The organism is Oryzomonas rubra (assembly GCF_008369015.1).
GTDB lineage: Bacteria > Desulfobacterota > Desulfuromonadia > Geobacterales > Pseudopelobacteraceae > Oryzomonas > Oryzomonas japonica.
The window spans coordinates 286,429-517,114 of record NZ_SRSD01000001.1; the positions used below are offsets into that span (position 1 = coordinate 286,429).

A 230,686-nucleotide genomic window follows, 5' to 3' on the forward strand; every position below is an offset into this window, starting at 1 on the left:
TTACATGTACATTCCGCCGTTGACGGAAAGCACATGCCCGGTGATGTAGCCAGAAGCCTCGCTGGCGAGAAAGACCACCGCATTGGCGATATCGTCGGCGCTGCCCAGGCGTTCCAGGGGGATCTGAGCGGTCAGTTCGGCCCGCACCTTGTCCGAGAGGGCGTCGGTCATGGCGGTGGCGATGAAACCAGGGGCAACGGCATTGACCGTGACGTTGCGTTTGGCCAGTTCCCGGGCATTGGACTTGGTAAGCCCGATCAGGCCGGCCTTGCTGGCGCAGTAGTTCGCCTGGCCCGCATTGCCCATCTGGCCAACCACCGAGGCGATGTTGATGATCCGGCCGTAACGCTGCTTGGACATGACCTTGAACGCGGCACGGGTACACAGGAACGCACCCTTCAGGTTGACCGTAAGCACGGCATCCCAATCCTCCTCCTTCATCCGCATGAGAAGACCGTCACGGGTAATGCCGGCGTTGTTCACCAGGATATCGACCCGACCAAAGGCCTCCGTGGCGGCATCGATCATCCGCTCCACATCCGCAGGTACGGTAACGTTCCCCACAACCCCCAGGGCCTTCCCACCGGCAGCTTTCAATTCGGCAACAATGGCATCGGTTGCGGCTTGGTCCATGTCAACGGCAACGATCGTAGCGCCTTGTGCGGCCAGCGCCAGGGCGATACTCCGGCCTATTCCACGGGATGCACCCGTGATGACGGCGATTCTGTCCTTCGGCATTAGTAGCTACTCCTTTCTTCTTTCAGCAGCGCAGGACGCTGAAGTGAGTACATAGTGTCTATTTATCGGCAAACGTCGCCTTCAAGTCCGCCTCGGCGACAAGCTTGTCCGCGACCAGCACCTTGCCGGTGAACTTCCATATGCCCCGTTTGCAGCCGACAGCCTCAAGTTCAAGGCGGAGCTGATCGCCGGGGACAACCGGCTTGCGGAAACGGGCATTGTCGATACCCACGAAATAGGTGACCTTGGAGCGGGCGCTTGCGTCGGACGAGACATAGGCCAGAACTGCGGCTACCTGGGCCATGGCCTCGATGAGCAGGACCCCCGGCATGACCGGATGACCAGGAAAGTGCCCCTGGAAGAACGGCTCGTTGATGGTGATATTCTTGATGCCGACGATACGCTTGCCCGTTTCCACTTCTTCAATGCGATCCACCAGCAGAAAAGGGTAACGATGGGGCAAGATCTTCATGATTTCGTTGCAATCGAGCATAGCTTCCCCTTGAGTGATTAGCTTACTCGGTCAACGTCTTCAGGCCGGCACTATCCTCAATATTTGCTATTTCCACCTCTTTTGAAATCCGCTTCACCAGCCCCGACAGGACCTTCCCGGGACCGATCTCCACAAACCGCGTAACCCCCAACTCGACCATACCCGTCACCGACTGCTGCCATAAAACCGGAGCGCAGACCTGGGTCACCAGGAGCGGCTTGACGCGGTTACTGTCGGCATTCGGGGCGGCATCGGCATTGGCGACCACCGGTAACATCATCGGGTTGGCCGGTACGGTCTCCAGCACCCCGGCGAGGCGTTCGGCAGCCGGTTGCATGAGGGCGCAATGGAACGGGGCGCTGACCGGCAGCAACAGGGTTTTTCGGAAACCGCGCCCCTTGGCAATCTCAATGGCGCGCCCCACGGCGCTGCTGTGGCCGGCGATCACGATCTGGCCGGGCGAATTAAAATTGGCCGGCGCAACGACCTCTCCCTGAGCCGCCTCACGGCAGATATCCTCGAGCACCTCTCGTTCGATGCCCAGCATGGCAGCCATGGAGCCGGTGCCGACCGGCACCGCTTCCTGCATGAAGGTACCCCGTGCCCGGACGGTCCTGACGGCATCGGCAAAGCCAAGCGCCCCGGAACAGACCAAGGCCGAATACTCGCCAAGGGAGTGACCGGCCAGATAGTCGGCCCGGAGGCCGGTTTCCTGCTCGACCACCCGCAGTATAGCGATGCTGGCGGTCAGTATGGCCGGTTGGGTCGTGGCAGTCAGCTTCAATTCTTCTTCGCTGCCGCTAAAACAGGTGGCGGACAGCTTAATGCCGAGGGCGTCGTCGGCTTCTTCAAAGACCCGGCGGGCAACGGGAAAGGCCTCGGCCAATTCTTTGCCCATCCCTGGATATTGCGATCCCTGTCCTGGGAATATGAAAGCGGTTTTACTCATGAGAAATACCTTTCAATGAATAAAAAATCCTTTTTCCCGCGTCTGATCCGTATTCGAGTGGGGAGCAGCCTACCAGCGAACCAGGGCGGAACCGTAGGTAAAGCCTCCGCCAAAGGCATCCATCAAGATGATGTCGCCAGCCTTGATGGCGCCGGAACGGTTTGCCTCGTCGAGGGCGATCGGAATTGATGCGGCCGACGTGTTGCCATAATGGTGGAGATTCACAAACACCCGTTCCTCGGGAAGCCCCAGGCGTTTGGCGGTTGCGTCGATGATGCGGCGATTGGCCTGGTGGGGAATGAACAGTGATATATCGGAAGGCGACATGGCGTTTGCCGTAAGGGCGGCGGTGGCGGCCTCTTCCATGGCCCGCACGGCGTGTTTGAAAACGTCGTTCCCCTCCATACGGATATAATAGAGACGCTCATCGATCGTGCGGGGATTGGAAGCGGGGTTCCTGCTCCCGGCGCCGGGCAGATAGAGTTGGTCCCAGTGGGAGCCGTTACTGAATATGTGGGTGGAGAGGATGCCGTTCTCACCCTCGCTGGCCTCCACGACCGCGGCCCCGGCACCGTCTCCGAAGAGGATGCAGGTGTTGCGGTCGCTCCAGTCAACCACGCGCGACAAGACCTCGGCTCCGATGACCAGGGCCTTCTTTGCCATACCGCTGCGGATATAGGTCGTGGCGATGGAGAGGGCGTACAGAAAGCCGGAGCAGGCGGCAGAGAGATCGAACGCCGTTGCCTTATGCGCCCCAAGCTCTTTTTGCAGGATACATGCGGTTGCCGGAAAAGGGAAATCCGGGGTCACGGTACCGAGGATGATCAGGTCGAGCTCATCAGCACCGATCCCGGCCATGGCAAGGGCACGTCTGCCGGCTTCGGCGGCAAAGGTAGAGGTATATTCGCCTTCGACGGCGATTCGGCGTTCTTTGATGCCGGTCCGGGTAGTGATCCATTCGTCACTGGTTTCAACCATCTGTTCCAGGTCGCGATTGGTAAGAATTTTATCCGGCAGAGAGGAACCGGTTCCGGTTATCCGGGCTCCCGACATGGTATGCTCCTTCATGCGACTGCCTGCGTTTTCAGGTTGTCGCGCTGCATGTTGACCATGCTGTTTTCCGACAGTTTTTCCGCCACCCGTTCGGTGACGCCGCTTTTGGCGTAGTCATGGGCAAAGCGTACGGCGTTTTTGATCGCCTTAACATTGGAACCGCCGTGACAGATCATGCCCACGCCATTGATGCCCAGCAGGGGAGCACCGCCGTATTCGGCATAGTCAACGATCTTTTTGAAACGACGGAATGCGCCGTGCACGAAGAGATACCCGAGTTTCGACACCCAGCTCTTAACGATCTCTTCCTTTAACATCCTGGCCGCTGCTTCCGCAAGCCCCTCGGACAGCTTGAGCACGACATTCCCCACAAAACCGTCGCAGACGACCACCTCCACCGTTCCCTTGAAGATGTCGCGCCCCTCCACATAGCCGGCGTAATTGAGCGACGTTTCCCTCAGGATGGCGTTGGTTTCACGAGTCAGTTCATTGCCCTTGGAATCCTCCTCGCCGTTGGACAGCAAACCGACGGCCGGGTTGGTGATCCCCATGGCATAGTGGGCATAGACCTCGCCCATGATGGCAAACTGGGCCAAGTGTTGCGGTTTGCAATCAACGTTACCGCCCACATCCAGCACGAGGGTCTGCCCCTTGAGGGTAGGAAAAATCTGGGCGATGGCAGGCCGCTCGATACCGTTGATACGCTTGAGCACGACCATGCCTGCCGCCATGGTGGCACCGGAGTTTCCGGCGCTGACTGCAGCGCAGGCCTTCCCCTCCTTGACCAGTTCGAACGCCAGACGTACGGAAGAATTTTTCTTCTTGCGGACGGCATCAGAGGCAGAGTCGTGCATCCCCACAACTTCACTGGCATGGAAGATGTCGATATCCAGACCGTTTGTCTGATGCTTGGTCAATTCGGCCTCAAGCCTGGCACGATCACCCACCAGGGTTATCGCTATTCCAAACTCACGGCAAGCGGCAACGGCTCCGGCGACTTCCACGGATGGGGCGTTATCCCCTCCCATTGCGTCAACGGCAACTCTCATCATTCCCGGTAGTAACACGGATGGCTGCTTACTGGGCCGAAGAGAGATCGATAACTTCTTTGCCCTTGTACGTGCCACACGTCGGACATACCCGGTGGGGAAGCTTGGGGGATTTGCACTGTGGGCAGGTCGAAACCGACTGGGTCGTCAGGAAATCGTGAGCCCTTCTCATATTTTTCCGGGATTTGGAGGTTTTCTTCTTGGGTACTGCCATGTCGATTCTCCTTTTTTCGGTGGAACGGCAACGCCGTCACCGTGGTAATTATCGGGAAACCTTGAAATCCTTCAGGGCGCTGAACTTGAAATTAACTTCATCGCTCCCGCAGGAACAGTCTCCCTGGTTCAGGTCTATCCCGCACGTCGGGCACAACCCCTTACATGTTTCACTGCAAAGCGGCTTGAACGGAACCTCCATGGCGACCTGTTCTTCGATTTCATGGGTAAGATCTATCTCGTCGCCGCTGTAGGTGGCCGAGACAAGGTCCTGATCATTCAACTCGGTTTCTTCTTCATCGTTTTCCTGGCTTGCTGGGCCTTTGCGGAAAAAAATCGTAAAGTTCGATCCGATCTCTGTTCCATAGGATGCGAGGCACCGGGAACAGGTAAATGTTGCCGGCACCGTGACGTTGCCCGCAACCCGCAGATGGTCATATTCGCGCACGGCACTGATCTGGCCCCTGACAGGGCCATTGAAAATGCACGTCCCGTCGGCCTGCATCCCCGAAAGCACCGGAAAGGTATCCACCGGCTCATCTACCTCTATAGTAAGCGCTTTCTCCTGAATATGGTCAACACTGATTTTCATGTATCAATCCGTATGCATCGCCAAACAACAGCGCTTAAAATAGAAAGCTAGTTAGTATATGCAACGCGACTGGTTTGTCAAGACAATTACAAAGAAGCCGAGTCAGAATGCGCATATTCCGGCCAGGATGTGTTTCATCAAACCCGGCGGCGGCAGATTCCCGGTCCAGATACGGAAAGCCAGTTCCCCCTGGGCCGCCAGCATCCCCAGCCCGTTGGCGTGGCGCAAGCCCAGTCGCCGGGCTTCTTGGAGCAACGGCGTGATCGGCGGCGCATAGACCATGTCGTAGACCACGCCGGTTGGGGGCAACGCCTCAAGGTCAAGACCGGCAATGACTTCGTTGTTCATGCCCAGCGACGTGGTATTCACCACCAGTCCGGCATCATGAAGCGAAGTCGTCATCTGCTCGCCGTATTCAGCGGCCATGAGGGCGACATCGGGGTAGCGCGCACCCATGGCTGCGACCAAGGCCGTGGCCCGCTCTCTGCTGCGATTGGCAACGATGATCCGCCGGGCGCCGGCCCGGCAGATGGCGGCCACGGCGCCGCGGGCCGCGCCACCGGCGCCGATAATGACGACAGTACTCTGCTCGGGAATAAAGGCACATTCCTCGGCCAGCGATCTGACCAGTCCGTCGCCATCGGTGTTATAGCCTATCAGGCGGCCATCCTCGTTGTTGACGGTGTTGACGGCACCCGCAGCAGCGGCGCTTTCGTCGAGTCCATCAAGATACGGTATGATGCCGATTTTGTGGGGGATGGTCACGTTAACCCCCTTGACGCCGAGGGCGCGCAGGCCGGCGACAGCCTCACCCAGGTCTTCCGGCTGAACATCGAACGGGACATAGACCCCGTCAAGGCCGCCCGCTTGCATGGCTGCATTCTGCATGGCCGGGGAGAGGGAATGGCGCACGGGGTGACCGATAATGCCGAAAACCTTGCTGGATCCGCTCAGAGAGACAACCACACCGTCACCTCGCCATGCCGTAGCGCATGAGCACCTGCCGGATATTGGGCTGCATCTCGGGCGAGATCTGTCCTGCCATGGTCAGCATCCGCATCCCCTCCGTGGGCCGGCCCACACTGAGCAGAAAATCGCCGGCCTCAAGATAGCTGTTGGCATAGATCAGGATTGCCTTGCCGGTATCCAGATCCAGGAAGGATATCTTCTCCAGAATCCCCCGGTTGTTGTAATTTTCCCAAACGGAGATGTCGGGGAGCCCCCCGGGTTCAGAACTACGACGCATACGGTAGACAAGCCCTTTTTGGACCGGTATGAATTCACTGGATGTGATCGAGTAGCGGGTCGAAAAATCTATATACACCGGCCGTTGGCCGATCTGCTCGGCAATGGCTATGCGCAGGCAGGCTTCGGGGTCCATGGCCTGAACATCCATTCTTTTCAGGGTGGAATTCCGAAATACCCGCGGCATGGAGTCAAGATACCAGCCGAACACCAGATGGGGCGTATGGGGCAGGTCCACATCCTCGCGCATCCGCTCAACCCCTTGCAGATACCAGAGCGGGAAGGCGCCGCTGTCGCCCCAGGTGAACATGATCGTATTCTGGGGCAGTGACCGCAGGGAGTTGGTGGCATAATCGTAGGCAATATAGTTGTCGTGCTGGTCGTTCTCGTAATAGTTCACGGCGCACAGGGATACCGGCAGCGCAAAATACATCACCGTCACCAGGAGATACACCCGCAGGTCGTAGCGTTCGGGAAGTTTTGCCCTGTGTAGCGCAAATCCGAGCAGGTGAAACAACCCGATACCGATCAGCACGGCGGTCAACAGGTAGAGCGGGGTAAAGAATTCCTCGGTCAGGAAGATGGTTTCATTCGGCGTATTGAAGTACCCGGCGATGACGGCAAGGAACGTAATAACGCCGGCTAGATAGGCGATGGCCACATCGCGCTGCCGTCGCCAGAGGCAAACCAGGGCCAGGATCGCCAATGCCCCCCCAAGCCAGGTGAATTCGTGGGGGATGTTGAATGCCTTGATTTGAGCCCACCACAAAGAGACGTCACGCGGATGGGGTTCAGCCGGGTACCCTTTGCGCAGGAAATGCCACATGAACTGCCCATAGGTTTTGGGGTCGCCCCAGTTCAGGAGAGGATTCTGAGTTGCCCGCAATGGCAGGTAGAGGTGTATGGAAAACCCCAGCAGGGCAAAGGCCGTGGCCAGGATCAATTCCTTGACCCTCAGAACCATGCGCCAGTCAGTCAGCACAATCAGCAAAAACCATGACGGCAGGAGCAGAACGACCGACTGGTGGGCCGCCATGCTCATCCCGGCCAGAAAGGTGCACGCATAGACATAGGCCGGCCGTTCACTGCCGTTTTTGTAGTGCTCGCGCCACTTCAACAGCAGGAGAAAAATAACCGCCGTGATAAAGGCGAGCAGGGGATAAGGCTTATCGTGATTGGATTGGAGCCAGAGCCGCGGGGTGACGCCGAAGGCGAGTGCTGCGGCCAGTCCAGCGGCTTTGACGGCAAAACCGGCAAAACGCTCCTGTTCCACAATCCGCTCATCCTTAAGAATGCGGAGCGTGAGAAGATAAACGCTCATGCAGGCCAGGGATGACGAAAAGGCCGTGGCCATATTGATGCGAAAGGCGATGTTGCCGAACGGCAGCCAGGTAAAAGGCTTGGCATACATGAGAAACAGGGGGTAGCCGGGCGAGTGGGCCGACCCCAGGGAGTAGGAGGCGGTCAGAAACTCACCGCTGTCGAAAAAGGTCACCGAGGGGGCCAGGGTCGCCATGTAGAGCCCGAACGGTATGGCGAAGGCCAGAATCAGATACGGGTCCACGCATTCCGGGAGCAGAGATCTCCAAAAAACGAATGAGAATTTTTTCTTCATGAAGCCTCACCAGCCTTTCGAACCGAATTAAGCGATATTCCGCCGCTCCAGAGGTGGTAAAATCCGGCGATGATAACCGGGAAAAAAGCCGTGCCGTGAATGATCAGGGCAATGCTGACCGAGGTGACGTCGGCAATGCCGAAGGCCGAAAGCCCCTTGAAACAGGCATAATGGTAGGTGCCGATAAAGCCGGGTGAGGCCGGCACCATGACGGCAAACACCAGCAACACCAGAATGAACATGGAGGCGGTAATGGGGAGATGAATACCGAACCCCCGAAGCGTCATGTCCACCGGCAGCACCGCAAACATCCAGATGAAAAACGATGACGCCAGAATGGCCAGGATATGCCCCCCCTTGCTGGACAACCGGATACCGGTGATGAACGAGCCCAACAGCGGGATGAGACGCTCGCTCACCCTTTTGGGAAACGGTTTCAGCAGCCACGCCACCAGATTAAGGGTCCGCATGGTCTGCCGCTTCAGCAGATACAGGAACACGAGCACGCCGCAGTAGAGCAGGAACATGGCCACACCGCCGGCCCGCAGCGCCGTTTCGGCGTCGGCCATGTTGCCGGGCAGGCGCAGGGTGAACAGGGTCGCCAGAAGAATCAGGAGCACCGTGAATCCGTCGAACAGACGGTCAATGACCAGGGACGCGAAGACCGCCGGCGTCTCCAACCCCTCACGCCGGGCCAAGACATAGGCACGCACAAACTCCCCCAGCCGGGCCGGGAGCAGGTTGTTGGCCATATAACCGATGATGGTTGCCGGATAGAGCGATGCCAGCGGAATCGGCTTTTCGGAGATCAGCAGATAACGCCAGCGCACCGCTCGCAGGAAATAACTGATAAAGGTAAACAGCACCGCCAGCGCGATATAGCGGTAATCCACCATCAGCAGGGCTGCGCCCAATTGCTGGAAATTGATTTTCCTGAAGAGCAGCGCCATAAAAAAGGCGCTGATGCCGATCCCCAGCCAGAACTTCACATCAAAGGTGCGTTTCACGTCATTCTCCGATCCGTTCCGGGGAAAACAAGGGCTTGATCAGGCTCTGATCGGCCGCGGCCAGGATTGATTTGGTGGTAGCCACATCCTGCTGAATGGCCGTGATGAGCGCAGCGACATCCGGGAATTTCATTACCTCCCGCAAACGCTGCACAAAGCAGATAGCGATTTCATGGCCATAGAGTTGGCCGGAAAAGTCGAGCAAAAAGGCTTCGATGGTCCGCGCTCCGCCTTCGAAGGTCGGGTTGTTGCCGATGTTGCAGGCGCCTTGCAGGATGCGGCCATCCACGGCAACCATGACCGCATACACACCATCGGGGGGAAGCAGCTCATTGCAGGTCGAGATATTGGCGGTGGGGAACCCGAGGGTCTGGCCGATCTCCCGACCATGCACGACCGTCCCCGAGATGACGTGATACCTCCCAAGAATGCCGGTGGCCGCCGGCATATCTCCGCGGCTGATGAGGCGGCGAGCCAGACTGCTGCTGAAAATGGTGCGCCCCTCCCCGACCGGGCTGATATCCTCCAGGGTAAATCCGTATTCTTTCCCCAGCCGTTCCAGGGTTTTCTGGTTGCCCTGGCGGTCCTTCCCAAAGGCGTAATCATGGCCTATGATGATATGGCGCATCCCCAGGCACCCCATGAGGATGTCGCGCACGAACGCCTCAGCCGGCATCCGGGAAAATTCTGGCGTGAAGTCGATCGCAGCCAGGCAATCGACACCCGTTTCGGCGATCAGGGCCTTCTTCTGGGCAAACGTGGTGATCAGCGGAGGAGCATTTTTAGGCGCCAGCACCGCCAGCGGGTGCGGCTCGAAGGTGACCACCACCGAGGGAAGGCCCCGCTGGACGCACGCTGCTTTCACCTGCCGAAACAACTCGGCATGGCCTCTATGAACTCCATCGAAATTACCAATAGTTACAACAGAACTATCAAAGTTTTTCTTTAAAACGTCCGAACCTGTCAGTACACGCATACCGCAAACATCCTATTCACCAGCGAGAAGTAAAAACTACCCGATCAACGCCAACTCCAGCCGCTGTCCCCAGCGGCGGAGCAACTCTTCCTTGAGGGGGCCATGGCCCACCGCCGACAGCTCGGGGTCCTGCTCCAACAGCCCGAACGCCGCCTGGCGGGCCTGTTCCAGGATGCCCCCGTCCCGCAGGATATTGGCCACCCGAAAATCGGGCATACCCGACTGGCGGATACCGAGAAAATCGCCGGGACCGCGAATCTCCAGATCGGCTTCGGCAATGCGAAAGCCATCGTTGGTCGATTCCATGACCCGCAGCCGCTTTTCGCCATCATCGGAGAACTTGCCGGCGGTCAAAAGGATGCAGCGGGACCGTGCACTGCCCCGCCCCACCCGCCCCCGCAACTGGTGCAGTTGGGAGAGGCCGAAGCGTTCGGCATGCTCGATGACCATGACCGTGGCGTTGGGGACATCGATTCCCACCTCGATAACCGTGGTGGACACCAGGACGTCCAATTCCCGGGCCTTGAAGGCCCCCATAACGGCTTCCTTCTCATCCGGCGCCATGCGGCCGTGCAGCAGGCCGATGCGCAGATCGGGAAACACCGCCTGGCTCAAATGCTCGGCCATCTGGCTGGCCGCTTTGAGGTCCGATTTCTCGGATTCCTCCACCAGGGGATAGATGACATAGGCCTGCCGTCCCTGGCGTACCTCCTCGCGAATCGCGGCATATACCTGCGGCCGCCGCGATTCGAAGGCTATTCGCGTCTCTACCGGTGTGCGGCCCGGCGGCAATTCGTCGATCACCGACAACGACAGGTCGCCGAACAGGGTCATGGCCAGGGTTCGGGGAATCGGGGTGGCAGTCATCACCAGGATATCGGGGTTGGCGCCCTTCTTCTTGAGAATGCCGCGCTGCAGGACACCGAAACGGTGTTGCTCGTCGATGACTCCCAACCCCAGGCGGGCAAACTCGACCTTATCCTGGATGACGGCATGGGTGCCGATGACGATCTGGGCACTGCCGGACGCCACGCGCCCCATGGCTTCCGACTTGGCCTTGCCCTTCATACCTGCGGTAATCAATGCGGTTTCAACGCCCAATTCTTTGCAAAAGCGATGGATGGTATGCCAGTGCTGTTCAGCAAGGATCTCGGTCGGGGCCATGATGGCCACCTGATAGCCGTTTTCCACTGCGATCAGCGCCGCCATCAGCGCCACCAGCGTCTTGCCGCTCCCCACGTCCCCCTGCACCAGCCGGTGCATGGGATGCGGCGCCATCATGTCCGCCTTGATCTCGGACAGGACCCGGCGCTGGGCACCGGTCAGCTCAAAGGGGAGCATCTTGGCCAACTGTTTGGTGTAGCGATGGGTTACCTGGAAGGCAATCCCCTCCTCCAGGGTCACGCCGCGCTTTTTCAAGGCCAAGCCCAGTTCCCAGAAGAAGAACTCGTCAAAGGCAATGGCCCGGTGAGCGGGGGTGCGCCCCTGATTGAGGTCATCCAGCCCGGCTTCAGGCGGCGGCAGGTGCAGCTCCCGCACGGATTGCCGCAGGCCGGGCAGCAGCAGCGGTTTCAGGATGGGCGTGGGGATCAGTTCCTGGAGCGAACCGAGGAAACCGTCCACCACCTCCTTCATCACTCGCCGCATGACCTTCTGGCTCAGCCCTTCGGTCAGGGGATATACCGGTACGATCCTGCCGAAGTTGACCGGATCGGCATCCAGGATATCCTGGATGTCCTTGCCCTCCGCAAGCCACTCGACGTCCGGGTGGTGTACTTCCCGCTGGAAGCCAAACTGAGTGACCTCGCCGACGAAGACGCCGGTTCGGCCCGCCTTCCAAACCCGCTTCATGAAGGTGGGGTTGGCGTTGAACCACTTCAAGGTAATGGAACCGCTGTCGTCCGCCACCAGGGCCTCGAAAAAACGTCTTCCCCCTTTGGTGGCCGCGATATCGGCCGACAGCACCTTTCCGGAAAAGACCGCACTGAAACCGGGCTTCAAACGGGCAACAGGGGTCAACTCGCGGCGGTCCTCGTAGCGATGCGGCAACAGGTACAAGGCATCCTCGACGGTCGCAACGCCGCGTTTTTCCAACAGTTCCGTGAGCTTGGGACCAACACCCTTGATGAACTGCATGCGGGTCTGGAGGTTCTTGCGGGCAATAGCCTCCTTCAGCGTAGCGCCATCATCTTTGGGGTGAGACCTCACCGGTGCAGGACTTTCCACCGCCTCTTTCGGGGGCGCGGCACAGCGGGAGGCGTCCCCTGCCCCACGAAGCACCAGTGCCCCTCCAGCCTCCAACTCAACGGAAACAACGCCGCCCGGTCCGATACCGAGATGGGCGAGCAAATCGGGGGGGATTACCAGGGCGTTATTGGACGAAAGCGTTACCTTCGGCACAGGACAACTCTCAACTCCGGTGCGGTTCGGGCCGCCTTTCCGGAAAGGGGTGCGGGGCTGGCAATGGTTATGGATGCTGAATAGCCTGGGCCGATATCCATGGTGAGATGGCAACTTTCCAGAATCGCGCTGAAGTTTATGGAGTCAGAGATAATTCGGCATTTATACACCATAACAGCGCCAAAATCCACATCAAACGGGGCACGCCCGCCTCCCCGACCGGAGAGGGCACACTCCCGGCAAAAACCGGTGGGAATCAAGGCACGGGGAGATCAATTTTCCTGCAGGGCCCCGCTGGACGCCGTGTTCGCCAAGAGGGTAAACCCTTTTACCGGCGTATGAATGGCCCCCTGGGGCGTCAGTCGGCTCTGAAAGAGCAAGAACTCCCGAACGTCAATCGGCGGGAACTTCAGTGTGCGGTGACGCGCAAGAAACGCCTCCACCTCGCGGGGAGCGGGCAGCTTGAGGCGAGCAAGGGTGACGTGGGAGAAAAAGGGGCGCTCCTCCTGGGCGATAGCGCAAGCCACCGCCGCTTCACGCACCAGAAAAGCCAGATCGTCCAGCTTTGGCTCCGGTTCCAGCCCGGCCCAGAGTACCCTGGGCCGACGCAGGTCGGGAAAGCAACCGGTGCCGCTGAACCGGAGGGTGAAACCGGGCACCCGAATCCTTGCCAATGCCCCGGTCAACTGCCTGAGCGTGCTGTCGTCAACCTCTCCGAGGAATGCCAGGGTCAGATGGATCTGGTCAGCCGGCACCCAGCGGCTACCCGGTATCCCGGCGCCCATTCCTTCCAGTTGCCTCTTGATCTCACCAGGCAGTTCGATGGCGATAAAGAGTCGCATGGCGACCTCCCTTACGCTCAGTCTTTACTGTTTTGATTGTACACACTTCATTCCGGAAACGCAAAAAGCCCCAAGGGAAATGTTCCCCGGGGCTTTTTGCAATAATCGGCCTGGCGGTGAATCAGGCGATGGCCGCGTTCAGGTCCTTTACCAGCGTCTCCACATCGATACCGTGGGCATTGGCCCCCTGTTCGAGGCTTTCATTCTGGGCGCCCATGCAGCCGATACATCCCAGGTTGTACTTCTGCAACACCGCGACGGCGTCGGGATACATGCGCATAACTTCAAAAAAGGTCATATCCTTCGTAATCGTACCAGCCATTGTCGTCTCTCCTCGCAAGAAGGGGGATGCCCCGCCCTTTACTCGTACTTGATGTCGATGATTTCGTATTCCTTGGTTCCCGATGGGACCATCACCTTGACGGTATCGTCAAGCTTGTGGCCGATCAGCGCCTTGCCAACGGGAGACGTGCACGATATCTTGCTCAGCTTGATATCCGCCTCATCCTCGCCGACGATCTTGTAGCACACCTCTTCCTCGGAGGCGGTGTCGTACAGGGTGACGGTGGAGCCGAACACCACCTTGTCCGGTTTCATGCCGGAAAGGTCAACCACATAGGCCCGGGCCAGCTTGCCATTCAGCTCCTGAATGCGTCCTTCGATAAAGGCCTGACGGTTTTTAGCGGCGTCATACTCGGCATTTTCCGAGAGATCGCCGTGACTGCGTGCCTCGGCAATGTCCTGAATGACCTTGGGGCGTTCCACGCGGATCAGGCGTTTCAACTCTTCCTGGAGCGCTTCAAAACTTTCTTTTGTCAACGGTATGGAATGGGACATCTACTATCGATCTCCTGAACACATAAATTAGTGCCACTATTGCACAAGCACACAAAACAAATCGGCGGGAGGACATGCCTCCGGCCGCTATTCTTCCAGATATTCCTGCAGGGTCTTGACGGCCACATCCTGGGCTTTCAGGGCAAGGATGCTGTCCACTGCCGCCTTGGCACCAGCCACCGTGGTGTAATAGGCAATGCCGTGCATCAGGGACTCGCGGCGAATGGAAAAGGAATCTGCCACGGCCTGAGCTCCATGGGTCGTGTTGACCACCAGGTTGATCTCGTCGTTCTTAATGGCGTCAACCACATGGGGACGCCCCTCGACAACCTTGTTGATCCGGCGGACCGGAATCCCCTTTTCTTCCAAAAACGCGGCGGTGCCGCCGGTCGCCCAGATTGCGAAACCATTTCTATACAACTTTTCAGCTGTGGTTACAACATGTTTCTTGTCGGCGTCCCGCACACTGATAAAGGCATTGCCGGTCAACGGCATCTTCACATTGGCCCCCAGTTGCGACTTGGCAAAGGCCTTGGCGAAGGTGTCGCCGATACCCATCACCTCACCGGTGGACTTCATCTCCGGCCCCAGAATCGTATCCACGCCGGGGAACTTGACAAAGGGGAACACCGCCTCCTTGACCGATATGTGCTTCGGCACAATATCGCCGTGCACACCCAACTCCTTGAGGCTTTTGCCGGCCATGATCCGGGCCGCTATCTTTGCCAGGGGGCGTCCGGTTGCCTTGGAAACGAAGGGCGCGGTGCGTGAAGCCCGGGGATTGACCTCCAGGATGTAGATATCGCCATTCCTGACGGCGTACTGCACGTTCATGAGCCCCTTGACGTTCAGTTCCAGGGCCATCAGGACGGTCTGGCGGCGAATCTCGGCCACGGTATCGGCGGAAATGGAGTACGGCGGCAAGGAACAGGCCGAATCGCCGGAATGGATGCCGGCCTCCTCGATATGCTCCATGATCCCGCCCATGACGACCTCGCTGCCGTCACAGAGGGCATCCACGTCGATCTCGATGGCCTCGTCCAGGAACTTGTCGATCAGGATGGGGTGCCCGGGCGAAGCCTGGACGGCGGTGGTCATGTAACGCAGCAGGTTTTCCGCGTTGTAGACGATCTCCATGGCGCGTCCGCCCAGCACGTAGGATGGGCGCACCACGACCGGGTACCCGATACGGTTGGCCACCTTCTCGGCCTCCTCAAAAGAGCGGGCCGTGCCGTTCTCGGGTTGGCGCAACCCCAGTTTATGGAGCATTTCCTGGAATCGCTCCCGGTCTTCTGCCCGGTCGATGGCATCCGGCGAGGTACCGATGATCGGCACGCCCGCTTTTTCAAGCGCCACCGCCAGTTTGAGCGGTGTCTGGCCGCCAAACTGCACGATCACGCCCACCGGGTTTTCCTTGGCGACTATCTCCAGCACGTCCTCCAGGGTCAAAGGTTCGAAGTAGAGCCGGTCCGAGGTGTCGTAATCCGTGGAAACCGTCTCCGGGTTGCAGTTGACCATGATGGTCTCGTAGCCGTCCTCGGCCAGGGCAAAGACGCCGTGCACGCAGCAGTAGTCGAATTCGATCCCCTGGCCGATGCGGTTGGGGCCGCCCCCCAGGATCATGATCTTCTTGCGGTCCGTCGGCTCGGCCTCGCACTCTTCCTCATAGGTCGAGTACAGGTACGGGGTATAGGCTACGAACTCGGCGGCGCAGGTATCGACCCGCTTATACACCGGGCGTACCCCCAGAGACCAGCGCAGGCCGCGCAGCGCATCTTCGTTCATCCGCCAGAGCTGCGCCAGGAATTTGTCCGAAAAGCCCATCTGCTTGGCTTCGCGGATGATCTGTTTAAGATCTTCTTTGCTAGAATTCTTCGGCTCAACCAGCTTCAGCCGTTCCTCCATCTCGATGATCTGGCGAATATTGTGCAAAAACCAGGGGTCGATGGCGGTGTGCTTGTGGATCTCGGCAACGGTCATGCCGCTGCGCAAGGCGTCGCCCACGTACCAGAGCCGCTCCCAATTAGGGGTGCGCAGCTTCTCTATCAGCAGTTGCTGCTCCTTGACGGTCAGAGCCCGGCGTGTTTCGGCATTCAGGTCGAACAGGCGCGACTCGAAACCGGAAGAACCGATCTCCAAGGAACGGAGCGCCTTTTGAAACGACTCCTTGAAGGTACGGCCGATGGCCATCACCTCCCCTACCGATTTCATCTGGGTGGTCAGGATGGCATCGGCGGCCGGGAACTTCTCAAAGGTGAAGCGGGGTATCTTGGTGACGACGTAATCGATGGTCGGCTCGAAGCAGGCCGGCGTCTCGCGGGTGATGTCGTTGGTGATCTCGTCCAGGGTATACCCCACCGCCAGTTTGGCGGCGATCTTGGCAATGGGGAAGCCGGTGGCTTTGGAGGCCAGGGCCGATGACCGGGAGACGCGCGGGTTCATCTCGATCACCACCAGGCGGCCGTTCTGGGGATTGATGCCGAACTGGATATTGGAGCCGCCCGTATCCACGCCGATCTCGCGGATGATCTTGAGGGCCGCGTCACGGAGAATCTGATATTCCTTGTCGGTCAGGGTCTGGGCCGGGGCGACCGTGATGGAGTCGCCGGTATGCACCCCCATGGGGTCGAAGTTTTCGATGGAGCAGACGATCACCACGTTGTCGGCCGTGTCGCGCATCACCTCCAGTTCATATTCCTTCCAGCCGATGACCGACTCCTCCACCAGAATTTCGTCGGTGGGCGATGCGTCGATGCCGGCCAGGGCCATCTTTTCGTACTCTTCCATGTTGTAGGCAATGCCGCCGCCGGTGCCGCCCAGGGTGAACGAGGGGCGGATAATGGCCGGGAATCCGATCGCCTTGACGACTTCCATGGCCTCCCGATAGTTGTGGGCCAGGCCCGAGGAAGGAACGGCCAAACCGATTTTTTCCATCGCCTGTTTAAATAGAGTGCGATCCTCGGCCTTCTTGATGGCCGGCAGCTTGGCGCCGATCAACTCCACGCCGAATTTGTCCAGGATACCCGCTTCGGCCACCGCCACGGCGGTGTTCAAAGCCGTCTGGCCGCCCAGGGTGGGCAGAATAGCATCAGGACGCTCCCGCTCGATGATCTTGGCCAAAATATCGGGGGTCACCGGTTCGATGTAGGTACGGTCGGCAAAATCCGGGTCGGTCATGATGGTGGCAGGGTTGCTGTTCAACAGTACCACCTCGAATCCCTCCTCCTTCAGGGCCTTGCAGGCCTGGGTGCCGGAGTAGTCGAATTCGCAGGCCTGACCGATGACGATCGGTCCGGCTCCGATGATGAGAATTTTCTTGATGTCGGTACGTTTCGGCATATATGCATGACTCCTTCTCGTGATTAGCGAAATATGAAAAAAACGGCTCCAGCCAGGCAAAAACCGGCCCAGAGATAATTCCAGGTCAGGGTGGTGCCCATGTACAGTACGGCAAAGGGTACAAAGACCGACAGGGTGATGACCTCCTGCATGATCTTCAACTGCGCCAGGGAGAAACGGCCGTAACCGATGCGGTTGGCCGGCACCTGGATCAGGTACTCGAAGAAAGCGATCCCCCAGGAAACCGCCACGGCGATCAGCCAGTGCCGGGTACGCAGGTTTCTGAGATGGGCGTACCAGGCAAAGGTCATGAAAATGTTGGATACTATCAGCAGCCCTATCGTTTTCATCCGTCCCTATCCGTCCGGGACTGGGTCACGTCGGTCAGGAATCTTTTTAGCAGCTGGACATGCTCCTGGTCGAAACGCATCATCGCCTTGAAGATCTTCTGGATGGAACCATCCGCAAACCTGACGACGCTCTCCATGTGCAGGTCGGCCAGTGATTCCTCCATCTCGATGGCCCGTGACAGGGCCGTTTCGAGATCGGGGGGCTGTTGCCGGACATGGGACAAAAGCATGCCCAACTTGTGGCATACCCTTTCCGCTCGCTCGGGATCAATCGCCACGACAAAGTCCACATTACGATAGAGCCGGTCGGCAAGCTCGAACTGCCGGAGGTGATTTTCCTCCTCAAGCGCTGTCTTGTGCCACAGTTGCGCTGCATCGTGGTTCTCGCGAAAAAGCTCACTGTAATAGTGATAGAGTTCCGCGGTTTGGGCCTCTATCCTGGCGCAGATTTTAAAGATAAGGCAATGATCCGCATGGTTGCTCGTGGTGTCCATCGCCGTTATGCCCCCTTCGCTCAATCCTGCACCCAGCCGTTGTCCAGATCGAACTCTTCCAGTGCTTCCAGCGCCTCATCGTACTCGTCGTCGGTGAGCTTGCGGCCGAGTACCGGCATGCCCACGGCCAGGTGGGCCGGGAAGTACTGGCGCATCAGGGAGATATGGGTTGCCGTCCCCAGGTTCCCGGCAATCCAGGACAAGGTTTTACGCGTTTCCGCCAACCCTCCCGGCAGTACCAAATGACGGATAATCAACCCTTTGACCGCCAAGCCTTCATCGTCGAGTTCAAGGTGCCCCACCTGCCGGAGCATCTCGGCGACAGCCGACCGGTTGATGTCCGCATACCCCGGGGCCGAGGAGATACGCTCGGCGGTTCCGTTATCGGCATACTTCATATCCGGCAGAAAGACATCCACCACACCGTCCAGGAGCGCCAGGGCATCAACCTTTTCGTAGCCGCTGGAATTCCAGACCAGAGGGAGCCGGAACCCCAGGGGAATTGCCAGATAGAGCGCAGCCAGGATCTGGGGCACGTAGTGGGTGGGGGTGACGAGATTGATGTTGTGCACCCCCCGCTGTTGGAGCTTGAGCATCCGATCGGCCAAGACCTTTGTCGTTATCACCTCGCCGTTGCCCATCTGGCTGATGGGGAAATTCTGGCAGAAGCGGCATTTCAGGCTGCACCCGGTGAGAAAGATCGTGCCGGACCCCCGGCTGCCGGAGATGGGCGGTTCCTCGCCGTTATGAACATTAGCCGAAGCGATTGCCGGATGCGCCCCGGCACCGCAGATTCCCAGCTCCCCCCGGAGACGGTTCACACCGCAGTCGTGGGGGCAGATATCGCAGGCGGCCAGACGACCATAGGCCGCGCGGACACGCTCCAGCAACTCGCCCGAGTGATAAAGGGTCAGATAGTTCAAAGTCATTTCTTCTTAGGTCTTCGTTTTTTCTGTCGGTTGCCGATTTTGCGTCAGATCAAGGCTGTCGAGGTATCGCGCGGAGGCATAGCAGCGCTATGCCGCACAAACGATGCCGAAGACTTACGCCGATCTGGCGTAAAAGCGGCAACCGTGCCTCTAGCGATACTTCTCCATCATCTCCACAAACCTTCCAAACAGATACTGGGAATCGTGCGGTCCCGGCGAGGCCTCGGGGTGATGCTGCACAGAGAAGATCGGCAGGTCGCAGTGGCGGATTCCCTCTACAGTCTGGTCGTTCAGGTTCTCATGCCCCAGGCAGGCCACAGTCCCGAGGGAATCGAGATCAACGGCAAAACCGTGATTCTGGGCCGTGATCTCGACCTTGCGGGTCGTCATGTCCATGACCGGCAGGTTGGAGCCGTGGTTGCCAAAGGGGAGTTTCATGGTCTTGCCACCCAGGGCCAATCCCAGCAACTGGTGGCCGAGACAGATGCCGAAGATCGGCTTTTTGCCGATAAGCTTGCGAAGGTTTTCGATCACGCCGGTCAGCGGCTCCGGGTCGCCCGGGCCATTGCTGAGGAAGATGCCGTCCGGATTCATGGCCAGGACCTCTTCGGCCGGGAACGCGGCCGGCACCACGGTCACGTCGCAGCCGGCATCCACGAGGCAGCGTAGGATATTGTACTTGATGCCGAAATCGAAAGCCACCACCTTGTAGTTGAGGGTGGCGGGATCGACCGCAGCATAGCCTGTCTCCAAGTTCCACAGCCCCTCGGTCCAATGGTACGGCTTGTCGCAACTGACGCCGCTGGCCAGGTCCAGACCGGCCATACTGGGGACGGCCCGCGCCTTTTTGACAAGGCTCTCCCGGTCGAAATCAACCGTGGAGATGATCCCGTTCTGGGCCCCCTTGTCCCGCAGATGCCGGGTCAGGGCACGGGTGTCGAGACCCTGGATGCCCACGACACTGTTTTCCTTGAGGTAGGCGTCCAGGCTCATGGTGGCGCGCCAGTTGGAGTAGCAGTCCATATACTCCTTGACGATAAAACCGGAGAGGAAAAGACCGCGGCTCTCTATATCCTCGGGGTTGATGCCGGTGTTGCCGATCTGGGGGTAGGTCATGGTGACCATCTGCCCCTTATAGGATGGATCGGTCAGGACCTCCTGATAACCGCACATGGAGGTATTGAAAACCACTTCACCCGTGGCCTCGCCGCCGGCTCCAAATGATCTCCCCTCGAAAATGCGCCCATCGGCGAGCGCAAGAACTGCTTTCATACGTATGACTCCTTTTGATAAGACTCGATGACTTGTTTCAGAACCACTGCATTGTTCCGGTCGCAATCGCGCGCGGCAAACAGCAGGGTTATGGTTGTATCGTCCGCTTCGTTGCGCAGTTGCTCCACCAGGGGGGCATGTTCCCGGAGCTCTTCCCGGTAACGGCTGCGGAACTCCTCCCATTTTTCGGGGGCATGGCCGAACCAGCGGCGCAACTGGTCGCTGGGTGCAATATCCTTGAGCCAGGCATCTATCCGGGCCGCGTCCCGGGAGATCCCCCGTGGCCAGAGGCGATCGACCAGGATGCGCTTACCGTCCCCCGCTTCCGCTGGTTCATACACCCGCTTGAGCTGCAGCATGGCATCCTCCGACGTTAATTACCGGGAAAAAACCACTGCGCCGCCCCGGATGGTACAGGCCGCGACCCCTTTCATCTTCCAGCCGACAAAGGGGGTGTTCCGGGACTTGCTGACCAGCTTTTCCGTCTCCACCGGCCACTCGGCGGCGGGATCGATTACGGTCAGGTCCGCCACACTGCCGACGCGAAGACTCCCGCGCGAGATGCCAAGTATTTTCGAAGGATTGCATGACATTTTTTCAATCAATTGATTAAGGGTCAGAATGCCGTCCCCTACCAGCTTCAGGGAGAGCGGCAGCGATGTCTCCAGGCCGATGATGCCGTTCAGGGCCGCATTGAACTCCACGTCCTTTTCATCCAGATGGTGCGGCGCGTGATCGGTGGCGATGCAGTCGATGGTGCCGTCCCGGAGTCCCTCCTTGACGGCGGCCACGTCATCGGCCTCGCGCAGCGGCGGGTTCATCTTGGCGTTGGTGTCGTAACCGCGGACCGCGTCATCGGTCAGGGTGAAGTAATGGGGCGCGGTTTCGCACGTCACCTTGACGCCGCGGGCTTTGGCCTCGCGGATGATGCGCACCGACCCTTTGGTGGAAACGTGGGCGATGTGGAGCGGCGAATTGGTGTATTCTGCCAGCAGCACGTCCCGGGCCGTGGCGATATCCTCGGCAACCCGGGGAATCCCCTTCAAGCCGAGTTCCGTGGAGGTGAACCCCTCGTTCATGACCCCCTCCCCCACCAATGCCAGGTCCTCGGCATGGGAGATGACCAGAATGCCGATGCCTCGGGCATATTCGAGGGCGCGGCGCATGAGCTCCGCATTGGCGACCGGCCTGCCGTCGTCCGAAACCGCAACGCAACCGGCTTCTTTCAACTCGCCCATCTCGGCCATGCGCTCGCCGCCCATGCCGTAGGTGATGCAGCCGACCGGAAAGACGTTACAGAACCCGTCGGTGTTGGCCTTGTTGATGATATAGCTGGCCACGGCCTTGTTGTCGATGGCCGGCTTGGTATTGGGCATACAGGCCAGGGAGGTGAAACCACCCGCTGCCGCGGCCTTGGTGCCGCTGACGATATCCTCTTTGTACTCCAACCCCGGATCGCGCAGGTGCACGTGCATGTCCACCAGTCCCGGCACCACGTATTTCCCGGCGGCATCGACGGTCTCCACGCCGGCCGGCGCCTTCAGGTTCTTGCCGATCTCCTTCACCAGCCCGGCTTCCACCAGCACATCCGCCATCTCGTCCAACCCCTGGGAAGGATCGATCACCCGGCCGTTCTTGATCAAAAGATTCATATGGTCACCTCAAAGAGAAGTAGAATTAATTCCAAGTTACAATCAAGATGGCACTACTATCAACCACCCCCAGCCCCTCCTTATCAAGGAGGGGAGCTTATAGTCCCCCTCCTGATTCAGGAGGGGTTAGGGGTGGTTAGGTATCAGCTTGAATCCGTCTTTCTCTGTGGCAGGTGTTCGCCTTTACTCCAACTCACCGCCGCACACGTGGTAGAGCATGGCCATCCTCACCGCCACGCCGTTCTCCACCTGTTTGAGGACATGGGACTGGTTGCCGTTCACCACGTAGGAGGACATCTCCACGCCGCGGTTGATGGGGCCGGGGTGCATGACCATGGCTCCCGGCTTGGCCAGCTTGAGGTTCTCGGGATTGAGCCCGAAGTAGCGGGAGTATTCCCGGGCATTGGGCATCAAGGTCTTGCCCTGGCGTTCCTGCTGGATGCGCAGCATTACGACCACGTCGGCATCCTGGATGGCTTCCCTCATGGTGGCGCACACCGTGACGCTACCCAGCCTTTCGACCGCCGGCGGCATCATGGTCGGCGGGCCGGCCAGGTAGATGTGGGACCCCATCTTGGTCAGCCCCTGGATATCGGAGCGGGCCACCCGGCTATGGGTGATGTCGCCCACAATGGCCACCTTGAGGCCATCCAGTCGGCCGAACCGGTCCCGTATGGTCAACAGGTCCAGAAGCCCTTGTGAAGGATGTTCATGGGCGCCGTCACCGGCGTTGACCACCGAGCAGGTCACCTTTTTGGCCAGGTGGTAATGGGCGCCGGAAACCGCATGGCGCATGACGATGATATCAGGCTTCATGGCCAGGAGGTTCAGGGCCGTATCCGCCAGGGTTTCCCCCTTGGTAGCCGAACTGGTGGAAGGGGAGATATTGACGGTATCGGCGGAAAGCCGTTTGGCGGCTATTTCAAAGGAAGTCCGCGTGCGGGTCGATGCCTCGTAAAACAGATTGATGATGGTCTTGCCGCGCAACGTGGGGACCTTCTTGATGTCGCGGCTGTTGATCTCCCGCATGTTTTCGGCCGTCGCCAGGAGCAGCTCGATATCTTCCTTGGTCAGGTCCCTGAGTGCAATGATATTTCTGTGTTTGAACTCTGCCATGCCCCCTCCTCCCTATTTTTCAAGAACAACTTCAAGCGGCTGATTCTGTGCGCTGAATATGACCTGAACATTTTCCTTCAAACTGGTCGGCACGTTGCGCCCGACGAAATCGGCCCGGATGGGCAGTTCCCGGTGTCCCCGGTCGATCAGCACCGCCAGCTGGATGCATTCCGGCCTGCCGTGGTCCATCAGGGCATCCATGGCGGCCCGAATGGTGCGGCCGGTAAAGAGCACATCATCCACCAGGACGACCTTTTTCCCTTGCAGTGAAAAACCGATCTCCGTTTTTCCCACCGGCAGACGGGAGGTATGACTCTTGATGTCGTCGCGGTAGAGGGTGATGTCGATCGCCCCCACCGGAACCGCTGCACCTTCAATCATCGCAATGGATTGCGCGAGTTCCTCGGCCAGGAAGGCCCCGCCCGAGCGGATGCCGATCAGGACCACATCCTGCACCCCTTTGTTCCGTTCCAGGATCTCGTGGGAGATGCGGGTCAACGCCCGTTTGATGCCGCTTTCATCCAGCAGTACCGTCAGATTGTCCGCCATGGTCGGCCACCTTTCCCTTTAGCACAAAAAAAGAGCCTCACCACGCATGCGGCAAGACCCTTCGATATATGATTCGCTTCGGTCATCTGTGTAACCCTTGCCAACCTCTCGGGCTGGATTAAAAGGTAGTGTGTATGTTGTGGTCGGAGAGTACCACTCTCCGTAGTCAAGGTCAAGGATAATTGATCGCGGGGCCGCCCCTCCCTACGAGCCGGACCTCTTGCTCTTTTCAACCGGTTCGTCCAGTACCACCAGATAACCGTCCGGGTCAAAGCACCACAACTCCTTGATGCCGTAGGGCTTGACTTCAAGGGGGTAGAGGAGTTCCAACCCCTCCTCCACGAGGGCCTCGCTGATGCCTTCGATATCGTCAACCCGAAAATGCAGCGTCATGCCGATACCACGGGGGAACATGCTGAAACGGGGTTCAAGCATTGGATGGGACCTTATGACGTCATCCTCTTCCACGAAGATCAAGGCCATGTTGTCCATATCCATTACGAGGTAGTCCGGGGCGCCCGGGGAGGTAAAGGAACGCTGCACCGGCAACTCCAGTATGCCGGCATAGAAGGCTTCGGTCACCGATAGTTGCGACACGGCAAGTTGCATGGAGTGTCGCGCCCGGTGAATCTTCACTCAATCCCCTTGAAGAGCATACCGGCATAACCGGAAAGGCGCGCAAGGCCGTTCGTATAGATCAGGATGCCGACCAGCACCAGGAAAAGGCCGGTACAGATCTCGAATACGCGAATAAATTTTTTGAACCGGTTGAAGACGGTCAGGAATTGATGCATGGCCAGGGCTGAGAGGAAGAACGGGATCCCCAAACCCAGGGAATACAGCAGCAGCAGAATGATTCCCTGCATGATGCTGCCTTCGGTGGCGGCCACCATAAGGATCGAAGCCAGGATCGGACCGATGCAGGGGGTCCATCCGGCGGCAAAGGCGATACCCACCAGAAAACTTCCCACATACCCCGTCGGCTTTTGGTGAAGCTGCACCCTCTTCTCGCCCATCAGGAAATGAAGCGGCACCAGCCCGGTTACATGGATGCCGAACAGGACGATCAATACCCCGCCGACCTTGCGCACCACCCCGATATGCTCCTGGAGGAACGAACCGACAAAGGTTGCCGAAGCCCCCAACAGTACGAATACCACGGTAAAGGCAGCAATGAAGGCAAGGGCGTGCAGCATAGCCTTGCGGCGGACGATGTAAGACGGATGCTCGGCCTGCAGATCGGCAAAGGAGAGACCGGTGATATAGGTGATATAGGAAGGGATCAACGGCAGGACACAGGGGGAGAGAAATGAAAGCAGCCCGGCGATGAAAGCGCCTACATATGTGACATGCTGGGAATGCACGGCAAGACTCCTATTTCGCTAACCCTTCCAGATAGGACAGGACATCGGGGGAATCCCACGCCATCGGACCGATAACCTTTTTCAGCAGGATACCATTTTTGTCGATGACAAAGGTTTCAGGTACGCCGGTTATGCCATATGCCTTGGCAGCACGGTTATCCGGATCGGTATAGGCAGGCAGGCTGAATCCGCTGGTCTTGAAGAACGACTCGATCGCCGGCTGGCCCCCCTCGTCGATGGATACCGCCACCATTTGAAACGGTTTGCCGGCCATGGCGCTGTTGAGCTTCATCATGGAAGGGATCTCCTCGCGGCAGGGGGGGCACCAGGTCGCCCAGAAGTTGAGGACCACCACCTTGCCCTTCAGGTCCGAAAGGTTCAGCGGCTTGCCGTTCAGGGAGTTTACCGTGATCGCCGGGGCCGGGCTGTTTTCCTGGAGCGGAGCCTGGGTTTTGGCTGTTTCCTTTTTGGTACATGCCGTAAGCGCCACCACTGCACCCAGAACGACGAGACACAAAAACCGTTTCATGTATTCCTCCAGAAATTTGCGGTACGTGGCAGTCGGGAAAGGCTTAGCGGCTGCGGGTAACCACATAATCGGCAAGCTCCGCCAGGGCGTCCCTGAGCGGCGACGGGGCAAACAGGTCGAGGCGTCCCTGGCTTGCGGCAATGTAGCGCCTAGCCGCCTCCACGGTATACTCGATGCCGCCGTACTGCTTGACCAGGCCTGAAACCTCGCGGAATTCATCCAGCGACATCTCGTCCTTTTCCACAACCACTTCGATAACGGAGCGTTCTTCGGCGGTACACTGGCGCAGGGTGTGGATCAGCGGCAGGGTGATCTTGCCCTCTTCCAGGTCATGGCCGATACTTTTGCCGAACTCCTCCTCGGAGGCGGTGTAATCAAGGAGGTCGTCCATGAGTTGGAAGGCGATTCCCAACTCCATGCCGAAATCGGCCATGGCTTTTTGCCGGTCAGCCGGAACAGCCCCCAGGATCGCCCCCGCCTCGCAGGCAGCCGACATGAGGATGGCGGTCTTGGCGCGCACAACGCCGATGTAACGTTCTTCCGTCAGATCGAGTTCGCCGGTTGAGAGCAGCTGCATGACCTCTCCCTCGGCAATAATCGTGGTGGCGCCGGAGAGCACCCGCAGGATATCAAAACTGCCCACGCCGACCATCAGGGAAAAGGATTTGGAGAAGAGAAAATCACCGACCAGCACCGAGGCCTCATTGCCCCACAGGGTGTTGGCCGAGGCGATGCCCCGGCGCAGGGTGGCACTGTCAACCACATCGTCATGCAGCAGTGTGGCGGTATGGATGAACTCGATCACGCTTGCCAGAGGAACCGCCTTGTCCCCCTGATAGCCGCAGAGCTTGGCGGCGAGCAGCAGCAAGGCCGGACGGACGCGTTTGCCGCCGCTGGATAGCACGTATTCCCCGACTTTGCGGATCAGGGGTACGTCGGATTCCAGGTCTTTGCGAAATTGCTGCTCGACGAGCTTGAGTTCGTCTCCAATGATGTTCAGGGCGGCCTGCATCTGGTGGTTTCCTTGAAGTGAAGTTTTGTCATAGTAATGGAATGAAAAACGGTTTGTCAAAGCATTTCTGGCCGCCGCACCGCGCAAATTCTTCATGTTTCCATTGCCAGACGCTACGTCACGGTATATGGTATGGAATTAGTAGCAATCAGATATTTTTGAGTAACATGAGGAAGTAGACTAATGCGATTCGACGAGCTTTCAATCCCTGAAGAGGTCCGGCAAGGCATCCGGGACGCTGGTTTCAGCGAATGCACCCCTATTCAGGAACAAACCCTGCCGCTCACCCTTGGCGGGAAGGATGTGGCCGGCCAGGCCCAGACCGGTACCGGCAAGACCGCCGCTTTTCTGATCACCCTGTTTACCCGTCTTTTGGAAAATAAAGATAATAGTACGCACCAGCCGCGGGCGCTGATCCTGGCACCAACGCGGGAACTGGTGGTCCAGATCGAGGAAGACGCACAACTGTTGGGCCGGCACTGCGGCCTGGTCACCCAGGCGATTTACGGCGGGGTCGACTACATGAAACAGCGGAGCGCCCTGCGCGAAGGGGCCGATGTCATAGTCGGCACCCCGGGCCGGCTGATCGATTATCTGAAACAGAAGGTCTATTCCCTCAAAGGGATTGAGATGCTGGTGATCGATGAGGCCGACCGCATGTTCGACATGGGCTTTATCGCCGACCTGCGCTTCATTCTGCGGAAGCTTCCCCCCTACGACAAGCGCCAAAACCTGATGTTTTCGGCCACCCTCAGCCTGCGGGTCATGGAGCTTGCCTACGAGTTCATGAACATGCCGCAAAAGCTCTCGGTCACGCCCGAAAAGATGACCGCCGAGCGGGTCGAACAGGTTTTATACCACGTCTCCCGCAAGGAAAAATTCCCTCTTTTGCTGGGATTGCTCCGGCGCACCGGGATGGAGCGCACCATGATCTTCATCAATACCAAGCGCGAGGCCGAGTACCTGTTCGATAGGCTGAACGCCAACGGTTTTCCCTGCCGCGTCATCTCGGGCGATGTGGAACAGCGCAAGCGCATGCGCATCCTCGACGATTTCAAGCAGGGCAAGCTCCCGATCCTGATCGCCACCGATGTTGCCTCACGCGGCCTGCACATCGAGGGGGTTACTCATGTCATCAATTACGACCTGCCCCAGGACTGCGAGGACTACGTCCACCGCATCGGACGCACCGCACGGGCCGGTTCCGAAGGCAAGGCCATCTCCCTGGCCGATGAGGACGGCGCCTTTTTCCTGGAAGCCATCGAGGAGTATATCAAGGACAAGATTCCTACGGAGTGGGCTGAAGATGAGTTGTTCGTCAACGACTACGTGCGTACTCCGCGGCCCAAACGCAAGCCGCTCGAGGCCAAAACCGGCGGCAGCCGGGGCCGGGGCGGCGAGCGGACGGCTCGTCCCGCGAGGAGCGGCAGTGTAAAACCGAAACCTGCGGCTGTGGCAGCCCCCCCCTCTCCCACCGCCGCTACGGAGGGCGCAACAGGAGAAGCGCCGGCGAAAAAACGCCGCCGCAGACGCCGCAAACCGGGTGAAAAAGCGGAACCGGGAAGTGCTGCCGCCCCTCAGGCAGAGTAACAGCCCGGCCACCCCACTGAAGAGCAAAAGCCCGTTGGAATCGTCTCCAACGGGCTTTTTTTTGTTTGACCAACCAACCTGCTAAAACCTAAGGGAACTCTCCATGTGCATGCTGCCCCCCGGATAGGTGAACAGCATCACGAATCTTCCCCCTGTCAGACCTCGGCGCGCCGCTACCCAAGCCTGTGTCTGCCGATTTTGCAACTCCCATCGGCGCAGGCAGCTTTTTGCTTGGGCAAGAACCGGCGAATCCGGGCAAAAAACCGATAGCCCAATCTGGCAATGGTGGTAAAACCGGGCAGCGACAGTACGGTTGCGAGAATACCATAGCCTGTCGAAGCCGGAAAGGCCCGCCAGATAGCCCCAAAGGCGTCTACCCCCCGATAGACCACGTTGTTCCGGTCGATGGCATGCAACTGATACATGAACTCGGCCAGGGGGATGCCATAGGCCACAGGATCGAATTCCGGAGCGCTGATATCGATGAATTTCAGCTTCCCGCCTCCGCCCTTGACACGATAGCGGGCCATTGCCGAACTGCACACCGAGCAGGAACCGTCATAGAAAATACGCAGGGGAAATCGGGGAGCAATCTTCACAAGGCCTCCTACGGCACGTCAGACACCGGACATTAGCTGTCGGAGAGATCGGCCTCGCCGCGGATCTCCCGCAGGAATGCCGCCCCGTAGCGGGCCAATTTGTGTTTCCCCACCCCGCTGATACGCGCCAGGCCATCGTCATCCGTGGGGCGATAGGCGGCCATCTCCACCAGGGTGGCATCCCCAAACACAACGAAGGGGGGCACCTGCTGTTCATCAGCCAAGCGCTTGCGCAGCATACGCAACCGCTCGAAAAGCTCCCGATCATACTCCAACTCGCCCCTGCCGCGTTTCGGCTCCTTCTTCGCCACCACCCTGACCCGCGGCCGGGCCAGCACCACCTGCTCTTCCCCCCGCAGGACCGGCTTTGAACGGGCAGTCAGGTGCAACACCGAGTAATTGCCCACATCCTGCTCCAAGTAGCCCAGGTGCAGCAGTTGGCGCATGAGCCCGCCCCAGGCGTCCTGGGACAACTCCTTGCCGATGCCGTAGGTGGAGAGCCGATCATGCCCCAGACTCTGGATGCGTTGACTGCGTGAGCCGCGCAGCACCTCGATGACATGCCCCATGCCGAAGCGCTGTCCGACCCGGTAGACGCAGGAGAGTGCCTTCTGGGCATCCTCGGTGGCGTCGTAGCGTTCCGGCGGGCTCTGGCAGACATCGCAGTTGCCGCAGTCCTCCTCCAGATGCTCGCCGAAATAGCCCAGGAGGACGCGGCGGCGACAGGTCAGCGCCTCGGCAAAACCGACCATGGCATTCAACTTGTGGAGCTCGATCCGTTTCTGGTCCGGGTTGCCGCCATTTTCGATCAAGGCCCGGGAGATGGCGATGTCGCCGTAACCGAACAGGAGCAACGCCTCGGCCGGCAGCCCATCCCGGCCGGCGCGGCCGGTTTCCTGGTAGTAACTCTCGATGTTCTTCGGCAGGTCATAGTGCACCACAAAGCGCACATTGGGCTTGTCGATCCCCATGCCGAAGGCCACGGTGGCCACTACCACCCGCAGGTCGTCCCGCTGAAAGGCGTCCTGGGTCTGCTGCCGCTCCCTGTCCGAAAGGCCGGCATGGTAGGGAGCAGCCTTGATACCGGCCTCGGCCAGACGTCCCGCCAACTCCTCCACCCGCTTGCGGGAAAGGGCATAGACGATCCCGGCCTCATCGGCACGTCCCTTGAGAAAGGTGCTCAACTGCTGGAACGGTTTCTGTTTTTCCAGCACCGTGTAGCGGATGTTCGGGCGGTCAAAACCGGCCACGTGACAAACGGCCTCCGTCAATCCCAAACGCCCGATGATATCGGTGCGTGTCTGGGGGTCGGCGGTGGCGGTCAGGGCAATCAGCGGAATTCCGGGAAACAGGTCCCGCAGTCGGCCGAGTTGCACGTATTCCGGCCGGAAGTCATGTCCCCACTGGGAGACGCAATGAGCCTCGTCAATGGCGAACAGAGCGATGTCCAGATCCTTCAAACGGTCCAGGAAACCATCGCTCATCAGCCGTTCCGGCGAGACGTACAGCAGGTCCAGTTGGCCGCCATGGAGACGGGCCAGCACCTGCCGGGCCTCAGCCTCCTTCAGCGAAGAGTTGTAGAGCGCGGCAGCGACGCCGTTGGCCGTCAGGGCGTCCACCTGGTCCTTCATCAGGGAGATGAGCGGCGAAACCACAATGCCCACCCCGGCCCGGTGCAGGGCCGGCACCTGGTAGCAGAGGGACTTGCCGCCGCCGGTCGGCATGAGGACAAAAGCATCCTCACCGGCAACAATAGCGGAGATGATTTCCTGCTGGTGCGGCCTGAACGACGTGTAACCGAAAATATTCTTCAGGGTTTCCTGCAAGGACGTGGTCATGGCGCCACCGGGTGTTGCGGAGGGCTACTCATCAGCTTATCACCATGCCACCGGAAACCACGAACTTCACGGCTTCCTCCACGGTCATGCCGCTGTCGAAGACCTCATCCTCCCGAAAGAACAGAGCAAAGCCGGAGGTGGGATTGGGCATGGTCGGCACGTAGACCACCACCAGCGGTACCCCGTCACGCACGACCTCGGCCGTCACAAATCCGATGGCGCGTACGCCGGGACGCGGCCACTCCACAAAGACCGCCCGGCGATAGGAGGTTTTTCCTTCCCGGAACACCTTGAGCAGTTGTTTGCTGGACGAGTAGATCGACTTGACGAGCGGGATGCGCTCCAACAGTTTATCCCCAAGCTTGAGGAACTGGTTTCCCAGAACATTGGTGGCGAAGATGCCGGCAAAGTAGATGACGACCGCGCCGGTAATCATGCCGAGACCGGGTATATGGAGATCGTGGTGGATAAAGAGACTGAACAGGGTGTCCAGGTAACTGCCCAGGATGCCGTCGGCAAAGTTGAACAGGAAGGTCAGGATAAAGATCGTGATCCCCACCGGGATCACCACGAACAGGCCGGCGATGAATTTTTCCTTCAAATGATCGACAATGACTTTCATGAAACCCCTCACGATGATGATGTGCCGAGCATACCTTTTGCTTTGATAAAGTCAATAGCGGAGGCACGGTCAGGACATTCAGCATGAAGCAGTCATAGAAACGGCCTGCCGGTAGGGACAGGCCATGGGGAGAGGGGAAGGTTTCTTCATAGACGCATGGACAAAACAAAAGCCCCACCAGGGTTTATTATTAAAAAATCAGCAAAAACGGTCAATTAAATACTATATCGTAAAGCGTTACACCAGTCTACCGACTAATTCAGCCGATCCTGACCCCTTTGATCGTTTCGCCTCCCTCTTCCCTGGCAGATGTGAGACAACGATCCGCATTATCAATCAGCACATCCGCGGTCATGCCGGTCTTCTGCTGGCTGGCGGTAAAGCCGGACACGCCGAAACTGGCGCTTATCCGCACCTCTTTGTCGTACATCTTGATGACCTGGGAAGCGATCCTGAGGCGCAAACGCTTGGCCACGATCATCGCTCCGGCCATATCGGTTTCCGCCAACACCACCACGAACGAGTCCTCGCCGTAGCGCGCCAGCCAGTCCACGTCCTTGCGAATCGACTCCGCCAGGCAATCGGCGCAACTTTTGAGCACCACGTCGCCGGAGTAGTGCCCGTAAGCTCCGATAACATCCCTGAACTGATTGATACTGACCAATATCAGGGAAAGCGCACGTTCATAACGATACGCCCGCTTGATCTCCTGGGGGATATGATCCTCCATGTAGCGGCGATTGAAGATCCCGGTCACCGGGTCGATGAGGGAGAGGTTTTTGATCTCTTCGATGTAGCGCTGCTGGGAACTTTCCAGTTCTAACACCCGCTTGGCCGTTTTCAGGCGGGAAACCAGTTCGGCCTGATGGGCCGGTTTGATCAGGTATTCATCGGCCCCGGCCTCAAGCCCGGCAATGATGTCGTTTTTGGAATCCTGGGAGGTGAGAAGGATAATATAGGTATAGCGGCCGGAATCGTCGGCGCGGATGGCCCGGCATAGTTCAAGGCCGTTCATTTCGGGCATCACCCAATCGGTCATGACGATCGGATAATACCCTTTCCTGAAGATATCGAGACCCTCCTTGCCGTTTTCAGCGACAACCACATCGTGCCCCGCCGCTTTCAGGCCGGCTTCGAGAACGGTTCTTTGCAGAAGGTTGTCATCCACGACAAGGATGGGAAACGGTTTGGGCGAATTCTGTTGGGGTTCTTCCATTGGCGAATCTCCCGGCGGATTTTACCGCCCTGCAGCCGGTGCAAGATACTGACTATTGACCACGTTGGCCGGAGCTCCTGCAAGATATGATGCGACATTGGCGGAAACGATACTCATGAGCCGCTGCCGCGCCGCCAGCGAAGCCCATGCTATATGGGGCGTAAAGATACAGTTGGGAGCGTCAAGAAGCGGGTTATCGGCGAGCATCGGCTCATGGGCAACCACATCCAGCCCGGCGCCGGCAATCCGGCCGGTTTGCAACGCCTGGGCCAGATCGGCTTCGTTCACCAGCCCTCCCCGCGCCACATTGATCAGGAACGCACTGGACTTCATCATCCCCAGAAGCCGCGAGTTGACGAAGCCGGCATTGTCGCCGGTCTGGGGACAGTTGAGACTTACGACATCCGCCGTAGAGAACAGTTCTTCCAGACCGACGAACCGGACCGGTATCGGCCCCGAATCCTGTGGGATGCGGGGGGCATGGGCGATGATCCGCATGCCGAAAGCAGCGCCGATACGGGCCACCGCCCGCCCGATCGTACCATACCCCACGATCCCCAGCGTCAGGCTGTCCAACTCGACGATCGGCGCCTTCCAGAAGGAGTGGTCGGGACAACGGGTCCATTCTCCGGCCTTGACGGCGGCATCGTGAGCCCCCACCTGCACGGCCAATTCCAGCAGCAGGGCAAAGGCGGTCTGGGCAACCGATTCGGTGGAATAGGCGGGGACATTTGAAACCGGAATACCAAGCCGGCCGGCGACGGCAATATCGATATTATTGTATCCCGTGGCCAGAAGCGAAATGTATTTGAGTCTCGGCAGGGCGTTCAGGATGGCTGCATCCAGCTTGACCTTGCTGGTCAGAATTATTTCCGCTTGAGCGGCGCGCTCCAGGGTGAGTTCAGGCGGGGTTCGGTCGTAAACGGCACATATCCCCTGGTTCTCAACCGGGGTCCAGGGATTGTCGCCGGGGTTGATGGTATAGCCGTCAAGGATAACGATCCTGGTGGTTTCAGACATGAATATTCACTCCTTTTCAGAATAACCGTCATTTTCGACAAGCCGGCACAGGAGAACATTACGTGGTAAACGGCAGGAGTCCCCGCCATCGCCGCGCTCTTTACTCGATACCCCACGTGCGAACCATTGCCGCAAAGCCATCGGCAGGCAGGGGCCGGCTGAAGTAGTATCCCTGGATCATCTCGCAGCCGTGCTCAGCAAGAAAATCCAACTGTTCCCCGGTTTCCACCCCTTCGGCCACGACCTTCATGTTGAGGTTGTGCGCCATAAGGATAATGGTCCGCACAATAGTCGCGTCATCCGGATTAATAAGAATGTCGTCCACAAAGGATTTGTCTATCTTCACGACGTCGATGGGAAACCGCTTCAGATAGCCCAGGGACGAATAGCCCGTTCCAAAGTCGTCCAGGGAGAGGCCGAGCCCCATCCCCTTGAGCCCGTGAAGTTTTGCAACCGCCTCATCGACATTGTTCATGAGATAGCTTTCGGTAAGCTCCAATTCCAGGAGGCCGGGGGCAAAACCGGTTTCGGCAAGGATTGCACCTATTCGCTCCACCAGGTCCTGCTGCTTGAATTGACGTGCCGAAATATTTACCGCCATCTTCATCGGCGGCAGCCCCGCTGCCTGCCACTTACTGCTCTGCTCGCACACCGTGCGCAACACCCACTCGCCGATCATGATAATCAGGCCGGTTTCTTCCGCCAGGGGAATGAACGTATCCGGCGGGATCAATCCACGCTCAGGATGATTCCAGCGCAACAGCGCTTCCATACCCTGTATCCGCCGGGTGGCCAACTCGACCTTTGGCTGATAATGGATGACGAATTCCCCGCGTTCAAGGGCACGTCTCAGCCCGACTTCAAGTTCCATACGGTCCACAACACGGGTATTCATCTCGGTTGTAAAAAACTGGAATCCGGCCCTTCCCTTGTCCTTGACGTGATACATTGCCGTGTCGGCCTTGGTGAGTAGGGCCGCTGCGCTGTCGTCGTCGTTGGGGTAAAGCGCAAGCCCAATACTGGGCGACACAAAGAACTCATTGTCATTGACCACAAAGGGATTGAAAAAGTGTTTCAAAAGGTGCTCCGTCACCAGGATAACGTCTTCAATCCTGCCGATACGGGCGAGGATAATCACGAACTCATCACCGCCGAGCCGGGCAATGGTATCGCCGCTCCGGACAACGGATTTCAGCCGGTTGGCAACGCTTTTCAGAAGTTGATCACCAACCGGATGGCCGTAGGTATCGTTGATGATCTTGAAATTGTCCAGGTCCAAAAGCAGGACCGCCACGATATGCCCTTCCCGCCGTGCCGCCGCCAGGGCCTGTTCCAGGCGGTCATGGAGAAGATAACGGTTGGGAATACCGGTCAGAAGGTCGTGATTTGCCTGAAAAAACAACGTTTCCTCAAACTGTTTTCGCTCTCTGATATCCTTGACCATGATGCACAGGGCTTCCCTGCCGTCATAGGGTATCAGGCCGGCGCTCAATTCAGCATCAAGGGCAGAGCCGTCTTTACGACGGAGGCGATACTCCCGTTTTTGCTGCAAAAGCCTTTCTATCAGGGTATCGGTTATGGCGGCATCGCCAAAGGCAAGCTGGCCGAGATACAGGCCGATCAACTCTTCGGCGGTGTATCCCAGATAGTTCTGGATCGCACCGTTGGATTCTATGATCGCCCCGGTTGTCCGCTCCGTGATAAGGATCCCCTCGTTGGCCCCCTCGATAACCAGACTGTAGCGCTGCTCAAGCTCCTTACCCTGTTGCTGCGACACGGCGAGTTTTTTCAGCAAAAAATGCACAATGGCCGCAAACCCCAGAACCAGGCCAAAAAAGCAGAGCAAGAAATATCCTACGGCCCGCATCCCCCTCCCATAGATGGTGCGCCGGTCGGTTACTTTGACGATAAAGGCCTTGTGGCCGTAAATATCCTTTACCAAGGCATATCCGTTAATATAGCGGAATCCGTCCGCCACGACCGTACGTGGGCTGGCCTCGCTCAGCATAACCCCGGCCTCGCCCAAGACGCTCGTTGCCCCTCCTGGCAACAGGCACAGAGAAAGACGGGCCATCGTCGCCAAACCGGCAACCTCCGTCGCATTCAGGTACCGCCCCATGATCAACGTGCCCCGGATTGGCCCCATGTACTCACTGGTCAATATCGGCCGAGAAGCGACTATCATCAAGCCTTCCGGCAGGTTTATGACTCCTTTGACTGTGCTGTCGGGCGTCGTGTGGCTCAGCAGCAGGTTCCCGGGGGCGATGTGGCGAAAAAATCCTGCAGGAACTGGCGTAAATCGGCCTTTTTCAAGATCAAAGGCCTTGCCGAAGATTACATCCCCGGCACTGTTGAGATACATGATCAGGTTGAGACGTTGTTTGGCAAAGGTGGGGGCGGTCAAATTCGATTTTTCAAAAGCATGGTTACCATCCCTCACATAGCGGTAGACATCATCCCAAGCGGAATAATCACCACAGACTATGTTGAGGTTATTGGCTTCATCGTTGATCAGGTTGACTGCTCGTTCCACGTTCTCTGCGGCTTCCCGCACTTCGATCCTGGCAAAGCTATCGAGCAGGAACACCTTGGTAACAAAATAGAGCAACAGAAACATCCCAGCCAGAGACACTGACAATATCGGCAAAGATTTGGAGCGCAACTTCATAGAGGAGCCCGGTAAGACAAAATGGATGGAATAAGAAAATGATCATAAAAACGCGGCACAGCGTTTCAATTGTACTGTGCCGCAGTTTCAATCACTATATATAATTAAAAATCAATGGGTTGCAAGTAAAAAAACATGTAATTACTGTGGGGTTGGGTTAAGGAAGGATATTGGAGGGGTCTCGTTTATGTTAGCGCCGCCCCCGCTCTGCAAAATTTGCAACAAATTCGCTGACAGCGGGCAGAAAACAACGGAAGTCCTCGCGCAACTCGGCATAGTTCCGTCTCAGTTCCCGTTCACCGCCGGCCAGAGGATTATCTCGCGTCACCCGGCGCGACATGCGCTCAAGGGCTAGGCCGATGCCGTCTATCTCGCAATAGGATGGGAGCAGCTCATCAAATACAACCGGCAGCAGCCCCTGCAGACGTTCCGGCAGCCATGCACGCCGTGCCTCAACCATCTTCTTGGCTCGGGTCAGATAACTCGTCAAGGATTCATCCGCCCACTCGTCCCAGCCCGCAGATAAAAAGTGATCATAAAACAGATCGACAAATACCCCACGCCATAACCGGTACTGCGGCGCAATCCGGTCATAGCTCCGGCGAAAGATGATATGCTGTTGCGCAAAACTGTCAATACGACGGTGCAGCATAATTCCAGCCGCCACACCGGGAGGGTAGTTTTCACCTACCCTTCCCTTGACAAAATCGCCCATAAAATTGCCGGTCAGCAGGTCCGGATCATTGCCGGAGAGATAGAGATGAAAGAGGAAGTTCATGAAAATAGTCGGCCCTAAAAAATCATAACTAGCCGTATTCAAGTACTTAATATCCAATTACAGCATGATAAAATCACCGGAAAACGAAGTAGTAACTCCAATATAGGTCACAGAAAGAAAAAATGTGCCAACATGGATGTGACTGAACTCGGAAAGCCGTCTCAATCGGAAGAAGAGAATCGCAAGTTTGAATCATTTCAGCAAGTCCGCCCCCCCAAAAAAATCAGTGCCATTTTCAAAAAAAGCTGAATCCAGAATGCTGGTAAATGACATTCAGCCTAAACATAGGATCAGCAATTCCACCATCTAAAACAGGAAATAGAAACTACTGCAGCAAGGATGCCTCCAGTCTCAAACAAATGTATATCTAGTCCTTTATGCGGGCGGGCATGACTATTGCTATTAAGTACTAAGCACTTGTTTGACCAATATGTTGTGCCACCACCATACCATAGATGACGGCACCAGAATAAATTGTAACTGACGGAGCGCTGACGGTGCTATGTTTCTCCTTACTGCCAATTATTGAACCTTGCCCAATACTTATTCCCGCCTCTGCAATGAGCGGCCCTTGTATTATGCATAATTTTTCGATATTGATCGTTAATCTGGTAACAACACTACCGTCTATCTTGCAATTTCCTCCCACTTTTATATCCTTATATGCCTTCATACTTCCCTTGACATGTGCCCCATAACCAACATTTATTTGGCCTGACACAACAATATTTCCAGTAAACAAGGAATTTGCTGGTATTGAAATATCTCCCTCAAAGCGATAGGTTCCATCCGCCATGACTTTTAGACCAACTTGGTTGAACACTACGCGCCGTAATTGCATCGGGCTTGTATCACTATGTATTTCTGTTTTTCCAACAAAAATAACTGGAGCGGATATCCATTCAAATGTGACGCCGATTGCAAGACAAAGTTCTTCATCAGAGCTAGCTCTACCATGAAGTATCGAGCCTTCTTGAACCGTAAGTTTTCCTATGCTATGTACCCATCTTAAAACTATTGATTGTTCAAGAAGAGTCAAGCTCTTGTCTGCAAGAATAGCACGGTATGCGCATCCAACCCCACCAGTCAACCCTCCAACTCCATACACTTCCCGCAAAAAGGTTACATCATCAGGCAAGGTCGTTTCCGGACCTGCAATGACAATATAATCGACTGGCGCTGAAGCATGTTTCTGATTCCACACATTGCCCCGAATGCGAATAAATGGCGATCCATCAGGTAATTTAGACAGTTCTGTGTCCTGTATTGTAGTAAAATCGAATTTTTCTGCTTGGGTAAGAAAATAATTCCGAAAATTATTAGCAAAAAAAGCGATGTCACCGGAATCACGAGAGACAACCTTGAGCGGATCAATGTCCGTTGGTCTCACAAATTCGAGAAGAGACGGAATAAGTGGAAACAGCAACCACAAGAACGTCAGTGTCAAAAAAACAAAGAAAAAGATCATACACCACTACGTCCAAAAATATGTTCCACAATAGTGCACCCGCCTGCAATCAAATACGCATATCCATGTCCTCTATTGGAATAATGTCCATTTTCATAATCACAATCTGACGAGCTATCATTGCCCCCCACATCCCCATTTCTGTGGCGGTCTGTTTTGTCCCATTTTCGGTGATTGTTGAAAGGTGAAGATAATATCTGAGATATGGTAGCCCATGACACGGTAACAAAGCTCACAAGAAAACCAAGAGAAAGAAAAGGAAGAAGAAGTATTCGTTTTCCACTACCGTCCAGTCTCGTGGCCGAAGCCACCTCAAAAAAAGTTGCAAAATTACCAAGTGTGTTATAGGTTGAAATCACAAGGATTAACATGAACAAGTTACCAATCTGATTACCCATATAAAAGAGTGTTAAAGAAAGTGTCCACCCTACAAGTAGCAATGGTGGCATAAGAAACACTCCCAAAAGCATCAGCCCATCAAGCACAGCAAGAGTTGGGAGCTTACCTAATTGGCGCAATAATGGGAAAAAGTAGCGTGCACAGGATTGGTTGTGGCCTTTAGCCCACCTTGTTATCTGGCGAATGCGCGCAAACCAGTTTTCCGGTACTTCTTCATAACATTCCGAACGATTCTGATAGGCAACTTTCCACCCTTCAAGTGTCATCCTCATGGTGACATCCGTGTCCTCAGCCAACGTATCACTTCTCCATCCCCCGATGCTCTTGAGAGCACTTGTCCTGACTCCCCCAACAGTACCGCCAAATTGAGGCACCATATGGAGATTCATGCGTGCCTGCTGGTCAACCTGGTAACCGCCTGAACGTTCAAGATCAAGAATTCTTGTTAACAATGAAGGCTTAATATTATAAGGCACCACACGGCCCATTACCGCCCCAACCTCGGGATCAAAGAATGGCGCAACAAGCTGTTTAATCAGTCCTTTTCCTGGCAAATAGTCTGCGTCAAAAACCAAATGTATTTCCGATTTGTACAAAGGTTCAACTTCTTTAAGAGCTGAGGACTTACCACATTTTCCACTAACACGGTGATAAGGCTTGATCAGCACAGGAAATTCTTTGGCGTATTTATCTAAAATATCCTTTGTTCTGTCTTTAGAACGATCATTAATAGGAACAATGATAAGACGGTCATGGGGATAATCAACCTTGAGCAGGTTTTCCATCATATCGCCAATCACCAGTTCTTCGTTGTGTGCAGGTACAAATATTGTCACAGTTGGCCAATCTGCTGTCCCAATATCAACATATGGTTGACGTGGCCGAGAAAACAGTCGATTTAACGTAAAAATATAGTGTCGAATGGTGTAGAGCGCAATAATTGATACAACACTGTACAGCAAATTTATTAGAACTGTCTGCATAATATTCACCCCCATTGATCACACATAACAGGCAATATTTGCGATAAAACCTTATAATTATTACTTGTTTACAATATCGACCCAACTCATAGCCCAGCCGTAAAATGATATAACAATAAAAATTTCAAGTAAATACCCAAATAAAAAAAACATTGTTGGAAGCATTAAATAACTACACGTTTTAATTACATACATATGAATCAACGCCTGAAGGGGAATAAAAATTATCAGGTGCCCCATAGTCATTATACTTACTAGCATTTTTTGTACTAAAGGCATGTTGTACAAATAAAGCGTGATTGCAAAGAGAATTGGTACAAGAAGTACAATAACGACTCCTCCCCTAAGAAGGTTTGCCATATATCCTGAGAGGTCATAGGGAAATGGTTCGATAGCAAATTGGAAATATGCAAATGCCGTCATTTGAACGAAACATAGAATTCTTAGAAAGTAAGCAAAGGGAGTCAAGTTTTCACTAAAAAGAAACGATATAACAAAAAGGGCAATGAAGACTATGCCAGCATTGTAAAAATCAACCATTTTAGGCCACTCTGCGTTTACGCTACAGGAAGGGATATCAAGGTAATAGTGTGGAATTATCTTTAAAGTGTATATATGCACATCAGTTCCCAGGCCCATATGCTCAAAAGCGTATGAGAAACAAACCTTCCATAGGAACATGATGTGCGGCAATCCCAGCAAGGTAACGGAAATAAGAACCAGTGGAATACCGATCATACTCAACAAACTATTCGGAAGGAACTGAAAAGCTGTCATAGAACGATGGGGTTTAATTACTGAGCCGTATACCCCAATATTCCGAAATTGTTTTAGTTTCTGGTCGCGCTGACCGGTAAGTGAAGAATTACCATTCATAAAATAATCCAAATGTTAAGCCATCCCTCGAATAAAAAGGATTTTTGTAGTATTCGGCCTTTGCAACTGTTCCATAATTACCGCCTATCCATTCGCGCCAATTTAGGGATGCCTCGTGACTGGAAAAACCAACTATAGTCGTCAAAGTTCCTATGGGCTGATATCCCTCTTTTCCACCTTCATAACGAAGTGTTATGTACCTGTTCCGATCCGCCCCATAAGTAATGACACAAAAACCCCGCTCCGACTGTACTGTACCTGGATTACTCCAAGTTATTCGAGTGCCGGCTTCCGCAATGAAATTATTCTCAAAATAGACTGTCATTGAAGCCAATATGTACATATCACGGTGTATATCTTTAGCTTCTGAAAAGCCACCGCCTAATGTCGTGACCAGACGGCGAGAGTTAAGCCATTTTTTGCTTAATGAAGCGTCAACCCTAACATCGGGAAAATAAAATTCTCCAGACCCAGCCCCAGCAGCTAGTTGTGAATACCAATCTTCATTCCATATATGAGTATTAGTAACAGAGCCATATACCCCATCATCACCAAATGTTTTTTGGGCTAGAAAATCAAATAATAAAACATCATTTTTACCGGCCCCGATGTTAGCCTTAGCTTCTCCACCTTTCCAGTCGCCATAACTATTGCTAAGAAAATGATACCTGCCGGTAAGTTCTACCCAGTTTCGTTGAGCCAACAACTCATCATTTGCAGCCGCAACTATTGGAAATAATTCATTTATCAAAAGACAAATGATGAGTAAGGATGAACTCAATAATTTTTGAATGATTGCCATGTAATCCCAATATGCCTATTTTTTTTATGTTTTACAAATTTGTTTAGTGAGTGCAATTCTGCCTTCTGAACCAAATGAAGTGTCCCATCATGAGAAAAGCGACCCCCAATACCATCAACAATAACGGCGAAGGCTCTGGAACAGGAATTTCAAAGTTGTAATTCTCCTCTGAATCCGAAAATGTCAGATGAATGTCGTCGACATAACCGGTATAATCCTTAGGCCAGTAACTACCAACACCGACACCAAACCCGTACACAAAAGCCTCGGAAGAATAAAATGAGTTGGAAAGCCATTGAGAAATATTGAGTGCCAGCAAAGGATCATCAGGATTAAGAGTTGAACTAACCCCGCCAACAAGCGTATATGTGCCACGCCCATCGCTACCGAATGTGTGCTGCCAAAGGTTTTGATTCATTAAATTCTGATTAATCCACGTATCGGTTATAGTCAAACTGGAGTTGGTATAATACTTTTCCCAAACCAACTCAGATAACACACCATGATCATTAATATAAATGCGCATTACAGGGGTTTGCGCTTGCCACGGAACGTCACTGGTGGCAATATTAGTCACTCCAGTGCGGTACCAATCAAAAGAAAAATCTTTTAGATTACTCAGAGTTCCCAAACTGAGATTAGTTCCAGCATAGTAATTCCAGAATGCCCAGTCATTAAGATTTCCACTCGTTGTAAGCTTAAGCGATGCATTTCCATCCCTGGGTTTATCAGTTTCAATTGAAGCTGTGCCGCTAGCCTGTAAATCTTTCTGCCAGTCAGGGCTATCTGGATACACAATGGTTGCATACCCTTTGCCACAAAACAATACCCAGACGGCCACACTGGTTAGAATGGCTATTTGCAGATAATTTTGTTTTCTCATATTTTCAAACTCCTCTATGAGTTGACTTTGAATTGCATACATATTTGTAATGCAATTTAAATGCCACAGGCGCCAGACACAACCAGAAGATATTCCTAATTGTATTTTAAGACCATAGAAGAATTTGTCTTATTAAATTAGCAATATAACAATCAGCATAAAGCTGCTTGATGGCTGATATTGGCAAAAGGATAAACCGCAATTCAACACAAGCCTGTCGATTTTATTTACACAACTCTTTGCATTTCGATAGGTCGTGTCGGATATATTTACAACAAATTTACTGTAACCTGTTAGGTGCTTCTTAATTCCTAACTTCATCCAGAATAAATGATGTTCGGCACTCAATAAACATACCTCTCCCGCAGCGCCACCTTATTAATCTTCCCCACACTCGTCTTATCAATAGTCTCCACCATCCGCGTCCTGAGGAGGACCACCTGTTTGGAAATCATCCCCTTGTCGGCATATTCCCGAACATGGTGCTGAATCTGCTTTTCCGCGACCACAGTGCCCGGTTTGGGCACCACCAAGGCCAGGGGCCGCTCGCCCCATTTTTCATCGGGCAGACCGATCACCGCCACCTCGGCCACAGCGGGATGATGGGCGATAATATCCTCCAATTCCAGAGAGGATATCCACTCTCCACCGACCTTAATGACGTCCTTGCTCCGGTCGGTTATCTTCACGTATCCTCGCTCATCCCGCACCGCCACGTCACCGGTGTGCAGGTAGCCTCCCTCCCAGAGTTTCTCGGAGGTTTTGTGATCCTTCAGGTATCCCTGGGTCAACCAGGGGGCACGAACGACAATCTCGCCCGTGCTGCGGCCGTCGCGAGGCATCTCGTCCCGCCCCTCCCCCACCACTTTCAGATCAACCAGGGGAAGCGCCAGACCAGTCTTGCAGCGGATCTCGGCCTGCTCTTCCGGGCTTAGCTTCAGCATATCGGGGGTCAATTGGGCAAGGGTCAGGATGGGGCAAGTCTCGGACATGCCGTAGCCGGTAAAAATATCTATGCCGTGTCCCAATGCCGCCATGCACAGCGCCTGGGACATGGCAGCGCCGCCGATGATCAGTTTCCAGTTGCTCAGGTCGATCTTGGCCGCATGGGGATGTTTGAGCAGCATGTGCAGGATGGTCGGCACACAATGGGAAAAGGTGACCTTTTCGCGTTCGATCAGTTCCAACAGCATATCCGGTGCGTAACGACCGGGGTAGACCTGTTTGAGCCCCAGTGAAGTGGCCACATAAGGCAACCCCCAGGCATGAACATGGAACATGGGGGTGATGGGCATGTAAACGTCGCCACGGTGCAGACATCCCTGGACAACCGAGGAGCAGAGCGCCGCCTGGACCCCCAGGGTATGCAGCACGAGTTGGCGGTGGCTGAAGTAGACCCCCTTGGGCATGCCGGTGGTGCCGGTGGTATAAAAGGTAGTGGCACGGGTATTTTCGTCGAAGTCGGGAAATTCGAATTCCGGTGGGGTCGAGGCCAGCAGTTCCTCGTACTCGGCGGTGAATGTCAAGGTTGTCTCGTGGGGATGCGGTTCGTCGCCCTTGAGGAGAATGAAGTCGCGCACCGTGTCGATCCGGCCGCGAATCTGTTCCAGGATTGGCAGAAACTCGGAGTTGACCAGGAGCACGTCATCCTCGGCATGGTCGATGGTGAAGAGTATCTGTTCCGCGGAAAAACGCACATTGATGGTGTGCAGCACCGCGCCGATCATCGGCACGGCAAAAAAGCACTCCAGATAGCGGTGACTGTCCCAATCCATAACCGCCACGGTATCTCCCGGTTTCACACCCATCCGTGTCAGGGCCGCCGCGAGGCGTTGGACCCGCTCGCGGAACTGGCGGTAACTATGGCGGACTTGGTCCCGGTAGACGATCTCCTGGTCCGGCGCATCCACTATAGGGTGTAGGAGCAGTCGTTTGATCAGTAATTGGTAGTCATGGGCGGATTCGGTGCGGGGAATGGGGATGCATTTCATGAAAACAGTGTCCTTTCAACATCATTGTTCGCTTTCGCTACGGGCCGGTCCGGCCGCAGACAAACGGTCCCATACTACCGACGTGTTCTCCAAAAGTCCACCCCGCTATGTTATATTTATGCACCCTTCTGTGCCTTTTTGCCCCCCTGCTTTATTCCGTTGCCCTTTTCAAACTCTTTCCTTAGCCGCTCCAACCCTTTGCGATAACTTTCGGCGTCGCCGTACTCAAAAAAACGAGGATAGCGATCATGGGCGGCCCGGATACGGCGAGCATGCTTGATCGGGCACCAGTACTGCTCGGTGCGGGCGGCGATCTCCCGGAAATAGGCTGCCAGTCCATTGCCATAGGAACAGTAAAAGCAGTTCAACTTTTCTATGATGTTGAGATAGGGGAGGTCCTCACGGTCAAAGGTCAGGTATTCCGAACGCTTGACCTTGGGAATGTCGTAGATCGGGAAGCAGACCGCCTGGTAGATCAACAGAAAAAGATCCAACGCCAGAAAGGGGATAAATCCGGCATAGATGATCGGGGCGGTCAGAACGTTCAGCGGCCGAGATTCCGCCAAATAGCGGAAGAGCCCGGTCTTGAGGCGACGCTGCTGGCGTGCCACCTCTTCGGCGAAACGGACGCGCTTCTCCTCGATGATGAACTGGAACTGCTCCCGTTTGGTGCGGAACTCGACCTCCAGCTCTTCTTCAAGCTCCCTGATCTTCTGGATCAGTTCATCGATTTTTGGTGCCATGATGGTCTCCCGGCGGGCAGCATTTCAAAAAAAAACGCGCAGCCTGACCATATTCAGACTGCGCGGTATGATAACGAGAGATACTACTAATGTTTTCATCCTGCATTATTGGGGGATCAAGCGACAGCGTTTAGCGCTCACCGTGGTTCCCTCCTCCCTTCATCTGGTGCCTCGCAACTCTGCCATCATCCGGTGGATCTCCAGAAGGGCCTGGTCCTGGGCTGCCAAATGATCCAGAATGGCACGGATCTCCTTTTCAGCCTTTTGATTGATCAGGTAATCGTTGTGGGCTTCCAACCGGTCCCTGGCCGCCTGCCGGTTCTGGCTCATCATGATGATGGGCGCGGCATAGGCCGCTTGCATGGACAACACCAGGTTCATCAGGATAAAGGGATAGGGATCCCAGTGCCGCGCCCAGGCGGTCACGTTTACCACGATCCAGACGCTCAAGATGATGGACTGGATGGTAATGAACCACCAGGAGCCGAGATTCAGGGCGACCCAATCCGACGCCTTCTGGCCGAACGTCAATTGAGCTTCGAGTATTTCGTTGACGTTTTGGACCGGTTCGTGCTCATGCTTGAACGGTTCAGGGAATCGCAGTGAGCTCATGTGTTCCTTTCAAAATCAAACTTAGGCTTCAACAGATCGTTTTCACCGGTCCTGTCCCTCCTGCATCACCGCAAGCTAGAAGTAGGTGACCTGCAACAGCGGTGCGAGAGTGCCCCGGTTCGTTCCGGTAGCATCGTTGATTTCAACAAGCCCCGGCGAAGCTATCCCCAAATCCCGCAGGATACGGACCTGGAAGTTGAGCAGTCCCAACCGCTGTGCTTCCACCATCAAACCTGTCACATCCACCGTTACATGCCCTCCGAAGTCTGATTGGGAGATGGGAGGGATGATCGTGGTGGTTGCCAGCGCCGGTTGGAGCGTTCGATCAAAATCCGTTCCCACCAGGGTTGGCGGCTGGAAGGAAACAAGGTCGATGCGGATCGGGATCGTACCGCTCAGGGGTTGGGGCTGGATACTGGTGATAACGATATCCAGGAACGCCGACGCAATGACGGCATTCCCCGGAACGCCGCCTGTCCCGGTCAGGGGGAAGTCGAGGAATGTGCGGTATTCGGCTCCGGTAGCCGGATCTATACCGGCAAACACGCTTTGGACACTTGGCGACATGCCCTGTGTTACCGTGAAAACGCTTGTGACGGAATCCCGGGCGATATCGCCGTCAGAAGTAGAATCGCTCAGAATCCGGGCGACAAATGTCGGTTGCGCGTGACCGCCGTCATTGCCGCACCCTGCCTGGATCAAGATCGTAAGCCCCATCAGTGCCGCCAGGATAAGCCGTTTCATAGCCACCTCCCGTTGTGCGATGCGAGAAACCAAATCATCCTTTCCCTTGTCCTAGGGACATACTATCACAACTGAGGTACAAACTAAACACAACGTCACAGTGATAACTTTACGCCACGCGCCGCACGACGACCTTTTCGAACTCCAGGACGGCAAACAGCACTATTCCCGGGACAAATACCCAGGCCAGCGCCTCGGCAGCCAGGGAAGTGGTTTTGAAGAAGGCCTGCATGGCCGGCAGATAGACGACCATCCCCTGCAGCAGGATCACCGCTCCGACCATGGCCAGGAGCAGGGGGTTGCCGAAGAGCCCCATGCGGAAAAAGGAATGCCGAAATGAGCGCAGGGCCATGGCTTGGCCGATCTGGGCAAAGGCCAGGGAGGTGAACAACACGGTCTGCCAGTTTTCAGGATGGAACCGCCAATGGTGATAGGTCAGCAGAATGGTCGAAGTGCCGATAATCCCACCGGTCAACAGGGTATGACGCACCATGCGGCGATCGAAGATCTGGGAGGTTGGAGAAACCGGGGGACGGGCCATGACGTCCGGCTCGGAGCGCTCCACTCCCATCCCCAGGCCGAGCAGGCCGTCGGTAAGCAGGTTGAGCCAGAGCAGTTGCAGAGGGGTGAGGGGGCTGGGCAATCCCAGAAATGGCAGGGTCAGCACGGCCAGGATCTTGCCCAGGTTGCCGGCCACGGAGAATTCGATGAACTTGCGGATATTGTCGTAGATGGTGCGCCCCTCACGCACCGCAGAGACAATGGTGGCAAAGTTATCGTCCAGGAGCACCATATCGGCTGCCTCGCGAGCCACATCGGTACCGGTCATCCCCATGGAGACGCCGATGTCGGCCTTTTTCAGGGCCGGGGCATCGTTGACGCCGTCCCCGGTCATGGCCACCACCTGCCCCTGGCGTTGCAGGGCATCGACGATCATCAGCTTGTGCTCCGGCGAGACCCGGGCATAGACCGACACCTCCCCGCTCGCCGCAACCAGACCGGCCGTGCCGATACGCTCAAGTTCGGCAGCGGTCATGACCCGCCCCCCATCCCCCATGCCCAGCCCGTCGGCAATGGACCTGGCGGTCAACGGGTGGTCGCCGGTGATCATGACCGGCCGGATGCCCGCCTGGCGGCAGAGTTCAACCGCATCCCGCGCCTCGGGGCGCAAGGGGTCCATCATGGCGACCAAACCGATCAGGGAAAGACCGCGAACAGCGTGTGTGTCCCGGACGCCGACGCCGCAGGCAACGGCCAGTACACGCCTTCCCAGGCCCGCCAGGCGGTCGACGGCCGTCATGGCCGCCTGACGTTCCGCTGTCGCAAGCGGATGGTCGCCGACCCGGTCGCACAGCTCCAGCACCGCCCCCAGCGCCCCCTTGCCGACCACAAGACATTCACCGGTTTCCAGATGGGCGGGAAGTCCAAGCGATGTTGCAACAGCAGCATCTCCAACCGTATGGAAGGTGACCATGCGTTTGACCGTAGAATCAAAGGGAATCTCGGCAACGCGCGGCAGACGGGCCTCCAGTTCATGGCGCAACAGTCCCTCATGTGCCGCGGCCGCAAGAAGCGCTATCTCGGTCGGGTCCCCTACCCCCGGCCCCTCTCCTTCCGCCAGCACAGCCTCGTTGCAGAGCGCAACACAGGCCAGTATTCCACGACGGGCAGCTTCAGCTTCCGATCCCGCCCCGTTGAGAGGCGGAGCGGCCTGTTGCAGGACTTCTGCGCTGGTGACGACCTCAGTGACCGTCATGCGGTTCTGGGTCAGGGTGCCGGTCTTGTCGGAACAGATCACGGTTACCGAGCCGAGGGTTTCAACAGCCGGCAGCTTGCGGATCAGGGCGTGACGTTTCAGCATGCGTTGAGAACCGATGGCCAGGGTAATGGTGACTACCGCCGGCAATCCCTCCGGGATGGCGGCCACCGCCAGGCTGACGGCGGTCATCAGCATCAGACGCAGGTCCTCGCCACGCAGCAGGCCGATGGCCAGAAACAACAGCGAAACCGCTACCGCGGCAAGGGCCAGAATTTTTCCCAAACGGTCGAGGCGCCTCTGCAAAGGTGTCCATTCCTGGGCCACATCCTGCAACATACCGGCGATACGCCCCAACTCCGTGTTCATACCGGTGGCCACCACAACGGCCACCCCACGGCCATAGGCAACCGTGGTGCCCATAAAGATCATATTCACGCGCTCGCCGGCCGAAATGGGATCATCCATCACTCCCAAGGCCTCGACACACTTTTCGACCTCTTCGGCCTCCCCGGTCAGGACCGCCTCCTGCACCCGCAGGTTGTAGACCTCAACCACCCTGCAATCGGCCGGCACCAGATTGCCTGCCTCCAAGAGGACGATATCGCCCGCCACCAGATCGACTGCCGGAATTTCAACCGGCATCCCGTTGCGCCGCACCCGCACCACAGGCACGGCCAGCCGTTTGAGCGCCCGCATGGCCCGCTCCGCACGATATTCCTGTACAAATCCCAGGACAGCAAAGAGGCAGACGATGGCGAGGATAGTCAGGCTGTCTTTGAATGAACCGACAAAAGCAGAGAGGAGCGCTGCCCCGGTCAGGATCAGCGCCATGGTCGAGGTGAATTGCTCCCACAGAATCAGCCAGGGCGATGTGCCGCCCCGCTCCCGCAGTTCGTTACTGCCGAAACGGGACAAGCGGCAGGCGGCTTCGTCGGATGAGAGGCCGCGGGCGGCATCGACCTTCTGCTCTGCCAGAACTGCTACTATGTCCCGCAGGTGCCAATCCATCAGTAGACCAGGGGATCCGGGGTGTCGAGCATCGGGTTGAGGCGGACAGCCAGGGAAAACAGGTAGGGGTAGTCAACCTTGAGGTGTTGCATGTACAAGACCCATTCACGGGACAAGTGCCCGAAGACACGCTTGATATCACCATTGATGTGTTCGGTGTCGCTCGGAGACATTGTGTCAAAGGATGACCGCGCCTCCAGCTCCTCCACCAGGTGGAATACGGCCCACAACAGGTCGGTAAACTGCTCGTGCTCCAACAGGTTCTGATTTTCCAGGAGCCCAGCCAGAAACGTGCGCTTTTCGATCAGGAATTCCTTCAGCCGGTTCTTGCCTCCTGCATCGCAACTGACCTTGATATCGGTCCGGCCCAGGTAGTCCAGCGCCTTTGCGAATTCGTCATTTTTCCAGTCCCCGCCCACCAGGAGGTGGCCTTTCAATTCTCCACAGGTCGCCACACAGGTCGATAGCTCCCTGAGCAGGCGGTTGCCGACCTCGCTGAAAAAAACACCGATCACCATATTGAGCTTGCGCATGACCGCCTGGCGTTCCCGCTCCCGTACAATTTGCTCAACAATCAGTGTAATGAATATGACATAAAGTGGCAAGAATGCCAGATTTCCCAAAAAGCTAGAAGCGATGTCGCGGCTGTTGCCGAGAACAGAGTAGTCAATCAGGTACAGGGCCAGCGATGCCCCGGCCAGAGCCGCCAATACGATGTGTTTTTTAAGGAACAATCCGTTCATCCACGCTTCTCCATTTCAACCTTCCCGCAGGGCATCGACGATATTCAGACGGCTGGCCCGCACGGCCGGGATTACGCCACCCACAAACCCCATGAGTAGTGAAAACAAGAGTGATTTGTAAATAATTTCGACAGTAAGGGTAAATGAAAAAGCAAGCTCGGAAAAGGTCTGCCAGTTCATGGTCGAGATGGTGATAAATTGCATGAATGACGCCATGAAAAGTCCGGCGACACCGCCGATCAGGCCGAGTAGCAGGGATTCCATCAAAAAGGCCAGCATGATGCTGCTGCGTTGGAAACCGAGGGCTCGCAGGGTGCCGATCTCTCCGACCCGGTTGGCAACGGCGGCATACATGGTGATCATGGCACCGATGATGGCGCCCAGGGAGAAGATCACCGTTAACGACATGCCGAGTATGCGTAAAAACTTGGCCATGGCCTCGGACTGATCTCGATAATAGCGGGTTTCGCGGCGCACATCCAACGTCAGGCGCGGGTCGGCATCCAGCTTGGCCTTGACCGCAGAAAAATCACCGCTGTCGTGCAGCCGGAAGGTGACCGAGGAGTACACCGGACGTCGGAAAGCCTGCATCAACTGGATGGCATCACCCCATATCTCGGAATTGAAACCGGTAGCGCCGGCATCAAAGATACCGACTACCGTCCAGTCGCGCATGCCGAAGCGAAGCGATTCGCCGATCCCGCCGCCTTTGAAGCGCTGCGCGATACTGCCGCCCGCCATGATTTCCGCTGAACCGGGACGTGGCATACGCCCCTCCACCAGTCGCACCTGGGGCCGGAGTTTGAGGGACGCCGGATCAATCCCCCTGATGACCACATTGGCCGGCTTGTCGCTGCCCCGTTTGGGAAGGCTTATCAGTACGACCAGTTCCTTGGCCGCCAGGAGGGTGCCGTCGCTTCCGGTAGCGATATCCGGCAGACTCTCCACAATGGCGGCCTGGGAGCGTTCCACACCGCTTTGCACCTCCGAGTTGGCCGCCTTGCGGGTGACGATAACATTATCGTCGGAACCGGTTTCATTCAGCGTTTTTTCCAATCCCGCCGACAACATCAGGATCGAAGCGAAAACGAACACCACCAGCGCCATTCCCGTTGCAGTCAAAAAGGTTGTCAGGCGGCGGGTGAAAAGATTGCGAAAGCTGTAGGAAACCGGAATGGGCATCTCAATCGGCCTGTTCGTTACACGGGGAGCATGATGGTAAAACAGCAGCCTCCCTCGGGAGGTGACTCGACGGTGATGGTCCCACCGTGGGCTTCGATAATACGGTAGGTAACGGCCAGCCCAAGGCCGGAACCCTCCGCTTTGGTGGTCCAGAAGGGTTCGAACAGGTGGACCGCCGTAGTGTTGTCAATGCCGCAACCGCTGTCGGTTACCGTAATAACCGCTGCCGGGGTTTTGTTAAAACCATCCGCTCCGCTGAGTTGAAAACGCGATTCGATCCCCACCACGCCCCCCTCCGGCATGGCCTCCGCGGAATTACGGAACAGATTCAGCAGGACCTGCCGCAGTTGATTGATATCGGCTTGAATCAGTATATGCGCGGCAACGAGATTACGAAAGGAAACCGTACTGAAGTGACTGTCTGAAGACAGGAGCATAATCAGATCTTCCACCAGCGGCCGCAACTCGAACCGCTCCTTGCAGGGAGAGGAAGGACGGGCGTAGGCCAGAAAATCGGTAATCAGACCGTTAAGCCTTCCCGCCTCGCGCAGCACGATCTTCAACAGCCGCTGATCGTCTTCTGATACGGAACCGTGCTCGGCCAGCATCTGGACCGAACCACTCATGGCCGCCAAAGGGTTCCGGATTTCGTGGGCCATGCGGGCGGATATCTCACCGAGCGCCGCCAGCCTGTCCGCCCTTTTCAGGGCCGTTTCCATCCGTTTCATGGAAGTGAGGTCCTTGAAGTTGACAATTGCCCCTGCCGATACTCCCTGACTGTCGCAGAACGACACGGCGTTGTAGCCGAGGGTCATCGTTTCGTCGCTTGGCAGTTCATATTCGAACTCCCCGTCCATCCGGGAGTCCATATTGCCGGCAATATCCGCAAGCGCCGGAAAGATGTCCACAAGTCGGGTATTATAGGCATCAGCCTGCGTCATGCCGGTAATCATTTCGGCATAACGATTGAAAACCCTGATCCTGCCGGCCGGGGTAATCGTAAGCAGGCCGCTTTCCAGATTCGATACGATGCTCGTGCTCAAACGCTCCAGCTCATCATAGTTGACGGTTTTCTCGCGGAGTGCTTCCTCGCTTTCCCTGGCGCGCGCCGAAAGAAAACTGGTGATAAGGGCCGTCAGATAAAAGCCCATGAGGTTGAAGAAAATCGTGTAAAAAATGTGCGATGCACCAAGTTGCTGGGCATCGGACCGGCTGAGGCCAATCGAGGCCAGCAGACCGAAGTATTGCAGATCAACTATGGAACCGTAGAGTATGCTACAGAGGGATGCTGCGTAGAGCGCTTGCCGACCCCCCAGCAACAGACCGGCGCTCATGATGGAAAGGAGATAGAGAAAGGAATAGGGGCTGAGTATGCCGTTGGTAAACAGCAGGAGAACCGTTACGAAGAGCAGATCCCAGATCGTCTGGAGGTAGGCGATAAAGGCGTGGTATCTCTGGAGCCGGAGAAAGAGCAGGCAGCAAAGGGAAAACAGAAACGAAAACGCCATCAAGCGGATCAGACCGCTCTGAAGGTGCCCTTCAGCCGAGGTAAGGTCCTGATAATTCAGTAGTACGGTAGACGCCAGGAACAGGAATGACACCACGATCCTGGCATAAATGAAAAGCCTGAGTTTTCGTTCAAGCCCCATATCTTACCCGCCGACGGTCCCCGCCAGCTTAAAGATCGGCAGGTACATGGCAACGACCAAACCACCGACAGCCGTCCCCAGGAACACCATCAACAGCGGCTCCATCATGGCGGTCATGGCCGAAACGGCATCGTCCACCTCATCATCGTAGAAATCGGCGATCTTGCCCAGCATGGCGTCCATGGCGCCGGTCGCCTCGCCAACGGCGATCATCTGAACGACCATGGGGGGGAAAACGCCGCAGGAGGCCAGCGGCTCGGCCATGGTCTTGCCCTCGGAGATGGCTTGGCGCACGCCGTAGATTGCCTCTTCGACGATCTTGTTGCCGGCGGTCCTGGCCACGATATCAAGCCCGTCCATAATCGGCACGCCGGAACTGACCATCGTTCCCAAGGTCCTGGTGAACTTGGCAACGGCAACCTTCCTGATCAGCGGCCCGGCTATCGGTGCCTTGAGCGCCATGCGGTCGATCTTTTTCTGCCCACCGGCCGTGGCGTAGTATTTCTTGATGGCGGTAATAATGCCGAAGAAGACGGCAATGATGACAATGATGTACTTCATCAGGAAATTGCTCAGGCCGATGACAAACTTGGTCGGGGCAGGCAAATCGCCGCCGAAATCGGCAAACATCTTGGCAAAGGTCGGGATGACGAAGATCAGGATGACCCCGACGACAATAACCGCGATGGACATGATGGTGATGGGGTAGACCATGGCGCCCTTGATCTGTTTCTTCAGTTTCATGGCCTTTTCGATGTAGGCCGCCAGCCGGTTCAGGATGGTGTCAAGGATACCGCCGACCTCGCCTGCGGCCACGAGATTGACATAAAGCTGGTCAAAGGCCTTGGGGTGTTTGCCGAGGGCATCGGCAAAGGTGGAACCGCTTTCCACACTTTCTTTCACCTTATAGAGTATATCCTTGAAGGTCTTGTTCTCCTGCTGGCCGGCAAGGATCTCAAGGCATTGGACCAGCGGCAGGCCCGAATCGATCATGGTGGCAAACTGGCGGGTAAAGACGACCAGGTCCTTGGTGTCGACCTTGCCGCCGCCAAACTTGGGAAGTTTGATGGAAAACGCCTTGACCTGTTCATTGATGCTGATATTGGTAAAACCATACTTTTTCAACTGGGCTTCAACGATGTTGGTACTTGCAGCCTCGATGACGCCCTTTTGCACGCCACCGGTTCTGGTACGTGCTTCCCATGAAAATTTTGGCATTGTCCGATACTCCTCGCTTTTAGTGAACAGGCGGCCGTCTCTGCATATTCAGGCCGGCAGAGGGGTTATTGATCATCTGCTTGAGTTCTTCCGGGTCCTGAGAGCGCCCAAGGGCCTCTTCCAGGGATATCAGCCGCTTCTGGTACAGGGACAGGAGCGACTGGTTCATGGTCTGCATGCCGTACTTCTCCTGCCCGACCTGCATCTGTGAATAGATTTGATGGACCTTGTCTTCACGAATCAGGTTGCGAATGGCGGCATTGGGAACCATGATCTCCAGGGATAACGCACGTCCCCGCGAGTTCATCCTCGGGATCAGCGCCTGGGATATGACCCCTTCCAGTACAAAGGAAAGCTGCGCCCGTATCTGGGTCTGCTGATACGGAGGAAACACATCCACAATACGGTTTATGGTCTGGACACAGGAGTTGGTATGCAGGGTAGCCAGACAGAGATGCCCGGTTTCCGAGAGGGTCAGCGCCGCCTCGATGGTTTCGAGATCGCGCATCTCACCCACCAGAACCACGTCGGGATCCTGGCGCAGTACGTACTTGAGGGCATTTTTGAACCCCTTGGTGTCGGCCCCTACCTCACGCTGGTTAACGAGGCAGCCTTTGTGGGGGTGCAGGTACTCGATCGGGTCCTCGATGGTGACGATGTGCTCGCGGCGGTTGATATTGATGTAATCGATTATGGAAGCCAGGGTCGTGGATTTGCCGCTGCCGGTCGGACCGGTCACGAGAATCAGTCCCCGGGACTTGGCTGCCAGTTCGGAAACGATGGGGGGCAGCCCAAGCTCTTCGAACGTCAGGACGCGGTAGGGGATAACCCTGAATACCCCGGCCACGGCCCCACGCTGGACGAATATATTGCCCCTGAAGCGGGAAAGCCCCTTGACCCCGAACGAAAGGTCCAATTCATTTTCTTCTTCGAATTTGTGCTTCTGGGCATCGGTCAGGACGCTATAACAGAGTTGCTTGGTCTCAACCTGATTCAGCGGCGGAAAATCGAGCGGTGTCAGCTTGCCGTCAACCCTGATCTGGGGTGAGGTGTTGGTGGTGATATGCAGGTCGGAACCATTGTTTTCGACAAGAACCTTCAGCAGTTGGTGCAGATTAACCATTGAGCCCGTCCTTTCTAGTCGTCAGCAACAGTTACCCGAAGGACCTCTTCAAAGGAAGTGACCCCTTCCTTGAGCTTGGTAAGCCCTGACTGACGCATGGTCTTGATACCCAGCCGCATTGACTCCCGCTTGATCTCGGCGGTGTTGGCACCATTGAGGATCAGTTCACGGATTTCATCAAGCATGGGCATAACCTGATAAAAACCGACCCGCCCCTTGTAGCCGGTATTGTTGCAGACGGAACACCCTCTGCCGCGCATGCAGACAAAGGAAGGCGCCTCATCGGGTGAGACGCCGGCGTCGATCAATGCCTGGACCGGGATATCTTCCGGTTCCTTGCATTCGGCGCAAACCCGGCGGGCAAGGCGCTGGGCCGTGATCAGGTTGACGGCCGACGACACCAGAAACGGTTCGATACCCATATTGAGCAGGCGGTTGATAGTGGCCGGGGCATCGTTGGTATGGAGGGTGGAAAGCACCATGTGGCCGGTCAAGGCCGCCTTGGTTGCTATTTCAGCGGTCTCGAAATCTCGAATCTCGCCGATCATGATGATATCGGGATCCTGGCGCAGAAAAGAGCGGAGGGCCGCGGCAAAATTGAGGCCGATATCCTCATGCATCTGCACCTGATTGATGCCGGCAAAGTTGAATTCAACCGGGTCCTCGGCGGTCGAGATATTCTCGGATACCTTGTTGAGCTCGGCCAGTGCCGAATAGAGAGAAACCGTCTTGCCACTCCCGGTGGGACCGGTGACCAGCACCATGCCGAACGGCTTGTGAATCTCGCGCAAAAAGTGCGCCAGGGCCTCAGGTTCGTACCCCAGCTTGGTCAGGTCCGTTTGCAGGTTGCTCTTGTCCAAGAGCCGCATGCAGATCTTCTCGCCGAACAGCGTCGGCAGCACCGAAACGCGAAAATCCATGTCCTTGCCGCCGCCCAGCTTGATTTTGATACGGCCATCCTGGGGCAGCCGCCGTTCGGCGATATCCAACTCCGACATGATCTTGATACGGGAAGTAATGGCGTTTTTCAGCTTGAGCGGCGGCTTCATCACCTCGTAGAGGACACCATCGATACGGTAGCGGACGCGGAACACCTTTTCGTAGGGTTCGATATGGATATCGCTGGCTTTTTTCCTGATGGCGTCCTGGAGGATGGCATTGACCATCTTGACTACCGGAGCGTCTTCGGTGGCTCGCTCCAGGGAGTTGACATCCACCTCATCGGTATCGCCGACGACCTCCACATCCTCAAAATCCATGTCGCCCATGACATCGGCCAGCGACGCGGACTGATCGTAATTCTTGTCGATGGCGTTTTTGATGTCCGATTCGGACGCAACCACCATCTCCACATTATAGCCGGTCATGAACTTGATGTCTTCGATGGCGAACAGATTGGACGGATCACTGACCGCGACGATCAGCGTTGCGCCGGCGCGGTTGACCGGTATAAGCTGGTATTTTTGGACAACTTCCTGGGGAATGACCTTGATGACGGCAGGGTCTATGTCATAATCAGAGAGATTGACGGCAGGAACGCCGTATTGCTTGGAGAGAAACGAGGTAAGATTTTGATCGCTGATGGCATTTTGCTTGATCAGAACCGTGCCGAGACGCATCTGGCCACCGGAAAGCCTTTGCTCCTCAAGCGCCTTGGCAAGCTGTTCCTTGGTGATCAGGTTGTTTTTTACCAGGATTTCTCCCAGTCGGCTCGACTGCATATACCCCCCGCTCATGTCAGCGTCGTGAGATATTATGCGGAGTACCCAGTATTGTCAAGCTGTTGTTGCTGCCAAACCGGTGCATCTCCAGAACCGAACAAAACGGATTTCGCAGTTTGAAATTGACATTTTACGGTCCGTGTTTTACAAAAGTTTCTTATCTAAGGAGGTGGAGAATTTGAGCGAACGAAGGATAACCTACAAGGATGCCGGGGTTGATATAGCGGCCGGCAACAGCTTTGTCAGCATGATCAAACCGCTGGTCAAGGCCACGTCCCGCCCTGAGGTCATGGCAGATATCGGCGGTTTCGGCGGCCTTTTTTCGTTAAATACGGCCAAATATAAAAACCCGGTGCTCGTGTCCGGGACCGACGGCGTCGGCACCAAACTCAGGATCGCCTTTATGGCCGACCGCCACGATACCGTTGGCATCGACCTGGTGGCCATGTGCGTCAACGATATTGTGGTACAGGGAGCGGAGCCGCTCTTTTTTCTCGACTACCTGGCAACCGGCATGCTCCTGCCCGAGAAAGCGGCGGACGTCGTCAAGGGGATTGCCGAAGGGTGCAAACAGGCAGGCTGCGCCCTTATCGGTGGCGAAACGGCTGAAATGCCCGGTTTCTACGCCGATGGCGAATACGATATTGCCGGTTTTGCCGTAGGGGTGGTGGAACGGGACAACATCATCGACGGCTCGGGCATATCCGTAGGCAACCGCCTGATCGGCATAGCCTCCAGCGGACTCCACAGCAACGGCTACTCGTTGGCGCGCAAGCTCATCTTCGAACGCATGGGGCTGTCCCTGGACTCCCAATTGGCCGACACCGGCCGGACCGTCTGTGAAGAGTTGCTTACGCCGACACGCATCTATATCCGTTCCATCATGAACCTGCTCAAGGATTTCAAGATTAACGGCATTGCCCATATCACCGGAGGCGGACTGCTGGAAAACATCCCCCGTATCCTGCCCAAGGGGTGTAAAGCCACCATTCACTTGGATCGCTGGGAACGACAACCCCTTTTTCATATCTTGCAGGAGGCCGGCAACGTTGAACGTGCGGAGATGTACCGCACCTTCAACATGGGGATCGGCATGGTGGTGGCTGTCTCGGAGGAAGAATCCGAGGATATCGTCTACCGCCTGAAGGGGCTTGGCGAGCAGGCTTGGGTTATCGGCGATATCACCACCTGCGCGGACGGCAGCGAGTGCGTCGAACTGGTGGAGGGGTAGTGACTGACGGAAACCCGGTCAGGCTGGCGGTTCTGGTTTCGGGAAACGGCACCAATCTCCAGGCCGTTATCGACCGTATTGCGTCAGGCGGGATCAATGCCACCATTGCGTGCGTGATCAGCAACAGACGTGATGCCTTTGCCCTGAAACGCGCCGAGAAACACAACATTCCGGCAATCATCCACGAGAGCAGCGCTTACGCCAACCGCCGGGAGTACGATGCCGTCCTGGTGGATATGTTGCGGGACCATGGCGTTGCACTGGTGGTCCTGGCCGGCTTCATGCGGATTCTGACCGATGTGATGGTCACGGCGTTTCCCCATGCCATCATGAACATTCACCCTGCCCTTTTGCCGGCTTTCCCGGGCCTTCACGCCCAGAAGCAAGCCCTTGACTACGGTGTCCGCTTTACCGGCTGCACGGTTCACTTCGTGGACGGAGGAACCGACACCGGTCCGATCCTCCTCCAGGCGGTCGTTCCCGTCCTGGAAGACGACACGGAAGAAAAACTTGCGGCCCGCATTCAGCACGAGGAACATCGTATCTATCCCGAGGCCATACACCTCTTCTGCGCGGGTAAGTTTAGTGTGGACGGCAGACGGGTACGGCTGTCGCCATAATTTATCTTGACAACGCAACCGCAGTAGTGTTAGTAAACTAGCTTCAATTTAGATATTACACGCGGAAAGAATCATACGGAGGTGCAGCTTGGCACATCACAAGTCGGCAATCAAACGGATCAAACAGAACGCCAAGAGGAATGCCCGCAACCGGCACGTTACCTCAACGCTGAAGACATATATCAAACGGGTGCGCGAGGCTGTCGAGGCCAAGGACAAGGAAGCCGCTACCGCAGCCCTGAAGGCCGCCATTCCGGTCATCGATGCTTCTGCTTCGAAAGGTGTGATCCACAACTCCAATGCCTCCAGAAACGTTTCGCGCCTGACCCGGCTCGTCAATACCCTGGGCTAACACCAATCACGCACGACATAAGGTCACACAAAGGGGACTCCCATGCAATGGGAGCCCCCTTTGTTTTTAGCGGGAGCAACAACGCTTTTCCCCAAAGGGTCCGTTCAATGAACGCAAACGACTATCAGGAAATCCGTCACCTGTTTGACGAATACCTTCGGATGTACGCATCCCGCGATGACCGTCTCACCACATGTTTCAGCAATGATTTCTCCGGCTTCACAGGAGGCGGAGATTTTCTCGTCAAAGACCGGGAAGAATGGGTGGCGATTACCCGTCAGGACTTCGCCCAGGTCAAAGATCCACTCCGTATCGAACTCAAGGACCTGGCAATCCAATCCCTGTCTGATACCATTGCTGTAACTACCGGATTCTTCACCATTCACCTGCCAATCAAAGACTACATCCTGTCACGCGAGACCGCCCGCCTTGTGCTGATATTCCGCAAGGAATCCACAGAGTGGAAAATTGCGCATAGTAGTATTTCCATTCCCTACTACCTGGTCCGTGAGGGCGAAGTATATCCGATGGAGGGGTTGGTGGAGCGCAATCAGCTTCTGGAAGAGCAGATTGCCGAGCGGACTCTGCAACTTTCCGAGGCAAATGACAAACTTCGACAGACAAATGAAAAGCTGGCGAGAGAGGTCGAAGAACACAAACACACGGAATTGGCCAATACGAGATTATTGCTGCAACAACGCGCCATATTGGACAACCTTCCCATGATAGCGTGGCTCAAAGACTCGGAAGGTCGCCTTGCAATGGTTAACGAGCCGTATGCCGAGGCCTGTGGTCATGCGGCAGATGATTGCATCGGCAAGACGGACCTTGAGTTATTCCCCCTGGAAATGGCCACGAGCTATATCGCCGACGACCGTGAGGTATGTACCACCGGCCGGAAGAGACAGTTGGAAGAGCAAGTCGCAACACCGGATGGCACAAAGTGGCACCTTACGTATAAGACGCCGCTCTTTGACGAACTGGGTAGAGTCGCTGGTATAATGGGAATTGCCTTGGACATCTCGGATCTCAAAGAACATGAAAAAGAAGAACTGAGGGTTCAGAAACTGGAATCGCTGGGAGTACTCGCCGGCGGTATTGCCCACGACTTCAACAATATTCTTACCGGGATCATGGGGAACATATCCCTTGCCAAGATATCCCTTGATGATACGCACACGTCATACAAAGCCCTGGTTGGGGCTGAAAAAGCATCGGTGCGGGCCACCGAACTGGCTCGTCAACTCCTGACCTTTGCCCGCGGTGGCGAACCTGTCAAGAAAGTTGTTTCACTCCAGCATCTTGCAAATGAATCACTGTCACTGGTTCTTCACGGTTCCAATGTCAGGGGTGTCGTTGACATCCCCGATTCAATTCACGCGATAGAAGCGGATGAAGGGCAGATCAGTCAGGTATTCCACAACATTATTATAAACGCTACGCAAGCGATGCCGGGCGGCGGGCTCTTGACCGTCTCTGCTCGCAACGAGACGCTTGCCGGCAGGAATACTATGGCACTTCCTCCCGGCCCATATATCTGCCTTACCTTTACCGATGAAGGCTGCGGAATATCGGATACTGATCTGGAAAAGATCTTTGATCCCTATTTCACAACCAAGGTCAGCGGGAATGGGCTGGGGCTTGCTTCAACCCATTCAATAATCAGCAGGCATGGCGGATATATCAGCGTGAGTTCTCTTGTAGATAAAGGTGCTACCTTCACAATCCATCTGCCGTCAATCGGAGAGACTCTTCCGAAATGTCAGACCGAATTCGTTACACAAACCTCCAAAGACCATCGTGGAGGTTCAATTCTTGTCATGGACGATGAAGAGATGATCCGGGAACTAGCGACGGGAATGCTTGAAGAAATCGGGTATCACGTCACAACCTGTGGCGCAGGGTCAGAAGCCATACGGTACTATGAAGCGGCAAAGGAATCAGGATCGCCGTTCTCGGCGGTAATTATGGATCTGACCATTCCGGGAGGCATGGGCGGCAGGGAAGCGGCTGAAAAAATCCTTGATATTGATCCGGCGGCACGCCTGATAGTTTCCAGTGGTTATTCAAATGATCCGATCATGTCCGACTATCGTACCTACGGTTTCACCGGCGCTATCGCAAAACCATACCGGATCAATGAACTGGCGGAAATACTCCGTTCAGCACTATCCGATCATTAGATAAAGATCATTTTTCAAACACGAAAGCGTGCAGAGAAAAGAGAAGGGATCAGCGCGTTGGAATGGATGTGAGTGCACGCCCGATTGGCGAGTATGCGCTCGCATTAGTTTGATTTGGTTTTGGTTACGGTACCATCGACGACGTACAGATCCCGACCACAAGGCCATGCATCAGGGTCGCGGGCTGCCCTCCCCCTGTTTTGGACGCAACATCGCAACGATAGAGCTCTTCAAACAGCCTTTCCAGATCGTTCCGCGAGAAGTTTTTCGCCTGCTGGACCACTTCCCCCAGAAAAAACGTGTGGATGTTGAGTTCCCGGCCGATATCGGCCTGGGACACCCTGCGATCCAGCAACTCCCTGATCCGCCACAACTGCCGGAAATGCCGGGTCAGGGCCCCGATCATCATCGGAGCGTCTTCGCCGTTGCGAAAGAGAGCCCCCAGGCTCTTGAGGGCGTTCTGCAAATCGCGCATCCCGAGGAAGCGGGCAAGTTCGAAGGCGGTAAACGCCTTGCTGCTGCTGGCGATGACGCGTACGTCCTCTACGGTTATCCGCGACCGCGTGCCGCAGTACACGGCCAGCTTTTCAATCTGGGACGCCAACTCCTGGAGATTGTTGCCGATCAGAAGAGAGAGCAACCCGGCGGCGGCCGGATCGATCGTCTTTCCCTGGACAACCGCTTCGCTCTGGATAAAGCCGCTCAGCTTGTTGTCGTAGAGCCGCTTGTATTCCACCAGGCACCCCTGTTTCTTGAGCTCCTGGAAGAATTTTTTGCGCTGGTCGATCTTGGCGCCGGTAAACACGAGGCAGGTGGTTGCAGCCGGGTTGCGGACATAGGGCAGCAGACTCTCCAGGACATCGGCCTTGAGCGCATCCGCGCGCTTTACCAGCACCGCCCGCCGCTCGGCGAACATGGGCAGGGTCTGGGCGGCATCGAGAATTTCAACCCCTTTGGTTTCATTGCCATAGAAGATATTGAGGTTGAAATCCTTGAGTGAAGGATCGATGGCCCGCTCCAGCAATTGATGGACAGCCCGTTCGATCAGGAACGTCTCTTCGCCGTACAGATAGCTGAGCGGCGGGATGGTCCCCTTGTTGACGGCGGTTTCAAATTCCTGAGCGGTCATGATCAGTACGCCTGTTCCACGGTCACGAGAAACCTGTCGGCCAGGGTCCGGGAGGCCGCCTTCAGGGCAGCCTCCTCGGCATTATGCTGCAGGGCCAGGTCCGTGGACGCGGGGAAGTCCTGGAACGCCTGGACGGTTCCCTTCCACACGGGGGCCGTCCCGCCCTTTTTATGCAATTCCAGATCGACGGAGATGGTCAGACGATATTCCTTAACCTGGTCGGCGGCAGAATAGGAGACCGCCTTGAGGGTATAGGAGGCCAGCTTGCCCCGCACCCTGAGGTCGGCCGCCGCCTCCTTGTCCGCCGGATACAGTCCCCGCATGGTGTGACTTTCCTCGTACAGCGCGCGACGGATCACGGTCTGCGCAGTTGGGCTGACCGTTTCGTTGACAATGAACGCCACCCAGATCGACTGGCCCGTTGCCAGCGTGTTGCCAGCCGTTCCGGCAAAGCGATAGCCACACCCCGCACATAACAACGTGCAGCAGAGCAGCAGGAGCAGGAAAGAGCGGAATAGACCTCCAAAAGACATGTCCTCTCCCCCTACGCCACCACGATATTGATCAGCTTGCCCGGCACGCAGATAACCTTGCGCACCTGTTTGCCCTCGAGAAACGGGAGCACCTTTTCGTTCGCCAGGGCGCACTTCTCGAGCTCCTCCATGCTGGTCTCGGCACTCACCGTGATCCGGGTACGGAGCTTCCCGTTGACCTGGACAACAACCAGCACCTCTTCGTCCACGACCGCATCCCGGTCGTATTCCGGCCAGGCAGTGCGGGAAAGGGGCGTGGTATTGCCGAGGCGCTGCCACAACTCCTCGCTCACGTGCGGGACAAAGGGAGCCAGCAGCAGCACCGTGGTTTCCAGGGCCTCTTTCATGACGGCGCCGTACTGCGGCGTTTGGAGATCCGCGGGCTGGAGCGTATTGAGCAGTTCCATGATCGATGCGATGGCGGTATTGAAATGGAAACGCTCTTCGATGTCCTCGGTCACCTTTTTGATGGTCTTGTGTACGGCACGGCGCAAGGTGCGCTCCTCAGCCGTAAGCGTTGCCAGGTCCGGCGCAGCGGCGTTTTTCACCAGGTCGAGGCGATCATGGACCAGCTTCCACACGCGGTTGATGAAACGGAACGAGCCGTCCACCCCTTGGTCGCTCCAGTCCAGATCCTTTTCCGGCGGCGCCGCAAACAGGGAAAAGAGGCGGGCCGTATCGGCACCGTAACGCTCGATGAGGGCATTGGGATCGACCACATTGCCCTTGGACTTGCTCATCTTGGCGCCATCCTTGATGACCATGCCCTGGGTCAACAGGTTGGTGAACGGTTCGTCGCAGGAGACGTACCCCAGGTCGCGCAAGACCTTGGTGAAGAAACGGGCATACAGCAGATGCAGGACGGCGTGCTCGATACCGCCGATATACTGGTCAACGGACATCCAGTAATCCACCCGCTTGCGGTCCAGGGGGCCGTCCTGGAAGTCGGGACAGCAATAGCGCATGAAATACCAGGACGACTCGACGAAGGTGTCCATGGTGTCGGTTTCGCGCCGCGCCGCCTTGCCGCATGTGGGACAGGTGCAGTTGACAAAGGAGTCCAGCTTGGCCAGCGGGCTCCCCCCTTCCCCGCTGAACTCCACGTCCATGGGGAGCCGTACCGGCAGGTCCTGTTCCGGCACCGGCACCACGCCGCAGTTTTCGCAGTAGATTACTGGGATGGGGTTGCCCCAGTAGCGTTGCCGGGAGATGCCCCAATCGCGCAAACGGAAATTCACCGTTTTCTTGCCGATCCCCTCCTGCTCCAGATAATCGGCGATGGCCTCTTTGGCGGCATCGCTCTTCAGACCGTCGAACCGGCCCGAGTTGACCAGTGTTCCGACCTCGGTGAAGGCGGCCTGCATGGAGGCGGTATCGAGGCTCTCCCCTTCCGGCTGGATCACGACCTGGAGCGGCAACGAATATTTACGGGCAAATTCGAAGTCGCGCTGGTCGTGGGTCGGCACCGCCATGACCGCGCCGGTGCCATAGTCGGTCAGGACAAAGTTGGCCAGATACACCGGCATGCGGGCCTTGGTGAGGGGATTGATGCAGTAGGAACCGGTGAAGACCCCCTCCTTTTCAAAGTCATCGGCGGTCCGCTTGATGCGGTCGGTTTTTTTGACCTTTTCGATAAAGGCATCGACCTCGGCCTTCCGGTCGGGAGTGGTCAGTTGCTGGGCCAGGGGGTGTTCGGGGGCCAGGGACATGAAGGTGGCGCCAAAGACCGTATCCTGGCGGGTCGTGAAGACCTTAACGGACTCGCTGCGCCCTTCCAGGGGAAAATCGATCTCACAGCCGATACTCTTGCCGATCCAGTTACGCTGCATGGTCAGCACCCGCTCCGGCCACCCGGGAAGCTTGAAGGTCCACTCCAGCAACTCCTCGGCATAATCGGTGATGCGGAAGAACCACTGGTCAAGCTCCTTCTGCTTGACCTCGCTGTCGCAACGCCAGCAGGCGCCGTCCTCCACCTGTTCGTTGGCCAGCACGGTCTCGCATTTTGGGCACCAGTTGACAAAGGAAGTCTTCTTGTACGCCAACCCCTTGGCGAGCATCTCCAGAAAGATTTTTTGCTCCCAACGGTAATATGCCACGTCGCAGGTGGCAAGTTCGCGGCCCCAGTCGTAGGAAAGCCCCATTTTCTTGAGCTGGCCGCGCATATAGTCGATGTTTTCATGGGTCCACTTGGCCGGGTGGCTCTTATTCTGGATGGCGGCATTTTCAGCCGGCATCCCGAAGGCATCCCATCCCATGGGGTGAAGCACGTTGAAGCCGCGCATCTTCTTGAACCTGCCGACCACGTCACCGATGGAATAATTGCGCACGTGGCCCATATGTATCCTGCCGGAGGGATAGGGAAACATCTCCAGCAGATAGTACTTCTTCTTATCCTGATCTTCGGTGACGGCAAAGGATGCCGCTTCTTCCCAACAGCGCTGCCATTTTTGTTCTATATCCTTGGGGATGTACTTCAGTTCCACAATTATGTTCCTTTCTGGACAATAAAATTGGATTACGTTTAAAGAGCGCATGTGCGTACAGGCGGCGATATGAGATTATGTAAATGAGCCTTTAGCCAGGATCTCCCGGTGCACGCAGTGCATGGGGGCAACCCTGTCCACAAGGCCGGTCGCTACGGCTTCGCGCGGCATCCCGTAGACAACGGCCGTTTCATCGGATTCGGCTATCACAAAGCCGCCCTGGTCTTTGACTTTGCGAACGCCCTTGGTGCCGTCATTTCCCATGCCGGTCAGGATGACGGCAATCATGCGCTTTTTGTAGATATCGGCACAGGATTCCAACAGGACGTCCACCGACGGCACATAACGGTCGGCACTCGTGGGAGGGACGACCCGCGCAACAGCCCGCCCGTCGTGCCGTTCCAACACGAGGTTCGAACCTCCGGGCGCTATCAGCGCCCTGCCCGGCAGCACCAAATCGCCATCTACAGCCTCCTTTACCTCGAACAGGGAGGCGCGGTTCAAGCGTTCGGCGAAGGCGTGGGTGAAACCTGACGGCATATGCTGGGCCACCACGACGGCAAAGGGGTACGCCCTCTCGAATGCGGAGAAGAAAAATTGCAGTGCCGGCGGCCCTCCGGTTGAGGCGCCGATGGCGACAAGATCGAAGGGCGATTGGCCAACAACGCCGGGCTTCGCCGCTCCCGCATCCCCCCGCCCCCTTTCATGGGACGGCAACTGTGGCTGCTTTAACCGCGGTAAGCCCTGATTGACAAACTGGAGCACCTTCTGCTGAAGGTCTTCCCTGATGAGCAACAGATCGTTGGAGGCCCCGCTGGAAGGCTTTGCCACGAAATCCAGGGCGCCCAGTTCCAAGGCCTTGAACACCTTGTCTGCACCGCTCAGGGCGCTCACGACAATCACTGGGGTCGAATAGCGGACCGTCAGGATGCGCAGAAGCGTAAATCCGTCCATTTTCGGCATTTCAAGGTCAAGGGTGACAAGGTCCGGCTTAAGGGTTGCCACCTTGTGGATCCCCTCCTCGCCATTGGTGGCGTAGCCGACCACCTCGACACACTCAAGTCCCTCGAGCATCTTGGTGATGGTGCGTCTGCTGAAGGCGGAATCGTCTACGACAAGCACCTTGAGCCTTCTCATAAACCATCTCCCAGTGCAGAACGCTCCGGCTTCTGATAGATCATATCATTCTTGAAGTGGCGCAGCGTAAAAAGCGTGGTGACGTTCATGAGCGACTCGGAATGCCCCAGAAGCAGGAAACCTCCATCATGGAGGGATCGGTGAAACTCTTCGACGACCTTCTTCTTGGCCGCCAGGTCAAAATAGATGATCACATTGCGGCAGAAGATGAGATCCATCTTGCCGAGCATCATCATGCGGATCTTGTCGAAGAGATTGAGGTGGCTGATGGTAACCATCTCCCGGATATCGTCCGTCACCTTGAGCCCACCGTCATATTCGTAAAAGAACCGTTTGATATAGCGTTCATCAGTCGCCCGGAACGACGATTTCGTGTAGACTCCACGTCGGGCGTGCTGAAGGACCCGCTGGCTGATGTCGGTACCGATAATCTCGATCTTCCACCCCCGCAGACTGGGCATGTCCCGCAGCAGCATGGCGATGGTATAGGGTTCTTCTCCCGTTGAACAGCCTGCGCTCCAGATGCGCAACGTGCGGTCACCCCGAGCCGACTTGACGCTGATGAGTTCCGGAATGACTTCATCCGTGAAAGCGGAAAGCTGGAACGATTCCCGGAAGAAATAGGTTTCATTGGTCGTAAGGACATCCATGATGTCCATCATTTCCTGGTCTTTATTCCGGTCGTATTTCAAAAAGTGATAATATTCGCGGAAATTATTCAGACTCAGGGCGGTCAGACGGCGGGCAAGACGCTTCTCCAGAAGGTATTTTGAGTCGTCGTCGAAAAAAATGCCGCAATGACTGTAAATACTGTCCCGTATGATCCGGAACTCATCATCGGACATGGGCTGTCCTGTATCCAGGGATAAAGTCATGCTCCCCCTTTCAACAGACGTTTCATCAGGTCCCTGACCAGATTGTTCCCTTCATTCTTGAGGGCGTTTTTCAGAACGGCCCGGGGTCGTTGGCCGGGAAGTCCCGCCAGAGTCGCCGCCGTGTCATACCTGATGCCGGCATGGTGATGGGCAAAAAGCCGCTCGGCATTCCGCAGGATGCGTTCTTTGTCGTGACGGGAGAGGATGTTGAACGCCAATATGACCAATTCTTCATCCTCGTTATCCAGGACCGCCTCCACCAGGTCCAGGGCGGCGTTACCCCCTAACGACTCAAGCACTTCAAGGCAGGTGATCATGAGCAGTCCGCCGGCAGTGGGAAGCAGGGGTTTAATCACGTCGAGAATAGCCAGCGGTTCCAGACGGGTCATGCTTTTCAGGGCCGCGCATTGCACCCGGGAGTCGTCATCGCGCAGGGCCAGCCTCAAAGGCTCAAGGGCATCGGCGTTCCCCGATTCCCCCAAGGCCTCGGCAGCCACCATGCGCACCTCCGGGGTCTCGTCCACCAGGGCAATTTGCAACACCCCCTGCAGGGAGGGAATATGAAGTTTCCCAATGGCAGCCACCGAGGTCTGCCGCACGGAAGGATCCTCATCCTTGGCGAGCCGCGACAGGTAGTCGCCATCACGCAGGGCGGCAAAGAGCAAGGCCGCATCACGGCGGCGCTGTGGCTGCTCGGAATCCGCCAATTGGCGCGCAACCGTTCTGACGGGGTGGCTGTCCTTTTGGGCCAGGAGTTGAAGGCAGGAGACGATGGCGCCGCTGAAGCCATCGTCCGCCTCTTCGAGCAGCCCGATGATCTCGGGGATGCAGTCCGATAGTCCCCGCTGGCCGGCGGCCTGTACCGCGGACCTGCGCACCAACGGCGAAGGGTTGCGCAGGGCATTGCGAATCAGGTCGTCTCCCCCGGGGTAGCCCAATTTACCAAACAGCGTACAGATGGCGCCGCACACCTTTTCGTCGGCGCGGGGATAGATTTCCCGCAACGTATCCATGCCGGCGGGGCCTAAAGCTGAAAGGGCGTTGAGCGCCAAACTCGAAAGCCGCTCGGTGAGATATGCCGCCAAAAGAGGCACAGCGGCGCGTGGGTCGCCGATAACCCCCAGCAGGTTCGTCACCGCTTCTGCCAGGGCAGTATCATGCCCTTCCACCTCCAGCAGTTCCATGAAAGCCAGCACGACCTCGCCGCCCGACAAGCGGCGCATTACCCCTTGGAGTTGCTGACGTTCCATGGCACCGGAACGCAGCAGGATACGGTTGAAGGCCTTGACGGCAGCGCAACGGGCGCTCTTCTGGCTGGAGAGAAAGCCCTCCAGTAGAATGGGTGCGGCCGTATGGTCACCGATGCTCCCGAGGCAGTCATAGAGCACCTTGCTGAAGATATCCTGCCCGACAAGCTTCTTGATCTCCTCCGGCACCGGCCCCGGGGTCCCAAGTTTTCCCAGGGCGGACAGGACGCTGAAACGAAAAAAGGCATTTTCATTCGCGGCAATCGCCGCGAGCAGTTCCGGCACCACCCCGGCGTCGCCGATGGTGCCCAGATGTTCGGCTGCAGCGGCGGAAACGTTCACATCTGAGTCATGAAGGGCGGCAAGCAACACCGGGATAAACTCGACGCCCCCGATTCCCCCCATGACATCGACCACGAACTTCCGCACGCCGGCATCGGGGTCGCCGGCAAGTTTTTTCAACTGGAGGGCCGCCCGCTCCCCTAGCATGACAATAGCCTCGGCAGCGGAATTTCTCAGCCCGGCATTGCCCTCATCGCGCAACAGTTCCAGCAGTTCGGCGATAAAATGACCGGAGGGCTCTGCCGCCACAAACACATTGACCGCTTCCTTGCGCACCCGCCAGCTGCCATCGCCCATGGCGGTAAAAACAAACTCGCCCACATCCCCAAGGTCCTTGCCGCGCAGGGAATCGATGACCGCGCGCCGCAGTTCTTCGTCGGCTGATTTGAGGGCGTTGCGTATATCTTCCCGATTATCCACGAAGAGACTCCAGGCGAATATCAGAGGGGGCAAGCAGGGAGTCGATGTCCAGGATCATGAACATCTGCTCATGTGAAAGGCACATCCCCAAAACGTATTCCATGCCGATTCCCTCGGTGATATCAGGAGCGGGTTTGATCTCGCCCGCCGGAACGGTGATGACCTCCTGGACGTTATCCACTGCCAGCGCCAGCATCTGCCCTTGAAGAGAGACGATCAGGAGCCGGCCCGGGACGCGCTCGCGTTCATCAGCTTTCGGCATGCCGAAACGATTCCGCATGTCCATGACCGGAATCAATTCACCGCGTAGGTTGATGACCCCTTCCAGCAGGTCCGACTCCCGGGGCAGACCGGAAAGTTTCTGTGGCAGGATGATCTCTTTGATGCGCATGATATCCACCGCAAAGAGCCTGTTCCCCAGGCTGAAACACGCCAGCTCTATGTTCTGCAGATCTGTTTTCATAATCTATTCGTGCGGCTCCGTTCAAACAGCCATAGTGGTGAGCAGCGACCGGCAGGACTGGGACCGGGGTGCTTCAGCAGAGGTTGATATCGGTAATGCTTGCCACATTGAGCAGAATGATCATCATAGTGTCGGTGCGGCCGATGCCGCAGACAAAATCGCGGTCAATCCCCTCAAGAACGGCTGGAGCGGGTTCGCGTCCCTCTTTCCCGATACGCACGACCTGGATAACCTCGTCCACCAACAGGCCGGTGAACCCTTCGTTGCGCTTTGCGATCACAATACGTTCCCGGCCGGTGCGGTCCCCCAGAGGGAGGCCAAGGCGTTCACGCATGTTAAAGACGGGAATGATGACGCCGCGCAGGGAAATCACCCCCATGATAAACACCGGGGCGCGGGGGACCTCGGTCGTCTCACGGGGTTTGATGATCTCCTTGAGCTCCATGATGTTGATGCCGTATATCTCGTCCGATATCCGGAAACAGAGTATTTCCTCGTACTCCGATACCTCGGCAACCACTTGGCCTTCGGACGCCAGCGGCAGGTCGTCGTCGCATCCGGCCGCTGCCCGCCCCGCGAGGATGATGTCGAGAGGATCGATATGCCTGGCCCGCCTCGGCAACGGGTTTTGTCGGCTTTCAGGCATCACGGCGACCGCCGTATCGGCAACGGATGGGCGATCATCAGCGGCAACGGGAGAAGGGGCGGCGGCGACCTGGAGTGAAGGTGCCTCCAACGGCGGCGCGTCCAGACTGACGCGCTCCGCTTCGACAGCCTGCTCCCGGGCCTCTCTGTTTTGGACTTTTTGCCGAATCTTTGCCAGGTTCATGCGGTTGGAATCCTTCTACATCATCAGTTCGTCTTTAATTTCATCGATGACCGTCGAATCGATCAGGGCGGCGTCGTTGCCGTAGGCGACCAACAGGGCATTGGTTGCAATGGAGTTGATCTTGCGCGGGACGCCGCCGGTAATCTCGAATATCTTCTGGACAGCATCGGGGGTGAATAAACCGGGCATGCCGCCGGCCTTTTCAAGCCTGAAATCGAGATATTCCATGGTTTCTTCCAGCGTTAGCGGCTCCAGGTGGTAATTGAGGGCGATCCGCTGCCGCAGGGGCTCGAACCGGGATGAAGCCAGCATGGGACGCAATTCCGGCTGCCCCATGACGATCACCGCCAGTAGATTGCGGTCATCCAGCTGAAAATTGGTCAGCAGGCGAATTTCGTCAAACACCTCCGCATCGGAGATCATCTGGGCTTCATCGACCACGATGACCGGGCAAATCCCCCTCTGGTAGCTGTCGTAGACGACCCTATTGATCTGCTCAAGCAATTCGTCCTTGAGCGCCGCCGGTGCCTCGATGTCGAGCAGGCGGGCCGTGGTCCGCAGGAATTCCAGTCCCGTCAGGCGCGGATTGACGATGTAACAGAAGCGGTAGCCATCACCCAGCCGGTCCATAAGCGCCCGGGAGAGCGTTGTCTTGCCGCAACCGATCTCGCCGGTAAGCACGGCTATTTCCCGTTCCTCCAGCACAAACTCCAGGCGAGCCAAGGCCTCCTCATGCCCCGCGCTGAGAAAAAGAAAACGGGGGTCGGGGGTCTTGCTGAACGGCTTCTCCCTGAAGCCAAAAAAGGCTTTATACATGGCCTCAGCTCCCGGATCTCAAGGTATCGTTAACCATGCCGCCCACATCCAGTACCAGGATCGTGCGCTGATCCCCGAGATCGGCCGCTCCGGCGATGCCGGGAAACCGCCTGAAGCCATCGCCCAAGGACTTGATCACGATGTCCTGCTGGCCAAGCAGTTCGTCCACCACGACGCCCAGCCGCTTTTCGGCTACGCCGACCACCACGACATAGAACTCCTCGGGACGGTCCGACCGGCGGTTCAGGCAGAGAAACTCCTCCAGCCGGAGAAGCGGCAGGGTCGTATCACGCAGTTGCGTGACTTCACGGCGCTCCACGGTCTTGATATCACCGCCGGTCAAAAGCAGCGATTCCAGCACCGAGGTCACCGGCAAGGCGTAGGTTCTGCCGGCACAGGAGATGATCAGGGACTTGATGATGGCCAGGGTAATCGGCAGGGTGATGATGAAGCTGGTACCCCGCCCTTTTGTGGTCTCAATATCGACCATGCCCGAAATAGCGGCGATATTGTTTCTGACCACGTCCATACCGACACCGCGGCCCGAGACCTCACTAACCTGGTCGGTGGTGGAGAAACCGGGAAGGAAAATGAAATCGAGCGCTTCCTTGTCGGAAACGCCGCTCAGATCCTGCACAAAGCCCTTCTGGAGCGCCCGGTCCTTGACCTTTTCGATATCGATCCCGCCACCATCGTCCTCTACCTCGATAACGACGTGGTTTCCCTTCTGGAAGGAGGAGATTTTTATGACGCCCTTTTCAGGTTTACCAGCCGCCAGCCGCTTTTCCGGGCTCTCGATGCCGTGGTCGATGGCGTTTCTGATGATGTGCATCATCGGGTCGGAGATGTCCTCCACGATCAGCTTGTCCAGTTCCGTATCCGCTCCGTAGAAGAGCAGTTCCACCTTTTTGCCCTGTTCGCGGGAAATGGTGCGGACAATGCGGGACATCTTCTCGTAGAGTTGTCCTACCGGGATCATGCGAATATCCATGACCCCTTTCTGCAGGTCGGTCAACTTGCGCTCCAACACCTTGGCGGACTTGCCAAGTTCGACGGCGATCCGGGAGAAACGCTCGTTCCGCAACCGCTCCGCCAGGGCGGCAATGGAGGAGTGGGCCAGGACAAGCTCGCCGACGATGTTCATCAACTCGTCAAGCTTGCCGATATCCACACGGACCGTGCGGCTGATGCTCTTGGCGGACAGGGGCGGCGTCCCGGCGGCAGGGCTTGCCGGGGCGGGGTTCGGCATGGCGTCCGGGAGCGCGGGCAGGTTTACCGGTTCTTCGTCCCCGTTTTTTGGGGGGGCGGTGACCGCAACAGCGGCTGGCGGTTCCGGACCGCCGCTCAAAAGCGCCACGGTCACACTGTCATGCTGTATGGTCAGCGCGAATTCTTCCAAGGCATGGGCGGAACCGGCCAGGATATCGAAATCGATGTTGGTTTCCATGTTGCTGCTCATGCTGGGCAGGGTACTGATAATTTCGCCGCAGGTCTTGATAGCGTCGGAAATCGTCGCCAGGTCCTGGTCAAAGGTCGCCAACTCGAGGGAGGCATGGACACGGTAGATGTTCTTGCCCTTGGAGAGATTTTCCAACAGGCGATGTTCCTCATATTCCGTGAGGGATTTCAACACCTGTTCGGAAAGCCCCAGGGCCTCCAGGGGCGAAGCCTGGGCCGCATCGCGGGTCGGTTCTTCCAGGCAGGCATTGATCCTGGCCGTGCATGCCGAGATCTTTTCGTCAGGCTCGCTCCCCCCCCCTTCGGGCAGGCTCCGCACGAGGGAAAGCAGAACATCGTGGGATTCGAGCAATACTCCGATCACTCCGGCATCGAGCTTGAGTTTGCCGAGCCGAAGCCAGTCCAGAAGATTCTCCATGTTGTGGGACAATTCGGAAATTTCCGCAAAGCCGAACATGCCGGCCAACCCCTTCAGGGAGTGAGCTCCCCGGAAGATGGCATTCAGCAGGTCGGGGTCCACATCTCCATTGTCGGCCACATCGGCGAGATCGGCCAGTTCGGAACCGAGGTGTTCGACAATTTCCTCGGCTTCGGCCAGAAAGTCCCGTACGGCCTTGTTTATAAGGGGGTTATTGTTGTCAGTCATGAAGGGTGTCCGTCATCTCAGGTGATCATCCCAGATACTTCACGATGATATTCTTCAGGTCAGAGCAATCCAACGGTTTGACGACATATTCATTGGCGCCGAGCAATCTGCCTTTTTCTATGTCGCCCTGGCTTCCTTCCGTGGAGATGATGATGACCGGTATGTGCTCGTAATTGGGGTTATTGCGCAGATAGCTGATCAGTTCCAGACCGTTGATATCGGGCATATTGATGTCCGTGAAGATCAGATCAACGTGTTCCCGCGGCAGAAGACGCAGGGCCTCGAAACCGTTGGCAGCCTCTACGATGCGGAAATCGCCCAGGGATTCGATGATGGACACCAGCATGGCCCGAAGCGCCGTGGAATCGTCCGTAATGAGTATTGTCTTTCTGTCCACCACTTCACCTGTTGTACCCACAAGCATCATACCTCAGCGCCACACGTGGTTGGTTCATTAAAGCTCTTCACCATAATCGATACGATATCCTCTCGCTCGCCACAAAACTGCGGCATCATATCCGTGCCGCTTCACCCGATTCCGAGCGTTGCAACGCTTCCAGAAGTGACGGCAGAAATGTCTGCAGGCTTTCAGGTGAAGAACATTCGGCACGATGGGGCTTCATCACACAATGGTAGCCCATGTCACTGACTTTCTTTTCCGCTTCCGCGTGATGGTAGTCGGTCATCATCAGTATGGGGATGTCCGTGAAATTGTTGTGAAGAAGTTCCAGCAGTTCAATCCCGCCGAGGACCCCCGAACCGTCCATCCGGGGCATGATCAGGTCCACGAGAACAACGGGATGCTGGCCGCCGCGATGAAGAGTATCGACCCTGATCAATGTATCCTCGCTGCTGGTCATGGCATGGACTTCGTAGCCGTTTTCCCGCAGCAACTCCGCCAGTGCCTTTAATGTTGTGCCGTCATCGTCAACAATCACCAGCGGGCGGGTGATTGCCTGCTCGGGCGTGATCTCCGGCGTGTGGACCACATCGGATAGTTCGAAGGGGTTTTCCACCTCATCGGTGTCGCTGCTATCGGGGCTCGCTTCGGCGGCGGCGCGGCTCTCGCTGGCGACCCGGGTCCCCTCCATGGCCAGAAACTGCGGGTTAAGCCCCTTGGAAAGCATGAACTGCAGCGGATCGACAATGCCGGCGTCAATGGCCTCGATATTTTCCTGGGGCTCAAAATCGAATGTGCCATCAAGCCAGGCAAAAAGTGACAGGACTACCTGTTCGATCTGTTCGCGGACGACCACTTCAATGGTTTCATGAACTACGGAGAAACGTTTGGTCAGGATGATTCCCAGGTGTTCGCTGAACCCCCGTTCCTTTTGAAGCTCCAGGGCCTTGCGGAGGGTATCAGGGTCTATGACGCCCCTCTGGATAAGCAATTCCCCCAGCCCCATCCTGGAGGTGGACGAGAGCGCCTTTACCACCAGCCCATGCTTGAAGATGATCGTCCCTTCGCGCCCACCGCTGTGAAGGGAAAGCACCCCGGTCTTCCGGCTGAGGCTGATCAGTTGCAGAATCTCGCCCAGCCCAAGTTCTTCAAGGTTTCCGACAAGACTCATACGGAAATGCCCCTACCTGTGTGGAAATGCAAAAAACGGACTAAATTGTAAACCATCGATATTGGCAAGTAAAGCCTTTATCAATGCCGCTCGCGCTTGGCCAAGGGGTGGCGGGCAGCGCCGTTTTTTTCGCGCCCTCTGAAGATGAGCCGGATCGGCACGCCGTCGAAACCAAAGGCTTCCCTGAATCGGTTGACCAGATAGCGTTCATAGGAAAAATGAATGCTGTCCGGCTGATTGGTAAAGATGACAAAGGATGGCGGACGGGTAGCGACTTGGGTGGCAAAGTAGAACTTTACGCGACGACCATGGGCCAAAGGCGCATGGTGAGCATCCGTGGCCTCGGAAAAGACCCGGTTTAAGTCCGAGGTCGTCACCCGGTGTATGTACTGCCCCATGACCTCGTCCACGGTGGTCATGATCTTGCTGATGCGCTGGCCGGTCTTGGCGGATACGAAGACGATCGGGGCATAGGCCAGGTACTTGAAGCCGGTCCTGACCTTGTCCACGTAGACCCCCAGGGTGCTGTTGTCCTTTTCCAGGGTATCCCACTTGTTGACTACAAAGACGCATCCCCTGCCCGCCTCGTGCACATAACCGGCGATGCGCTCATCCTGCTCCGTCACCCCTTCCTCGGCATCGAGGACGACCAGAACGACGTCGGCCCGCTCGATGCTGCGCAGGGAGTCCACCACGCTGTATTTTTCCAGTTTTTCAGTGGTCTTGCCCTTGCGGCGGATACCGGCGGTATCGATCAGCAGGTAATTCTTCTTGTTGCAGGTGAAGAGGGTATCCACCGAATCGCGGGTCGTACCGGCGGTCGGATTGGCCACCATTCGCTCGAAACCGAGCAGCCGGTTGACCAGGGACGATTTGCCCACATTGGGACGCCCCACAACGGCAATCCGGGTGATCTCGTCATCGGGTATGCCGGCATCCGCCTCGGGAAAGACATCAAGCAGATCCTCCATCAGGTCGATGACGCCCCGATTATGTTCGGCCGATATGGTATGGAGGCGTTCTATCCCTAGGGAGTAGAACTCGGCCGACTCATTCTCCAGCTTCTCGCCGTCCACCTTGTTGACCACGTAGAAGATCGGCTTCTTGACACGGCGCAGCATCGTGGCCACTTCAATGTCGGCCGGGGTCAGGCCGCTCCTGGCATCCATCATGAAGATGATGACATCGGCCTCTTCCATTGCCAGACTGGACTGTTCCCGCATCTGTTGCAACAAACGGTCCTCGGTCACCGGTTCGAATCCGCCGGTATCGATCAGGATGAACGGCTTGTCGAACCGGGTGATGGTGGCGTAGTTGCGGTCGCGGGTTACGCCGGGCAGATCGTCCACAATGGCGCGACGATGGCCCAGCAGGCGGTTGAACAGGGTGGACTTGCCCACATTGGGGCGGCCGACTATGGCAACAATTGGTTTCATTCGTATCCCAGCTCCCTCAGAACGGCCGTCCGTTCGGTCCAACGCTCCTGCACCTTGACGAACAGCTCCAGAAAGACCCGGGTCCCCAGCAAGCGCTCAATATCGCCCCGGGCCGCCTGGCCGATCTTTTTGAGCATGGCCCCTTTTTTGCCGATGAGAATCCCCTTTTGCCCCTCCCGCTCCACCAGGATGGTGGCGCTGATGGCGATCACGCCATTCTCCCGTTCCTGGAAGGAATCGACTATAACTGCCGTAGAATAGGGGACTTCTTCGCCGGTCAGACGAAAGATCTTCTCCCGCACCAGCTCGGCGCAGATCACCTTTTCCGGCTGGTCGGTGAGGATATCGTCGGGGAAATAGGCCGGCCCCTCGGGGAGACGTTCGCGGATCAGCTCCACCAAGCGCTCCACGTTGCCGCCGGTCTGGGCCGAGATCGGTACCACCTCGGCAAAGGGGTGCAGGCGCGAAACAGAGGCGATCAGCGCCAGAAGCCGCTCCTTGGGCTCAACCAGATCGACCTTGTTCAGGATCAGGAAGATCGGAGCGCCGGCCTTGGTCGCGACCTCCCGCACAAAAACGTCATCCCGCTGCGCCGTGGCGTCCACCACCAGCAGGAGCAGGTCAACGCCCGAAATAGCCCCATAGGCCGCATCCACCATGGCCCGGTTCATGCGGCTCCGGGCGGCATGGATGCCGGGCGTGTCCACGAACACGATCTGACTCGCCTCATCGGAGACGATACCGCGAATAACGGTGCGGGTCGTCTGCGGCTTGTCCGAAACCGCCACGATCTTCTCACCGAGGATGCGGTTCAACAGCGTGGACTTGCCCACGTTCGGACGGCCGACAATAGAGACGAACCCCGATTTAAATTCTTTGTTTTTCATATAATTGGATCACACTCTTTCATGTATCACTTTTTAGTCCAGGCATCCCTGAGGGTTACGATCCGGTTGAATACCGGTTTTCCCGGTTGCGAATCCACGGGGTCAGGACGGAAATATCCCTGGCGTTCGAACTGGAAACGGGTCTCCAGGTCGGCGTCGGCCAGGCTCTTCTCCAGCTTGGCGGTCCCTATGACCTCAACGGAGAGCGGATTGAGAAACTGCTTGTAGTCTGCCCCGCCCCGGTCGGGATTCGGGTCGCTGAAGAGGCGGTCGAACAGGCGCACCTCGGCATCCATGGCATGGGCCTGGGAAACCCAGTGGATGGTGCCCTTGATCTTCCTGCCATCGGCAGCAGAGCCGCCCCTCGATGCGGGATCGTATTCGCAATGCACTTCGATTATGGCGCCGTTCTCGTCCTTGACCACACCGGTGCAGCGAACGATATAGGCGTAACGGAGGCGCACCTCGGAACCGGGGGTCATGCGGAAGAACCCTTTAGGCGGCTCCTCCATGAAGTCGTCCTGTTCGATGAACAGCTCACGGGAAAAGGTAACCCGGTGGCTCCCCATCTCCGGCTTCTGGGGGTGGTTGGGTGCTTCGAATTCCTCGGCCTGCCCTTCGGGGTAATTGTCGACCACGACCTTGAGCGGCCTGAGCACAGCCATGGCGCGGGGGGCACGCTCGTTCAGATCGGCGCGGACGCATTCCTCCAAAATGGACATATCGATCCAGGAATCGCTGCGCCCCACCCCGATCATTTCGCAGAAGGCCCGAACAGCCTCGGGCGTATAGCCGCGCCGCCTGATGCCCATGAGGGTCGGCATGCGCGGGTCATCCCAGCCGCTGACGATCCCCAGATTGACCAGCTCGTGGAGCTTGCGCTTGCTCATCACCGCATAGGTCAGATTGAGCCGGGCAAACTCGTACTGCCGCGGGCGGCTCGGCACCGGCAGGTTGTCCAGGAACCACTCGTACAGCGGTTTATGGTCCTCGAACTCCAGGGTGCAGATGGAGTGGGTGATCCCCTCGATGGCATCCGATTGCCCATGGGTAAAGTCGTACATGGGATAGATGCACCAGGCGTCGCCCACGTGGGGATGGGTGGCGTGAATGATCCGGTACAGCACCGGGTCGCGCAAGTTGATGTTGGGAGAGGCCATATCGATTTTCGCACGGAGTACCTTGGCCCCGTCGGCGAATTCGCCGGCCCGCATGCGGCGGAACAGGTCAAGGTTCTCGTCCGTGGAGCGGCTGCGCCAGGGGCTTTCCTTGCCCGGTTCGGTCAGGGTGCCGCGATAGGCGCGCATCTCGTCGGCGGTGAGGTCCTCCACATAGGCCTTACCCTGCTGTATCAGGTACTCGGCCCATTGGTAGAGCTGCTCGAAATATTCCGAGGCGCAGTACATATGCGTGCCCCAGTCAAAGCCGAGCCAGCGGACACTCTCCTTGATGGACTCGATGTACTCCATCTCCTCCTTGGCAGGGTTGGTGTCGTCGAAACGCAGATGACAGCAGCCGCCGAAATCCCGCGCCAATCCGAAATTGATGCAGATGGACTTGGCATGGCCGATATGCAGGTAACCGTTGGGCTCCGGCGGGAAGCGGGTAACAATGGTCGTGTGTTTCCCATTTTTCAGGTCGTCTTCGATAATGGTCCGCAGAAAATTGTTGGCTACAGGTGTTGGTGTCGATTCGGTGGACATGCTTGCCTCTCAAATTCAAAATGACTTCTGCCACAGAGACACGGAGGCGCGGAGAAATTCCTAGACGTTTAGCGGGATAAACAGGATAACATCTTAAAACTGTTTTGGAAAATCAAAAAAACGTTATCCCGTTGATTCCTGATCTTGCTTTTTCCTCTGTGTCCCATGTCTCTGTGGCGGATTTATGGTTACGGGTTTCGCGCTAATTCTCCCAGCAACGAGTTCTGGTAGGCCGCCACGATGCGCACCGTGACGAAGCTCCCGATCAGGGCGGGATCACCCGGGAAATTGACGATCCTGCCGCTCTCCGCCTTGCCGGACACCTGGCCGGGCCGTTTCCCTTCCCCTTCTACCAGGAGCTCCTGGAGCGTGCCGAGATACGACCTATTGATCTCAAGGGTGATGCGTCGTTGCAGCGCCAGCAAGCGTTCCAGGCGCTCTACCTTTTGCTCCCGGGAGAGTTCTTCAGGCAGTTCCGCAGCCTTGGTACCGGGACGCGCTGAATAGACAAACAAAAAGAGGTCGGCGTAGCGAACCTCTTCCATCAGGGTCAGGGTCTGCTCGAAATCCGCCTCACTCTCGCCGGGAAAGCCGACGATCATATCGCCGGTGATGGCGATGCCCGGTCGGGCCGCCTTGAGGGCGCGAATCCGGTCCAGGTAGGCCGCGCGGGCATAGCCGCGGTTCATGCGGGACAACACCACGTCGCTGCCCGACTGGGCCGGCAGGTGAACTTGGCCGCACAGCTTGGGCACATCCGCAAAACAGGCGATCAGTTCATCGGACATATCCTTGGGATGGGAGGTGGTAAAACGGATACGGCGAATTCCCTCCACTCCGGCAACCTGCCTGATCAATTGGGCAAAAGTCGGCTCGTTGGCGCTCTTGAGGCCGTAGGAGTTGACATTCTGGCCGAGCAGCACCACCTCCTGAACGCCCTCGTCGGCGAGTTGCCTGACCTCGTCAAGGATATCGGCCGCGCGTCGGCTGATTTCACGGCCCCGTACATAGGGCACGATACAGTAGGAACAGAAATTGTCACACCCCTGCATGACGGTCACGAAACGGCTCAAGCGGCTCGCCCCCTTGACCGGGGGGAACAGGTCGAGGCGCTGGTCGTTATCGATAAAGGCCGTCTCGCAACGCCGCTCGCCCTTTTCCGCGCCTCGCACCATGTCGGGGAGCAGGTGCAGGTTATGGGTGCCGAAGACCAGATCCAGAAAGGGGAACTTTTGCAGGAGATGGTCCCCCTCCTGCTGGGCCACACAGCCGCCGACCCCCAGAATAAGACCGCTGTGCGCCTTTTTCAGGCTGCGGTAATGGCTGAGGCGCTTGTAGACCTTTTCCTCCGCCCCTCCCCTGACGCTACAGGTGTTGAGCAGGATCATGTCCGCATCCGCAGGAACCGTCGTCGGTCTATACCCCAAATCGGCCAGCATGGTGACGATCCGCTCGGAATCGTTCACATTCATCTGGCAGCCGAAGGTTTCAATAAAGAGATGTTTTTCGTTCATGGTGAAGTGATTGGTTATACGCAATTAATACCTGCAAAGTCAATTAAATTGGGAAATTGACGCTGTTCCGGGCCGGGGCTGCACAACACCACATCCATGCTGCCGTTCATGCAGGGTATCACCTTTGGCGGAATGCCGCCGCATCAGCCAGACGGTATACAGCCGCCCCCCCATGGAATTATGTTTAAGTTTTAGGACATCTTCGCTACTATTGAATCCGAATCCAGCATTTCACCAGGAGATAGAGCATGCCAAAGGTACTGATTCCGTTAGCCGAAGGTTTTGAAGAGCTTGAAGCCGTTACAATCATCGACGTACTCCGCAGGGCCGGGATCGAAGTCGTTACGGCCGGCCTGCATCCGGGACCGGTGACCAGCACCCGCAAGGTCGCCGTCATACCCGATACGACCATCGATACCGCCCGGGCCGACGAATTCGACATGATCATCCTTCCCGGAGGCCAGCCGGGCAGCGACAACCTCAATTCCGACATCCGGATAGACAAACTGCTCAAGGATTTCCACGCAGCCGGCAAACCCCTCGGCGCCATTTGCGCCGCACCGATCGTGCTCGCCAGCGCCGGCCTGCTCAACGGCCGGCAGGCGACCTCCTACCCCACGTACCGGGAACGACTCGGCGGGGCATACTACCTCGACAAGGCAGTGGTGAACGATGGAAAATTCATTACCAGCCAGGGGCCGGGCACGGCACTCCCCTTTGCCCTGGCCGTCGTTTCCCGGCTGGCCGGCAACCACGCTTCGGAAGATGTCGCCAGGGCCATGCTGGTCAGCGATGCCATGAATGATGAGGTATGGGATCAACGCCTGTTCAACAGTACCATCCAGGCGCTGGTGGGGGCACTGGAATTGAAGGACACCTATACCCAGGGGCATGCAAAACGGGTTACCGAATACTCCCTCAGCATCGGCTCCAAGCTGAAACTCTCCGAAGCCAAGCTGCGCGACCTGTACCTTGGCGCCATTCTCCACGATATCGGCAAGGTCGGCACCGAGGACGATCTGCTCAACAAGCCGGGACGCCTCAATCGGCGCGAGGAGACCCTCATCCGGGAACACCCCCTCAAGGGCACGCTCTTTATCGTGGGGATCGAAAGCCTGAGCCACATCGTACCGACCATCCTGCACCATCACGAGCGCTGGGACGGCAGCGGCTACCCTGGCCGCCTCAAGGGTGAGCAGATCCCGCTCCACGCCCGCATCGTCAGCATTGCCGACGCCTTCGATGCCATGCTCTCCGTCCGTTCCTACCGGCCGGCCCAGGAAAAAGAGGCCGCCATCCGGGAGCTGCAAGAGCAGAAGGGGGCCCAATTCGACCCGTTCCTGGTGGACGTCTTTATCGAGTGCCTGAACGAAGCACCGTTTGAAATCAAGGATTTCAGCTACTACTTTTAGGCTGCAAGCAGCGCCGGACAAGGAAGGCCAGGCCGAAAAAGGCCAGATTGAGCAGTACGATCATCGCACTGGTGGGCAGGTTGGTGGCGAACGACAGGAAGATGCCGGCCACGACCGAGCAGCCCCCCTGAAGGGCCGCCAGGGCAACGCAGGACTTGAAGCTACGGGCCAGTTGCAGGGCCGACACCGCCGGCAGGATCAAGAGCGACGAGATCAGCATGATCCCCACCAGTTTCATCGCCAGGACCACCGAGAGGGCCGTCAGCAACACCAGCACCGCGTTGATGGTGGCGGTCCGTATGCCGGAGACCCGGGCCAACTCCTCATCGAAGGCGATGGCGAGCAGGTCGTTGAAAAAGAGGGACAACAGCAGCATCACCACGCAGAACAGCACGGCGGCAATACCGACCTCCTGGGAGGTTATGGAGAGGATATTGCCGAACAGGTAGCTCAGCAGGTCAACGTTGTACCCTCCCCCCGCGCTCGCCAGAATGATACCCGCCGAAATCCCCAGCGCCGACACGATGCCGATGGCGCTGTCGCCGCTCAGGCGCGCCTTTTCCGTCAGCTTGAGGATGCCCAGCGACGAGAGCAGCACGACCGGCAGCGACACCAGCAGGGCCGAGGCGGAATAGAGTTTGAGCGACAGGGCGATGGCGGTGCCGCCGAAGGTGACATGGGCCAGGCCGTCCCCGATCAGGGAAAGCCGCCGCAGCACGAGGAACACGCCCAGCACCGAACAGAGCACGGCGATCAGCGTCCCCGCCAGAAGTGCCCGCTGGATGAAACCGTATGAGAGTATTTCAATGAAATCCATGGGTCGTTAATGCCTGTGGCACATCAGGTGTTGGGAATACTCGCCAAACAGGGCGGACATATCCGTGGAGCGGCAGAATTCCTCGAAATTGCCGTAAAAGAGCATGCGCTTATCCAGATACAGCATCTTCGAGGCGTATTTCCCGATGGCGCCGGTATCATGGGTCACCAGGAGTACCGTAACCTGCCGGGAACGGTTTATCTCCCCCATCAGGGAGTAGAAGCGCTCGCGCATCTCAGGGTCGAGCGCCGCGGTCGGCTCGTCCAGGATCAACAGATCCGGGTCGTTGACCAGGGCGCGGGCCAGAAGAACGCGCTGTTGCTGACCGCCGGAAAGTTCACCTATCAGTTTAGACCGTATATCGCAAATATCTAATTGTTCAAGGATGGCATCGACCTTCGTTCTGTCGAAAGCGGTCAACCGGCGGGGGAAGCGCTTCAACGACAAGAGGCCGAGTCCGACCGTTTCGGCCACGGTGGCCGGGAATATGGGGTTGAGCAGATGCAGGCTTTGGGGAAGATACCCGATCCGCCCCCAGGCGCTGAAACGGCTGCACGGAACGCCGAACAGGGAGGCGGCGCCGTCGCTGATGGCGCTTAATCCCATCAATGCGCGCACCAGCGTGCTCTTGCCCGAGCCGTTGGGGCCGACAATCCCGACGTAATCGCCCGCCTCCACCGAAATGGAAATATCCTCCAGCACCCGGCCTGTCCGATAACTGCAACAGAGCCGCTCCGTCCTGACTATTTCGTCCGGCATGCCGCCCCCCCACGCGGGGTGCTGCAGGTAGCGCACACCCCATTGATCTGAAGGATATGGGACGTTACCCGCCCGCCCGAGCGCTGGACCGCATCGAGTGTCCCCTCGCCGAGTGCGCACTGCCCCAGGTCCTCCACCCGCCGGCAGGACTCGCAAACAAAATGGTGATGGTGGTGGTCCTGATTGGCGCAGAGAAAATAGTACTGCTTGCGGTCAGCCAAGAAGATGCGGGTAATGACGCCGGCCTCGGCCAGTTCATCGAGGATGCGGTACACCGTGGGCAGCCCGATGCTGTCCACCCGGTCCTTGATGCGGTGCCAGACCTCATCGGCGGAGAGGTAGAGCGGTTCGCTCCCCAGGCAACACATAACCTCCAGCCGCTTGGGAGTGACCTTCATATTAAGCCGTTTGAGGATGTCACGCCCCTGTTCTCTGTTCATAAAGAGTTATCCACAATTAAATGAAAATTATTTTTATTTATACGCGATAGTAACCCGGACGTCAAGCGGAAGCGCGCTTCTGGTGAAATATCGTCTGATTTCGATTAGATATGGGGAGGGAACGCAGAGGAAGATGTATGGGGCGAGCTTCCGGTTCATTCCGGATACTCGCCCCATACAGATTGGTAGCAGTGATTCCGCACAGGAACAATGAGCCTACAGGGATGTTACCGGCTATTTCCCCTTTCCCACGATTTCCAGGAAGAAGCTTTCCAGATCCTTGCGCTTTGTTTCGACCAGGGTAACCTCCACCGAATGCTGTCCGGCCAGCGCCATGAATTCATTGAAGCCAGCCACCGGCACAAAGTATTCAATAAAGGTTTCATTCGTGCGCACGACGGAAAAACCGCCCAGGGCCTCATGGTTTCCCCGGCTCAGCCGGGTCTGCACGATGTACCCCTCGATCCCTTGCCGCACGATATTCTCGACGCTGTCCAGGGCCTCGAGCTGTCCCTTGACGATCACCCCTACCCTATCGCAGACCTTTTCCACATCATCGGTGATATGGGTGCTGAAGAAGACACTCTTGCCCCGCTTCTTCAGGTCAAGAATAATATCCTTCACCAACGCCCTGCCGATGGGGTCGAGCCCGCTCATGGGCTCATCCAGGATATACAGGTCGGGATCGTGGATCATGGTTTGCGCCAGCCCGACCCGCTGCACCATCCCCTTGCTGTAGCCGCGCATGGGACGTTTGCGGGCATCCCACAATTCAAGCTGCTTCAGCGTTTCGTCCGTCCGGCGGGTCAGGAGGGCTTCCGGCATCTTGAACGTCTTGCCCACAAACCGGAGATACTCCTCGGCGGTCAGGTAATCGTAAAAGGCCGGGTTCTCGGGCAGGAAACCGATCTTGGCCCGCGACGCAACGCTGCCGATCTGCTCGCCCATGATGGTTGCCGTGCCGACCGTCGGCCGAATCAGCCCCATCAGGCACTTGATGGTCGTACTCTTACCGGCGCCGTTGGGGCCGAGGAAGCCGAAGATTTCGCCTTGGGCGATGGAGAGTGTGAGATCCCTGAGCGCTTCAACACGCAACCGACGCTTGCCAATAAATGTTTTTGACAAGCCGCGGATATCCAGCATGTTCATCACTTAACTCCTTTTTTTGCTTGCGGGAACGCAAACTTACTTGTCGTTGCGACTGCGCCGTCGGGCTGTAAATAAAACTGCCCTCCATAGGGATCACTGGGCAATGCTTCCAAAAAACCCGATTTGAACAATTCCGCCACAGATAATGGCTCTCGTCCTTGCTTTCCCCGAAAACGGTCGCGGGCGACCTCTATTTTTCGCACGCCATCAAAGGCCTTAAGTCTCGTTTCGAATGACTTCCGCGCCGTTTCGTTGCGCGAGGTCGCGATCATTGCCCTAAGATACCCGATAGCAAGGCTTGTCTGTCCCGACTCTTGCAGGTATCTACCCGCGAGGCTGATGTGCAATTCCTGGCCAGACAATTCTCCCGCCTTGCTGTAGTATTCCGCGGCTTTTTTGAAGTCCTTCAAAAAATAGGCGTAATTAAAGCCAGCGTAAAACGGAAGATACCAATCCCAGGTGCGATATTTCATACCGTATTGAAGCATGTTGTTGGCTACGTTGAATTGTTGGGCGTCCCACGTTAAAAAACCCTGTGCGAAATAGTAGGCATCCATATTATATGGATCAAGCTGCACCGCGCCATGAAGTAGGCGGGACATTCCCTGAAGATCCGGTGATTCGGCAATTATCTTGCCGCCCTGCATTTTGTCGAGAACGCCGCCATAATACATCAACACCTTCATGGCCAGTGAGGCCCCGACCAACTCCTTCTGGTCAGCGCTCAACGGTCTTAGCAATTTGACGCTCGGCACGAAGCCAAGTTTTTCTTCAATCGGCTTGTTACGCATATAGTCAGTGAAAGGGCAAACGAGAAGGCCATAGACAAGTAAACCTGCTATCACCAGACTGACAGGTGTTATATCGCGGGTCACTTTAACTCCCTCCGACTGAACAGCAATGCCGCACAACCCAATAAAATGGCAGTATAGGCCAGAAAATATGCGAATGTCATACATAATCCGCTAGGATCAGGTGCAATGCTATAAATGGCATTTACTTTCAGATCAAAACCAGCCAGATTTGGTAGGAGATAATATACCGCTGTAGCTGCTATTTTGAAAAAGGGTGAAATAGCTGCCTGTGCTACAGGCGAGTTAATATATTCGTACACTTGCTGCGTTATGCCGCCAGCGATAAAAACACAAATGGTACCGAAGATCGGCAAAAAGAAGGAAGTGCTGACAGTTGATAACAAAATAGCCACAGAAATCAACAGAATATATTTGAGGGTGGCAAATATAACAGCTAATGCCAAATACCCCAATACGATTGGCCGATCAGGGGGATAGATGCCTGACGTAACTTTAACCACCAAGCACGTTACCGCCCCCAGTGCTGCCGAAGTAAGAATCAGAAACAGAGCCAGCCCGAAAAAGCGTCCAAACAAGTAGAAGCTGCGATTGATTGGAAGACTGAGAACGCTAAAGGTATAGCGTCGCTCCACATCCCTCCAAATGGAAGTTGCACCCAAAAAAACCGCCAGCAATAACAAAATGAAGGAAATGAGCGACAAGGACAGTGTGACGGATAGTTCCGTCACCTGACGCATTGAAAGAGATGCAGCGGATGGAATGAACAGAAACAGCACCAATAGAGCCGTAATCCCCAAAAAAACACGGTCACGGAAAACCCCTTTCAGGGTAACAAGAATGACATTCATCATATTGGTCTGGTCTCCTTGGTAAATTTCATGGACATGAAAACCCTCATACTAATTCATTAATGCGCAGGGAGAGAGCCCCCCAAAAGTATACTATACCTGCCATTTTCATTATTATAAGCGCTCTGCAAGCTTCTTGGCGGCATCATGATAATAACAGTCTGGCGCTGAATTTCGCCACGCGCTCTCAAAAGATTGTTTGGCAGCCAATCTGTTCCCCTGCCGTAACTGCACCTTCCCAATCCGGTAAAAATACACCGGATCTCCTGATAATGAATGAAGTTTTTCCAGTATTGCAAGCAGTTCCATGTGTATTTTCCGGGACTGGCTCTCATTTTTTGAAGTTTTAAACCGTTGTTCGTTGATCAGGTACATAAGATCCAAAGAATCCTTGCCCTCTTTCACACCGCTTGCCTTCCGCTCCCTCATCATTCTGTATGCTTCCTCAAACCTGCCGTTGTTCACGGCAACCTTGATTTTATTTATGGATGAGGGCTGGGTATCATCACCACTGTTGGCAAGCAATATTTTATTGGCCTCGTCGGTCTTGCCTCTGTCAACCAGGGCAATAGCCAACTCATTCTTTGCAGCAGAAAAACTGGGCGATTTTTTTACGGTATCTTCAAACAGTGACACGTTATCCTGCCAAACGATATTGCGCTCGATAGTAACAAAACCGACACAAGACAGCAAAATGGTCACAAATAATGTAATTGCCTGCGGCGGCAAACGTGATTGCAAACCGCGGATAAACAGAAACGAAAGAGCGACAAGCAAGGGGGCAGAAGCAATATACGCATACCGTTCGGCAACCGGAGTCCACGTAATCTTTAACAGCGGCAAAACAAAAGCGGGCGATACCAGGCAAAAAGCGGCAATAAAAAGGTAAGAGACCGTAGTACGCGCATACAGACAATAACAGACCCCTACACACACCAGAAGCCCCAACCAGATATAATGAGGCGATATCTCAATAATTCCGAAGTTGAGCGGAAAGGGCACGATCAGCTTTTTACAATAAAAACCAGATGTTTTGAGACCGACCCGAATCATATCCCACATGCCGAACGCAGCACCGGAGCTACTTGTTCCACTCGCCATGGTACTGACAATCTTGTCGCCACCGTTTAAGGCATGCCAACGCATCGACAGATAAGCAAAACCTGACGCAAGGTACGATACTAAGAGAAACGCCCGCAGGCGTACTGAAGCTCCGCAGGCACAATCTCGTGGCGGAACAAGACACCATAACAATAGAACCGGAAGAACAAACAGGGCGGTTTCTTTCGACAGACACCCGCACAGCAAAAGAAAAGCCCCTGCGGCACCTCGCCAAAAGGATGCTTGATGAATCGACCGTGTGAATAACAAAATTGCCGAGAGGACGAATACCCCGGCCAGCAGGTCTGTACGCCCGGATACCCAGTTGACCGGTTCGGTGGCTATGGGATGGAGGCCAAACAGCAGGGCAACAACAAAGGGGAGATATTGCGTATCCCAACGCCATGCCTTGACGAACTGCCGGGCAAGACAAAAAACCAGCAGAGTATTGACAAGATGAAATAAAACATTCTCCAGGTGCATGAAACTTTCCTGCACCCCCCAAGCGAATTTATCAAACAGAAACGTAAGGAATAACAAAGGGCGGTAGTATTGTCCGCCGCCACCGGAGAAAAACAGGTCTTTAAGGGAAATGGTATCCACGTTGATGAGTTGGTTGACCATCTTGACATCATCTACAGAATTAAAGGGGGCAAAGAGTGAAGGGTAATAACTGCTCAGCAGGATAATGATGATAATGAGAGATTGATTTCGGGTCCTAGCAGCAGGGTTTTGCACAAAGAAGCTCCAAAAAAAACGGGATGCCGAAGCATCCCGTTACGGTGTAGGAGGCAGATGTTACATAGATGTCCACGATGTCATCTGGCTGGTATCAGATGCATTAAGAGTGGTCATCGCTGTGGAAGTAGCTGCAAGCTCATGGTAATACATCTTGGTATCTTGCGAAGAGGTGCCATACTCACGAACCGATTGTGAATGCTTTGTCGTAATTGAGTATTGGTCTGAAGTACTATTGATAAAGCAATGCAACATAACGTTGTTTGAGAGTTTGGCAAGGTCTTTATAATTTGTGCCATCGGTAGAGTACTGTATGGCAACGCCAGCTAACGTTGTAAATTCAGTCCCTGCTGCCGTTGCAGCAAGAGTCATGGAAGCATTTGACATAATCATGGCTACAAGTCCAGCCATTGCGAAGATCTTTCTTTTCATTAGAACGCCCCTTTCATCGTATTATTTAATTTACTGGAGATTAGTTGGGTACTTCTGGGCATCTGCCATAACGGATTCAAGTGCTGTTTTCGTGTTTTTCAGGTCACTCGATGCAGCACTGTTGTAGGCTTTTTGACGGTATGCGTTAAACTGCGGGATGGCGATAGCAGCCAGGATACCGATGATCGCAACAACGATCAGCAGCTCGATCAGGGTGAAGCCTTTTCTGTTTCTCATTTTTTGTAGCATGTTTTTCCCCTTTCGTTGTGTTGTGTTCTTTACAGATCAAGTAATAATCAATTCGAAAGTATTATTGCAAATCGAAGGCCAGTTTCAAAACAAACATAACATACTGATATTAATCATATATCAAAATAGCACTTCAATACAACAACCTGAACCGGGCCAAACACGTCACCACCCCTGACAATTTTTGTCACTCTTCCCCGTTATCCATCCCCAACTTCGCCAACCGATAGCGGAACGACCGAAACGTCATCCCCAGCAGCGCCGCCGCCTTCTTCTTGGCGCCGCCGGTCTTTTCCAGCGCCTTCAGGAGGTAGCGCTTTTCCAGATCTTCCAAGAGCGGTTCCAGGAACATCCCCTCGTCGGGGATCACGATCTCCGCGCTCAGGCAGGGCGCCCTGCCGGCGGTGACCTGCTTCGGGAGACTCCCTTCGGCAATGAGCTCGCTGTCCAGGATCAGGCTGCGCTCGACGATATTCTCCAGTTCGCGGATGTTGCCGGGAAACGGGTAATTCATCAGCGCCTTGAGCGCGCCGGGGGAAACCGTTGTCGGACCGTCGGGATGGAGCTTGCGGCAGAAATGTTCCACCAAGAGCGGGATGTCCTCGATCCGCTCCCTGAGCGGCGGCATGACGATCTGCACCACATTGATGCGGTAGTAGAGGTCCTCGCGGAAGCCCCCACTCTTGATGTCTTCATCCAGATCGCGGTTGGAGGCGGTCAATACGCGCACATCAGTCTTGAGCACCTTGGCGTCCCCTACCCTCCGGAATTCCCGTTCCTGCAGGACCCGCAGCAGCTTGGTCTGCAAGAGGAGCGGCAGTTCGCCGATCTCGTCCAGAAAGAGCGTCCCGCCGTCGGCCTGCTCGAAAAGACCGGGCCGGTCGGCCACCGCGCCGGTAAAGGCGCCCTTCTTGTGGCCGAACAGTTCGCTCTCGATCAGGGATTCGGGGATCGCCCCGCAGTTGACCGCCACGAACGGCTTGCCTTTGCGCGGGCTGCACCCGTGGATGGCGCGGGCCGCCAACTCCTTGCCGGTGCCGCTCTCTCCCAGGATCAGCACCGAGCTCTGGCTGGGGGCGACCTTCTGGATCATGTCGAACAACTCCCGCATCTTGGCGCTCTTGCCGATGATCCCGCAAAAGCCGTCCCGCTGGGCGACCTCCTGCCGAAGGATGGTGTTTTCCCGCTTCAGCCCCTGTTTCTCCAGGGCCTTGCTGATCAGGATCTTGATCTCCTCGTTCTTGAACGGTTTGGAGATGTAATCATAGGCCCCCAGCTTCATGGCCTCCACCGCCTGTTCCGCGGCGGTGAATGCCGTCACCATCAGCACGGCGGTCTCCGGGGTCGTTTGTTTGATCCGGGCCAGCAGTTCGATGCCGCTCAGGCCGGGCATCTGCACATCCGAAATGACCAGATCGAACAGGGAACCGCCAATCTGCCGGAGCGCCTCCTCGGCATTGCTCGCCACCACCACCTCGTACCCCTCCCGCTCCAGCAGGATCGCAAGGAATTCGCGCATACTCAGTTCGTCGTCGACGATCAGTATTCTGGTTTTCATTGATGCTCCTCGTTACATACAACCATTGGTCAGAAGGTAAATCTTTATCCGATTCTCCGCAAGCCGTCGGCAATCCCGATCCTGACCGCCCGCCAGGTGGGAAAGACGGCCGCCACCAGCCCGACCACCAGGCAGAAGGCCACATCCAGGTACAGGGTTGAACGCTCGACCTGGAATACGGGAAAGAACGCGCCCATGACCTTGCCGAACCTGGCGGCCACCGGAAAGGTCAGGGCAATGCCGACCGCACAGCCGGTCATGGCGATAAACAGCGACTCGCCGAACACCATGCCGGCAATGTAATACCCGCGAAAGCCCATGGCCTTGAAGATGGCATACTCGCCGATCCGTTCCCGGGCGGTCATGGCCATGGTATTGGCCACCACCGCCATGATGATGACGATCACCACGTACGACACGATACGGATGGCCACCACGATAGCCTCGGTCATGGAGACGAAGCTGAGCTGGAAGGCCTTTTCCGTCTCGGTCAGGGTTTCGGCCAGGGAGTTTTTGAACCGTGCATCCACCGCCAGGGAGGTCTCCGCCGCCGTTTGTGGGTTTTTCAGCCCCAGGATGATGACACCGAGCTGATCGGCCCGGCGCGCGACCGTCTTCTTCAGGGTCTCGTTCAGATAGTCCCACTGAAAGAAAAACTGGTTCTCATCGGTCGATTTCTCCGCGCCGCGATAGATGCCGCGCAGGACGAATTCCCATGTGCCGGGAAAGATGGTGCCCTTGAGCGTGATGCTGTCGCCCACCTTCCACCCGAAACGCTCGGCCAGCCTCCGTCCGACCACGCACCCCTTGCGGTCGGCCAGAAATGACCGTTTGTCTTCGGGAGAGAGCACGAATTCGGGATACAGCTCGAAATAGCTTTTCGGTTCCACGGCAAAATTCGGGAAAAAGTTCTTTTCCGTGATGTAGATGCCCCCGAACCAGTTGGCATAGGAAACCGACTTGACCCCCTCCACCTGCCTGATCCGCTCCAGGTAGGACAGGGGCAGGGAAAAGGTCAGGGAGATAGCGTTGCGCGAGATCAGCCGCGCGGCCGACGAGGCGTTGACCCCGGCATACCAGGCGCTGACCACCGTCCGCAGCAGGCCGAAAGCCAGGATGGCGATGGTGATTCCCAGTATGGTGAGCCCGGTGCGCAGACGGTGGCGCAAGGCGTTCCTGGTAAGCAGCTTAAGAAGGAACATCGCTGAGCACGCCCTTTTCCAGGTGCCTGACGGTATGGGCCTTTTCGGCGGCGCGAGGGTCGTGGGTGACCATGATGATCGTCTTGCCGAACGCGCTGTTCAGTCGCGCCATCAGGTGCAGGATCTCCTCGGCGGAAACCCGATCCAGATCGCCGGTCGGCTCGTCGGCCACCAGGATGGAGGGGTCGCTCACCACGGCCCGGGCGATGGCGACCCGCTGTTGCTGGCCGCCCGAAAGCTGGGAGGGGTAATGTTCCATGCGGTCGGCCAGACCGACCACCTCCAGGGCGGCCACCACATGCTCCCGGCGTTCGCGGCGGTTAAGCGGCGTCAGGAGGAGCGGCAGTTCCACATTTTCAAACGCGGTCAGGACCGGGATGAGGTTGTAGAACTGGAAGATGAAGCCGACGTGGGCCGCGCGCCAGTCGGCAAGTTCCCGCTCCCCCAGGGTGGCGATATCCACGCCATCCACTACGATAGAGCCGCTGTCCACTGAATCGATGCCGGCAATCAGGTTGAGCAGGGTGCTCTTGCCCGACCCAGACGGCCCCATCAGCGCCAGGAACTCCCCCTGGAAGATTTCGAAGGAGAGATTCTCCAGAACCGGCACCACCTGGCTGCCCCGCAGGTAGGACTTGGCTGCGTTGCGGATACTGACGACGATCCGCCGTTCCCCGGAGTCGGCCATTTCTTATTTTTCCCCGGCCAAGCTGATTCTGGCGCCATTCTTCAGTTTATCCAAAGGCTTGAGCGCAACCTTATCGCCGGACTTCACCCCGCTGACCTCCACCAGATCGCCCAGCGGAGCGCCGCGGGTAATCGGCGTGAAGACCACGCGATCCCCCGTGACGAGATAGACCCCCTGGCGGCCGCCGGAGGCGACGATTGCCGACGGTTTGACGGCGATGCGCGGCCGCTGGTCCGCTTTGTGGGCTTCCCGCTCCAGGAAGGCCACCTTGGCGCTCATCTCCGGCAAGATGCGGGGATCGGTGTCCACGAAGCGCACCTTGACCATGACCGAGGCCTTGGTGCGGTCGGCCGTTGGGACGATGGTGTGCACGACGCCGCGGAACCGGGTGTTGGGCAGCGCATCCAGGGTAATCTCGCAGGGCTGCTCCGCCTTCACCACCGCCAGGTTTGATTCGGAGACATCGGCCTCCACCTCAAGCGAACCGAGGTCCGCTATGGACACCACGGCCGCCTTGGCATTTGCCGCCGCCCCCAGGGGGGTGATGATGTCTCCCACATCGGCATTCTTGGTCAAGACAACGGCATCGAACGGCGCCCTGATCAGACTGTAATCGTAGTTTACCGTCGCCCCCCTCAGCGCGGCGAGGGCGACGTGGATGCCGGCTTCTGCACCCGCGACGCCGGCAACGGCCTTCTTGTAGCGCGCGTAGGCCGCATCGTATTCGGACTTGGCGACGATCCCCTGGTTCAGCAACTCCTTCTCACGCAGGAACGCCTGTTTGGCGTCGACAAGTTCCGCCTTGACCTGGTCAAGTGCAGACCGGGCGTTCTGGACGGCCGCCTTGTTCTGCCGCACGGCCGCATCCAGGTCCTTGTTCTCCAGCCGGGCAATAACCTGGCCGGTCGTAACCCGGCTCCCCTCCTCGACCCCCAGCCATTCCAACCGGCCGGTGGTCTTGGCGGCCACCGCCGCCTTTCGTTGGGCCACCACATATCCGCTGGCGTTCAACAGGGTAAATGACTGGGTCGGAAATACCTGGGAGACATTGGTGGTTTCGATGGAGACGGAGCGCCTCTGCACTGCCAGCAGTACGACTCCGGCGACGATCGCGACGAAAACAACGACCCAAAGACGCGTGCGCTTGCCCGCGCCCCGCTTGTGAGAGGACTGGCGGGATTTATCGATGGTGAGACGATCCAGGGAATCTGACGGCATGAATGCCTTCTCCACTAATCAGGGGAATTCTATCCGCAAACAATGGCGAGGTTATTTCATACCATTATTACAACGTAATGTGAATATCTGTATGCCGAACCGATGGGGATATTTCTGAGCAGACACACATTTTTTCCCGGCATGTCTGTATTTATTGGAAGTAATGTGATATAGAAATAGCGTTTTGTGTTTACGGAGACAACGTATCTCCATACCAACTAATTCCATGCAAGGGGGCAGCAATGAGTGAAATCGTAGATGTCTACGCTCGGGAGATCCTGGATTCCCGCGGAAATCCGACACTGGAAGTGGAGGTGTTTCTCGAATCCGGGGCCTTTGGGCGGGCCGCCGTTCCCTCCGGTGCATCCACCGGCGAACGCGAGGCCCTGGAACTGCGCGACGGCGACAAGTCCCGGTACCTGGGCAAAGGCGTGCTCAAGGCGGTGGACAACGTCAACAATCAGATCGCCGATGAGATTGTCGGCATGGAGTCCGACGACCAGATCGGCATCGACATGAAGATGCTGGAACTGGACGGCACCGAATACAAGAGCAACCTGGGCGCCAACGCCATCCTGGGCGTGTCCCTGGCGGTGGCAAAGGCGGCCGCCGAGGAGGCGGGACAGCCGCTGTACAAATATATCGGCGGCGCCGGCGCCCGCGAACTGCCGTTGCCGATGATGAACATCCTCAACGGCGGTGCCCATGCCGACAACAACGTTGATATCCAGGAATTCATGATCATGCCGGCCGGGGCGAAAAACTTCGCCAGCGCCCTACGCATGGGCGCCGAGGTCTTTCATGCCCTCAAATCCGTGCTCAAAGGTAAAGGCTACAACACCGCCGTCGGCGACGAGGGCGGTTTCGCCCCCAATCTGAAATCCAACGAAGAGGCCCTGGAAGTCATCATGGAGGCCATCGCCAAGGCCGGCTACAAGCCGGGCGAAGACGTGCTTCTGGCCCTGGACGTGGCCTCGTCGGAACTGTTCAAAGACGGCGTCTATACCCTGGAGAACGAGGCCGAGCCGAAGAAAAGCTCCGACCAACTGATCGACTTCTACGAGAACCTGGTCAACAAGTACCCGATCATCTCCATCGAAGACGGCATGGCCGAAAACGATTGGGACGGCTGGAAAAAGATGACCGAGCGTCTGGGCAAGCGCATCCAGATCGTGGGGGACGACCTGTTCGTCACCAATCCCAAGATCCTCAAGGAAGGCATCCAGAAGGGTATCGCCAACTCGATCCTGATCAAGCTCAACCAGATCGGCACCCTGACCGAGACCCTGGAGGCCATAGAGATGGCCAAACGGGCCGGCTACACCACGGTCATCTCCCACCGCTCGGGCGAAACCGAGGACACCACCCTGGCCGACCTGGCCGTGGCGGTCAATGCCGGCCAGATCAAGACCGGCTCCCTCTGCCGCACCGATCGCGTTGCCAAGTACAACCAGTTGCTGCGTATCGAGGACGAGCTGGACAACGTGGCCCTGTTCAGGGGACACGACGTGTTCTACAGCATCAAGAAATAATATGTAACCCATCAATAAAAAACGAAAAAGGCGGGGTTACCCTCGCCTTTTTCGTTCCCATTCCCCTACCCGTTCAAACCTCTATCCTGAATTCCGCGCCATCGGCGATATTGCGTGCCGTAAGCCTGCCGTTCATATTCTTTTCGATGATGGCTTTCGACATGAACAGCCCCACCCCGGTCCCCTTGTCCGGCCCCTTGGTGGTGAAATACGGCTCGAAGATCTTGCCCATGGTGTCCCCGGCAATGCCGCCGGCGTTGTCGGTGATGGTCACAATGGAGCGCCCCTCTTCCGTGCCGATGGTCACCACCACCTTGGCATCGTCGGGGCGCTTGTCCAACAAGGCATCCCTGGCGTTCAGCAGGATGTTCAGCAGAGCCTGGGAGTACTCGTTCGGATAGCCGGAAACCGTGGGGTTGGCGTTCGCCTGGGTCTCAACCGCAACCTGCTGGTTTTTGAAACTCTCCTCTACCAGCGCCAGGGTCTTTACAACCACATCGCGGATCGCAAATTCGACCTTTTCCTTGTCGGGTTTGAAGAAATTCCTGAAATCTTCGATGGTCTGGGACATGTGATTGACCAGCCCCATCGCCTTGCCGACGGTTTCGTCCAGAAATTCCTGGTTGAACTGTTCCATGCCGTAAAACAGCCGTATCTGCTGAACCAGGAGCCCCAGCACGTTCAGCGGCTGGCGCCACTGGTGGGCGATATTGTTGATCATCTCCCCCATGGCCGCCAGACGGCTCTGCTGCAGGAGCATCTGCTCCTTTTTACGCAGGGCCTCCAGGGCGTGCAGCCGTTCGCTGGTCTCTTTCCGCAGGGATGACAGCGCCGTAGCCAACTCCTCGGTGCGTTCCGCGACCCGGTGTTCCAACTCGTCGTGGGCACGGAGCAGTTCCTCCTCCGCCCGTTTGCGTTTGGTGATTTCGTGGGCATACATACGCACAACATTGAAACGGGGGATCAATTGGATCGTCTCGCCAAAAACCCGCTCCTGGATGGTAATCTCCCGATACAGGGTCGTCTCGGTGGCCCTGTCCCACTCCTCCAGAATTTCGTTGACATCCGGGGGGAGGAAACCAACGGCATCCTCCCCTGCCAACCCAACGGTCTCCAGAAACCGTTGCGCGGCCGGATTGGCAAAGACAATGCCGCCTGATGCATCCGCCTCCAGGACCGGGTGCGGATCCAATTGTGGAAACGAGGCGAGATGCCGCCCATGTTCCTCTTCTTTCTTTCTCTCCGTGATATCGCGGACGATCTGTGATGCCCCGATGATGCGGCCCGAAGCGTCCTTGACAGGCGAGGCGGTCAGGGAGACATCTATTCGCCGCCCATCCCTGGCAAGGCGTACGGTTTCCAGGTGATCAATCCGCTCGCCCGCCTTCAACTGGCCAAGTATCTGCTCCTCTTCGGCCAACAGCTCAGGAGGGAAGAGCAGAGAGATCGGTTTTCCGATAACCTCTTTAGCAGGATAGCCGAACAGCCGTTCGGCGCTGCTGTTCCAGGTACTGATGCGGCCGTCCAGTCCCTTGGAGATAATGGCGTTATCCGATGATTCGACAATGGCCGCCAGCCGGGCCCGCGTCTCTTCGGCCCTCTTGTGCCCGCTGATATCCACGAGGGTGATGACGATGCCATTGATGGCCCCTTCGTGGTTCCGATAGGGGAGTACCCTCTTGAGGTAACAGCGTCCCTCTTTCAGGGTGGTGACCTCCCGCTCGGCAATGGGATGCCCACCCAGCACCTTGAGGGCATCACGGGAAAGCGCCGGCCAGTCGAGCTTTCCCGCCAGATGCTGGAAGGGGCGGCCCAGATCGGCCGGGATCAGGCTGAAGATGGCGGCCATGGCCGGGGAAAAACGTTTGATGGCAAGCTGACGGTCAAGAAAGATGGCCGCGATCTCGGAACTGGCGAAGAGATTTTCCATGTCGCTGTTGACCAGATTGAGCTCTTCCACCTTCTGCTGCAATTCGGTGTTGACGGCAAGCAGTTCCTCATTGAGCGCCTGCAACTCCTCCTTGGAGGTTTCCAGTTCCTCATTGGTCGCCTGCAACTCTTCGTTCATCGACTGGTATTCTTCGTTGATCGTGATGAGTTCCTCACTGGAGGACATGAACCCTTCGCTTGAGGTGGCGAGCTGTTCGACGGTGACCTGGAGTTGTTCGTGGGTGATGCACAACTGCTCCTCCAACTGGCGTATCAAGGCATCCTTGGAGGAGTCGTCGCCCGGAGCGATTTCGGTTCCGGGAGCCGGCGGGGCCGTAAGGGGCGCACGTATCGGTTCAAAGATCACCATGGCCTGGGTTACGCCAAGAGATGCCGTAACAAGGGGCTCAACCAGCACATTGACCGTAGATTCCCCATCGCCGTCAACAATCTTCACACCCCGGAAGACAACCTGCCTCTGTTCGCCGAAGGCCGTATGGATCGCTGCCCGCAACGGCGGTCGCAGGGACTTCCGTGCCATCTTCAGGATATCCCGGGACGGTTCGCCGACGGGCACTTCGAGGAAACGGCCGGCGTGGGGAGAGACATGGACCACTTCATATTTCTCGTTGACCATCACCCAGGGAGGGGCATAACGCTCCACAAGTATCTTTTCTGCCCGCTGTGCGGAGATATCCTCCCGGGCGTCGGCAGACTTCGAAGAGCGGACCGCTCCGGCAGGTTTGGGGACGGGAACGGAAAAAGGGAAGATCGTTTCGCCGGACCGACCGCTCTCCCGACGCTGAAAGATCTTCCACTTCTTATGAACCGGGATGAACATATCGGTGTGCTGGCCTATCGTTTCCGATGCTCCCAGAAACAGGAACCCCTCCGGCTCCAAGATTTGATGGAAGAGGGGAATGAGTCGCGTCTGCATGTCGGAGGTGAGATAGATGAGGCCATTGCGGCAGACGAGCAGGTCGAGGCGGGAAAAGGGAGGGTCCTTGATCAGGCTATGGTGGGCGAATACCACCATCTCACGCAGTTGCCTGATCACCTGGTAGCCGCCGTTCGTTCTGGTGAACCAGGTCGCGAGCCGTTCCGGCCCCACGGACGCTTCAATGGCCTCGGAGTATTGTCCGGCCCGGGCCTGGGCAAGCGCCTCCTCGTCCAGGTCGCTGGCAAAGATCAGCACCTCGGCGGTACGATTCTGGCTTTCCAGATACTCCCTGATCAGGATGGCCATGGAGTATGCCTCCTCACCCGTGGAACAGCATGGGTGCCAGATGCGCACCGGGTCGTCGGCATTCCGCCCCGCAAAGAGACGCGGGACCACCTCTCGGCCAAGAATTTCAAACGCCTCCGGATCGCGGAAGAAGCCGGTCACCCCGATCAGGAACTCCCGGCAGAGGGCATGGGCTTCCTGGGGGTTCGCGTTCAGGAGGGCAAGGTAGTCCGCAACTTCACGCGCATTGTTCATCGCCATGCGCCGCTCGATGCGCCTTTGGATGGTATTGATCTTGTATGAACTGAAATCGTGTCCGGTCCAGGACTGCACCAGATCCAGTATTGCGGTTAAGTGCCCACCTCGTTCGGCAGAGCACGCCGGAAGGGAGGTATCGGTCGCGGACTTTCTACTCATAGCAGACCCCTATCCTGAATTCGATCCCGTCAGAACGGATGCGACCTCATACTGATTGCCCTGGAGAGGGGGCAGGTGACGGGCCGCTGTCTCTCGTGCCTTGAACCTAATAAAAACCCCGTGATGTTACAAGATAAAAGTAAGCATTCCCTGCATATTTTTTGTCCGGTCGCAACAAATCAGAGGGCAAACGGTCTGGCAACTTGACAAACGGTGTGGACAGGGCAAAATGGCTCTGACGTTTACGACCACAACCGGAGGTTATCATGGGCGATCTTACACTTTGGAAGCGTTATACCACCCATCTCTGCCTGTGTCCAAAGCTGGGGTTGTCTCTGGATATCAGCCGCATGGGGTTCCCTGAAGCGTTTCCGGATCACATGGAACCGTCCATGCAACGGGCTTTCACCGCCATGAAGGAATTGGAGGCCGGCGCCGTGGCCAATCCGGACGAACAGCGCATGGTGGGGCACTACTGGCTGAGAAACGCCGCCCTCGCTCCGACCGGCGAGATCCGGGACCAGATCGCGTCGGCCCTCGACCAGATCAAAACCTTCAGCTATAACATCCACTCAGGCACCATAACATCTCAAAATAACGAAACATTCAAAAATATTCTCATCATCGGCATCGGCGGTTCGGCCTTGGGACCGCAGTTCGTGGCCGAGGCCCTCGGCATGGCCGGAGATCGGATGAAGCCCTCGTTCCTCGACAACACCGATCCCGACGGCATGGACCGGGTGTTCGCCGAACTGGGGGACGACCTGGGTCGCACCCTGGCGGTCGTCATCTCCAAGAGCGGCTCTACCAAGGAGACCCGTAACGGCATGCTGGAGGCCCAGGCCGCCTACCGGCGCGCAGGGTTGGAGTTCGCCCTCCATGCCGTGGCCGTGACCGGCGCCGGAAGCGAACTGGACAGGCTCGCCGCCGCAGAAGGGTGGATCGCCCGCTTCCCCATGTGGGACTGGGTCGGCGGCCGGACCTCCGTGACCTCTGCGGTCGGCCTGCTCCCGGCAGCCCTGCAGGGGCTCGACATCACGGCCCTGCTGGCCGGTGCCGCGGCCTGCGACGCCGTCACCCGCCAGACGGAGACCCGACAGAACCCCGCCGCGCTGATGGCCCTGATGTGGCACTACGCCACAAACGGGCGCGGGGAGAAGGATATGGTCATGCTCCCCTACAAGGACCGTCTGCTGCTCTTCTCCCGTTACCTGCAACAGTTGATCATGGAGTCCATCGGCAAGGAAGCGGACCTGGAGGGGAACATCGTCAACCAGGGCATGACGGTCTACGGCAACAAGGGGTCCACCGACCAGCACGCCTATGTGCAACAGTTGCGCGAAGGGGTGGCCAATTTCTTCGTGACCTTCGTTGAGGTATTGCACGACCGTGAGGGAGCATCGATGCCGGTGGAAGAAGGGATTACCAGCGGAGATTTCCTGTTCGGCTTTTTCCAGGGGACCCGTCAGGCGCTCTACGAGAAGGGACGCGAATCCATGACCATCACCGTGGAGCGGATCGACGCCTTTACGATTGGCGTCCTGATCGCCCTGTTCGAGCGCGCCGTCGGCCTGTACGCCAGCCTGATCAATGTCAACGCCTACCATCAGCCCGGGGTCGAAGCGGGGAAAAAGGCGGCCGGTGCGGTCATAGCCCTGCAAAAGGAGATCGTGGGACTGCTTGGGAAGGGACAAAATCCCATGACAGCGGGCGAGGTCGCCGCAAGCCTCGGCAAACCGGAGGCGGTGGAGCAGGTCTTCGCCATCCTGCGGCACCTGGCGGCCAATCCGGACCGGGGTGTCGCGGCGGTATGCGAGGGGGATGTCAGCGAGTGGAAATTTTGGAAACAATAAACAAACTAACTTCTGCCACAGAGACACGGAGACACCGAGGTTCACAGAGAAATTCAAAACACAGGCTTTGGGTCCACGAACGACAGTTTTTGAAAATTTGCGGTTTTGACTTTCTCTGTGTCTCCGTGTCTCTGTGGCAGATTTTTGTTTTCAAATCTAGCTACCCCGTGGTTTCGCCCGCCGCGTCGGCTGGGCGCTCCAGGGGTCGTCCGGCCAGGGGTGTTTGGGATACCGCCCCTTCAACTCCTTTTTCACCTCATGGTAGGCGCCGTTCCAAAACCCCTTCAGATCCCGCGTGACCTGTATCGGCCTCCCGGCCGGCGACAGGAGGTGCAGCAGCACCCCGACCCTTCCCCTGGCAATGGTCGGCGTATCCGACAGCCCGAACAGTTCTTGCAGCTTCACTGCCAGTACCGGCCACTCCCCGGCCGCGTAATCGAGCCTGATACGGGAGCCGCTCGGCACCTCCATATACGTTGGGGCCAGTTCGTCCAAAAGCCGCAGGCGGCGGTAGTCCAACAACCCGAGCAGCAGCGGAGCGACGTCCAGCGCCCGCAACTGCTGGGCGGTGCGTACTCCGGCCAGATGGGGCCCCAGCCACTCCTCCAGCGTCTCCAGCAGGTTTTCGTTCGTAAGATCCGGCCACCCATCCTCCGGCAGGGCCTTACGCAGAAGCGCCACCCGCCCCTGTACCCGCCGGACCGTATCATCCATGTCGAGCAATTCCAGACGGGATGCCCGCACCGCCTCCAGGATCACAGGGCATAGCTCCTCATTGCCGGGGGTGTAGGGGGATGACGTGAGCCTGAGTGCTCCTATACCCTCCTCCCTGGCCGCCACAACCCGTTTTTCCCGCTCGTTCCAGGCGATTGTGCTCCGCAGAACGATCAGCCCGGCGCATTCCTGGCGCAGAAGGTCCTCACCAACCTCTGAGGCCAGGTGGATGATCCCCTCATCCTGACCGCCCCCGTCAACGTCCACCGCCACGATGTATTCGGCCTTCCGCGCCACACTGCGGGGCGAAAGCCTGGCGCCACGGCCGCTTGCCAGCAGATAGCGCCCCTCCCCGTCCCCGCGGCGCCGGGCCAGCCGGTCGGGATAAGCGGCCAACAGCAGCCGGGCCGTCGCCTCATCCGCATCGCCCGGCCGTTCCTTGCCGGCGGCGGGCTTCAACAGGCGTTCCAACTGGCGGCTCACCCGCTCCACCGCTTTCAGGCTAGCCGCGTCGGCCCGTTCTCCGCCGGAACCGCCCTTGCGCCAAGCGTGCAGGCATTCCAGACGTTCCACGATGTCCGACGGCCCCACACGGGGTGCGCGCTCGCCTCCGGCCGTGCGGAAGATGTCTCGCTCGGAGACCAGCGCCGCCAGGTCGCAGCCGAGCTGCGCGCAGCCCAGCTCCTGGGCTCGTAGCAACAGGCGGCTCAGGCGTGGATGGAGCGGCAACCGCATCATGGACCGCCCCTGGGGGGTGATGCGCCCCTGGCTATCCACGGCTCCCAGGGCGGCCAGCAATTGCCGCCCTACGGCCAGGGACGCAGCCGGGGGCGGATCGAGCCACGCCAAGTCTTTGGGATCGTGAACGCCCCAGGCAGCCAGTTCCAATACCAGGGGCGACAGGTCGGTATCCAGAATCTCCGGTGGGGTGTGGGGCGTCATGGCGCTCAGGGTGTGGCGGCTGAACAGTCGGTAACAGGCCCCCGGCCCGAGCCTGCCCGCCCTCCCCTTGCGCTGTTCGGCGGAGGAGGCGGATTCACGCACCGTGACCAGCCGGTTCATACCGCTGGCCGGGTCAAAGCGGAGCCTCCGCGAGAGGCCGCTGTCGATCACCGTCCGCACCCCCTCAATGGTCAGGCTGGTCTCGGCGATACTGGTGGCCAGCACCACCTTGCGCTGCCTGCCGGGTTGGATGGCTCGTTGTTGTTCGTCAAAGGGGAGATCGCCGTAGAGTTGATGGACTGCAATCCCCCTCTCCCCCAAGCCGCATCCGGCAAGCAGGGAGGCACAGATACGGATCTCGCCGCTGCCGGGGAGAAACGCCAACAGGTCCCCATCGGTCTCGTGCAGCGCCCGCTGGATGGCGGCGACCATACGGTCGGGAAGCCGCGCAGGCAAACGCTCATCCAGGTAGACCTCCTCCACCGGAAAGGAGCGGCCGGCAGAACTCAGCACCGGGGCCTCCCCCATGAGACGCGCCAGGGGTTCCACGTCCAGGGTGGCCGACATGACCAGAATCTTCAGGTCCGGCCGTACCTGGCGCTGCACATCCAGGCAGAGCGCCAGCCCCAGGTCGGCCTGGATGCTCCGTTCGTGAAACTCGTCGAAGATCACCATCCCCACCCCTTCCAGCAGGGGGTCGTTCTGGATGCGGCGTGTCAGAATGCCCTCGGTGACTACCTCAACCCGGGTGGCTGACGACACCCGGCTCTCGAAGCGGATCGAATAGCCCACCGTCTGCCCTGCCTCTTCCCCCAAGGTGCGCGCCATCCAACGGGCAGCCGATGCCGCGGCGATACGGCGCGGTTCGAGCATGACGATGCGGCCCGCTTCGGGCGGGATGATGTCCAGGAGTGCCAGGGGAACACGGGTGGTCTTGCCGGCGCCGGGCGGGGCGTGCAAAACGATGCACGGGGACGTGCGGGCGGTCTGGAGGAGGTGGGGAAGGATGTGGTCAATGGGGAGCGGTGTCGTCGTCACAGCCTGATCAGGTCCTCATGTTCCTCATCATGGGGGTTGATGTGGATCATCACGTCGCCCACATTGGGAAATCCCTGGAAGATGAGCTTCTTCACCCGGGTGGCCACATCGTGGGACTCCTTGACCGTCATGGCGGGGTCCATATCCAATTTGAGGTCGATGATCATATACTGGCCGGAACGGCGGGCGCGGATGCCGTGGACATGCTCCACCCGGGCCACGCTCTCCGCCAGACGGGTGACCTCACTCACAAAATCCGGCGGGGCAGCGCCGTCCATCAGGTCGTTGGCCGATTCCCGGAAGGTCTGAAAACCGATGTGCAGGATGAAAAACGAGGTCAGGCCGGCCGCCAGGGGGTCCATGATCCCCCAGCCGAAATAGGCCCCTCCTACGCCCACCAGGGTCGAGATCGACGTGATGGCGTCTTTACGGTGATCCTTGGCAACCGCCAGAAGCGCGGGACTCTCCAGTCGTGCGCCGGTTTTTTGCGAGAAGCGGTAGAGCCATTCCTTGATGATGATGGTGATAAAAGCCGCAAAAACGGCTATCAGCCCGGGCGATTTGAAGTCGCGGTCGATGACGGCATGGGCCGATTCAACCAGGATCCAGGCGCCGGTTGCGACGATAACCATGGAGACAAATAGGGCCGCAAGGCTTTCGGCCCGGCCATGGCCGTAGGGATGTTTCTCATCGAAAGGTTTGCGGCCCAGCTTGAGCGCCACCATGGTGGAGAACAGGGCGACGAAATCGCAGGCGCTCTCGATACCGTCGGCAAACACGGCGTCCGAACGCCCCCAGTAGCCGGCGGCCAGCTTGAAGACCATCAGCACCGCATTGACCCAGAAGCCGATGCGGATGATACTCTCCGCCTGATCAAAACGCTCATTGCGCTGCATGCATCACTCCGTGGGGCGCAGGTCCTTCACCCGCAACTGCAGGGTGGAGTTGCCGTTCCATTCGTTCATCTCCGGGAAAAACGCTATATCAACCATACCAGGGAGTTCCCGGGACGCAAGGCGGAAGGCGATGGCGTTGAAGTGGCACCCTCCCCCGGCCAGCCGCAGCTTCAAATGCCCGTCCCCCACCACGCGATGTTCCATGACCCGCAGCCCGCGCATGAGCAGCACCGGTTCGGGGTTGCCGGCGCCGAACGGTTCCAGCCGTTTCAGCTCCCGTGCCAGTTCCGGCGTGATATCTCCGGGCTGAGCCTCGGCATCCACATCCAACTGCGCCACGAGATCATCCTCCGTCAAGAGCCGGGCCGCCTCGGCCTCGAAGGCGGCGGCAAAGGCGGTGACCGCGTCTGCCCGCAGACCGACCCCCGCGGCGTACCGATGACCGCCGAAACGTTCCAGGAAAGGAGAGCAGGCCGTGACGGCGTCCAGCAGGTGAAAGCCGGTGATGCTGCGGCCCGACCCCTTGGCGCTGCCCTCCTCGTCAAGACTGATCAGGATCGTCGGCCGGTGATACCGCTCCACCAGACGCGAGGCCACAATCCCCACCACCCCCTGATGCCAGTTTTGGGAGGCCAGGATAATACTGCGGCAATCGGGGTAAGCCCCGGACGTCTCAACCATTTCAATCGCTTCATCCAGGATGCGCCGTTCGGTGGCCTGGCGCTCGGCGTTGGCGGCGTCCAGGTCCTCGGCGATTCCTTGGGACTCTGTTTGATCAATGCTCAGCAGCAGATCAACCCCCGGAACGGCGCTTTCCATACGGCCTGCGGCATTCAGGCGTGGAGCGAGGCGGAAGCCGACCTGTCCGCAACTCACACCGCCCGTCACACCGGCGACCCGTTTGAGCGCCTGGATGCCAGGCTTTGTGGTGGCAGAGAGCTGTTTGAGACCGTGAAAGGCAAATATGCGGTTCTGCCCGGTGAGCGGGACCACATCGGCAATGGTGCCCAAGGCCACCAGATCGAGCCATTCCCGCAGGTCCGGTTCATTGCCCCCCGTGAAAGCTCCCTCGTCACGCAGGGCCATGCGCAGGGCCACCAGCAGATTGAAGGCCACTCCGACCCCGGCCAGGGACTTGAAGGGGTAGGGACAGTCAGGTTGCATCGGGTTTACTACGGCAACGGCATCCGGAAGCGTCTCCTTGGGCAGGTGGTGATCGACGACGATCAGGTCGATCCCCTGCTCACGGCAGAACAGCGCCTCTTCAACCGCCGTAATGCCGCAGTCCACCGATACGATCAGGTTAGCCCCCAGGGCAATGATCCCCTGGATGGCCTCCCGGTTCAGCCCGTAGCCGTCATCGAAACGGTTCGGAATGAAATAGCGGCAGGAAAAGCCGGTCTGTCGCAGAAAGGAGACCAGGAGGGCGGTGCCCGAGATGCCGTCCACGTCGTAATCGCCATAGATGCAGATGGTGTCCCGGTTGCGACGCGCTGCCAACAGCCGTCCGACCGCCGTCTCCATCCCCCGCAACAGAAGGGGGTCGAGCATGTCCGAGAGTGACGGCGCCAGGAACGGGCCCGCTTCCTTGGCGGTTTCGATCCCCCTGGCCGCAAGCACGGCGGCCGTGAGCCGGTGCAGGGCAAGGTCGGTGCCGAGACGCTCAACCGTTGCCGCAGCTATTTTTTTCGCATTCCATTTTTTGTGCAAATCAGGTCATCCTTGCCCGGCGCCTTGACCACTGCCGGGGTAAAAAAAATCCCCCGTCAGGCGGGGGATTTTTTTGTCTATTTCATGGCCGGCGGTGTTCCCTTACTGTACTGCTCGATCATGCCCTTGATCTGAATGGCGGTGGCGCTGGTCGGATCCACCTCGATATATTTTTTCCAGTACGGCAGCCCCTTTTCCGGCTGTTTCATGTCGACGGCGTAGACGATTCCCATATTATACAAGCTCTGGAGATGCTTCGGGTCAAGCGTCAGAGCCTTGCCAAAGTTGACAACAGCCTTGTCGTACCACCCCACCCGGCGGTACATGACCCCCTGGTCGGTAAGAACGTTGGGGTTGTTCGGGTCAAGTTCCAACGCCTTGGCGTAGGCGCCGATAGCTTTCTGAGCCTGGTCGGTATCAAAATAGTCGTTGCCCAGAGAAATCCAGACCGTTACATTTTTGGGGTCCTGGGCAACGACTTTCTCCGCTTCGGCAATACGGCGGGCGTAATCGGTCGGACTGCCGGAGCCGGCCGGGATCGCCGGCATGGCTTGCTCTTGTTTATGGGTGGAGCTGATACTGAACACGAGATAACCACCCAAAAGACCGGCTATCAACGCTACAACAGCTATGATTATATTTTCGTTTTTCAATGGCTGTTTCTCCTTCAGAATTTCAGTCCCTGAGTTGGTCAGGCCTTGCCACCCTGTTTTACCAGAGCGCGGTTTTCCAGCAGGACCACGATGGGGCTGGCAACGAAGACAGACGAATAGGTGCCGACCAGTACGCCGACCAGGAGGGCAAGCGAGAAGTCGTGGATCACTTCGCCGCCGAACAGAAACAGCGATGCTGCAGCGAGAAAAACGGTCGTGGAGGTGACGATGGTACGGGAAAGCACCTCGTTGATACTCGCGTTGAAGATGGTCTGCATCGCCCCCTTGAGATTTTTGTGCAGATTCTCGCGAATGCGGTCGAACACGACCACCGTGTCGGTCAGGGAATAACCGGCAATGGTCAGCACCGCGGTGATGAACAGCAGGTTTATTTCCTTGTTGAACAGGTAAAAGACCGCAAACATGGCCAGACAGTCGTGGATGGTCGCCACGGTGGCGCCGATGCCGAACTTGAAGTCAAAACGCCAGGCGATGTACAGGATGATACCCAGAAGCGAAATGGCCACCGCCACCAGGGTGTCTTTGCGCAGCTTGTCGCCGATGGAGGGGCCGATTTCGGTGGTGCTCTCCACGACATAGGGATTATCGGCAAACTCGCTGGTGAAGGAAGCCTTGACCGCATCGGCGGACTTGCCGACAGCAGCCCCGGCGTTCTTGTCGATCTTGATCAACAGCTTATTGCCTTCCTTGATCTCCTGCAAATCGACCCGGGCGATGCCGTGCTTGTGAAGCGCCGTACGCGCATCCGCCATTGCTATCGGCTTGGCGAACTTGAGCTGCATGGAGGTGCCGCCGGAGAAGTCGATCCCCATGTTGGCCGCACCGCGGGTAATCTGAACGAGGCCGATAATGCCCAGAATGGCGATGATCGACGATATTACGAAGGAAATGTTGCGTTTTCCGATAAAATCTATGTTGGTCTTGCCCAGAAGATGCAAATGCATGTGCTCCCCCTATATGCTCATATTCTTGACGGTCCCCTTGTGCAGGAACAGGTCGAAGGTCACCTTGGTGCCGATCAGCGAGGTAAACAGGTTGATGATGACACCCAGGCTGAGGGAAACGGCAAATCCCTTGACCGGACCGGTGCCGAACTGGAACAGCACCGCCGCCGTGATCAGGGTGGTGATGTGGGAGTCCATGATGGTCAGGAAGGCCTTGTCATAACCCGCATCCAGAGCTGCCTTGGGGCTTTTTCCCAACGCAAGCTCCTCGCGGATGCGCTCGAAGATCAGAACGTTGGAGTCAACCGACATACCGATCAGAAGGACGATAGCGGCGATGCCCGGCAGGGTCAGGGTTGCCCCCATGGCCGCCAGGGCCCCCATCAGGTAGATCACGTTCAGCACCATGCCTATGTTGGCCACCATGCCGGACAGCTTGTAGTAGATCGCCATAAAGACAACGACCAGAACCACCCCGATCAGGCCGGCCATCAATCCCTTGTTGATGGAATCCTGTCCCAGGGAGGGGCCGACGGTCACGTTCTGAATGATCTTGACCGGCGCGGGGAGCGCCCCGGCGCGGAGCACGATGGCCAGGTCGGAGGCGGTTTTTTCGGTGAAGTTGCCCGATATCTGGGCACTGCCGCCGGAGATGCGTTCCCGGATGACCGGAGCTGAATAGATGTTGTTATCCAACACGATGGCAAAGCGCTTGCCCACGTTGGCGGCGGTCACCTGATCGAACAGCTTGGCGCCCAGGGAGTTGAAGTCAATGGCCACATAGGGCTGGTTGAACTGGGAGTCGATGCGCACCTGGGCGTCGGTCAGCAGATCGCCGGTGATGAGCGATTTTTTCTGCAGCACGTAGGGCACTTCGCTGACGGCACCGGTGGCCGCATCCACGGACTTCTCTTTCATGATTTCAGCATCGTCGGGAATGGTGGCCGCGGAGGGAGGGATATCCTCACGAACCATCTTGAACTCAAGCCGCGCCGTGCGCCCGATCAGTTCGATGGCGCGCTGCGGGTCCTTGATGCCGGGGAGTTGCACGACGATATGGTTGATACCCTCGCGCTGGATGATCGGCTCGGAGACGCCAAACTGGTCTATCCTGTTCCTGATGGTCTCCAGGGCCTGCTGTACCGCCTTGTCCTTGCGGTCCTGGGCGTCCTTTTCGTTCACCCGCAGGCTCAGGGCGACAAAACCGCCTTCGTCGTGGAGAGGACTCTGCTCATAGGTGGGGTACTTGTCCTTGAGAAGCTTCTGCACCGCATCGGCAGTCCCCTTTTCATACAGAACCACTGTAACCGCGTCGGAGCCGGTCCGGCTGATTCGCTTGAAATGGAGGTTCTTTCCGGTCAGCGTGTCCTCCAGATCGGTGGCCACGATATCCAGGGTACCTTCGACCGCCTTCTGGGTATCCACTTCGAGCACCAGGTGCGTGCCGCCCTGAAGGTCAAGGCCCAGATGAATCTTGTCCTTGGGAAGCACACTCCACCAGGATGGCAGTTTGGATACCAGGGTCGGGGTCAGGTAGAGAAACGACAGCAGGACGAAAATGCCTATAAGGCCAATACGCCAGCCAATTCCTTTCGGCATGAGGCTCATTCTCCCTTCGATGTAATTGCATTAAATACCGTGTTGCACTTCGTGCCCTGTTACGGCTGTAACATCCTATCTAGTCTTTCTTTATGGTTGCGACATAGCTCTTGGTGATCTTGATGTTGACGCCGGGCGCAACCTCCATGGTCACAATGGTGTCGTCAACCGAGGTAACCTTGCCATGCACTCCGCCGGCAGTGATGATAAGATCGCCCTTTTTGAGGGCCTCCAGCAGGGTTCTGTGTTCCTTGGCCTTCTTCTGTTGCGGGCGAATCAGCAGGAAGTAAAAAATGCCGAACATCAAAACCAAGGGAATAGCCTGCTGAAAAGCGGCCATTCCACCCGCCTGCCCTGTTGCTCCCCCTGGGGGCCCTGCCATCGCAAACGCTAATCCTAACATCTAGCTCTCCTCCTTTTTTTGAACGTGATTATCCGTTTGGCTACCGTAAAAGTCCCGGCGGAACTCAGTGAAGCGGTTTTCCCGAATCGCCCCGCGCATCCGGCGCATCAGGTCGAGATAATAATACAGATTGTGGTAGGTATTCAACTGGGAAGCCAAAATTTCTCCGGCCCGGTAAAGATGCCGCAGGTAGGCGCGGGAATACGTGCGGCACACATGGCAGCCGCATGCCGGATCCAGGGGTCCCCCGTCCTCCTCGTACGCCTTGGCCTTGATGTTGATCCGCCCTTGGCTGGTAAAGAGCATGCCGTTTCTGGCATTGCGGGTCGGCATGACGCAATCGAACATATCGAAGCCGTGCCACACCGCCTCCACCAGGTCCTCCGGAGCGCCGATCCCCATGATGTACCGGGGCGCATCTTGCGGCATGAGCGGGGCACAGGACTCCATCACCCCGTACATCTGCTCCTTTTCCTCCCCCACCGAAAGCCCGCCCAGGGCGTAGCCGTCAAAGCCGATGGCGCAGATTTCGTTCAGGCTGCGGGCGCGCAGGTCGTGATGCATGCCCCCCTGGATAATGCCGAACAACTGCTGCCCCTCCCGGCTGTGGGCCTCCTTGCAGCGTTTCGCCCAGCGGGTCGTCATCTCCAGGGAGCGGCTGACGTAGTCGTAATCGGCAGTTGCCGCAGGGCACTCGTCGAAACACATGATGATGTCCGCCCCCAGCGCCTCCTGGATCTTGATGGAAAGCTCCGGCGTCAGCACGTGATAGGAGCCGTCCAGGTGCGACTGGAATTTGACCCCCTCCTCGCTGATCTTGCGCAGTTCCCCCAGACTGAAGACCTGGAAGCCGCCGCTGTCGGTGAGGATCGGCCCCGACCAGTTCATGAAGCGGTGCAGGCCGCCCAGCGTCTCCACCAGCCGGTGGCCGGGGCGCAGATACAGGTGGTAGGTATTGGACAGGATGATCTGGGCGTGAACCGCCCACAGATCCTCGGGGGTCATGGCCTTGACGGTGGCGTTGGTGCCCACCGGCATGAAGATCGGCGTTTCAATCTCACCATGGGGTGTTTTCAAAGAGCCGAGGCGCGCCCCACACGAGGCGTCGCGGTGAATAACGGAAAAAGTGCCGGACACACGCCCTCTCATATCAGTAACATTGCATCGCCGTAACTGTAAAATCTGAAACCGCGGGTAACGGCCTCCCGGTAGGCGTCAAGAACGAACTCCCGTCCGGCAAAGGCAGACACCAGCATGAGCAGCGTCGATTCCGGAAGGTGAAAATTGGTTATCAGGCCATCCACCACCCGGAAGCGATAACCGGGGTAGATAAAGATATCGGCCTCACCGGCACCGGCCCGAATGCGACCGTCGTCATCGACGGCAAATTCCAGCGCCCTGGCGCTGGTGGTGCCGACCGCGACCACCCTCCCCCCCCGCTCCTTCGTGGAACGGATGGCGTTGGCGGTTTCAGGGGAGATTTCATACCATTCCCGGTGGATGCGGTGTTCTTCCACCTGTTCCACCCGCACCGGCTTGAAGGTCCCAAGACCGGTATGCAGGGTCAACCGGGCGCTGCCCACCCCCTTGGCCGCCAGCGCAGCCAGCAGTTCACGGGTGAAATGGAGACCGGCCGTGGGTGCGGCCACGGCCCCAGGGGTGGAGGCGATGACCGTCTGGTACCGTTCCCGGTCCTGCACATCGTCATCGCGCTGAAGATAGGGGGGGAGCGGAATATGCCCCTCCCGATCGAGCCACGTATCGAAGGGTTCGGCGCCCGAAAATGCCACCCGCCACGACTCCGGCCCCTGACGGGTGATCACCCGTGCGGTCATTCCGGCGGCAAGCAGGATCGGTTGCCCTTCCTTGAAACGTTTCGAACCGCGCAGGAGGCATTCCCACTCTCCGCCATCGGCTGATAACCGTTTCACCAGGAAGAGTTCCACACTCCCGCCGGTTACCTTGGTTCCGAACAGCCGGGCAGGAATGACCCGCGTGTCGTTCATCACCAGCAGGTCGCCGGGACGCAGATACTGCCCCAGATGGGCGAAAACATCCTCACCGATCGTTTTTGAGCTGCGGTCCAGCAGCATCAGACGCGACGCATCACGCTTGGGAGCGGGGTAGCGGGCGATCAGTTCCTGGGGCAGATGGTAATTAAAATCTTTGACGAGCATAACAGTACGACCGTTCAGCGAATGCCAGAGAGCTTTTTCAGTTCTGTGCCGGGATAGTAGTAGGAAAGAATCTCGGCGTACGAAAATCCTTCCAAGGCTCGTTGTTTGGCGCCCCACTGGCAGAGCCCCACGCCGTGCCCATTGCCTAAGCCGGAAAAGACCGCATCACCGTTAACAACCCTGACGGTGAAATTGGTACTCTTGATGACCCCGTAACCGACAGCCTTGCGGAACTGGTCGCCGGTTATGGCGATATCGCCCCGTTGAGCCACGGCAATGACGTTTTTCAACCGCCCCCGATTGTTGCGGGCCCCGCCCCGGATATCCGTCAAGCCTGCTGCCTTGAAACCGGCGGCCCTGAGCCTGCCCTCCAGCTCTTTCAGGGGCAGCCTCTGGTCCCAGGAACTGGACGACGACAACAGGCAGTACTGGCAATCGACACCTTTGAGATAGGGGATGCTTGCCCCCCACACATTCTCCGCCGCCTCGGTTTTGCCGCCGCAGTTGGAATGATAAAATGCCTGAATGACGGCGCCTTCGTATGTCAGCACCTCGCCGGCTGTTTCGGAAACCCCTCGCCGGGCACGGCTGTCCTCGATCTCGCAGCCGTTATACACCTGGTCGATAACCGATGATTCGAGATGGTACAGCGCATTGCGCCGGGCCTCTCTCCGGTTGATGGCATAGGTTCTGGCGATCACCGCCTGGGCCTTGATCGCTTCGATCGGCCAGGCGGAGGATATCTCGCAATTGATCAACCCGACGAGGTAGTCTTCGAGGGGCAACTCGTTGACGACCACCAACCCCTTATCGTTAAAGCTTATCTCGGCTATCCCGCGGTACGGTTTCCCATTGATCTGGACCGCCGAAGCCGCCGAGAAGACCAGCCGGCGATAGGTGACACCATCCACCGCCACCTCACCACGACTCGCCTTGACAGTCACCGGGGCTTTCACGGCAACTGCGGCGCCGCTTTCCCTCACCGCCAGGAGGCCTTCGCCGTCCACGGTGACACCTTGGGCGTTCTTGGCGATTGCGACCCTGATCGTATCTGACGAAAGCGCGGCATCACTCTTGCGCCCCGCTGAAACAACAAAGGCCGTGACAATCAAAAATCCGACCAGGAATATGCGTATCTTTATCAGTTGCAAAACTCGATGATAAGACCACATAAACGGGCTTCCTGTCAATTTGTTTTAATGTCCGGCCACTGTGGGGCCGTTCCGAAAATTTACCGTTGTAAAGTGGCGGGAGACTGGTTACACTGACGCCGCAATGACTCATCACGACACCACCATATCACTGTTTCGTCCAACACGGCCCCAATCACCTTCCGGCAGGGGACGCTGGTGAGCACACTCCTCTCGATCAAAAACCTGAGCACCTGTTTCAGAACCCCACACGGAGTCCTGACGGCGGTCAACGACGTCAGCATGGAGGTCGACAGGGGAAGCACCGTTGCCCTGGTGGGCGAATCGGGATCGGGCAAGTCATTGACCGCCCTCTCCATCATGCGGCTCATCCCCTCGCCAGGTTTCATCCGCTCCGGCGCGATCACCTTCGACGGGACCGATCTCGTCCCGCTCCCCGAGGATGCCATGCGTTCCATCCGGGGCAGCAGGATATCCATGGTATTCCAGGAACCCATGACCTCACTCAACCCGGTCCTGCGCATCGGGGAGCAGGTTGGGGAACCGCTCCGGCTGCACCGGGGCATGTCTCGCCGCGAGGCGGCCGAATACGGCGAGGAGTTGCTGCGCAAGGTAGGGATACCGTCCTCCGGCGACCGTATGCGCGACTATCCCCACCAGTTGAGCGGCGGCATGCGCCAGCGGGTGATGATCGCCATGGCCCTGGCCTGCAACCCGGCGCTCCTGATAGCCGACGAGCCGACGACCGCCCTGGATGTCACTATCCAGGCCCAGATTCTTGAACTGATCGACTCCCTCCGGCAGTCGGCGGACATGGGCATCCTGCTGATCACCCACGATCTGGGCATTGTGGCCGAGCGTTCGGAAAGGACCTGCGTCATGTATGCCGGCCGTATCGTGGAATCGGCGCCGACACACGAACTTCTCGGCACCCCCCGGCATCCCTATACCGCTGCGCTTCTGGCGTCCCTTCCCCAGAACGCGCAACCGGGACAGCCGCTTACTACCCTTCCGGGGCAGCCTCCCGGTCTGACGAAAGAGCTGTCCGGTTGCGGCTTCTGCGAGCGCTGCCCCGTGGCCTCCCCCCCATGCCGGACCCAGGTCCCCGAGCTGGAGGAGGTTTCTCCCGGACACTACGTACGCTGCTGGAAACGCCTATGACACCGAATCAGTCACTTCTCAGCGGAATAAAGCTCCGCAAACAGTTCCGGGTCAGTGCCGGACCCGCCTCGCAAACAGGGCTGCTCACCTCGGTTGACGGGGTTGACGTGGAGATCGCCAGGGGTGAAACCGTCGGTATTGCCGGTGAGTCCGGGTGCGGAAAATCGACCCTGGGCAAGATACTGGCCGGCCTTATGCCCCCCGACGGGGGGGAGGTCCGATACTGCGGCAGGGCGATCCACACGCTCCCTCCGGCGGAACGGGAACGATTCCGGCGGCGGACCCAGATGATCTTCCAGGACCCCTTCTCCTCCCTGAACCCGCGCATGCGCATCGGCGACTCCATCGCAGAACCGTTGATCATTGACGGAGGCAGTTCACGGCAGGCGATACGCGCAACAATGCTGCAGCTCTTGGAAACCGTCGGTCTGAAGGCGGAGCACGCCAACCGCTTCCCCGACGAATTCTCCGGCGGTCAGCGCCAGCGCATCGGCATTGCGCGCGCCTTGGCCTCGTCGCCCGAGATCATCATCGCCGACGAACCGGTTTCCTCCCTGGACATCTCCATCCAGGCCCAGATCATCAATCTTCTCCAGACCATGAAGTCCGAACACCACCTGACCATGGCCATCATCTCCCACGATCTTTCGGTCCTGCGACACATCTGCGACCGGGTGCTGGTCATGTACCTGGGGGTGATCGTCGAGAGTGCGCCGGCAGCCCGACTCTTCCAGCAGTATCAGCATCCTTATAGCGAGGCGCTGATCGCAGCCATCCCGCGCATCAGCGGCCAGCCGGGACACACGGCGGTCGTTCTTGCCGGCGACCTCCCGTCTCCCCTGGCCATCCCCTCGGGATGCCGTTTTCATCCCCGCTGCCGTTATGCCGTCGAACTGTGCCGCACCACACCGCCGGCGCTGGAAGAAAAACGGGCCGGCCACTTTGCGGCCTGCCACCTGAGTAAGGACATCTTTCCCGGCTGACCGGCGTCATTCCTTTGGGTATTATTAATCCTCCCCCCCTTTTACCCTTGACAGCATAGAAATCAATATATATATTTTTTCAATATTTATTCATGCGAGGCACACTGATGGAATTTAATATCAATAAGCAATTTGCCGCTGAGGCGGAGGTTTTGAAGGTACTGGGCCATCCGATCAGGCTCAAGATCGTGGCCGGCCTCTGCACCCAGGAATGTAATGTGAAACATATCTGGGAGTGTCTCAACCTGCCCCAAGCTACGGTATCCCAACACCTGGCCCTGTTGAAGCATAAAGGGATCATCGAAGGTAAACGGGAAGGGGTCGAGGTGCACTACAGCGTCATTCACCCCCTGGCCAAGAAGATCATCGCCGCACTGTAGCAACTCGGTTTCAAGCCGGTTTCAGTATGAGGTACATCACCTCATAGGTAGCAGGGATTTGCCCGTCCACAAGGAAACGCCGCCGGTAGGCCTCGGACATATCGTTGAGAATCCCGCGCCACCCGAGCCCCCCGGTGCCGCCCCGCGACGCCGTTCCGGCGCCGATGCCCTTGATGGACGAGAGGAGCCCCGGCACGTCGGGGTGATACTCCATCTCGATCTCGCTGGTCACCAGCGCCTCCCCGGCGCCGAGCCGCTCCGCCGCCTGCCGCACCGCCTCAATCCCCATGAAACGATGCAGACGCCCCATACGCGGGTCGTCTCCCGACGTACGCCGGGAGAGCGCCTCGCGGTAGCACTCCTGCAATTCCCACAGCGTCGTGCCTCCAAAAAAGGCCAGGGCGATCACTCCATCCCGTTTGACCACCCTCCGGCATTCTTCGAGACAACCATCCAGGGAATCGAGCCATTGCAACGTCGATGCGGAGACCACAAGATCGAACGAGTCCTCCCGGAAAGGGAGATGCTCCGCGTCGCCATTGACAAGCAGGCACTCCTTACCCCCCTTGGCGCCGGCGTGGACGAGCATATTGAAGGCCAGGTCGAGCCCGCAGCACATGGCGTCTGGGTAGCGTCGCTTCAGAGCGCCCACCAGCGCCCCGGTGCCGCAACCAATATCCAGCGCGGTGCGGGGTTCCTCTTTGATATGCGCCTCCAACAACTCCATAAGGCGCCGCACCACCCGCTGTTGCACGGAAGCGAACCGGTCGTATGCATCAGCATGCCGGTGAAATGATCTGCCGACCTTGCGCCTGTCAAACACTGCCCTGCACCTCCCGGCAGAAATCAGTAAGACGGGCATTTACCGCGTCGCAATGGGTCAGGAATGGTGCATGACCGCAGCCGGCATATGTCACATGGCGGCAGGCGGGTATCCGTTCCGCCATGTAGGCCGAAGCCGGAGCGGGACAGATCGGATCGAGTCCGCCGCTGATCACCAGGGTCGGCAGGTCGATGGCTGCAAGCTCTGACCTCACGTCGGCCTCCGCGAGCGATGTCAGGGATTGAAGCGCCACCTCCGTTTCCGGAGCCGGTATCCCTGCCACCAGGGCACGAATCTCGTCCGCGCGGTCATTCCCGACCAGTTCGCCGGGGGCGAACATGCGTGCGGCAAACCCCTCAAGGGCCCGCTTCAGGTTGCGCCGGACCTTGAGGGCCATGCCCTCGGCCTCAACCGGCGCGAGCCCATGGGGAAAATCCTCCCGGGAGGTGAAGCAAGGCGTGCCGCAGATCAGTGCCAACCCGTCCAGCCGTTCCCTGAGCAGGGGGACTGCGCTTATGGCCACCTGGGTGCCCAGGGACCAGCCCGCCAGGATGGCGCCATGCAGGTCGAGATGGCGGAAAAGCGCCGCAAGGTCTGCAACGTAGGTCTCACGGCAGCATTCGGCGGAGCCGTGTGGGGAATCCCCGTGACCGCGCAGGTCCGGGGCGATCACGCGGAAACCGTCAGAGAGCCGGTCGAGCTGGAAGCGCCATATGGCAGAGGACATGCACCAGCCATGGATCAGTACCAGGGCAGGTCCCTGCCCCTGCTCCCGATACCAGAGGCGTTCACCGCCACAACCTTCATACCACGGCATCAGATAACCCCCAAACGCCGGCCGACCGCAATGATCCGCTCCGCAGCCCAGATCAGGTCGTCGCTGCCATGGGTCGCCATGAGGGTAAAACGGAGCCGGCAGGCACCGGCAGGTACGGTGGGGGGACGTATCCCCTGAACATACACCCCTTCATCCAACAGCATCTCGGAAAACCTCATGGTGGTGTCGGCCTGCCCAGTCACGAGCGGTACGATCTGGGTTGCGCCATCGGGGAGCGTAAAACCGGCCGAGCGCATGCTGTTTCTGAACAGGTCGCTCTTGCGGCGGAGCTGCTCCCGCCGGTTCGCCCCTTCCGGCGACTGCACCAGTTCGATGGCCGCCAGGGACGCAGCCAGAACCGACGGCGGCAGGGAGGTGGAAAAGATAAAGCTGCGGGCTCGATTGAGCAACAACTCCCGCAACTCCTGCGAAACAGCGGCATAGGCGCCGTAACTCCCCAGGGCCTTGCCGAAGGTCCCCATGAGGACATCCACACCCTCCGTGATGCCCAGCATCTCGGCGGTCCCCCTCCCCTGCTCGCCGAGAACCCCGCTGCCGTGGGCGTCATCCACCATCAAGAGCGCCCCATGGGCGGCTTTGAGCCCGACCAGTTCCCTGAGCGGGGCAATATCGCCATCCATGCTGAAGACGCCGTCCGTAACGATCAGGGCGCGCCCTGAACCCCGCTGTTTTTCCAGCAACCGGGCCAGGGCGTTGTGATCGTTATGGGGATAGCGCACCAACCGGGCGCCGGACAGAAGCGCGCCGTCAATAATACTGGCATGGTTGAGCCGGTCGGAAAAGATGATGTCGCCGCGCCCGGCCAAAGCCGAAATGATACCGGTATTTGCGGCATAGCCGCTGTTGAAGAGCAGCGCAGCCTCGGTGTGTTTGAAGCGGGCAACCGCGGCCTCCAGGCGTTCATGCAGTTCCATGGTGCCGGACACGAGCCGCGAGGCACCGCTCGAAACGCCAAACTGCGTTGTTGCGTTGACCGCGGCCTCGATCAAGGCCGGATGGTCGGCAAGCCCCAGATAGTTGTTGGAGCAGAGCAGCAGCAGCTTTTTACCGTCCATCTCCACCCACGCCGATTGGCGTCCCTGGATAAGATGCGTCTTGCGGTACAATCCCCGCTCCCGAATCTGTTCCAACTCTTGCTGAATAGAAATTTCCACAGCACCTCCAATAGTCAACCAGTGCAAGTGCATGGGTTGACAAATGTGACAAAAAAACAGATGGAAAACGGTGCGGTCAGCTCACCAAACCCATGAAGCGCACCGGGCTCTAACCAAGGGGCAGGGCAAACGTAAAGGTCGTCCCTTCATCCTGACAACTTTTGAAGGAAACCTTGCCCTTGAGATAGCGTTCTCCGAACAGCTTCATGCTGTACGTGCCGATACCGCGACCCGTCAACGATTTTGTGCTGAAGGAGCGCTTGAACAGTTGCAACTGCACCTCCGGCGGGATGACACCCCGGTTGTGCACATCAATGGTTACCCAGGCGCCATCCGTATCTGCCGAAAGGGTCACCACGCCTCCCACCGGTGTAGCCTCAAGGGCATTCAGCGTCATGTTGCCGATGATCCGCCGCAGGATGGCCGCGTCGGTGGCAACGGTGCAATCGGGCCCGTCCTTCAGCACTAGGTTCCTGCCGGGCGTTTTATCGTGGTAGTCGAACAGCCGGGTGGTTTCCTGTAGTACCGTCCGGATGCTTACCGGGGATACTTCCGGCACAAACTCCCCCTGTTCCGCTTCCAACAGGTTGCGTTGCCCCCGAATCTCGTCCAGCAGATTTTCCGATAGTGCCACAAGCCAGGCGACATACTCAGTCTGCACGCGCTCCGGCACATCCTCCTGTTCCGCCAGGAGGGAGGCCAACCCATGAATGCCGCCCGTCGTGTTGATGACGTCGTGAAAAAAAAGGCGTTCCAGGACCTGACGACGCTTTTCACTGCCGATATCCTGGAGCACCACTACGGTGAACTTCTGGTCATGGATCTGCAGTGGCGTTGTCGTTGCCTGCATATCGAGGGCAAGAGTCTGGTCTCCCCGCAAGGTGACCAAGCACTCCCGCACGATCGGCCCGCCGCTTTCCTGGCTGTTTAAAAGGGCAAGCACAACGCCGCATACGGAACAATAGTCCCCCGTACCGCACCCGCCGGGAAAATCGCCGGCATGGACGCAGTTAAGCGCTTCGCCGAGGCGCTTGCCTATCAGCACGGCATCGTCGGCAGTCCCGATAAGCTTGAGCACGTTACGGTTCAAGGCCACGATCTGCCGCTGTTCGTTCACCAGCATCGCGTAGCCCGGCATGGCCTGGATGAGGGTATCCACAATCTCTTCACGGAGAACGGCGCGCCGCTGTTCCGCCAGAACCTCGTTGGAAGCCCGTCCGGCAGGGGCAAACCGGGTCACGGGAAGAGCCGAATGTTCGTCTGTCATGAACCGCCCTCCTACAGACAGGAAGTAAGTCCGCGCTCCGCCAGTTGTTCGACAACCTTTTTCACGTCCTGGGCCCGCTCACGATCGCATACTAACAGGGCATCGGGGGTTGAAACCACCACCAGCCCCTTGACCCCGACCGTGGCCACGACCTTGCCATCGGCGTAGATCAGGCAATCGGTCGAATCGATCGCGACATGGCCCGCGGCATTGATGCACACCGTACCGGAGGCATCCGGGGCAACCACCTCGGGCAACGCGCTCCAGCTCCCCACGTCGCTCCATCCCATTTCGACCGGCACCACCTGCACCTTGGAGGACTTTTCCATAACGGCATAATCTATGGAAACACTTTCAATCGAGTCGTACATCGCCTTGATCTGCGCTGCCAGGTCGGAGAGTTCCCACACATCGCTGGTAAACGAGATTCCCGACAAGGCCCTCCCCAAGTCGGGCAGATAGAAGGCGATTTCACTCAGGATCGTATCGCAGCGCCAGATGAACATCCCGCTGTTCCAGAAAAAATTTCCCTCGTCCAGATAGCGGATCGCCTGTACAAGGGGCGGCTTTTCCACGAAGCGGCGCACCGGGAACGGTCCGTCGCCCCGCAGTTCCAGATCGGCCTCGATATAGCCGTAGCCGGTCTCGGGGCGGGATGGCATGATACCCAGGGTCACCAGGTAACCATTGCGCGCCGCATGACCGGCATGGACCAGGGTTGCCCGAAGGCTCTCCTCGTCCTTGATGAAATGGTCCGCAGGCAGGACCGCCATGATCCCGGTCGGGTCATGGGCGGCAATGATGGCGGCGGCGAGCCCGATGGCCGGGGCGGTATTCCGGGCAGACGGCTCGGCGATGACATCGATGGGCACATCCCGGTACCGGGAGAGTTGCAGTTCGGTCTCTTCGGCCTGAATCTGGTTGGTGATCACCAGGATGCGTTTGGGATGGAGCGGCAGCACCCGCTCCACCGTCCGCTGGAGCATGGTCCTGTCCCCGGTGATGGAGATGAGCTGTTTGGGACGCGCAGCCCGGGACAGGGGCCAGAAACGGGTGCCGGAACCTCCGGCAAGGATCACGATGTACACGAAGAGCCCCTTCCTTACTTGTATTGAATGCGGTCTATGAAGTCGGCCACTTCCCGGGCCAGGCTGCCCAGTGTCTCGCTGGTGTCGAAGACATCCCACAGGGTTTGACGGAAATAGGCGACCTCCTGGCCGGTTGCGCCATCGTACAGTGTTGCCGTGATGGATATGCGGAAGCGCCCGATCCTGGTAAAGCGTCCCTTCAGCACAAGCGTCGTCCCGGTTACCTGACCGTCGCGAGCCACATCCTGATAGGTATGCCGTGAGCGGACGTAACGTTCTATCTGCTCGGCAAATTCCGCCGGCATCTGGGCATAGCGCCGTTCGCGCTCGCCCATGCGCCCTTCCGGGACGCTGGTGTACAATTCGCGATTCAGTTCGAAGTTGCGGATGACCAGGGATTTATAGGTTGCCATCGGTTGCTTGTTGGTGACCACCTCCTCGTCCACAACCGTCGTGGATGTGGTGGCGCAGGCCGGCAGCACCAGCAGCAAAAAGATGATAGCAATATATTTTGAATAGTTAGGCATACATAACCGCAGCAGAACGTTAAGAGGCATCGGGCAAAGAACAACGGTTGTAATCATCATCAAAACGGACGATATCGTCTTCACCGAGATACTCGCCGCTCTGCACCTCGATGATTACCAGAGGGATCTTCCCCGGATTTTCCAGGCGGTGGTTCTTCCCGATCGGGATAAAGGTGGATTCGTTGACATTGACGAAAAACTCCTCATCGCCACAGGTGACCTTGGCAATGCCGGATACGACGATCCAGTGCTCGCTGCGGTGGTGGTGTTTCTGCAACGACAAACGTTGTCCCGGTTTGACCTCGATGCGCTTGATTTTGTAGCTGGCATTCTCATCCAGTACAACGTATTCACCCCAAGGGCGTTCTCCCCGTTCCATGAACATCTCCCTGTAAACAGTTATTTTCTCAAGTTCAAATACGACCGCAGCGCATCCCGCCACGGCTGCGGCCGATAGCCGCCGTCACGCGCCAGCTTGCCGCAGTCCAGCGTTGAATAGAGCGGGCGCCTCGCCGGGCGGTTCAGCTGTTCGGTGGTCATTGCTGTGACCGTGACCGCCATACCCGCCTCCTGAAAAATGGCGCGGGCAAAATCGTTCCACGAACAGTACCCTTCGTTGGCGGCATGGTACACGCCCCGGCACCCCTTTTCCAACAGAGCCACAACGGCGTGGGCCAGGTCCACGGTCCAGGTGGGCGAACCGACCTGGTCGTCCACCACCGAGAGTTCATCCCGCTCTGAGCCTAAGCGCAGCATGGTTTCGACGAAGTTCTTGCCGTGGAGGCCGTAGAGCCACTGGGTGCGCACGATCAGGTGATCGGGGTTGACGGCCGCGTTCATCTCGCCGGCCAGCTTGGACTCGCCATAGACGCTGAGGGGGTTGGGGGCGTCGTCTTCCAGGTAGGGTGTGCCCTTGCTGCCGTCGAAGACATAATCGCTACTGATCTGGACCAGACGCGCTCCGATCGTGCGGCTCGCCATGGCCAGATGGCCCACCCCTTCCCCATTGACCCGCATGGCGGTTTCCTGATTGCTCTCGCAACCGTCCACGTCGGTGTATGCGGCGCAATTTATCACCACCGACGGACGTACCGCCGTGAGAACGCGTTCCACGGACTCCAGGGAGGTGATGTCGATCCCATCGATATCCACCCCCCGTCCCCGGTCGCCGAGCAGGGGCATCAAATCCCGTCCCAGCATGCCGTTGGCTCCAACCACCAGAATCATTGTTTGCCCCCGTATTGTTGTGTGTAGTATTCGCGGTACGCGCCGGAGGTGACCTCGGCCACCCACTCCTGATTGGCCAGATACCAGTCGATGGTCTCGGCGATGCCCCGCTCAAAGGTGTAGGCAGGCCCCCAGCCCAGATCGCGCTTCAGCCTTGAAGCGTCAATGGCATAGCGACGATCATGGCCGGGACGGTCCTTGACAAAGGCGATCAGGCTGCGATTCTCGCCGGCGGAACGGCCCAGCCGCGCATCCAGCAGGTCGCAGACCAGATGGACGATATCGATGTTCTTCCACTCGTTGTTACCGCCGATGTTGTAGACTGAACCGGGGGCGGCATGTTTCAGAACCGTCTCCACCGCCGCGGCGTGATCGCGCACATGCAGCCAGTCGCGCACATTGAGACCATCGCCGTAGACCGGCAGCGGCTTTTTGGTGATGATATTGTGGATCATGAGCGGGATCAGTTTCTCGGGGAAGTGGTAGGGGCCGTAGTTATTGGAACAACGGGTATTGAGGGTCGGCATGCCGTAGGTTTCGTGATAGGCCCGCACCAGCAGGTCCGCGCCGGCCTTGCTGGCCGAATAGGGGGAGTTGGCGGCCAGAGGGGTCTGTTCGGTGAAATAACCGGTCTCCCCCAGGGAGCCGTAGACCTCGTCCGTCGATATCTGGAGATAACGAAAATCAGGCACCGCCCCGGACTGCCAGTGTCGGCGGCTCTCCTCCAGCAGGACCTGCGTCCCCAGCACATTGGTGCGCACGAAGATCTCGGGGCCGGTAATGGAACGGTCCACATGGGATTCTGCGGCAAAATGAACCACCGCATCGGCCGACCGTTCCTTCAGAATGGTCGCCACCAGGGAGGCATCGCAGATGTCCCCCTTGATGAAACGGTAGCGGGGGTTGTTCTCCACTGCGGTCAGGTTTTTCAGATTGCCCGCATAGGTCAGGCAATCCAGATTGGTCACATCACAGCCGGGGTTGGCGGCGATGAAGGAATGGATGAAGTTTGAACCGATGAAACCGGCGCCACCGGTCACGAGAAGGGATGTGGGCTTGAATGGCATCTCGGCAGTTCTCCTCATTGAAAAAAGGTATTAACCGAAAAAATGTACCATATTTGCCGGCGGTCTGCGAATAAAAAATACTCGCCGGACCAGCGACAGAGCCCGACTCTTGCCCGTATCATGATATTAGTATATAGAAACAGAGACCATATCTCAACAAAGGAGGGAAAACATGACGACAGCAACCTGCCGTTGCGGCGCAATCACTCACAGCCACATGTGCATGCTCAGAAGCAACGGAAAAACAGAGGAGATCGCGCGCATCACCACCGACCCAAAGTTCTACTGCTTCACCTGCGGCGCCGAGGCCAACTGCGCCGAGAATCTCTGCGAACCTGCGCCCATCGAGGCCTAGGAGACGTTAGGAACGCCGCTTCCCTCCTTCTTTGTCCTGGCAACAGGAAGAAGGAAGGCCCCCCGTGGCAGCCAACAGGACGGTCACGGCGTTGCAGACCTCATCGACGGTGATGTCCCGCATGCACCGGGCAGCGATGGGGCATGGGGGCGTGGTGCCGAAGGTTGTGCAGGGGGAACAGGTGAGCCCCTTGTCGATCACCAGATGGCGATCCCCCCGCGGCGCCCATTTTTTCGCCCTTCCCGGCCCGAACAACGACACGGTCGGAACCCCTAACCCCACGGCAATGTGCAACACGCCGGAATCACCACTCACTAGCAGGGCACTTTTCTGAATCACCGCTGCGGTTTCGGACAACGAGGTCCGGCCCGCCAGGTTCAGCCCCGCCCCACCGGCAACGATTACCTTCCCCTGCCCTTCGTCCTCCCTGCCTCCCACCACGACAACCGCCATTCCCAAGGCGGCCAGCATCTCAGCTATTTTTCCGAATCTCTCCGCTCCCCAGCGCCGTTCCGGGATGCTGGCGCCGGGAAAGATCGTTACGAATGCCTTCTCTTTGATCTCTCTAAGAAGCGCGTCCCCTCGCTCCACCGCCTCGCGGGGAATGGCAAGAAAAGGGAAAGAGACCTTGCGCTGCGCAACGTCCAACGGCGTGAGCAGCCTAAAAAAGCTGTCGATCTCGTACTCGTCCTGGGAATAGGTGATGGGATGGGTAAACAGGCGTGCGCGCTCGTTGGTGGCATAGCCGATCAACACGGGCGCACGGGCCATGCGGGCGACCACGGCCGACAGGCGGTGCCACTGTTCGGTGTCGATAACCACGTCGTAGCTGCCACACAGAGCGCGGAACAACTCGGCTGGCCTGTCGTAATGGAAGACACGACGAATCTGGGGGGAGAGTCTGAAGATGGCGCTGTTGCGTTTTTCGGCGAGGACATCAATGGTTGCATCCGGGTATGCGGTCTTGATGGCGCTGATTGTGGGTATCAAGTGTACGGCATCGCCGATGCCGCCGGGACGAATGAGGAGGAATGAAGCGGGAGGCCCAGCCGGCAATCGTTGTGGAATAAACGCAGCAATCCGGACGGCAATCCTGCCGACGCACGAATCAAGCCCTTTGAGAAGTCGTAACTGGCCCACCGGCTCAAGCCCTGTCAACCCTTTCCATTGATAACCTTTTCTTCTGTTCCTGCCAACAGCCGGTCAACCACTTCAACCCCCTGCATGAAGGAGTGATCCATATTGCCGACCTCGTATTTCCAGGCGCCGAAACGACCGCGAGAGTAGACATCCCGGGATTCGAGATATGGCTGGATCAGGCTGAGAGCCCTGTCCCGCCCCAGAGCCGGCACTGGATAGGAGTAAGGAATATCGATCAGATAGCGGCTGACAATATCCTCACGCTGCCGGTTCTCGATCATGCCACTATTGATAAGCCCCTGGATCGTTTCATCCACGATGGTCGCCGGAGACTCCGGCTTGTGTGGCGAGTAGGTAGTCTCGCACATGAGGGAAAACGAGCGTTTCGCGTCGCCGTTTGGCACGTTGTGGGGAGAATAGTTGTGGAAGTTTGTCACCCGGTAGAACGGGCTGTTGCTTTCCGGGAAGTACATCCAGCACTTTGTATCCGCCCGGCCCCCGTCAAACCCTAGCCCAACGATCAGGCCGCCGTTATGGACCAGATCATCCGTGGCGGTAATAACCGCTTCCGGCATGGAGTTGCATGACCTGACAAACACGTCCAGAGGAGCCGTGGTGATCAGCACATCGTACGACTCCACCCTGCCGTTGGTGAACCTGACCTGTTTTGCCTCCAGATCGATCGCTTGCATCTCATGGTTCAGATGAATCCTGTCCCTGAACGGCTTGGCCGCTCCTTCGTAGATCGCCCCGGTCCCTCCCTGCTTCGGGAACTTGAAGGTATTGTTCGGTCCCCAACTCAGATCGTCCCGTCCATCGGCTATGTTTTTTTCAATGCGGGCGAGGTCCACCATACTGACCCGCTCGGCGATCCAGTCTTTGCTCATGGTTTCCAGCGGCACCCCCCACACCTTGCGGTTGTAGGGCTCCATGAAGTGCTTGACGATACCGCTGCCAAAGACCGTATCCATCCAGTCGCGGAAATTGGCAGTCTGTGTCGGGCTTCCCTGAAGGTTACGCAAACCGTCGACGCACGCCTGCAAAGCGTCATCCGGGAGATGACGGACATTGTTCTGAAAGGGATACGGCACCCAGGTTTGCAGGATACGGACCCAACTTTCACGCTGGTGCTCGTAATAGGAGTCGCCCAGCGCTTCGGCAACAGCTTTGTCAAAGTAATCGTAGTGCGAGAAAAGTACGTGGCCGCCGATATCCCAGGTGTAGCCTGCATCGTCCACGAACGAGGCGGAAAGGCCACCGACATGATCGTTGCGCTCGAAGAGTCGCCAGTTGGTATGGCCGAGTTTATGGAGATGGTAGGCGGCGCCCAGGCCAGTGGGACCGGCGCCGAGTATACAGATATTCATGGTGCAGTAGATTCCTCCATCTTCTGCCTGCCCTTTGCAGATTCAGGCTCATAGTTGCCGGCCTCATTTCTCAAGCTTCGGCAGGTACTGACTACCGGAAACAGATACCTTACCGCCAAAAGCTTACCGGCTGCGATGGCAAAAGGCAACTTCCAAACGGTGTAGAGCGACACCCCCAGGCGTCCAAGAACTCCTGTACGACCATCGAAGCGGAAATTCCGACGCAGAAGAAAGGCATACGGCACTACGAAAGGACCGCCGGCGGTAACGCCGCAGGAAAAATTACCTCCCAGGATAGCCAGTGCCGTCGCTATTTTTTCATGCAGACCTGATCTAAAAAGATCATACGTAATGACCGCATCCACTTCCGGGAGACGATAGACCTCGGCACGGTCGGCGGCAACGGCAACCGACACAGAAATGGAATCGCCGCACGATTTGACGCGCCTGATGGCGGAGGCAACTTCGTCAAACGAGCCGACGGCAAAAACGACAACCTTTTGGCATTTGCCGAGCTGCGTGCCGGATTCCGATGCGGCAAACGGTGCTTGCGAAACGAGTTCCGAGGGTGCGGTCGCGGCCCGTCCGAAACGCCGGCTGAGAAAATCTCCCAGTGCGGTCTGAAGGTACCGGGCAGGTTTTCGCTGCCCCAGCAGGAAAAGATAGGTCATTGAGGCGAGATAATTCCCTAGGATATTCCAGGCAGCAACCAGCAAGCTCCACCCCTGGCAATGTTTCCCCTGAAACAGCAGGGCATTCCGAAAATCATAGTACAGAGTGATGGGACTATACCCCTTTTCCGCGCCATGAAACGCCGGGGCATCCAGACAGGCAACGACCCGGTATCCAGCATTCCCGATCCGTATACAAAAGTCGATGTCGTCCCAATGAAGGAAGTAACGTTCGTCCATGATACCGACCCGACGTACCGCTTCTGCACGCACCAAGGCCGAACAGGCGGCAACACTGTCCACATCCATAACCCGCGGTCCCTGCCAGTCATCCACACGGCTGTACCGCAGATGAGGGTCCGAGGTTCCGGACCGCCAGCCGACAAATGCCCCTGCCTCGACGATCAATCCATGGTCCTCCGGACTCATGATGCACGAACCGGCGATGCCGATGCCCTTGTCCGATTCCATAAGGTTGACCAGTACCTTGAGCGTACCGGGAAGCACCTCCGCATCGTTATCGAGAAGCCACAGGTACGTTGGCTCAAGCTCTCGAAGCGCGGTGGTCATGCCGGTATTGAAGCCGCCGGTTCCTCCCAGGTTTTCGCTGTTCTCAATGAGCAGCGCGGGCAACTCATGCTCCCGAATGGACATGATCGAGTCATCGGTCGAAGCGTTATCTACAATCACGATCAAATGATTGCCGTACTCGATAGCACGGAGCGAATCGAGAAGACTTATCACACACTGCCGTTTGTTCCAGTTGACGATGATGATCGCAACCAACGGCTCCGCAGGTAGTGATTGTTCACTCCTCATAGGTTCTCCCTTCCGATGCCCATCGCCTCTTCATAGCACTCCAGAACGAAACGGAGATGTTCTTTCCTATCCGCGACGACCGCGTTACGGTTATGGATAATCCAATCGTTGAGCGGCAGAATGCTCTCCGGGGCTTTCATGACCCCCTCCATGATATCGGCCAGTTCGTGAGCCGTGCCTGTTTCGTTGACCCAGCCGGTTTTACCGTTCAGGGTGTATTCGACGATCCCTCCACGACGGTTGCCAATGACCGGGACCCCCCGGGCCAAAAATTCGATCCCGACATAACCGTAGACCTCTTCGCAGAGAGAGGGGATGATACCCACATCCGCCTGATCGAGAATTTCAACAAGCCGGTTGCGCCGATACCTGCCGTGCCAACGAACCGAGGCAGAGGAGAGCAGGCGGCGCCGGACATTCCGGTCCATATCGCCATGGATATCGAGGCGGTATCTTCCGTCATACCCCCGTTGCCGCAGGATTTCTACCGTATCCGCCATGAGCCCGGCTCCCTTATGGGGTGCGGCGGCACCATTGAGCGTCGCAAAACGAAGGGGAGCCGCGATGCTCTCCTTGCGCCTGGGTACAATCTCTTCCATATAGGCAAGGGACGAGTGGGCAACCCTGATATCGGTACGCCCCGTCCGTTCCGCATATATTTCCCTGGTCCGCCTTGACTGGGCAAGGATGATATCCACACGCCGGAGCCGGTCAATGTTCCGGCGCAAACGTTCGCGGTAGATCTCTGTCGGAGCCGGCGTCAGATCACCCTCCCAGCGGGATAACAGCAGATCCCAGCCGCACCGCAGCAGAAGGGGGGCGGCAAACAACCATTTCGGATACCCTGCCGCTTTCATGGTTCGCAGCCGATCACTGAAGCCGCCATCCCCCCCTTGGCTGCAACAGACGGCACAACCGCCGCCGGATTGGTCGCGACATAGTTCTCCCTGCGGAGTGAACAGGTTAAGGGCGGGACAGAAGGGAAAGTAATCGTGAAGCGTTACAACAAGCGAGAGTTTGCGTTCCTTGACAATATCCATAAGCGTAAAGGGGAGACCGGCCAACTCATGGATGTGCACGACCTGAGGGGTAAAATCATCCAGGGCCTCCCGGAAAAAACGTTCCGAGCAGGGTTCACCCAGTTCAGCCGCCGCCGGAAAGGTTCCGCGGGTCCCCAGATGCATGAGTGTCGAGTTACGTATCTCATAGTTGCGGATGGCACCGCGCTGCCACTTGTCGAGGACAGGCCCACCCCAGAGGCCGCGGCGGCCCGAAAAAAAAGCCGCAACGTCATGCCCGGCACCGGATTGGGCCTCCATGAGATCGTCGGCATATTGTACGAGCCCCCCTACGCGCCAAGGGCTGTACCCCCACAGAACGTGCAGTATTTTCATTTATTCTCCCAGCCGGGATACCGGGAGCGGAGCTGGCGCTCATAGCCGACGAGCCGTTTCAGAAACGGCAGCAAATATTCGAAAAGCGGATTGGCGGTAACGATGCTGAGCCAGCGTTCATAACATTCGAGCTTGGCGGCGATCTTTTCAATGGCTCGCCGCCCTTGCTTCTCGCCGCCGTGGCGCATAATCACAAATGCCGTGTCGATTTCACTGAAGTATCTGTGCGAGGTGGTCTTTGCCCCCGAGTGAACGAGGCTTCGGGAAATCATGACGGGGGACCGCGCAAAGGAGTAATGGCGGGCGATCTTCAGCCAGAGATCAACATCCATGGCAACGTGCACGGATTCGTCCAAGCCGCCGGCACGTTCCCAAGCTTCACGGGTGAAAAAGCATGACGGTTGCATAAAGTGGAAGATATCCAGCCAATCATAGAGCGACTCCAGGGTAACCTCGGCCGGCTCCTTGCTGAGGAGAACTTTGCCCTTGACATCGACATATTCACCACCACCGACAAAGGCGCCGGCAGTCGGGTTTTCCCGATACATGGCGGCTATGGTTGCCAATGCCCCGGGCAACAGGTAATCGTCGGAATTGAGCCACCCCAAAAGGCCGCCGGTTGCCTTGGAAAACCCTTTATTGATGGCGGAGCTCTGGCCGTTGTCCGGCTCGCTGACCCAATATGAGAGATGCCCTTCGTAGCGCTTTATGATTTCGACACTGTTGTCCGTGCTTCCGCCATCGATTATTATGTATTCAAGGTTGGCATACCCCTGCTGGAGAACGGAAATAATGGTTTGCTCCAAATAGGCGCCCTGATTATATGACGGGGTGACGATGGAGATACGAGGCAGTTGACAGGTTCCTTTACTGTTCATTTCTTCACTCTCCCCTGTGGTCGGACGGCTGTTTGTGGTAAAAGACGCCCAACAGTTCGTTGCAACAGGCAGCAACCTCGGACGGAGTAACCGCATGGAGGCACTCGTGCCGCTGCCTGTGGCACATCAGGTTGCAGCCGAAACAGGGAAGATGGTGCGTAATGATTCGATGCCGGGCCGGGTCTCCCCATGGGGCAAAACGACCGAAATGCCATCCCCCCATTATGCCAACCGTTGGGATACCTGCCGCAATACCAAGATGAAGCCCTGCCGAATCGACGCTGAAAAGAATATCACACGTGCCGATGCCGGCCGCAAGCTGCCGGAGCGTCGTCTGCCCTACCATATTGATGACGGCAACGGATGGGCGAGCCTCATGCAGGCTGTCGGCTAGCGCTGAGGCCATATTCCTGTCAGCCGCAGCACCAAAGATAACAAATGTTCCCACCATCTCGAGAGATTTGGCCCAATTAACATAATTATCCAGCCCCCAATTTTTCCTCGGATCGAATGAGCACGGGAAAACACCAACAATCGGTGAAGGCGCCGAGTCCTTAAATCGGGAAAAAGCGTGATCGGCGTCCGACAGCCAGACGACAGGACCAATATCCCGAACGTCTTTCACCGGACTCCCCAGAAATTCCAGGTATTCAAGATTGGTGGCAAGTTCGTGCCGCCAGGGATCCGCTCCACTGATATCATGAACATGAGTACACAGCTTGTCCGGGGCCAGAGCCGCAGGATACCCCCCCTCCGGAGCATTGACACAACAACCTGTCAGCCCGAAAACTTCCGGAGCCGCATGATTGCTCAACAGGACCAGTTGATCCGGATCGGGGGATTTAAGGGGAAAGAGCACAACTTCATATCTGTTACCGAAAACAGACCGTAACCGGTCCACTCCCCTGGCAACAGCCTGAATCGGAGCGGAGAGAAGACTCCGCCCCCGCCTCCTGACCCTGACCCCAGTCACCCGGTCCACCCAGGGGCAGAGTTCGACCAGATTGACTATGTGGGGCTGTACGGCCAAGGTGATGCGATAGTCGGGGTAGAGACGCCGTATGTGTTCAAGACAACCTGAAAACAGGACGACATCGCCGATGTTGTCGGGTCGCAGGATAAGGAGTTCCCTGGTTCGATTCACGAAATTCGCCCCACGAAATAGCCAACAGCACGCACCATCTCCAAAAAAAGACGTTGCGGTCGCATCTTGCCTTGAAAAAAATCGACGAAAAGAGTTACGAAACTCTTCTCCAAACACCGCAAGGCGCCGCCAAAACATCGCCATGCCCCGTCATTATGCGTCATGGCATAAAGAGTCCCATAGGAGTGAAGCATTTGATAATTAAGGCGGGTCAGATACTTCATGGTTACCCGGATGGCGGAGATATGATGAAATACTTTCAACTGTTCGGAAAAGACGACTCCCATCCTCAGTTTCGCCACTCCGGCAAAGATATCTTCATCCTCACACCCGACCAGGGAGTCCGGGCGGCGGGCCAAGGCGAGTCGGGCCGGATCCCGTACCACAGCGAGGTAATACTCGGCTACCTTTCTGCTGATGATCATCCCACCGCCCGGGGGACGCAACCAAGTGGCATCTTTTTCGGGCGCCCAATATTTTTCGCTGAATGCCGGTCGAAACCTGCCAGCAGCGTTGTAGCTCAGACACAGTCTTCCGAAGTCCTGCAACCACTCGGGAGGTGTCACCTTCCAATCCGGTTCTACCAAGGGACAAAGCCCGCCAAGTCCAGGATACCGTTCCACGATATCAAGGAGCGATGCGATGAATCCAGACGCGAGTGTATTATCATCATCAAGCAATACGAAATAGTCGCCACGGGCTTCTGCGAATCCTCTCCTCCGGGCAAAACCGAGTCCGGGAACCGGCTCCGACACAATGGTGAAAGCGATATAACCGTTCAGTCGCGTACTCAGTTCATCCACCCGCTGTTCGTTAAACCCATTATTGACGAGTACTAGTTCCGCGGTCGAAAGCGGGCACTGCTCCAAAATGCTTGTAAGAGTGTCATCAAGAGAGGCTGGCGCGTTATGACTACAGATTATCAATGACACAGCAGGCATCGGGGCACCACACATTATACTGTTTTCCGGGCGACAACGACGTAGCAGACAGGCAAAATGTCTCCTTGTTGACTCATTTCCGGCATGATTTTAAAAGCAACCATACCGGCCAGATTAACAATGCCGGAATAAAGCGCATACACAATCCGCTTGGCAAGACTTCGCTTGGTCCGTGCCGGATCATGCAGAACCAACAGCTGTTGCAACAGACAGAGATATCCCCGGCATACGCCTGAAATGGAAATAGTTGTAAAACTATTTTCACACATTAGTATTTCCAGACCAGAGGCGGTCCAACGAAAAAAATCGTCGTTATGCGGACCGGGGTGATAGGGCCACATTCCATGAGTTGTAAGCAGGATTAACCCGCCGGGGCGCAAAACGCGACAGCACTCCGCCAAAAAAAATGAAGGTATTTTGACATGTTCAAGCACCTGGAAGGATGTTATCGCATCAAAGCTCTCATCGTCACAGGGCAATCTTCCATCCGCTCCGAGCATCATATCATGCCGGTCATACACCTCAAAGTCTGCTCCGGTATAGCTTGTGGTATGAGTAAACAACTCACGATATGGTTTGCTGCCACAACCGTAATCGAGAAGCTGACCGCGACACTGGGTGGCAAAAGGACGGACGGCCTCCCTCAACGTGGAGAGGTGCAAGTAGTCGCAGTCAAAAAGACGCGGATATAACCTCCTGTTATGCCCCCTACCGATCATTTCGCCACCGCGACTCATGGTAAACAAGCCCTTGACTCCAATCGGACTTGAAGTTTCTCGGGAGCCGGTCCCCCTGGACAACCTCGAAATTCAAGCAATCCTGTACGTAATCGTAATCAACGTACTGATTGCTGCCGACCCAAAGTGAAACGGAATAGAGCCCCGGATATAGCCTGAGATCAGGGAATTCCACAGAGATTGATGTGTGAAGAGCCTCGGGAAAGGTAAAATGATCGTCCTCGTTAGCGACGTGGAGCGTCCTGACACCTGTTATTGTCCTGATTGCAACCGAAAGCCTGAGGTCATTGGGAGCCGTTTGCGGCAACCGTTCAACATCGAAAGAAATTATCAGAGTGTCGCCCAACGCGGGACAAGCCCGCTCCATATCGCCACTCTCCCAGGTCAAAGTGGCCCGAACAATCCGCGCGGCTCCCGAACCGGTTCGGGTTGGCCAGACAGCCAGATCGCGGACCGTCACGAGCATATCCGAAAGATGGCTCATATAACGTGATACCGACGTTGGTACATCACCGTGATAGTAGATGGCCCCTTCGCTCATAACCATGGCTGACGTACACAATTCTGCGACCGCCCCCATATTATGGCTCACAAACAACACCGTCCGCCCTTCCTTGGCCGACACATCCTCCATCTTCCCCAAACATTTCTTCTGAAACTGTGCATCCCCAACCGCCAGCACCTCATCGACGACAAGAATCTCCGGTTCCAAGTGCGCCGCTACGGCAAAGGCCAGCCGCACGTACATTCCCGATGAATAGCGCTTAACCGGCGTATCCAGAAACTTCTCGATCTCCGCAAAATCGACGATCTCGTCGAACTTCTGCTTGATCTCCGCCCGGCTCATCCCAAGAATTGCGCCGTTGAGGTAGATGTTCTCCCTCCCGGTCAGCTCGGGGTGAAAACCGGTCCCCACCTCCAGCAGGCTGGCCACCCTCCCCTTGATACGGACGCTGCCCCTGGTCGGCTCGGTGATGCGGCTGAGGATCTTCAGCAGCGTCGATTTTCCGGCGCCGTTACGCCCGATGATACCGATCCGGTCTCCCTGCTTGACCTCGAAGGAAACATCCTTGAGCGCCCAAAACTCTTCCTGTTCCGCACTGTAAGCCGTTGCCTTGCCCTGCCCCAGCAGCTTACGGCCGAGATTCCGCACCCCATCACTCAGTACATCGCGCAGGGCCACATACGGCTGTTTACCGGACTGGTGCCGCAGGAGGTATTTTTTGCCGAGATTTTCAACGGTAATGACAGTGGACATCCGCTCACACCACGTCCGCAAAGCTGCGTTCCATGCGGCGAAAATAAAACAACCCGCTGGCAAGGATCAAGGAAACCAGAACGAAGGAAAGTGCAAATCCGGGCCAGTTGACCGGAAAGGCATCGCCCAAGAGCGCCCAGCGGAAACCATCGATAACCCCGACCATGGGGTTGAGGAAGTACAGGAAACGCCACTCCTCGGGGACGATGGCGCTGGAAAAGCCGACCGGCGATATATAGAGGCCGAACTGCACCAGAAACGGCACCACGTAGCGGAAGTCGCGATACTGCACGTTGAGCGCGGAAAGCCATAACCCGGCACCGAAGGAGGCCATGAACGCCATCACGAAGAATGCAGGCAAGAAGAGAATTCTCATGTCAGGTATGAAACGGTACCAGACCATCAACCCGGCTAGGATGACAGCGGAGATAAGGAAATCCACCACGCTGACGATGACCGAGCCGGCCGGGACGATCAAGCGGGGGAAATAGACCTTGGTGAGCAGGTTTGAGTTGTCAATCAGGGAGTTACTGCTCTCGGTGAGGGAGTTGGCAAAGAACTGCCACGGCAGCATGGCCGCATAGACCATGATCGGATACGGGACGCCGTTCGAGGGGAGCTTGGCCAATTTTCCGAAGACAATGGTGAAGACCACCATGGTCAAGAGTGGCCGCAGCACGCTCCAGGCGATACCGATAGCGGTTTGCTTATAGCGCACCAGGATATCCCGCCATGCCAGAAAGAAGAAAAGCTCCCGGTAGCGCCAGATATCGCGCCAGTAGTGGAGTGCACCCATGCCGGGCTTTATAATGATTTCAGGTTGATCCATCGCCTCAATTGTACTGAAAGCCTTCCTTTTTGAAAAGGGAAACAAACACCCCGGTAAAAAAACCGATGCCAAATCGCCCCATCTCCCGGCATCGCCTCATGGGAAGCAGGTATAAGGGGGCGTGTCGGGAACAGTTGAGAATGACTATGAGCCAGATAGGCAAGGGGTATTTTGATTTAAGACAATAGAACGAATGCCCCACGGACTTTGGTTTGCGAAAATTCGGGACCAACAGCGGGGGATGAAAATAGTTCAGTTCCGAGACGTTTTCCGATCGTTTGCCGGCCATGAGAAACCTGACAACACACTCCACGTCCTCCTGGCCCACAAAGTGAGCCATAAATCCACCAAGTTCCGCCAGGACATCCCGACGATAGGCGGTACAGCGGCTGGTCATGAAATAGGGATCATGGAAATCATAGTGTCCCCGGATCAAGGCGAAGCTGGCATGGCCATGGGGTACCACGGCATCCGGGCCGGCATCGCGCCCAAATCGGTCATCGAGAACCGCGAGGAAATCTTGCTGCAAGATGACGGTATCGTCGTCAAGAAAAAGGACGATCTCGCCACGGGACCGGGACAGACCGTAGTTCCTCGAATAGCCCATTCTCCCGAAGTTTTTGTCAAGAGGAAGGTAGACGATTTGGAGTTCATCCTTAAAATGTTCCGCTAGCTGCCTGCCGCCATCCGTGCCGTTTCGATCCTCGACAAGGACGACCTCAAACCGCTCCCTGTCGTAGTGCTGCTGGGCAAGAGAATGAAGGATACCGGAAAGCAGGTCGAGCCGGCCGTAGAAATTGATAATGCAGGATATGCGGATGCCGTCCCGTGCCGGGGGTACGGAACAGTCCCCCCGCAAATCAAACGGGAATACCTTGTACAACCATGTGGGCAGATGCCGTCTCATGGGACGTATATCCCCCACCCCACCATCACCGCCCAGACGAGCCCAACGATAAAGAGCGGCATATCCCGGAGCAACGACTCGGTCGGATCGCCCCCCTTCCCGGACTGGACCCGGAGGATATAGCGCAATAGGCCGAAACAACAAAGCGGGACCGTGTAGAGGAGCAGCGAAGAGTGGCGCGAGATCACATAGAGGGTGTACGTAACCAGCACAGCCCCTCCGGTCATGAACATGGTCCCGTCCAAAAAACCTTCAGGATAGGTGGCAAGGACCTTACGGTGATTGGCGGCAGACACACCCAACCGGTTCTTTTCACTGAGGCGCTTGCCGGTGCTGAGGAATACCGCCAGCAGAAACACACTCAGGAAAAGCCACTCCGAGATCGTTACCCCGAAAGCGGCGCCCCCGGCTTCGAGCCGCAGCAGGAATCCGGCCGATATGCAAAAGATATCGACCAGCGCATATTCTTTCAATCTGATTGAATAGGCGCTGGATACGGCGCCGTAAAGCAGCAGAAACGACAGGAACGACAGGGATACTTTCCAGGCAAGGGCTATGGCGGCACCAGCAAGAATAAGGGCAAGCGCACGGGCGGAAAGAGGTGATATCCGGCCGGACGGCAACGGTCGCAACCGCTTTTCGGGATGGTTGCGATCATGTTCCATGTCCAGAAGATCATTGAGGATGTAGGTGGCACTTGACGCCAGACAGAAGGAGACGAACGGGATCAGCGCGGTGGGACGAATAACGGCCAGGAAGAACGTCCCTCCCAGAAAGGGGGGAAAGAAAATCATCAGGTTTTTCAGCCATTGTGTCGGCCGAAGAAGTTTAAGGTACCCCCGGAGGGTGGGTAAAGACATGGCGAGCGGCACCATCTTGTGAACGGACGCGTGAACGTCCGTTGGACGAGAGTTATTCAAACACGGCTTCCCGTGATTCTTCAAGCAACGCTTCAAGTTCTGCGATCTGGAAACTGCTGAGATCAAGAACTTCCGCCTCTTTGGTTGCGATCAACTCCAATGCGGGATCGTGTTTCAGGCCGAGGCCGACCCGGCGACAGGCCAGGTTGACGAAGCGGACAATGGTCAGCATCTTGTTGACCACATCCCACTGTTCGAGATGGTGATCCCGGACCACATCGCAGTACATGGCCGGGAAATTCCAGTGCAGCATCAGGCGGTAGCCCTGTTCCACATGCATGGCCTCGAAGATATCGGAGATCAACTCTTCGTCGAACAGGGAACTGATCACACCGGCATCCACCAGGCGCTCGATCGCTTTGAGCAGGTAGAGTTTACCCACATCGTGCAGCAGCGCGGCCAGATAGGTTTCGTCCGCAACGCCGCGCATGCCGCAACCATGGGCAAGCCAGCGCGCGCCGAGGGCCGAGCCGTGGCTATGGAGCCAAAGCTGCTTCATGTAACGGTTGAGCGCTTCGTTCTGAGACGAGTGAATGGCGGCTTGTGAGGCGGCTATGGCGAGATTGATAACCTGTTGCGCCCCCAGCCGGATAACGGCCTCTTTGATGGTGGCGACCTTGGTGCGCCCCATATACATGGGCGAATTGGCCATCTTCAGCATCTGGGTGGCCAAAGACTGGTCCTCGATGGCCACATGGGCGACTTCATCCACCGTAAAGTCATAATCGGAAAGCATTCGTTGCAGCTTGATGGCAACGGGATGAAAGATCGGCAGTTCGATAGGCTGCGAAGCAAGCAGTTTCCTGACAGTTTCCGGTATGACGGCGGTGGCCATAGACAAACTTCTCCTTCGCAGAAGGGGGTTGACAGCGCTCACTGTCGTTTTTCCAGCTATTTTCTCCTGCGTTTCAGGCGGGCAGACATATATCCAGATTCTTGTCCACGAGATGTGCTTGCCTTAACAAATACACCATAATATCGTTTAAAGCTACTATTTTCCGTGACTTGAACCTGCCTGGAACATCACATGCCCCGGTCAATGGGAAGACTTTTTCCGCCTGCCGTTCTTTGTCAGCCCCAGACGCCCTTCCAGGTCATCCACAAACTGGCGGGCCGAACGCCCGCTGCGGCGCGCGGAGTACAACGACCACTTCACCGCCAAGGCGCACAGTTCCTCGTCTTCCATGCTAAGCCCCCGATGGGCGGCATAATAACGGACCACATCCAGGTACTCATCCTGGTCGAGGCTGTAAAACCCGAACGACAGACCAAAACGATCGGCTAATGCCAGCTTTTCACCCACAGCCTCTTCGGGATGTATCTCCAGGTCGCCGGTGTTGTCCTCCATCCGCTCCGGCATGAGGTGGCGACGGTTCGAGGTGGCGTAGATCAGCACATTGCCGGGTCGTTCCTCGATATCGCCGTCCAGCAGGGTCTTGAGGGCACGGAAATCCCCCTCACCCTCATCAAAGGAAAGGTCGTCGCAGAACAGGAGAAAACGGTACGGTGCCTCCCGCAGCAGGGAGGTTATGTGGGGCAAGGACATGATATCCCAGCGCTTCAGTTCCACGATCCGCAATCCCCGCGAGGCAAACGGTTTCAGGAGCCCCTTGACCAGGGACGATTTACCGCATCCCCGCTCGCCCCACAGGAGCACATTATTGGCCGGCAGCCCCTCTACGAACTGGGTGGTGTTGCGCACCACCTCTTCCTTGATATCGTCGATGCCAACCAATTCGTTCAGATCAAAGAGATGGGGATTCATTACCGGCGCCAGCCGGCCCCGCTCGCCGGTCCGTTCCCAGCGAAACGCCAGGTAATGTTCGCAATCAGGGGGGGCAGCGGCAGTAGGCATCATCCCTTCGATAAGTAGATCTACTCTTTCCAGCAATGCTTCGAATCTATCCGTAGTATCGTTCATTGGTCCTGTTTCAACACCCGCAACCGCAGTTGTGGCATACCTTTCTGAATTCATTTGACGGTGCAACCGTTTCCGGGGCAAAGGCGATCCGTCGCACAGCCACCCCAATATCCTGTATAATATCCAGATGTTCACTCTTGCCGATGATGTGCCCGACGCACTGGTTGCTATGACCGTCATTGGGGGAGGAAATCCTGACACAGTTCAGCAGGTCGGCATAGCTGTTGATGGTGATGGTAGCATCCCGGTTGTGCACGATGGCAAGCGCAACACCCAGCTTCTTCATCTCCCGCGACAGGTTCTCGCAAAAACGCCGGAAATGCTCTGCCTCGAAGTCGAAGTACCAGTCTTTCCTTATGTGCTCCTGGGCCAGGATCGTTATGGTTATCCGTTTCAAACTTCTACCAGCCATGGTCCATCGGTTCCCTTTAGAGTGAAAATGTCAGCCCCGCAGGGGGCACTCCGCCTCCCAGGCAAAATAGCCATCGCCGACAATAGCAAGAAAGCTCTCGATACGCTGGCGATAGTAGTCGGTCTGGGCCGCCTCTGCCTCAAGAAAATCAAGCTCCTCCCGGGAGATCAGGTGTTGCCCGTGCAGGTAGCGATACAGCTCACGGACGCCGGCCAGGTGCCGCTCCAGGATGCGCATCTCCGGATCGAGCGTGTGGGTGATGAACCATGTCGCCGCAAAGCGCCTCACGATGCCCGGTTGCGGCCGGGACACGTTCTCACGGGCGAAATCCACCACGTAGTCCCGCAGATAGAGATCGGCGCTGAAGGCCAACTCCGATGCCTGCTCCGGCGTCATGCCTCTGCCGACCAGATAGAGGTAAAAGCGCTTGAGCAATTCCTGGCAACACCCATCCACCCGGAGTTCATCGTCGAACGACGCGCTCTCGAAATCATCATGTTCAAATTCGATCTCGGGTTGTTTCTCTTCACTCATACGAATCATTCCACCCCTGTCACGGATTCAGTTCCAACAGCTCCTTATGGACAAACACGCCCTTCTTCTGAATCAGGACGCCATCAAACCAGATTTCCCCATCGGCAAGGATTCTGACCAGGTCCCAATGCACGGCGGAGCGGTTGCCGTTGTCGCACTCATCGTAGGCCTGACCCGGCGTGAAATGAATCGAGCCGAAAATCTTCTCGTCAAAGAGGATGTTGCGCATGGGGCGACGGATGCCGGGATTGATCCCCAGGGAAAATTCGCCGATATAGCGGGCTCCCTCATCCGTATCCAGAATTTTGTTGAGCGCCCCGCTCATGCCGGCGTCGGCGCTGGCCTTGACGATCCTGCCGTCCTTGAACTCGAAGCGCACGCCGTTAAACTCCTTGCCCTGATAGATGCTGGGGCAGTTGTAGGTGATATGTCCCTGGACCGAATCCCGAACCGGTGCAGTGAACACCTCGCCGTCCGGCATATTAAGACGTCCGTCGCATTTGATCCCCGGCAGGCCGTCGATACTGAATGCCAGATCAGTATCCGGCGCAACGATGCGGACCTCTTTGGTTTTGTCGATCAGCTTCTTGAGTTTGGCCTGTTTTTTCGACTCGGCATGCCAATCGATGCAACAGGCCGAAAACAGGTAATCCTCGTACTCATCCAAACTCATCTTGGCTTCCTGGGCCGCGGCATGGGTCGGGTAGCGTGTCACCACCCAGCGGGTATGTTTGACCCGTTGGTCCACCAGCGGTCTGGTGAGTTTCTGGTAGGCAACCATGGCCTGCTGGCGGGCATTGGCCATGACCATGGAGTTGTCGCCGGCCGCGATGCCGATGTAGACGGTCAAGGTCTTGAAAAAATCCAGTTTGTGCTGGGGAAAATGCTCCAACTGCTGTTTGTTGGCCAGGTTGTAGAAATTGCAGTCGATCTCGGGGACGGAAAAGGCATATTCCACATACGCGGCGCCCCGTTTAAGGCAGAGGGCGTGGAGCTCCTTGACCAAGGGAAGGGCCTCGAGCCCTGCGGCGTTGATCAGCACCACGTCACCCTTCTTCACCCGCGTCGAATAGTCTACCAATATCTCTGCAAACTGAGTAATTCTGGCATCTTTCATCAGACATAACCCCTTTTTACCAGCAGATTTTGGTTGCGCTTGATAGCCTCTCTTGGTTATGGTAACGACCAAACGCATTCATTCTGAATTGCCGGGAAAGCTATCATGAACAGACACAAAATTGAAACCAAAATCATGAGCCCGCTAATGGGCTCGCGCATCCCTCTTCCCACCTATGCCACCGGCGGTTCGGCGGCCATGGACATGCGGGCCTGCCTGGACGCCCCCCTCACGGTGCAGCCCGGAGAGACCGTGTTGGTCCCCAGCGGCATAGCCATCAGCATCCATGACCCGGGCCTGGTGGCTCTCCTGGTACCCCGCTCAGGACTCGGCATCAAACACGGGATTGTGCTGGCCAATACTGTCGGGGTTATCGATTCGGACTACCAGGGAGAGATTGGCATCGGCATCCTGAACCGGGGCGCGACCGCCTATACCGTGGAGCCGGGCGAACGCATCTGCCAAATGCTCTTTGTGCCGGTGGTCCAAGCAGAATTGAGTATCGTCGAGGGGTTCAGTCAAGACAGTTCACGTGGTGCAGGAGGTTTTGGCCATACCGGCAGGGATTGACCAACAGGGCATCAAAAGACCAGACGGTCCCCGGTCACGTCAAGGCCGGCGACCTTGCCCATTACTTCCAGATTCAGTTTGCTGCCGTCGAAAAGCTCGCTCGCCAGCGTTATGATATCGTCGGCGCCGACGGCGTCAAAACCGGCCAGAACCTCCTCAACCGGCTGATAACGCTGCAGGTAGATCTCGTTTCTGGCCAGGCGGGTCATCAGGCTGTCGGTACTCTCCAGGGACATGAGAATCTTCCCCTTGAGCTGCTCCCGGGCGGAATCAAGTTCGTCCGCTGGAACCGCTTCGCGCTTCAGACGCCCCATCTCCCGCAGGGCGATGTCGATCACCTCCCCGCAGTGTTTCTGTTCCGTTCCGGCGTACACCACCAGAGAACCCGAGTCGGCGTGGGCAATGACATAGGAATAGACCGAGTAGGCCAGACCCTTTTTCTCGCGCACCTCTTCAAAGAGACGCGAACTCATGCCGCCCCCCAAAATGGTGTTGAGCAGAAACAGGGCATAGCGGTCGGGATGATTCTGGGGGAGTGCCCGCGTTCCCAGACAGATCAGGGACTGCTCCAGGTCCCGCTCCATCAGGTTGATGCCCCTGCCGGGAGGGCTGACCGCTCCGGCGGGGGCGGCCGACACCCCGCGTGACGAAATCCCCGAGAAAGCCTCCTCCATGAGAGTGACCAGCTCAGCGTGGTTCACGTTGCCGGCGGCCGATATGATGATATCCTCGGGGCGGTAATGGTTCTGTTTGTACGTGACGATGTCATTGCGGGAGAGCCGGCTGATCGTTTCTTCCGAGCCAAGCACCGACAGCCCCAGGGGATGCCCTTTCCAGAAGCTCTGGTGAAAACGGTCGTGGATGCACTCTTCCGGCGCGTCATCCCGCATCTTGATTTCCTGGAGGACCACCTTCCGCTCACGCTCGATCTCATCCGCCGGAAAATTAGAATGGAGAAAGATGTCGGTCAGGAGGTCCGCCACCCTGGGGAGGAATGAAGCCAGCACCTTGGCGTAGTAGCAGACGTATTCGTGGCCGGTGAAGGCATTGAGGATGCCTCCCATGGAATCGATCTCGTGGGATATCTGGCGTGCGGTACGCCGTTTTGTCCCTTTGAAGAGGAGATGTTCGATGAAGTGGGCGATGCCGTTATTGTCCGTGGATTCGTGGCGCGTGCCGTTGGCAACCCAGATGCCGATGGAAACGGTATGCATATGTTCGGCACGCTGACTGATGAGCCTGACGCCATTGGGTAAAACAGTGGAATTTATCATGCCCCCATCATACCGCGCTTTTCAGAAAAATCCACCCTGTTTCGGGGCCGGCTCTGCAAAAAGTATCTCTTGCGGCATGCCCCCAGAATTTGCTAGAACAGGTTCACCATCCTATTTCCTGCGGAGCAACCATGAACATTATTCCCACCACCATTCCCGACGTTATCATCCTCGAACCCAAGGTTTTCGGCGATGAACGCGGCTTTTTCTTCGAGAGTTTCAACGAACGGGTCTGGCGCCAATTGACCGGGCTTGACACGACCTTTGTCCAGCACAACCACTCCCGTTCGACCGGCGGGGTCCTGCGCGGGCTGCACTATCAGATTCAGCACCCCCAGGGAAAGCTGGTACGGGTCATCGCCGGCGAGGTTTTCGACGTGGCGGTGGACATCCGCCGCAGTTCGCCCACGTTCGGCGCCTGGTTCGGAACGCACCTCACCGCCGAAAACAAGCGGCAGATGTGGGTACCCCCCGGATTCGCCCACGGCTTCTGCGTCACCTCGGAGCATGCCGAATTCCTGTACCTGACCACCGATTACTGGGCACCGGAGCACGAACGCTGCATCGCCTGGAATGACCCCGACCTGGCGATCGAGTGGCCGCTTGCCGCGGAACCGACCATCTCCGCCAAGGACCGCGAGGGAAAACGATTCAAGGAAGCAGACCTGTTTCCATGACCAATGCCTCCCCCGGCACCGGCCAGGAACGGGAGGATACCCGCTGGCTCTTGCGGCTCTGCCTGTGCCAGCTCTTCATCATGCTGGTGTTTATCAACTACTCGGCCATTCTGCCCATCCTGCGGCAGGAGTGGAACATGAGCAACACCCGGGCGGGTATGATCTTCTCGGTCTACCAGTTGGGCTATATCGCCTCGGGGGTCATCCTCTCGACCCTGACCGATCGCATGAACACCAAACTGATCTTCATCGGCGCCGCCCTCTGGTCTGCCGCCGCCAACCTGCTGTTTGCCCTGTACGCCCACGACTTCACCAGCGGCCTGATCCTGCGCGCCTTGACCGGCATCGGCATGGGGGGTACCTACATGCCGGGGCTCAAACTGGTCGCGGAGCGGTTTGCCCCGGCCAGGCGCGGCCGGGCCATCGGCATCTACGTCGGTTCGCTGATGCTGGGCTCCTCACTCTCCCTGGCCGTCACCGGATGGCTGAGCGGGCTCTATGGCTGGCGTGTCGCCTTTATCTGCTGCTCTGCCGGGGTGTTTGCCGGGGCGCTTCTTTCCGTTCCGCTCTTCCGCGGTTACCGCCCCGCCCCCAGGGCGCGCAGCGCCAGCGGCTACACCGCGGAGGTGGTCAGGAACCGGCCGGCCCTCCTGATGATCTTAGGCTACGGCTCCCACATGTGGGAGATGTACGGCATGCGGAGTTGGCTGGCGCCGTTCCTCACGGCCGCCCTGGTCGGCTGGGGCTACGGCCAGGGGCGGGCCACCGGTCTCGCGTCGACCATTGCCGCACTGCTGGTCGGCATCGGCGCGTTTTCGACCGCCGTGACCGGCACCCTTTCCGACCGTTTCGGCCGCACCGCCACCATCGCCATGGTCATGTTTTCCAGTGGCCTGCTCTCATTTTCCTTTGGCTGGCTGATCAACACCAACATATGGTTGACCTTGACCGTCGGTCTGCTGTACGGTTATCTGGTAGTGGCCGAATCGCCTGTTTTCTCCACCGGGCTGACGGAACTGGTCGCCCCCGGCTATCTGGGGGCTGCCATGGGGCTCCAATCCCTGGTCGGCTATTCCCTGGCCGCGATCTCGCCGACGGTCTTCGGCTGGGCCCTGGATACCTTCCGGAGCTGGCAGCCGCTCCCCGGCATCAACGGCGCCTGGGGCCTGGCATTCGCCAGCCTGGGAATCGGCGGGTTGGCCGGGCCGGTCTTCATGTGGTGGCTCCGCCGCTCTCCCGAAAGCCTGAAAATGGCCAACGGCAGACGCTGAACAACTGAAACCCTTTAAACCGCTCCTCACTTTTCTGCCATGATCATTGATTGGAACACCATCGACACCGTCCTTCTGGACATGGACGGCACCCTGCTGGACAGACACTTCGACGACCACTTCTGGCTGGAACACGTCCCCAAACGGTGGGCCGCCCGCAACGGTACGACGGAGGAGTACGCCCGAAAGCACCTGCACGCCCTGTTCAAATCCCAGGAGCAGACCCTTAACTGGACCGACCTGGACTACTGGTCCGAGCAACTGGAACTGGACATTCCCCAGCTTAAACAGGAGGTGGAGCACCTGATCGCCGTTCACCCCTTCGTGGTGGAATTCCTACTGTTTTTGCGGCAGAACCGCAAGAACGTCTGGCTGGTGACCAATGCCCATTCCAAGACCCTGGACCTGAAGATGAAAACCACCCGCATCGGGACATACTTCGACGGCATCGTCTCGGCGCACGAGGTTGGTCTGCCCAAGGAGGACGACCGCTTCTGGGAGACGCTCCAGAGGTTCGTCAGCTACGATCCCGCCCGGACCATGCTGGGGGAAGACAGCGAAACCAACCTTGCCACGGCGCAGCGATACGGCATCGGGTATCCGGTGTACATCAGCCGTTTCAGTTCCACGATTCAACCGAAGCCTTCGCCCGTCTTCGCCTCCATCGAGTACTTCAGTGCCCTGATACCCGACGATGATGAAAAAACCATAACCATTTCCAAAGGCTAAATCACATGCAACCTTACCGGACGCTCTACATCGCTGTTATTTTTGTTTCTTTTTTGACCGCTTTCCCCGCCATGGCAGCCGAATCCGAATTGCGCATCGGCAAGTTCAGTTCGGCGGAACTCGCGGGATGGAAGGAACAGACCGTTTTCGGCTCGAAAAAATCGGCCTACACCTTTGTTCAGGACAATGGGAAGAGCGTTCTGATGGGAAAAAGCCACGATTCGGCTTCGGGATTGCTCCACAAGATCGATATCGATCCCAAGGCATACCCGATAATCAAGTGGTCATGGAAGATCGACCATACGATCAAGAAGGGGAACGAGCGGACCAAAGACGGACACGACTTTGCCGCCCGTCTCTACGTGGTGTTTCCCCGGGGATTCTTCTCCAGGACCAGGGCAATCGAGTATGTGTGGGGCAACGTCCTGCGCAAAGGGGAGAGCATCCGCAACCCCTACTCGAAGAACGTAGTCATGATTGCCGTGGATGGGGGTGATGAACTGGCCGGACGCTGGACCTCCCACCGGCGGAATTTTGTCGAAGACTATCGCGCCGCCTTCGGCGAAGAGGCACCCAAGGTCGGTGCCATCGCCATCATGACCGACAGCGACAACACCCATGAGTCCGCAACCGGCTACTACGGCGATATAACCGTACTCCCGGCGCCGCGGGAGGAGGAGCAGAGGCCGAAGGAACCGAAGCACAAGGAACAACCAGCCAAAGAGCAACCGGCAAAGCCGAAGGAGCCGTTGCCGAAGGAACAGACCAACGGCAACGGCTCTCACCCGGCGTCTCCGGTTGTACTTCCGCCCGCCCAAAACCAGCAATAGGCGTTGCTACATCCGGCTCAGCCTGGTCCGAAACTTCTCAAGGCGTGATGCGCCCTCTTCGATCAACCGCATCAAGTCCTTGCGGGCGCCACTCGCCACATCCTTGCCTTTTTCGACCAGTTCATCGGTCTTTTCGCCGAGGGTTTCCACCAGGTCGTTGATATTGGTCGTAATATCCTCCACCGCTTCATCGGCCCGGGTCTTGGCGCGCTTGGCATAGCGCGAGATATCCCGCCGCGTGCGCTGGCCGGACTGGGGCGCCCACAGCAGCGCAAGCCCTGCCCCCACGATGCCACCCGCCACCATCAGCAATGCTGCCGCAGCAACCTTTTTATCCCTGTCCTCCATGATCGGCCTCCTTTTGTACGGATCTCTGTTGTTATTATTGTACCCTACCGAAAAGAAAAATCTACCGGTCGCCCGCCCTTTCTCTCTGTGTACAATTTTTCCCTAATGCCTTTATCTTAGCCGGAAGTCATGTTATAAAAATCGCATACATAATCATTATCTCAAGATAGGGGATACGCATGAGCTCATTGTACGATGTACTCATCATAGGGGGCGGCCCGGCCGGCCTGGCCACCGCCTACCTGTGCCACAAGCATGGCCTCTCCTACCTGGTGCTTGAATCGGGCAAAGCGGTATTCCAGGGAATCGCCAATACCTATCCCGAGGGCAAGCATGTGTATGCCTCCAAACCCAAGGACGCGCCGGAACCGTTTTTGGTGGACGAACTGCGGCCGCCCGACAAGCCGGTCACGGTGGAGAGCTACATCCAGTATGTGCAGCATTTCGTGCAGCACGAGAAGATCAATGTGCAAACCGAGGTTGCCCTGGAGGATATTCGTGAAGAGCGGGACGTGCTCTCCGTGATAACCGACAAGCGCGTGTTTCGCGGACGCAAGGTCGTGCTTGCCTTCGGAAGCAGCATCCCCCGTGAACTCTCGGTATACGGCGATGCCAAGATGGTGGCCAAGAACCTGGAGGATGCCGGCAAATACGTCGGTGTCAAGACACTGGTCATCGGCGGCGGCAACACCGCGGCCGATGTGGTCATCGCCATACTCAAGGCCAAGCGGGAGGTGAACGACAACCAGCCGGTCTACTGGTCCCACACGTCGGGCAAGTTCGACGTCAACAAGGAGACGGCCCAGCGTTTGGGCGAAGAGATCCTGCTGGGGGGCAATATCCGTCTGTATCCCGGCGCCACACCGCGCATCGGCGAGGTGGATAAAGAGGGGGTTGACCGTCTGGTCATCCGCATCAACGAATTCAAGCAGGCGGACGGGATCGACCTGTACCACGCCCTGAGTTTTCCCATGGAGAACGTGATCGCCTGTATCGGTTCCCAAGGACCGATGCCGATCTTCGACAAACTCGGCATCCAGATGATCACCTGCGCGGCCGGGGTCTGCAAGATCGCCAAGGAGGGGGATCGCCTGGCGCTTTTGACCTCTGAATTCGAATCCACCCGCAAAGGGGTCTATGTCATCGGCGGCGCCATCTCCCCTTCCTACATGAAGATCAAAGAAGGGGCCATTGCCGAGGAGCGACATCCCAACCTGATCTACACCGCCATCAACGACGCCTACCACGTCGTGGAGGCCATCAGAAAGAAAACGGGGAATTAGGAAGCGTGCCGCTTGCGGCGTGCCGGAGCTCATTCCTGTGCACGGCGCGCCACACGCGGCTCCCATTTCAGACCAGTGCCCCCCCTTGAAAATTATCCCTGAGATGATTATGTTGGCTCCATATCGATTCCATCCCACAAAGGAGAGTGTATAAGTATGTCCAAGACTACCAAACAGTTCCAGACCGAGGTACAGCAACTTCTCGATCTGGTCATCCATTCCCTCTACTCCAATCGCGACATTTTCTTGCGCGAACTGATCTCCAACGCATCCGACGCCATCGACAAGGTACGCTTTGAGGCCCACTCCAACGAATCGGTGCTGGAAGGAAACAGCGACTGGAAGATCAAGCTCATTCCCAATAAAGATGCGGGCACCCTGACCATCCTCGACAACGGCGTCGGCATGAACATAGCCGAGGTCGAGGAGAACATCGGCACCATTGCCCGTTCCGGCACCAAAGCCTTCATGCAGAGCCTCAAGGACAAGGTATCCAGCGACAACCCGGAACTGATCGGCCAGTTCGGCGTCGGCTTTTACGCATCATTCATGGTCGCCGACAAGGTTACGCTCTTCACGCGCGCGGCCGGATCCATAGAAGCGGGATGCTGCTGGGAATCCGCCGGCGATGGTTCCTACAGCATCGAACCGTGCAGCCGGGAAAAGCGCGGCACCGAGATTGTCCTGCACCTGAAGGAAGAGTTCAAAGAGTATCTGGACGAGTGGAAGATCCGCTCCATCGTCAAAAAGTACTCGGATTACATCCAGTACCCCGTGGTGATGGACGTCACCCGTACCGAAGTGCCCAAGGGGGCGGACGGCAAGGAGATCGAGGGGGCTGGCACCATCGAGAAGACGGAAGAGGAAATCCTCAACTCCATGAAGGCCATCTGGGCGCGCTCCAAAAGCGATGTGACCGAAGAGGAGTACAACGAGTTCTACAAACACATCTCCCATGACTTCGAGAACCCCTTCCGCACCATCCACTTTTCGGCCGAAGGCACCAGTGAATTCAAGGCACTGGTGTACCTGCCGGCCCGCAAACCGTTCGACATGTTCTTCGCCGACCGCAAAAAGGGGCTGCAGCTCTATGTCAAACGGGTATTCATCACCGACAAGTGCGAAGAACTGATCCCCGACTACCTGCGTTTCGTCAAGGGTGTGGTGGATTCCTCCGACCTCCCCCTTAACGTTTCCCGCGAGATTCTCCAGGAGGATGTACAGATCAAGCGCATCCAGAAGAATCTGGTCGGCAAGGTCCTCTCCACCCTGGCCGAGGAAAAGGAAAAGAACTACGATTCCTATGTGACGTTCTGGAAGGAGTTCGGCCAGGTTCTCAAGGAAGGGGTCCACTTCGACTTTGCCAACAAGGAGAAACTCCAGGACCTGCTCTTGTTCGAAAGCACGCGGAGCGAGAACGGCTCGTTTGTGTCGTTGAAAGAGTACGTGGAGCGCATGCCCGAGGCACAGAAGGAGATCTATTTCATCACCGGCACCAGCCGTGAAGCCCTGGAGCAATCGCCCCACCTGGAGGTGTTCCGGTCAAAAGGTTTCGAGGTATTGTTTCTGACCGACCCGGTGGACGAATGGGTTGTCCAGGCGCTTACCGAATACGACGGCAAACAGCTCAAAGCGGTTGATCGCGGCGATATCAGCGTCGATAGCGAAGAGGAACAGAAGGAGAAGGAAAAGAAACGCGAGGAGGCCCAGAAGGAATTCTCCGACCTGGTTTCTCTCATTACGGACCGGCTGAAGGATAAGGTCAAGGAGGTACGCTTCTCAAACCGCCTGACCGACAGCGCCTGTTGTCTGGTTGCCGACGAACATGGCATGAACGCCAACATGGAGCGCATCATGAAGGCGATGAACCAGAGCGTTCCCGAATCCAAACGTATCCTGGAACTGAACCCGGACCACGCCATCCTCAAGGTCATGGCCGAGCTTCACGCGGCAGACAAGGATGCCCCGGCCCTGGGCGACTATGCCGACCTGCTCTACGACCAGGCCCTCCTGACCGAGGGATCGCCCATCAAGGACCCGCTGCGTTTTACGAAACTCGTCAGCGAACTGATGGTCAAAGCAGCCGCGAAATAGCTGAGACAACCTCCCCCGGTCCTGCCGGGGGAGTCCAACCGCCCCTCTCCGCGCCCCGCAATAAAAATTCAAATATCTCTACAAATTTGCCTGCATTATGCCGATATTGATTAAAGCACCACTCTCACACGAACGGTCCCCCTACCCTATTTCCACCGTGACGTCCATACGTCAAATAGCCAGGGATCGATCCAACGAACGGAGCTATATTCATGATGAGCGACACATCGGCAGGAGATGGAGCCAAGGAGAGCATCCCGGGCAAGGAATTCAAGAAGCTCGGCTACAGCCTGTTCATCGCCATTTCCAAGGACAAGCAGGAATGCCTTTGCAGCTATGTGCCGCGCCAGCAAGGGTCCATGATGACTCGGGACGACCTGAATGGCTACCTTGCCGCGGCCGGGGTGAAAGGGAACTTTAACGAAGGCGTCCTCAGCACCTTTGCGGTCAATGCCGCTGCCGGACAAGCGCAGCGCAACGTGGTGGTGGCAACCGGCATCCCGCCCGTCAACGGGATCGACGGCTGGCTTTCCTATACGGTACAACCGTCCGTTGCCGTCCAATCGGATGGCGACGATACCGCCGCCATCGACCTGCACCAGGTTCAGACCTTTATCAACGTCATGCCGGGCGACGAGATCGCCCACGTTACGCCCCCTACCCCCGGATCAGCCGGCAAAAGCGTGACCGGCGAGACCATCCCCCCCCAACCCGGTAAACCCCTGGCCCTCAAAATCGGCAAAAATATCACCGCCGAGGACAATGGAGAGCGGCTTGTGGCCAGTGCCGCCGGCAGGGTATGCGTGGCCTCCGGTGAAATATCCGTTGAGGAAGAGTATGTGGTGTCCGGGGATGTCAACTTCAGGGTCGGCTCAATCGTCTTCAACGGCATCGTTGAAGTGCGCGGGGACGTGCTCGACGATTTCAGCGTCAACGCCACCAAGGGGCTGCGCGTCACCGGCAATATCGGCAACTGCAGCATCCAGAGCGGTGGCGACATTTCCCTCTGCGGCATGGATGGTCAAGGAAAGGGAAGCATCGTGTGCGGCGGCAGCATCAAGGCGCAGTTCATTCATGACTGCCTCGTCGAATGCGCCGGCGATATCATTGTTGAGGTGGAGTTGCACAACTGCATCGTCAGGACGCTGGGCAGGATCATCGTCAACAAGGGGGCGATTGCCGGAGGCTCATATACCGCGCTGGGAGGTATTGAAGCCAAAAAGATCGGATCGATGGCCTCGGTCAGGACAAAGCTGACCGTGGGCGTCGATTATCACGATGCCGAAGAACTCGAAAGGCTTATGGAGGAACTTGCCCTCAACCACAAGCAGAGCGGGGAGGCGGGAACGCTTCAGGAAATCGAGGAGTTACGCCAGAAAAGGGCAGCCCTGACGGACCGGATCATGGAAATCCGCTCAAAGGTCGATGAACGGGCCAACCCAAAGGTCAATGTCAAAGGGACCCTCTACGACAACAGCCTGCTGGTGGTCGGAATGCAGAACGAAGAGGTCAAGGACCCCCATGACGGGCCTCTCAGCGCAACTGAAAACACGATTGACAGCGGACTGCGCTATCTTTCCCTGACCAGCCTGGATGTCAAGGCAGGCGACATCGAGAAGGCCTTTATTCTCGAGTATCAAAAAAGGTAGCCGCCCCAAACGGGGCGGCTCGTCACAAACTATCACCTCATCAGTGTCTAGTGAATCTGGAGTATGGTTTCCAGGGCCTTGCGGTAGGCCGCAGCAGCTTCCTGCGGTTTCTTCTGTCCTTCAAACATCCGTCCCTTGTACACGTACAGATTATAGTCCAACGGGTTGATCTTCTCCGCCTCGTCGAACATCCGCAGCGCCTGCTCCGGCTTATCCTGCTTGCCATAGGCAAAACCCGCATAGTAATAACACGGCGTGTAGGATTCGTCCGCCTTCAAGGCGCTCTCCAGCAAGCTCTGCCCTTCCGCCAGCCGGCCGTCCTCGAACAACAACAGCGCCGATTCGCACAGGGCAATGACATGGGTCGGTTCCTTGCCTAGGGCCTCCCGGAACTGCGCCTCGGCCAGGGCCTTGTCCCCACGTTGCATATAGAATTTGCCCAGGCTGATGTGGGGCAGGACAAACGCGGGGTCGGCCTCGATGGCCTTCTTGAACCACATCTCGGAACTCTCGGCCATGCGACCCGATTTCAGGGTATTCCGCCCCATGTTATAGAAACGAAGCGCGCTCTTGGCCGGTTGATACCCTTTTTTCGCTACGATGGCCGGCTTCGCCCCCTCCAGGGATGCGGTCACGAAATCCGCCATCTCCTCCGCGCCCACCAGGGGATAGCCGGAAAGCTCATACCGGATGACCCGTTCCTTGTCCACGATGACCGTCGTGGGCAGGGCAATGATGCCAAGATCATGGAAATAGTCCAGACCGCTGTCCACGAGAACCGGATAGGTCAGCTTGAGCCGCCCAACGGTCGAACGAATCCGCGCCAGGTCGGCAGCGGAGATCTTCTGCCCGTCAGCGTTGATGGCCACGACCGCCAGCCCTTGGTCGCGGTATTTTTGATACAGCTTCTCCATCCGGGCCAGGGCCTGTTCCGATTTTTTGTCCCAAGTGGACCAGACCAGGAGGATCGTCAGCTTCTCCCCCTTCAGGTTGGCGAACGACCTTTTTTCGCCGGACACCTGGTGCAGGGAGAAATCGGGAGCCTCCATGCCGGACTGGAGCTGCTGAAGCGTCGCAGCCGCCGGGGTGAACAGGAACATGCCGTACGCGGTGAACAGTGTGGCCAGAAGCGCGGTTCTCTTCAAAAAAAGATCACGGGGTGAAACTCTTTTTCGGGACATTATTCCTTCCGCTCTGCATCTCACGCCTGAGGTGGGATCGAGTGTTATTTTCTCCCCTGCCGATACTTTGCTATGCCTTCTTGGTACTCCGCCAGGGCTTTGTGGGGGTCACCCGATGCTTCGTACACGCGCCCCAATTCATAGTGGGCCCTGACCGGATTCGGATTGCGGACCAGGGCCGCCTTCAACGCCAGTTCGGCCTCCTTAAGATTTCCAGCGCGGGCCAGGAGGAGCCCCTCCCCCGTCTTGCTGCCGGGGTTCAGTTGTGTACGCCTCAGGATATCGTCGGTCTGGAAAATGGTTTCCAAGGCCTTGCGGTAGGCCGCAGCAGCTTCCTGCGGTTTTTTCTGCCCTTCAAACATCCGTCCCTTGTACACGTACAGATTATAGTCCAACGGGTTGATCTTCTCCGCCTCGTCGAACATCCGCAACGCCTGCTCCGGCTTATCCTGCTTGCCATAGGCAAAACCCGCATAGTAATAACACGGCGTGTAGGATTCGTCCGCCTTCAAGGCGCTCGCCAGCAAGCTCTGCCCTTCCGCCAGCCGGCCGTCCTCGAACAACAACAGAGCCGATTCACACAGGGCAATGACGTGGGTCGGTTCCTTGCCCAGGGCCTCCCGGAACTGCCCCTCGGCCAGGGCCTTGTCTCCACGTTGCATATAGAATTTGCCCAGGCTGATGTGGGGCAGGACAAACGTGGGGTCGGCCTCGATGGCCTTCTTGAACCACATTTCGGAACTCTCGGCCATGCGACCCGATTTCAGGGTATTCCGCCCCATGTTATAGAAACGAAGCGCGCTCTTGGCCGGTTGATATCCCTTCTTCGCCGCTATAGCCGGCTTCGCCCCCCCTAGGGATGCGGTCACGAAATCCGCCATCTCCTCCGCACCCACCAGGGGATAGCCGGAAAGCTCATACCGGATGACCCGTTCCTTGTCCACGATGACCGTCGTGGGCAGGGCAATGATGCCAAGATCATGGAAATAGTCCAGACCGCTGTCCACGAGAACCGGATAGGTCAGCTTGAGCCGTTCCACGGTCGAACGGGCCTGTGCTATTGCGGTATCGGCACTCTCCTGCACATCCGCTTTGATGGCCACGACCGCCAGCCCCTGATCACGATATTTCAGATAGAGTTTCTGCATCCGGGCCAGGGCCTGTTCCGATTTTTTGTCCCAGGTGGACCAGACCAGGAGGATCGTCAGCTTCTCCCCTTTCAGGTTGGCAAACGCCCCTTTGCCGCCGGACACCTGGTGCAGGGAAAAATCGGGGGCCTCCATGCCGGACTGGAGCTGCTGGAGCGTCGCATCGGCGGGGGTGGCGGGCAGGACCGCACAGGCCGCGAAGAGAACACCCGGCAGCACGGCTCTTCTCAAGGCACGCAAAGCGGTGGATAGGGGGATAGTCCTGATCATCGTTCCTTCTGATAGGTATCGGCCGTCAAACAGCCGGGTGGAAAGAGGCAGCGGGATGGGTTGTTACTTCCTCCCCTGCCGGAACTTCGTTATGCCCTCTTTGTACTCCGCCAGCGCCTTGTCGAGGTCGCCCGATGCCTCGTACACGCGCCCCAACTCATAGTGGGTCCTGACCGGATTCGGATTGCGGAGCAGGGCCGTTTTCAATACCTGCTCGGCCTCCCTGAGATTCCCGGTGCGGGCCAGGAGTATCCCCTCGCCCGTCATGGCGGCATGGGAGTGCCGATTGTGTTTCAGCGCCTCGTCAAACGCCGCCTTTGCCTCTGCCGGGGCGCCGGCGTCCAGCAACAGGTATCCCAGACGCACATACAGGACCGCGTCATCCGGCGCCCGAACGATCTGCTCCCTCAGGCCGAGAATCTCATTGTCCCGAGAGTGTGGGTCGGCTGGGGTGGCAGCGGGCGGCGGCACCTTTTCCGTGGTCACCTTGGGCGCGGTTCCGTCTGCCGCCCAGGAAGAAACGGCCACGAGTGCGACCATACCCACAACACCCCACAACAGCTTGCCACCAGACTGGCGGGGTGGGGTCAATGCCGCCAAACGCTCTGCGCCGCCGTCTGCCATTATTGATTTTTCACCGCATGTTTCCGGTCATAGGTGAACTGCTTGTGGCACCCCGGTAGACACCGTCCGCCATCGGCGGTCTTCTCGAAACCGACCGGCAGTTTCCAGGCGTTAAAGGGAACCGTATCCCGCACGTGGCGGGGATTGTTGGTAGCGTGGGCATCGTGGCACGCCCGGCAGGTGCGCCCCTTTACCGCCTTGTTGACATGGACGAAATGAAGGTTTTGATCGCCATTCCTGAAGGCGGTCAATTTTGTGGTTCGTTCGTCTTCAGCCAGGGATTTTTCATGGCACATGTAGCACAGCTTATAGTTTTCCGGGTTATAGCCGGCATAAAAAACGGGGGGGAAGTTTTCGCGCAGAATTCTGAAGTTCTTGGAACCGTGGGTGTTGTGGCACCCCGAGCAATCCTTCTGCTTTATGGGGCCGTGAAAATCCGTATTGCCATCCAGAAGGGCCTTCATATTTGCCACCCGCGTCGCACCGGTCCCATACTCCCTGTTATGGCAGCTCATACAGAGGTCCGCCGGTTGCATGGTCAACTGCTTGACGTAATCGGATACGTGGGGGTCATGGCAGGCAAGGCATTTCTTTTCCGTGGCAAGCCCCTTGTGCTTCACGGTCGCCGAGTTGATATCCGTCTGTTTTTCCTTGTGGCAGCCAAGGCAGAGTTCCTCCGAACCATCGGCCTTGAAGTTGTACCGGTACTCGCCGCTATGGGCATCATGGCAGGCGGTGCAGGACTTCTGAACCGGAGCATGGGTAAACTTCTTGTTTTTGAATGCCTCGGCCTTATCGGCATGGCATTCGAAACAGACGGCGTTGACGGTAGTCCGCAGCAGTTTGGGGAAATCGCCCTGGTGTACGGCGTGGCAGGTGGTGCAACTCCCCACGGCAACCGGCCCATGGACGAACTTGCCCTTCATGATGGAGCGGTCGTGGCACTTGAAGCAGAGTTCCGCGCCGGCGGCACGAAGCTGGTACTTATTGGGGGACTGGTGAGAGTCGTGGCAGGTGAAGCATTTACCCTGTTTGACCGGTGCATGGACATACTTGTGGGTATCGAGACGCTCGTGGCACTCGGCGCACAGCTTGCCCGTGTTCTCTATGGTTTCGAACGTGTGTTTCCCTGTCGGCTTGTGGCAGAAGGTGCATTCGCCCGTTGCCACGGGACCATGAACGTACTTTTCGGTACCCATTTTGCCGTGACAATCGGTGGTAACGCAGGATGCTTTGGGGGGAGCGGGTTGGCTGGACAATGCAAAGGCATCGTTCGCGGGGCCGGCGGACAAGAGGAGCAACAGACCAGCAACAAACATCACAGCCACAGCACATGGAGTCTTCCTGCGCACAGTACAATCCCTCCTTCATTCAAGTGAATCATAACATTGCAACTGTGCTTTAAAACCATGTATGTAGCTAATTGTCAAGCGATTTATCCAGAAGGCCTTCTTGCATCATATGGCTGCGCATACAAGGGGCATTGGATCGCGTCGGGGTGCAACAGGATCAGTAGGCGTACAGAACCTCGATATTAGCCTGCGCCGTGGGATTATTCTGTCGTTCCCCCTGGAGCTCCATACGGTAAATATACGGAAACGACTGTGGTGTGAGGACCGTGCTGGATTCCGCAACTCCGGAGCCCTCCAGTTGCAGACCGCTCGTATCGGAGTTGCCCTTCACCGTATCCACGATCTTGGAATACACGACAAACGGACTGCCGTTAACGGCAGACATGGCAAAACTCATATCGGGGCTCTGCTTGGGGTTGGGTGTATTACTGCACCCAGCAGGCCAATTGGCGGTCGATTTGGTTAACTTGCTCTGAATGCATGACTGGGCAGAAAGCAGCTTAGTCACGGTAACACCATTGCTAAAGGCCGTCTGAAGGTCCGCCGTCATGGTGGCGCTCGAGTAGTTCCGCATAATAAACGGCAGAATATCCTTGGCGTATATCTCTGCCCCGCCATAGGTGGCCTCGAGAGCGGTCTTGTAATGTCTGTTCATCCCTGACACCTGGACGCTCTGGGTCATCATGTAGAGCAGAGCCATAACAATCGTGAGCGATATCAGAGTCAGCATCAAGGATGTGATCAAGGCGAAACCATCTTCATTCTTTATCCTGTTCAAGGCCATCACCTCAGGTTACTCATTGGAAAAGAGATTTTTGGGACGCACCACGAGACGGTACAGCTTCCATCGATAATTCAGCAGCCCCTTTGCAGCCAGATCGTAGGAACTGGTCAAGCTTATTTCAGCCGCATTACTGTCACCGACTACAATCGGCGACGGGCTGGTATAGTTCAGATCGCGCCTGCCGTTCTGGGCCAGCACATAGATCTTCACCAATTTCAGGTTGTTCCTGATATTCGGCACAGTGGCGGCGGAGGCGTTGTTTGCCACTGAAAGCGCAGTAGCGACCGTGCCGCCAGTTGGTGCAGTACAGATGCCTGTCATGACACTACCATTTGCATTCGAATAACAATCGATTGCGCCATCACCGTCCATATCCCACCCGAGGACAACCTGCATATCGGCAACACAGTCCAGGAGAGGAAAATACGTCAGCTTGCCATCGGAGTGGTTGACCATCGCCTTGTAGAGGATGCCGACATAGGGGCTGGGATTGCCACTGGCGTCCTTGGCGCAGACAGCGGGAATTCTGCTCGCATCGGGTGAACCGGCACTACTCGTCGGCTGAGCGACAAAGTAGTCGGCACGGTTGAAGGGCATGCGGGGAGTGGAACCGTCAATTCCGTACGCCGTATAGATAGCGTTACTCGATGATGAAAACTGGGCAAAGGCCGTATTGCTGAAGGCATAGGAGAAGTTGGTCGGGGAACCTGAAGTGTTCGCCATGAGCGTCGTACTCTGACCAGTGGCGCTCACCTGTCGCTTGAGTAATACGACATTATCGTTGTTTCCCAGATTCTCAGCTGCTGATGTCCACGAATGGGGTTTAACGTTGGGTGGTGAGATTTCTAGGTAGGTCCATTTCTGGGCGGTTTTGGAGGTACTGACCGTGGTGGCCTTGATAACCAGATAGTCGGTATTGGCAAGAATCTTGTAGTTACCGCTACTGTCCGGGTCCGACGAGACAGATGCCACATTATTGCCGGCTATGATCGGCCGCGGCGGCTCGGTACCGGTATTGAAGTCGTTATAGGTGCTTGCGGGGGCATTCAAGGCTTCGCCGGTATATGCGATCGACGAGGTTTCGGTAAAGAGCCCCAAACCGGCCTGCTGAAGATCATGCCTCAGCATTTCAAGCCCTATGACCCCCTCTATATTGCTCTCCTCGCTCCGAAACACTTTGGCACTCTGTTCGAGGATCGTCTTGAATGCGCTTCCCGTTATCATCAGCACAATCACGAAAACCGTCATAACAATCAAAACCTCAATCAGAGTAAAACCTTTGTTATTCACTCGCATAGTATTTCCATTCACTGATTTGTCTTTGTGATTATCGCTGCCGCCCCATGGTTGTACGAAACCCCTCTATGGTGCCAAGAGACCGCAATATTGACCTGTTTGGAGTTCTGGAGAATTGTTCCGGACCGGGTAATCGAAAAATTCTTAAACGCATTTAAAACCGGGCGATTACTGATAACGTAGGAGCTGGTAGATGTTGAAACGAGATCATAGCCTTTGGCCATTTCCCTGGCCATTTGTTCATCCGCGACGACAACTCCCTCGTTCCGCAACTGGTTCTGGAGATTGTGATTCAGGGATACGTTTACAGCCTGCAAAAGTCCCAGAAGCCCCACCATGAGGATAACGATAGCCACAAGGAACTCGATAAGGGTAAACCCGTTGTCATTTAACATTGCAGTTGTCCGGTTGCCCATTATTGTCACTGTCCACTCCCTGCCCCATATTGGTTTTAGCCATGCCGACAGCGATACAATCGAACATGGCGCCGCTATTTACCGGGTTGATAAAGAAACTAAGCGCATTGCTCGAGATTCCCCTGATATCGAATTCAAAAAAAGTGCCCGCTATGGAACTGCCATTGCTCAGGCTCAGTTGATAGGCGGTATTTTTGGTGAAAAGGACGTGCCCTCCCGTCAAGCTATCCTCGTTGTCGCTGCTGTAATTTTTCATCACATAGCTGGTGGGTTGGAATGTAATCCTGTGTCGTCTCTTCTGATAGATGGAATGGAGCCTGGCATCATTCAGGTCGGCAAATATCTGCCGTGTCTGGCTCTCGATCCGAGCCTTGCGTTGCATGGTAGTGAAACTGAGCGTGGCAATAGAAAGTATTATCCCAATGATGGCCATGGTGACGATAAGTTCAATCAATGTGAATCCTGCTTTGGTCATCCCCTATCTCCCCGGCCGGGTCCAGAGAGAGTGCAAAAAGAAATTTGCACCCTCACCCGGCACATAACAGCATTACTTCTCTCTAACATGCAGGAACTTCTTTACCGGCGGCGGGTTCGTGACCAGTGAGAGCCCCTGGGAAACGGGGGGAACTCCGGAAATCGGGGTAGCCAGACGCCTCGAATTGTACCGTTGGTTCGAGCTGCCGAAAGCCGACTGCAACGATATCTGCGAGAAGGCCCCGGTGGAAACCTGTATCAGGGCTTTTCCCTGCATGGCCGCGGAGGGCGGCGCTCCTCCGCTATCGTAGCGCACCGCCCATATCAGGGTGTCGCCACCGAATTTGCACACATCGCCGCTCGGTTTCAAGGTAGTGAAAAACACCGCTCCGGCGGCACTGGCAATAGGGTCGGTAATCACACGTTCGGCATTGATGGAGTTGGTGCTGTCGGCCGCGTCCAGGTTGATGTACCACCCTGGAGCGGTCTTACTGATGGTCGTGGCCGGCGCAGACGAGCTTGAGCCGGATTGGTCCACCAACCCTGATGGTGACGCATCGGTGCAGGTGGGATCGATATCATTGTCCGTTCCACCAGTGATGTTGTTGAGCCCGCTAAACCGGCCATACCGGTTCGCGGTACTGTAGCAGGGCTCCTTGACGCCGTACAGGGTCCGTTGCCCCGTACCATCGTCGCCTTTGAAAAAATAACGTCCGGTTCCAAAGTACAGCCAGAGGTTTTTGTTGCTGCGATCCTGAAGCTTGGTCACCGAAGTGGTAACAGGGCCGATACCGCTGATAAGGGGCGAGGCGGCCCAGGTGCTGGGATCGGTGCTTTCCTTGGTCACCAATCGTATCACACCGCCATTGGTCCAGGTGCCATCGCTGGCCTGTTGCACATACCCGATATAGACGGCGTCATCACTGTACCAACCGGTGGACGCCGAATTCCAACGATCAGTGTCGATGACGCTGGTGGACAGGGAACCGGCAAACGCGTTAGCCGGAAGAGTCGTATTATCGGCGAATTTGTCGATCGTCCGCACCAGGGCACCGGTAGCTAGATCAACCACAAAGATACGCAGTTGCTGATCAGACTGCCCCGTAAAGTTATGCTTTACCGTATCGATGTATCCAGTGGGGCCCGAGGCGAACACGGCAAACCAGCGACCGTTTTTTGTATGGTCAGGCGCAGCCGTGTCCGTCACGCCGTCCGACGCCTTGACCTTTCCCGCAATGCGGACAAATGCCGGGCCGGTCGTGGAAAAGCCCGTTTGACCGACAGCGGAGGTCGTGCCGGGAAACTCCCACAGGTACGTGGGGGTGGTAGGGTTGGTCACGTCGAGTGCAAAGTAGGAGGAATACCCAACCCCGGTAGCGGCGGTTGTCCCCTTGATGGGCGTTTTGACGCTGTCTGTCGGAGCGTTGTAGGCCGGGTCTCCGTTCCATTTGGCCGCGCCGCCATACCCCATTCCCCCAATCAGCACGGTCTTCCAGGTAGAACCGTCCGTGCTCTTGACACAATCCCAATAGTTCGCGGACGAGGAGCATGCTGACGGTTTTATGACGCTCGCATCAATGAGCGATGGCGATTTATCCACATAATAGATATGGCAATAGGCCGGATCCTTTAGGTAGGGCAGAAAGGGCAATGCCTGTTTCGGGATAAAACTCCACTCTTCCCGGCCCAGATTGCTGCTGCTGGTAGCCGGACTGCCGGAATAATAAAACTGCGCCTTGTCGAATCTGCCGCTCAACTCCTTGAGAATCCCCAGGCGGAAGGCATGCAGCATCCCGTCGTTGCTGCCGGCGAACACCATCCCTCGATTCTGGTAGGTAGACGATTTAAGAAAGGCGGCATAGGTCTGGTCGTTATAGCCGTTGGGAACGGTGAGGTTGTAGGAGTTTTGGCTCACCGTGGAAACCACCCTGGGGGTGGATGTTACGATATCGCCGAGTTTCCAGACACGATAACAGCTATCGGTGGAGGTGGGTTCCAGATTGGTGCTGCTGACGCCGCAATTATCGATGCTGATCTTGCGGTTGCGGTAGCGGGTGCCGTCGCTATCCGCGCTCTGGTCACTGCCGTTGATGTAGTCGATCACCTTGCCGGTTTTCGTGACGTCGGACATGCCGAGCAACGACAGGATGGTGCTCTTATTCTGCAATGCCGGATTGTAGGCAGAGGTCAGAGTGGTGAACTTGGTTAAACTATTGCTATTGAAGACGTCCAGGGAAGAATCATCCGTGTGCGTATAGAGCAGCCGCGGGTCGCTGGTGGGGTTCCTGGTCCACAAGGTTTTCCCGGCCTTCCATAAACTGCTGATCGTATCGGGGTCCACCACGACGTCCGGCGTCGCCGAATCCGGCGTGCCGTCGCCATTCGCGTCGCTGTACAGCTGCACGAGGGTCTTGTTCTGGGATGAATCGAAATAGAACTGGGCAATCCTGTCATCTCTCAGGTTCAATTTATAATCTTTATTCGTATCTTCCCTGATGGAAGTCGTCTGGAGGAACGGATCCAGGTAATACCACATATTATAAAGCTCGCCGATCCAGTAACCCGACGTCCCGTTGTCGAAGTCCTTGCGCGGAAAGAAGACCGCCTGGATCAGGCTGGCGCCGCTCCCCTGGCTGTTGTTGAGGATCGACGCCGCCGTACCCGAGGCGACCCGCGCCAGGATGGAATCGAGTGCCTTGCGCAGTTGCTCCTCCATCTTGCTCGGGTCGGTCACCAGGAAGTAGTTGTCCGGGGTGCCGTTCCCCACGGTATCCCATTCGTTGCAGCGGGTATTGCGCGTGTTCGAGCCGCGGGTGGCGGGGTCGCAGGTGGCATCGGTGTAGGGCATCCCGGTCCCCTCCGAGTCTTTAAACCCGCCGTACTTGGCCGCATACCAGAGGGGCGGCTTGGGCAGTGAAACGGTTGCGGAGCTTGCATGGAAGGTCATGGACTGGGAGGTCGTGGGCAATGGGTTGGTGGTGTTGGCCCATGACGAACCCGAAGGTGGGGATGCGGTATGCTGGACAATCATGTAGGCGCCGGAGCTGTCTCCCACACCGGCAATGGTGAAACCAAACGCGTCGGGATTGCCGGCTGACGAATAGACCCGTTTGACCTGCACCCATACCTGATCGCCCGTAGGGTTTGCCGCCGCACAGTTCGAGTTGGTCGCTCCAGAGGCGCAGACCGTATATTCGGCCAGTACGTCCAGGTCATAATCGGTCCCTCCCAAATCGTCAAAGGAGGTGTTGAACTTGACATACTTGAGGTTATTGGAAGAGTCGTACTCGGTATCGAGAACATAGTAACCGACTGTTGCCATGGGTGGGCAACTGGAGGTGGTAGAGCCTGATTTCGCGTCGATACTCAGATTCGACACGAGATTCCCTGCGGCGTCAGTCACTTGTGCAACGTTAAAGTTTGTATTGGATGTGGTGCAGTTCCAACCGTAACTGTTGGACACCGACTTGCCGTAGGGCATAATCAGGGCCTGCGTGTTGGCTGCTGTCGTCACCTTGATCTCAGGTACGTTGGAAGTAAAGGCCACCACATAGGTCAGCGCGTTCGGGGTACTGGTGTTGCTCAGTAGCGAGTTGTGGCCGTACAGGGCCACGGCGGCCGGGTAATAGGATCCCTTCAGATCCCCCTCGGCCGGGCAGAGCCCGCGGATATTCCCCATGCCGCTGACATTTTTGCTGTCGCAACGGCCGGACGCATTAGCTCCTGACTCCCCAACAACCATTGAGGTCATTGAGTTATTCACATTTTCGTTATTCCAGATACGATTGGCCAGTGTCTGGACGTTCAGGTTGGGGAGGTCGCCGGTAAAGCTGCTGTTGAAGGCCGATCCGGGTAACTGGTCGTCGTCGAAGCTGTTGTAGACATCGGAAAAGACCAGATTAAAACGCATGGAACAGGCGGGATAGAGGGTCGCCGGCGTGTCCCAGGAAGGCTGGGAGGAATAGTTGCCGTTGTCGCCGTTCGAACCGTTGGAAATGCCGGAAACAAAGTCGGATGTAGGGCTGCCCTTCCCGGCCCAGTAGCGCATCCCTTCGTACAGGATCTCGCCGATGGGGTTGCCCCACTGGGTGTTCAGCGGATAGCTCGACTGGGCCTTGAACTGCTCGATGGACTTGATGAGCAGCCCCTTGCCGCTGCTGGCGGAGGTCTGGAACTGGCCGTTGCTCTGGTTGGTCTCCTCGTTGATGCTGTAGATATCCTTTCTGATATACCCGCCCGCCTTGGGGTTCTGGTAGGAACCGGCGATCATGCCGAAGAACATGTTGGCCGCATTGACGCACTGCCCCTTGCCGATGGAGGAGCAGCTGCTGTCGCTGGTGCAGGCGGTGTACATGTCCTTGCTGCAGACCTTGGCGCTGTTGGCGGTCTCGCCATAAAGCTGCATCAGCCCCACCGAACGGTAGTTGGTGCCGTAGGCCTTGCAGTGCTTCGTCTCCCAGTTGGCGTCGGTGATGAAGCCGGAGGCAGGATCGCACACCTTGACCGAGACGTTGTACTTGGTCAGTCCCGTTAGAGTGGCGGACTCGGCTTGCCCGTCGCCATTCAGATCGATGGCGTTGTCGGAGCAGATATTGCTGTTACCGTCCACGTTGACCCAGTTCCAGGCCCGCAAGCCGCCCGTAACCGTCACTCCCGACACTGCGGTGGCATCGGGGATGACCTTCAATTGCGAGATGTTGTTGCCGCCGACCGTGGTCCCGTTGACGCAGAACAGGGCGCGATTACTGCCTCCGGAGGGGAATAGTTTAGGGGCGTCGCTCCCCAGGTACTCCTTACCCCAGATATGGCCGTCCTGGGGGATATATTCGCCGCTGATCACATCGTAGGCGTTCCCCTGATTGTCCGAGGTGCGGTAGCCGCCATAGATCACCAATTTGATGACATCGGCCCGGGACATGGTGGCCCAGTTGAGGAAGTTGCCGCTCCACATGCCGGCGTTGGTGCCGGTGCAGTACTTTTGGGCGTCCACCTCGCCGTAGGGTTCGAAGCGGCCGCCGGAACTATTGTAGTTGTAGCACTTATGGGAGTCGAAATAGCCGTAGTAATCGTAGGAGTGGGTGTACCCGGTTTCGAGCTGGCCGTCGCCGTTGATGTCCGAGGCGTCGTTATAGGCAGGATAGTAGAATTTGTGGTCCTTCCCCATGGTGAACAGCACCTGGGGGGGGACATAACCGGCCAGGAACGGTGGCTGCACGCAGTAATCCGACATGCTCGGGGTATAGGTCGTCTGGCTGGAAGCCGCGTGCAGCGGAGTCCCCTCCCCCCAAAATGCCAGCAGCAACGCAGCTAAAACCAACCCAGGTATGTCCAGTCTACATTTCATGGTAACTCCTCCCACAGTGCTCCTGCGTCTTGCCGTTTTCTACATGCGTTCCAGCAAACTTTTCAACGTCACGGCATCCCGAATGCCTACCACCACCGAGCCATCGGGAAACACGATGGTGGGTGTGCCGGTAAGGCCATGGGCATAGGCAAAGCCCATGACGGCGTCAAGCTGCGCCTTGCCTTCGTCACCCACCGGTTGCGGCAGGTCTTTCCCTTCGAAGGCAGCATCCAGCAGTTCCCTGCTCTTACGTCCCAGGATGACCCGCGCCTTGTCATAGGCTCCCTGATGTATCGGCAGGGGAAAGAGCATGACACGTATCGACAGGTCGGGGGCCAGCTTCTCCAACTTCTTCAGTTCGCCATGGAGGTTGCGGCAATAGGGGCAGTCGGGATCAGTGAAGACGTAGAGACGTTTTGCACCGTCGGGGTTGCCGAGGTTCAGGGCATACTGATCCGGGACGGAAACCGGGTTAATGCTTGCAATCTTCTTGGGCTGCAAGGCCGGGGTGCCGTGGGATGCAACGGGTTCAAACGTATCCAGGTCGAGGACTAATCCCTGTATCAGGAACTTCTTGCCATAATCGAGATACACGATCCCTTCTCGACCGTCTTTTTCCACAAGTAGTTCGAACATGCCGCGATTGGGCGCCTGCTTGACGGATTTGACCGTCCCGCCCCCTTTTTTCAGGAGTTGGGTGGCCTCCGCCGGCGAGAGGGTGTGACACGAAGTGCAATCGCCACGAACAGCGCTTTCATGAGCCAACACCAACGTGGGGGTTGACAGCAGCAACATCGCACCTATCGCAATGCAATTTTTTAAACTCATGCGTTAGCCTATTTTTCTTCCAGCATTTTTTTTAACGTCTCCGCATCCCTGCCCCCAACCAAAATCTTGCCGTCCGGCAGGACCAGCGTGGGGGTGCCGGAAATGCCGTTGGCATTGCCGAATTTGATATTGGCATCCACCTGGGCCTTGCTGGCGTCTTTCGCCGGTTTGGGAACTTCTTTCCCTTCAAAGGCCTTGTCCAGCACATCAAGGCTCTTTACCTCCAGAATCGCCCGCGCCTTGTCGTAGGCGCCCGGATGCATAGGCAGCGGGAACGGGACGATGTAAATCGCCACATCCGACGTTGTTTTGGCGAGCGTCTTCAGTTCAGCATGGAACTTGCGGCAGTAGGGGCAGTCCGGGTCGGTGAAGACGTACAGCTTCTTGGCGCCCGTGGGGTTGCCCATGACAATCGAGTTTTCCAGAGGAATGGTCTTGGTATCGAGAGAGGTCACCTGTTTCTGCTGGGACTGCTCCGGTACGTGGGCTGAGACCGGTTGCAGGGTTGTCAGGTCGATGATGAGGCCCTGCATGAGGCGTTTCTTGGCGTAGTCGATATAAACGACGCCCTGCCTGCCGTCCTTTTCCATCAAGACTTCGAACATCCCCTTTATGGGGGCGGGTTTGACGGACTTTACCGTTCCGCCGGCCCCCTTGAGAAGTTCCGCAGCCTCCGTAATCGAAAAAGTGTGGCATGATGTACAGTCATTGCTATGGCCTACTTTATCCATGGCGAATAACGGGGTGGTAAAAAGAGAGATAAGTGCGGCAGCGGAAAACAGTATCTTGAACATAATACTTCCTTTCGGGGAATGTAGCGATTATCAAGCAAAATAAGTGCCTTAAATCACAAACCGGCAACACATTGTTTTTAATGAGTTTTACAATTGGCGCCCGAGTGACCCTGCATTTTTTTCATACCTGATCGGTCGTCCGCCGATCAACTATGCAATTTTTGCTTACTCAATCCCGAACTCTTTGAGCTTATACAGCAGCGAGCGGTGGCTGATTTCCAGGATGACGGCGGCCTTGGTGCGGTTGCCGCCGGTCTTGATCAGTGCCTTGCGGATAAGGTCCCGCTCCAGGGCGTCTTCAGCTTTCTTGATGGAGAGGTTTTCGTCCGACAGGTGTACTTCGGAGGTTCTCACCCCGCCCCGAAGCCTGGGAGGCAGGCACTCGGCGGTAATAGCGTCGCCGACGCGAAGGATGGTGGCGCGCTCGATAACGTTTTCCAGTTCGCGGACATTGCCGGGCCAGTCGTATGCGGTCAAGAGCCGCATGGTCTCCGAAACGATCCTGACCGGTGCGGCGCCATCGCCGGCTCCGTATTTGGCAATAAAATGTTCCGCCAGGAGGGGAATATCCTCGATCCGCTCTCTGAGCGGCGGCAGGGTGATGCTGAATACGTTCAGCCGGAAGTAGAGATCTTCCCGGAAGCGGCCGGAGCGCACATCCGCTTCCAGATCTCGTGACGTGGCCGAGACGACCCGCACATTGACCTTGCGGGATGCGGCAGCCCCCACCCGGCGGATCTCCTCCTCCTGAAGCACCCGCAACAGCTTGACCTGCAAAGCCTGCGGCATCTCGCCGATCTCGTCGAGGAAGAGGGTCCCATTGTCGGCCTGTTCGAACAGGCCGGCTTTGTCGCCTGAGGCGTCGGTGAAGGCACCCCGCACATGGCCGAACAGTTCGCTTTCCAGCAGGTTTTCGGGGATGGCGCCGCAGTTGACCGCCACGAACGGTTGCTTTGCCCTGTTCCCACAGGTATGAATGGCGCTTGCCACCAACTCCTTGCCGGTGCCGGACTCCCCCAGGATCAGCGCAGTGGTTTTGAGGTCGCCAATCCTGCGGATCTGGGAGAATAGCTCCTGCATGGCCGGATTGCGGCTGATGATGCCGCAGAAACCGTCCTTGCCGGCCACGACCTCACGCAGCCGCTGATTTTCCGATTTGAGGCGTTCCCGTTCCTCGGCCTTCTTCAACACCATCACGATCTCGTCTTTTTTGAACGGCTTGGAGATGAAATCGTAAGCCCCCATCTTCATGCATGCGACCGCCGTGTCCACCGTCCCATAGGCGGACATCATGATGAACGGCGAGGCGATACCCGACTCCAACGCCCGGGCCAGGAGGGTCTTGCCGTCCATTTCCGGCATGCGGATATCGCAGAGGATGAAGTCGTACGTAGCCGCCTGGAGACGTTCCAACCCGGCAACGCCGTTGGCTGCCGTGTCGGCCAGATATCCCTGGCGGGTCAGCATGACCGAGAGCATGTGACGCAGGTTTTCTTCGTCGTCGATGACCAGGATACGTTTGGGGCCGTCGGTCATGGGGCGTCTTCCGCAACCTGGGCGGGAAGCCAGACGGTAAAGCAACTCCCGGTGCCCGGCACGCTCTTCACGGTGATTCTGCCTCCGAAGGCCTCGACGATGCGCGCTGATATGGCCAGTCCCAGGCCGGTCCCCTTTCCGGGCGGTTTGGTGGTGAAAAAGGGATCGAAGATACGCGCAAGATGTTCCTCCGGTATGCCGCCGCCGCTGTCCATAACATCCAGCCGCAGACAGCAGGAGGAATGGCGGAGGAATGGCGGGCAGGCGTCCTGCTTGGCCCGAATGGCCAGCTTCCCGCCATCCGGCATGGCATCGCGGCTATTGAGAATCAGGTTGATCAGCACCTGCTGCAGCTGGTGAGGGTCAACCAGCGCCATGGGGAGATGCTCGTCCAGCAGGGTGGAGACCTTGATGCGCTTGAACGCCCCTTGCTGCGCCAGCAATTCGAGGGATGCGGTAACCAGCGGGCTGAGGTCGCACGCCTCGACGGCGCTGCCGCGGGGTCGGGCAAAATCCAGGAGTCCCCGCACGATGCGGTCGATGCGGTTGCAATCCCCGGAGATGCGCTGGGCGTAATCCTGAACGGCGGAGTTATGCGGCTGTTCGCCGGAAAGCAGTTCGGCGTATCCCATGATGGATGCCAGCGGTGTGCCGATTTCGTGAGCCATCCCGGCCGCCAACAGTCCGATGGAGGCCATTTTTTCGGTGTGAATCGCCTCTTCCCGAGCTTGGCGCAACTCCTCGTTGGCCTTTTCGAGAGCAGCCACATGTTCGGAAACCAGACGTTCCTTGCTGAGCAGGGCGCGGGACATGTCGTTAAACGATTCGGCCAGGCGGACGAGTTCCGCGCTGCCGGAAACATGGACCTGCTGGCTGTAATGGCCGCCGGTGATCTTTTCCGTGGCGGCCAGCAGGCTGTTGATGGGTTTCACCACGATTCTCGACAGGATATAGGAACCGAAGCCCAAAAGGAGGATGAAGTCGATAACGAAATAGGTCATGAAGAGCTTCTGCGAACGATGCAGACGTTCGTTCTCCGCAGTGAGCGACAACACGATCCCCGCCCTGCCGACGGTGACGCCGTTTCGTATCACCGGGATGACGCGGGCGATAGCTCCCCCACCCTGCAGGACAGCGCCCCGCTCCAGAGACAAGGGGGAGCCGCTGAAGGGGAGGTAGATATCGACCGATTCCTTGCCGGCAGTAAAGATGACCTTCCCATTGGCATCGAGCAGGGAGAGCCGCATGAAGACACCGTCATCGGCCAGCTTTTGGGCGAATACGGCCGGAGGCGATGCGGGCAGGATCATCCCCTCCGGAAAGGTCGGCACCACATCGGGCAATTGGGCGACAAAGGCGCTTAACAGCGTCCGTCCATAGTCACCCTTTTGCGAATAGAGGTCATTGGCGGAGGTTTTGAAGGCCAGCGTGCTGAAGAGCAGCCACGCCAACAGCAACATGCAGGTCAGAAAGGCAAGGATGGATACTGTCAGGCTGAGTCGAATCGAGCGCACCGTTTATCCCCTCACGGCGCTACCCACGTGGAGATACCACTGGATGAGCTGCCCGCCGTAGAAGATGTACAACACCGCGCCAAAGGCCAGATAGGGGCCAAAGGGGATGGCCAGTTTGGAATCCTTCTTCAGGATCAGCATCATGGCTATCCCTACCACCGATCCGACCAGGGAGCTGGCAAAGATGATGAATGGAACGGCTTTCCACCCCAGAAAGGCGCCCATCATGGCCAACAGCTTGATATCGCCCCCCCCCATGCCTTCCTTGCCGGTCAACCACTGGTAGCAGGAGGCTACCAGCAACAGGCTGCCTCCCCCCAGGAGAATGCCCACTAGGGAACCGAGCCAGGTCTGCCACGGTAGGAAGAAAGAGAAGATGAAGCCGATCACGATCCCGGGCAGAGAGATCTCGTCCGGGATAATCTGATGTTCGATATCAATGAAGGTAATCACCACCAGGGCGCCGCAGAAGAGAAACAGCGCCAGGAAACTCAGGGAAAGCCCAAATCGCCAGAACAGGGCCAGGGTCAGGAGGCCGTTAAGCAGTTCCACCAGCGGGTACTGCAGCGAGATGTGCGCCCCGCAACCGCGGCATCTGCCCCGAAGCCACAGGTAGCTCAGAAGCGGAATATTGTCGAACCAGCGGATGCGGTACTTGCAGAGGGGGCAGTGGGATGGAGGGAAAACCACCGACTCGTTTCTGGGCATGCGGCTGATGCAGACGTTCAGGAATGAGCCGACGACCAAACCGAACGCGAAGATAAACAGAGTGAGGACAAGGATAGGGGGCATCATTCACGACCTGTCTGAAAATGGATGGCTATCTGCTGCTTCAGAAACGCTTCGATCTCGACGGCGGTGGCAAAGGAAAAACAGGCGTGCGCAATCTCCGCGGCGCGCTCCCTGCTGCAACGGCGCACCATCTGCTTGACCCGGGGAATCGACGTGGCATTCATGGACAGTTCGTCAAAACCGAGCCCGAGCAGGATCGGCAGAAAGAACGGATCTCCGGCCATCTCCCCGCAGATGCACGCCGGTATGCCTGCCAGGTGGGCCGCCTCGACCACCCGCCGCAGAGAACGGAGCACGGCCGGATGCAACGGTTGGTACATGGGGGCCAACTGTTCGTTGGAACGATCGACGGCAAGAGAGTATTGGATAAGATCATTGGTTCCGACGCTGAAAAAATCAGCCTCCCGCGCCAGCAGGTCGGCCAGGGTCACTGCCGAGGGAATCTCGACCATGATGCCGGCTTGGATATCCTTGTCAAAGGGGAGGCCGGCCGTTGCAAGCTCTTCTTTGGCTTCATCCAGCAGGGCCCGCGCGCGGCGCAGCTCCTCCAGTCCGGAGATCATGGGGAACATGATACGGGTAGGGCCGCTGATGCTTACCCGCAGGATGGCCCGCAACTGTTTTTTGAACTCATCGGGCATGGCCAGCGCCAACCTGATGGCGCGCATCCCCATGGCGGGGTTCTGCTCCACACTGAGCGGGATTCCGGCCAGCAGCTTGTCGCCGCCGGCATCCAGCGTCCGGATGGTAAGCGGATGGGGGGCGACAGCCTGTTGCATGGCGCCATAGATGCGGTACTGCTCGTCCTCTTCCGGCATCTCCAGCCGATTCATGAAGAGCATCTCGGTGCGGTACAGTCCGACCCCCTCCCCCCCATGGCTGAGCACGAAAGCGCCCTCTTCCGGCACCTCCACATTGCCCTTGAGTTCGATACGATGCCCATCGAGCGTCAGGGAGGGCAATGCGGCGCTCTTGAGCAAAGCCTGTTCATTGTATTCATAGCGCTGCTTCAACTTGAGGTAACGCCGAAAGGTCGCCTGGTCGGGGTTCAGGATCAGGGTCCCGCTGCTGCCATCGAGAATGGCCGGTGCATGGTCGTAGGCCAGATCGGCAACATCGTCGATGCCCGCCACGGCGGGCAGCCGGAAGGCGCGGGCGAGAATTGCGGCATGGGTCGTTCGGCCGCCGGCCTCCGTGACCATGCCGATGATGCGCGTCTTGTCCATTTGCAGGATATCGGCAGGCATAAGATCATGGGCAACGACGATGGTCTGGCCATGCTCCGCAGAGATCGGCGCCTGCACTTGGCCGGTCATGGTACGGAGGATTCTTTCGACGACCGCTTCGACGTCGCTGATCCGTTCCCGCAGGTAGGCATCCTCTATGCCGGCAAAAAATTCCCGGTACTTGTGGAGGGTGCGGCGCAAGGCCCCTTCGGCATTGATTCGTGAGCTTTCGATGATTGCCGCCGACTCGCTGAACAGACGGTCGTCGGACATGATCAACAGGTGGGTTTCTATGAAGATGAGGTGGTCGGAACCGGCATTTTCAGCGAGTCGCGTCCTGATCGCTTCAAGCTCGGAGCGGGTTTGCTCGATGGCGGTCCGCAGGCGCTCGATCTCGGCATCGATGCACTCGTGTTCAACCGAATAGGCTTCTACCGTCGGGCTTTGGCGGTCAACAACCTGCAACCGTCCGACCGCAATGCCGGGAGACATTGCGATGCCGGAAAACAGGCGCATGTCATTCTTCACCGAAGCCATTGGCGATCAGGTCTTCCATGGTTTGCAGGGCCTCTTCCTCGTCGTCGCCGTTCGCACTCAGGCGGACCGTCGTACCCTTTGAAGCGGCCAACATCATGATCCCCATGATGCTCTTGCCGTTTACCTCGATCCCTTCCTTTTCCAGCCGAATCTCCGAGACGAACCGACTGGCCGTCTTGACGAACAGGGCCGAAGCGCGGGCATGTAGGCCGAGCTTGTTGACTATCGTACATTCCTTGTGGAGCATGGCGTAGTTATAACCTCGTGGGAGCGCGCTGCTCCGAATATGGGCGATGAATCCGGTGCCGCTATTTTTTCAGGAACTCGCCGGCAACGATGATGCCTTCGCGACCGCACCGCTGAAGTTCGGCCGCCAGTTCGGGAATACCCATACGGGAACGTTTTGCACAGAATTCAATGATCATGGGCAGGTTGACGCCGGTCAGCACCTCGACGGCGCCGTCTTTCAAAAAAGACATGGCCATATTGGAGGGGGTCCCGCCAAACAGATCCGTCATGATGACGGCACCTTCTCCACTCACCTTTTCCACCGCGGCAACCACCTTGGCCATAATCGGCTCGGAACGTTCGTCAGCCGCGACCTCGACCTTTTCGCAGGCGTCGATCTGGCCCACGATCATCTCTGCCGTATGCAGCAGCGCCTCAGCCAAGCCCGCATGAGTTACAAGAACCAGTCCTGTCATTGTTGTCCCTTTTCAATATCTCTGTGAGTAATACGCACTGCGGGGAAATTGCGTCGCAGGTGTTCCGCCGTTGCTTCGGCAATGGCAACCGAACGATGACGCCCCCCCGTACATCCGATGGAGATGGTCAGGTATGCCTTCCCCTCCCTCTGATAGGCCGGTATCAGCATATTTACCAGCGGGAAAAAGGAGTCGATGAAGCTTTTTGTCTCCGGCAGTCCCATGACATAGTCCCGCACCTCCGGATCAAGCCCCGACAGATTCTTCATCTCCGGGACGAAGAACGGGTTGGGGAGAAACCGCACATCCATGACGATGCTCGACTCCATAGGAATACCGTAGCGAAAACCGAAGGATTGGACATCCACGACAAATGGACTCTCCCCCTCCTCGCCCCTGACGATCCTCAGAACGAAATCCCTGAGTTGATGGACGTTGAATTCCGAGGTGTCGATAATCTTGGATGCCATCTGACGCAGCCCGGAAAGCTGTTCACGCTCGATGCGGATCCCTTCGCTGACCGAACAATGTTCGGCGGCGGGATGGCGACGACGGGTTTCGGAAAAACGCCGGACCAGGGTTTCATCGAGGGCATCGAAGAAGAATATATCGATGCTGTGGCCGGCATTACGGATTTTCTGAAAAGCGCTTTCGTAGCCTTTGATAAATTCACGGCCGCGGATGTCGGCGACCAGAACGATCCCCTTGAAGGTCTCGCCCGATTTCTCGATCAGGTCGACAAAACGCTTGAAGAGGCGTACCGGCAGATTGTCGATGCAATAGAAGCCCTCGTCCTCCAGGGCCCTGACCGCCGTTGACTTTCCCGAGCCGGACATGCCGGTTATCACAATGATGCGCATGGCCTACTCCACCTCGTTGCCCAAGGGGCGCAGTTCAATCCGCGACATGAGCCGTTCCTGAAAATCCCGCGCAGAATGATACCCCATTCCTTTGAGCAGGAAGTTACGGGCAGCCACTTCGATGATCGATCCCAGGTTGCGTCCCGGCCTGACCGGTATGCAGATATGGGGGATATCGACCCCCAGAATGGTTTTCCGGCGATCATCCAGGCCAAGGCGGTCGTATTCCTGGTTGGGGTCCCACTCGACCAGTTCCAGCACCATGTCGATGATCTTCTTTTCCCGGATGGACGAGACGCCGTAAAGATCTTTGATATTGATGATGCCCAGTCCGCGAATCTCCATCAGGTGCTGGATAGCCTCTTCGGCCAGGCCGACGAGGGCCGCCGGCACCTTTTTCTTGATAAAGACCATATCGTCGGCCACCAACCGATGCCCACGGATCACCAGATCAAGGGCGCACTCGCTTTTACCGATGCCGCTCTTGCCGGTCAGCAGGATACCGACTCCCAGCACGTCGACCAGCACACCGTGCAGATGGGTGGTGGGGAGCAGGCGTTCTTCAAGAAATTTGGTGATCAGCGAGATGAAGGTCGAGGATTGGTGAGGGGTGCTGAGGACCGGTATGGCGGCATTATCTGCGGCATCCAGCAGACAATGGGGGGGCAGCAGTCCCTTGGTGATGATAAAGCAGGAGATCGGAAATGCGCAGAGCGTCTTGATGCTCTCCGCAGCCAGACGGTCGTCGACCTGATTGAGGTAGGAAATTTCGGTGTTGCCGAGCACCTGAATCCGCTCGGGATGCAGGTGCTCGGTGTAACCGCTCAGGGCAAGGCCGGGCTTCTGGATGCGTGGACTGTAAATCCGGTTCCCCATCCCCGCTTGGCCGGCAAGCAGTTTCAGGCCCAGACCGTACTCGCTGTCATCCAGTATTTCCTGTATGGAAAGGCTGATTCCGTCCAATTGCATCTCCAGCGCGCCTGTCCGGCAATTACGCCCGTTGAGGCTCGATCAGGCCGAAGTTGCCGTCTTTGCGACGATAGAGAACGTTGATTTCGCTGTTGGTCGAGTCGGTAAAGACGATGAAATCCTTATTGAGCAGATCCATCTGCATGACCGCCTCCTCCACCGACATCGGCTTGGCCGTTTCCGTTTTGGCCTTGATGACGACCGGCTCGCCGCTGGCTTCAATACTCTCGGCCTGGAACACCTTTTTGGTGAGTTGACGGCCACGCTCGTCGGTAGCGGGTTTGTGGGTCTTGATCTTTTCCTTGTAGCGCTTGAGCTGGCGCTCCATCTTATCGATTACGGCATCGATGGCGGCGTACATGTCGTTGGTCGCCTCGGATGCCTTGCTGCTGACGCCTTTAGCGTTTATGACGATCTCCGCGATGTGGCGGATCTTCTTTTCGACCGTGAAGAACACCTGGGCAGTGATCGGCCCGTCGATATATTTGGTAACCCGTTCAAGCTTTTCCTCGGCATACGATTTGAGGGCATCGCTCTGTTCCATGTGCCTGAATGTCGTTGTTACCTGCATACCTTCCTCCTCGTGTAGCGTGTAGTTGAGTGGTGCCTCGGACTTTGAGGTTTAGAAATGCCGCTTTCGTTCAGATGAGGAGCCGATCCTCAAAAGTTCGCGGTACTTGGTGACCGTGCGCCGGGCAATATTGACGGTCTGCCCGGAAAGCAGCTCGGCGATTTTCTGATCTGAGAGCGGCTTACGCGGATCCTCCTTTTCTATAATCTCCTTGATGCGGTTTTTGACACTCTCCGAAGCGACGAAATCCCCCTCGCTGGTCGAAAGGCCGCTGTTGAAGAAATATTTCAGCTCAAACAACCCCTGGGGGGTCTGCATATATTTGTTGGTGGTGACCCGGCTGATCGTGGATTCGTGCATGCCGATATCGTCGGCCACATCCCGCAGCACCAGAGGGCGCAGGAATTCGATGCCCCGGTCGAGAAATTCGCGCTGGAACCTGATGATACTCTTGGCGACCTTGTAGATAGTGCGCTGGCGCTGCTGAATACTTTTGATCAACCACATGGCCGAGCGGACTTTTTCGTTGATATACTCCTCGGCCCGGGAATCGACCCCGGCGTTGCCCTTCACCTCGGTGTAATAGGGGCTCAGACGGAGACTGGGCAGCCCTTCTTCATTCAGCATGACCACATATTCTTCGCCCACCTTGTAGACGAAGATATCCGCCGAGATGTACTGCACGTCCTCGGAGCCGTAAATCCTGCCCGGGCGGGGGTCAAAGCCGGCAATGATCTTGGCAGCCATCAGCACCTGATTGAGATCGACCCCCAGGTCCCGGGCGATCTGTTTGTACTTGCGGGTTTCCAGGTCGTTCAGGTGGTTGAGCAGCACCCGCTCGACGACGCTCCCCTCCATCCCCAGAAAGCGGGCCTGGATCAAGAGACATTCCTTCAGATCGCGGGCACCGACGCCGGTCGGGTCGAACTCCTTGATGCGCTCCAGAACCGACAGCACCTTTTCGGAATCGCAGTTGCAGACCTGGGCTATCTCCTCCACCGCGGCGCGCAGGTAGCCGCTCTCGTCGATATTGCCGATGATCTCTTCGCCGACCTGGACCTCGGCATCCGAAAAGGGCCCCATATGGAGTTGCCAGAGCAGATGGTCGTTCAGGGTCCCCTTGCGGGTCAGCATGCTCTCGAATGACGGACGGTCGTCCTCCCCGCTGTACTGCTCGCCGGAACTGTAGTTGTAGCCGTCCAGATAGCTGTCCCAGTCCCGCAGGGTATCTTCGCCGGTTTCTACCTCATGGAATTCCTCGCCGGCCTGTTCCGGTTCGCTCTCCTTCTCTTCAAGTTCCAGAGATTCGGGTTCGCGAACCTCCTCGGCCTCGACGCTTTCTTCCAGAAGCGGATTTTCCTCCAACTCCAGGCGCACGACATCCTGAAGCTCCAGGCGGGTCAACTGGAGCAACTTGATGGCTTGCTGCAACTGGGGCGTCATCACCAGTTGCTGGGTCATCTTCAGTTGTTGGCGCATCTCCATTGCCATGCCGCTTCTACCTCGAACAGGATGTGATGTTCAGTGCGTACGCACCGAATCTGCAACCAAGAATCCGTGTATTTGTGCCGTCCATCAGAGACGGAAATCGTCTCCCAGGTAGATTTCCCGCGCTTTGCGACTGGACGCGATGTCGTCAGGCGAACCGAATTCCAACACCTCGCCGCCGCTCAAAATATATGCCTCATCACAGACCCCCAAGGTCTCACGTACGTTGTGGTCCGAGATGAGCACGCCGATGTTGCGTTCCTTGAGCGACACGATCAGGTTCTGAATGTCGGCCACTGCAATGGGATCAATGCCGGCAAAGGGCTCGTCCAGCAGGATAAAGGCCGGGTTTGTGATCAAAGCCCGGGCAATCTCCACCCGCCGACGCTCGCCCCCGGAAAGGGCGTATCCTTTCGCGCCGGCGATATGGCCGATCCCGAATTCATCCAGTAGTTCCGCCATGCGACGCTTGCGGCTATCACGATCCGGTTCGACCGTTTCCAGTATCGCCAAGAGATTGTCGGCCACAGAGAGCTTACGAAAGACCGACGCCTCTTGGGGAAGGTAGCTGATACCCCTGCGAGCCCTTTGATACATGGGCAACCCCGTGATTTCGTCGTCGCCCAGAAAGACCTGACCGCCATCAGGCCGGGCAAGGCCGACCACCATGTAGAAGGTTGTGGTTTTGCCGGCGCCGTTCGGCCCTAGCAGCCCAACCACCCTGCCCGCCTGGATGGAGAGGTCCACCCCCTTGACCACCTGGCGGCCGCCGTAGTTCTTGAGCAGGCCACGGGTCCAGAGCCGGAGAGGTTCAGCGTGTACCGGCATTGCCCTTTTTACCCGTCGGATGAATGACCACCTCTACCGGACGGCCGGCTCCACTTGAGACCTCGCTGCGGTCCTCGTCAATGAAATAGGTAATGATATTACCCGACATGGTATCGGCTCCCTGCATGATTTTTGGGTTGCCGGTCAAGGTGATGCGCCCCAGTTTGCTTTCATAGACCGCATGGGTGGCGGTCCCGATACGGCTTTCCTGGACGATGCGCACATTGCCGTTTGCTTCGATCTTTTCGACGTCGTTCTTCTTGTCGCCGTAATTGATGATGAGCCGGTCGGCATAGATGGTGATATCACCCTGCTTTGCCACGACCTTGCCGCTGAAGATCGCTGTTTTGCCTTTGTTGTCGGCGGCCAGTTCATTGGCCTTGATCGCAATGGGCAGACTCGACCGGTCCTTGTGGGCGGCGGCAAAGGCGGTGGACAGCGGGAGCATCATGCTAACAAATATTATAAATAATAATGATTTAATTTTCATCTTATTCATCTATGACTCTTCGAGCCGGCCACGCCGGCATCAACATCCTTGAGGAATCGGGCTTTCTGACTCTTTACGTCCAACTCCATCCCCCGTGCGGTGAGGGTCAGACGCTGTTGCCGGAACGCCACCTTGTCCGATGTCCTGAACAGAGAACGCGCCGCCACGTAGTCAACGGTCTCGGTATCGAATATGACCCCGGTCTCCGTTACCACATGAACTTTGCCGCGCAAAGCGACGTTTCGGCTTTTGCTGGAATAGGTTCCTTGTGCCGCAGTCACCGTAATGGCCCCGGCAGTGGCCGTCCGGGCAAACTCCATGCGAATATCGGACAGGTTGGCGACATCGCCGTTTTTGTCATACTCGGCCTGCTTGGCCACCAGTTCCCAGACAGCCGTACCCTCCCGTACCTCGTAAAAGCGTGCGTTGTGTATGGCCATGTCGATGTTCTGGGGAAGTTGCCGCGAGACCGGCTCCGGTAGGGCCGCCTGGTGTGAGCCTTTCAGGGCGATGGCGGCCACAATGCCGATAATCGCCGTTATGACAAGAATAGCCAGTGCCAACCTGATGTTTCCGGGCGATACCATATCGGCGTATACTATACCATCGGCCGGCAGGGCTGTCCAGCAAAAGGTACGCCATGTTTGTTTTTTGGCACAGAGATTGAATAATCAGCACAAATCATAACGCGCCGTGACCTCGCTCCACTTACCACACCCCTTGAGAATCAGGTCGCACACCTCGCGTACCGCGCCTCGCCCACCGTCGCGGGACGCAATGTAATGCGCCGCTTCCTTTGCTTCGGCAAGGGCATCATGGGGCGCAGCGGCGAATCCGACACGCCGCATGACCGGCACATCGATGACGTCGTCCCCCATGTACGCGATCTGGCTGTCGGCAAGGCCGGTCTTCCGCTTGACGTCTTCGTAGCTTTCCAATTTCTTCAGGGCTCCCTGATAAACCAACTCGATCCCCAACTCCTGGGCGCGAACGGTTACCACGGCGGAAGAACGCCCGGTAATGATCCCCACCTCGATGCCGGCACGCTGCAGCATCTTGATGCCATGTCCGTCCTTTACGTTGAAAACCTTGGTTTCAAGGCCGTTGCCATCATAGATGATGCCGCCGTCCGTCATGACGCCATCGACATCGAGGAGAAGGAGCTTGATTGTTGTGAGACGCACGTCCATGTTATGCGATACCCGCCCTGAGGATGTCGTGCAGATGAATGATGCCGCAGGGAACGCTCGCCTGTTCGTCGTCAAAGACAAACAGCGAGGTGATGGAACAGCGTTCCATGACCTGCAACGCGGCCGCTGCCAACTCCTGACGCATGATGTGTTTGGGATTGAGCTTCATGATCTCGGAGGCCTGCTTGCCGAGGATATCATAGCCGTGTTCCAGAGCCCGGCGGAGATCGCCGTCGGTAATAACCCCCTTGAGCGCCCCCCCTTCACCGGTCACGCCGGTCACCCCCAGCCCCTTGGCGGTAATGACAAACAGGGCGTCTTTCATCAGCGTATGCTCGGAGACGAGTGGTATCGCCTCGCCGCCATGCATGAGATCCTCGACACGCAACAGCAACTTCTTGCCCAACGAACCGCCGGGATGAAAGATTGCGAAATCCTCGGCGCGAAAGCCTCGCTTCACCAGAAGGGCCACTGCCAGCGCATCGCCCATGGCCAGGGTGGCGGTGGTGGATGCTGTCGGTGCGAGCCCCAAGGGGCAAGCCTCTTCCCTGACCGAAACATCCAGGAAAACATCGCTGCTGCGCGCCAGGGCAGAAGCAGGGTTACCGCTCATGGAAATCAGGTGGGCGCCAATCCTCTTGATGGCCGGCAGGATGCGCAGCACCTCTTCGGTCTCCCCGCTATTGGAGATGGCGATCACCACGTCGCCGGTCATAATCATCCCCAGATCGCCGTGGATCCCCTCGGCGGGATGGAGAAAAAAGGCCGGCGTGCCGGTGGAGGCCATGGTGGAGGCGATCTTTTGCCCGACCAGTCCCGATTTACCCATGCCGCTGACGACCACACGCCCCTTGCAGGCCAATATCAGTTCGACCGCCGCCTCGAAGGCGCCGCCGATTCTTTCCGCCATGGCCAGCAGGGCTTCGGCTTCCGTCCGTATCACCCACTTGGCTTTTTCTAAAATCATCTTGAGTCCCGCCTGTGTCGTATAATGTGCCGGACATGTTTCAGTCAAGCGAAGCAGTACATACCTAAAATCAGAAAAAATAGCAACCTTTGATGAGGCGCCCGCCGTTCCCGGCAGCCACGGACTTGGCGCCGGCGTTCTGATTTTTCTTTGAACCAACGGACGCTTGGGGGTACAATATCACAAAAAACATAACACCAGACCAGGATACTCTTTCAGACATGAATATTCTTCTCCATACCTGCTGCGGGCCGTGCGCCCTCTATCCGCTGCGCAGACTGCGCGCCGCTGCCCATACCGTCACCGGCTTTTTCTTCAATCACAACATCCACCCCTACCAGGAATACGCCCGCCGGCGTGAAGCGGCGCAACAGATGGCCGAGGGCGAAGCCATGCCTCTCATGGTCCGGGATGAGTACGATCTTGAGGGATTTTTGGCCAATGTTGCCGCAGAGCCGGAGAAGCGGTGCAGCTACTGCTACGCCTCGCGCCTGAGGGCCGCCGCGGCTGCCGCTTCCGAGCACGGCTTTGAGGCATTCACCTCATCGCTCCTGTATAGCCGCTACCAGCGACACGACGAGATAAGAACGCTGGGGGAACAGGCGGGCAGAGAGTTCGGTGTAGCTTTTTTTTATGAGGATTTCCGCACCGACTGGCAAGAAGGGATCAGATTGTCGAAGGAAATGGGGCTGTACCGCCAGCAGTATTGCGGCTGCATCTACAGCGAAAAGGAACGCTACGCCCCGCGGGAAAAACGGTCATGAACGGCATGGGGCGCCCCTTGATCATCATGGGGCTCGTCCTGGTGGCAGCGGGCCTTGTGCTCTCTTTTGCCCCGCGCATACCGTGGCTGGGAAGGCTTCCCGGAGACATTGCCATCAAGCGGGAGCATTTCAGCTTCTATTTCCCACTCGCCACCAGCATCCTGATTTCCGCCGTCATATCTCTCATCCTCTGGCTTATCAGAAAATAGGAATATGCGCGGGAAAAATGCGAAACGCTTCCGTATACTACAAAAAAAGCCCGTGTTTCCACGGGCTTTTTCAGCAACTTTGCCTCAATGCCGATTAGGCATGGATAGCATTCACGGGACAGGTATCCACGCAAGCGCCACAGTCAATACAGGTATCGGCGTCAATTGCACGCTTGGCTCCCTGTTCGCTGATGGCGTTCACCGGGCAGGAATCCTCACATGCGCCGCAATTGGTGCAATCGTCGGTAATGGTATGAGCCACGGTTTCACCTCCTTGTAAGATTCGCCTTCCTTACGGAAAACATTTTTATGTATACCATGTTGCCAATCAGTTGTCTAGTCAAGAATACGGGACCCCTGTCATTGTGGATTTTTACAAAATGTGTTGAATTCAAAACGGCACTACGGTATATATCAAAAACAGTTTTATTTTAACAGGTTATTTTAGTAAGAGTGTTCTTTTTTACTGATATTATAAATCTATCTCCGTTTATTCGAGGGAGGACACCATGATTATAATGGCGCTGAACTGCGGAAGTTCCTCAGTGAAGTACCAGCTCTTCGACTGGGAGCGCAAGGAGATCGTGGCAAAAGGCATGGTGGAGAGGGTCATCATCGGCGATTCGTTCATCATGCACGAGGTCCCCGGTCGCGAGACCCACCATTACGAGCAGGACTGCCCCAACCACCAGGCCGCCATCGACCTTGTCATCAAGACCGTCACCGACCCGGTCACCGGCGTGTTGAAGAGCGTGGCGGAGATCTCGGCCGTTGGCCACCGCGTGGTGCATGGCGGCGAAAAATTCACCTGCTCGGTGATGATCGACGACAAGGTCCTCGATGCGGTCAAGGAGGTCCAGCATCTGGCCCCGCTCCATAATCCGCCGAATATCGAGGGGATCGAGGCGGCCCAAGCGCTCATGCCGACCATCCCCCACGTGGCCATTTTCGATACCGCATTCCACCAGACCATGCCGGAGTACGCCTATATCTACCCGCTGCCCTACGAGTGGTACGAGAAGTACCAGGTCCGGCGCTACGGTTTCCACGGCACCTCGCACCTGTATGTATCCAAACGCGCGGCCGTTCTCCTGGGCAAATCCCCCAAAGAATGCAACATCATTACCATGCACATCGGCAACGGCGTTTCCCACTGTGCCATCAAAAATGGCATTTCAGTGGACACCACCATGGGGCTCACCCCGCTGGAAGGTGCCGTCATGGGGACGCGCTGCGGCGATATCGACCCGGCGATTCCCGCCTTCATGATGCAAAAGGAAAACCTGTCCGCCAAGGAGATCGACAGTATCCTCAACAAAAAGAGCGGCGTCATGGGCATCACCGGGCGATTCACCGACCGCCGGGACGTGATCGAGCACGCCCAGGCCGGCGACCTCCGGTGCCAGCTTTCCCTGGAAATAGAGGCCTATCGCTTGAAGAAATATATCGGCGCGTTCATGTCGGTTGTGGGCAGGCTGGATGCCGTAGTATTCACCGCCGGCGTCGGCGAGATGGGCGCCCCGATCCGTGAGAAGGCCATCGAGGGGCTGGAGCACTTAGGCATCATCCTGGACAGGGAACGCAACAGAAACGCCATGACCCGCAAGCGGGAGTCTCTGATCACCACGGACGATTCGCCGGTCAAGGTTTTTGTGATCCCCACCGACGAGGAGTTGGTCTTCACCGAGGATGTGGTGGCCATCCTGAACGGTACCTATACCGATCACATGCACTTCGAATACTCGTTCGGCAAGCAGGATTTTGTCCGAAAATAGCGCGTGCAGCCGTCCCCCCACCCCCCTGTCATGAAAAAACCGGCGTAAAGCCGGTTTTTTCATGACAGACGAAGCCCTGGCCGATCACGTACGATCTCACTCCTTCAGTTCATCCTTCAGCCCTTCGACCACCGCCTTTACCTCGGCGACCATTTCCTCAGCCTGAGAAGATTTTTCGCACGTGAGATACTGTTCGAAATAGTGCACGGCATCCCGGGTCCGTTCCTGATCCATGCAGATTCCGCCCAAGGTCAGGTAGGCCATACTGAAGCAGGGGTCCAGCCGCACGGCCTCGCGGCACTCCTCTTCGGCCGCTTCCAACTCTTCCACGTCGTAATATAATTCTCCCAGGTTGTAGTGAACGGCGGGATCGTCGGGGTCGATCTCGATCCCTTTTCGGTACGCTTCCACAGCGCCTTCAGTGTCCCCCTGCCCATAGAGGGCGTCGCCCAGGGCATTCCAGGCAAAAACATTGTCCGGTTCCAGTTCGAGGGCCTGGTGATAGGCACGGATGGCATCGTCGCCACGTTCCTGGCTGTTGTAGACCAAGCCGATGCTGACCAGTGCATCCGCATCCTTCGGGTCCAACTCCAGCACGCGTTGGTAGCTGGCAATGGCTTCATGGGGCCGGGCGGCCTCGAAATAAAGGTCCCCCAGGGTTGTCAGCGCATCCGGGTCGTCCGGCACACGCTTCAGCCCCTCGCGGTAGCTGGCGATGGCGTCGTCCAGGCTCCCCCCCTCAGCCAGGGCGTCCCCACAACAAAACCAGCCGTCAGGGTCATCGGGATACGCCTTTCGGTACTCCTCCAGAACGGCGACCGCCCCCGGCGCATCTCCCGACTCAAGGAGATCAATACCTTTACGCAAAAGCTCATGAAGAAGTTTATCGGGCATGGGTGTCTCCTGTAATGCATGGATGGTAACAGATACTGGCAAGATATCAGAACTGTTCACCATGTTTCCACAAAATTAATGGGATAGCGATCCGAAGTGAGTTCCCTGCCCTGTATACCGTACCATAGTTCGATTTTGCCAAACAGGATTTTTAAAGACTTTTACTTCGTACGCAAAATAATCTATTATTTGGAGATATTTTTGCACCGGAGATGTTCATGAAAGAGAGCCATCACTCAATCGGCCTGCGCACGCTGGAAGATATCAGCGCAATCATTCTCCATTCCCATGACCTGCATGAAACCTTGGACAATATCGTTACTATCGTGGCCAGACGCATGGGCACGGATGTCTGTTCAATCTACCTTCTGGAGCAGGATGGCGAAACCCTAGTGTTGAAGGCCAGCAAGGGCCTCTCCAAGGCATCGGTCAACCGCGTTTCCATGAAGGTCCACGAGGGGCTCACCGGCCTCACGTTCGAGAGCCGCGGCATGGTCATGACCGATAACGCCCCAGCCCATCCCCGCTATAAGTACTTCAAGGGGTCCAAAGAGGAAAACTTCCTCTCGTTTCTCGGCTTGCCGCTCTTCGAGCGCAAGACGCCCATCGGCGTCATCGTTATCCAAACCCGCGAGGCCCGTGATTTCAGCGAAGACGAGATCAGCGCCCTGCGCACCATCACCTTCCAGATCAGCAGCATCGTGCATAACGCCCGCCTGCTCGATTCCATCCAGCGCACCGAGCAGGAACGCGCGTGGTTTGAACAGGAACTGGCCAAAATAATGAACGGCGACGCTATCAGCGAACCACCGGCCGTGAAAAAAACCGACAAAAAGGTATCCTCTCCGCCGCGCATGCTGGCCGGCAGTGCCGTTTCGGCGGGATTCTGCCGCGGCAAGGTCTATATCCTCGACCGTTTCAACGACAAGGTCATCAAGGTGGCCAAGGTCGGCACCAAGGCCGATGAACACCACAAACTCAGCCTGGCCCTGGAAAAGGTGAAGATACAGACCCTCTACATGGAGAAGCGGGTCAGCGAAACCCTTTCCGAAGGTGACGCCGCGATCTTCCACACCCATCTGATGATCCTCGAGGACCGGGGATTTTCCAGCAAGGTCTGCGATCTGATCGATCAGGGGATGGGAGCAACCCGTGCCGTGCACGAGGTTGTCCATCATTACGTGCAGGCCTTCTCAGCTATGGAAGATCCTTATCTGCGTGAACGGTCGGCGGATATGGAAGACATCGGGCGGCGCCTGATCGACTGTCTGGAGGGGAACGACAAAACGGCGGTGACCCTGAAGGAGAAACGGGTCCTGGCAACGGATGAGATCTTCCCTTCGGACCTTGCCATGTTGGACCACGACAAGATTCTCGGTATTGTGGCCGAGAAGGGCAACATGTACTCACATGTCGCCATCATGGCAAAATCCCTGGGTATTCCGGCTGTTCTGGGAATATCGGGGCTCATGGACGCCTCCAACGTCAAGGACGAGATCATTGTGGACGGCACCTCCGGCCATATCTACATCAACCCAGATGGAGCTATCAAGAGGGAGTACGAGCGGCTTGAGCGGGACCATGCCGGACGCCAGAGAGAGCTGGAAGGTCTGCGGGGGCTGCCGGCGGTGACCCGCGACAACGTCACCATTGTCCTGAATGCCAATATCGGCCTGGTTTCCGACGTCAGGGTCGCCAATATGCACGGCGCCGAGGGGGTCGGCCTCTACCGCACCGAATTCCCGTACATGACGCGCAGCGCCTTTCCCGACCGCCATCAGCAGGCGGCCGTCTATCGCAAAATTTTGGAGGCGTTCTCCGGGCAATTGGTCAACATTCGCACCCTGGATATCGGCGGCGACAAGGCTCTGCCGTACTTTAGCTGCCCCCACGAAGAGAATCCCTTCCTGGGGTGGCGCTCCATCCGCGTCTCCCTGGAACGGCAGGACATCTTCCGGGAGCAGTTGGCCGGAATCCTGCTTTCATCCCCCGCCGGCACCCCCAGCATCATGTTTCCGTTGATTTCCTCGGTGGATGAAATCCGGCAGGTGAAGGAGATACTCGCCTCGGTGAGGGAAGAGCTGGAGTTGGAGGGGCACGAACTGCGCAAGGATATCCCGCTGGGGATCATGATCGAAATACCGGCTGCCGTCCAGATCATCGACCATCTGCTCAAGGAAGTCGATTACGTCAGCATCGGCACCAACGACCTGATTCAGTACACATTGGCCGCCGATCGGAACAATCCCCGGGTGAAGCAGTATTACGACCCATACCACCCGGCGGTGCTTCAATCCATCAAGCGGGTGGCCGATGCGGCGACAAAGGCCGGCAAAAAGGCATCCGTCTGCGGTGAAATGGCTACCGAACCGATCAACGTCCTGCTCATGGTAGGCATGGGCATCCGTGAATTCAGCCTCTCGGCCCCCAGCATCCCGGTGGTCAAGCAGGCCATTCGCTCCCACAGCATCCCCGAGTGCCGCACCCTGGCACGCCAGGTCCTTGCCTGTGCCAGCAGCGTCGATATCAGAAGGAAGCTGGACGAAGCACGCAAGAAGCTGCTTGTCTGATGTCCTGTGCGGTCAGTCCCGCACAGGACCCCTCCCCCGCCCTTCGGCCGGATTAGAACATGAACCGCCGCATGCTGATATTCTGCAGAATGCCGATCCCCACCATGGAGGTAATCATGGACGTACCGCCATAGGAGAAAAACGGTAACGGCACCCCCACCACCGGAAACAGGCCGATCACCATCCCCATATTGATGACGATATGCCAGAAGAGCATGGCCGTCACTCCCACCGCCAGTAAACTGCCGAACCGGTCGTTGCAGCGCCGGGCGATGTTGAGCCCCCACAGTACCAGGATGAGATACAGAACGATCAGCACCAGGCAGCCGATAAAGCCCCACTCTTCGGCAAATACCGAAAAGGCGAAATCCGTATGCTGCTCCGGCAAAAAGCGTAACTGGGACTGGGTGCCTTTGACGAACCCCTTGCCGAAGACGCCGCCGGAACCGACGGCAATCTTACTCTGGATTATGTGGTAGCCGCTTCCCAGGCGTGAACGCTCCGGGTTTAGAAAATCGAGGATCCGATTTTTCTGGTACGGTCGCAGCAACTTTGCCCATCCCAGCCAGAGCATCGGCACCATCACCAGGGCAAAGGTGACCACCGTCGACCATCTGAGCCCCACATAGACCGCCAGGGAAAGGGCGATCAGGAGGACCAGAACAGCGGTCCCCAGGTCGGGCTGTTTCATGATCAGAAGAACCGGCACCGCCAAAATACCGAGCGGGAAGAGCACATCCTTGACGCTCAAGCCGTTTACCGTCTGCACATTCGTGAAATACTTGGCGAACGTGGCAATGATGACGACCTTCATCAATTCAGACGGCTGGACATTGAAAAAACCGAGGCTCAGCCACCGTGTCGCTCCCATGGAACGACGCCCCACCACCAGCACGGCCACGAGGAGGATGATCAGAAATCCGTAAAACCAGTAGGAAAAATCCTCCAGGATATGATAATCAAAACTGCAGATGACCGTAACGACCAGCAACCCGAACAGCACCCAGTAGAATTGCTTGAGGTAATAGGGAGCGCCGACGATCTTGTAGGGCGTTGTGGCGCTGTAGATATTCATGATGCCCAACAGGCAGATCGCGGTCACCAAGCCGATCAACATCCAGTCGATATTTGTCAGCAGACGGCGGTCAATCATCGGCTTTTTCCTCATTCACGCCCTGTTGTTTGGCGGGCGGCTCCGGTTCGTCGTCAGTACCCTCGTCCCCCTTGCTCTTTAGGCGTACCGGCTCCTTTTTGGGCGGTTTCTTACTATCGAACCAAGCCCGCAGGATACGGCCTGCAATGGGCGCTGCCGCCGAACCGCCGTGCTCGCCATGCTCCACGATCACCGCCACGGCGATTTCCGGCTTTTCATAGGGGGCAAAGCCCACAAACAGGGCGTGGTCCCTATATTGGTACGGCGTCGCCTGCTTGCTGTCGCGCAACTTGACCACTTGTGAAGAACCGGTTTTGCCAGCCACATGCACATCAGAGAGCCGCGCCGCGGCACCGGTTCCCCCGGGCTCGTTCACCACGGCGAACAGCCCCTGTTTGACCAGCTTGAATTTATCCGCCGAGATGCCGGTCGTACCCATCAATTCCGACTTGAACTCCCTGAGCGGTTTACCGTCGGCATCGACGATACGCTTCACCAGGTAGGGACGGTACACATTGCCCTCGTTGGCCACCGTAGCGATCATGGAGACCAGCTGGATCGGCGTCATCAACACATATCCCTGGCCAATGGAGACCGGCACGGTCTCGCCGTGTAACCAGCGTTTGCCGAAGCGTTTCAGCTTCCATTCGGCGGTGGGGATGAGCCCCGCCTTTTCGTGGGCCAGGCCGATGCCCATGGGCGAGCCGAGCATGAACCGCTTCGCCATGGCGGCGATACGGTCTACCCCCAACCGCTCACCTAACTGGTAAAAATAGACGTCGCACGACTCGCGCAGCGACTTTTTAAGGTTGGTGACGCCGTGCCCATGCTTGTTCCAGCATTTGAAGGTCGAGGTCCCCAGCTCATAGGAGCCGTTGCAATTCACGGTGGTATTCTCGTCGATCTTACCATCCTCCAGGCCTGCCAGCGCGGTGATGACCTTGAAGGTGGAACCGGGAGGATACTGTCCGGTCAGCGCCTTATTTTCAAGGGGGTGGCGCTTGTCATCCAGGTATTCCTTCCAGACATCCGCTGGCATCTTCCCGCTGAACAGCGCAGGGTCGAATCCGGGATTGCTGACAAAGGCCAGAACCTCGCCGGTGTTCACGTCCATGGCGACGGCCGCTCCGGCCTGGTCTCCAAAGGCCATTTCCGCCTGTTTCTGGATACGCGCATCGATGGTCAGCACCACACTGTTGCCGACCGTGGGGTAGGACTCGGAAATGGTCCGTAAAACCCGGCCACGCGCATCCACCTCCAACTGCCGGCCACCGTCGTTGCCGTGCAGTTCCTTTTCCCAACTCCGTTCGATGCCGTTCTTGCCGAGATAATCGCCGGGATTGTACTCTTCGAACCCTTTGGCGCTCAGTTCATCCTCAGAAATCTCGCCGATATACCCCAATAAATGGGCCGCCAGTACGCCGCTGGCATACTCCCGCACCGGCTTCATCTCGATCTCGACACCCGGCAGACGCAGATGGTTTTCCTCCACGATCTCCACCTGGTCGCGGCTGATATTCGACGCGAGAATGATCGGGTAATACTTGGCCCGCCCCTTCCCTTTCTCCCATCGTTCGCTCAGTTCGGCGCGGTCCATGCCGAGCAGCGTTGTAAGGCGATCGAGCAATTCGTCCTTGTTCTCGACCTCCTGGGGCACAACCGCCAGGCTGAATGACGGTTGGTTGCTCACCAGCACCGTACCGTTGCGGTCCATGATGGCCCCGCGGGATGCGGCTACCGGTACGAAACGCAGGCGGTTGTTTTCCGACATGTTACGGTAATCATCGACGCTCAGGATCTGAAGATGCCATAGACGCAGCAGCAGCAGGAAAAAGATGCCGCCCACCACAAAGGAAAGGATCAGAATTCGTCTCTTGGACTCCGAGATCTCGCGGATAAAACGTTGTTCTTTCATGGTGTTTCCAGCGGGCGGTCGAAACCGGGAATAAGGGGGACAAGGGAGGCGACAAAGGCATTCACCAAAAGATGGGGCAGCAAACCGAGGCCCATTGAGTAGGCAATGCCGGGTGACGCGGTGAACATGACCAGGAGGAGAAGATTTATGGCGACGCAACTCAAGGTGGCCACGCTGGCGGTTATCACGAAAAGCGGCGCGCTCTCGGTGTAGAGCCGGTCGGAGATATTCTTGATAACCAGGAAGATGAGGAGAAAACTGAAGGCATTAAGCCCCAGATAAATCCCGCTGAATACGTCCTTGACAATCCCCAGTCCCCAGGACAGGGGGGCTCCCGCCTGGAACGAGCCACGCAAAGCCAGGTAGACCACAATGATCAGCAACAGATCCGGCTTAAAGGGCGAAGCGATATGAACCGGCAGCACCGATGACTGCAGTATCACAGCCGACACGATAACGATCAGCGCTCCCCCCACCTTAGTCATGAGTGTTCACCACCACGAGCACATCCTCCAGGTGGGTGATATTCACGGTGGGACGGATGGTTACAGTCTGGAAAATCCCATATTCCCCGCGCTTCACCATGGTCACCTCGCCGATCGGCAACCCCTTGAGGAACACCCCCCCGATGCCGGATGAAACAACCATGTCTCCGACCTTGACATCTTCTCCGCGGGTAGCGAACTCAAGTTGGCAGAGCCCGTCCCCCTTACCCTTGACCACGCCCCTGGCACGTGACCGCTGAATGGTGGCGGCAATGCCACTGGAATGATCGGTCAAGAGCAGTACTCGGGAGCTGGAAGGGGCTACCTTGACAATCTGGCCCACAATACCGTCAGCCGCCACCACGGCCATCCCCTCGGTGATTCCGCTGGAGCTTCCGCGATCAATGACCAGGGTTCCGAACCAGGGGCTCAGGTCCTCTCCAATCACACTGGCGGCCAAGGTTGGTGCCTTGATCGAATTTTTGACGTCCAAAAGTTGGCTCAGGCGTTTGTTTGCCAGCACCATTTCTTCCGCGGCAATGAGACGGCTGTTAAGCAGCTTGATCTCTTGAATCAGATGCAGGTTTTCCTGGCGCACATTCACCAGATCGAGGTAATTGGTCCAGACCGTCTCGCCGAAGACACTCAATTGGAAAAACGGCTTTGCAATCGGTTCGAAAACGGTCATGATCCCGCGCTCGACGATGTTGGCATCGCGTTTGTGGGGGATATTGATGGAATAGAAGATCAGGGCCGCGAGGATGGCGACCGCCGTCAGGATGAAGAGCGCGTATTTTTTTAAAAAATCCATATCTGTCAACTCGATGCGGGCGTAATAACAGACCGCCTGGCCGTCGTCTCCCGCTTCATTCCCGCAGGTTATTAGTTTCTGCCGCAGAGCTCGTTTTCACCGTATACCCGCATGAGATAGTCGCGGTAACTCGAATGAGGAGTTTTATCAATGATCTGCTTCATGTGTACGCAATCAATGAACCCGCGGCGCAGTGCAATCTCTTCCAGACAGGCGATCTTGAGCCCCTGACGCGACTCGATGGTTTCGATGAAGTTACTGGCTTCCAGGAGACTCTTGTGGGTGCCGGTGTCCAGCCAGGCGATGCCCCGCCCCAACCGCTCCACCGTCAACTCGCCACGTCGCAGGTAGGCCGTATTGACATCGGTGATTTCAAGTTCTCCCCGCGGCGATGGGGCGATGGACTTGGCCGTATCCACCACCGTGCTATCATACAGATAGAGGCCGGGGACCGCATAGCGGGATTTAGGCTCTTTCGGTTTTTCTTCGATGCTGAGCACCCTGCCCGATGCGTCGAACTCAACAACACCGTAGCGCTCGGGATCATTGACCTGGTAGCCGAAGATGCGCGCCCCTCCCTGGAACTCCGCAAAGATACGATCCAGGTTCATCTTGCCGTAGAATATGTTGTCCCCCAGGATCAGGCATACCGGCTTGCGGTCAATGAATTCCTCTCCGACCAGGAAGGCCTGGGCGATCCCCTTGGGCTCGGGCTGAACCTTATAGGTGATGGTAATGCCCCAGCGGGAACCGTCACCCAAAAGTTTCTCGAACCGGGGGATGTCGTGGGGCGTGGAAATCAGCAGGACATCCCTGATGCCGGCCGCCATGAGGGTTGCCAGGGGATAATAGATCATTGGCTTGTCGTAGACCGGTTGAAGCTGCTTGCTGGCCACCAGGGTCAACGGGAACAGGCGGCTGCCCGCGCCACCAGCCAGAATAATACCTTTGGTGATGCCGAGAGTCATGGTGGGAATCCTTTTCGGGTGATTTAATGTGAATAATAATTATGACATGCCTGACAGCAACCTGTCAAACCTCATCACACTTGGGTACCAGGGAGAGAACAGCAGCCAGCAGGTCGTCACACACCGAGGTCTCCGGCAAGACCCGCGCCTCATCGGAGGCGCCGTAGCCGCTTCGCACCAGGATTGTGCGGCAGCCGGCAGCAATCCCGGCCTTCATATCGGCCAGTTTGTCGCCGATCATGACCGACGCCGCAAGGTCGATGTTATGACGGCGCGCCGCCTCCATAAGCATGCCCGGCAAGGGCTTGCGGCACCGGCAGGGGAGCGAGTAACTTCCCCGGCCCGCCGGATGGTGGGGGCAGTACTGCCACGCGTCCACCCGCGCACCTGCTTTGCCGAGTTCGACGGCAATATGACGGTGCAGGATTTCAACATCCTCTTCGGTGTAATATCCCCGGGCGACACCGGACTGGTTCGTAACGACCACCACCAGAAAACCGGCCTCGTTCAAAAGCCTGATCGCCTCCGGCGCCCCCGGGATAAACTCGAAATCCTCGATCCGGTAGAGGTAGTCCTTCTCCACATTGATGGTGCCATCCCGGTCCACGAAGACGGCCCGTTTCTGAGCGCCGACGCCTAAAACCATTTCGAACCGCCCACCAAGCGGCGAAACTCCTTCTTCATTTCCGCAATCATGACAGGAATTCGCATTTCAAACGTGCTCCAGGATCGTTGGATATCCGCAATCTTCTTTTGTTCATCTTGGAAAATGGCGGCAGGGGTGCCGACCGTGGCGGTGATTTCCGCAACAATACCTTCATCCTCTGCCATGAAGGCATTCATGGCGGAGCAGAATTCGTCGCTGAAATAGATGCCGCTCTTCTGGTAGACATCGAAGAATTCCTGGATGGATGTCAGGAAGTTCTGGGCAAGGGAGACGACCGCCGCGAGATTGCTCTGCCCCGTTCTGGAAAGCATCCGGCCGTTTTTCCCGATGTCTATCATGATACCGTATAATTGAACCAGGGAATCCGACCTGCTGTCCTGCATGGCGCCGAAGATCATCTTTTCCTCGGTCAGGGCGTTTCTGAACTGGTCGAGCGTATGGGTGACATCCAGATGGAGTTGTTGTTTGAACAGGTCGTGCCGTTTGTTGATTTCGTGCACGATAACCGACTTGGTGGACCAGGCGACTGCCACAATAATGGCAATAGCCACTCCACCGATGGTCAGGAATTGGATGGCAACGTCACTTGAGAACATAGCAGCCCCTCCTTGGGGACACGGCATGAAAGTGGTGTAAACAACTATTTGACAAACCAAGGCTAATCATTCTATTTTGCACAAGCTGTGAGTACATTTTTCGAACAAGGCGGAACACATCATGATTAAGACCAACAACCTCAAGATCACCGCCATAACGCCTGTCATCGCTCCCTCAGAACTGCGGCAGGTCTTTCCGCTCTCCGACCGCGACCGCGAGTTCGTCAACACGAGTCGCGAACGCGTCAAGGAGATCATCCATCGCCGGGACCGGCGCCTGATGATGGTGGTCGGCCCCTGTTCGATCCATGATCCCCTGGCCGCCGTTGAATACGCCAAACGCCTGGCACTGCTGTCCCGCAAGGTTGAAGATCACCTGCTCCTGGTCATGAGGACCTATTTCGAAAAGCCGCGCACCACCATCGGGTGGAAAGGGCTGATCAATGACCCGGATATGGACCACAGCCACCTGATTTCCAAGGGGCTCGGCATCGCCCGTGGCCTGCTTCTGAAGATCACATCCCTGAACGTGCCGGTGGCCACCGAGATGCTGGACCCTATTACGCCCGAATACCTGGCCGACATGATCAGCTGGGGCGCCATCGGGGCCCGGACAACCGAGTCCCAGACCCACCGGGAGATGTCAAGCGGCCTCTCGTTTCCGGTCGGCTTCAAAAACGGCACCGACGGCAATCTGCAGATCGCCATGGACGCCATGAAGGCGGTTCAGCACCCCCACAGCTTCCTGGGCATCAACCGCGAGGGGCGGACCTCCATCATCCAGACCAGCGGCAACCCGGACGTCCACATCGTTTTGCGGGGCGGCTCCCGCAAGGTCAACTACACCCCGGAAGATATCGCCGCCACCGAAGAGAGCCTCAAAAAGAACGGGCTGTTCCCCACCATCATGGTGGACTGCAGCCACGGCAACTCCAACAAGGATTACCAGAAACAGCCGGAGGTTCTGGAAAGCGTCATCCAGCAGGTTATGGACGGCAACAGCTCCATCTCCGGCGTCATGATCGAAAGCAATCTGGAGGCCGGCAGCCAGAAAATCCCTGTCGATCCCAGCCAGTTGAAATACGGCGTTTCCATCACCGATGCCTGTATTGACTGGTCCACTACCGAAAGGATCATTCTCGCCGCCCACGACCGGCTGCGTAAGGCGAAAAGGTGAATGGTGAAATGCAAAATGTGAATCGTGAAATGTGAATGGTGAATGGTTAAAAGCCGAGCGGCAAAAAGCGTTTTTTTCACTATTCACTATTCACTATTCACGACTCACGATTCACGCCTCTCCCCTACTCCGCTTCGTACATCAAGCGCATCCCACCGGCGGCATTCCTCAGAGTGCCGCTGAATTTACCTTCCATACCGTCAGCCAACACATCCAGGTAGTCGATCTTTTTCTTGGGAGCGTGAATAACCTCGGGATCGCCGGTGATGCCGGCCAGGCGACCAGCCTCATCAATGGCGTCCTGGAGGGTTCCCAGCCGATCAACCAGCTTCAGTCCCTTGGCCTGTTCGCCGGAGAGGATGCGGCCGTCTGCAATCCTACGCACATCTTCAAGCGGCAATTTGCGCCCGGCGGCCACCGCCCGGACAAATTGCTCATGGGTATTGTCGATGACCGCCTGGAGCATGGCACGGTCTTCCGTTGAAAGCTCCCGCAGCGGCGAGCCGGAATCCTTGAACTTACCGGTTTTGAGTGTATAGGACTTGATGCCGATCTTGTCCATCAGCGTTTCGATATTGGAAAGTTTGAGGATCACGCCGATACTGGCGGTGATGGTGCCGGGGTTGGCGTAGATCAGCGTGGCCGGAGCGGAGATGTAGTAACCGCCCGAGGCGGCCAGGCTCCCCATGGAAACGATGATCTTCTTCTTGGCGGCAAACTTTTTGACCTCTTCGTAGATCTCCTGAGACGGCGCCACCACCCCGCCGGGTGAATCAACCCGCAGCACCACGGCCTTGATGTTTTCCTGTTTGAGGAAATAGCGCAGCTGGCGGATCGTGTCCTTGGAGTCGAGGATCATCCCCCGGACCTCCAGCAGGCCGACGCCCTCCTTGTCCGCCAGCTTGGTATCCATTCCCCCGATTATCACCTTGGCAATCAACAGGGAGCCGGCAAAGAGGATCAGGAAGGCGGCCACGGCGGCAAGGAAGATCACGGCAATTTTCTTTATCATGCAAGGCCACCCGGGTCGACAATTTTAGGGTGCCATGACACCCCGACTTCTGCTACACTATCACTATGAAAGTATTGGTGGTGTCCGATACCCACGGCAATTTTGTCCCTGCCCTGCAGGCCCACAGCCTGACGCAGCCTGTGGACGCCGTCATCCATCTCGGGGACGGCATCGAGGACGCAAACCTGCTTCGCAACCTGATGCATCTTGACGTCATTGCCGTTTCCGGCAATTGCGACCACGACGCCACGGTGCCGCGGGAGGTGCTGTGGGAATGTGAGGGCAAACGTGTTTTGCTGGTGCATGGAGACGCTTACGGGGTCAAGGGTGGGTTGGAAAGACTGAAACAACGGGCGGTCGAGGTTTGCGCCCACGTAGTGCTGTTCGGTCACAGTCATCGCGCCACCTGCATCACCACATCCGGCATCCTGTTCCTCAATCCCGGCACGCTGACGCGGACATCGGCCAACAAGACGTTCGCCACCATCGAAATCTCGGAAGAGTCCATCAACGCCCGCCTGCACGACATCCCCTGACCCCCTGTATTCCCTGACAGGCTATTGAAAAACTCAGGTTGTTCAAAATAGTCAGATCGTCGCACCCGCAAAAGGCCCTGCGGAGGCGTAGCAGCGCTACGCCGCACAAAGGGCCTTCGAGGAATGGCGGCGAGATGGCTGTTTTTCAACAACCTGCTAGCGTCCGGCAGCCGCTCCATGCCCCTTATGCACCGCCTTTTCCAAACGGCGGCGGCGCGGCCATCCGACCACAAACCCCAATGGGCCGGACACCACATACGCGAGCATAATGCCAAAGGTCATCGCCGCCGGTTCAGCGGCCACAACGATCAGCAGCACCACGGCCAGAAGCAGGAAACCGAAGGGCTGCCGCTTGATCAGCGCCGGATCCTTGAATGAGTAGTAGCGGAATCCCGACACCATCAGGAAGGCAAGAAGGTAGATCAGGACGAGAATAGCCAACCGCTTGTACGTGCTTGGCCAGCCGAAATGATGGAACAGAAGGACGGTTGCGGCCACCATGCTGGCTGCCGCCGGGATGGGCAACCCCACGAAACGTTTGCTCTCCACCGTATTGACCTGAACGTTGAAACGCGCCAGGCGCAGCGCGCCGCAGACCACAAACAGGAACGCCGCCAGCCAACCGAGACGGCCGAACGGTTTGAGCGCCCAGGCATACATCATCAACCCCGGGGTCACCCCAAACGACACCAGGTCGGCCAGGGAGTCGTACTCGACGCCAAACTTGCTGGTCGTTCCGGTCAGGCGGGCCACCTTGCCGTCCAATCCGTCAAAGACGGCAGAGGCAAAGATCCAGAGCGCAGCGACATCGAAATTGCCGTTGAGGCTGGCCACCATGCTGTAGAAACCGGCAAACATGCTCCCGGTCGTAAACAGGTTGGGCAGGATATAGATACCTTTTTTAATATTTTCGGCTCTTTCGGCCTTTTTTTCATTCAGTTCAGAGTTCATGCCACGCTTTCTCCGCCTATGCGAGACGCCCCAGCACGGTTTCGCCCGCCACGGTTACATCTCCAAGCTTTACAAGCGGTTGTACGTCAACCGGCAGGTACACATCCACCCTCGACCCGAAGCGGATCAGTCCGTAACGTTCTCCCCGTTTCAGCGCGTCTCCGGTCCGGGCGTAGCACACGATCCGCCGCGCAACCAGGCCGGCAATCTGCACAAAAGCCAGCCGAACACCGCCGGAGGTTTCCAGGACGATGCCGTTGCGCTCGTTTTCGAAGGAGGCCCGGCCGTCACGGGCATCAAAGAACTTGCCGCGATGGTAAAATGTGTCCACTACCGTGCCGTCGAAGGGGACGCGGTTGACGTGCACATTGAAGACCGACATGAAGATACTGATCTTGAGCGCCGGGATGCCGAGTGGCGTCTCGGGGACGCACTCCGCCACGATCACCGTCCCGTCGGCAGGGGCCACTACCGCGTGCCCGTCAATGGGCGGTGTGCGCTCAGGATTACGAAAGAAGTAGAGGATGAACAGGGTCGCTACGCAGAACAGCGCAGCAGAAGCGGCCAGCACCAGGGAACACCATTTCCAGGCGGCCACGGCCAAAAGAAGCGTCAATCCGGCGGAACAAGCGATGAAGGGATAACCTTCTCTGGCAAATGGGGTCGATTTATTCATGCAACCTGCCTGAACACGCAGACACCCCTCTCCCAACGGGCAAAGGGGTGTCGAATGCGTAGAATTATTCTAGTTTTTGGTTTTGTCAACGATCTTGTTCTTGCCGATCCAAGGCATCAGGGCACGCAGCTTGGCACCGACCTGCTCGATCTGGTGTTCGGAACCGCGACGGCGCAGGGCGCTGAAGGTCGGCTTGTTGACCTTATTCTCCAGCATCCATTCCTTGCAGAATTCTCCGTTCTGGATTTCGTCGAGGATTTTCTTCATTTCCTTCTTGGTTTCGGCGTTGACGACGCGCGGACCGCGGGTCAAGTCGCCATATTCGGCGGTATTGGAGACCGAGTAGCGCATGTTGGCGATGCCGCCTTCATAGATCAGGTCAACGATCAGCTTGGTTTCGTGCAGGCATTCGAAGTATGCCATCTCCGGGGCGTAGCCTGCCTCCACCAAGGTCTCGAATCCAGCCTGGATCAGGGCGGCAATGCCGCCGCACAGCACTGCCTGCTCGCCGAACAGGTCGGTCTCGGTTTCCTCTTTGAACGAGGTCTCGATGATGCCGGAACGACCGCCACCAACGGCCGAAGCATACGCCAGCGCCAGATCCTTGGTCTTCTTGGAGGGGTCCTGGTGCAGCGCGATCAGACAGGGCACGCCGCCTCCCTTGGTGTACTCATGGCGCACCAGATGTCCCGGTCCCTTGGGGGCCACCATGAAGACGTTGATGTCTTCGCGGGGAACAATCTGGCCGAAATGGATATTGAAGCCGTGGCCAAAGGCGATGGAAGCGCCCTTTTTCAGATAAGGAGCGATCTCTTCGCGATAGATGTCGCCCTGGATCTCGTCCGGGAGCAGAATCATCAGGACATCGGCAACCTTGGCGGCTTCGGCAACCGTAACAACCTTGAACCCGGCGTCCTTGGCCTTCTTAACGGAAGCAGAATCCTTTTTCAGAGCGACGAGTACGTCGATACCCGAATCTTTAAGGTTCAGGGCATGGGCATGCCCCTGAGAACCATAGCCAACGATGGCGACTTTTTTCTTTTTCAGAAGTGCTACGTTACAATCTTTGTCGTAATAGACCTTCATACTATTGTTCCATCCTTCCTACGAAATTTTCCGGAAAAACCGGTACAAACCGTTGATAAAACAAGTTCTGAAAATAGTACATTCCCTGTCAACTGTCAATAAATTACCACAAAAAGAAGCCAGGCAGAAGCCCGAGACAACAAAAACGCCTCCTTGCTCGAAGAGGGCGTTTTTGTTTACAAAATGCCGCGTTTCTCATTTCTGCCGGGTATTCCGGAATCTTTACCGCAACTTCTTGCAATTCCCGTCCTCACACCGCGCGTTACTTCTCCACATGAGTCGTCACACGTTACCCAGCATTGCGTGTATCTTCGAGATCAATTCCTTGGGACTGATCGGCTTGGACAGGAATTCCGGAGCATTTATGTTCGCTTCGTTGATCATGTCGGCGCCATTTGGGTAACCACTCACCAAAATGGCCTTCAACCCAGGCTTTATCCTGCACATGACCTGATAGGCATAAAAGCCATTCATCCTCGGCATGAGCACGTCGCTCACCAACAGGTCGATACGGGCGGATTCTTTCATGAAAAGCCCGCATGCCTCTACCCCGTCCGTGGCGGTAAGCACGGCAAAACCGTACTCCTCGAGGCAATCCTGCAACATCTGCCGCACTAGCAACTCATCATCGACCACCAATATCGTTCTTTGATTCTGTTGGCCATCGTTCTCGATGTGCGCGGACTGAAGTGATCGTGCCATTGATGTCTCCGTCGTGCCGGGCATGGGATTCGGTACAATTAACAGCTATCAACTCTCGTGCCATCCCGTAAAAACGCATGGTATCCGAGAGTTACATGCCGACAACCCTTTGAAGCGTACAATGGGACATTTTGCAACAGCCGGAAGTGGTAATTTTTTTAACACTTTCAATTTTATTTAATAATTACAGCGATATGCGTAATGTTACTTTTTTTAACACTAAAATAAATACTATTTGCATATCAGCAAGTTACAATCATTTTCACAATGGTAATTTTTTTAACACTATCCCGCGGGCGCCACAAAAAACCGGAAAGCGCCAGCGCCTTCCGGTTCGACAAACCTGATAATCCCTCCCAGCTTACAGCAATCTGTTGAGGAAGCTCCTGATGCGCTCGTTTTCCTGGCCAACGCTGAAAAATTCATGGGGATTCCCCTGGGCTAAGAAATGACCCGATTCCATAAAGATCACCCGGTCGGCCAGTTCACGGGCAAACCCCATGTGATGGGTGACGATGATCATTGTCATACCCTCGTCGGCCAGGGTATGAATGGTGTCGAACACCTCCCCCACCAGTTCCGGGTCCAGGGCCGACGTCGGTTCGTCGAACAGCATCAACTTTGGTCGCATGGCCAGGGCTCGGGCAATGGCCACCCGCTGTTTCTGCCCCCCCGACAGGGTGGCGGGAAAGACGTCCCTCTTGTCGGACAGCCCAACCTTGGACAGCATGTCGGTGGCAACCTGACGGGCCTCATCCTGCGGCATTTTGCGGACGGTCAGCGGCCCTTCCATGACATTGCCCAGCACGGTCATGTGGGGAAAGAGATGGAAATGCTGAAATACCATGCCGATCTCGGTCCGCAGGGCGCACACCGCCGGGGGGCGGTCCAGGTGGCGACGGCCGTGGCTGGTGACGTACCCCACCTCGCGCCCCTGGAAACGGATGACGCCGTCATCGATCTCTTCCAACAGGTTGATGGAACGCAGCAGTGTGGACTTGCCCGATCCCGATGGTCCGATGATGACCAGTTTCTCGCCCGGAAAGACATCCAGATCGATCCGGTCGACCGCCGTCAGATTTTTAAAACGCTTGGTTATGCCCTCCAGCCGGATCAACGGCTCCCTAGCGGTGTTCATAGATCCCTGCCCGATACTCGATTTTTTCAAAAATAAAGGTGAAGATGCTCGTCAAGAGGAGATAGATGGCCGCCGCCAAAGCCAGGGCCGTGATGTTGAAATAGGTATTGAAAAGCTGGTCGGCCGAGCGCATCAGTTCCACCATGGCGATGGTTGATACCAGGGCAGTGTCTTTGATCAGGGCGATGAATTCGTTGCCGATGGGGGGCATCAGCCGTTTGTAGGTCTGGGGGATGATGACGCGCCGCATGGCTTGTCCGTAGGTCATGCCGATGGCCTTGGCCGCCTCCATCTGTCCCTGATCGATGCTCTGGATCGCGCCACGGATGATTTCTCCCAGGTAGGCCGAGTAATTGAGCCCAAGACCGATTACGGCGGCGGTCAGGGGCGGCAGAGTCACACCGAAGGCCGGCAGGCCGTAATAGATAAAGAAAAGTTGGAGCAAAAGCGGCGTGCCGCGAAAGAACCAGATCACGAACCAGCACGCAGCGGACAGGGGGCGGAAGGTGCTGATGCGCCCCAAGGCGATCAGGAGCCCCCCCAGGGGGGAGACCAGCATGGTGCAGAGCACCAGCAGCAGGGTCATGGTCGCCCCCTTGAGCAGCGCCGGGAGGAATTTGCGGCTGTCGTCCAGCAGCGAGAGCCAACGCGACTGCTGCTGTTTTTGGATGGCGGCGACAGCGTTCCGCGCCTCGCTGTTGTCCGGGAACAGCGCCAGGACCTCCCGACTGGCGGCCAGGGCTTTATCAGCCTCGTTCAACGAGACGTATATTCTGGCCATCTGCATGCGGCTGGCCACAAAAACGCCTGCATCAGCACCTTTGGGCGGAACCGGGATCTGCCTGAGCAGCTCCACGGCCCCCGGCAGGTCACCCTGGGCCATCAACTCCCCCGCCTGGCGGGAGAGGGCGTCGCTGTCCAGCGCCTGACCGGTTCCGGCCAGCGTCCACAAAAAAAGCAGGGTCACGGCGACCCTGCTGATGAGTATGTAAAAGCGATTCATAGTCTCTAGAATTTCTTGGGATTAGTGATATCTTCCGCAAACCACTTCCGGGAGATCTTGGCCATGGAACCGTCCTTCACCATCTTGTCCAGGGTCTGCTGCACCTTGCCGCGCAGGCCATTATCATCTTTGCGGAAGGCCACGCCAAAAGGTTCCTTGCTGATCATGCCGGGCAGGATCTTAAACTTGCCGGGACGCTTGGCGATCATGTCGCGACCGGTGACATTGTCCACCACCACCACGTCGATACGCCCGGCTTCCAGGTCGAGCAGCGCCTTGGGATAGTCTTCGTATTCCTTCAGTTCCTTCGGGGGGGTAGCAAGTTTCTTGACCGCTTCCAGGCCCGAGGAGCCCTTCTGGGTGCCGGCCTTGATCCCTTTCAGGTCTTTCAGCCCTTTGAAACGCTTTTCCTTGAAATTGACGACCGCAATCTGACCGTCCATGATATAGGGTTTGGTGAAGGCCACTTCCTTGGCCCGCTCCGGCGTAATGGTCATACCGTTCCAGATGCAGTCGAACTTCTTGGCGTCCAGGGAGTGGATCACCCCTTCCCAGGCGGTGGGCTGCCAAACGATCTTGACGCCGAGACACTTGCCGACCTCTTCGGCGGCGTCGATATCGAAGCCGACCAGCTTACCGTCTGCCTGACGATACCCCATGGGAGGAAAGGCGTCATCAAGCCCGATAACCAGCTTACCCTCTTTTTTGACGCGCTCCCAGGACCCGTCGCCGGCAAAGGCGCAGACCGCCGCAAGGGACAGCAGAACAGTTAGGCACAGAACAAGCGTCTTCTTCATGGTTATCTCCTCAAACAATAATTTGACAAAGCGGGGCGCGATTATCACAGAAATGGTTGGACCAGTCAAGGAAAGATACGTTTTTACGAATGTTGTTCCCCCCATAGTCCGACAAGTCGTCCCAGGGCCACTCCGTCCCGGATACGCTCGATCACAACGGCGGCCTCCCGATTGACCAGATCTTCCGACGCAGCATATTCCACCTGGAGGTAATTTCTGCTCAGCCCCCCGATGCGTCCCGTTTCCGGCTGCCCCGTCTGCCCCAGAACCGGCAGGGTCCGCCCGATGAAGCGCTGGAGAAATGCACCCTTTTTCATCACAGCGGCATCCCGTAGCCGCTCCCCCCTACCCCTGATGACATCGGCGGGCACCTGGGCCGGCATCCCGGCCGCTTTGGTACCGGCCCGCCGGGAAAAGGGAAACACATGCAGGTCGGAGAACGGTAGTTCCTCCACTAGGTGCAGGGTCTCCAAAAACTCATCTTCCGTTTCGCCGGGAAACCCGGCAATCACATCGGCCCCGATAAAAGCGTCCGGCAGTGCGGCCGTGACCCGTGCCACCAAATCACTGAAGAAACGGGCCGTGTAGCGTCGTCCCATACGATGCAGCACGGTGTCGCTGCCGCTCTGCAGGGGGAGATGAACATGGGGGCAGATGACCTCCGAGGCGGCCATGAGTCCGATCAATTCGTCGCTCAGTTCGTTGGGTTCCACCGAACCGATCCGCAGGCGCGGGACAGCCCCTTCGTCCGCAATGCGCCGTACCAGGCCGGCCAGGGAGTGACGCGGGGAGAGGTCGAGCCCGTAGGCCCCCAGGTGAATGCCGGTCAGCACCACTTCCCGGTAACCGTTGGCAGCCAGTTCCCGCACCCCCCTCAACACATCGTCCAAGGGCACGCTGCGGCTTCTGCCCCGGGCATAGGGCACGATACAGTAGGCGCAGAAGGAATTGCAGCCGTTCTGGGCCTGAAGGAAGGCGCGGGTATGCTCGGCAAAGCTTGAAAGCGGCAGTGGTTCTGCCGTCTGTTCGGCGCTGATGTCCGAGATGCGGCTCTCGCCCGCTTCCACCAGGCCGGCAATGTCCTGTTTTTCCCGATTGCCCAGCACGCTGTCCACCTCGGGCATGCGCTCCAGTTCCCCCGGCGCCACCTGGGCATAACAACCGGTGGCGACAATGCGGGCCTGGGGGTTCAGGCGTCGGGCGCGTCGGATCAGGCGGCGGGTCTCGGCGTCGGTACGGGCCGTGACCGTACAGGAATTGACCACGTAGATGTCGGCCGGCTCGGTGAAGGGGACCATCCGATAACCGGCCTTTTGGAACTGCTCGCTCATGGCGGCGGATTCGAACTGGTTGGTCTTGCAGCCCAGGGTAGCTATGGCAACACGTTTCATGGGGGTAGAGTATCCTTTTCCAACTTTTTCACGATCCAGGAGACATAGATGACCACAATGACGGCGGCCGACCAGGTGGTGATGAAGATACCCCACCAGATGCCCATCACGCCCCACCCCAGCATGATGGCCAACAGGGGGAACGCCAGAGCGGGCGCAGCAATCTGCCGATAGAGGCCGATCAATAGCGCGAAACCGGGACGCTTGACCCCCTGCATGGCCGAAACACACACGTAGAGGAGCACGTAGGCCGGGAACACGAACGCTTCTATCCACAGGTAACGGACCCCGGCGTTGATGACCGCCCCATCGCGGCTGAAGGCCGACATCAACTCGGTACTGAAGGCCAACACCAGGACGGTGCCGATGGCTGCCAGGACAAAACCGTACCGGAGCGACAGGGCCAATACGTGGCGGATACGCTTCAGGTTCCCCGCGCCAAAGTTCTGGGCGGTCAGAGCAAGGGTGGAAACGTTCAGCCCCATGATCGGCAACAGGGCGAGCTGTTCGACGCGGGTGCCGATACCGTAGGCCGCCACCACCTCCTTGCCGAACCTCCCGGCAAACCAGGTGATGATGAAGATTCCCACGGTCACGGTCATCATGTTCAAAGCCGAGGGAAAGCCCTGCTTCATCAACTCGCCGTAATACTGCCTGCGGGGCCACAACTCGCGCAAGGTAAAGGTAGGAAGGAACCCCAAACGCGAGAGGCGGCTGAAGAGATAAAAATTGCCCATACACTGGGTCGAGATCGTGGCCAAAGCGATGCCGGGCAGCCCCATGGTGGGGACCCCCAGACCGCCGTACATGAACCAGGGGTCAAGAACCAGGTTGAGGAAAAAGGCCGTGACCAGAAAATTGCGATAGGTGGCCGTATTGCCGTGGGAGTTGAGGATGGCGCTCATCACGAAATTAAGCATGGAGAAGATTGCGCCGCACAGGGTTACGTTCATGTAGCCAAGCGCCAGGGAGAGGTACTCCCCCTGGGCGCCCATGAAGACGAAAATGCGGGGCGCGAAGGCCAATCCCAGGCCTGTCAGGGCAATGGCATGCACCAGCGCAAAGGAAAGGGACTGTAGCACAAATTGCTGGGCCTCGTCGCGCCGCCCCCGTCCCAACGCATTGCCGATCAGGGTCGTTGCCCCGGTCGAAATGCCCGCACCCACCGCCAGGATGATGAAGAACACCGGGAAGCAGAGCGACATGGCCGCCAGCGCCGTGGTGGAAAGCCGGCCGGCATACCAGGTATCCACCACGTTGAACATGGTGTTGAAAAAGAAACCGATCCCGGATGGTATGGCCAGGCGCCGGATCAGTGCCGGTATGGGGGCGGTGGTCAGATCGGTGGTCATGGGTTATTGTGCAATGGCATTCAACTCCACCCGGCTGCGTGAAGTCGTCTCCTTTTCCGGCGCCTTGAACAGGTCGTCGTTCTTCTGGAAGACCCGTTCGGCCGGGACATGCCCCTTTGCCACCAGGTAATTCATGACCGCCACAACCCGCTCGCGGGCCAGTATTTTCAACTCCGTCTCCCCAATCACCGTGTTGGTGATGATCAGCTTCTTCATCTCCTCGGGCGGAAGGGTCTTGACCAGACCGAGCATATTGCGCGGTTTGGGGAATTTTTCCTTTTTGTAGACCGCAGTCAGATAGGTCGGATACTCATCCGGACCCACCGTGATGCTGTCGGCCTTTTCACCTTCCTTCAGCGCCCCCTGCCTGCTCAGGGCCAGGAACTTTTCCCCCCTCACCTTCCGGTCCAGCAGTTCGCGGCGGTACCCCTCCGTGTCCTTTTCCCGGTCCACATACCCTTTCAACTCCACCTTGAGGGCCGGCCGGTCCAGGAGCGCCTTGGCCAGCGCGTTCAGCTTCTGTTCCTCCTGGGGGGGAATTGCGCTGGCGCCGTGGCTGAACTGGATGGCGCTGAAATCCTGGCCGCTGCCGACCATGGACGAGAGCAGGGACAGGGGCGAGGTGACCGCCTTGACCATCAGGTTCCTGATAACCTGAAAGACCAGCTTCCAGACACTGAATTTGGGATCGTCGGTGCGGCCGGTGACCGGCACGTCCAGGTGGATCTCCCCCTTGCGGTCCTTGAGCAGGGCCAGCCCCAGTTTGACCGGCAGCTTGGTGGCCTTGCCGCTCTCCACCTTTTCGCCGAACGTGAACTGGTCGATGAAGATGCTGTTCGAGGCATTGAGCAGTTTCTTTTCGATGTGGTACGTGAGGTCCAGGTACAGCTTGCCCTTCTCCACCGTGTAGCCCAGGTAGGTGCCGGAATAGGGGGTAACGGGCGAGAGCTCGATGTCGCGGAAGGAGACCTTCAGGTCCACGAACAGGTCGTCGCGCAGCGGGTTGATCCGGCCGGTGATCTGGAGCGGCGAATGGTTTTCCAGGTTGCCGCGCAGGTCCACGTCGGCAAATTTCGACTCCTCGGAACTGAGACCGCTGACCCGGCCGCCCAGGTTGTAGAAGGTGGTGACGAAGTGCTGCGGCAGGTGGTTGTCGCTAAAGGACAGGGTACCGTCCTGAATCGTCACTGTGCCGATCTGTATTTGTTTTTTAGCGGCCGCCCGCTGCGGGGCGCTGGCGGCTGGAGGCACGGCCGTTACCGGGGCAGCGGGTACCGGAGCGGCGGATGCCGAGGCCGCAGGGACCGGCGCCTGTTTGGGTTTTTCCACCAGATTCTGCAGGTTCAGTGTGCCGTCCTTGCGTACGATGATGCGGGAGTAGACCCCGTTGAGGGCGATCTGGCGCAGGGCCAGACTGAAGGGCTCCAGATTGCCCTGGATATCGTCCAATTGCAGGCTTTCCCATTTGAGCAGGTCTTCCTCGGACATGGTATCGATGGCGTGGAAGCCGCGGACACCGGCACTTCCTTTGAACGTACCGGTCGGTTTGCCGTCCTTGAGGGCGATATCCACGTACATGCTGGCGTCGGCGGAGCCCCCCAGGATGAAGACGTTGATGTTGGAGGGGAAGTATGCCTCAAAATCGCGGAGCGGCAACCTGCCCGCGCTGACGCTCCCACGGTAGCGGAAGGGATTGGGCGTGATCGTGCCGCTGGCCTTGAGCGGGGTGGCCTTGTTGAAGATCGAGGAAAAACGCACCTGTGCCGGAGTGAATTTCGGGCCGTTCAGGTTGGCCAGGGTGAGACTGGTGTTGCGTAGCGTGAAGCGCGGCTTTTCCGGCAGCGTCTTGTCGGTAAAAGAACCGGCGAGCTTGTCGATACGCACCTTCTTGATGCGGAAGGAGAAGGGCTTGGCAGTCGGTTGTCCCGATGTTGCGGCGCTCTTCCCGCTCGAGGGTTTGGGCTTTTGTGCGGCGGCCCCCTGTGGTTTCTGCAACAGCGACAGGATCGAGATACTGCTGTTTGCCTCACGGGAGAGAGAGACATTCCCCTGGGCCAGCAGCACGTCGTCCAGGTCAAGACGGTTTTCCCGTTGACGGTAGGCCGCGCCGTTCACCTCCAGGCGCCGCAGGTCGAGCCCCTCTTTGTTGCCGTAGCGAGCCGAGAGCCCGCTGAGGGCAAGATCCGCCCGTTCCACGTCCACCCCGTTCTCTGGGGAATAGGCAGCCTCAACGGACAGGTCCAGGCTCCCCTTGAGCGGCGCCGTCAGGAACCGGGCCAGATAGGGCCACCCCCTCTGGAGTTTCAGGTCGTTCAGCTCGGCCGAAACCGTGGCCTTGAGCGGAATCAGGCTGAAGGCGCCATCGGCGCTGAAGTCGGCCTCGTTGTCCAGGGACAGCGCCACCTCGTAATCGGCCGATTTTCCCGGTTCGTTGGTGAAACCTTTCACCGCGGCATTGATCCCGGTGATGTTTCCCTTGAAGCCTCCCTTGGGAAGGGCGTCGTTCACGTGGAGCACGCCGTTTTTGAAATCGAATGAAGCGATGCGGACCAAGGTTGCGGGGCTCTTTTTCGTATCCGTATCGGCCTTGGCAGCCGGTTTCTGCCCTGTCCCGGCAGACGGGGGCAGCAGGCGCTGGTACATCCACTCCCCTGCGGCACTGCGGCCGGCAAACAGTTCAAGCCCCTCCACCGTAATGCTGTCCACCAGAAAACGCCGGGCAAAGACCTCCAGGCTCGACGCCCGCACCTGGAACGACGGGAGCCGGAACAGCGGCTGCCCCTCCTTGAGGTTAACGGTAACGCCATCCAGCTGCACCAGCCCCTTGATGGCCAATTCCGGTTTCTTGTCCGCAGATACGCGATAACTGACATCCGTATTGACGGTCAGTTTGCCGGACGCCAGATCAGCCGGCGGCTTGACCGGCACATAGGCCACATAACCGGGCAGGTCGAGCTGCCGCAGGTCGATGTGCACGGAGGTTTCCAAGGATTTGCTGAGCGGTTTTACCTTGCCGGAAAAGCTGAGGGGTGCGCCGTTCACCAGGGCCGAGATGTGGGGATCGGTGTATTTCTCCACCAGATAGGGGATGTTGCTGATAAAGGGAACCGCAACCTTGAGGTCGCGAACGGTGTGTTTCCTCCCCCCTCCCACGGCCCGGTCGTCAAAATCCACGGAGCCGTTGGCAAGGGTGATATTGTTGATGGAGAAGCGGAATTCCCCTTTGGATTCCTTTTGGGGCTTCGCCTTCTGGCGCTCGATGATGTCGTTGAAGCTGTACCTGTTGGCGGCCAGACGGGCAATGGAGAGCGAAGGCGCCTCAATGGCGACCTGGGAGATGATCAGGGCGCGTTTGTAGATCGAGGCCAGCCCGAGGGAGGCGCGGAGCTGTCTGATGGAGACAAAGGGGCCGCCCCCCTTCTCTTCGATGGCAAAGCCCGTGACCGTGACCGTGAGGGTAAAGGGATTGATGCCGACCTTCTCGATGCGGACCTTCCTGCCGGTGGCCTCCTCCAGGGCCGTGACGGCCTGGCTCCGGACGATGAGCGGCAGAATGGCGCTGCAAAAAAGGATGATCGCCACGAAAGTGGCGGCAAGGATGATGGCTATCTTACGTTGTCTCGACATGGCGCCCTCGCGGCAGAACAGGATCAACAAAAAAAAGTCCTTTTCAGAAATAATACCACGGACCCATCACCATTAATAATCCTAAAATCGGTATTTCCGCCACAGAGCCACCGGGACCCAGAGAAAATCACAGATTTTTCCAACTATTCTCTAATTCGGGAATGATTAAGAAAATGAGCCGTGATGCCGTCGAACTCTCTGAAATATTTTTTCCGCGTCTCTATGTCTCTGTGGCACATGATCTAACGAAAAGGGCCGCGCAAGCGGTAATTGCGCGGCCCCAATGAGTCTGCGGCGACCGCCGCCCCTACCCTTTCCACCCTTTGGCGCCGCGACCGATGGCCACAGCGCCGGTGCGGACCAACTCCTTCAACCCCAGTGGCCGGAGCAGTTCCAGGATGGCGTCGATCTTGGCCGGACTTCCGGTAGCCTCGATGGTATAGGATTTGGGGGTGACGTCGATGATCTTGGCACGGAAGATGTCGACAATCCGCAGCACCTCGGCGCGATTCTCGTCCTCAGCCGCAACCTTGACCAGAATCATCTCGCGTTCGATGGCGCTACCGTCGCTGAAATCGATCACCTTGAGCACATCGATCAGCTTGTTGAGCTGTTTGGTGATCTGTTCCAGGATCTGCTCATCGCCACGGGTGACGATGGTCATGCGCGAGAGTCCCTCCTCGTTGGTCGGGGCGACGGTCAGGGAATCGATGTTGAAGCCGCGTCCCGAGAAAAGACTCGCCACGCGGGAAAGTACGCCAAATTCGTTTTCAACCAGTACTGATACGGTATGCAGCATGGGAAACCTCCATAAAGTCAAAAGCTACTTCCGCCACAGAGAGACAGAGACACAGAGGCACACAGAGAAAACCCAAAAACGAACTAATCCGAAAGGGATAATTCTATAAATGCATAAGACAAACGGGCCTTTCCGGCTATCTTCTGCCTTCGGCCTTTCTCTGTGTCTCTGAGTCTCTATGGCAGATTTAATCAGTTATTCATTCATGAGTTACGCATTCAAGACCATCTCGTTCAGCGACGCCCCGGCAGGAACCATGGGCAGCACCTTTTCCTCTCGGGCGATCTTGAACTCCATGATCACCGGCCCCTTTTCCTTGAAGGCCTGCTTGATGACCGCTTCCACCTCGCCCGGCTTGGAGGTGCTGAACCCCTTGGCCCCGTAGGCCTCGGCCAGCTTAACGAAATCGATGGGCAACTCCATGCAGGTCTGGGAATAGCGCTTGTCGAAAAATAGCTCCTGCCACTGGCGCACCATGCCGAGGAAGTTGTTGTTCAGGATCACGATCTTGACCGGCAGGCGGTTCTGCACCAGGGTGGCGATCTCCTGGATGTTCATCTGCACGCCGCCGTCGCCGCAGATGGAGATGACCTGACGCTCGGGGAAAGCTGCTTGCGCCCCCATGGCTGCCGGCAGGCCGTACCCCATGGTGCCAAGCCCGCCCGAGGAGAGGAGCGTGCGCGGCTTGTTGAACTGGAAGAACTGGGCGGTCCACATCTGGTGCTGCCCCACGTCGGTGGCGACGATGACGTCATCGTTTGACAGTTCCCGCAATTTTTGAATGACGAACTGGGGCTTGATGACGGTTGAGCTCTGCTTGTACCCAAGGGGGTGTTTGTCCTTCCAGCCGGCAATATCTTCGTGCCAGGGGGCCAGCGCCGCCTTGAACCCATCCGCCTTGTCCTTATGCTTGTCGGCCAGCTTGATCATCTTGGCCAGAACGTCCTTCACGTCGCCCACGATCGGCAGATCGACCCGCACGTTTTTCTTGATGGAGGTCGGGTCCACATCGATGTGGATGATCTTGGCGCCGGGTGCAAACGTGGCGATCTTGCCGGTCACCCGGTCATCGAAGCGCGCCCCCACGGCAATGATCAGGTCGCTGTTGGTCATGGCCATGTTGGCGCAGTAGGAGCCGTGCATGCCCAGCATGCCGAGTGACAGCGAGTCGTTTCCCGGGAAGGAACCGAGCCCCATCAGGGTGGTGGTCACCGGCACCGACAGTTTGCGGGACAGGCCGGTCAGTTCGTCCGAGGCATTGGCCAGTATAACCCCTCCCCCGACGTAGATCACCGGACGGTGGGATTCCAGCAGCATGTCCACCGCCTTTTCCACTTGGCGGGGATGCCCTGTCACGGTCGGCTTGTAGCTGCGCATCTCTACCGTATCCGGGTAGACGAATTCAGTCTCGGCGATCTGCACATCCTTGGGGAGGTCCACCAGAACCGGGCCGGGCCGGCCGGTGCTGGCGATATAGAAGGCCTTTTTCATGATCAGGGCCAAGTCCTTCACATCCCGCACAAGGAAATTGTGCTTGGTGCAGGAGCGGGTGATGCCGATGATATCCACCTCCTGGAAAGCGTCATTGCCGATCAGCGCCGTGGACACCTGGCCGGTGATGATCACCATGGGGATCGAGTCCATGTAGGCCGTAGCGATACCGGTCACCGTGTTGGTGGCGCCCGGCCCGGAGGTGGCGATGGCGACGCCGACCTTGCCGGTGGCGCGGGCATAGCCGTCGGCCGCATGGGTGCCGGCCTGTTCATGGCGCGGCAGGATATGGTGGATATCCTTGAAACTGAAGAGTTCGTTGTAGATGTTGATCACGGTGCCTCCGGGATAGCCGAAGACCGTGTCCACACCTTCCTTTTTCAGACATTCCAGCAATATGCGTGCACCGTTCATTTTCATGGGTGATACCTCTTATTTGTAAGGATCGTTGAATGGGAAGCTATCGTTTGCGCGCCGTCACTGAAGCAATGACATGTATGGCGGAAACAACCGACCTGTGCGGAAGCGTTTCCATGGTTCCTCCTTTGAGCACATTCCGGTTCTCGACGCAGATGCGCCAACCCCGGAAGTAGTAACAAACTGTTGAAAAACTCAGGTTGTTCAAAAATAGTCAGATCGTCGCACCCGCAGAATGCACCGAGGAGACGTAGCAGGCCTACTCCGCCGAAGCTGACGCTTTGGCTGCGAAGGCCGGGCGCTACGTCGCACGAAAGGGCGTTCGAGGACGAAGGCCTGATGGCTGTTTTTCAACAACCGACTTAATCGGCCGTGGTCACGGCGCCGGTATGGGCCGAGGTCACCAGCTTGGCGTAGCGTGCCAGCCAGCCGGTCCTGATCTTGGCTTCCGGCGCTTTCCATGCGGCCCGGCGGGCAGCCAGGGTGGCGTCGTCCACCAGCAGTTCCAGACGGCGGTTGGGGATATCGAGCAGGATGCGGTCCCCCTCTTCCACCAGGGCAATCGGGCCACCCTCGGCCGCTTCCGGCGAGATATGACCGATACAGGGACCGCGGGTGCCGCCGGAGAAACGGCCGTCGGTCACCAGGGCAACCGAATCGCCGAGCCCCATCCCCATGATGGCAGCCGTGGGGGCCAGCATCTCGCGCATGCCGGGGCCGCCCTTGGGTCCCTCGTAGCGGATCACCACCACATCGCCCGAGGTGATTTTTCCCTCCATGATGGCGGCCATGGCCTTTTCCTCGGCATCGAAACAGCGGGCCGTTCCCTCGAACAGCATCATGGCGGCCGACACGCCCGACTGCTTGACCACCGCCCCCTTGGGGGCCAGGTTGCCGGTGAGGATGGCGATGCCCCCCTCTTTCTTGATCGGATTGGAGAGCGGGCGGATCACCTCTTCATCCACATTGGCGATGCTTTCCGCCAACTGATGTGTGGTCAGGCCGAACAGGGTCGGCGCATCCTTGATCTTGTCCCCCAACTGCTTGAGCACACCGCTGACGCCGCCGGCCACGTCCAGGTCTTCCATGAAGTATTCCCCGGCCGGGTTCATGGAGGCCAGTTGCGGGGTGTCCTTGGCCAGGATGTCGAAGGTCTCCAGCGGCAGATCCACCCCCGCCTCCCGGGCGATGGCCAGAAGGTGCAACACGGTATTGGACGAACCGCCCAGGGCCAGATCGACCCGGATGGCGTTCTCGAAGGCCGCGCGGGTCATGATGTCGCGGGGCTTGACGTCGTTTTTCACCAGTTCGACGATCTTCTCGCCCGAGGCAAAGGCGATGCGGCGTTTGAGGGCAGAAACCGCCAGGGCGGTGCCGCAGCGTGGCAGGCTCATCCCCATGGTCTCGGTCAGGATGGCCATGGTATTGGCGGTGAACAATCCCTGGCAGGAGCCCATGCCGGGGCAGGCGTTGTCCTCGCAGATTTTGAGTTCCTTGTCGTCGATCACGCCGGCCTTGTAGCGGGCCATGGCCTCGAAGGTATCGGTGACAAAGGAGTATTTGCGTCCGCTCAGGCTGCGTCCGCTCATCATGGGGCCGGCAGTGACGATGATGCAGGGGATGTTCAGGCGCGCGGCGGCCATCAGCATGCCGGGGGTGATCTTGTCGCAGTTGGTCAGGAGCACCAGGCCGTCCAGCCGGTGCGCCTCGGCCACCGATTCCACCATGTCGGCGATCAGTTCGCGGGTCGGCAGGGAGTAATGCATCCCCTTGTGCCCCATGGCGATCCCGTCGCAGACGCCGGGGATGCCGAAGAAGAAGGAATAGCCTCCGCCGGAGTGGACGCCTTTCTCAATGAAGCGTTCCAGATCGCGCATGCCGGAGTGGCCCGGAATCAGATCGGTGAAGCTGGTTGCCACGCCGATGAACGGTTTTTCAAAGGCGCTGTCGGGAACGCCGGTTCCCTTGAGAAGCGCCCGGTGCGGTGTTCGTTCGAGTCCCTGCTTGATGGTATCGCTACGCATGATGGTCGTCCTTGATGATTCGAATTTTCGTGGCGCCAAACAGCCGATTGGCGCGAATAAAGGATATAAAAGATAGTATATATGCGGACGGGTGTCAACCCGGAATGCCGAGGAGTTACGCCGCTATTCCGCAGATAAAAAACGGACGGTCGCCTCAAGGTCCCTCTGGGCGATGGGTGGGCAGGCTCAGTGTCGCTCGGTTGCCGAAAAACCCCATGGGCCACGATGTGCCGGCCAGGCAGTGCCTTGCAATCGCACGCCAGACCACCCAACTTCTGCACGGCGTTTGGCTCCGCCTCCCTTTCGGCGCATTCATTAGCAATACCTAACCTTGCTTTCGGAGGAATCTGCCTATATACTTTATCGTCGCCCCCTAACACGTGACATGAAGGATCGGTTCCATGAACGCACATGATATCCCTCCAAGCGGTGAAACGAAGCCGACCGCAACCGATCTGCAACGTTCCTTCATGCGGCATCTCCACTACACCCTGGTCAAGGACAAATACTCCGCCACCAAGGCCGATCTCTACCTGGCCCTGGCCTTTGCCGTGCGGGACATGCTGGCGGAACGCTGGCTCGACACCCAGCAGTCCTACTACATCAATGACGCCAAGCGGGTCTACTACATCTCCATGGAATTCCTGATGGGCCGCAGCCTGGGCAACAGCCTGATCAACCTCGGGATCAAGGAGGAGTGGGAAAATGCCCTCATGGAGATGGGAATCGACCTGGAAGACATCGCCGAAACCGAGTGGGACGCGGGCCTGGGCAACGGTGGCCTGGGACGGCTGGCGGCCTGTTTTCTCGACTCCATGGCCACCATGAGCCTGCCGGCCTACGGCTATGGTATCCGCTATGAGTACGGCATGTTTTACCAGAAGATCATCGACGGCGGCCAATACGAACTGCCGGACAACTGGCTCCGCTACGAAAACCCCTGGGAGTTCGGCCGCCAGGAGCATCTGCACAAGATCCGCTACGAAGGCAGGGTCGTGGAATCCAGCGACCCTGCGGGAGAGGTACGTCATTCGTGGGTCGATACCCATGACGTCATGGCCCTGGCCTACGACGTGCCGGTGCCGGGCTACGGCAACGAGACGGTCAATACCATGCGCCTGTGGAGCGCCAAATCGACCCGCGAGTTCGAGCTTGAGTCCTTCAACCGGGGCAATTACGTGGGCGCGGTCGAATCCAAGATGAAGACCGAGAACATCTCCAAGGTGCTCTACCCGGCCGATCACATGGCCGAGGGCAGGGAGTTACGCCTGCGCCAGGAGTACTTTCTGGCGTCGGCCACGGTGCAGGATATCTTTTACCGTTTTTCCAAAAAACACGACGACCTCAATCTATTGCCGGAAAAGGTGGCCATCCAGCTCAACGACACCCACCCTACCCTGGCCATCCCGGAGTTGATGCGCATCCTGTTGGACGAGAAGATGCTCTCTTGGGAAACGGCCTGGGACCTTTCCATGAGGACCTTCGCCTACACCAACCACACCATCCTGCCCGAGGCCCTGGAAAAGTGGCCGGTGCGCATGCTGGAGGGCATCCTGCCCCGCCACTTGCAGATCATCTACCGGATCAACGATTGTTTTCTTAAGGAGGCGAAGGCCCGCTTCCCCGAAGATAGCGACCGTTTACGTCGCATGTCCATCGTGGGAGAGGAGGGGGAAAAGCATATCCGCATGGCCTACCTGGCCATCGTCGGCAGCCACTCCATCAACGGCGTGTCCGTGCTGCACAGCGAAATCCTGAAGGACCATCTGTTCAGCGACTTCTTTGCCCTCTGGCCGGAACGCTTCAACAACAAGACCAACGGCATCACCCAGCGGCGCTGGCTCAAGTGCGCCAATCCCTGGCTGTCGGACCTGATCTCGTCCACCATCGGGGATGCCTGGGTCACCAATCTGGATGAATTGCAAAAACTGCGGGCAATGGCCGAGGATCGGGATTTCCAGCGACAGTGGACGGAGGTCAAGCGTGCCAACAAGCAGAGGCTTGCGGACTACATCTACCGGCATAACGGCATCCAGGTCTCTCCCGACTCCCTATTCGACTGCCAGACCAAACGTCTCCATGAGTACAAACGGCAACTGCTCAACGTTCTCCACGTCATCGCCCGCTACAATCGCATCAAGGCCAATCCGGGCCTGAACGTCCCCCCCCGCACGGTCATCTTCAGCGGCAAGGCGGCGCCGTCCTATTTCATGGCCAAGCTGATCATCCGCCTGATCAACGCCGTGGGAGAGGTAATCAACAGCGACCCGGCGGCCCACGACCGGCTCAAGGTGGTGTTTCTGGCCAATTACAGCGTTTCCCAGGCCGAGATCATCTTCCCGGCAGCCGACCTGTCGGAGCAGATCTCCACCGCGGGGACCGAGGCGTCCGGCACCGGCAACATGAAGTACGCCTTGAACGGCGCCCTGACCATCGGGACCCTGGACGGCGCCAATATCGAGATCATGGAGGAGGTCGGCCGGAACAACATCTTCATCTTCGGCATGAACGCCGAACAGGTGGAGGGTCTGAAGCGCGCCGGATACCATCCCGGCGATTATTATTCACACAACCAGGAGTTGCAGCAGGCTATGGACATGATCGCCGACGGCACCTTCTCACCGGGCGATCCGGGCCTGTTCAAGCCGATTGTGGACAACCTGCTGGGCAACGACCCCTACCTGCTCCTGGCCGACTACGCATCCTATGTGGCCTGCCAGGACGAGGTGGACCGGCTCTACCGCCACCCCCACGAATGGACCCGCAAGTCGATCCTCAACACGGCCGGCATGGGGAAATTTTCCAGCGACCGCACTATCGCCGAGTATGCCCGGGAGATCTGGGGCGTCAAACCCGAAAAGGTCGGCCGCCACAGCCGGCGCGACCTACCCTGACCCGAAATGGAACCAATGAAGACACCAACTCTGTGGGATACCCCCAACGACACTGCAAAAGACCAACCGATGCCGGCGAACGCGCCATTGGCGGAGCGCATGCGCCCCCGCAGCGTGGCCGAATTTACCGGACAGGAGCACCTGCTGGGCGACGGGCGCATCCTGCGACGGATGATCGAGACCGACAACCTCTCCTCGCTGATCTTCTGGGGCCCGCCCGGGTGCGGCAAGACCACCCTGGCCCACGTCATAGCAAAGGAAACCAAGTCCCACTTCATCTTCTTCTCAGCCATCCTCTCGGGAGTCAAGGAGATCCGCGAGATCTTCCGCGAAGCGGAGGGGTATGCCGCCCGCGGCGCCCGCACCATCCTGTTCGTGGATGAGATCCACCGCTTCAACAAATCCCAGCAGGACGCCTTTCTCCCCTACGTGGAGAAGGGGGTCGTCACCATTATCGGCGCCACCACCGAAAATCCCTCCTTCGAGGTGATCGCACCGCTCCTCTCCCGCTGTCGCGTACTGACCCTGAACCAGCTGGACGCGGCCACGGTCGGGACGATCCTGCGCCAGGCGTTGAACGATGGGGAACGGGGCCTCGGCAACCTCGGACTGACGGCCGACGATGACGCGCTCGTCTTCCTGGCCGATCAGTGCGGCGGCGATGCCCGTATAGCCTTGAACACCCTCGAGGTGGCAGCGGGGATTACGACAGATGGCGTCATAACCATCGAGACCGTGCAGGAGGCCCTGCAAAAAAAAGCACTGTTGTACGACAAGGGGGGCGAGGAGCATTACAACGTCATCTCCGCCTTCATCAAGTCCCTGCGCGGCAGCGATCCCGATGCGGCCCTCTACTGGATGGCCCGCATGCTGGAGGCGGGGGAAGACCCGCTCTTCATCCTGCGGCGCATGATCATCATGGCCTCCGAGGACATCGGCAACGCCGACCCCCGTGCCCTGCAAGTGGCGGTATCGGCCCTCCAGGCCTTCCAGTTCGTGGGGATGCCCGAGGGACGCATCACCCTGGGACAGGCGGTCGTCTACCTGGCCACGGCCCCCAAGTCGAACGCCTCCTACGCCGGCATCAACGCCGCCCTGTCCGAGGTCAGGAAGAGCGGCGCCCTCCCCGTTCCCCTACACATCCGCAACGCCCCCACCAAGCTGATGAAAGAGTTGGGCTACCACAAAGGATACCAGTACGACCATGACTACGAGGAGGGGTACGCCGGGCAGGAATGCCTGCCGGAGAAACTGGCGGGGCGGAAGTTTTACGAGCCCAAGGGGCACGGCTACGAGAAGAATATCCTGGAGCGCATGGAGTGGCTGCGCGCCAGAAAGAAAAAACCATGACTGGAATGTATTTCCCTCGTGCCGGGTGAGTTGGGACAATAAACGGGAAAAATCAGCTCACCACAAAGGCACAAAGGACACAAAGACAAACAAACAATCATTTTAGATAGTTATACAACTTCTTCATAATCGACTGGATTCACCGTTTGGTGAATGGCCTTTGGGCAGTTAACTTTGTGCTCTTTGTGCCTTTGTGGTGAATATACTGTCGTCTTTCAGATAAAGGAGATCACATGAAGCGACTCGCCATTTTGACCAGCGGCGGCGACTGTTCCGGCATGAACGCCGTGATCCGCGCCGCGGCTCGCACCGCCATCGCCAATGACGTGGAAATGATCGGCTACCGCAAAGGATTTGCCGGCCTCTTGAAGAACGACTACCTGGAGCTTACGAGCAGGGCGGTTTCGGGGGTGCTCCAACGGGGGGGGACCTTCCTGCAGTCGGCCCGGTCCCAGGAATTCCGCACCGAGGAGGGACGCCGCAAGGCGCTGGACAACCTGCTGCAGGAAAAGGTCGACGGTTTGATCGTGATCGGCGGCGACGGGTCCCTCAACGGTGCCCGAGCCCTCGACCTGCTGGGTTTCCCGGTGATCGGCATCCCGGCCAGCATCGACAACGACATCCCGTACACCGACATGGCGCTGGGGGTGGATACGGCGTTGAACAACATCATCTACGCGGTGGACTGCATCAAGGACACCGCCAGTTCCCACGACCGGGCCTTTATCGTGGAGGTAATGGGGCGCAACTCCGGCTATCTGGCCTCGACCTCGGCCATCGCCACGGGCGCGGAATTCGCCATCGTGCCGGAGGTGGAGTTCGACCTGACGGAGATGTGCCACCAGCTGCGGCGGCGCTACGAGGAAGGGCGCACCAATGCCCTGATCATCATGGCCGAGGGTGCCGGGCACGCCCAGGAGGTCGCCGACAGCATCAAGGACTGCGCCGGCTTCGAGACCAGGGTGACCGTGTTGGGGCACTACCAGCGGGGCGGCGCGCCTACGGTCTTCGACCGTCTGCTGGGAAGCCGCTTCGGCTTGACAGCGGTGGAGCTGTTGCTCTCCGGGACAAAAGGGGTTATGCTCGGCCTGTCCACCACCACCCTGACCACCACGCCGTTGGAGATGGTCGTCAAGGGGGGCCAGAAAAAACTGAACAACGAACTGGTGCACATGGCCGACATCCTGGGGATCTGAGATGGCACGCAAACGCAGGTTCTACAACGGGCAGTCCCGCAAGGCCGGCCTTCCTCCCGGCACCCTGGTCCACATCGGCACGGCTCGCAGCGGCGGCGCCGCCATCGACGTAACCGTCTATTCGCCGGACAATGTCAAAGAATTCCGCCCCGATGGGTTCGATCAATGCATCCAACCATCCCCCGGACCGGCCGTCACCTGGGTCAATCTGGAGGGGCTCCAGGACGTGGAGTTGATCCGGCGTTTCGGCGAATGCTATCATCTGCACCCGCTCGTGCTGGAAGATATCGTCAATACGACCCAGCGCCCCAAGATCGAGGATTACGGCGACTACCTCTTCATCGTCGCCCGCATGATCAGCTTCACGCCGGAACAGGGCATAGAAACCGAACAGGTCAGCATGATCGTCGGGCCGAACTACCTGCTGTCGTTCCAGGCAGGGACCGCCGGGGACGCCTTCGAACCGGTGCGGGAGCGGATCCGCAGCGGCCGGGGCCGCATCAGGACCATGGGAGCCGACTATCTGGCCTACGGCCTGATCGACGCCATTGTCGACAACTACTTTACCGTACTGGAGGGGATGGGGGAACTCATGGAGGATCTTGAGGAAGAGTTGGCCCAGGGGCCGACCCAGGAGATCCTCAAAAGGATCATCGCCCTCAAGCGAGAGATCATCTTCATGCGCAAAGGGGTCTGGCCGCTGCGCGAGGTCACCGCAGCCCTGGAACGGGGCGAATCGCCCCTGATCAGCGACACGTCGCGGATCTTCTTCCGCGACACCTACGATCACACCATCCAGGTCATCGACGGCGTGGAGACCTTCCGCGACCTGCTTTCCGGCATGCTGGACCTGTACCTGTCCAGCATGAGCAACCGCACGAACGAGATCATGAAGTTTCTGACCGTTGTCGGCACCATCTTTCTGCCGCTGACCTTCATCGTCGGCGTGTACGGCATGAACTTCAAGTATATACCCGAGTTGGAATGGCGTTACGGCTATTTCATCATCTGGGGAGCGATGCTGGCCATCGCCGCGGCAATGGCTCTCTATTTCAAAAGAAAACGGTGGTTATGAAAAACTGCCGGAGGAAACCATGACACGACTCGTCCTAAAATGGGTATTGAACGCCTTTGCTCTCTTTCTGGTTATGAAACTGATTCCGGGGATTCAGATCGACCGATTCCAGGATCTGTTGGTGGGAGCGCTGGTGATCGGCTTATTGAACGCTTTCCTGCGGCCGGTCATTGTCCTGCTGACCCTCCCGGTAACCGTGCTGACCCTGGGACTCTTTACCCTGGTAATCAATGGGCTGATGTTTTATCTGGCCGCGACACTGGTCCACGGCTTCAGGGTCTCAGGCTTTACCACCGCCTTCGTGGCAGCACTGTTGTTCAGCCTGTTCAGCTTTGTCTTCAACATGCTCGTCCGCAAGGACACCTGACATACCGGCAGCGTCAAGCCGTTCTTCTGTAACCCGGGCAATGCATTGTCCTACAGCGGCAAAGAGATCCTGGTAACGGACCGGCTTGAAGAGATAGTGGCTGATCGTTACGCCTGAAACGCCGGAGTCTTCCGAGACCGACCTTTCGGTATCGGCAGTAATTACGATATGCTTCGTAGCGGGTTTGACGGAAGGGATTTGATCCGCCATCCGGACGCCTCCAGCCCACGGCATGGTGATATCCGTGATAACGATATCCGGCGGACATGCCCCCATGAGATTCAGCCCCGCCTCGCTATTGGCAGCCGAATTAACGACGACACAGGGAAATTTCTTCGGGATTATGGCCGCCAGGATGCCGCGGGATATATCGTCGTCCCCGATTATCAGCAGTGAGATCGCCGGGGTGTGGTTACAGGCCAGCTCCATGTCACATTTCTCCCCTTGGACACTACGGGCACTAAAAAACCCGCGTTCAACGGGTAAATATCTAGCAACAACCGTACCTACCAGGCTTGAATTGACCGGCCGACCGGCAAATCACATCATTTTTCTCAAAAAACTACCCGTACACCGAAAAGCCACCAAGGGGGGAACCTGGCGGCTGCAAGAGCGCCTGTTTTTCCTCACTGCTCACCGGCTGCGAGGCCTTCATTCTTTGGGGGGAGTCCTTCAGGGAGGTGGAGAAGGTAACACTATCGTCAGGCAGGGTACGTGGTCGGCTGGCGGCAGCAGCATGCTTGACCGCAGCCGTTTCATTCGTGGCCGGGCGCTCTGCGAGTTGACGGGATACCAGCTGCGACGTTGGTTGTGCGACTACACCTGCCGATAATTTCATTTTGCTGCCCTTTTAATTAATTTTTGCTATATTACACCCGGCTGCAGCGCAATACAAGCAGACTAATTTAGCAGGATTACTTCCCCGGCGTTTTTTGGTATAGTAGCAACTCATGGAGCCAACTCACTGGTGTTAAAGGAAAAGATCAAGCACCAGTCGCTGCGAGACGCCATGCAACAGATCGTACCCGACATCATTGCCCTGATCGAGAGAAAATGACCGATATCTCCGCCATGCTCCCCCAACGGATCGCCCGCACCATCCGCGAGCAGAGGCTTTTTGAGCCGGGCGACACCATCATCGTAGCCCTCTCGGGGGGGGCCGATTCCACAGCCCTGCTTGACCTGCTTTCCCGTCTGCCGGGGCTTTCGCCACGGCTCGTGGCGGCCCACCTGAACCATTGCCTGCGCGGCTCGGAATCGGACCGGGATGAGGAATTCGTCCGTTCCCTTGCCGCCCGGTACCGCATCCCCCTGGAATGCCGCCGGGTGGATGTGAAAGAATATTCCCAAAGGGAACAACTCAACCTCGAAGATGCGGGCCGACGGGCGCGCATCGCCTTTCTCGACGAACTTCGCCACTCATGGCAGGCAACAGCGGTCGCGCTGGCGCACCACGCCGACGACCAGGCCGAGACCGTTTTGATGCGCCTCCTGCGGGGAGCGGGTCCGGGCGGGCTGGCCGGCATGTCCTACCGGAACGGTCGAGGCTTCATCCGTCCCCTGCTGGGGCTCAGCCGGGCCGAACTCGTGGCCTACCTGACGGAGCGAGGCCTCACGTGGCGCGAAGACGCCAGCAACCGGGACACAACATTTCTGCGCAATCGCATCCGCCACGAACTGCTCCCGATGCTGGAAGGGTACAACCCGGCCATCCGGGAACGTCTGGCCGCAACCGCCGCCGTGCTGTCGGATGAACATGCACTCCTTAATCAACTCACGAGTGCGATTGTCGACCAGACCTGTGCCGCGGATGACGATACGCTTGCCTGCCCTGTTTCAACCCTGTCGGAGCAACCGCCGGCACTGCGTCGCAGGTTTTTCCGCCTGCTGCTGGAACGCCAGGCCGGTAATCTGAACCACTTCTCGAATCGACATATCGCCGCCCTTGAGCACCTATTGGAGTCATCCCAGCCCAATGCAACCCTGAACCTGCCCCAAGGCATCACCGCCGTGCGCGAGTATGACACGCTGCTCGTACGGCGCAGAACCGTATCCGAACCGCCGTCATCGGCAACCGCAGTTGAACTGGAGATCACGGGCGCCGGACAGTACCGGCTTCCCGGCGGAGCAACCCTGACACTGACCCCTGTTGCCGCGCCGTCCGACGTCGAACCGCTCGCGGCCGGCACCGCCCTCTTCGATCCGGACCGCGTCCCCTTTCCCTGGCGCGTGCGCATGTTCCGGAACGGTGACCGAATCACACCCTTCGGCATGACCGGCAGCAAAAAGGTCAAGGAGCTTTTCATCGACGCCAAGGTCCCCCGCTCCAAGCGATGCGCCGTCCCCTTGCTCTTCTGCGGCGATACCCTGATCTGGGTCTGCGGCCTGCGCACCTCTCAGCTTGCCCGCCTCGACGGCGCCTCCACCCGTGCCATCAGGGCGGTTTTCTCGGAGCCGTGATGCCATCACCGCTTTGCAGAGACCGGCATCACGACTCTCCGGCCCGCCATTTCAGCTCTCATTGCTCATGATTACTGGAATCAAATTGAATCTGACGGTTCGTTATTGTTCACGTAATTCTCGATCTTTTGCACTTGATCCCGCTCATTTCGAAGGGTTTTCAATTCCTGAGGGGTATAGACATCCGTTCCTTTTGCGATTTCCCTGTTCAGCCGCTCAATTCTGCCCTGGAGGGAATTGGCTTGATTCGGACAATTCGCCACGTCCAACCGTGCGACCAGCAGGCATTCATCCTTCTGCATGGACCGTTCATCGTGCCCTTTCACCCCTTCTTCAGCCAAAACCGGCAGTGCGGACATAACCATTGCTGCTGCCACAAACGATAATATCGTGTATACTTTTCTCATGACGAACCTCCTGATCAGGCAAAACCGTAAATTTTCCTTACCGATTAGTGCACCAACCGTTGCCAGGATTATGATATGAATTATCCCCTATCCTTTTCGCCGGCTCTTTTATACTTTAAAATACTACAATTCACTTATTATTGTAAATGATTTTCAATATCAGTTTAAAACCATGCCCTCTTTTTTTGGGGCAATCGTCAGTGCCTGTTAAAACCATGTCGCCGGTCGTTTGAACTTGTCAATGGCCACTTGTTATGGTACTTAATTTCAATTTACACAAAAATGATTTGCACATCCAGGTACGGGGGTAACCGTGAACCAATTTTATAAAAATCTCGCACTCTGGCTCGTCATCAGCTTGATGATGATCCTGCTCTTCAACATGTTCAACAAACCGCGCCCGACGGCTGATAAGATCAATTTCAGCGATTTCATCGCCCAGGTGGACGCCGGCAAGATCACCTCCGTCACCATCCAAGGCAACGACATCACCGGCAAATTCGAGGGTAAGGACGGCAAGGAGTTCCGCACCTACAAGCCCTACTCCGACGCTGACCTGACCGAGAAACTCCTGGATAAAAAGGTCACCATCATCGCCAAGCCGGAAGAGGAAAAATTCTCCTGGTTCTCGATCTTCATCTCCTGGTTCCCGCTGCTGCTCCTGGTGGGCATCTGGATCTTTTTCATGCGCCAGATGCAGGTCGGCGGCGGCAAGGCCATGTCCTTCGGCAAGAGCCGGGCAAAACTCCTGACGGAAAGTCAGGGCAAGATCACCTTCGAGGACGTGGCCGGCATCGAAGAGGCCAAGGAGGAGTTGAACGAGATCATCGCCTTCCTGAAGGACCCCAAGAAGTTCACCAAGCTGGGGGGCAGAATCCCCAAAGGGGTGCTGCTGATGGGCCCTCCGGGCACCGGCAAGACCCTGCTGGCCCGGGCCATCGCCGGCGAGGCAGGCGTTCCCTTCTTCTCCATCTCCGGCTCGGATTTCGTAGAGATGTTCGTCGGCGTCGGCGCCAGCCGGGTGCGCGACCTGTTCCTCCAGGGCAAAAAGAGCGCCCCCTGCATCATCTTCATCGATGAGATCGATGCAGTAGGCCGCCACCGTGGAGCCGGCCTGGGCGGCGGCCACGACGAGCGCGAACAGACCCTCAACCAGTTACTGGTGGAGATGGACGGCTTTGAGTCCAACGAAGGGGTTATCCTGATTGCAGCCACCAACCGTCCCGACGTACTCGATCCTGCCCTGCTCCGTCCCGGCCGTTTCGACCGCCAGGTAGTGGTGCCCCGCCCCGACGTCAAGGGGCGCGAGATGATCCTCAAGGTACACGCTAAGAAGGTGCCACTCTCGCCCGATGTGGATCTGGCGGTCATCGCCCGTGGCACTCCCGGCTTCTCCGGGGCCGATCTGGCCAACGTGGTCAACGAGGCGGCGCTTCTGGCGGCGCGGGTGGACAAGGCCGTTGTGGAATCCATTGATTTCGACAATGCCAAGGACAAGGTGCTCATGGGCGTGGAACGGCGCAGCATGGTCATCTCGGACGAAGAGAAGAAGAGCACCGCCTATCACGAAGCCGGCCACACCCTGGTGGCCAAACTGGTTCCGGGCACCGATCCGGTCCACAAGGTGTCCATCATCCCCCGCGGCCGCGCCCTGGGCGTAACCATGCAGCTCCCCATCGAGGACAAGCACAGTTACTCGCGGGAGGCGCTCCTGGCCCGCATTGCCGTGCTGATGGGCGGCCGGGCGGCCGAGGACCTCATCTTCAATACCTTTACCACCGGCGCCGGCAACGATATCGAGCAGGCTACCGAGATGGCCCGCAAGATGGTCTGCGAATGGGGCATGAGCGACAAGATGGGGCCGCTCTCCTTCGGCAAGAAAGACGAACAGATCTTCCTGGGCCGGGAGATGTCCACCCACAAGAATTACAGCGAAGCCACCGCCGTGGAGATCGACACCGAGATCAAGCGCATCGTCGATGGCGGTTATGAACGTGCCCTGACCCTGCTCAAGGAAAATATCAAGAGTCTGCACAACCTCTCAGAATGCCTGATCGAAAAGGAAAACCTGACCGGGGCCGAGGTGGACGAGATCATTGACGCCGGTACACCGATCTATGGCCACGACGGCAAGCAGACGGCCGGAGAAGAAGCGGCGGCACTGGCACAGCAGCAGCATACCACCGATCTCAAGGCTTGATATGAGTGCCTTCACGGTCAGGCTGCTCGCCGTTACCTCCCAGGAGGAAGCCGAACGGGAACTGGCAAGGATCGGCGTCGACCCGCGCGGTATCGGCATGATGTCCTCCAAGATGTTGACCCGTTGCGTGCACCTGAGCAAGCTCCTCTGCCCCCAGGCCAACATCCTCAAGCAGGAGATGCTCGGCCTGGGGGGGGATGCGGCGGTGGCCCGCGGTACGGTGGCGTGCAGTATCGACCGAACCGACGTCATCCTGACCGGTACGGAGAAACAGCTCCGCAGGCTCTGCGAAAAACTTGCCCAACAGCCGTTTGGCCTTGTCGATCTGGCGGGCGACTTGACCGCCCTCCTGACAAACGTTTCTCCGACCCTGAAAACATGGAAAACCGCGCGGCGCGATTTACTGCTCGATCGCCCGCTCATCATGGGCATCCTCAACGCGACTCCCGATTCCTTTTCAGACGGCGGCAGCTTCATCGACCCGCACAAGGCGGTGGAACGCGCTCTGGAGATGGAGGCCGAGGGGGCCGACATCATCGATATCGGCGGGGAAAGCACCCGGCCGGGCGCTCCTGCGGTTCCGGCCGCAGAAGAGTTGCGCCGGGTCGCGCCGATCATCGAGCACCTTGCCGGGAGGCTCTCCCGCCCCATTTCGGTGGACACGTGGAAGAGCGAAGTGGCCCGGGGAGCGCTTGCCGCCGGAGCCGAGATCATCAACGACATCAGCGGCTTCGGCTTTGATCCCGCCATGGCGCCCTTGGCGGCGGAGAGTGGCGCAGGCGTGGTCTTGCAGCACACCCGCGGCACGCCCGACAGGATGCAGACCTGCACCGACTACGCGGATTTGCTGGGCGAGGTCGTTGCCGGGTTGCGCAACTCGGTGGACAGCGCCGTTGCGGCCGGGGTCGAACGGGAACGGATCGTCATCGACCCCGGTATCGGTTTTGCCAAGGATACCGCCGGCAACCTTGAACTCCTGCGGCGGCTGCGGGAGCTCACCAGTCTCGGCCTGCCGCTCTTGGTGGGGACCTCCCGCAAGACATTCATCGGCAAGACGCTGGGGCGGGAGACAGGGGAACGCATGGTCGGCACCGCCGCAACCGTTGCCCTGGCCGTTGCCAACGGGGCCTCCATTGTACGGGTGCACGACGTCCGCGAGATGCGTGACGCCGCAGACATGGCCCATGCAATTATCACTAGCTGAATGCTCCTAGCCACCCCGGTTATAGGCGGCACCAAACCCGCCGCCATCAGAGGGAAAGAATGCCTGGTTTGCTCGATAACAGCACCCTGCTCGACCTCGGCGACATCCTTATCGTGGCTGTCCTTGTCTATCATTTTTCCCTTGTTCTGAAAAAGGACGCCGCCGTCAGGCTCCTGATCTTTCTGCTGCTGTTCTTCTCCTGCTTCTACATGGCGCAACTCTCCGGCTTTTCCTCCACGACTTGGTTGCTGCGCACCATATTTTCCTCGGCACTGATCATTCTGGCCATCATCTTCCAGGGGGATATCCGCCGGGCCATCCTTTCCCTGGGGCGTCGTCCCGTTCCCGCCAACACCCAGGACGAGACGACCGAAACCATCGAGGAACTGGTCAGGGCGGTCGGTGAGATGTCGAAGAAGCGGATCGGGGCGCTGATCGTCATCGTGCGCCGCCTTCCCATCGATCACTTGGTCGAAGTGGGCACCGAGATCGACGCCAAGGTGACCAGCGAACTGCTCAACTCGATCTTCCTCCCCTATTCCCCGATCCATGACGGGGCGGTGATCATCCACAACGGAAAGCTCACCAAGGCCGGCTGCCTGCTGCCGTTGTCCAAAAACCCGGACATCGCCAAGAGCTTCGGCACGCGGCACCGGGCGGCACTGGGATTATCCGAACTCGTGGACGCCCTGGTCATGGTGGTCTCGGAAGAGACCGGCAACATCTCGCTGGTGCATGACGGCAAAATCTACTACGACCTGGAACAGGCCGAAATACGGCGCATGCTGCGAAAATCCCTGGATTTCATGCGCCTCCAGACCACGGCCCCGGCCGGAGAGGCGGCAAAACCATGACCTGGAGCCTGGCCGCCGTCAAACGCCGCTGCACGCGGAACGCAAGCCTCAAGATCCTCAGCCTCATGCTGGCGGTCTGCATTTGGAGCTTTACGTCCCTTTCCCGGGAAACCCGCTACGAACTGGTTCTGCCCGTGGAGTTGCGCAACACTCCACCCGGCTATAGCGTGGCTCCGCCACTGCCGGGTGAGCTGCATTTCACCCTGACCGGGCCGTCAATTTTGATCGACGGCGCACGGCGCTCCAATTCCAGCGTCATCCTTAACCTGCGGGGCGCCAAGCCCGGGAGGGCCATCTTTTCCCATTTGGAAACCAACCTGAAGCTGCCGGAGGGGATCAAGGTGACCCGCATCTCGCCGGCGGTGCTGGAAATAGACCTGATCAGAACACAGATGAATTCAGACCAAGGAGATCAAAAACCGTGAAAAAACTCTTCGGGACCGATGGCGTTCGCGGCGTTGCCAACATCTATCCCATGACCAGCGAGATAGCCATGCAGTTGGGCCGGGCCGCGGCATACATCTTTAAACGCGCCGGCAAGCGGCGGCACCGCATCGTCATCGGCAAGGATACCCGCCTGTCGGGCTACATGTTGGAAAATGCCCTGGTGGCGGGCATCTGCTCCATGGGGGTGGATGTACTCGTGGTCGGGCCGCTCCCCACGCCGGGTATCGCCAACATCACCTCTTCCATGCGGGCCGATGCCGGCGTGGTCATCTCGGCATCCCACAACGACTTCCAGGACAACGGCATCAAGTTCTTCTCCGCCGACGGTTTCAAACTGCCTGACGAGATCGAACTGAAGATCGAAAATCTGATCGAAACGAATCACATCGACTCCCTGCGCCCAACCGCAACCGAGGTGGGCAAGGCCTTCCGCATCGACGATGCCGCCGGCCGCTACATCGTATTCCTCAAGAACACCTTTCCCCAGGAGATGGACCTGTCGGGCCTGAAGATCGTTCTGGATTGCGCCAACGGCGCCGCCTACAAGGTGGCCCCGGCCGTCTTTGAGGAGTTGGGGGCCGAGGTGATCCCCCTGGGAGTTAAGCCGAACGGCACCAACATCAATGCCGGGTGCGGCTCGCTCCACCCGGAGGTAATCAGCAAAGCCGTCAAGGAACACCGGGCCGACATCGGCATTGCCCTGGACGGCGACGCCGACCGGGTAATCGTCTGCGACGAATTCGGCAACGAGGTGGACGGCGATCATATCATGGCGATCTGCGCCACGGACATGTTGCGCCGCAACATCCTGAAGAAGAATACCCTGGTGGCCACCGTCATGAGCAACATGGGGCTGGACATCGCCGTCAGAAAGGCGGGCGGCACGGTGATCAAAACCGCCGTGGGCGACCGCTACGTGGTTGAGGAGATGCGCAAGGGGGGGTACAACCTGGGGGGTGAGCAGTCCGGGCACATGATCTTCCTGGACCACAGCACCACCGGCGATGGTATCCTCTCGGCGCTCCAGCTTCTGGCGGTCATGCGCCGCGAGGGGAAACCGCTCTCCGAACTGGCCAAGCTGATGATCGCCCTTCCCCAGGTGTTGGTCAACACGCGGGTCGCCGAAAAGAAAGACATCATGACCATCCCCGAGATCGCCGCCAGGATTGGCGACGTGGAAAAGAAGCTGGGAAGCGAGGGGCGCGTACTGATCCGCTATTCCGGCACCGAACCGCTCCTGCGGGTCATGATCGAGGGTCAGGACAAGTACGAGATCACCACCTGGGCCAACGAGATCGCCGAGCTGGTGAAGCAGCATATCGGGGAGTAGAGAATAAAGAAAAAATCTGCCACAGAGACACAGAGACGCAGAGAACGGCAAAAACTTTAGAGCAGCCCTGAATCTTGGTTTTGTTATTTACCCAGAATGTTTTTCTTTTCTCCCGTTTTTCCTCTGTGTCTCTGTGTCTCTGTGTCTCCGTGGCAGATGTAAAGTATACTGTATTTAGATTTGCCCCTATGGCAAATTTCAGGAGGTTTTAACGTGGCAAAACTGGGATTAAACGTGGATCATATCGCAACCGTGCGCCAGGCCCGGGGCGGGTTGGAACCCGATCCGGTGACGGCGGCCGCCATGGGTGAGATGGCCGGGGCCGAGGGGATCACCATCCACCTGCGGGAGGACCGGCGGCACATTCAGGACCGGGACCTGGAGATCCTGCGCCAGACCGTGAAGACCAAGTTGAACCTGGAGATGGCCGCGACCCAGGAGATGGTGCGCATCGCCCTGAGGGTGAAGCCGGAGCAGGTTACCCTAGTGCCGGAGAAACGCCAGGAGTTGACCACCGAGGGAGGGCTGGACGTCATCCTCAATATCAAGGCCGTCACCGACGCCGTCAAACGCCTGCGGGACAACGGCATCATCGTCAGCCTGTTCATCGATCCGAATCAGGAACAAATCAAGGCCGCCAACAAAACCGGCGCCGATTACATCGAGATCCATACCGGCTCCTATGCCGAGGCCCGAGACTGGGCCCTGCAGGAGAAGGAGTTGGAAGCCGTCGATACCGCAATCAAGCTGGCCCGCAAGGTAGGCCTCGGGGTCAATGCCGGGCACGGGCTGAACTACGTCAACATCAAGGCGATTACCGCCCTGGGCGGCATCGAGGAATTCAACATCGGCCACTCCATCATCTCCCGCGCCATGCTGGTCGGCCTCGACCGGGCCGTACGCGACATGGTCGAGTTGATCAAGTACGCATGATCTCCGGCATCGGCATCGATACGGTGGAGATCGGCCGCTTCCGGCGCTTCCTGGAAGACGGCAACCAGGCGATCATCGCACGGATCTTCAGCCGGGAGGAACGGGACCGGTGCAGCGTTCGCAAGGATGCCGCTTCATGTTATGCCGCCCGGTTCGCCGCCAAGGAGGCCTTCCTGAAGGCCTTGGGCAGCGGCCTGCGCGACGGCATTTCCTGGCACGACATGGAGGTAGTCAACAACGAGTCGGGCAAACCGGATCTCCGGCTCACGGGCCAGGCGCACAAAATTTTTACGGAGAGGGGACTGGGGACGGCATTCCTCTCCCTGTCCCATGACGGCGGGCAGGCCGTTGCCGTGGTAGTGCTGGAGGCACCATGAAGGTCATAGCGGCGCAGACCATGCAGGAGTTGGACCGGCAGGCCATTCAGGAACACGGCATACCGGGGCTGGAGTTGATGGAACATGCCGGCCACGCCTGCATGGAGGCCATCTTCCACGAGTTCGGCTATAGCGGAGGCAAACGGGCCTTCATCTTTGCCGGACGTGGCAATAACGGCGGCGACGGTTACGTCATCGCGCGTTTGCTCCTGCAAAGCGGCTGGCAGGTCCGGGTCTGCATCCTGGCGGAACGGGACCGGATCTGCGGCGATGCGGCCATCAACCTTGAGCAGTTGCCGCCGGCCGCGGTTTCCTACTGCACCGTCCCGGGACAACTGGCGGGGCAGTTTCAAGAAGAGCTCAGCCAAGCCGATGTCATCGTGGATGCCCTTTTCGGGACCGGCCTGAATAGCGAAGTCGTCGGCATCCACCAGGAGGCGGTGGAGTTGATCAACGCCGCCGGGTGCCCGATCCTGGCGGTAGA

Annotated in this window: 211 protein-coding genes (1 of these 211 cut by a window edge); 40 read left to right on the top strand and 171 right to left on the bottom strand. The window is 57.6% G+C overall.

All coding sequences use genetic code 11. The annotated features are described in order from the left end of the window. The 28 genes from fabG to ET418_RS01465 all read right to left on the bottom strand — a co-directional run bounded on the left by fabG (position 1) and on the right by ET418_RS01465 (position 26,615). Complete coding sequence (gene fabG / locus ET418_RS01330) at positions 1-738, bottom strand: 3-oxoacyl-[acyl-carrier-protein] reductase (RefSeq protein ID WP_149305772.1); 738 nt, start codon at positions 736-738, stop codon at positions 1-3. A gap of 58 nt (positions 739-796) precedes the next feature. Continuing rightward, entirely contained in the window at positions 797-1,231 is a 435-nt protein-coding gene (gene fabZ, locus ET418_RS01335; RefSeq protein WP_149305773.1) for a 3-hydroxyacyl-ACP dehydratase FabZ, read from the bottom strand. A 22-nt stretch (positions 1,232-1,253) separates the two neighbouring features. Next, complete coding sequence (fabD, locus tag ET418_RS01340; protein WP_149305774.1) at positions 1,254-2,180, bottom strand: ACP S-malonyltransferase; 927 nt, start codon at positions 2,178-2,180, stop codon at positions 1,254-1,256. Between the two features lie 69 nt (positions 2,181-2,249). Continuing rightward, positions 2,250-3,233, bottom strand: a complete 984-nt coding sequence (locus ET418_RS01345) for a beta-ketoacyl-ACP synthase III (RefSeq protein WP_149305775.1) — start codon at positions 3,231-3,233, stop codon at positions 2,250-2,252. Between the two features lie 11 nt (positions 3,234-3,244). After that, complete coding sequence (plsX, locus tag ET418_RS01350) at positions 3,245-4,282, bottom strand: phosphate acyltransferase PlsX (RefSeq protein ID WP_149306065.1); 1,038 nt, start codon at positions 4,280-4,282, stop codon at positions 3,245-3,247. Between the two features lie 28 nt (positions 4,283-4,310). Then, a complete protein-coding gene (gene rpmF, locus ET418_RS01355; RefSeq protein WP_149305776.1) occupies positions 4,311-4,496 on the bottom strand; it encodes a 50S ribosomal protein L32 in 186 nt (61 codons plus the stop codon). 48 nt (positions 4,497-4,544) lie between these two features. Then, positions 4,545-5,087, bottom strand: a complete 543-nt coding sequence (locus tag ET418_RS01360) for a YceD family protein (RefSeq protein ID WP_149305777.1) — start codon at positions 5,085-5,087, stop codon at positions 4,545-4,547. Between the two features lie 102 nt (positions 5,088-5,189). Then, a complete protein-coding gene (gene aroE, locus ET418_RS01365; RefSeq protein ID WP_149305778.1) occupies positions 5,190-6,053 on the bottom strand; it encodes a shikimate dehydrogenase in 864 nt (287 codons plus the stop codon). Positions 6,054-6,057: 4 nt separating this feature from the next. Continuing rightward, complete coding sequence (locus ET418_RS01370; protein WP_149305779.1) at positions 6,058-7,947, bottom strand: glycosyltransferase family 117 protein; 1,890 nt, start codon at positions 7,945-7,947, stop codon at positions 6,058-6,060. After that, entirely contained in the window at positions 7,944-8,954 is a 1,011-nt protein-coding gene (locus ET418_RS01375) for a lysylphosphatidylglycerol synthase transmembrane domain-containing protein (protein ID WP_149305780.1), read from the bottom strand. The genes ET418_RS01370 and ET418_RS01375 overlap by 4 nt, the downstream gene beginning before the upstream one ends. Position 8,955: 1 nt before the next feature. Continuing rightward, positions 8,956-9,930: a bifunctional riboflavin kinase/FAD synthetase gene (locus ET418_RS01380; RefSeq protein ID WP_149305781.1), complete on the bottom strand. Its 975-nt coding sequence runs from the start codon at positions 9,928-9,930 to the stop codon at positions 8,956-8,958. Between the two features lie 36 nt (positions 9,931-9,966). Further along, positions 9,967-12,330, bottom strand: a complete 2,364-nt coding sequence (recG, locus tag ET418_RS01385; protein ID WP_149305782.1) for an ATP-dependent DNA helicase RecG — start codon at positions 12,328-12,330, stop codon at positions 9,967-9,969. 272 nt (positions 12,331-12,602) lie between these two features. Next, positions 12,603-13,172, bottom strand: coding sequence for an RNA 2',3'-cyclic phosphodiesterase (gene thpR / locus ET418_RS01390; protein WP_149305783.1), 570 nt, complete (start codon positions 13,170-13,172; stop codon positions 12,603-12,605). A 121-nt stretch (positions 13,173-13,293) separates the two neighbouring features. After that, on the bottom strand, positions 13,294-13,494 hold the full coding sequence (locus ET418_RS01395) for a DUF1858 domain-containing protein (RefSeq protein WP_149305784.1): 201 nt from the start codon (positions 13,492-13,494) through the stop codon (positions 13,294-13,296). Between the two features lie 38 nt (positions 13,495-13,532). Next, positions 13,533-14,009: a transcription elongation factor GreA gene (greA, locus tag ET418_RS01400; RefSeq protein ID WP_149305785.1), complete on the bottom strand. Its 477-nt coding sequence runs from the start codon at positions 14,007-14,009 to the stop codon at positions 13,533-13,535. Positions 14,010-14,096: 87 nt separating this feature from the next. Further along, complete coding sequence (carB, locus tag ET418_RS01405; RefSeq protein WP_149305786.1) at positions 14,097-17,348, bottom strand: carbamoyl-phosphate synthase large subunit; 3,252 nt, start codon at positions 17,346-17,348, stop codon at positions 14,097-14,099. A gap of 23 nt (positions 17,349-17,371) precedes the next feature. Further along, the gene (locus ET418_RS01410; RefSeq protein WP_149305787.1) at positions 17,372-17,698 is read right to left on the bottom strand and encodes a DMT family protein; all 327 of its coding nucleotides are present in this window, start codon (positions 17,696-17,698) and stop codon (positions 17,372-17,374) included. Further along, positions 17,695-18,192 (bottom strand): ferritin family protein, encoded by a 498-nt coding sequence (locus ET418_RS01415; RefSeq protein WP_149305788.1) that lies wholly within the window; start codon positions 18,190-18,192, stop codon positions 17,695-17,697. Before ET418_RS01415 ends, ET418_RS01410 begins: the two co-directional genes overlap by 4 nt. Positions 18,193-18,212: 20 nt before the next feature. Next, a complete protein-coding gene (locus ET418_RS01420; protein ID WP_149305789.1) occupies positions 18,213-19,121 on the bottom strand; it encodes a radical SAM protein in 909 nt (302 codons plus the stop codon). A gap of 150 nt (positions 19,122-19,271) precedes the next feature. Next, entirely contained in the window at positions 19,272-20,393 is a 1,122-nt protein-coding gene (gene carA, locus ET418_RS01425) for a glutamine-hydrolyzing carbamoyl-phosphate synthase small subunit (protein WP_149305790.1), read from the bottom strand. Further along, positions 20,390-20,752 carry a DUF488 domain-containing protein gene (locus ET418_RS01430; RefSeq protein ID WP_149305791.1) on the bottom strand — a complete coding sequence of 121 codons (363 nt, stop codon included), beginning with the start codon at positions 20,750-20,752 and terminating at the stop codon, positions 20,390-20,392. Before ET418_RS01430 ends, carA begins: the two co-directional genes overlap by 4 nt. Before the next feature lie 18 nt (positions 20,753-20,770). Beyond that, complete coding sequence (locus tag ET418_RS01435; RefSeq protein WP_149305792.1) at positions 20,771-22,045, bottom strand: dihydroorotase; 1,275 nt, start codon at positions 22,043-22,045, stop codon at positions 20,771-20,773. Positions 22,046-22,228: 183 nt separating this feature from the next. Beyond that, positions 22,229-23,161, bottom strand: coding sequence for an aspartate carbamoyltransferase catalytic subunit (locus tag ET418_RS01440; protein ID WP_149305793.1), 933 nt, complete (start codon positions 23,159-23,161; stop codon positions 22,229-22,231). 12 nt (positions 23,162-23,173) lie between these two features. Beyond that, positions 23,174-23,710: a bifunctional pyr operon transcriptional regulator/uracil phosphoribosyltransferase PyrR gene (gene pyrR / locus ET418_RS01445; RefSeq protein ID WP_149305794.1), complete on the bottom strand. Its 537-nt coding sequence runs from the start codon at positions 23,708-23,710 to the stop codon at positions 23,174-23,176. Positions 23,711-23,914: 204 nt separating this feature from the next. Further along, positions 23,915-24,340, bottom strand: a complete 426-nt coding sequence (locus ET418_RS01450) for a VOC family protein (protein ID WP_420819508.1) — start codon at positions 24,338-24,340, stop codon at positions 23,915-23,917. A gap of 2 nt (positions 24,341-24,342) precedes the next feature. Further along, on the bottom strand, positions 24,343-25,074 hold the full coding sequence (locus tag ET418_RS01455) for a cytochrome c biogenesis CcdA family protein (RefSeq protein ID WP_149305795.1): 732 nt from the start codon (positions 25,072-25,074) through the stop codon (positions 24,343-24,345). Between the two features lie 10 nt (positions 25,075-25,084). Beyond that, the gene (locus tag ET418_RS01460) at positions 25,085-25,603 is read right to left on the bottom strand and encodes a TlpA disulfide reductase family protein (RefSeq protein WP_149305796.1); all 519 of its coding nucleotides are present in this window, start codon (positions 25,601-25,603) and stop codon (positions 25,085-25,087) included. 43 nt (positions 25,604-25,646) lie between these two features. After that, on the bottom strand, positions 25,647-26,615 hold the full coding sequence (locus ET418_RS01465) for a polyprenyl synthetase family protein (RefSeq protein ID WP_149305797.1): 969 nt from the start codon (positions 26,613-26,615) through the stop codon (positions 25,647-25,649). A gap of 183 nt (positions 26,616-26,798) precedes the next feature. Here ET418_RS01465 and ET418_RS01470 point away from each other — a divergent pair, with 183 nt between their 5' ends. Next, positions 26,799-28,205 (top strand): DEAD/DEAH box helicase, encoded by a 1,407-nt coding sequence (locus tag ET418_RS01470; protein WP_149305798.1) that lies wholly within the window; start codon positions 26,799-26,801, stop codon positions 28,203-28,205. Positions 28,206-28,378: 173 nt separating this feature from the next. Here ET418_RS01470 and ET418_RS01475 read toward each other — a convergent pair whose 3' ends face one another. From ET418_RS01475 to pilB, 23 genes are all read right to left on the bottom strand, one after another. Continuing rightward, on the bottom strand, positions 28,379-28,804 hold the full coding sequence (locus ET418_RS01475; protein ID WP_149305799.1) for a thiol-disulfide oxidoreductase DCC family protein: 426 nt from the start codon (positions 28,802-28,804) through the stop codon (positions 28,379-28,381). Between the two features lie 32 nt (positions 28,805-28,836). Beyond that, the gene (gene recQ / locus ET418_RS01480; RefSeq protein ID WP_149305800.1) at positions 28,837-30,642 is read right to left on the bottom strand and encodes a DNA helicase RecQ; all 1,806 of its coding nucleotides are present in this window, start codon (positions 30,640-30,642) and stop codon (positions 28,837-28,839) included. Between the two features lie 31 nt (positions 30,643-30,673). Further along, the gene (locus ET418_RS01485) at positions 30,674-31,264 is read right to left on the bottom strand and encodes a DUF502 domain-containing protein (RefSeq protein WP_149305801.1); all 591 of its coding nucleotides are present in this window, start codon (positions 31,262-31,264) and stop codon (positions 30,674-30,676) included. A 259-nt stretch (positions 31,265-31,523) separates the two neighbouring features. After that, positions 31,524-32,480: a diguanylate cyclase gene (locus ET418_RS01490; protein ID WP_149305802.1), complete on the bottom strand. Its 957-nt coding sequence runs from the start codon at positions 32,478-32,480 to the stop codon at positions 31,524-31,526. Positions 32,481-32,501: 21 nt separating this feature from the next. Next, entirely contained in the window at positions 32,502-33,500 is a 999-nt protein-coding gene (locus ET418_RS01495) for a D-2-hydroxyacid dehydrogenase (protein ID WP_149305803.1), read from the bottom strand. A gap of 100 nt (positions 33,501-33,600) precedes the next feature. Further along, positions 33,601-36,108 carry a bifunctional diguanylate cyclase/phosphodiesterase gene (locus ET418_RS01500; protein WP_188055197.1) on the bottom strand — a complete coding sequence of 836 codons (2,508 nt, stop codon included), beginning with the start codon at positions 36,106-36,108 and terminating at the stop codon, positions 33,601-33,603. 250 nt (positions 36,109-36,358) lie between these two features. Continuing rightward, on the bottom strand, positions 36,359-36,988 hold the full coding sequence (locus ET418_RS01505; RefSeq protein ID WP_338045062.1) for an acyl carrier protein phosphodiesterase: 630 nt from the start codon (positions 36,986-36,988) through the stop codon (positions 36,359-36,361). 367 nt (positions 36,989-37,355) lie between these two features. Continuing rightward, the gene (locus ET418_RS01510) at positions 37,356-38,414 is read right to left on the bottom strand and encodes a polymer-forming cytoskeletal protein (RefSeq protein WP_149305805.1); all 1,059 of its coding nucleotides are present in this window, start codon (positions 38,412-38,414) and stop codon (positions 37,356-37,358) included. Next, on the bottom strand, positions 38,411-39,796 hold the full coding sequence (locus ET418_RS01515) for a glycosyltransferase family 2 protein (protein ID WP_218043351.1): 1,386 nt from the start codon (positions 39,794-39,796) through the stop codon (positions 38,411-38,413). Before ET418_RS01515 ends, ET418_RS01510 begins: the two co-directional genes overlap by 4 nt. A gap of 60 nt (positions 39,797-39,856) precedes the next feature. Then, positions 39,857-40,672 carry a hypothetical protein gene (locus ET418_RS01520; protein ID WP_149305807.1) on the bottom strand — a complete coding sequence of 272 codons (816 nt, stop codon included), beginning with the start codon at positions 40,670-40,672 and terminating at the stop codon, positions 39,857-39,859. Next, positions 40,662-41,474: a YaiO family outer membrane beta-barrel protein gene (locus tag ET418_RS01525; protein WP_149305808.1), complete on the bottom strand. Its 813-nt coding sequence runs from the start codon at positions 41,472-41,474 to the stop codon at positions 40,662-40,664. Before ET418_RS01525 ends, ET418_RS01520 begins: the two co-directional genes overlap by 11 nt. A gap of 43 nt (positions 41,475-41,517) precedes the next feature. Continuing rightward, a complete protein-coding gene (locus ET418_RS01530) occupies positions 41,518-42,357 on the bottom strand; it encodes a PEP-CTERM sorting domain-containing protein (RefSeq protein WP_188055199.1) in 840 nt (279 codons plus the stop codon). Positions 42,358-42,701: 344 nt separating this feature from the next. Next, complete coding sequence (locus ET418_RS01535; RefSeq protein ID WP_149305810.1) at positions 42,702-44,348, bottom strand: fatty acid--CoA ligase; 1,647 nt, start codon at positions 44,346-44,348, stop codon at positions 42,702-42,704. A gap of 116 nt (positions 44,349-44,464) precedes the next feature. Further along, positions 44,465-45,091 (bottom strand): hypothetical protein, encoded by a 627-nt coding sequence (locus ET418_RS01540; protein ID WP_149305811.1) that lies wholly within the window; start codon positions 45,089-45,091, stop codon positions 44,465-44,467. Positions 45,092-45,250: 159 nt separating this feature from the next. Next, positions 45,251-45,703, bottom strand: coding sequence for a DUF1003 domain-containing protein (locus ET418_RS01545; RefSeq protein ID WP_149305812.1), 453 nt, complete (start codon positions 45,701-45,703; stop codon positions 45,251-45,253). Between the two features lie 75 nt (positions 45,704-45,778). After that, the gene (locus tag ET418_RS01550; protein WP_149305813.1) at positions 45,779-46,447 is read right to left on the bottom strand and encodes a hypothetical protein; all 669 of its coding nucleotides are present in this window, start codon (positions 46,445-46,447) and stop codon (positions 45,779-45,781) included. Positions 46,448-46,556: 109 nt separating this feature from the next. After that, positions 46,557-49,214: a cation-translocating P-type ATPase gene (locus tag ET418_RS01555; RefSeq protein ID WP_149305814.1), complete on the bottom strand. Its 2,658-nt coding sequence runs from the start codon at positions 49,212-49,214 to the stop codon at positions 46,557-46,559. Then, entirely contained in the window at positions 49,214-49,957 is a 744-nt protein-coding gene (locus ET418_RS01560; protein ID WP_149305815.1) for a hypothetical protein, read from the bottom strand. The genes ET418_RS01555 and ET418_RS01560 overlap by 1 nt, the downstream gene beginning before the upstream one ends. Before the next feature lie 15 nt (positions 49,958-49,972). After that, positions 49,973-51,139: an ABC transporter permease gene (locus ET418_RS01565; RefSeq protein WP_149305816.1), complete on the bottom strand. Its 1,167-nt coding sequence runs from the start codon at positions 51,137-51,139 to the stop codon at positions 49,973-49,975. Positions 51,140-51,156: 17 nt separating this feature from the next. After that, entirely contained in the window at positions 51,157-52,788 is a 1,632-nt protein-coding gene (locus tag ET418_RS01570; RefSeq protein ID WP_149305817.1) for a two-component system sensor histidine kinase NtrB, read from the bottom strand. 3 nt (positions 52,789-52,791) lie between these two features. After that, on the bottom strand, positions 52,792-54,006 hold the full coding sequence (locus ET418_RS01575) for a type II secretion system F family protein (RefSeq protein WP_149305818.1): 1,215 nt from the start codon (positions 54,004-54,006) through the stop codon (positions 52,792-52,794). A gap of 19 nt (positions 54,007-54,025) precedes the next feature. Continuing rightward, positions 54,026-55,129: a type IV pilus twitching motility protein PilT gene (locus tag ET418_RS01580; RefSeq protein ID WP_149305819.1), complete on the bottom strand. Its 1,104-nt coding sequence runs from the start codon at positions 55,127-55,129 to the stop codon at positions 54,026-54,028. 14 nt (positions 55,130-55,143) lie between these two features. Beyond that, entirely contained in the window at positions 55,144-56,850 is a 1,707-nt protein-coding gene (gene pilB, locus ET418_RS01585; RefSeq protein ID WP_149305820.1) for a type IV-A pilus assembly ATPase PilB, read from the bottom strand. 178 nt (positions 56,851-57,028) lie between these two features. Here pilB and purM point away from each other — a divergent pair, with 178 nt between their 5' ends. The 4 genes from purM (at position 57,029) to ET418_RS18055 (ending at position 61,236) form a co-directional block, all read left to right on the top strand. After that, positions 57,029-58,081: a phosphoribosylformylglycinamidine cyclo-ligase gene (gene purM / locus ET418_RS01590; RefSeq protein WP_149305821.1), complete on the top strand. Its 1,053-nt coding sequence runs from the start codon at positions 57,029-57,031 to the stop codon at positions 58,079-58,081. Beyond that, on the top strand, positions 58,081-58,701 hold the full coding sequence (purN, locus tag ET418_RS01595) for a phosphoribosylglycinamide formyltransferase (protein ID WP_149305822.1): 621 nt from the start codon (positions 58,081-58,083) through the stop codon (positions 58,699-58,701). The genes purM and purN overlap by 1 nt, the downstream gene beginning before the upstream one ends. An 88-nt stretch (positions 58,702-58,789) precedes the next feature. Next, positions 58,790-59,053 carry a 30S ribosomal protein S20 gene (gene rpsT, locus ET418_RS01600; RefSeq protein WP_149305823.1) on the top strand — a complete coding sequence of 88 codons (264 nt, stop codon included), beginning with the start codon at positions 58,790-58,792 and terminating at the stop codon, positions 59,051-59,053. Between the two features lie 107 nt (positions 59,054-59,160). Beyond that, positions 59,161-61,236 carry a nuclear transport factor 2 family protein gene (locus ET418_RS18055; RefSeq protein WP_188055201.1) on the top strand — a complete coding sequence of 692 codons (2,076 nt, stop codon included), beginning with the start codon at positions 59,161-59,163 and terminating at the stop codon, positions 61,234-61,236. Positions 61,237-61,360: 124 nt separating this feature from the next. Here ET418_RS18055 and holA read toward each other — a convergent pair whose 3' ends face one another. The 16 genes from holA to miaB form a co-directional block, all read right to left on the bottom strand. Next, a complete protein-coding gene (gene holA / locus ET418_RS01615; protein WP_149305824.1) occupies positions 61,361-62,365 on the bottom strand; it encodes a DNA polymerase III subunit delta in 1,005 nt (334 codons plus the stop codon). Positions 62,366-62,367: 2 nt separating this feature from the next. Further along, entirely contained in the window at positions 62,368-62,898 is a 531-nt protein-coding gene (lptE, locus tag ET418_RS01620) for an LPS assembly lipoprotein LptE (protein ID WP_149305825.1), read from the bottom strand. Between the two features lie 11 nt (positions 62,899-62,909). Continuing rightward, a complete protein-coding gene (gene leuS, locus ET418_RS01625) occupies positions 62,910-65,381 on the bottom strand; it encodes a leucine--tRNA ligase (RefSeq protein WP_149305826.1) in 2,472 nt (823 codons plus the stop codon). A 75-nt stretch (positions 65,382-65,456) separates the two neighbouring features. Continuing rightward, a complete protein-coding gene (locus ET418_RS01630) occupies positions 65,457-66,518 on the bottom strand; it encodes a protein-glutamate methylesterase/protein-glutamine glutaminase (RefSeq protein WP_149305827.1) in 1,062 nt (353 codons plus the stop codon). Beyond that, complete coding sequence (locus ET418_RS01635; RefSeq protein WP_149305828.1) at positions 66,515-67,363, bottom strand: CheR family methyltransferase; 849 nt, start codon at positions 67,361-67,363, stop codon at positions 66,515-66,517. Before ET418_RS01635 ends, ET418_RS01630 begins: the two co-directional genes overlap by 4 nt. Before the next feature lie 26 nt (positions 67,364-67,389). Then, complete coding sequence (locus tag ET418_RS01640) at positions 67,390-69,402, bottom strand: HEAT repeat domain-containing protein (RefSeq protein ID WP_188055203.1); 2,013 nt, start codon at positions 69,400-69,402, stop codon at positions 67,390-67,392. Then, on the bottom strand, positions 69,395-69,865 hold the full coding sequence (locus tag ET418_RS01645; RefSeq protein WP_149305830.1) for a chemotaxis protein CheW: 471 nt from the start codon (positions 69,863-69,865) through the stop codon (positions 69,395-69,397). The genes ET418_RS01640 and ET418_RS01645 overlap by 8 nt, the downstream gene beginning before the upstream one ends. A 73-nt stretch (positions 69,866-69,938) precedes the next feature. Then, entirely contained in the window at positions 69,939-70,694 is a 756-nt protein-coding gene (locus ET418_RS01650; protein WP_149305831.1) for a chemotaxis protein CheW, read from the bottom strand. 15 nt (positions 70,695-70,709) lie between these two features. Then, positions 70,710-71,510, bottom strand: coding sequence for an ExeA family protein (locus ET418_RS01655; RefSeq protein ID WP_149305832.1), 801 nt, complete (start codon positions 71,508-71,510; stop codon positions 70,710-70,712). A 4-nt stretch (positions 71,511-71,514) separates the two neighbouring features. Then, positions 71,515-73,614: a chemotaxis protein CheA gene (locus ET418_RS01660; protein ID WP_149305833.1), complete on the bottom strand. Its 2,100-nt coding sequence runs from the start codon at positions 73,612-73,614 to the stop codon at positions 71,515-71,517. 25 nt (positions 73,615-73,639) lie between these two features. Next, on the bottom strand, positions 73,640-74,011 hold the full coding sequence (locus ET418_RS01665; RefSeq protein ID WP_274596122.1) for a response regulator: 372 nt from the start codon (positions 74,009-74,011) through the stop codon (positions 73,640-73,642). A 115-nt stretch (positions 74,012-74,126) separates the two neighbouring features. Further along, complete coding sequence (locus ET418_RS01670) at positions 74,127-75,185, bottom strand: response regulator (RefSeq protein WP_149305834.1); 1,059 nt, start codon at positions 75,183-75,185, stop codon at positions 74,127-74,129. Between the two features lie 80 nt (positions 75,186-75,265). Next, the gene (gene der, locus ET418_RS01675; protein ID WP_149305835.1) at positions 75,266-76,621 is read right to left on the bottom strand and encodes a ribosome biogenesis GTPase Der; all 1,356 of its coding nucleotides are present in this window, start codon (positions 76,619-76,621) and stop codon (positions 75,266-75,268) included. Continuing rightward, positions 76,618-77,508: a GTPase Era gene (gene era / locus ET418_RS01680; RefSeq protein ID WP_149305836.1), complete on the bottom strand. Its 891-nt coding sequence runs from the start codon at positions 77,506-77,508 to the stop codon at positions 76,618-76,620. The genes der and era overlap by 4 nt, the downstream gene beginning before the upstream one ends. A gap of 26 nt (positions 77,509-77,534) precedes the next feature. After that, positions 77,535-79,211, bottom strand: coding sequence for a glutamine--tRNA ligase/YqeY domain fusion protein (locus ET418_RS01685; protein ID WP_149305837.1), 1,677 nt, complete (start codon positions 79,209-79,211; stop codon positions 77,535-77,537). Between the two features lie 188 nt (positions 79,212-79,399). Further along, on the bottom strand, positions 79,400-80,725 hold the full coding sequence (gene miaB / locus ET418_RS01690; protein ID WP_149306070.1) for a tRNA (N6-isopentenyl adenosine(37)-C2)-methylthiotransferase MiaB: 1,326 nt from the start codon (positions 80,723-80,725) through the stop codon (positions 79,400-79,402). Positions 80,726-80,973: 248 nt separating this feature from the next. On the opposite strand from miaB, the gene ET418_RS18060 reads away from it, so the two are divergent. After that, entirely contained in the window at positions 80,974-82,137 is a 1,164-nt protein-coding gene (locus ET418_RS18060) for a DJ-1 family glyoxalase III (protein WP_188055205.1), read from the top strand. Here ET418_RS18060 and ET418_RS01700 read toward each other — a convergent pair. The 13 genes from ET418_RS01700 to ET418_RS01760 form a co-directional block, all read right to left on the bottom strand. Continuing rightward, positions 82,121-82,954 (bottom strand): metal ABC transporter permease, encoded by an 834-nt coding sequence (locus ET418_RS01700; protein WP_149305838.1) that lies wholly within the window; start codon positions 82,952-82,954, stop codon positions 82,121-82,123. The genes ET418_RS18060 and ET418_RS01700 overlap by 17 nt on opposite strands. 6 nt (positions 82,955-82,960) lie before the next feature. Beyond that, positions 82,961-83,713 carry a metal ABC transporter ATP-binding protein gene (locus ET418_RS01705; RefSeq protein WP_149305839.1) on the bottom strand — a complete coding sequence of 251 codons (753 nt, stop codon included), beginning with the start codon at positions 83,711-83,713 and terminating at the stop codon, positions 82,961-82,963. Next, positions 83,698-84,153 carry a Fur family transcriptional regulator gene (locus tag ET418_RS01710; RefSeq protein ID WP_149305840.1) on the bottom strand — a complete coding sequence of 152 codons (456 nt, stop codon included), beginning with the start codon at positions 84,151-84,153 and terminating at the stop codon, positions 83,698-83,700. Before ET418_RS01710 ends, ET418_RS01705 begins: the two co-directional genes overlap by 16 nt. Positions 84,154-84,387: 234 nt before the next feature. Continuing rightward, positions 84,388-85,302 (bottom strand): ABC transporter ATP-binding protein, encoded by a 915-nt coding sequence (locus ET418_RS01715; protein WP_149305841.1) that lies wholly within the window; start codon positions 85,300-85,302, stop codon positions 84,388-84,390. Continuing rightward, the gene (locus ET418_RS01720; protein WP_149305842.1) at positions 85,302-86,177 is read right to left on the bottom strand and encodes a hypothetical protein; all 876 of its coding nucleotides are present in this window, start codon (positions 86,175-86,177) and stop codon (positions 85,302-85,304) included. The genes ET418_RS01715 and ET418_RS01720 overlap by 1 nt, the downstream gene beginning before the upstream one ends. Then, on the bottom strand, positions 86,174-86,968 hold the full coding sequence (locus ET418_RS01725; RefSeq protein ID WP_149305843.1) for an ABC transporter permease: 795 nt from the start codon (positions 86,966-86,968) through the stop codon (positions 86,174-86,176). The genes ET418_RS01720 and ET418_RS01725 overlap by 4 nt, the downstream gene beginning before the upstream one ends. A gap of 111 nt (positions 86,969-87,079) precedes the next feature. Continuing rightward, positions 87,080-88,804 carry a hypothetical protein gene (locus ET418_RS01730; protein ID WP_149305844.1) on the bottom strand — a complete coding sequence of 575 codons (1,725 nt, stop codon included), beginning with the start codon at positions 88,802-88,804 and terminating at the stop codon, positions 87,080-87,082. A 60-nt stretch (positions 88,805-88,864) separates the two neighbouring features. Continuing rightward, positions 88,865-89,236, bottom strand: a complete 372-nt coding sequence (locus tag ET418_RS01735) for a hypothetical protein (RefSeq protein WP_149305845.1) — start codon at positions 89,234-89,236, stop codon at positions 88,865-88,867. 30 nt (positions 89,237-89,266) lie between these two features. Then, positions 89,267-89,485 carry a type IV pilin protein gene (locus ET418_RS18510; RefSeq protein ID WP_149305846.1) on the bottom strand — a complete coding sequence of 73 codons (219 nt, stop codon included), beginning with the start codon at positions 89,483-89,485 and terminating at the stop codon, positions 89,267-89,269. A 187-nt stretch (positions 89,486-89,672) separates the two neighbouring features. Continuing rightward, on the bottom strand, positions 89,673-91,043 hold the full coding sequence (locus ET418_RS01745) for a sigma-54-dependent transcriptional regulator (protein WP_149305847.1): 1,371 nt from the start codon (positions 91,041-91,043) through the stop codon (positions 89,673-89,675). A 44-nt stretch (positions 91,044-91,087) separates the two neighbouring features. After that, positions 91,088-92,245, bottom strand: a complete 1,158-nt coding sequence (locus tag ET418_RS01750; protein WP_149305848.1) for an ABC transporter permease — start codon at positions 92,243-92,245, stop codon at positions 91,088-91,090. After that, complete coding sequence (locus ET418_RS01755; RefSeq protein WP_149305849.1) at positions 92,232-92,933, bottom strand: ABC transporter ATP-binding protein; 702 nt, start codon at positions 92,931-92,933, stop codon at positions 92,232-92,234. Before ET418_RS01755 ends, ET418_RS01750 begins: the two co-directional genes overlap by 14 nt. Positions 92,934-92,936: 3 nt before the next feature. Next, positions 92,937-94,151 carry an efflux RND transporter periplasmic adaptor subunit gene (locus ET418_RS01760; RefSeq protein WP_149305850.1) on the bottom strand — a complete coding sequence of 405 codons (1,215 nt, stop codon included), beginning with the start codon at positions 94,149-94,151 and terminating at the stop codon, positions 92,937-92,939. Between the two features lie 242 nt (positions 94,152-94,393). Here ET418_RS01760 and eno point away from each other — a divergent pair, with 242 nt between their 5' ends. Continuing rightward, positions 94,394-95,683 (top strand): phosphopyruvate hydratase, encoded by a 1,290-nt coding sequence (eno, locus tag ET418_RS01765; RefSeq protein WP_149305851.1) that lies wholly within the window; start codon positions 94,394-94,396, stop codon positions 95,681-95,683. A gap of 73 nt (positions 95,684-95,756) precedes the next feature. Here eno and ET418_RS01770 read toward each other — a convergent pair whose 3' ends face one another. Further along, on the bottom strand, positions 95,757-99,254 hold the full coding sequence (locus ET418_RS01770) for a CheR family methyltransferase (protein WP_149305852.1): 3,498 nt from the start codon (positions 99,252-99,254) through the stop codon (positions 95,757-95,759). Positions 99,255-99,520: 266 nt separating this feature from the next. Between ET418_RS01770 and ET418_RS01775 the strand changes: the two genes are divergently transcribed. Beyond that, entirely contained in the window at positions 99,521-101,107 is a 1,587-nt protein-coding gene (locus ET418_RS01775; protein ID WP_149305853.1) for a glucose-6-phosphate isomerase, read from the top strand. Positions 101,108-101,263: 156 nt separating this feature from the next. Here the strand turns inward: ET418_RS01775 and hrpB are convergent, their stop codons facing one another. The 10 genes from hrpB to ET418_RS01825 form a co-directional block, all read right to left on the bottom strand. Beyond that, positions 101,264-103,801 (bottom strand): ATP-dependent helicase HrpB, encoded by a 2,538-nt coding sequence (gene hrpB, locus ET418_RS01780; RefSeq protein WP_149305854.1) that lies wholly within the window; start codon positions 103,799-103,801, stop codon positions 101,264-101,266. Further along, positions 103,798-104,697 (bottom strand): cation diffusion facilitator family transporter, encoded by a 900-nt coding sequence (locus ET418_RS01785; protein WP_149305855.1) that lies wholly within the window; start codon positions 104,695-104,697, stop codon positions 103,798-103,800. The genes hrpB and ET418_RS01785 overlap by 4 nt, the downstream gene beginning before the upstream one ends. 3 nt (positions 104,698-104,700) lie before the next feature. Further along, on the bottom strand, positions 104,701-106,407 hold the full coding sequence (gene recJ, locus ET418_RS01790; RefSeq protein ID WP_149305856.1) for a single-stranded-DNA-specific exonuclease RecJ: 1,707 nt from the start codon (positions 106,405-106,407) through the stop codon (positions 104,701-104,703). Positions 106,408-106,484: 77 nt separating this feature from the next. Next, the gene (locus tag ET418_RS01795; RefSeq protein WP_149305857.1) at positions 106,485-107,060 is read right to left on the bottom strand and encodes a tetratricopeptide repeat protein; all 576 of its coding nucleotides are present in this window, start codon (positions 107,058-107,060) and stop codon (positions 106,485-106,487) included. A gap of 38 nt (positions 107,061-107,098) precedes the next feature. After that, positions 107,099-108,019: a protein translocase subunit SecF gene (gene secF, locus ET418_RS01800; protein ID WP_149306071.1), complete on the bottom strand. Its 921-nt coding sequence runs from the start codon at positions 108,017-108,019 to the stop codon at positions 107,099-107,101. Between the two features lie 15 nt (positions 108,020-108,034). After that, positions 108,035-109,624 carry a protein translocase subunit SecD gene (gene secD, locus ET418_RS01805; protein ID WP_149305858.1) on the bottom strand — a complete coding sequence of 530 codons (1,590 nt, stop codon included), beginning with the start codon at positions 109,622-109,624 and terminating at the stop codon, positions 108,035-108,037. 79 nt (positions 109,625-109,703) lie between these two features. Further along, on the bottom strand, positions 109,704-110,027 hold the full coding sequence (gene yajC, locus ET418_RS01810) for a preprotein translocase subunit YajC (protein WP_149305859.1): 324 nt from the start codon (positions 110,025-110,027) through the stop codon (positions 109,704-109,706). Then, positions 110,028-111,176, bottom strand: a complete 1,149-nt coding sequence (tgt, locus tag ET418_RS01815; RefSeq protein WP_149305860.1) for a tRNA guanosine(34) transglycosylase Tgt — start codon at positions 111,174-111,176, stop codon at positions 110,028-110,030. Beyond that, positions 111,173-112,204, bottom strand: coding sequence for a tRNA preQ1(34) S-adenosylmethionine ribosyltransferase-isomerase QueA (gene queA, locus ET418_RS01820; protein WP_149305861.1), 1,032 nt, complete (start codon positions 112,202-112,204; stop codon positions 111,173-111,175). The genes tgt and queA overlap by 4 nt, the downstream gene beginning before the upstream one ends. 14 nt (positions 112,205-112,218) lie before the next feature. Further along, positions 112,219-113,376 (bottom strand): SpoIID/LytB domain-containing protein, encoded by a 1,158-nt coding sequence (locus ET418_RS01825; protein ID WP_149305862.1) that lies wholly within the window; start codon positions 113,374-113,376, stop codon positions 112,219-112,221. 177 nt (positions 113,377-113,553) lie between these two features. On the opposite strand from ET418_RS01825, the gene ET418_RS01830 reads away from it, so the two are divergent. From ET418_RS01830 to ET418_RS01840, 3 genes are all read left to right on the top strand, one after another. Next, a complete protein-coding gene (locus ET418_RS01830; RefSeq protein WP_149305863.1) occupies positions 113,554-114,516 on the top strand; it encodes an ABC transporter ATP-binding protein in 963 nt (320 codons plus the stop codon). Next, positions 114,513-115,499 carry an ABC transporter ATP-binding protein gene (locus ET418_RS01835; protein WP_149305864.1) on the top strand — a complete coding sequence of 329 codons (987 nt, stop codon included), beginning with the start codon at positions 114,513-114,515 and terminating at the stop codon, positions 115,497-115,499. The genes ET418_RS01830 and ET418_RS01835 overlap by 4 nt, the downstream gene beginning before the upstream one ends. A gap of 107 nt (positions 115,500-115,606) precedes the next feature. Beyond that, positions 115,607-115,879, top strand: coding sequence for an ArsR/SmtB family transcription factor (locus ET418_RS01840; protein ID WP_149305865.1), 273 nt, complete (start codon positions 115,607-115,609; stop codon positions 115,877-115,879). Positions 115,880-115,889: 10 nt separating this feature from the next. Here the strand turns inward: ET418_RS01840 and ET418_RS01845 are convergent, their stop codons facing one another. The 9 genes from ET418_RS01845 to rfbB form a co-directional block, all read right to left on the bottom strand. After that, complete coding sequence (locus tag ET418_RS01845) at positions 115,890-116,702, bottom strand: methyltransferase domain-containing protein (RefSeq protein WP_188055207.1); 813 nt, start codon at positions 116,700-116,702, stop codon at positions 115,890-115,892. Beyond that, positions 116,695-117,519 (bottom strand): alpha/beta fold hydrolase, encoded by an 825-nt coding sequence (locus ET418_RS01850; protein ID WP_149305867.1) that lies wholly within the window; start codon positions 117,517-117,519, stop codon positions 116,695-116,697. The genes ET418_RS01845 and ET418_RS01850 overlap by 8 nt, the downstream gene beginning before the upstream one ends. Beyond that, the gene (gene bioF, locus ET418_RS01855) at positions 117,519-118,694 is read right to left on the bottom strand and encodes an 8-amino-7-oxononanoate synthase (RefSeq protein ID WP_246152897.1); all 1,176 of its coding nucleotides are present in this window, start codon (positions 118,692-118,694) and stop codon (positions 117,519-117,521) included. Before bioF ends, ET418_RS01850 begins: the two co-directional genes overlap by 1 nt. Positions 118,695-118,803: 109 nt before the next feature. After that, on the bottom strand, positions 118,804-119,961 hold the full coding sequence (locus tag ET418_RS01860; RefSeq protein WP_149305869.1) for a sensor histidine kinase: 1,158 nt from the start codon (positions 119,959-119,961) through the stop codon (positions 118,804-118,806). 11 nt (positions 119,962-119,972) lie between these two features. Continuing rightward, entirely contained in the window at positions 119,973-121,049 is a 1,077-nt protein-coding gene (locus ET418_RS01865) for a mannose-1-phosphate guanylyltransferase (RefSeq protein ID WP_149305870.1), read from the bottom strand. Positions 121,050-121,063: 14 nt separating this feature from the next. Beyond that, positions 121,064-121,576: a hypothetical protein gene (locus ET418_RS01870; protein WP_149305871.1), complete on the bottom strand. Its 513-nt coding sequence runs from the start codon at positions 121,574-121,576 to the stop codon at positions 121,064-121,066. Between the two features lie 19 nt (positions 121,577-121,595). Next, entirely contained in the window at positions 121,596-121,955 is a 360-nt protein-coding gene (locus ET418_RS01875) for a cupin domain-containing protein (RefSeq protein ID WP_246152898.1), read from the bottom strand. 20 nt (positions 121,956-121,975) lie between these two features. Beyond that, complete coding sequence (gene rfbD / locus ET418_RS01880) at positions 121,976-122,803, bottom strand: dTDP-4-dehydrorhamnose reductase (RefSeq protein WP_149305873.1); 828 nt, start codon at positions 122,801-122,803, stop codon at positions 121,976-121,978. After that, entirely contained in the window at positions 122,800-123,870 is a 1,071-nt protein-coding gene (rfbB, locus tag ET418_RS01885) for a dTDP-glucose 4,6-dehydratase (protein WP_149305874.1), read from the bottom strand. The genes rfbD and rfbB overlap by 4 nt, the downstream gene beginning before the upstream one ends. 172 nt (positions 123,871-124,042) lie before the next feature. Between rfbB and ET418_RS01890 the strand changes: the two genes are divergently transcribed. Further along, positions 124,043-124,225, top strand: a complete 183-nt coding sequence (locus ET418_RS01890; protein ID WP_149305875.1) for a hypothetical protein — start codon at positions 124,043-124,045, stop codon at positions 124,223-124,225. 6 nt (positions 124,226-124,231) lie between these two features. Here the strand turns inward: ET418_RS01890 and ET418_RS01895 are convergent, their stop codons facing one another. The 17 genes from ET418_RS01895 to ET418_RS01975 all read right to left on the bottom strand — a co-directional run bounded on the left by ET418_RS01895 (position 124,232) and on the right by ET418_RS01975 (position 141,214). Then, positions 124,232-125,215 (bottom strand): glycosyltransferase family 9 protein, encoded by a 984-nt coding sequence (locus tag ET418_RS01895; RefSeq protein ID WP_246152899.1) that lies wholly within the window; start codon positions 125,213-125,215, stop codon positions 124,232-124,234. A 164-nt stretch (positions 125,216-125,379) separates the two neighbouring features. Beyond that, the gene (locus tag ET418_RS01900; RefSeq protein WP_149305876.1) at positions 125,380-126,732 is read right to left on the bottom strand and encodes a protoporphyrinogen/coproporphyrinogen oxidase; all 1,353 of its coding nucleotides are present in this window, start codon (positions 126,730-126,732) and stop codon (positions 125,380-125,382) included. After that, complete coding sequence (locus ET418_RS01905; RefSeq protein WP_149305877.1) at positions 126,729-128,222, bottom strand: glycosyltransferase family 2 protein; 1,494 nt, start codon at positions 128,220-128,222, stop codon at positions 126,729-126,731. The genes ET418_RS01900 and ET418_RS01905 overlap by 4 nt, the downstream gene beginning before the upstream one ends. Next, complete coding sequence (locus tag ET418_RS01910; RefSeq protein ID WP_149305878.1) at positions 128,219-129,616, bottom strand: glycosyltransferase; 1,398 nt, start codon at positions 129,614-129,616, stop codon at positions 128,219-128,221. The genes ET418_RS01905 and ET418_RS01910 overlap by 4 nt, the downstream gene beginning before the upstream one ends. Next, entirely contained in the window at positions 129,613-130,494 is an 882-nt protein-coding gene (locus tag ET418_RS01915) for a glycosyltransferase family 2 protein (RefSeq protein WP_149305879.1), read from the bottom strand. The genes ET418_RS01910 and ET418_RS01915 overlap by 4 nt, the downstream gene beginning before the upstream one ends. Before the next feature lie 4 nt (positions 130,495-130,498). Next, positions 130,499-131,638 carry a glycosyltransferase family 9 protein gene (locus tag ET418_RS18630; protein WP_188055209.1) on the bottom strand — a complete coding sequence of 380 codons (1,140 nt, stop codon included), beginning with the start codon at positions 131,636-131,638 and terminating at the stop codon, positions 130,499-130,501. Continuing rightward, positions 131,635-132,594 carry a glycosyltransferase gene (locus ET418_RS01925; RefSeq protein ID WP_149305881.1) on the bottom strand — a complete coding sequence of 320 codons (960 nt, stop codon included), beginning with the start codon at positions 132,592-132,594 and terminating at the stop codon, positions 131,635-131,637. The genes ET418_RS18630 and ET418_RS01925 overlap by 4 nt, the downstream gene beginning before the upstream one ends. After that, positions 132,594-133,316 (bottom strand): class I SAM-dependent methyltransferase, encoded by a 723-nt coding sequence (locus ET418_RS01930; protein ID WP_246152920.1) that lies wholly within the window; start codon positions 133,314-133,316, stop codon positions 132,594-132,596. The genes ET418_RS01925 and ET418_RS01930 overlap by 1 nt, the downstream gene beginning before the upstream one ends. Beyond that, positions 133,288-134,574, bottom strand: coding sequence for an ABC transporter ATP-binding protein (locus ET418_RS01935; protein WP_149305883.1), 1,287 nt, complete (start codon positions 134,572-134,574; stop codon positions 133,288-133,290). The genes ET418_RS01930 and ET418_RS01935 overlap by 29 nt, the downstream gene beginning before the upstream one ends. Positions 134,575-134,578: 4 nt before the next feature. Continuing rightward, positions 134,579-135,403, bottom strand: a complete 825-nt coding sequence (locus ET418_RS01940; protein WP_188055212.1) for an ABC transporter permease — start codon at positions 135,401-135,403, stop codon at positions 134,579-134,581. Between the two features lie 4 nt (positions 135,404-135,407). After that, entirely contained in the window at positions 135,408-136,310 is a 903-nt protein-coding gene (locus ET418_RS01945; RefSeq protein WP_149305884.1) for a glycosyltransferase family 2 protein, read from the bottom strand. Then, entirely contained in the window at positions 136,307-137,185 is an 879-nt protein-coding gene (locus ET418_RS01950) for a decaprenyl-phosphate phosphoribosyltransferase (protein ID WP_338045067.1), read from the bottom strand. The genes ET418_RS01945 and ET418_RS01950 overlap by 4 nt, the downstream gene beginning before the upstream one ends. A 37-nt stretch (positions 137,186-137,222) precedes the next feature. Beyond that, positions 137,223-138,065 (bottom strand): HDOD domain-containing protein, encoded by an 843-nt coding sequence (locus ET418_RS01955; protein ID WP_149305886.1) that lies wholly within the window; start codon positions 138,063-138,065, stop codon positions 137,223-137,225. Between the two features lie 201 nt (positions 138,066-138,266). Continuing rightward, entirely contained in the window at positions 138,267-139,151 is an 885-nt protein-coding gene (locus tag ET418_RS01960) for an ATP-binding protein (protein WP_149305887.1), read from the bottom strand. A gap of 10 nt (positions 139,152-139,161) precedes the next feature. Further along, positions 139,162-139,563, bottom strand: coding sequence for a hypothetical protein (locus tag ET418_RS01965; protein ID WP_149305888.1), 402 nt, complete (start codon positions 139,561-139,563; stop codon positions 139,162-139,164). A 30-nt stretch (positions 139,564-139,593) separates the two neighbouring features. After that, on the bottom strand, positions 139,594-140,097 hold the full coding sequence (locus ET418_RS01970; RefSeq protein WP_149305889.1) for a hypothetical protein: 504 nt from the start codon (positions 140,095-140,097) through the stop codon (positions 139,594-139,596). Positions 140,098-140,116: 19 nt separating this feature from the next. Beyond that, positions 140,117-141,214 (bottom strand): aminopeptidase, encoded by a 1,098-nt coding sequence (locus tag ET418_RS01975; protein WP_149305890.1) that lies wholly within the window; start codon positions 141,212-141,214, stop codon positions 140,117-140,119. 105 nt (positions 141,215-141,319) lie between these two features. Between ET418_RS01975 and dut the strand changes: the two genes are divergently transcribed. After that, positions 141,320-141,784, top strand: a complete 465-nt coding sequence (dut, locus tag ET418_RS01980) for a dUTP diphosphatase (RefSeq protein WP_149305891.1) — start codon at positions 141,320-141,322, stop codon at positions 141,782-141,784. An 11-nt stretch (positions 141,785-141,795) separates the two neighbouring features. Here the strand turns inward: dut and ET418_RS01985 are convergent, their stop codons facing one another. Next, positions 141,796-143,058, bottom strand: coding sequence for a M16 family metallopeptidase (locus ET418_RS01985; protein ID WP_149305892.1), 1,263 nt, complete (start codon positions 143,056-143,058; stop codon positions 141,796-141,798). A gap of 131 nt (positions 143,059-143,189) precedes the next feature. Here ET418_RS01985 and rfbC point away from each other — a divergent pair, with 131 nt between their 5' ends. From rfbC to ET418_RS02005, 4 genes are read left to right on the top strand one after another with little or no spacing between them, the layout of a single operon-like run. Next, positions 143,190-143,735, top strand: coding sequence for a dTDP-4-dehydrorhamnose 3,5-epimerase (gene rfbC, locus ET418_RS01990; protein ID WP_149305893.1), 546 nt, complete (start codon positions 143,190-143,192; stop codon positions 143,733-143,735). After that, a complete protein-coding gene (locus tag ET418_RS01995; protein WP_149305894.1) occupies positions 143,732-145,006 on the top strand; it encodes an MFS transporter in 1,275 nt (424 codons plus the stop codon). Before rfbC ends, ET418_RS01995 begins: the two co-directional genes overlap by 4 nt. A gap of 39 nt (positions 145,007-145,045) precedes the next feature. After that, entirely contained in the window at positions 145,046-145,735 is a 690-nt protein-coding gene (yrfG, locus tag ET418_RS02000) for a GMP/IMP nucleotidase (RefSeq protein WP_149305895.1), read from the top strand. A gap of 5 nt (positions 145,736-145,740) precedes the next feature. Then, the gene (locus ET418_RS02005; protein WP_188055214.1) at positions 145,741-146,565 is read left to right on the top strand and encodes a DUF3047 domain-containing protein; all 825 of its coding nucleotides are present in this window, start codon (positions 145,741-145,743) and stop codon (positions 146,563-146,565) included. Positions 146,566-146,571: 6 nt separating this feature from the next. Here the strand turns inward: ET418_RS02005 and ET418_RS02010 are convergent, their stop codons facing one another. After that, positions 146,572-146,913 (bottom strand): YtxH domain-containing protein, encoded by a 342-nt coding sequence (locus ET418_RS02010; protein ID WP_149305896.1) that lies wholly within the window; start codon positions 146,911-146,913, stop codon positions 146,572-146,574. Positions 146,914-147,092: 179 nt separating this feature from the next. On the opposite strand from ET418_RS02010, the gene ET418_RS02015 reads away from it, so the two are divergent. From ET418_RS02015 to ET418_RS02025, 3 genes are all read left to right on the top strand, one after another. Continuing rightward, positions 147,093-148,196, top strand: a complete 1,104-nt coding sequence (locus ET418_RS02015) for an NAD(P)-binding domain-containing protein (RefSeq protein WP_149305897.1) — start codon at positions 147,093-147,095, stop codon at positions 148,194-148,196. Positions 148,197-148,352: 156 nt separating this feature from the next. Next, the gene (gene htpG / locus ET418_RS02020) at positions 148,353-150,290 is read left to right on the top strand and encodes a molecular chaperone HtpG (RefSeq protein WP_149305898.1); all 1,938 of its coding nucleotides are present in this window, start codon (positions 148,353-148,355) and stop codon (positions 150,288-150,290) included. A gap of 212 nt (positions 150,291-150,502) precedes the next feature. Further along, positions 150,503-151,939 (top strand): DUF342 domain-containing protein, encoded by a 1,437-nt coding sequence (locus tag ET418_RS02025; protein ID WP_149305899.1) that lies wholly within the window; start codon positions 150,503-150,505, stop codon positions 151,937-151,939. A 47-nt stretch (positions 151,940-151,986) separates the two neighbouring features. Here the strand turns inward: ET418_RS02025 and ET418_RS02030 are convergent, their stop codons facing one another. From ET418_RS02030 to ET418_RS02155, 26 genes are all read right to left on the bottom strand, one after another. Continuing rightward, positions 151,987-153,120 carry a redoxin domain-containing protein gene (locus tag ET418_RS02030; RefSeq protein WP_149305900.1) on the bottom strand — a complete coding sequence of 378 codons (1,134 nt, stop codon included), beginning with the start codon at positions 153,118-153,120 and terminating at the stop codon, positions 151,987-151,989. Between the two features lie 44 nt (positions 153,121-153,164). After that, entirely contained in the window at positions 153,165-154,538 is a 1,374-nt protein-coding gene (locus tag ET418_RS02035; protein ID WP_149305901.1) for a TlpA disulfide reductase family protein, read from the bottom strand. A gap of 63 nt (positions 154,539-154,601) precedes the next feature. Next, entirely contained in the window at positions 154,602-155,162 is a 561-nt protein-coding gene (locus ET418_RS02040) for a tetratricopeptide repeat protein (protein ID WP_149305902.1), read from the bottom strand. After that, positions 155,162-156,481 carry a cytochrome c3 family protein gene (locus ET418_RS02045; protein ID WP_188055216.1) on the bottom strand — a complete coding sequence of 440 codons (1,320 nt, stop codon included), beginning with the start codon at positions 156,479-156,481 and terminating at the stop codon, positions 155,162-155,164. The genes ET418_RS02040 and ET418_RS02045 overlap by 1 nt, the downstream gene beginning before the upstream one ends. A gap of 190 nt (positions 156,482-156,671) precedes the next feature. Further along, positions 156,672-157,292 carry a hypothetical protein gene (locus ET418_RS02050; RefSeq protein WP_246152906.1) on the bottom strand — a complete coding sequence of 207 codons (621 nt, stop codon included), beginning with the start codon at positions 157,290-157,292 and terminating at the stop codon, positions 156,672-156,674. 15 nt (positions 157,293-157,307) lie between these two features. After that, on the bottom strand, positions 157,308-158,594 hold the full coding sequence (locus ET418_RS02055; protein WP_149305905.1) for a prepilin-type N-terminal cleavage/methylation domain-containing protein: 1,287 nt from the start codon (positions 158,592-158,594) through the stop codon (positions 157,308-157,310). An 11-nt stretch (positions 158,595-158,605) separates the two neighbouring features. After that, positions 158,606-158,989 carry a type IV pilus modification PilV family protein gene (locus tag ET418_RS02060; protein ID WP_188055218.1) on the bottom strand — a complete coding sequence of 128 codons (384 nt, stop codon included), beginning with the start codon at positions 158,987-158,989 and terminating at the stop codon, positions 158,606-158,608. Continuing rightward, a complete protein-coding gene (locus ET418_RS02065) occupies positions 158,979-159,485 on the bottom strand; it encodes a pilus assembly FimT family protein (RefSeq protein WP_149305907.1) in 507 nt (168 codons plus the stop codon). The genes ET418_RS02060 and ET418_RS02065 overlap by 11 nt, the downstream gene beginning before the upstream one ends. Positions 159,486-159,557: 72 nt before the next feature. Beyond that, the gene (locus tag ET418_RS02070) at positions 159,558-164,828 is read right to left on the bottom strand and encodes a pilus assembly protein (protein WP_149305908.1); all 5,271 of its coding nucleotides are present in this window, start codon (positions 164,826-164,828) and stop codon (positions 159,558-159,560) included. A 39-nt stretch (positions 164,829-164,867) separates the two neighbouring features. Continuing rightward, complete coding sequence (locus tag ET418_RS02075; RefSeq protein ID WP_188055220.1) at positions 164,868-165,623, bottom strand: DsbC family protein; 756 nt, start codon at positions 165,621-165,623, stop codon at positions 164,868-164,870. A 41-nt stretch (positions 165,624-165,664) separates the two neighbouring features. Then, positions 165,665-166,450: a DsbC family protein gene (locus ET418_RS02080; RefSeq protein WP_149305910.1), complete on the bottom strand. Its 786-nt coding sequence runs from the start codon at positions 166,448-166,450 to the stop codon at positions 165,665-165,667. 165 nt (positions 166,451-166,615) lie between these two features. Continuing rightward, on the bottom strand, positions 166,616-167,986 hold the full coding sequence (locus ET418_RS02085; RefSeq protein ID WP_149305911.1) for a sigma-54-dependent transcriptional regulator: 1,371 nt from the start codon (positions 167,984-167,986) through the stop codon (positions 166,616-166,618). Further along, a complete protein-coding gene (locus tag ET418_RS02090; RefSeq protein ID WP_149305912.1) occupies positions 167,983-169,500 on the bottom strand; it encodes a sensor histidine kinase in 1,518 nt (505 codons plus the stop codon). The genes ET418_RS02085 and ET418_RS02090 overlap by 4 nt, the downstream gene beginning before the upstream one ends. A gap of 3 nt (positions 169,501-169,503) precedes the next feature. Beyond that, on the bottom strand, positions 169,504-170,295 hold the full coding sequence (locus ET418_RS02095) for a prepilin peptidase (protein WP_149305913.1): 792 nt from the start codon (positions 170,293-170,295) through the stop codon (positions 169,504-169,506). Next, complete coding sequence (gene ptsP / locus ET418_RS02100; RefSeq protein ID WP_338045064.1) at positions 170,292-172,034, bottom strand: phosphoenolpyruvate--protein phosphotransferase; 1,743 nt, start codon at positions 172,032-172,034, stop codon at positions 170,292-170,294. Before ptsP (ET418_RS02100) ends, ET418_RS02095 begins: the two co-directional genes overlap by 4 nt. A 1-nt stretch (position 172,035) precedes the next feature. After that, entirely contained in the window at positions 172,036-172,302 is a 267-nt protein-coding gene (locus ET418_RS02105; RefSeq protein ID WP_149305915.1) for an HPr family phosphocarrier protein, read from the bottom strand. Between the two features lie 61 nt (positions 172,303-172,363). Beyond that, a complete protein-coding gene (locus ET418_RS02110; protein WP_149305916.1) occupies positions 172,364-172,759 on the bottom strand; it encodes a PTS sugar transporter subunit IIA in 396 nt (131 codons plus the stop codon). Then, positions 172,756-173,619, bottom strand: coding sequence for an RNase adapter RapZ (rapZ, locus tag ET418_RS02115; protein ID WP_149305917.1), 864 nt, complete (start codon positions 173,617-173,619; stop codon positions 172,756-172,758). The genes ET418_RS02110 and rapZ overlap by 4 nt, the downstream gene beginning before the upstream one ends. 3 nt (positions 173,620-173,622) lie before the next feature. Beyond that, a complete protein-coding gene (gene hprK / locus ET418_RS02120; protein ID WP_149305918.1) occupies positions 173,623-174,582 on the bottom strand; it encodes an HPr(Ser) kinase/phosphatase in 960 nt (319 codons plus the stop codon). Between the two features lie 28 nt (positions 174,583-174,610). After that, positions 174,611-175,159, bottom strand: coding sequence for a ribosome hibernation-promoting factor, HPF/YfiA family (hpf, locus tag ET418_RS02125; protein WP_149305919.1), 549 nt, complete (start codon positions 175,157-175,159; stop codon positions 174,611-174,613). A gap of 51 nt (positions 175,160-175,210) precedes the next feature. Next, entirely contained in the window at positions 175,211-176,650 is a 1,440-nt protein-coding gene (gene rpoN / locus ET418_RS02130; protein WP_149305920.1) for an RNA polymerase factor sigma-54, read from the bottom strand. 84 nt (positions 176,651-176,734) lie between these two features. Further along, complete coding sequence (lptB, locus tag ET418_RS02135; RefSeq protein WP_149305921.1) at positions 176,735-177,475, bottom strand: LPS export ABC transporter ATP-binding protein; 741 nt, start codon at positions 177,473-177,475, stop codon at positions 176,735-176,737. Further along, on the bottom strand, positions 177,459-177,926 hold the full coding sequence (lptA, locus tag ET418_RS02140) for a lipopolysaccharide transport periplasmic protein LptA (RefSeq protein ID WP_246152907.1): 468 nt from the start codon (positions 177,924-177,926) through the stop codon (positions 177,459-177,461). Before lptA ends, lptB begins: the two co-directional genes overlap by 17 nt. A gap of 44 nt (positions 177,927-177,970) precedes the next feature. Then, a complete protein-coding gene (gene lptC / locus ET418_RS02145) occupies positions 177,971-178,528 on the bottom strand; it encodes an LPS export ABC transporter periplasmic protein LptC (protein ID WP_188055222.1) in 558 nt (185 codons plus the stop codon). Positions 178,529-178,636: 108 nt separating this feature from the next. Next, positions 178,637-179,155 (bottom strand): KdsC family phosphatase, encoded by a 519-nt coding sequence (locus ET418_RS02150; protein ID WP_149305923.1) that lies wholly within the window; start codon positions 179,153-179,155, stop codon positions 178,637-178,639. A 1-nt stretch (position 179,156) separates the two neighbouring features. Beyond that, positions 179,157-180,122 carry a KpsF/GutQ family sugar-phosphate isomerase gene (locus ET418_RS02155; RefSeq protein ID WP_149305924.1) on the bottom strand — a complete coding sequence of 322 codons (966 nt, stop codon included), beginning with the start codon at positions 180,120-180,122 and terminating at the stop codon, positions 179,157-179,159. 221 nt (positions 180,123-180,343) lie between these two features. Here ET418_RS02155 and ET418_RS02160 point away from each other — a divergent pair, with 221 nt between their 5' ends. Beyond that, positions 180,344-180,886: an epoxyqueuosine reductase QueH gene (locus tag ET418_RS02160; protein WP_149305925.1), complete on the top strand. Its 543-nt coding sequence runs from the start codon at positions 180,344-180,346 to the stop codon at positions 180,884-180,886. Beyond that, positions 180,883-181,095 carry a DUF2905 domain-containing protein gene (locus tag ET418_RS02165; protein ID WP_149305926.1) on the top strand — a complete coding sequence of 71 codons (213 nt, stop codon included), beginning with the start codon at positions 180,883-180,885 and terminating at the stop codon, positions 181,093-181,095. Before ET418_RS02160 ends, ET418_RS02165 begins: the two co-directional genes overlap by 4 nt. Before the next feature lie 94 nt (positions 181,096-181,189). Here the strand turns inward: ET418_RS02165 and ET418_RS02170 are convergent, their stop codons facing one another. Next, positions 181,190-181,357, bottom strand: coding sequence for a DUF362 domain-containing protein (locus ET418_RS02170; protein WP_149305927.1), 168 nt, complete (start codon positions 181,355-181,357; stop codon positions 181,190-181,192). Between the two features lie 247 nt (positions 181,358-181,604). On the opposite strand from ET418_RS02170, the gene ET418_RS02175 reads away from it, so the two are divergent. Then, the gene (locus ET418_RS02175; protein ID WP_149305928.1) at positions 181,605-182,870 is read left to right on the top strand and encodes an acetate kinase; all 1,266 of its coding nucleotides are present in this window, start codon (positions 181,605-181,607) and stop codon (positions 182,868-182,870) included. Between the two features lie 96 nt (positions 182,871-182,966). Here ET418_RS02175 and ET418_RS02180 read toward each other — a convergent pair whose 3' ends face one another. Beyond that, on the bottom strand, positions 182,967-183,764 hold the full coding sequence (locus ET418_RS02180; protein ID WP_149305929.1) for a tetratricopeptide repeat protein: 798 nt from the start codon (positions 183,762-183,764) through the stop codon (positions 182,967-182,969). A gap of 212 nt (positions 183,765-183,976) precedes the next feature. Here ET418_RS02180 and ptsP (ET418_RS02185) point away from each other — a divergent pair, with 212 nt between their 5' ends. Further along, positions 183,977-186,334, top strand: coding sequence for a phosphoenolpyruvate--protein phosphotransferase (ptsP, locus tag ET418_RS02185; RefSeq protein ID WP_275937943.1), 2,358 nt, complete (start codon positions 183,977-183,979; stop codon positions 186,332-186,334). Between the two features lie 52 nt (positions 186,335-186,386). On the opposite strand, the gene rodA is transcribed toward ptsP (ET418_RS02185), so the two are convergent. The 7 genes from rodA to ET418_RS02220 all read right to left on the bottom strand — a co-directional run bounded on the left by rodA (position 186,387) and on the right by ET418_RS02220 (position 192,929). Next, positions 186,387-187,487: a rod shape-determining protein RodA gene (gene rodA / locus ET418_RS02190; protein WP_149305931.1), complete on the bottom strand. Its 1,101-nt coding sequence runs from the start codon at positions 187,485-187,487 to the stop codon at positions 186,387-186,389. Then, on the bottom strand, positions 187,480-189,402 hold the full coding sequence (gene mrdA, locus ET418_RS02195) for a penicillin-binding protein 2 (RefSeq protein WP_149305932.1): 1,923 nt from the start codon (positions 189,400-189,402) through the stop codon (positions 187,480-187,482). The genes rodA and mrdA overlap by 8 nt, the downstream gene beginning before the upstream one ends. Further along, on the bottom strand, positions 189,399-189,887 hold the full coding sequence (mreD, locus tag ET418_RS02200; RefSeq protein ID WP_149305933.1) for a rod shape-determining protein MreD: 489 nt from the start codon (positions 189,885-189,887) through the stop codon (positions 189,399-189,401). The genes mrdA and mreD overlap by 4 nt, the downstream gene beginning before the upstream one ends. Beyond that, positions 189,880-190,698, bottom strand: coding sequence for a rod shape-determining protein MreC (mreC, locus tag ET418_RS02205; protein WP_149305934.1), 819 nt, complete (start codon positions 190,696-190,698; stop codon positions 189,880-189,882). The genes mreD and mreC overlap by 8 nt, the downstream gene beginning before the upstream one ends. A gap of 71 nt (positions 190,699-190,769) precedes the next feature. Continuing rightward, complete coding sequence (rfbA, locus tag ET418_RS02210) at positions 190,770-191,666, bottom strand: glucose-1-phosphate thymidylyltransferase RfbA (protein WP_149305935.1); 897 nt, start codon at positions 191,664-191,666, stop codon at positions 190,770-190,772. Positions 191,667-191,730: 64 nt separating this feature from the next. Next, positions 191,731-192,312 (bottom strand): D-glycero-beta-D-manno-heptose 1,7-bisphosphate 7-phosphatase, encoded by a 582-nt coding sequence (gene gmhB / locus ET418_RS02215; RefSeq protein ID WP_149305936.1) that lies wholly within the window; start codon positions 192,310-192,312, stop codon positions 191,731-191,733. Beyond that, entirely contained in the window at positions 192,303-192,929 is a 627-nt protein-coding gene (locus ET418_RS02220) for a hypothetical protein (protein ID WP_149305937.1), read from the bottom strand. Before ET418_RS02220 ends, gmhB begins: the two co-directional genes overlap by 10 nt. Positions 192,930-193,050: 121 nt before the next feature. Here ET418_RS02220 and ET418_RS02225 point away from each other — a divergent pair, with 121 nt between their 5' ends. Beyond that, positions 193,051-194,106: a 3-deoxy-7-phosphoheptulonate synthase gene (locus ET418_RS02225; protein ID WP_149305938.1), complete on the top strand. Its 1,056-nt coding sequence runs from the start codon at positions 193,051-193,053 to the stop codon at positions 194,104-194,106. 124 nt (positions 194,107-194,230) lie between these two features. Here the strand turns inward: ET418_RS02225 and sppA are convergent, their stop codons facing one another. Continuing rightward, the gene (gene sppA / locus ET418_RS02230; protein WP_149305939.1) at positions 194,231-195,118 is read right to left on the bottom strand and encodes a signal peptide peptidase SppA; all 888 of its coding nucleotides are present in this window, start codon (positions 195,116-195,118) and stop codon (positions 194,231-194,233) included. A gap of 77 nt (positions 195,119-195,195) precedes the next feature. Here sppA and ET418_RS02235 point away from each other — a divergent pair, with 77 nt between their 5' ends. Continuing rightward, complete coding sequence (locus tag ET418_RS02235; RefSeq protein ID WP_218043352.1) at positions 195,196-195,654, top strand: metallophosphoesterase family protein; 459 nt, start codon at positions 195,196-195,198, stop codon at positions 195,652-195,654. 156 nt (positions 195,655-195,810) lie between these two features. On the opposite strand, the gene pssA is transcribed toward ET418_RS02235, so the two are convergent. The 13 genes from pssA to ilvD all read right to left on the bottom strand — a co-directional run bounded on the left by pssA (position 195,811) and on the right by ilvD (position 213,108). Continuing rightward, on the bottom strand, positions 195,811-196,605 hold the full coding sequence (pssA, locus tag ET418_RS02240) for a CDP-diacylglycerol--serine O-phosphatidyltransferase (protein WP_188055226.1): 795 nt from the start codon (positions 196,603-196,605) through the stop codon (positions 195,811-195,813). Positions 196,606-196,621: 16 nt separating this feature from the next. Beyond that, positions 196,622-197,281 carry a phosphatidylserine decarboxylase family protein gene (locus ET418_RS02245; RefSeq protein WP_149305941.1) on the bottom strand — a complete coding sequence of 220 codons (660 nt, stop codon included), beginning with the start codon at positions 197,279-197,281 and terminating at the stop codon, positions 196,622-196,624. 69 nt (positions 197,282-197,350) lie between these two features. Then, on the bottom strand, positions 197,351-198,367 hold the full coding sequence (gene ilvC, locus ET418_RS02250) for a ketol-acid reductoisomerase (RefSeq protein WP_149305942.1): 1,017 nt from the start codon (positions 198,365-198,367) through the stop codon (positions 197,351-197,353). Positions 198,368-198,649: 282 nt separating this feature from the next. Continuing rightward, a complete protein-coding gene (locus ET418_RS02255; RefSeq protein WP_188055227.1) occupies positions 198,650-199,069 on the bottom strand; it encodes a response regulator in 420 nt (139 codons plus the stop codon). Positions 199,070-199,430: 361 nt separating this feature from the next. After that, a complete protein-coding gene (locus tag ET418_RS02260; protein ID WP_149305944.1) occupies positions 199,431-200,207 on the bottom strand; it encodes an amino acid ABC transporter ATP-binding protein in 777 nt (258 codons plus the stop codon). Next, complete coding sequence (locus ET418_RS02265) at positions 200,194-201,210, bottom strand: amino acid ABC transporter permease (RefSeq protein WP_149305945.1); 1,017 nt, start codon at positions 201,208-201,210, stop codon at positions 200,194-200,196. Before ET418_RS02265 ends, ET418_RS02260 begins: the two co-directional genes overlap by 14 nt. A 5-nt stretch (positions 201,211-201,215) precedes the next feature. Further along, entirely contained in the window at positions 201,216-202,007 is a 792-nt protein-coding gene (locus ET418_RS02270; protein ID WP_149305946.1) for an amino acid ABC transporter substrate-binding protein, read from the bottom strand. Between the two features lie 83 nt (positions 202,008-202,090). Then, positions 202,091-203,398, bottom strand: coding sequence for a tRNA (N(6)-L-threonylcarbamoyladenosine(37)-C(2))-methylthiotransferase MtaB (mtaB, locus tag ET418_RS02275; protein WP_149305947.1), 1,308 nt, complete (start codon positions 203,396-203,398; stop codon positions 202,091-202,093). After that, positions 203,395-204,750, bottom strand: a complete 1,356-nt coding sequence (locus tag ET418_RS02280) for an MATE family efflux transporter (protein WP_149305948.1) — start codon at positions 204,748-204,750, stop codon at positions 203,395-203,397. The genes mtaB and ET418_RS02280 overlap by 4 nt, the downstream gene beginning before the upstream one ends. Before the next feature lie 3 nt (positions 204,751-204,753). Then, positions 204,754-208,377: a DUF748 domain-containing protein gene (locus ET418_RS02285; RefSeq protein WP_149305949.1), complete on the bottom strand. Its 3,624-nt coding sequence runs from the start codon at positions 208,375-208,377 to the stop codon at positions 204,754-204,756. Between the two features lie 307 nt (positions 208,378-208,684). Continuing rightward, a complete protein-coding gene (ilvN, locus tag ET418_RS02290) occupies positions 208,685-209,176 on the bottom strand; it encodes an acetolactate synthase small subunit (RefSeq protein WP_149305950.1) in 492 nt (163 codons plus the stop codon). Between the two features lie 210 nt (positions 209,177-209,386). Beyond that, positions 209,387-211,087 carry a biosynthetic-type acetolactate synthase large subunit gene (gene ilvB / locus ET418_RS02295; protein WP_149305951.1) on the bottom strand — a complete coding sequence of 567 codons (1,701 nt, stop codon included), beginning with the start codon at positions 211,085-211,087 and terminating at the stop codon, positions 209,387-209,389. A gap of 359 nt (positions 211,088-211,446) precedes the next feature. Then, entirely contained in the window at positions 211,447-213,108 is a 1,662-nt protein-coding gene (gene ilvD / locus ET418_RS02300; RefSeq protein WP_149305952.1) for a dihydroxy-acid dehydratase, read from the bottom strand. Between the two features lie 401 nt (positions 213,109-213,509). On the opposite strand from ilvD, the gene ET418_RS02305 reads away from it, so the two are divergent. From ET418_RS02305 to ET418_RS02325, 5 genes are all read left to right on the top strand, one after another. Next, positions 213,510-216,002 (top strand): glycogen/starch/alpha-glucan phosphorylase, encoded by a 2,493-nt coding sequence (locus tag ET418_RS02305; RefSeq protein ID WP_149305953.1) that lies wholly within the window; start codon positions 213,510-213,512, stop codon positions 216,000-216,002. 69 nt (positions 216,003-216,071) lie between these two features. Continuing rightward, a complete protein-coding gene (locus ET418_RS02310) occupies positions 216,072-217,352 on the top strand; it encodes a replication-associated recombination protein A (protein ID WP_246152923.1) in 1,281 nt (426 codons plus the stop codon). A 233-nt stretch (positions 217,353-217,585) separates the two neighbouring features. Further along, positions 217,586-218,548: a 6-phosphofructokinase gene (pfkA, locus tag ET418_RS02315; protein WP_149305955.1), complete on the top strand. Its 963-nt coding sequence runs from the start codon at positions 217,586-217,588 to the stop codon at positions 218,546-218,548. Position 218,549: 1 nt separating this feature from the next. Then, on the top strand, positions 218,550-219,623 hold the full coding sequence (corA, locus tag ET418_RS02320; protein ID WP_149305956.1) for a magnesium/cobalt transporter CorA: 1,074 nt from the start codon (positions 218,550-218,552) through the stop codon (positions 219,621-219,623). 19 nt (positions 219,624-219,642) lie between these two features. Next, on the top strand, positions 219,643-219,990 hold the full coding sequence (locus ET418_RS02325) for a phage holin family protein (protein ID WP_149305957.1): 348 nt from the start codon (positions 219,643-219,645) through the stop codon (positions 219,988-219,990). On the opposite strand, the gene ET418_RS02330 is transcribed toward ET418_RS02325, so the two are convergent. Both ET418_RS02330 and ET418_RS02335 read right to left on the bottom strand, forming a co-directional pair. After that, positions 219,904-220,419 carry a response regulator transcription factor gene (locus ET418_RS02330; RefSeq protein ID WP_149305958.1) on the bottom strand — a complete coding sequence of 172 codons (516 nt, stop codon included), beginning with the start codon at positions 220,417-220,419 and terminating at the stop codon, positions 219,904-219,906. The two genes, ET418_RS02325 and ET418_RS02330, sit on opposite strands and share 87 nt — an antisense overlap. Positions 220,420-220,552: 133 nt before the next feature. Then, complete coding sequence (locus ET418_RS02335; protein WP_149305959.1) at positions 220,553-220,828, bottom strand: hypothetical protein; 276 nt, start codon at positions 220,826-220,828, stop codon at positions 220,553-220,555. A 215-nt stretch (positions 220,829-221,043) separates the two neighbouring features. Between ET418_RS02335 and tilS the strand changes: the two genes are divergently transcribed. Beyond that, the gene (gene tilS, locus ET418_RS02340) at positions 221,044-222,450 is read left to right on the top strand and encodes a tRNA lysidine(34) synthetase TilS (protein ID WP_149305960.1); all 1,407 of its coding nucleotides are present in this window, start codon (positions 221,044-221,046) and stop codon (positions 222,448-222,450) included. A gap of 80 nt (positions 222,451-222,530) precedes the next feature. Here tilS and ET418_RS02345 read toward each other — a convergent pair whose 3' ends face one another. Continuing rightward, positions 222,531-222,857, bottom strand: a complete 327-nt coding sequence (locus ET418_RS02345) for a hypothetical protein (RefSeq protein ID WP_149305961.1) — start codon at positions 222,855-222,857, stop codon at positions 222,531-222,533. A gap of 313 nt (positions 222,858-223,170) precedes the next feature. On the opposite strand from ET418_RS02345, the gene ftsH reads away from it, so the two are divergent. The 8 genes from ftsH to ET418_RS02385 form a co-directional block, all read left to right on the top strand. Beyond that, entirely contained in the window at positions 223,171-225,057 is a 1,887-nt protein-coding gene (gene ftsH, locus ET418_RS02350; protein WP_149305962.1) for an ATP-dependent zinc metalloprotease FtsH, read from the top strand. Between the two features lies 1 nt (position 225,058). Continuing rightward, positions 225,059-226,261, top strand: a complete 1,203-nt coding sequence (folP, locus tag ET418_RS02355; protein WP_149305963.1) for a dihydropteroate synthase — start codon at positions 225,059-225,061, stop codon at positions 226,259-226,261. Positions 226,262-226,320: 59 nt separating this feature from the next. Beyond that, entirely contained in the window at positions 226,321-227,115 is a 795-nt protein-coding gene (cdaA, locus tag ET418_RS02360; protein WP_149305964.1) for a diadenylate cyclase CdaA, read from the top strand. Beyond that, on the top strand, positions 227,112-227,540 hold the full coding sequence (locus ET418_RS02365) for a YbbR-like domain-containing protein (RefSeq protein WP_149305965.1): 429 nt from the start codon (positions 227,112-227,114) through the stop codon (positions 227,538-227,540). Before cdaA ends, ET418_RS02365 begins: the two co-directional genes overlap by 4 nt. Beyond that, positions 227,537-228,892: a phosphoglucosamine mutase gene (gene glmM, locus ET418_RS02370; RefSeq protein ID WP_149305966.1), complete on the top strand. Its 1,356-nt coding sequence runs from the start codon at positions 227,537-227,539 to the stop codon at positions 228,890-228,892. The genes ET418_RS02365 and glmM overlap by 4 nt, the downstream gene beginning before the upstream one ends. Before the next feature lie 213 nt (positions 228,893-229,105). Further along, a complete protein-coding gene (locus ET418_RS02375; protein ID WP_149305967.1) occupies positions 229,106-229,825 on the top strand; it encodes a pyridoxine 5'-phosphate synthase in 720 nt (239 codons plus the stop codon). Continuing rightward, positions 229,822-230,202: a holo-[acyl-carrier-protein] synthase gene (locus tag ET418_RS02380; RefSeq protein WP_149305968.1), complete on the top strand. Its 381-nt coding sequence runs from the start codon at positions 229,822-229,824 to the stop codon at positions 230,200-230,202. The genes ET418_RS02375 and ET418_RS02380 overlap by 4 nt, the downstream gene beginning before the upstream one ends. After that, positions 230,199-230,686: the beginning of an NAD(P)H-hydrate dehydratase gene (locus ET418_RS02385; RefSeq protein WP_149305969.1), read on the top strand. It continues 1,090 nt past the right edge of the window; only the first 488 of its 1,578 coding nucleotides appear in the window; the start codon lies at positions 230,199-230,201; the stop codon falls past the right edge of the window. Before ET418_RS02380 ends, ET418_RS02385 begins: the two co-directional genes overlap by 4 nt.

Bases quoted from the DNA above. Each gene is read 5' to 3' on its own strand.
- fabG (WP_149305772.1), bottom strand. From the start codon at position 738: ATGCCGAAGGACAGAATCGCCGTCATCACGGGTGCATCCCGTGGAATA.
- fabZ (WP_149305773.1), bottom strand. From the start codon at position 1,231: ATGCTCGATTGCAACGAAATCATGAAGATCTTGCCCCATCGTTACCCT.
- fabD (WP_149305774.1), bottom strand. From the start codon at position 2,180: ATGAGTAAAACCGCTTTCATATTCCCAGGACAGGGATCGCAATATCCA.
- ET418_RS01345 (WP_149305775.1), bottom strand. From the start codon at position 3,233: ATGTCGGGAGCCCGGATAACCGGAACCGGTTCCTCTCTGCCGGATAAA.
- plsX (WP_149306065.1), bottom strand. From the start codon at position 4,282: ATGAGAGTTGCCGTTGACGCAATGGGAGGGGATAACGCCCCATCCGTG.
- rpmF (WP_149305776.1), bottom strand. From the start codon at position 4,496: ATGGCAGTACCCAAGAAGAAAACCTCCAAATCCCGGAAAAATATGAGA.
- ET418_RS01360 (WP_149305777.1), bottom strand. From the start codon at position 5,087: ATGAAAATCAGTGTTGACCATATTCAGGAGAAAGCGCTTACTATAGAG.
- ET418_RS01370 (WP_149305779.1), bottom strand. From the start codon at position 7,947: ATGAAGAAAAAATTCTCATTCGTTTTTTGGAGATCTCTGCTCCCGGAA.
- ET418_RS01380 (WP_149305781.1), bottom strand. From the start codon at position 9,930: ATGCGTGTACTGACAGGTTCGGACGTTTTAAAGAAAAACTTTGATAGT.
- thpR (WP_149305783.1), bottom strand. From the start codon at position 13,172: ATGCGACTCTTTATCGCCATCGAACTGCCTGGTGAGATCAAGAGGCAA.
- ET418_RS01395 (WP_149305784.1), bottom strand. From the start codon at position 13,494: ATGGCTGGTACGATTACGAAGGATATGACCTTTTTTGAAGTTATGCGC.
- greA (WP_149305785.1), bottom strand. From the start codon at position 14,009: ATGTCCCATTCCATACCGTTGACAAAAGAAAGTTTTGAAGCGCTCCAG.
- carB (WP_149305786.1), bottom strand. From the start codon at position 17,348: ATGCCGAAACGTACCGACATCAAGAAAATTCTCATCATCGGAGCCGGA.
- ET418_RS01410 (WP_149305787.1), bottom strand. From the start codon at position 17,698: ATGAAAACGATAGGGCTGCTGATAGTATCCAACATTTTCATGACCTTT.
- ET418_RS01415 (WP_149305788.1), bottom strand. From the start codon at position 18,192: ATGGACACCACGAGCAACCATGCGGATCATTGCCTTATCTTTAAAATC.
- ET418_RS01420 (WP_149305789.1), bottom strand. From the start codon at position 19,121: ATGACTTTGAACTATCTGACCCTTTATCACTCGGGCGAGTTGCTGGAG.
- carA (WP_149305790.1), bottom strand. From the start codon at position 20,393: ATGAAAGCAGTTCTTGCGCTCGCCGATGGGCGCATTTTCGAGGGGAGA.
- ET418_RS01430 (WP_149305791.1), bottom strand. From the start codon at position 20,752: ATGCTGCAGCTCAAGCGGGTGTATGAACCAGCGGAAGCGGGGGACGGT.
- ET418_RS01435 (WP_149305792.1), bottom strand. From the start codon at position 22,045: ATGAATCTTTTGATCAAGAACGGCCGGGTGATCGATCCTTCCCAGGGG.
- ET418_RS01440 (WP_149305793.1), bottom strand. From the start codon at position 23,161: ATGGCAGAGTTCAAACACAGAAATATCATTGCACTCAGGGACCTGACC.
- pyrR (WP_149305794.1), bottom strand. From the start codon at position 23,710: ATGGCGGACAATCTGACGGTACTGCTGGATGAAAGCGGCATCAAACGG.
- ET418_RS01460 (WP_149305796.1), bottom strand. From the start codon at position 25,603: ATGAAACGGTTTTTGTGTCTCGTCGTTCTGGGTGCAGTGGTGGCGCTT.
- ET418_RS01465 (WP_149305797.1), bottom strand. From the start codon at position 26,615: ATGCAGGCCGCCCTGAACATCATTGGAGACGAACTCAAGCTCGTCGAG.
- ET418_RS01470 (WP_149305798.1), top strand. From the start codon at position 26,799: ATGCGATTCGACGAGCTTTCAATCCCTGAAGAGGTCCGGCAAGGCATC.
- recQ (WP_149305800.1), bottom strand. From the start codon at position 30,642: ATGACCACGTCCTTGCAGGAAACCCTGAAGAATATTTTCGGTTACACG.
- ET418_RS01485 (WP_149305801.1), bottom strand. From the start codon at position 31,264: ATGAAAGTCATTGTCGATCATTTGAAGGAAAAATTCATCGCCGGCCTG.
- ET418_RS01490 (WP_149305802.1), bottom strand. From the start codon at position 32,480: ATGGAAGAACCCCAACAGAATTCGCCCAAACCGTTTCCCATCCTTGTC.
- ET418_RS01495 (WP_149305803.1), bottom strand. From the start codon at position 33,500: ATGTCTGAAACCACCAGGATCGTTATCCTTGACGGCTATACCATCAAC.
- ET418_RS01510 (WP_149305805.1), bottom strand. From the start codon at position 38,414: ATGATCTTTTTCTTTGTTTTTTTGACACTGACGTTCTTGTGGTTGCTG.
- ET418_RS01515 (WP_218043351.1), bottom strand. From the start codon at position 39,796: ATGCAGACAGTTCTAATAAATTTGCTGTACAGTGTTGTATCAATTATT.
- ET418_RS01520 (WP_149305807.1), bottom strand. From the start codon at position 40,672: ATGAATGGTAATTCTTCACTTACCGGTCAGCGCGACCAGAAACTAAAA.
- ET418_RS01525 (WP_149305808.1), bottom strand. From the start codon at position 41,474: ATGGCAATCATTCAAAAATTATTGAGTTCATCCTTACTCATCATTTGT.
- ET418_RS01530 (WP_188055199.1), bottom strand. From the start codon at position 42,357: ATGAGAAAACAAAATTATCTGCAAATAGCCATTCTAACCAGTGTGGCC.
- ET418_RS01535 (WP_149305810.1), bottom strand. From the start codon at position 44,348: ATGAAATGCATCCCCATTCCCCGCACCGAATCCGCCCATGACTACCAA.
- ET418_RS01540 (WP_149305811.1), bottom strand. From the start codon at position 45,091: ATGGCACCAAAAATCGATGAACTGATCCAGAAGATCAGGGAGCTTGAA.
- ET418_RS01545 (WP_149305812.1), bottom strand. From the start codon at position 45,703: ATGAGCTCACTGCGATTCCCTGAACCGTTCAAGCATGAGCACGAACCG.
- ET418_RS01550 (WP_149305813.1), bottom strand. From the start codon at position 46,447: ATGAAACGGCTTATCCTGGCGGCACTGATGGGGCTTACGATCTTGATC.
- ET418_RS01555 (WP_149305814.1), bottom strand. From the start codon at position 49,214: ATGGATTGGCACCTGCGGGACATAGTAGCAGTTCTGGCAGAGCAGAAG.
- ET418_RS01560 (WP_149305815.1), bottom strand. From the start codon at position 49,957: ATGAACGGATTGTTCCTTAAAAAACACATCGTATTGGCGGCTCTGGCC.
- ET418_RS01565 (WP_149305816.1), bottom strand. From the start codon at position 51,139: ATGCCCATTCCGGTTTCCTACAGCTTTCGCAATCTTTTCACCCGCCGC.
- ET418_RS01570 (WP_149305817.1), bottom strand. From the start codon at position 52,788: ATGGGGCTTGAACGAAAACTCAGGCTTTTCATTTATGCCAGGATCGTG.
- ET418_RS01575 (WP_149305818.1), bottom strand. From the start codon at position 54,006: ATGCCAAAATTTTCATGGGAAGCACGTACCAGAACCGGTGGCGTGCAA.
- ET418_RS01580 (WP_149305819.1), bottom strand. From the start codon at position 55,129: ATGGTTAATCTGCACCAACTGCTGAAGGTTCTTGTCGAAAACAATGGT.
- pilB (WP_149305820.1), bottom strand. From the start codon at position 56,850: ATGCAGTCGAGCCGACTGGGAGAAATCCTGGTAAAAAACAACCTGATC.
- ET418_RS18055 (WP_188055201.1), top strand. From the start codon at position 59,161: ATGAACGCAAACGACTATCAGGAAATCCGTCACCTGTTTGACGAATAC.
- holA (WP_149305824.1), bottom strand. From the start codon at position 62,365: ATGACCGCTCAGGAATTTGAAACCGCCGTCAACAAGGGGACCATCCCG.
- lptE (WP_149305825.1), bottom strand. From the start codon at position 62,898: ATGTCTTTTGGAGGTCTATTCCGCTCTTTCCTGCTCCTGCTGCTCTGC.
- ET418_RS01630 (WP_149305827.1), bottom strand. From the start codon at position 66,518: ATGAGAAGGCTCAAGGTGCTTGTCGTAGACGATTCCGCCTTCAGCAGA.
- ET418_RS01635 (WP_149305828.1), bottom strand. From the start codon at position 67,363: ATGTCCGATGATGAGTTCCGGATCATACGGGACAGTATTTACAGTCAT.
- ET418_RS01645 (WP_149305830.1), bottom strand. From the start codon at position 69,865: ATGAAAACAGATCTGCAGAACATAGAGCTGGCGTGTTTCAGCCTGGGG.
- ET418_RS01650 (WP_149305831.1), bottom strand. From the start codon at position 70,694: ATGAACCTGGCAAAGATTCGGCAAAAAGTCCAAAACAGAGAGGCCCGG.
- ET418_RS01655 (WP_149305832.1), bottom strand. From the start codon at position 71,510: ATGTATAAAGCCTTTTTTGGCTTCAGGGAGAAGCCGTTCAGCAAGACC.
- ET418_RS01660 (WP_149305833.1), bottom strand. From the start codon at position 73,614: ATGACTGACAACAATAACCCCCTTATAAACAAGGCCGTACGGGACTTT.
- ET418_RS01670 (WP_149305834.1), bottom strand. From the start codon at position 75,185: ATGAGTCTTGTCGGAAACCTTGAAGAACTTGGGCTGGGCGAGATTCTG.
- der (WP_149305835.1), bottom strand. From the start codon at position 76,621: ATGAAACCAATTGTTGCCATAGTCGGCCGCCCCAATGTGGGCAAGTCC.
- era (WP_149305836.1), bottom strand. From the start codon at position 77,508: ATGAAAAACAAAGAATTTAAATCGGGGTTCGTCTCTATTGTCGGCCGT.
- ET418_RS01685 (WP_149305837.1), bottom strand. From the start codon at position 79,211: ATGTCCACCGAATCGACACCAACACCTGTAGCCAACAATTTTCTGCGG.
- miaB (WP_149306070.1), bottom strand. From the start codon at position 80,725: ATGAACGAAAAACATCTCTTTATTGAAACCTTCGGCTGCCAGATGAAT.
- ET418_RS18060 (WP_188055205.1), top strand. From the start codon at position 80,974: ATGCCAAAGGTACTGATTCCGTTAGCCGAAGGTTTTGAAGAGCTTGAA.
- ET418_RS01700 (WP_149305838.1), bottom strand. From the start codon at position 82,954: ATGGATTTCATTGAAATACTCTCATACGGTTTCATCCAGCGGGCACTT.
- ET418_RS01705 (WP_149305839.1), bottom strand. From the start codon at position 83,713: ATGCCGGACGAAATAGTCAGGACGGAGCGGCTCTGTTGCAGTTATCGG.
- ET418_RS01710 (WP_149305840.1), bottom strand. From the start codon at position 84,153: ATGAACAGAGAACAGGGGCGTGACATCCTCAAACGGCTTAATATGAAG.
- ET418_RS01715 (WP_149305841.1), bottom strand. From the start codon at position 85,302: ATGAACATGCTGGATATCCGCGGCTTGTCAAAAACATTTATTGGCAAG.
- ET418_RS01725 (WP_149305843.1), bottom strand. From the start codon at position 86,968: ATGATGAATGTCATTCTTGTTACCCTGAAAGGGGTTTTCCGTGACCGT.
- ET418_RS01735 (WP_149305845.1), bottom strand. From the start codon at position 89,236: ATGAAAAGAAAGATCTTCGCAATGGCTGGACTTGTAGCCATGATTATG.
- ET418_RS18510 (WP_149305846.1), bottom strand. From the start codon at position 89,485: ATGCTACAAAAAATGAGAAACAGAAAAGGCTTCACCCTGATCGAGCTG.
- ET418_RS01745 (WP_149305847.1), bottom strand. From the start codon at position 91,043: ATGAAAACCAGAATACTGATCGTCGACGACGAACTGAGTATGCGCGAA.
- ET418_RS01750 (WP_149305848.1), bottom strand. From the start codon at position 92,245: ATGTTCCTTCTTAAGCTGCTTACCAGGAACGCCTTGCGCCACCGTCTG.
- ET418_RS01755 (WP_149305849.1), bottom strand. From the start codon at position 92,933: ATGGCCGACTCCGGGGAACGGCGGATCGTCGTCAGTATCCGCAACGCA.
- ET418_RS01760 (WP_149305850.1), bottom strand. From the start codon at position 94,151: ATGCCGTCAGATTCCCTGGATCGTCTCACCATCGATAAATCCCGCCAG.
- eno (WP_149305851.1), top strand. From the start codon at position 94,394: ATGAGTGAAATCGTAGATGTCTACGCTCGGGAGATCCTGGATTCCCGC.
- ET418_RS01770 (WP_149305852.1), bottom strand. From the start codon at position 99,254: ATGAGTAGAAAGTCCGCGACCGATACCTCCCTTCCGGCGTGCTCTGCC.
- ET418_RS01775 (WP_149305853.1), top strand. From the start codon at position 99,521: ATGGGCGATCTTACACTTTGGAAGCGTTATACCACCCATCTCTGCCTG.
- ET418_RS01785 (WP_149305855.1), bottom strand. From the start codon at position 104,697: ATGCAGCGCAATGAGCGTTTTGATCAGGCGGAGAGTATCATCCGCATC.
- secD (WP_149305858.1), bottom strand. From the start codon at position 109,624: ATGCCGAAAGGAATTGGCTGGCGTATTGGCCTTATAGGCATTTTCGTC.
- yajC (WP_149305859.1), bottom strand. From the start codon at position 110,027: ATGTTAGGATTAGCGTTTGCGATGGCAGGGCCCCCAGGGGGAGCAACA.
- tgt (WP_149305860.1), bottom strand. From the start codon at position 111,176: ATGAGAGGGCGTGTGTCCGGCACTTTTTCCGTTATTCACCGCGACGCC.
- queA (WP_149305861.1), bottom strand. From the start codon at position 112,204: ATGCTCGTCAAAGATTTTAATTACCATCTGCCCCAGGAACTGATCGCC.
- ET418_RS01825 (WP_149305862.1), bottom strand. From the start codon at position 113,376: ATGTGGTCTTATCATCGAGTTTTGCAACTGATAAAGATACGCATATTC.
- ET418_RS01835 (WP_149305864.1), top strand. From the start codon at position 114,513: ATGACACCGAATCAGTCACTTCTCAGCGGAATAAAGCTCCGCAAACAG.
- ET418_RS01840 (WP_149305865.1), top strand. From the start codon at position 115,607: ATGGAATTTAATATCAATAAGCAATTTGCCGCTGAGGCGGAGGTTTTG.
- ET418_RS01850 (WP_149305867.1), bottom strand. From the start codon at position 117,519: ATGCCGTGGTATGAAGGTTGTGGCGGTGAACGCCTCTGGTATCGGGAG.
- ET418_RS01860 (WP_149305869.1), bottom strand. From the start codon at position 119,961: ATGACAGACGAACATTCGGCTCTTCCCGTGACCCGGTTTGCCCCTGCC.
- ET418_RS01870 (WP_149305871.1), bottom strand. From the start codon at position 121,576: ATGCCTAACTATTCAAAATATATTGCTATCATCTTTTTGCTGCTGGTG.
- ET418_RS01875 (WP_246152898.1), bottom strand. From the start codon at position 121,955: ATGGAACGGGGAGAACGCCCTTGGGGTGAATACGTTGTACTGGATGAG.
- rfbD (WP_149305873.1), bottom strand. From the start codon at position 122,803: ATGATTCTGGTGGTTGGAGCCAACGGCATGCTGGGACGGGATTTGATG.
- rfbB (WP_149305874.1), bottom strand. From the start codon at position 123,870: ATGCCATTCAAGCCCACATCCCTTCTCGTGACCGGTGGCGCCGGTTTC.
- ET418_RS01890 (WP_149305875.1), top strand. From the start codon at position 124,043: ATGACGACAGCAACCTGCCGTTGCGGCGCAATCACTCACAGCCACATG.
- ET418_RS01900 (WP_149305876.1), bottom strand. From the start codon at position 126,732: ATGAATATCTGTATACTCGGCGCCGGTCCCACTGGCCTGGGCGCCGCC.
- ET418_RS01905 (WP_149305877.1), bottom strand. From the start codon at position 128,222: ATGAGGAGTGAACAATCACTACCTGCGGAGCCGTTGGTTGCGATCATC.
- ET418_RS01910 (WP_149305878.1), bottom strand. From the start codon at position 129,616: ATGAAAATACTGCACGTTCTGTGGGGGTACAGCCCTTGGCGCGTAGGG.
- ET418_RS01915 (WP_149305879.1), bottom strand. From the start codon at position 130,494: ATGAACAGTAAAGGAACCTGTCAACTGCCTCGTATCTCCATCGTCACC.
- ET418_RS01925 (WP_149305881.1), bottom strand. From the start codon at position 132,594: ATGTGTGGTGCCCCGATGCCTGCTGTGTCATTGATAATCTGTAGTCAT.
- ET418_RS01930 (WP_246152920.1), bottom strand. From the start codon at position 133,316: ATGAGTCGCGGTGGCGAAATGATCGGTAGGGGGCATAACAGGAGGTTA.
- ET418_RS01935 (WP_149305883.1), bottom strand. From the start codon at position 134,574: ATGTCCACTGTCATTACCGTTGAAAATCTCGGCAAAAAATACCTCCTG.
- ET418_RS01940 (WP_188055212.1), bottom strand. From the start codon at position 135,403: ATGGATCAACCTGAAATCATTATAAAGCCCGGCATGGGTGCACTCCAC.
- ET418_RS01945 (WP_149305884.1), bottom strand. From the start codon at position 136,310: ATGAGACGGCATCTGCCCACATGGTTGTACAAGGTATTCCCGTTTGAT.
- ET418_RS01950 (WP_338045067.1), bottom strand. From the start codon at position 137,185: ATGGTGCCGCTCGCCATGTCTTTACCCACCCTCCGGGGGTACCTTAAA.
- ET418_RS01955 (WP_149305886.1), bottom strand. From the start codon at position 138,065: ATGGCCACCGCCGTCATACCGGAAACTGTCAGGAAACTGCTTGCTTCG.
- ET418_RS01960 (WP_149305887.1), bottom strand. From the start codon at position 139,151: ATGAACGATACTACGGATAGATTCGAAGCATTGCTGGAAAGAGTAGAT.
- ET418_RS01965 (WP_149305888.1), bottom strand. From the start codon at position 139,563: ATGGCTGGTAGAAGTTTGAAACGGATAACCATAACGATCCTGGCCCAG.
- ET418_RS01970 (WP_149305889.1), bottom strand. From the start codon at position 140,097: ATGAGTGAAGAGAAACAACCCGAGATCGAATTTGAACATGATGATTTC.
- ET418_RS01975 (WP_149305890.1), bottom strand. From the start codon at position 141,214: ATGAAAGATGCCAGAATTACTCAGTTTGCAGAGATATTGGTAGACTAT.
- dut (WP_149305891.1), top strand. From the start codon at position 141,320: ATGAACAGACACAAAATTGAAACCAAAATCATGAGCCCGCTAATGGGC.
- ET418_RS01985 (WP_149305892.1), bottom strand. From the start codon at position 143,058: ATGATAAATTCCACTGTTTTACCCAATGGCGTCAGGCTCATCAGTCAG.
- rfbC (WP_149305893.1), top strand. From the start codon at position 143,190: ATGAACATTATTCCCACCACCATTCCCGACGTTATCATCCTCGAACCC.
- ET418_RS01995 (WP_149305894.1), top strand. From the start codon at position 143,732: ATGACCAATGCCTCCCCCGGCACCGGCCAGGAACGGGAGGATACCCGC.
- yrfG (WP_149305895.1), top strand. From the start codon at position 145,046: ATGATCATTGATTGGAACACCATCGACACCGTCCTTCTGGACATGGAC.
- ET418_RS02005 (WP_188055214.1), top strand. From the start codon at position 145,741: ATGCAACCTTACCGGACGCTCTACATCGCTGTTATTTTTGTTTCTTTT.
- ET418_RS02010 (WP_149305896.1), bottom strand. From the start codon at position 146,913: ATGGAGGACAGGGATAAAAAGGTTGCTGCGGCAGCATTGCTGATGGTG.
- ET418_RS02015 (WP_149305897.1), top strand. From the start codon at position 147,093: ATGAGCTCATTGTACGATGTACTCATCATAGGGGGCGGCCCGGCCGGC.
- htpG (WP_149305898.1), top strand. From the start codon at position 148,353: ATGTCCAAGACTACCAAACAGTTCCAGACCGAGGTACAGCAACTTCTC.
- ET418_RS02025 (WP_149305899.1), top strand. From the start codon at position 150,503: ATGATGAGCGACACATCGGCAGGAGATGGAGCCAAGGAGAGCATCCCG.
- ET418_RS02030 (WP_149305900.1), bottom strand. From the start codon at position 153,120: ATGTCCCGAAAAAGAGTTTCACCCCGTGATCTTTTTTTGAAGAGAACC.
- ET418_RS02035 (WP_149305901.1), bottom strand. From the start codon at position 154,538: ATGATCAGGACTATCCCCCTATCCACCGCTTTGCGTGCCTTGAGAAGA.
- ET418_RS02040 (WP_149305902.1), bottom strand. From the start codon at position 155,162: ATGGCAGACGGCGGCGCAGAGCGTTTGGCGGCATTGACCCCACCCCGC.
- ET418_RS02045 (WP_188055216.1), bottom strand. From the start codon at position 156,481: ATGTTTGTTGCTGGTCTGTTGCTCCTCTTGTCCGCCGGCCCCGCGAAC.
- ET418_RS02055 (WP_149305905.1), bottom strand. From the start codon at position 158,594: ATGCGAGTGAATAACAAAGGTTTTACTCTGATTGAGGTTTTGATTGTT.
- ET418_RS02060 (WP_188055218.1), bottom strand. From the start codon at position 158,989: ATGTTAAATGACAACGGGTTTACCCTTATCGAGTTCCTTGTGGCTATC.
- ET418_RS02065 (WP_149305907.1), bottom strand. From the start codon at position 159,485: ATGACCAAAGCAGGATTCACATTGATTGAACTTATCGTCACCATGGCC.
- ET418_RS02070 (WP_149305908.1), bottom strand. From the start codon at position 164,828: ATGAAATGTAGACTGGACATACCTGGGTTGGTTTTAGCTGCGTTGCTG.
- ET418_RS02075 (WP_188055220.1), bottom strand. From the start codon at position 165,623: ATGTTGCTGCTGTCAACCCCCACGTTGGTGTTGGCTCATGAAAGCGCT.
- ET418_RS02080 (WP_149305910.1), bottom strand. From the start codon at position 166,450: ATGTTCAAGATACTGTTTTCCGCTGCCGCACTTATCTCTCTTTTTACC.
- ET418_RS02085 (WP_149305911.1), bottom strand. From the start codon at position 167,986: ATGACCGACGGCCCCAAACGTATCCTGGTCATCGACGACGAAGAAAAC.
- ET418_RS02095 (WP_149305913.1), bottom strand. From the start codon at position 170,295: ATGATGCCCCCTATCCTTGTCCTCACTCTGTTTATCTTCGCGTTCGGT.
- ptsP (WP_338045064.1), bottom strand. From the start codon at position 172,034: ATGCGCCTGTTTTCCGGCATCGCAATGTCTCCCGGCATTGCGGTCGGA.
- ET418_RS02105 (WP_149305915.1), bottom strand. From the start codon at position 172,302: ATGCTCCACAAGGAATGTACGATAGTCAACAAGCTCGGCCTACATGCC.
- ET418_RS02110 (WP_149305916.1), bottom strand. From the start codon at position 172,759: ATGACAGGACTGGTTCTTGTAACTCATGCGGGCTTGGCTGAGGCGCTG.
- rapZ (WP_149305917.1), bottom strand. From the start codon at position 173,619: ATGCGCATCATTGTGATAACCGGCATGTCCGGCTCGGGAAAGTCAACG.
- hpf (WP_149305919.1), bottom strand. From the start codon at position 175,159: ATGCAGGTAACAACGACATTCAGGCACATGGAACAGAGCGATGCCCTC.
- rpoN (WP_149305920.1), bottom strand. From the start codon at position 176,650: ATGGCAATGGAGATGCGCCAACAACTGAAGATGACCCAGCAACTGGTG.
- lptB (WP_149305921.1), bottom strand. From the start codon at position 177,475: ATGCCGGTACACGCTGAACCTCTCCGGCTCTGGACCCGTGGCCTGCTC.
- lptA (WP_246152907.1), bottom strand. From the start codon at position 177,926: ATGATGCTCCCGCTGTCCACCGCCTTTGCCGCCGCCCACAAGGACCGG.
- ET418_RS02150 (WP_149305923.1), bottom strand. From the start codon at position 179,155: ATGGACGTGCGTCTCACAACAATCAAGCTCCTTCTCCTCGATGTCGAT.
- ET418_RS02155 (WP_149305924.1), bottom strand. From the start codon at position 180,122: ATGATTTTAGAAAAAGCCAAGTGGGTGATACGGACGGAAGCCGAAGCC.
- ET418_RS02160 (WP_149305925.1), top strand. From the start codon at position 180,344: ATGAATATTCTTCTCCATACCTGCTGCGGGCCGTGCGCCCTCTATCCG.
- ET418_RS02165 (WP_149305926.1), top strand. From the start codon at position 180,883: ATGAACGGCATGGGGCGCCCCTTGATCATCATGGGGCTCGTCCTGGTG.
- ET418_RS02175 (WP_149305928.1), top strand. From the start codon at position 181,605: ATGATTATAATGGCGCTGAACTGCGGAAGTTCCTCAGTGAAGTACCAG.
- ET418_RS02180 (WP_149305929.1), bottom strand. From the start codon at position 183,764: ATGCCCGATAAACTTCTTCATGAGCTTTTGCGTAAAGGTATTGATCTC.
- ptsP (WP_275937943.1), top strand. From the start codon at position 183,977: ATGTTCATGAAAGAGAGCCATCACTCAATCGGCCTGCGCACGCTGGAA.
- rodA (WP_149305931.1), bottom strand. From the start codon at position 187,487: ATGATTGACCGCCGTCTGCTGACAAATATCGACTGGATGTTGATCGGC.
- mrdA (WP_149305932.1), bottom strand. From the start codon at position 189,402: ATGAAAGAACAACGTTTTATCCGCGAGATCTCGGAGTCCAAGAGACGA.
- mreD (WP_149305933.1), bottom strand. From the start codon at position 189,887: ATGACTAAGGTGGGGGGAGCGCTGATCGTTATCGTGTCGGCTGTGATA.
- mreC (WP_149305934.1), bottom strand. From the start codon at position 190,698: ATGGATTTTTTAAAAAAATACGCGCTCTTCATCCTGACGGCGGTCGCC.
- rfbA (WP_149305935.1), bottom strand. From the start codon at position 191,666: ATGACTCTCGGCATCACCAAAGGTATTATTCTGGCTGGTGGCGCGGGC.
- gmhB (WP_149305936.1), bottom strand. From the start codon at position 192,312: ATGGTTTTAGGCGTCGGCGCTCAGAAACGGGCCGTCTTCGTGGACCGG.
- ET418_RS02220 (WP_149305937.1), bottom strand. From the start codon at position 192,929: ATGTTCTCAAGTGACGTTGCCATCCAATTCCTGACCATCGGTGGAGTG.
- ET418_RS02225 (WP_149305938.1), top strand. From the start codon at position 193,051: ATGATTAAGACCAACAACCTCAAGATCACCGCCATAACGCCTGTCATC.
- sppA (WP_149305939.1), bottom strand. From the start codon at position 195,118: ATGATAAAGAAAATTGCCGTGATCTTCCTTGCCGCCGTGGCCGCCTTC.
- pssA (WP_188055226.1), bottom strand. From the start codon at position 196,605: ATGAACTCTGAACTGAATGAAAAAAAGGCCGAAAGAGCCGAAAATATT.
- ET418_RS02245 (WP_149305941.1), bottom strand. From the start codon at position 197,281: ATGAATAAATCGACCCCATTTGCCAGAGAAGGTTATCCCTTCATCGCT.
- ilvC (WP_149305942.1), bottom strand. From the start codon at position 198,367: ATGAAGGTCTATTACGACAAAGATTGTAACGTAGCACTTCTGAAAAAG.
- ET418_RS02255 (WP_188055227.1), bottom strand. From the start codon at position 199,069: ATGGCACGATCACTTCAGTCCGCGCACATCGAGAACGATGGCCAACAG.
- ET418_RS02260 (WP_149305944.1), bottom strand. From the start codon at position 200,207: ATGAACACCGCTAGGGAGCCGTTGATCCGGCTGGAGGGCATAACCAAG.
- ET418_RS02265 (WP_149305945.1), bottom strand. From the start codon at position 201,210: ATGAATCGCTTTTACATACTCATCAGCAGGGTCGCCGTGACCCTGCTT.
- ET418_RS02270 (WP_149305946.1), bottom strand. From the start codon at position 202,007: ATGAAGAAGACGCTTGTTCTGTGCCTAACTGTTCTGCTGTCCCTTGCG.
- mtaB (WP_149305947.1), bottom strand. From the start codon at position 203,398: ATGAAACGTGTTGCCATAGCTACCCTGGGCTGCAAGACCAACCAGTTC.
- ET418_RS02280 (WP_149305948.1), bottom strand. From the start codon at position 204,750: ATGACCACCGATCTGACCACCGCCCCCATACCGGCACTGATCCGGCGC.
- ET418_RS02285 (WP_149305949.1), bottom strand. From the start codon at position 208,377: ATGTCGAGACAACGTAAGATAGCCATCATCCTTGCCGCCACTTTCGTG.
- ilvN (WP_149305950.1), bottom strand. From the start codon at position 209,176: ATGCTGCATACCGTATCAGTACTGGTTGAAAACGAATTTGGCGTACTT.
- ilvB (WP_149305951.1), bottom strand. From the start codon at position 211,087: ATGAAAATGAACGGTGCACGCATATTGCTGGAATGTCTGAAAAAGGAA.
- ilvD (WP_149305952.1), bottom strand. From the start codon at position 213,108: ATGCGTAGCGATACCATCAAGCAGGGACTCGAACGAACACCGCACCGG.
- ET418_RS02305 (WP_149305953.1), top strand. From the start codon at position 213,510: ATGAACGCACATGATATCCCTCCAAGCGGTGAAACGAAGCCGACCGCA.
- ET418_RS02310 (WP_246152923.1), top strand. From the start codon at position 216,072: ATGCCGGCGAACGCGCCATTGGCGGAGCGCATGCGCCCCCGCAGCGTG.
- pfkA (WP_149305955.1), top strand. From the start codon at position 217,586: ATGAAGCGACTCGCCATTTTGACCAGCGGCGGCGACTGTTCCGGCATG.
- corA (WP_149305956.1), top strand. From the start codon at position 218,550: ATGGCACGCAAACGCAGGTTCTACAACGGGCAGTCCCGCAAGGCCGGC.
- ET418_RS02325 (WP_149305957.1), top strand. From the start codon at position 219,643: ATGACACGACTCGTCCTAAAATGGGTATTGAACGCCTTTGCTCTCTTT.
- ET418_RS02330 (WP_149305958.1), bottom strand. From the start codon at position 220,419: ATGGAGCTGGCCTGTAACCACACCCCGGCGATCTCACTGCTGATAATC.
- ET418_RS02335 (WP_149305959.1), bottom strand. From the start codon at position 220,828: ATGAAATTATCGGCAGGTGTAGTCGCACAACCAACGTCGCAGCTGGTA.
- tilS (WP_149305960.1), top strand. From the start codon at position 221,044: ATGACCGATATCTCCGCCATGCTCCCCCAACGGATCGCCCGCACCATC.
- ET418_RS02345 (WP_149305961.1), bottom strand. From the start codon at position 222,857: ATGAGAAAAGTATACACGATATTATCGTTTGTGGCAGCAGCAATGGTT.
- folP (WP_149305963.1), top strand. From the start codon at position 225,059: ATGAGTGCCTTCACGGTCAGGCTGCTCGCCGTTACCTCCCAGGAGGAA.
- cdaA (WP_149305964.1), top strand. From the start codon at position 226,321: ATGCCTGGTTTGCTCGATAACAGCACCCTGCTCGACCTCGGCGACATC.
- ET418_RS02365 (WP_149305965.1), top strand. From the start codon at position 227,112: ATGACCTGGAGCCTGGCCGCCGTCAAACGCCGCTGCACGCGGAACGCA.
- ET418_RS02380 (WP_149305968.1), top strand. From the start codon at position 229,822: ATGATCTCCGGCATCGGCATCGATACGGTGGAGATCGGCCGCTTCCGG.